General features: G+C 40.8%; 190 protein-coding genes and 5 tRNA genes. 104 read left to right on the top strand and 91 right to left on the bottom strand.

The features are described from left to right. The 4 genes from rpsI to HY063_07395 form a co-directional block, all read right to left on the bottom strand. Positions 1-393, bottom strand: a complete 393-nt coding sequence (rpsI, locus tag HY063_07410; protein MBI3501605.1) for a 30S ribosomal protein S9 — start codon at positions 391-393, stop codon at positions 1-3. A gap of 40 nt (positions 394-433) precedes the next feature. Continuing rightward, positions 434-898, bottom strand: coding sequence for a 50S ribosomal protein L13 (gene rplM, locus HY063_07405; GenBank protein ID MBI3501604.1), 465 nt, complete (start codon positions 896-898; stop codon positions 434-436). A gap of 221 nt (positions 899-1119) precedes the next feature. Further along, positions 1120-3291 (bottom strand): ribonuclease R, encoded by a 2172-nt coding sequence (gene rnr / locus HY063_07400; GenBank protein MBI3501603.1) that lies wholly within the window; start codon positions 3289-3291, stop codon positions 1120-1122. An 84-nt stretch (positions 3292-3375) separates the two neighbouring features. After that, on the bottom strand, positions 3376-4308 hold the full coding sequence (locus HY063_07395; protein ID MBI3501602.1) for a hypothetical protein: 933 nt from the start codon (positions 4306-4308) through the stop codon (positions 3376-3378). Between the two features lie 109 nt (positions 4309-4417). Here HY063_07395 and HY063_07390 point away from each other — a divergent pair, with 109 nt between their 5' ends. The 3 genes from HY063_07390 to HY063_07380 are packed head-to-tail and all read left to right on the top strand — an operon-like array spanning position 4418 to position 6314. After that, the gene (locus tag HY063_07390) at positions 4418-4918 is read left to right on the top strand and encodes a ferritin (GenBank protein ID MBI3501601.1); all 501 of its coding nucleotides are present in this window, start codon (positions 4418-4420) and stop codon (positions 4916-4918) included. A gap of 7 nt (positions 4919-4925) precedes the next feature. Then, positions 4926-5486, top strand: coding sequence for a LemA family protein (locus HY063_07385; GenBank protein ID MBI3501600.1), 561 nt, complete (start codon positions 4926-4928; stop codon positions 5484-5486). A 51-nt stretch (positions 5487-5537) separates the two neighbouring features. After that, positions 5538-6314, top strand: a complete 777-nt coding sequence (locus tag HY063_07380; protein MBI3501599.1) for a T9SS type A sorting domain-containing protein — start codon at positions 5538-5540, stop codon at positions 6312-6314. Here HY063_07380 and HY063_07375 read toward each other — a convergent pair. From HY063_07375 to HY063_07350, 6 genes are all read right to left on the bottom strand, one after another. Continuing rightward, entirely contained in the window at positions 6304-7656 is a 1353-nt protein-coding gene (locus tag HY063_07375) for a T9SS type A sorting domain-containing protein (GenBank protein ID MBI3501598.1), read from the bottom strand. The two genes, HY063_07380 and HY063_07375, sit on opposite strands and share 11 nt — an antisense overlap. Positions 7657-7668: 12 nt before the next feature. Beyond that, a complete protein-coding gene (locus HY063_07370) occupies positions 7669-8574 on the bottom strand; it encodes a T9SS type A sorting domain-containing protein (GenBank protein ID MBI3501597.1) in 906 nt (301 codons plus the stop codon). Position 8575: 1 nt separating this feature from the next. Continuing rightward, positions 8576-9388 carry a T9SS type A sorting domain-containing protein gene (locus HY063_07365; protein ID MBI3501596.1) on the bottom strand — a complete coding sequence of 271 codons (813 nt, stop codon included), beginning with the start codon at positions 9386-9388 and terminating at the stop codon, positions 8576-8578. A gap of 67 nt (positions 9389-9455) precedes the next feature. Beyond that, entirely contained in the window at positions 9456-10808 is a 1353-nt protein-coding gene (locus HY063_07360; protein MBI3501595.1) for an amidohydrolase family protein, read from the bottom strand. 3 nt (positions 10809-10811) lie between these two features. Next, positions 10812-11756: a PorP/SprF family type IX secretion system membrane protein gene (locus tag HY063_07355; protein MBI3501594.1), complete on the bottom strand. Its 945-nt coding sequence runs from the start codon at positions 11754-11756 to the stop codon at positions 10812-10814. Between the two features lie 12 nt (positions 11757-11768). Then, the gene (locus tag HY063_07350) at positions 11769-13301 is read right to left on the bottom strand and encodes a gliding motility-associated C-terminal domain-containing protein (protein MBI3501593.1); all 1533 of its coding nucleotides are present in this window, start codon (positions 13299-13301) and stop codon (positions 11769-11771) included. Positions 13302-13403: 102 nt separating this feature from the next. Between HY063_07350 and HY063_07345 the strand changes: the two genes are divergently transcribed. From HY063_07345 to HY063_07320, 6 genes are all read left to right on the top strand, one after another. Further along, the gene (locus HY063_07345; GenBank protein ID MBI3501592.1) at positions 13404-15932 is read left to right on the top strand and encodes a caspase family protein; all 2529 of its coding nucleotides are present in this window, start codon (positions 13404-13406) and stop codon (positions 15930-15932) included. 50 nt (positions 15933-15982) lie between these two features. Then, positions 15983-17128, top strand: a complete 1146-nt coding sequence (gene hppD / locus HY063_07340; protein ID MBI3501591.1) for a 4-hydroxyphenylpyruvate dioxygenase — start codon at positions 15983-15985, stop codon at positions 17126-17128. A gap of 94 nt (positions 17129-17222) precedes the next feature. After that, positions 17223-17729, top strand: a complete 507-nt coding sequence (locus HY063_07335; GenBank protein ID MBI3501590.1) for an OadG family protein — start codon at positions 17223-17225, stop codon at positions 17727-17729. A 79-nt stretch (positions 17730-17808) separates the two neighbouring features. Next, positions 17809-20742 carry a histidine kinase gene (locus HY063_07330; GenBank protein ID MBI3501589.1) on the top strand — a complete coding sequence of 978 codons (2934 nt, stop codon included), beginning with the start codon at positions 17809-17811 and terminating at the stop codon, positions 20740-20742. 26 nt (positions 20743-20768) lie between these two features. Next, complete coding sequence (locus HY063_07325) at positions 20769-21512, top strand: response regulator transcription factor (GenBank protein MBI3501588.1); 744 nt, start codon at positions 20769-20771, stop codon at positions 21510-21512. Between the two features lie 325 nt (positions 21513-21837). Then, positions 21838-25551, top strand: coding sequence for a carboxypeptidase regulatory-like domain-containing protein (locus HY063_07320; GenBank protein ID MBI3501587.1), 3714 nt, complete (start codon positions 21838-21840; stop codon positions 25549-25551). Between the two features lie 5 nt (positions 25552-25556). On the opposite strand, the gene HY063_07315 is transcribed toward HY063_07320, so the two are convergent. Beyond that, positions 25557-25808: a hypothetical protein gene (locus HY063_07315; GenBank protein MBI3501586.1), complete on the bottom strand. Its 252-nt coding sequence runs from the start codon at positions 25806-25808 to the stop codon at positions 25557-25559. Positions 25809-26000: 192 nt separating this feature from the next. Here HY063_07315 and HY063_07310 point away from each other — a divergent pair, with 192 nt between their 5' ends. The 5 genes from HY063_07310 (at position 26001) to HY063_07290 (ending at position 34580) form a co-directional block, all read left to right on the top strand. Next, positions 26001-30899, top strand: coding sequence for a hypothetical protein (locus HY063_07310; GenBank protein ID MBI3501585.1), 4899 nt, complete (start codon positions 26001-26003; stop codon positions 30897-30899). A gap of 40 nt (positions 30900-30939) precedes the next feature. Beyond that, positions 30940-32502 (top strand): T9SS type A sorting domain-containing protein, encoded by a 1563-nt coding sequence (locus HY063_07305; protein MBI3501584.1) that lies wholly within the window; start codon positions 30940-30942, stop codon positions 32500-32502. 27 nt (positions 32503-32529) lie between these two features. Beyond that, positions 32530-33621 (top strand): PorV/PorQ family protein, encoded by a 1092-nt coding sequence (locus tag HY063_07300; GenBank protein ID MBI3501583.1) that lies wholly within the window; start codon positions 32530-32532, stop codon positions 33619-33621. Between the two features lie 92 nt (positions 33622-33713). After that, positions 33714-34181 (top strand): transcription elongation factor GreA, encoded by a 468-nt coding sequence (gene greA, locus HY063_07295; protein MBI3501582.1) that lies wholly within the window; start codon positions 33714-33716, stop codon positions 34179-34181. Positions 34182-34184: 3 nt separating this feature from the next. Further along, entirely contained in the window at positions 34185-34580 is a 396-nt protein-coding gene (locus HY063_07290; protein MBI3501581.1) for an HIT family protein, read from the top strand. Here HY063_07290 and ruvC read toward each other — a convergent pair. Then, positions 34572-35165: a crossover junction endodeoxyribonuclease RuvC gene (gene ruvC, locus HY063_07285; GenBank protein ID MBI3501580.1), complete on the bottom strand. Its 594-nt coding sequence runs from the start codon at positions 35163-35165 to the stop codon at positions 34572-34574. The two genes, HY063_07290 and ruvC, sit on opposite strands and share 9 nt — an antisense overlap. A gap of 146 nt (positions 35166-35311) precedes the next feature. Between ruvC and HY063_07280 the strand changes: the two genes are divergently transcribed. Both HY063_07280 and HY063_07275 read left to right on the top strand, forming a co-directional pair. After that, the gene (locus tag HY063_07280) at positions 35312-36451 is read left to right on the top strand and encodes a glycosyltransferase (protein ID MBI3501579.1); all 1140 of its coding nucleotides are present in this window, start codon (positions 35312-35314) and stop codon (positions 36449-36451) included. A 49-nt stretch (positions 36452-36500) separates the two neighbouring features. Next, on the top strand, positions 36501-37706 hold the full coding sequence (locus HY063_07275) for an ABC transporter permease subunit (protein ID MBI3501578.1): 1206 nt from the start codon (positions 36501-36503) through the stop codon (positions 37704-37706). 244 nt (positions 37707-37950) lie between these two features. Here the strand turns inward: HY063_07275 and HY063_07270 are convergent, their stop codons facing one another. Beyond that, the gene (locus HY063_07270) at positions 37951-38325 is read right to left on the bottom strand and encodes a hypothetical protein (GenBank protein ID MBI3501577.1); all 375 of its coding nucleotides are present in this window, start codon (positions 38323-38325) and stop codon (positions 37951-37953) included. 83 nt (positions 38326-38408) lie between these two features. On the opposite strand from HY063_07270, the gene HY063_07265 reads away from it, so the two are divergent. The 4 genes from HY063_07265 to HY063_07250 all read left to right on the top strand — a co-directional run bounded on the left by HY063_07265 (position 38409) and on the right by HY063_07250 (position 40724). After that, positions 38409-39272, top strand: a complete 864-nt coding sequence (locus tag HY063_07265; protein MBI3501576.1) for a flavin reductase family protein — start codon at positions 38409-38411, stop codon at positions 39270-39272. Positions 39273-39347: 75 nt separating this feature from the next. Next, entirely contained in the window at positions 39348-39713 is a 366-nt protein-coding gene (locus HY063_07260) for a DUF3127 domain-containing protein (protein ID MBI3501575.1), read from the top strand. Between the two features lie 2 nt (positions 39714-39715). Next, positions 39716-40339, top strand: a complete 624-nt coding sequence (locus HY063_07255; protein MBI3501574.1) for a tetratricopeptide repeat protein — start codon at positions 39716-39718, stop codon at positions 40337-40339. Positions 40340-40349: 10 nt separating this feature from the next. Beyond that, positions 40350-40724, top strand: coding sequence for a DUF1987 domain-containing protein (locus tag HY063_07250; GenBank protein MBI3501573.1), 375 nt, complete (start codon positions 40350-40352; stop codon positions 40722-40724). Here the strand turns inward: HY063_07250 and HY063_07245 are convergent, their stop codons facing one another. Genes HY063_07245 through HY063_07235 form a run of 3 tightly spaced genes read right to left on the bottom strand, consistent with a single transcriptional unit; the run spans position 40725 to position 45892 of the window. Further along, positions 40725-42938: a tetratricopeptide repeat protein gene (locus HY063_07245; GenBank protein ID MBI3501572.1), complete on the bottom strand. Its 2214-nt coding sequence runs from the start codon at positions 42936-42938 to the stop codon at positions 40725-40727. Then, positions 42935-44701, bottom strand: a complete 1767-nt coding sequence (locus tag HY063_07240) for a tetratricopeptide repeat protein (protein MBI3501571.1) — start codon at positions 44699-44701, stop codon at positions 42935-42937. The genes HY063_07245 and HY063_07240 overlap by 4 nt, the downstream gene beginning before the upstream one ends. A 9-nt stretch (positions 44702-44710) precedes the next feature. Beyond that, positions 44711-45892: an acyl-CoA dehydrogenase family protein gene (locus HY063_07235; GenBank protein MBI3501570.1), complete on the bottom strand. Its 1182-nt coding sequence runs from the start codon at positions 45890-45892 to the stop codon at positions 44711-44713. Positions 45893-45993: 101 nt separating this feature from the next. On the opposite strand from HY063_07235, the gene HY063_07230 reads away from it, so the two are divergent. From HY063_07230 to HY063_07220, 3 genes are read left to right on the top strand one after another with little or no spacing between them, the layout of a single operon-like run. Further along, positions 45994-46377 (top strand): hypothetical protein, encoded by a 384-nt coding sequence (locus tag HY063_07230; protein ID MBI3501569.1) that lies wholly within the window; start codon positions 45994-45996, stop codon positions 46375-46377. A gap of 14 nt (positions 46378-46391) precedes the next feature. After that, positions 46392-46946 carry a YceI family protein gene (locus HY063_07225; protein ID MBI3501568.1) on the top strand — a complete coding sequence of 185 codons (555 nt, stop codon included), beginning with the start codon at positions 46392-46394 and terminating at the stop codon, positions 46944-46946. A gap of 6 nt (positions 46947-46952) precedes the next feature. Next, positions 46953-47927, top strand: coding sequence for a hypothetical protein (locus HY063_07220; protein MBI3501567.1), 975 nt, complete (start codon positions 46953-46955; stop codon positions 47925-47927). Between the two features lie 3 nt (positions 47928-47930). On the opposite strand, the gene HY063_07215 is transcribed toward HY063_07220, so the two are convergent. Then, positions 47931-48003 (bottom strand) — tRNA-Arg (locus HY063_07215). Positions 48004-48111: 108 nt separating this feature from the next. Between HY063_07215 and HY063_07210 the strand changes: the two genes are divergently transcribed. The 3 genes from HY063_07210 to HY063_07200 all read left to right on the top strand — a co-directional run bounded on the left by HY063_07210 (position 48112) and on the right by HY063_07200 (position 53607). Then, complete coding sequence (locus HY063_07210; GenBank protein MBI3501566.1) at positions 48112-50511, top strand: hypothetical protein; 2400 nt, start codon at positions 48112-48114, stop codon at positions 50509-50511. Positions 50512-50570: 59 nt separating this feature from the next. Continuing rightward, complete coding sequence (locus tag HY063_07205) at positions 50571-53183, top strand: hypothetical protein (GenBank protein ID MBI3501565.1); 2613 nt, start codon at positions 50571-50573, stop codon at positions 53181-53183. A gap of 100 nt (positions 53184-53283) precedes the next feature. Next, a complete protein-coding gene (locus HY063_07200) occupies positions 53284-53607 on the top strand; it encodes a hypothetical protein (protein ID MBI3501564.1) in 324 nt (107 codons plus the stop codon). Here the strand turns inward: HY063_07200 and HY063_07195 are convergent. Then, on the bottom strand, positions 53604-54674 hold the full coding sequence (locus tag HY063_07195; GenBank protein MBI3501563.1) for an anhydro-N-acetylmuramic acid kinase: 1071 nt from the start codon (positions 54672-54674) through the stop codon (positions 53604-53606). The two genes, HY063_07200 and HY063_07195, sit on opposite strands and share 4 nt — an antisense overlap. Positions 54675-54734: 60 nt before the next feature. Here HY063_07195 and HY063_07190 point away from each other — a divergent pair, with 60 nt between their 5' ends. Further along, the gene (locus HY063_07190; GenBank protein ID MBI3501562.1) at positions 54735-55874 is read left to right on the top strand and encodes an acyl-CoA dehydrogenase; all 1140 of its coding nucleotides are present in this window, start codon (positions 54735-54737) and stop codon (positions 55872-55874) included. On the opposite strand, the gene HY063_07185 is transcribed toward HY063_07190, so the two are convergent. The 3 genes from HY063_07185 to HY063_07175 form a co-directional block, all read right to left on the bottom strand. Further along, complete coding sequence (locus tag HY063_07185) at positions 55871-57178, bottom strand: UDP-N-acetylmuramoyl-tripeptide--D-alanyl-D-alanine ligase (GenBank protein MBI3501561.1); 1308 nt, start codon at positions 57176-57178, stop codon at positions 55871-55873. The two genes, HY063_07190 and HY063_07185, sit on opposite strands and share 4 nt — an antisense overlap. Before the next feature lie 76 nt (positions 57179-57254). Next, positions 57255-58835: a gliding motility lipoprotein GldJ gene (gene gldJ / locus HY063_07180; GenBank protein MBI3501560.1), complete on the bottom strand. Its 1581-nt coding sequence runs from the start codon at positions 58833-58835 to the stop codon at positions 57255-57257. A gap of 66 nt (positions 58836-58901) precedes the next feature. Then, complete coding sequence (locus HY063_07175) at positions 58902-59861, bottom strand: type IX secretion system membrane protein PorP/SprF (GenBank protein MBI3501559.1); 960 nt, start codon at positions 59859-59861, stop codon at positions 58902-58904. Between the two features lie 237 nt (positions 59862-60098). Between HY063_07175 and porU the strand changes: the two genes are divergently transcribed. The 5 genes from porU to rsmA all read left to right on the top strand — a co-directional run bounded on the left by porU (position 60099) and on the right by rsmA (position 66937). Then, a complete protein-coding gene (porU, locus tag HY063_07170; protein ID MBI3501558.1) occupies positions 60099-64010 on the top strand; it encodes a type IX secretion system sortase PorU in 3912 nt (1303 codons plus the stop codon). Between the two features lie 42 nt (positions 64011-64052). Beyond that, on the top strand, positions 64053-65261 hold the full coding sequence (gene porV, locus HY063_07165) for a type IX secretion system outer membrane channel protein PorV (GenBank protein ID MBI3501557.1): 1209 nt from the start codon (positions 64053-64055) through the stop codon (positions 65259-65261). Positions 65262-65264: 3 nt separating this feature from the next. After that, a complete protein-coding gene (locus HY063_07160) occupies positions 65265-65744 on the top strand; it encodes a 2-C-methyl-D-erythritol 2,4-cyclodiphosphate synthase (protein ID MBI3501556.1) in 480 nt (159 codons plus the stop codon). 63 nt (positions 65745-65807) lie between these two features. Further along, positions 65808-66107 (top strand): DUF4286 family protein, encoded by a 300-nt coding sequence (locus tag HY063_07155; protein MBI3501555.1) that lies wholly within the window; start codon positions 65808-65810, stop codon positions 66105-66107. Further along, complete coding sequence (gene rsmA, locus HY063_07150; protein MBI3501554.1) at positions 66104-66937, top strand: 16S rRNA (adenine(1518)-N(6)/adenine(1519)-N(6))-dimethyltransferase RsmA; 834 nt, start codon at positions 66104-66106, stop codon at positions 66935-66937. The genes HY063_07155 and rsmA overlap by 4 nt, the downstream gene beginning before the upstream one ends. On the opposite strand, the gene HY063_07145 is transcribed toward rsmA, so the two are convergent. The 10 genes from HY063_07145 to HY063_07100 all read right to left on the bottom strand — a co-directional run bounded on the left by HY063_07145 (position 66904) and on the right by HY063_07100 (position 72793). Beyond that, on the bottom strand, positions 66904-67374 hold the full coding sequence (locus HY063_07145) for a DUF4907 domain-containing protein (protein ID MBI3501553.1): 471 nt from the start codon (positions 67372-67374) through the stop codon (positions 66904-66906). The genes rsmA and HY063_07145 overlap by 34 nt on opposite strands. A gap of 19 nt (positions 67375-67393) precedes the next feature. Beyond that, positions 67394-67804, bottom strand: a complete 411-nt coding sequence (locus HY063_07140) for an SRPBCC domain-containing protein (protein MBI3501552.1) — start codon at positions 67802-67804, stop codon at positions 67394-67396. A gap of 49 nt (positions 67805-67853) precedes the next feature. Beyond that, on the bottom strand, positions 67854-68624 hold the full coding sequence (locus HY063_07135) for a TPM domain-containing protein (protein ID MBI3501551.1): 771 nt from the start codon (positions 68622-68624) through the stop codon (positions 67854-67856). Beyond that, positions 68621-69064, bottom strand: coding sequence for a TPM domain-containing protein (locus HY063_07130; protein ID MBI3501550.1), 444 nt, complete (start codon positions 69062-69064; stop codon positions 68621-68623). Before HY063_07130 ends, HY063_07135 begins: the two co-directional genes overlap by 4 nt. A 1-nt stretch (position 69065) precedes the next feature. Then, positions 69066-69665, bottom strand: a complete 600-nt coding sequence (locus HY063_07125; GenBank protein MBI3501549.1) for a LemA family protein — start codon at positions 69663-69665, stop codon at positions 69066-69068. An 82-nt stretch (positions 69666-69747) separates the two neighbouring features. Next, on the bottom strand, positions 69748-69978 hold the full coding sequence (locus HY063_07120) for a NifU family protein (protein MBI3501548.1): 231 nt from the start codon (positions 69976-69978) through the stop codon (positions 69748-69750). A 55-nt stretch (positions 69979-70033) separates the two neighbouring features. Then, positions 70034-71125, bottom strand: coding sequence for an Mrp/NBP35 family ATP-binding protein (locus tag HY063_07115; protein MBI3501547.1), 1092 nt, complete (start codon positions 71123-71125; stop codon positions 70034-70036). A 19-nt stretch (positions 71126-71144) separates the two neighbouring features. Beyond that, complete coding sequence (locus HY063_07110; GenBank protein MBI3501546.1) at positions 71145-71699, bottom strand: DNA-3-methyladenine glycosylase I; 555 nt, start codon at positions 71697-71699, stop codon at positions 71145-71147. Between the two features lie 3 nt (positions 71700-71702). Further along, positions 71703-72638, bottom strand: a complete 936-nt coding sequence (locus HY063_07105) for a hypothetical protein (GenBank protein ID MBI3501545.1) — start codon at positions 72636-72638, stop codon at positions 71703-71705. After that, complete coding sequence (locus HY063_07100; protein MBI3501544.1) at positions 72635-72793, bottom strand: hypothetical protein; 159 nt, start codon at positions 72791-72793, stop codon at positions 72635-72637. The genes HY063_07105 and HY063_07100 overlap by 4 nt, the downstream gene beginning before the upstream one ends. On the opposite strand from HY063_07100, the gene HY063_07095 reads away from it, so the two are divergent. Genes HY063_07095 through HY063_07080 form a run of 4 tightly spaced genes read left to right on the top strand, consistent with a single transcriptional unit; the run spans position 72792 to position 75630 of the window. Then, on the top strand, positions 72792-73415 hold the full coding sequence (locus HY063_07095) for a hypothetical protein (GenBank protein MBI3501543.1): 624 nt from the start codon (positions 72792-72794) through the stop codon (positions 73413-73415). The genes HY063_07100 and HY063_07095 overlap by 2 nt on opposite strands. Next, positions 73396-73848 carry a membrane protein insertion efficiency factor YidD gene (locus tag HY063_07090; protein ID MBI3501542.1) on the top strand — a complete coding sequence of 151 codons (453 nt, stop codon included), beginning with the start codon at positions 73396-73398 and terminating at the stop codon, positions 73846-73848. The genes HY063_07095 and HY063_07090 overlap by 20 nt, the downstream gene beginning before the upstream one ends. Continuing rightward, positions 73845-74726 (top strand): hypothetical protein, encoded by an 882-nt coding sequence (locus HY063_07085; protein MBI3501541.1) that lies wholly within the window; start codon positions 73845-73847, stop codon positions 74724-74726. Before HY063_07090 ends, HY063_07085 begins: the two co-directional genes overlap by 4 nt. A gap of 34 nt (positions 74727-74760) precedes the next feature. Next, positions 74761-75630, top strand: a complete 870-nt coding sequence (locus tag HY063_07080; protein ID MBI3501540.1) for a hypothetical protein — start codon at positions 74761-74763, stop codon at positions 75628-75630. On the opposite strand, the gene HY063_07075 is transcribed toward HY063_07080, so the two are convergent. The 4 genes from HY063_07075 to HY063_07060 all read right to left on the bottom strand — a co-directional run bounded on the left by HY063_07075 (position 75631) and on the right by HY063_07060 (position 79624). After that, positions 75631-76782 carry a hypothetical protein gene (locus tag HY063_07075; protein MBI3501539.1) on the bottom strand — a complete coding sequence of 384 codons (1152 nt, stop codon included), beginning with the start codon at positions 76780-76782 and terminating at the stop codon, positions 75631-75633. It abuts the gene before it with no gap. A 76-nt stretch (positions 76783-76858) separates the two neighbouring features. Beyond that, entirely contained in the window at positions 76859-77275 is a 417-nt protein-coding gene (locus tag HY063_07070; protein ID MBI3501538.1) for a hypothetical protein, read from the bottom strand. 80 nt (positions 77276-77355) lie between these two features. Then, positions 77356-79272, bottom strand: coding sequence for a 1-deoxy-D-xylulose-5-phosphate synthase (locus HY063_07065; protein MBI3501537.1), 1917 nt, complete (start codon positions 79270-79272; stop codon positions 77356-77358). A 1-nt stretch (position 79273) separates the two neighbouring features. After that, positions 79274-79624, bottom strand: a complete 351-nt coding sequence (locus HY063_07060) for a hypothetical protein (protein ID MBI3501536.1) — start codon at positions 79622-79624, stop codon at positions 79274-79276. A 103-nt stretch (positions 79625-79727) separates the two neighbouring features. Between HY063_07060 and HY063_07055 the strand changes: the two genes are divergently transcribed. The 5 genes from HY063_07055 to HY063_07035 all read left to right on the top strand — a co-directional run bounded on the left by HY063_07055 (position 79728) and on the right by HY063_07035 (position 85040). Further along, positions 79728-80132 (top strand): cupin domain-containing protein, encoded by a 405-nt coding sequence (locus HY063_07055; protein ID MBI3501535.1) that lies wholly within the window; start codon positions 79728-79730, stop codon positions 80130-80132. A gap of 133 nt (positions 80133-80265) precedes the next feature. Beyond that, entirely contained in the window at positions 80266-81333 is a 1068-nt protein-coding gene (locus HY063_07050) for a branched-chain amino acid aminotransferase (protein ID MBI3501534.1), read from the top strand. A gap of 127 nt (positions 81334-81460) precedes the next feature. Further along, positions 81461-82927 (top strand): IMP dehydrogenase, encoded by a 1467-nt coding sequence (guaB, locus tag HY063_07045; GenBank protein MBI3501533.1) that lies wholly within the window; start codon positions 81461-81463, stop codon positions 82925-82927. A gap of 59 nt (positions 82928-82986) precedes the next feature. Further along, positions 82987-84276 carry a fumarylacetoacetase gene (fahA, locus tag HY063_07040; GenBank protein ID MBI3501532.1) on the top strand — a complete coding sequence of 430 codons (1290 nt, stop codon included), beginning with the start codon at positions 82987-82989 and terminating at the stop codon, positions 84274-84276. Next, positions 84273-85040 carry an MBL fold metallo-hydrolase gene (locus tag HY063_07035; GenBank protein MBI3501531.1) on the top strand — a complete coding sequence of 256 codons (768 nt, stop codon included), beginning with the start codon at positions 84273-84275 and terminating at the stop codon, positions 85038-85040. The genes fahA and HY063_07035 overlap by 4 nt, the downstream gene beginning before the upstream one ends. A 51-nt stretch (positions 85041-85091) precedes the next feature. On the opposite strand, the gene HY063_07030 is transcribed toward HY063_07035, so the two are convergent. The 10 genes from HY063_07030 to HY063_06985 all read right to left on the bottom strand — a co-directional run bounded on the left by HY063_07030 (position 85092) and on the right by HY063_06985 (position 98110). Continuing rightward, positions 85092-86270, bottom strand: coding sequence for an ABC transporter permease (locus HY063_07030; protein MBI3501530.1), 1179 nt, complete (start codon positions 86268-86270; stop codon positions 85092-85094). A 158-nt stretch (positions 86271-86428) separates the two neighbouring features. After that, positions 86429-87892 carry an oligosaccharide flippase family protein gene (locus tag HY063_07025; GenBank protein MBI3501529.1) on the bottom strand — a complete coding sequence of 488 codons (1464 nt, stop codon included), beginning with the start codon at positions 87890-87892 and terminating at the stop codon, positions 86429-86431. Between the two features lie 37 nt (positions 87893-87929). Further along, on the bottom strand, positions 87930-90482 hold the full coding sequence (locus HY063_07020; protein ID MBI3501528.1) for an OmpA family protein: 2553 nt from the start codon (positions 90480-90482) through the stop codon (positions 87930-87932). Positions 90483-90512: 30 nt separating this feature from the next. Further along, entirely contained in the window at positions 90513-91187 is a 675-nt protein-coding gene (locus HY063_07015; GenBank protein MBI3501527.1) for a ribonuclease HII, read from the bottom strand. Between the two features lie 10 nt (positions 91188-91197). Continuing rightward, positions 91198-92319 (bottom strand): glycosyltransferase family 4 protein, encoded by a 1122-nt coding sequence (locus HY063_07010; protein ID MBI3501526.1) that lies wholly within the window; start codon positions 92317-92319, stop codon positions 91198-91200. A 99-nt stretch (positions 92320-92418) separates the two neighbouring features. Then, positions 92419-93387, bottom strand: coding sequence for a porphobilinogen synthase (gene hemB, locus HY063_07005; GenBank protein ID MBI3501525.1), 969 nt, complete (start codon positions 93385-93387; stop codon positions 92419-92421). Between the two features lie 9 nt (positions 93388-93396). Beyond that, positions 93397-94971: a hydroxymethylbilane synthase gene (gene hemC, locus HY063_07000; protein MBI3501524.1), complete on the bottom strand. Its 1575-nt coding sequence runs from the start codon at positions 94969-94971 to the stop codon at positions 93397-93399. Between the two features lie 34 nt (positions 94972-95005). Beyond that, positions 95006-96241, bottom strand: a complete 1236-nt coding sequence (hemA, locus tag HY063_06995) for a glutamyl-tRNA reductase (protein ID MBI3501523.1) — start codon at positions 96239-96241, stop codon at positions 95006-95008. Positions 96242-96313: 72 nt separating this feature from the next. Continuing rightward, on the bottom strand, positions 96314-97069 hold the full coding sequence (hisF, locus tag HY063_06990) for an imidazole glycerol phosphate synthase subunit HisF (protein MBI3501522.1): 756 nt from the start codon (positions 97067-97069) through the stop codon (positions 96314-96316). Positions 97070-97072: 3 nt separating this feature from the next. Continuing rightward, complete coding sequence (locus tag HY063_06985; GenBank protein MBI3501521.1) at positions 97073-98110, bottom strand: rhodanese-related sulfurtransferase; 1038 nt, start codon at positions 98108-98110, stop codon at positions 97073-97075. Positions 98111-98180: 70 nt separating this feature from the next. Between HY063_06985 and HY063_06980 the strand changes: the two genes are divergently transcribed. The 4 genes from HY063_06980 to HY063_06965 all read left to right on the top strand — a co-directional run bounded on the left by HY063_06980 (position 98181) and on the right by HY063_06965 (position 102730). Further along, positions 98181-99134, top strand: a complete 954-nt coding sequence (locus tag HY063_06980) for an NAD-dependent epimerase/dehydratase family protein (GenBank protein MBI3501520.1) — start codon at positions 98181-98183, stop codon at positions 99132-99134. A gap of 123 nt (positions 99135-99257) precedes the next feature. After that, entirely contained in the window at positions 99258-100139 is an 882-nt protein-coding gene (locus HY063_06975; GenBank protein MBI3501519.1) for a toxin-antitoxin system YwqK family antitoxin, read from the top strand. Positions 100140-100236: 97 nt separating this feature from the next. Continuing rightward, a complete protein-coding gene (locus tag HY063_06970; protein ID MBI3501518.1) occupies positions 100237-101724 on the top strand; it encodes a cysteine--tRNA ligase in 1488 nt (495 codons plus the stop codon). A gap of 4 nt (positions 101725-101728) precedes the next feature. Further along, entirely contained in the window at positions 101729-102730 is a 1002-nt protein-coding gene (locus tag HY063_06965; protein ID MBI3501517.1) for a M28 family peptidase, read from the top strand. 1 nt (position 102731) lies between these two features. Here HY063_06965 and HY063_06960 read toward each other — a convergent pair whose 3' ends face one another. Both HY063_06960 and HY063_06955 read right to left on the bottom strand, forming a co-directional pair. After that, the gene (locus tag HY063_06960) at positions 102732-104312 is read right to left on the bottom strand and encodes a tetratricopeptide repeat protein (GenBank protein ID MBI3501516.1); all 1581 of its coding nucleotides are present in this window, start codon (positions 104310-104312) and stop codon (positions 102732-102734) included. An 8-nt stretch (positions 104313-104320) separates the two neighbouring features. Beyond that, positions 104321-104959: a sigma-70 family RNA polymerase sigma factor gene (locus HY063_06955; GenBank protein MBI3501515.1), complete on the bottom strand. Its 639-nt coding sequence runs from the start codon at positions 104957-104959 to the stop codon at positions 104321-104323. A 112-nt stretch (positions 104960-105071) separates the two neighbouring features. Between HY063_06955 and HY063_06950 the strand changes: the two genes are divergently transcribed. The 8 genes from HY063_06950 (at position 105072) to HY063_06915 (ending at position 123559) form a co-directional block, all read left to right on the top strand. After that, positions 105072-109508: a carboxypeptidase regulatory-like domain-containing protein gene (locus HY063_06950; GenBank protein ID MBI3501514.1), complete on the top strand. Its 4437-nt coding sequence runs from the start codon at positions 105072-105074 to the stop codon at positions 109506-109508. A 59-nt stretch (positions 109509-109567) separates the two neighbouring features. Continuing rightward, complete coding sequence (locus tag HY063_06945) at positions 109568-110026, top strand: hypothetical protein (protein ID MBI3501513.1); 459 nt, start codon at positions 109568-109570, stop codon at positions 110024-110026. A 205-nt stretch (positions 110027-110231) separates the two neighbouring features. Then, positions 110232-111713: a LysM peptidoglycan-binding domain-containing protein gene (locus HY063_06940; GenBank protein MBI3501512.1), complete on the top strand. Its 1482-nt coding sequence runs from the start codon at positions 110232-110234 to the stop codon at positions 111711-111713. A 175-nt stretch (positions 111714-111888) separates the two neighbouring features. Then, on the top strand, positions 111889-112914 hold the full coding sequence (locus HY063_06935) for a deoxyhypusine synthase family protein (protein ID MBI3501511.1): 1026 nt from the start codon (positions 111889-111891) through the stop codon (positions 112912-112914). 118 nt (positions 112915-113032) lie between these two features. Further along, on the top strand, positions 113033-113374 hold the full coding sequence (locus HY063_06930) for a hypothetical protein (protein ID MBI3501510.1): 342 nt from the start codon (positions 113033-113035) through the stop codon (positions 113372-113374). Positions 113375-113508: 134 nt separating this feature from the next. Next, complete coding sequence (locus tag HY063_06925; protein ID MBI3501509.1) at positions 113509-120822, top strand: gliding motility-associated C-terminal domain-containing protein; 7314 nt, start codon at positions 113509-113511, stop codon at positions 120820-120822. Positions 120823-120907: 85 nt separating this feature from the next. Then, positions 120908-121804 (top strand): type IX secretion system membrane protein PorP/SprF, encoded by an 897-nt coding sequence (locus HY063_06920; protein MBI3501508.1) that lies wholly within the window; start codon positions 120908-120910, stop codon positions 121802-121804. 63 nt (positions 121805-121867) lie between these two features. Beyond that, positions 121868-123559, top strand: a complete 1692-nt coding sequence (locus tag HY063_06915; GenBank protein ID MBI3501507.1) for a potassium channel family protein — start codon at positions 121868-121870, stop codon at positions 123557-123559. A 3-nt stretch (positions 123560-123562) separates the two neighbouring features. Here HY063_06915 and HY063_06910 read toward each other — a convergent pair whose 3' ends face one another. From HY063_06910 to kynU, 3 genes are all read right to left on the bottom strand, one after another. Next, positions 123563-125569 (bottom strand): dehydrogenase E1 component subunit alpha/beta, encoded by a 2007-nt coding sequence (locus tag HY063_06910; protein ID MBI3501506.1) that lies wholly within the window; start codon positions 125567-125569, stop codon positions 123563-123565. A 182-nt stretch (positions 125570-125751) separates the two neighbouring features. Then, positions 125752-126282 carry a hypothetical protein gene (locus tag HY063_06905; protein ID MBI3501505.1) on the bottom strand — a complete coding sequence of 177 codons (531 nt, stop codon included), beginning with the start codon at positions 126280-126282 and terminating at the stop codon, positions 125752-125754. Next, complete coding sequence (gene kynU / locus HY063_06900; protein ID MBI3501504.1) at positions 126279-127541, bottom strand: kynureninase; 1263 nt, start codon at positions 127539-127541, stop codon at positions 126279-126281. The genes HY063_06905 and kynU overlap by 4 nt, the downstream gene beginning before the upstream one ends. A gap of 94 nt (positions 127542-127635) precedes the next feature. Between kynU and hemL the strand changes: the two genes are divergently transcribed. Then, entirely contained in the window at positions 127636-128943 is a 1308-nt protein-coding gene (gene hemL, locus HY063_06895; GenBank protein MBI3501503.1) for a glutamate-1-semialdehyde 2,1-aminomutase, read from the top strand. On the opposite strand, the gene HY063_06890 is transcribed toward hemL, so the two are convergent. Next, positions 128938-129780, bottom strand: coding sequence for a UbiA family prenyltransferase (locus HY063_06890; protein MBI3501502.1), 843 nt, complete (start codon positions 129778-129780; stop codon positions 128938-128940). The genes hemL and HY063_06890 overlap by 6 nt on opposite strands. Beyond that, on the bottom strand, positions 129770-130606 hold the full coding sequence (locus HY063_06885; protein MBI3501501.1) for a hypothetical protein: 837 nt from the start codon (positions 130604-130606) through the stop codon (positions 129770-129772). The genes HY063_06890 and HY063_06885 overlap by 11 nt, the downstream gene beginning before the upstream one ends. A gap of 152 nt (positions 130607-130758) precedes the next feature. Between HY063_06885 and nusA the strand changes: the two genes are divergently transcribed. The 3 genes from nusA to HY063_06870 all read left to right on the top strand — a co-directional run bounded on the left by nusA (position 130759) and on the right by HY063_06870 (position 135251). Beyond that, complete coding sequence (gene nusA, locus HY063_06880; protein ID MBI3501500.1) at positions 130759-132033, top strand: transcription termination/antitermination protein NusA; 1275 nt, start codon at positions 130759-130761, stop codon at positions 132031-132033. Positions 132034-132114: 81 nt separating this feature from the next. Continuing rightward, a complete protein-coding gene (gene infB / locus HY063_06875) occupies positions 132115-134739 on the top strand; it encodes a translation initiation factor IF-2 (protein ID MBI3501499.1) in 2625 nt (874 codons plus the stop codon). Next, positions 134736-135251: a hypothetical protein gene (locus HY063_06870; protein ID MBI3501498.1), complete on the top strand. Its 516-nt coding sequence runs from the start codon at positions 134736-134738 to the stop codon at positions 135249-135251. Before infB ends, HY063_06870 begins: the two co-directional genes overlap by 4 nt. A gap of 22 nt (positions 135252-135273) precedes the next feature. On the opposite strand, the gene HY063_06865 is transcribed toward HY063_06870, so the two are convergent. After that, positions 135274-136014 carry a hypothetical protein gene (locus tag HY063_06865; GenBank protein MBI3501497.1) on the bottom strand — a complete coding sequence of 247 codons (741 nt, stop codon included), beginning with the start codon at positions 136012-136014 and terminating at the stop codon, positions 135274-135276. Between the two features lie 100 nt (positions 136015-136114). On the opposite strand from HY063_06865, the gene HY063_06860 reads away from it, so the two are divergent. Together HY063_06860 and HY063_06855 are read left to right on the top strand one after the other, a co-directional pair. Beyond that, a complete protein-coding gene (locus HY063_06860) occupies positions 136115-136519 on the top strand; it encodes a TM2 domain-containing protein (protein MBI3501496.1) in 405 nt (134 codons plus the stop codon). A gap of 59 nt (positions 136520-136578) precedes the next feature. Beyond that, positions 136579-137826 (top strand): hypothetical protein, encoded by a 1248-nt coding sequence (locus HY063_06855; protein ID MBI3501495.1) that lies wholly within the window; start codon positions 136579-136581, stop codon positions 137824-137826. Here the strand turns inward: HY063_06855 and HY063_06850 are convergent. The 5 genes from HY063_06850 to HY063_06830 all read right to left on the bottom strand — a co-directional run bounded on the left by HY063_06850 (position 137823) and on the right by HY063_06830 (position 142464). Continuing rightward, positions 137823-138266, bottom strand: coding sequence for a hypothetical protein (locus HY063_06850; protein ID MBI3501494.1), 444 nt, complete (start codon positions 138264-138266; stop codon positions 137823-137825). The genes HY063_06855 and HY063_06850 overlap by 4 nt on opposite strands. A 45-nt stretch (positions 138267-138311) precedes the next feature. Continuing rightward, entirely contained in the window at positions 138312-139109 is a 798-nt protein-coding gene (locus HY063_06845; GenBank protein ID MBI3501493.1) for an alpha/beta hydrolase, read from the bottom strand. A gap of 109 nt (positions 139110-139218) precedes the next feature. After that, a complete protein-coding gene (locus HY063_06840) occupies positions 139219-140508 on the bottom strand; it encodes an aminopeptidase P family protein (GenBank protein MBI3501492.1) in 1290 nt (429 codons plus the stop codon). Then, a complete protein-coding gene (locus HY063_06835; GenBank protein MBI3501491.1) occupies positions 140505-140774 on the bottom strand; it encodes a DUF167 domain-containing protein in 270 nt (89 codons plus the stop codon). Before HY063_06835 ends, HY063_06840 begins: the two co-directional genes overlap by 4 nt. A 10-nt stretch (positions 140775-140784) precedes the next feature. Further along, positions 140785-142464 (bottom strand): ABC transporter substrate-binding protein, encoded by a 1680-nt coding sequence (locus HY063_06830; GenBank protein MBI3501490.1) that lies wholly within the window; start codon positions 142462-142464, stop codon positions 140785-140787. A gap of 129 nt (positions 142465-142593) precedes the next feature. Between HY063_06830 and HY063_06825 the strand changes: the two genes are divergently transcribed. Then, complete coding sequence (locus HY063_06825; protein ID MBI3501489.1) at positions 142594-143385, top strand: hypothetical protein; 792 nt, start codon at positions 142594-142596, stop codon at positions 143383-143385. A 59-nt stretch (positions 143386-143444) separates the two neighbouring features. Further along, the gene (gene mce, locus HY063_06820; protein ID MBI3501488.1) at positions 143445-143846 is read left to right on the top strand and encodes a methylmalonyl-CoA epimerase; all 402 of its coding nucleotides are present in this window, start codon (positions 143445-143447) and stop codon (positions 143844-143846) included. Here the strand turns inward: mce and HY063_06815 are convergent. Continuing rightward, the gene (locus HY063_06815) at positions 143839-144456 is read right to left on the bottom strand and encodes an HAD family phosphatase (protein ID MBI3501487.1); all 618 of its coding nucleotides are present in this window, start codon (positions 144454-144456) and stop codon (positions 143839-143841) included. The two genes, mce and HY063_06815, sit on opposite strands and share 8 nt — an antisense overlap. A 41-nt stretch (positions 144457-144497) precedes the next feature. Between HY063_06815 and HY063_06810 the strand changes: the two genes are divergently transcribed. Beyond that, positions 144498-144571, top strand: a tRNA-Ile gene (locus HY063_06810). Between the two features lie 19 nt (positions 144572-144590). Here HY063_06810 and argH read toward each other — a convergent pair. The 12 genes from argH to asnS form a co-directional block, all read right to left on the bottom strand. Then, on the bottom strand, positions 144591-145931 hold the full coding sequence (argH, locus tag HY063_06805; protein MBI3501486.1) for an argininosuccinate lyase: 1341 nt from the start codon (positions 145929-145931) through the stop codon (positions 144591-144593). Between the two features lie 39 nt (positions 145932-145970). Continuing rightward, entirely contained in the window at positions 145971-147035 is a 1065-nt protein-coding gene (locus HY063_06800) for a M20 family metallo-hydrolase (protein ID MBI3501485.1), read from the bottom strand. After that, on the bottom strand, positions 147032-147814 hold the full coding sequence (gene argB / locus HY063_06795; GenBank protein ID MBI3501484.1) for an acetylglutamate kinase: 783 nt from the start codon (positions 147812-147814) through the stop codon (positions 147032-147034). The genes HY063_06800 and argB overlap by 4 nt, the downstream gene beginning before the upstream one ends. Continuing rightward, positions 147811-148770 carry an N-acetylornithine carbamoyltransferase gene (locus HY063_06790; protein MBI3501483.1) on the bottom strand — a complete coding sequence of 320 codons (960 nt, stop codon included), beginning with the start codon at positions 148768-148770 and terminating at the stop codon, positions 147811-147813. The genes argB and HY063_06790 overlap by 4 nt, the downstream gene beginning before the upstream one ends. 1 nt (position 148771) lies before the next feature. Then, positions 148772-149911, bottom strand: a complete 1140-nt coding sequence (locus HY063_06785; protein MBI3501482.1) for an aminotransferase class III-fold pyridoxal phosphate-dependent enzyme — start codon at positions 149909-149911, stop codon at positions 148772-148774. Beyond that, positions 149911-150885 (bottom strand): N-acetyl-gamma-glutamyl-phosphate reductase, encoded by a 975-nt coding sequence (locus HY063_06780; protein MBI3501481.1) that lies wholly within the window; start codon positions 150883-150885, stop codon positions 149911-149913. Before HY063_06780 ends, HY063_06785 begins: the two co-directional genes overlap by 1 nt. After that, positions 150872-152077: an argininosuccinate synthase gene (locus tag HY063_06775; protein ID MBI3501480.1), complete on the bottom strand. Its 1206-nt coding sequence runs from the start codon at positions 152075-152077 to the stop codon at positions 150872-150874. The genes HY063_06780 and HY063_06775 overlap by 14 nt, the downstream gene beginning before the upstream one ends. A 90-nt stretch (positions 152078-152167) precedes the next feature. After that, positions 152168-152851: a GNAT family N-acetyltransferase gene (locus HY063_06770; protein MBI3501479.1), complete on the bottom strand. Its 684-nt coding sequence runs from the start codon at positions 152849-152851 to the stop codon at positions 152168-152170. Positions 152852-152931: 80 nt separating this feature from the next. Continuing rightward, a complete protein-coding gene (locus HY063_06765; protein MBI3501478.1) occupies positions 152932-153468 on the bottom strand; it encodes a hypothetical protein in 537 nt (178 codons plus the stop codon). A 78-nt stretch (positions 153469-153546) separates the two neighbouring features. Further along, the gene (locus HY063_06760; protein ID MBI3501477.1) at positions 153547-154005 is read right to left on the bottom strand and encodes a hypothetical protein; all 459 of its coding nucleotides are present in this window, start codon (positions 154003-154005) and stop codon (positions 153547-153549) included. Between the two features lie 72 nt (positions 154006-154077). Continuing rightward, complete coding sequence (gene rpoN, locus HY063_06755) at positions 154078-155568, bottom strand: RNA polymerase factor sigma-54 (protein MBI3501476.1); 1491 nt, start codon at positions 155566-155568, stop codon at positions 154078-154080. Between the two features lie 34 nt (positions 155569-155602). Then, positions 155603-156973, bottom strand: a complete 1371-nt coding sequence (gene asnS / locus HY063_06750; GenBank protein ID MBI3501475.1) for an asparagine--tRNA ligase — start codon at positions 156971-156973, stop codon at positions 155603-155605. A 181-nt stretch (positions 156974-157154) separates the two neighbouring features. Between asnS and HY063_06745 the strand changes: the two genes are divergently transcribed. The 9 genes from HY063_06745 to HY063_06705 all read left to right on the top strand — a co-directional run bounded on the left by HY063_06745 (position 157155) and on the right by HY063_06705 (position 169220). After that, positions 157155-157769: a TetR/AcrR family transcriptional regulator gene (locus HY063_06745; GenBank protein ID MBI3501474.1), complete on the top strand. Its 615-nt coding sequence runs from the start codon at positions 157155-157157 to the stop codon at positions 157767-157769. Between the two features lie 2 nt (positions 157770-157771). Continuing rightward, positions 157772-159160, top strand: coding sequence for a TolC family protein (locus HY063_06740; GenBank protein ID MBI3501473.1), 1389 nt, complete (start codon positions 157772-157774; stop codon positions 159158-159160). A gap of 17 nt (positions 159161-159177) precedes the next feature. Continuing rightward, complete coding sequence (locus HY063_06735) at positions 159178-160296, top strand: efflux RND transporter periplasmic adaptor subunit (protein MBI3501472.1); 1119 nt, start codon at positions 159178-159180, stop codon at positions 160294-160296. Between the two features lies 1 nt (position 160297). Further along, positions 160298-161539 carry an MFS transporter gene (locus HY063_06730; GenBank protein MBI3501471.1) on the top strand — a complete coding sequence of 414 codons (1242 nt, stop codon included), beginning with the start codon at positions 160298-160300 and terminating at the stop codon, positions 161537-161539. 9 nt (positions 161540-161548) lie between these two features. Further along, positions 161549-164920 carry an efflux RND transporter permease subunit gene (locus HY063_06725; GenBank protein MBI3501470.1) on the top strand — a complete coding sequence of 1124 codons (3372 nt, stop codon included), beginning with the start codon at positions 161549-161551 and terminating at the stop codon, positions 164918-164920. A 15-nt stretch (positions 164921-164935) separates the two neighbouring features. After that, the gene (locus HY063_06720) at positions 164936-165796 is read left to right on the top strand and encodes an ABC transporter ATP-binding protein (GenBank protein MBI3501469.1); all 861 of its coding nucleotides are present in this window, start codon (positions 164936-164938) and stop codon (positions 165794-165796) included. Continuing rightward, positions 165797-166537 (top strand): ABC transporter permease, encoded by a 741-nt coding sequence (locus HY063_06715; protein ID MBI3501468.1) that lies wholly within the window; start codon positions 165797-165799, stop codon positions 166535-166537. 77 nt (positions 166538-166614) lie between these two features. Further along, a complete protein-coding gene (locus HY063_06710) occupies positions 166615-168693 on the top strand; it encodes a TonB-dependent receptor plug domain-containing protein (protein MBI3501467.1) in 2079 nt (692 codons plus the stop codon). Then, positions 168690-169220, top strand: a complete 531-nt coding sequence (locus HY063_06705; protein ID MBI3501466.1) for a YfiR family protein — start codon at positions 168690-168692, stop codon at positions 169218-169220. The genes HY063_06710 and HY063_06705 overlap by 4 nt, the downstream gene beginning before the upstream one ends. Before the next feature lie 4 nt (positions 169221-169224). Here HY063_06705 and HY063_06700 read toward each other — a convergent pair whose 3' ends face one another. Both HY063_06700 and HY063_06695 read right to left on the bottom strand, forming a co-directional pair. Continuing rightward, complete coding sequence (locus HY063_06700; GenBank protein MBI3501465.1) at positions 169225-171030, bottom strand: sensor histidine kinase; 1806 nt, start codon at positions 171028-171030, stop codon at positions 169225-169227. A gap of 183 nt (positions 171031-171213) precedes the next feature. Continuing rightward, positions 171214-177501, bottom strand: coding sequence for a hypothetical protein (locus tag HY063_06695; protein ID MBI3501464.1), 6288 nt, complete (start codon positions 177499-177501; stop codon positions 171214-171216). Between the two features lie 167 nt (positions 177502-177668). Between HY063_06695 and HY063_06690 the strand changes: the two genes are divergently transcribed. From HY063_06690 to HY063_06645, 10 genes are all read left to right on the top strand, one after another. Continuing rightward, complete coding sequence (locus tag HY063_06690) at positions 177669-178220, top strand: YceI family protein (protein MBI3501463.1); 552 nt, start codon at positions 177669-177671, stop codon at positions 178218-178220. A gap of 22 nt (positions 178221-178242) precedes the next feature. Further along, positions 178243-181425: a SpoIIE family protein phosphatase gene (locus tag HY063_06685; protein MBI3501462.1), complete on the top strand. Its 3183-nt coding sequence runs from the start codon at positions 178243-178245 to the stop codon at positions 181423-181425. Between the two features lies 1 nt (position 181426). Continuing rightward, positions 181427-181843, top strand: a complete 417-nt coding sequence (locus tag HY063_06680; protein MBI3501461.1) for an ATP-dependent zinc protease — start codon at positions 181427-181429, stop codon at positions 181841-181843. A gap of 115 nt (positions 181844-181958) precedes the next feature. Then, positions 181959-183296 carry an acetyl-CoA carboxylase biotin carboxylase subunit gene (accC, locus tag HY063_06675; GenBank protein ID MBI3501460.1) on the top strand — a complete coding sequence of 446 codons (1338 nt, stop codon included), beginning with the start codon at positions 181959-181961 and terminating at the stop codon, positions 183294-183296. A 10-nt stretch (positions 183297-183306) separates the two neighbouring features. Beyond that, on the top strand, positions 183307-183717 hold the full coding sequence (gene ybeY / locus HY063_06670) for an rRNA maturation RNase YbeY (protein MBI3501459.1): 411 nt from the start codon (positions 183307-183309) through the stop codon (positions 183715-183717). Positions 183718-183748: 31 nt separating this feature from the next. Further along, positions 183749-183832 (top strand) — tRNA-Leu (locus HY063_06665). A 31-nt stretch (positions 183833-183863) separates the two neighbouring features. After that, positions 183864-183935, top strand: a tRNA-Arg gene (locus tag HY063_06660). A gap of 609 nt (positions 183936-184544) precedes the next feature. Continuing rightward, the gene (locus HY063_06655) at positions 184545-185240 is read left to right on the top strand and encodes a response regulator transcription factor (GenBank protein ID MBI3501458.1); all 696 of its coding nucleotides are present in this window, start codon (positions 184545-184547) and stop codon (positions 185238-185240) included. A 98-nt stretch (positions 185241-185338) separates the two neighbouring features. Then, entirely contained in the window at positions 185339-185605 is a 267-nt protein-coding gene (locus HY063_06650) for a hypothetical protein (GenBank protein MBI3501457.1), read from the top strand. A 56-nt stretch (positions 185606-185661) separates the two neighbouring features. Beyond that, positions 185662-185743, top strand: a tRNA-Leu gene (locus HY063_06645). 21 nt (positions 185744-185764) lie between these two features. Here HY063_06645 and cysD read toward each other — a convergent pair. The 5 genes from cysD to HY063_06620 all read right to left on the bottom strand — a co-directional run bounded on the left by cysD (position 185765) and on the right by HY063_06620 (position 191974). After that, on the bottom strand, positions 185765-186670 hold the full coding sequence (cysD, locus tag HY063_06640) for a sulfate adenylyltransferase subunit CysD (protein ID MBI3501456.1): 906 nt from the start codon (positions 186668-186670) through the stop codon (positions 185765-185767). Between the two features lie 3 nt (positions 186671-186673). Continuing rightward, positions 186674-187363: a phosphoadenylyl-sulfate reductase gene (locus HY063_06635; GenBank protein ID MBI3501455.1), complete on the bottom strand. Its 690-nt coding sequence runs from the start codon at positions 187361-187363 to the stop codon at positions 186674-186676. Positions 187364-187377: 14 nt separating this feature from the next. Further along, on the bottom strand, positions 187378-188928 hold the full coding sequence (locus HY063_06630) for a TSUP family transporter (GenBank protein ID MBI3501454.1): 1551 nt from the start codon (positions 188926-188928) through the stop codon (positions 187378-187380). 22 nt (positions 188929-188950) lie between these two features. Next, positions 188951-189724 carry a uroporphyrinogen-III C-methyltransferase gene (cobA, locus tag HY063_06625; protein ID MBI3501453.1) on the bottom strand — a complete coding sequence of 258 codons (774 nt, stop codon included), beginning with the start codon at positions 189722-189724 and terminating at the stop codon, positions 188951-188953. A gap of 129 nt (positions 189725-189853) precedes the next feature. After that, a complete protein-coding gene (locus HY063_06620) occupies positions 189854-191974 on the bottom strand; it encodes a HEPN domain-containing protein (GenBank protein MBI3501452.1) in 2121 nt (706 codons plus the stop codon). A 344-nt stretch (positions 191975-192318) separates the two neighbouring features. Here HY063_06620 and HY063_06615 point away from each other — a divergent pair, with 344 nt between their 5' ends. The 5 genes from HY063_06615 (at position 192319) to HY063_06595 (ending at position 197502) form a co-directional block, all read left to right on the top strand. Then, positions 192319-193191 (top strand): M23 family metallopeptidase, encoded by an 873-nt coding sequence (locus HY063_06615; GenBank protein ID MBI3501451.1) that lies wholly within the window; start codon positions 192319-192321, stop codon positions 193189-193191. A gap of 32 nt (positions 193192-193223) precedes the next feature. Next, the gene (locus HY063_06610; GenBank protein ID MBI3501450.1) at positions 193224-194396 is read left to right on the top strand and encodes a 1-deoxy-D-xylulose-5-phosphate reductoisomerase; all 1173 of its coding nucleotides are present in this window, start codon (positions 193224-193226) and stop codon (positions 194394-194396) included. An 8-nt stretch (positions 194397-194404) separates the two neighbouring features. Continuing rightward, positions 194405-195742: an RIP metalloprotease RseP gene (rseP, locus tag HY063_06605; protein ID MBI3501449.1), complete on the top strand. Its 1338-nt coding sequence runs from the start codon at positions 194405-194407 to the stop codon at positions 195740-195742. 30 nt (positions 195743-195772) lie between these two features. Continuing rightward, positions 195773-197083: a TlpA family protein disulfide reductase gene (locus tag HY063_06600; protein ID MBI3501448.1), complete on the top strand. Its 1311-nt coding sequence runs from the start codon at positions 195773-195775 to the stop codon at positions 197081-197083. Between the two features lie 212 nt (positions 197084-197295). Beyond that, the gene (locus tag HY063_06595; protein ID MBI3501447.1) at positions 197296-197502 is read left to right on the top strand and encodes a hypothetical protein; all 207 of its coding nucleotides are present in this window, start codon (positions 197296-197298) and stop codon (positions 197500-197502) included. Positions 197503-197531: 29 nt separating this feature from the next. Here the strand turns inward: HY063_06595 and HY063_06590 are convergent, their stop codons facing one another. Both HY063_06590 and HY063_06585 read right to left on the bottom strand, forming a co-directional pair. Then, positions 197532-198239, bottom strand: coding sequence for a fibronectin type III domain-containing protein (locus HY063_06590; GenBank protein MBI3501446.1), 708 nt, complete (start codon positions 198237-198239; stop codon positions 197532-197534). A 165-nt stretch (positions 198240-198404) separates the two neighbouring features. Continuing rightward, positions 198405-198650 carry a hypothetical protein gene (locus tag HY063_06585; protein MBI3501445.1) on the bottom strand — a complete coding sequence of 82 codons (246 nt, stop codon included), beginning with the start codon at positions 198648-198650 and terminating at the stop codon, positions 198405-198407. Between the two features lie 210 nt (positions 198651-198860). Here HY063_06585 and HY063_06580 point away from each other — a divergent pair, with 210 nt between their 5' ends. The 6 genes from HY063_06580 (at position 198861) to HY063_06555 (ending at position 202680) form a co-directional block, all read left to right on the top strand. Continuing rightward, on the top strand, positions 198861-199034 hold the full coding sequence (locus tag HY063_06580; GenBank protein ID MBI3501444.1) for a hypothetical protein: 174 nt from the start codon (positions 198861-198863) through the stop codon (positions 199032-199034). Positions 199035-199041: 7 nt separating this feature from the next. After that, on the top strand, positions 199042-199488 hold the full coding sequence (locus HY063_06575; protein MBI3501443.1) for a hypothetical protein: 447 nt from the start codon (positions 199042-199044) through the stop codon (positions 199486-199488). Between the two features lie 296 nt (positions 199489-199784). Then, positions 199785-200126, top strand: a complete 342-nt coding sequence (locus HY063_06570; GenBank protein MBI3501442.1) for a hypothetical protein — start codon at positions 199785-199787, stop codon at positions 200124-200126. Between the two features lie 12 nt (positions 200127-200138). Beyond that, on the top strand, positions 200139-201128 hold the full coding sequence (locus HY063_06565; protein ID MBI3501441.1) for a T9SS type A sorting domain-containing protein: 990 nt from the start codon (positions 200139-200141) through the stop codon (positions 201126-201128). A gap of 3 nt (positions 201129-201131) precedes the next feature. Beyond that, positions 201132-201833 (top strand): hypothetical protein, encoded by a 702-nt coding sequence (locus HY063_06560; protein MBI3501440.1) that lies wholly within the window; start codon positions 201132-201134, stop codon positions 201831-201833. Between the two features lie 142 nt (positions 201834-201975). Then, positions 201976-202680, top strand: a complete 705-nt coding sequence (locus tag HY063_06555; protein MBI3501439.1) for a T9SS type A sorting domain-containing protein — start codon at positions 201976-201978, stop codon at positions 202678-202680. Here the strand turns inward: HY063_06555 and rfaD are convergent. Both rfaD and HY063_06545 read right to left on the bottom strand, forming a co-directional pair. Next, complete coding sequence (rfaD, locus tag HY063_06550) at positions 202677-203642, bottom strand: ADP-glyceromanno-heptose 6-epimerase (protein MBI3501438.1); 966 nt, start codon at positions 203640-203642, stop codon at positions 202677-202679. The two genes, HY063_06555 and rfaD, sit on opposite strands and share 4 nt — an antisense overlap. A 3-nt stretch (positions 203643-203645) precedes the next feature. Then, a complete protein-coding gene (locus tag HY063_06545) occupies positions 203646-204071 on the bottom strand; it encodes a hypothetical protein (GenBank protein ID MBI3501437.1) in 426 nt (141 codons plus the stop codon). A gap of 59 nt (positions 204072-204130) precedes the next feature. Between HY063_06545 and HY063_06540 the strand changes: the two genes are divergently transcribed. Next, positions 204131-204466, top strand: a complete 336-nt coding sequence (locus HY063_06540) for a hypothetical protein (protein ID MBI3501436.1) — start codon at positions 204131-204133, stop codon at positions 204464-204466. A gap of 9 nt (positions 204467-204475) precedes the next feature. Here the strand turns inward: HY063_06540 and HY063_06535 are convergent, their stop codons facing one another. Together HY063_06535 and gatB are read right to left on the bottom strand one after the other, a co-directional pair. Next, positions 204476-205654, bottom strand: a complete 1179-nt coding sequence (locus HY063_06535; GenBank protein ID MBI3501435.1) for an AhpC/TSA family protein — start codon at positions 205652-205654, stop codon at positions 204476-204478. 9 nt (positions 205655-205663) lie between these two features. Further along, positions 205664-207127: an Asp-tRNA(Asn)/Glu-tRNA(Gln) amidotransferase subunit GatB gene (gene gatB, locus HY063_06530; protein MBI3501434.1), complete on the bottom strand. Its 1464-nt coding sequence runs from the start codon at positions 207125-207127 to the stop codon at positions 205664-205666. 91 nt (positions 207128-207218) lie between these two features. Between gatB and HY063_06525 the strand changes: the two genes are divergently transcribed. From HY063_06525 to HY063_06515, 3 genes are read left to right on the top strand one after another with little or no spacing between them, the layout of a single operon-like run. Then, a complete protein-coding gene (locus tag HY063_06525; GenBank protein ID MBI3501433.1) occupies positions 207219-210254 on the top strand; it encodes a M1 family metallopeptidase in 3036 nt (1011 codons plus the stop codon). Positions 210255-210314: 60 nt separating this feature from the next. Continuing rightward, a complete protein-coding gene (locus HY063_06520; GenBank protein ID MBI3501432.1) occupies positions 210315-211043 on the top strand; it encodes a UDP-2,3-diacylglucosamine diphosphatase in 729 nt (242 codons plus the stop codon). Continuing rightward, positions 211036-212955, top strand: a complete 1920-nt coding sequence (locus HY063_06515; protein ID MBI3501431.1) for a tetratricopeptide repeat protein — start codon at positions 211036-211038, stop codon at positions 212953-212955. Before HY063_06520 ends, HY063_06515 begins: the two co-directional genes overlap by 8 nt. On the opposite strand, the gene gap is transcribed toward HY063_06515, so the two are convergent. The 4 genes from gap to HY063_06495 all read right to left on the bottom strand — a co-directional run bounded on the left by gap (position 212952) and on the right by HY063_06495 (position 217144). Then, positions 212952-213953: a type I glyceraldehyde-3-phosphate dehydrogenase gene (gene gap / locus HY063_06510; protein ID MBI3501430.1), complete on the bottom strand. Its 1002-nt coding sequence runs from the start codon at positions 213951-213953 to the stop codon at positions 212952-212954. The two genes, HY063_06515 and gap, sit on opposite strands and share 4 nt — an antisense overlap. 99 nt (positions 213954-214052) lie before the next feature. After that, a complete protein-coding gene (locus tag HY063_06505; GenBank protein MBI3501429.1) occupies positions 214053-215159 on the bottom strand; it encodes a hypothetical protein in 1107 nt (368 codons plus the stop codon). Between the two features lie 11 nt (positions 215160-215170). After that, entirely contained in the window at positions 215171-215611 is a 441-nt protein-coding gene (locus HY063_06500) for a hypothetical protein (GenBank protein ID MBI3501428.1), read from the bottom strand. A gap of 105 nt (positions 215612-215716) precedes the next feature. After that, a complete protein-coding gene (locus HY063_06495; protein ID MBI3501427.1) occupies positions 215717-217144 on the bottom strand; it encodes a CotH kinase family protein in 1428 nt (475 codons plus the stop codon). 19 nt (positions 217145-217163) lie between these two features. Between HY063_06495 and HY063_06490 the strand changes: the two genes are divergently transcribed. From HY063_06490 to HY063_06455, 8 genes are all read left to right on the top strand, one after another. Next, on the top strand, positions 217164-217784 hold the full coding sequence (locus HY063_06490) for a cytidine deaminase (protein ID MBI3501426.1): 621 nt from the start codon (positions 217164-217166) through the stop codon (positions 217782-217784). A 133-nt stretch (positions 217785-217917) separates the two neighbouring features. Beyond that, positions 217918-218937 carry a pyruvate dehydrogenase (acetyl-transferring) E1 component subunit alpha gene (gene pdhA / locus HY063_06485; protein MBI3501425.1) on the top strand — a complete coding sequence of 340 codons (1020 nt, stop codon included), beginning with the start codon at positions 217918-217920 and terminating at the stop codon, positions 218935-218937. Between the two features lie 137 nt (positions 218938-219074). Further along, positions 219075-220361 (top strand): pyruvate dehydrogenase complex dihydrolipoamide acetyltransferase, encoded by a 1287-nt coding sequence (locus tag HY063_06480; GenBank protein MBI3501424.1) that lies wholly within the window; start codon positions 219075-219077, stop codon positions 220359-220361. A gap of 39 nt (positions 220362-220400) precedes the next feature. Continuing rightward, positions 220401-220625, top strand: coding sequence for an addiction module protein (locus HY063_06475; GenBank protein MBI3501423.1), 225 nt, complete (start codon positions 220401-220403; stop codon positions 220623-220625). Next, on the top strand, positions 220622-220918 hold the full coding sequence (locus HY063_06470) for a type II toxin-antitoxin system RelE/ParE family toxin (protein ID MBI3501422.1): 297 nt from the start codon (positions 220622-220624) through the stop codon (positions 220916-220918). The genes HY063_06475 and HY063_06470 overlap by 4 nt, the downstream gene beginning before the upstream one ends. 25 nt (positions 220919-220943) lie before the next feature. After that, positions 220944-221441, top strand: coding sequence for an asparaginase (locus HY063_06465; GenBank protein MBI3501421.1), 498 nt, complete (start codon positions 220944-220946; stop codon positions 221439-221441). Positions 221442-221508: 67 nt separating this feature from the next. Then, positions 221509-221739, top strand: coding sequence for a hypothetical protein (locus HY063_06460; protein ID MBI3501420.1), 231 nt, complete (start codon positions 221509-221511; stop codon positions 221737-221739). Further along, positions 221736-221993 carry a Txe/YoeB family addiction module toxin gene (locus tag HY063_06455; protein ID MBI3501419.1) on the top strand — a complete coding sequence of 86 codons (258 nt, stop codon included), beginning with the start codon at positions 221736-221738 and terminating at the stop codon, positions 221991-221993. The genes HY063_06460 and HY063_06455 overlap by 4 nt, the downstream gene beginning before the upstream one ends. Before the next feature lie 47 nt (positions 221994-222040). Here HY063_06455 and HY063_06450 read toward each other — a convergent pair whose 3' ends face one another. The 3 genes from HY063_06450 to HY063_06440 form a co-directional block, all read right to left on the bottom strand. Then, positions 222041-222379, bottom strand: a complete 339-nt coding sequence (locus HY063_06450) for a MerR family transcriptional regulator (GenBank protein MBI3501418.1) — start codon at positions 222377-222379, stop codon at positions 222041-222043. Positions 222380-222516: 137 nt separating this feature from the next. After that, entirely contained in the window at positions 222517-224619 is a 2103-nt protein-coding gene (locus HY063_06445; protein ID MBI3501417.1) for a tetratricopeptide repeat protein, read from the bottom strand. A gap of 84 nt (positions 224620-224703) precedes the next feature. Continuing rightward, positions 224704-225318 (bottom strand): hypothetical protein (locus tag HY063_06440; protein ID MBI3501416.1); only part of this gene is annotated, 615 nt, incomplete at its 5' end.

Here is a 225318-nt window from a genome sequence, read left to right as displayed (position 1 = left end):
TTAACGTTTAGTGAACTGGAATCGTTTGCGTGCTTTTTTCTGTCCGGGTTTTTTGCGTTCCACTTTGCGCATATCGCGGGTCATCATTCCATCTGCACGAAGTAATTTTTTTGTTTCAGGGCTGGCATCAATTTTCACCATGGCTCTCGCAATCGCCAGGCGGATGGCTTCTGATTGCCCGGTGGTTCCTCCTCCATTCACAGTAATGTCAATGTCATATTTGTTCAGCGAATCGAGTTTCACCAGCGGCTGGGTTACCTTTGAATGCAAAACCATCGAAGGAAAATACAGCTTCGATTCTTTTTTGTTGATGGTGATTTTTCCGCTGCCTTTTGTAACGAGTGCGCGGGCTACGGAGCGTTTGCGCCTTCCTACTGTTTGAATTAATTCCATTCTTAAAAGTTAATGAGTGGTTGAATGATTGGGTTAATAGTTATTTGTTTTTCTCTAAAAGTTTTTTCAGATCAATTACTTTGGGCTGCTGTGCGTCATGCGTATGCTGAGCATCGGCAAACACGTGAAGATTTCTAAAAATATCTTCTCCCAGTTTGGTTTGAGGAAGCATTTTTTTCACTGCGCGTTCAATCACGTATTCAGGTTTATCCTGAAGCAACGTTCTTGGCGTTGCGTAACGCTGCCCGCCCGGATAACCGGTGTGACGCACATAAACTTTATCGGTAAATTTTTTTCCGGTGAAGCGAACTTTGCGTGCGTTGATAACGATTACATTATCTCCCGTGTTCAAATGAGGAGTAAAATCGGATTTGTGCTTTCCTCTTAAAAGATAAGCCACTTTTGAAGCAAGTCGCCCGAGGGTTTGATTCTCTGCGTCAATCAAAAGCCACGATTTTTTTTCGGTGTCAATGTTGACATTTGTTCTGTAACTGCGTGTTTCCATTATACGTTCGTTATTTTATTGTTCATTCTCCATTGTTATCTACTAATCTACGAATCGGTACTAATTTACTAATCGGAGTTTGGTTTTCCTTTTCGTATTGTTCGTACCGTTTTCGCTTTTCGCAGATTTTACAAAAGGGTTGCGAATATAATAAGTATTTTGGATTTATAAGCAGAAAAAATCTTTAGAAACACTCTGATTTTCGCAATGATAATGAAGGATCATCCGAGTAAAATAAAATCTAACTGCTTCTTAATCATGTCTGCTTTCTTGACTTCTATTCTCACTTTATCGCCAAGCGTAAGTTTTTGTTTTGTCTTTCGGTTAATAAGGCAATAATTCCGTTCGTCTAAAAAATATTGCTGGGGCAAATCTTTCATTCGTACAAGTCCTTCGCAACGGTTTTCTGTCAGCTCAACAAAAATTCCCCATTCGGTTACACCTGAAATCATTCCTTCAAACTCTTCGCCCACCCTGTTTTTCAAATACTGAACTTGCTTGTAACGAATAGAAGCGCGCTCGGCTTCAGAAGCAAGTTTTTCCCTGTTTGAAGAATGTTTGCACTGGTCTTCCAACAATTTCGGATTTCGGATTTCGGATTTCTGATTTGACAGCCGTTGCGCAAGCAGGCGATGCACCATCACATCGGGATACCTTCTGATGGGAGAGGTAAAATGCGTGTAGTGTTTAAAGCCGAGCCCGTAATGCCCGATATTATCCGTTGTATAAATTGCTTTTGCCATCGTGCGGATGGCGAGCATCTCAATCATGTTGGCTTCGGGTTTGCCGGAAACTTCTTTCAGCGTTTTGTTCATGGTTTCGGCAATGGTAATTTCATTCTTCAGATTTATTTTATATCCGAAGCGCGAAGCAATTTCTGCAAACGCTTTTAGTTTTTCCGAATCGGGTTTGTCGTGAACTCTGTAAACGAATGGTGCAGGAAGTGAAGATTGTTTCTGGTGAGAATTGGGCGAACAAAATTCCGCGACCGATTTATTCGCCAGCAGCATAAAATCTTCTATGAGAAGATTGGCGGCTTTCATTTGTTTGAAAAAAACTCCGGTGGGATTTCCTGCTTCGTCCAGGTGGAATTTCATTTCAAGTTTATCAAAAGCAATGCTTCCTTTTTTGAATCTTTCTGCGCGAAGTTTTTTCGCAAGGCGGTCGAGCAAAAGAATTTCATTGGAAAAATCTCCCTTTCCGGTTTCTATTACTTGCTGCGCTTCTTCATAGGTAAATCTGCGGTTGGAATCAATCACCGTTCTGCCGAACCAGCGGTTATGTACGTGTGCGTTATCATCCATTTCAAACACGGCAGAGAAACAAAGTTTTTCTTCACGCGGTCGAAGCGAGCATAAAACATTCGAAAGATTTTCGGGAAGCATGGGAACAACACGGTCAACTAAATAGACAGAAGTTCCGCGCAGATATGCTTCTTTATCGAGAACAGTTCCTTCCTTTAAATAATGAGCAACATCCGCAATGTGAACGCCAATTTCCCAGAAACCGTTTTCGAGTTTGCGTACTGAAATGGCATCATCAAAATCTTTTGCGTCAAACGGGTCAATGGTGAACGTGGTAACATTTCTGAAATCTTTCCTGCGGGAAATTTCTTCGCGTGTAATTTCTTCAGGAATTCTTTCTGCAAACTTTATTACTTCCTTCGGAAAAGTATACGGCAAACCAAATTCTTCGAGGATGGCGTGAATCTCCGTATCGTTTCTTCCTGCATCACCGAGCACGCGGAGAATTTCTCCCTGCGGATTTTTTCTGCCTTGTTCCCAGCAGATGATTTTTCCAACCGCTTTCTGTCCGTCCTTCGCGTCTTTGAGCAAATCCAGTGGAATGTGAATGTCGAAGGGAATTTTCGAATTATCGGGAACCAAAAAAGCAAACTCGCGCGAGAGTTGTACCGTTCCCACAAATTCTGATTTCGCACGCTCGATAACTTCTTCAATAATACCTTCGGGTTTTTTATTTCTTCCCTGAATCAAACGCACCTTTACTTTATCTCCGTCAATCGCAGTTTGTGTATTTCTTGGGGCAACATAAATGTCTTGTTTTTTTCCTTCTACTATTATATACGCAGCGCCTGAAGAAGTCATATCCACTATTCCAATTTCATGATGAGAAGATTTTTTTAATCGTTCTTCGTTTTTGGATGTTTGCTGTTCAGATAAAAGATATTTGCCGTGCCCGATTTCACGCACAGATTTTTTCTTTGTTAAATCACGGAGAATAAAACTCACCAGCATTTTCTGCCGCTGGTCTTCAATTTGGAGGCGGGAAGAAATTTGTTTATAGTTAAGCGGCTTGCCTGCGCTGTGCAGGGTTTTCAGAATATCTTCGAATAATAAATTCTTTTTTTCTTTTTTCTTTTTTGAGCGGGACATTTGCTATGAAAAACTTTTAAGGGATGGACGAAATAAGTGTGCCAAATATTTTTGGTCGGGCGTGAAGGTAATCAAATGAGCAAATCAGCGTTCAATATTGTAAACTCTTCCCACCACAAATAAATCTCCCGCATAAGTTTTGCTCCACATTTTTCCGCGCGAATCAACTCCGTAAGTCAAACTCTGCACGGAAAAAATCCAGTCAAAACTTAAGTCATGCGATTTTACTTTATAGCCCACAATATACGGCTCGCCTGAATTATCAATGGAGAGCACCTGGTTTTTTTCATCCACAAAATAATAATTCTTGTCTCCGTAAATCACACATTTGTATACATAGGGTTTTTTCTTTTTCATCTTTATTGAATCGGAAGAAAGCGAAGCGATAAGATTTGTAATCGAAGTGTCGGCAGAATATCTTTCTTCCAGTTTGTTCGCGTCCAGCCAGCCGAGCGTAATGGCAATGAGGCGTTCGGTTTTCGGAGGATGCGTTTCGGGATTGCTGTTCAGCTCCACTGTGTTGAGCGCAAGTTTTGCTTCTTCGAGCGTGGCGCCCATTTTATACAGGATGAACCCTGAAAATCTATCGGCATCCAATTCCTCTTTTAAATTTTCTTCGCGCTTGTTTACTTTTCGTTTTGCCAGTGTATGTCCCGAAAGATGGTGGCCGATTTCGTGCGCCAGCACGCTGATGGAACCCCAATCGGATTTCGTTCGGTCTTTCACACGAAGCATGAACTTTGGATTGTATTCAATGTAGCGCTGCTTCTTTTTTATATAAGCGCGCGCGGTGGGAATGCCGGCACTTTCAATTATCTGAAAGTTTTGCGCAAGCCCGGTATAACTTACAATTTTTATTACTTCGTCTTCCGCTTCCTTTTTTGAATCAATCGTGTAAACTTTTTTGATTAAGCTGTCGCCATGCTCTTTGGTATATTCTTTTGGCTGCCCTTTGACAATGTTCAGGAGGGCAAAAGAAAAAATAAAAAACAACATTATTTTTTTCTTCGAAAACATTAAAGCAAATGTAAGATTATTTATTGTGAAAGAGAATTCAAAAACAGCATTTCGAAAATCAGAATTATAGAAAAAAAATTACCTTTGCTTCAAACAAAAACACATCATCATGCTTTCAAAAAAAATTGAAGACGCGCTCAACCGTCAGATAGAATCGGAAGCCATGTCATCGCAATTATATCTGGCAATGGCTTCGTGGGCGGAAGTAAAAGGATACAGCGGCTCGGCAAAATTTCTTTACGCGCATTCCGGTGAAGAGCGCCAGCACATGCTGAAACTTTTTCAATATATTAATGAACGAAGCGGACATGCAGTAGTTCCTGCACTCAAGCAGCCGCCAAAAAATTTCACTTCGCTTTCAGATATATTTCATCAGATTTTTAAACACGAAGTAGCAGTTTCTTCCGAAATAAATAAACTCGTGGATATTTCTCTTTCGGAAAAGGATTACACCACAAATAATTTTTTGCAGTGGTATGTTTCCGAGCAGGTGGAAGAAGAGCGCCTTGCGAAACAAATTGTGGACAGATTGAATCTGGTGGGAGAAGATAAAGGCGGAATGTTTCTTTTCGATAAAGAACTGGAAGGGCTTTCAACTGCGGTAAAATAATTTAAGAATGATTTTTCTTCTTGTCATAGTTGGAATTAGCGCGCTCGTTTTTGCACTCACGTATAATTCTCTCATTGCGAAAAAAAATGCGGTGGAAAATTCTTTTGGCACGATGGATGCATTGCTGAAGAAACGATACGATTTAATTCCGAACATTGTTGCCACCGCTCAGCAATACATGAATTATGAAAAAGACACGCTCACAAAAATTACGGAACTCCGGGCGAAAGCAGTTTCAGGAAATATTTCCACCGATGAAAAAACAGTTTTGTCAAATCAGGTTGCTCCTCTTCTAAGAAATATTTTAGTGTCGGCAGAAAACTATCCTGAACTCAAAGCGAATTCTAACTTCACCGAATTGCAACATACACTCAGAGATTTGGAAGAACAGATTTCTTCTTCGCGAACCGGTTACAATACTATTGTTACTGAATTCAACAACGCCATTGAAATGTTCCCGAGCAATTTTGTGGCAGGATTAATGGGCTTGCAGCGAAAACCGGTTTTTGAAATCCCGGCAGAGGAAAGAAAAAATGTAAATGTGAGAGAACTTTTCAATCAGAAATAATATTTGGACTTCTTCCTGCTTTTTCGTACCTATGCAAAGTATTTCTTTTAAATGAAAAAACTTTTTACTCTTCTTTTTTCTCTTGCAGGCGTTGGAATATCCATAGGACAAACTACTGCAATGGATTTCACAAAGAATGATTGTGCAACAGGGCAATCACACCATCTTTTCGCGGAACTTGATTCCGGAAAGGCGGTCATCATGGAATTTTTTATGAATAATTGTCCCGCCTGCATTGACGGTGGAAATGCGCTTGAGCCGCTGTATCAAAAGTTGAAACAAAAGGGATGCAAAGTTTTGTTCTATCAAACTTCTTTCAACAATACGTATAAGTGCAGCACCATCACTTTATGGCAGAGCACGAATGGATTTTCGGGCGTGCCGTTCGATTCGGGCGCTGCGCAAATAACTTATTACGGAGGATTCGGAATGCCCACCGTGGTGGTTGCGGCAGGAAGTTCGCACCAGATTTTATATCTTACCAATGCTGGGTTTCCTGCAGGCGACACCGCGAAAATAGATTCTGCCATCAGCGCTTTTTGCGCAACTGCTGCAACTAATTTTTTGAATGAGAAATTTTTCTTCAGCGTTTTTCCAAAACCCGCTTTGGAAAATTTTACGCTCTCTTGTAAGATTCCTGAGCCGGGGAATCTGAAAATTGAAATGGAAACTATTTTGGGCGAGAAAGTAAAAATGTTTGTCGAAGAAAAAATTCAATCAGGCGAATGGGAAAGAAATTTTTCTGCGGTTGGATTTGCCAAAGGAATTTATTTTCTGCGAATTTATTTTAATGACAAGTCATTCGCTGAAAAAATAATTATTGAATAATTATTTTCCTGACGGCAACATTTTCTTCCGAATATATTTTAAGAAAATAAATTCCCGGAAGAATATTTTTTCCCAACTGAATTTTTTCTGAAACTCTTTCCGAAGGAATATTTTTCCGCAAACAATGCCGAATCAACCTTCCATCAGGAAAAAATAAATCGGCAGAAATTTTTTCCGGCAGGGCAAAATTCATTTCAAGTTGAAAAAAGCAATCTGTTTCGCAGGAGTTCATTTGGACCGGATTCGGATAAATAGTTATTTCTTCTTTTACATTTTTATTTTCTTCAGTGTCTGTAAGCAAATCTCTTCTTGAAATGTAATTAGCCGGATTCCCGTCTGCCTGCGTGAATTCTCCTGCGGCATATAATTGCGTTTTGTAGGCAGCGAGCGCGCGAACGGGCGCATTCATTCCGTTTCCGAGCGCTGACCAGTTACTTCCATCCCACTGTGCACTATAATTTGCATTGTTGCCTCCGGCAATAGTGAATCCACCGCCAGCATATAAATTTCCTGCAGCGGATAAAAGCGCATTCACCGCTCCGTTCATTCCGCTTCCGACAGGCGACCAATTATTTCCATCCCATGCGGCAATATAATTTGCAGGATTGCTGCCCGCAATTGTAAATGTTCCGCCTGCATATAATTTTCCATTGTGCGCTTCAAGTGTGTAAACCGCATTATTTGTTCCAGTTCCAACTGCTGACCAGTTAGCGCCATTCCATTTCGCAATATGAGCCGCAGGAATTCCGCTCACGCTGTCAAATATTCCGCCTACATACAGTTCGTTGTTGTAAACTGCCATTGCATATACGCGCTGGTTTGTTCCGCTTTGCAGCGAATCCCATTGTGTTCCGTTAAACTGCGCAATATTATTTACAGTGATTCCTCCAGCCGATAAAAATCCTCCACCGACATAGAGCGCTCCGCCATACACTTCAAATTTTTCTACAAAACAATTTCCGGTTGTGAAAGTGAGCGAATCCCAATCCGTGCCGTTCCACCGCGTAAAAAATTTTCTGCTTTTGTTTCCTGCATTTGTGAAAGAGCCGCCCGCATACAACTGACTGTTGTAAACTGCAAGCGCATTTACATAGCCGTTTGACAAGCCAGTGCCGATAGTATCCCAGTTTATTCCGTTCCATTGTGAAATGCGCGAACAAACATTTCCATCGGCAGTGTCAAATTCTCCGCCCGCAATTAAATTTCCGCTAATGGTATCGCTGAGCAGAACGGTAGCGTAATAATTAAATCCGCTTCCGCAATTTTGCCACGACTGCGCATGGGAATAGCAGAAGAAAAATAAAAAAGAAAAAGAAAAAGAAAAAAATATTTTTTTACTCAAGCGTAACTGATTTTAAAGCAGAATTATTTTTTTCGATGTAGTTTTTTCAGCAGAAGAAATTTTGAGCCAGTAAATTCCCCGTGTAAATTTATTCACATCAAAACTTTTTTTCACTTCTCCTGCAGAATTTTTGCCGGAATAAAGAATAGAAGTTTGTTTTCCAGCCATGTCGAGCAATTCTATTTTTATTTCCCCGCCCGAAGAATAAAAACTCAGATTAATAATTTCTGAAGAGGGATTAGGATAAATAGTTATTGAAGAAGAAAAATCAGATTGCTCATGTATGCCCGTTCCGCTTGGAGTGAGCGTAAGTGTTGTGTAATAACATTCATCTCCCGAATCATTCGTATTGTTATTGTTTGCAGCAAGAAAGCAGGCATACAAGCGAATGTTTCCCACATTGGAAGAAGGCGCAGTCCAGAGAAAATTCCACGAGCCGGTGGTGTTTGAAAAATAAGTGCCGGCTTTTTTATGCAAAGCAAACTCGCAGGTCTGGCAATTTCCGTAGCCGGGAAACTGGCTCCATGTGTCGGTTGTATCGGTGATTGTAATGGCTCCTGCATTGGAATTATTGCTCAGCACCCTTGCTGTAAATTGAAATCCAAAACGAGTTCTTGTTTGATGTGTAATGGTTGGCGTAATGGTATATGTTTGTCCGGGAACATACAAGGTTCCTCCGCTGGAAATAATGGAACAAGTTGCAGGACCCGTGTTATCAGGAGTTCCTCCGCTATGGCAGGAGTTTGTACCTTCCGTTCCGCTGCAGGTTTTTTCAGTGGGCGCATTGGTGTTATAGGGCGGGCCTCCAGCGCTTTTCTGATTCGGTTCGTGTACGTTTTCATTTTCCATAGCAGAAAATGAAATTAATCCTACTGCCGACAGCAAAAAAATATTTATAAGGAGTGATTTCTTTTTCATTTCAACGGGCGATTAAAATTTTTTGAACTTCTGTTTTCCCATCATGGGAAACAGAAACAAAATAAATTCCGCTTTGAGAAAGTTCAAGGTTCAGCGTTCCGGGTTCGATGTTTGTTTTTTCATAAACTATTTCTCCGGAAGAAGTATAAATTTTTAAAAGGTCAATTACTAACTCTGAACTTTGAACATTGAACTGTGAACTGCTTACAGTCGGAAAAATTTTCCAGAAAGTTTCGGGAGCGGCAATGGAAATTTTTCTTGTATAGGCGTAATCGCCATCATCAGTTCCATCGTTGTTTGCTTCAATAACTGCTGCATAAAATGAAACATCACCCTCGTTTGTTTCAGGTGCTGTCCATTCAAAATCCCATTTGCCGAGGCCGGTTGCTGTGGCATTTGTTCCTTCATAAGTATACGTAATATATTTCCGTTCGGAAAAATTTCCGAAACCCGCCTGAAGTTGCGTTCGTTTTGTATCCGTAAGCGAAATTGTTCCGGCAGGAGTGTTGTCAGAATTTTTGAGCACGGTTAACTGAAAACCAAAACGCATTTTTCCCGCACTGGAAATAGAAACAGAAACCGGATATTTTTTCCCGGGTTCATAATGAGTAGTGCCGCTTCCTATATATATAGAAACATTTGCGTTTCCGCTGTTGATGGGAAATGTTGCGTGGCATCCGCTGGTGGCGCAATGCCGTTCACCGGGCGCAGCGGTGCTGCTTTCGGGTGCGCCATTGCTCATCGGCTCCGGCAAATTTTTATAGCCGACAAACAAAAAAGTTGCGCAAATAACAGGCAGAGTAATTTTTTTCATGAAATAAAATTAAAAATGAACAGGCAAAGTAAGAATAAAAAAAGAAAATATCCAAATGGAAAATTTTTTACTTAATTACGTATTTCATTTTATATTTTTCGTACAGCGCGTTCTGCTCGTTGGAGAGGTTAAGTTTTTTTCCGCGTATGAAAGCCAATTCCACGTTGTTTGATTTCATATCGAGCGCATCACCGGTGGAAATAAAAAGCGTGGCGTCTTTTCCTTCTTCGAGCGAGCCGACTTTAGAATCTATTCCCAGAATTTTTGCTGTGTTCAATGTGACGGAAGCAAGCGCTTCTTCTTTTGTCAATCCATAAGCCGCAGCAGTTCCTGCAAGAAAAGGAATGTTGCGCGTTTGAATTTGTTCCATGTCACCTGCGTTTTGCAAACAGAAAAGTACTCCGGCTTTTTGCAGAAGAGATGGGGTTTTATAGGGCAAATCAATATCGTCATCGGTTCTGTTCGGCAAATCGTGAACGCGGTTGAGCATTACCGCCACATTATTTTCTTTCAGCAAATCGGTGACGAGCCAGGAATCTTCTCCGCCAACAATCACCATTTTCTTCACTCCGTTTTCTTTGGCGAAATGAACTGCATCCTCGATTTCTTTTACGTAACTAACGTGAATGAAAAGAGTTTTTGCTTCGGAGAAAACTCCCTTCATGGCTTCAAGCCGCAGATTTTTTTCTGAAGGAATAATTTCGCTGTATGCTTTCGCATCAGTGAAGAATTTTTTCATTTCATTTTTCTGCTTGTCATAGTCATCGCTTTTTTTCAGCGGGGCAATTTCATTTGCATCTTCGCTTTTTTCCCAGTCGCGCTTGAACATTTTGGGCCAGTTGAGGTGAATGCCATCATCAGTTTTCATCGCCATATCTTCCCAGTTCCACCCATCGAGTTCGAGAATGGAAGAAGTTCCTGAAACAACTCCTCCGCGCGGAGTAATTTGCGCTATGAGGATTCCGTTTGGGCGTGCAGTTGGAGGAATTTTTGAATCGCTGTTGTAAGAAGTCACGCTTCGAACATGCGGATTATAATTTCCGGTTTCGGAATAATCGAGCGTGGCGCGCACGGCTCCGATTTCTGCTAAGCCAAGCGTGGAGTTTGCTGCAATGATTCCGGGATAAACATGTTTGCCTTGAATATTAATTGTCGTATCGTATGCGCCCGATTGAAGACGAATGGTTGTCGCGTCAGCAATCAAAATTATTTTTCCATCCTTAAAACCAATAGCAGAGTTCTCAATCACTTTTCCGTTTCCGATGTGCGCAATGCCATTCATCAGCAAAATACTTTTTGTTTGCGCAGGAGCGGGGATAGGATTTTGTGAGAATCCCGAATTAAAAATTAAAAATGAAAAAGTAAAAAGTAAAACTGCATGAAAGAATTTGCAACCTGTAACCTGCAACTTGTAATTCATAATCTATTTCAGAATCCAGTCGAAGTAAGGTTTCTTTTTATCGGGCGCGGGCACTTCCGATTTTTTCTTCGCATGCATTCTCCACCCGATGGTGATTTCATGCGTGCCGCCCGATTGACCCATAATTCCGCTGGAAGAAAATTCATAAGAGTACTGAGCAATAAAATTATCGTAGGGCTTTCCGCCAAGGCCAAATGCCATGGAAGTTTTTTTATAGATGGGCGCAACCCAAATCGTATTTTTATAGATAACCGGAATGGCAACTTCATAAAATGCAGGAACATTTTTCACCATCGAAACTTTTACAAGCGGGTCAATCACCCAATCTTTGTTGATGGAATATTTATATCCGATGTTGAACTGCTGCTGCGCGGCAAGTGTATAAACAGCTGTGCCTTCCGAATTTTTTATTTTACTGCTAAGCATTCTCGGAAGAGAAATTCCTGCGTGCAAATTTTTGAAGCGGTATAAAATTCCAAAGCCGGTATCGAACACCATTGAATTTACATTCGCATTGTTCAGCACCACCGGGTCGTCCATTTGTCCGGCTGCTCCGGCAAGATTAATGTGACTTTCCAATAAACCCAGCGAAAGTCCAAAACTTAAAATATGTTCTCCCGAAAGTTTTGCGTGATACGCATAACTTGCCGATGCGGAAAGATTTTCGAAGATGCCTGCTTTCTGGCTGGCAATCATTCCGCCAAAGCCCATGTTTTTGCAGCACATTCCGTTTGCAGAAATCACTTTGTATTCCGGAGCCGCTGCTACGTTTGCCCAGTCCTTCCGGTAGGTTCCGAAAATTTCAAACGCATCTCCGGTTCCCGCATAGGCAGGTGAGAGCGCAAATTTGTTGACGGTATATTGATTGCTCAGCGGAAGTTGCTGCGCGAAACCGCCAGAAGCCAGAAGCCAGAAGCCGGAAGCGAAAAGTAAAATTCTGTGTATCATCGTAAATATTTTTTATCTGAGAATATTAATATTTCCTTTCACCGTGGGTTTGTCATCGCATTGAATAATGTAATAATAAGCGCCAGCCGGCAGCGGTGCTCCGCTTGCGTTTGTTCCTTTCCATACCACATCTTTGTTATTGTAGCCGGTTATGTTGAACACCTGCGCATTCCACGAGTTAAAAATTTTCACATCGCAGTTTTGATATTCAGAAACATTATCTATCCACAGGAAGTCATTTTTACCATCGTCATTCGGAGTGATGATGAATCCGGAAACTGTGACCACGTCCGGATTTTCAGGATAAATGGTAATACTGTCGGTTGCCGAACAGCCATTAAGGTCAGTTCCTTTTACATAATAGGTTCCGCTTGCATACACAACCAAATCATTGGTGTTGTTGTTGAACATGGAATCTTTTGTCCACCACGAATAAGAAGTTCCGCCATTGGCAATCAGTTCAACGCTCTTTCCTTCGCGGATGGTATCTTTTCCGGAAATGGAAATCATTGGCAGGGGATTCGGTGTAATCATTGCAGAAGTTGATGCCGAACATCCGTTTCCATCTGTAGCGGTAACCGAATAAGAAGAACTTGCAGTGGGAGTAACAGAAATGGAAGCAGTGCTTGCGCCTGTGCTCCACGCATAACTTGTTCCACCGGAAGCGGTGAGAATGTCAGCATCACCCATGCAAAGATTTACGTTTCCGGAAATGGAAACAGAAGGAAGAGGATTGATTATTATTGCGCCAGAAGTTGTATCCCTGCACCCCTGCAGAGTAACTGCAATTAAATCTACCGTATAAGTTCCGGCAGTTGTGTAAGTATGAGTGGCGTTTCCCTGAGTGGAATTACTGTTCCCGTCACCGAAATTCCATTTATAAAAATCCAAATTGGTCGCAGTGCTGGTGTTTGTGAAAGTTGCATTTGCATTCATGCAGGCATTTGCGCTGGTGAAAGAAGCAACCGGATTTGGATTCACTGTAGTTGTTTTCTGATTATATGAGGTGCATCCCTTGTCAGACACACAAATAAGTTTTGCAATATATGTTTGCGCGGGACCGCAAACGTAAGTAGCAGGATTTCCAGTAAAATCTATCGTGTTATTGTTGTCAAAGTCCCATTGATACTGGGTGATGCTTCCAGTTGAAATGGTGGAAGTGCTTGTAAAAGTTGCTTGCTGCCCTTCACAGAGAATGCTCGTAAAAAAGTTTACATTCGGAAGCGGGTTCAGCACAATAAATTTTACTGCGGTGTCCATCGCGCCCGATTTTGTTACAACCGCAAGCCCGACATTCACAGAATCGGGAGCAGAGAAGAGATAAGAAATTATTTTTCCGTTGGCATCGCCAAATATTCCGTCATTGTTCAAATCCCAGCTCCACGAAGTAACCGAATCGCCCTGCGCCATGGAAGAAGCCACCAGCGTGGTCATTTGCCCTGCACATGCTTTAGGCGTGTCGGTGAAATTAAGGGCTTGGGAAAAACAAACGGCACCTTGCAGCAAGCAAAGAACCGCAGAAAGACAAATTATCTTTTGTTTCATTTTTATTTTAAAAAAGTATTGACAAAAATAAGAGCATTAAGAGAGGACGAATGTAGTAATATTTTTTATTAACTTCACAGTTCAAAAATCAAATTTAGCAAGATGAAAAACAATCCATTCGTATTTACATTTTTAATTTTTAATTTTTCCTTTTTAATTAGCACTTCTGCGCAGGATTTGTGGAAAGATAAAGACGGAGCGCACAGCGCAGAAATTCTTTCTACTGCCATCAGCAGTGACGGTGCATGGATGCTTACCGGAGGAGCTGATAAACGTGTTTGCCTGAGAGATGCCAAGACCGGTGATCCGACAAAAATATTTGCCTTATCCGGACCAGTAACGGCTGTTGCTTTCAATGCAGGCGCAAAAATTTTTGCTGCGGGAACTTCAGACGCCAAGGTCACAATTTTTGATGTGAAGGAAATGAAATACAAAAAGGCATTGACGAAAGAACACACGCTCGATATAACTGCGATTTCATTCAACCCCATCAGCGATTATATCGTAACTTCTTCAAAGGATGGTTCTGCAAAAATTTGGGATGCGAACGGAAGCGGTTCGCTTTTCACACTGAAGCATGCTAAAGCTGTGAATGGCGCTGTGTTCAGTCCCGATGGAAAATCTATTGCCACTGCTTCTTCAGATAACACAGTAAAAATCTGGGAAGCAGGCACAGGCGAAATGAAAAAAAGTTTTGATGCCGATTCAAAAGAAGCAACTGCTGTTGCATGGAGTGCCGATGGAAAATATATTGCTTCGGGCGGTTCGAATGGGAAAGTAATTATATGGGAAGCGGCTTCGGGAAATAAATTTGCCGAAACAAATTTTAAATCGCAGGTGAATTCAGTTTCTTTTTCTCCCGATGTGCAATACATTGCGGCTGCGGGTGCTGATAAAAAAATCATTGTCTGGAATATTGAAACAAAAGCATTAACGAAAGAATTTGCAGCGCACGATGGAGATGTAACGGGAATTGCTTTTGCCGATAACGGAAAATATTTTATTTCCGTGAGTAAGGATATGAGCTTAAAGATCTGGGATGTTTCCGCTCTGAAAATTGGAAAGAAAAAATTTATGAAAGATGCTGGCGACCCGAAACTTTCTGTGATAAACACAGTTTTGATTGAGGATAATCACAACGGCATGATTGAAAATCCTGAGAACCCGAAAATAAATTTCACTTTGAAAAATTCCGGCAAAGGGCAGGCGTATAATCTTGTAGCAAAAGTTTCCATTGACCAAACTATTGTTGGTTTGACTTTCGATAAGGAAGTGAACATCGGAAATTTGGATGCGGAAAAATTCACCGGTGTTTCGCTTCCCATTCACACCGATTCCACGCTTGAAACAATGGCGGGAAATTTCATAGTTGATATTTCTGATGCGAATGGATATACTGTTCCGCAGTTTAAAATTCCTTTTCAAACGCGCGGAGGAGTGAGCTATAGTTTTGTGAGCGTAACTTCTCACGCCTATAGTTCGGCAACCGGAAAAGCAGAGCAGGGTGCGCCAATTACTTTGAAACTGAAATTGAAAAACACTTCAAGCGGTGCCGCGAAAAATGTGAAGGTGAGTTATATTTTTCCTCCGAACGTGATGGCGGTGAACAAACTTTCTGAAATGGTTCCTTCGATTTCTTCGGGAGAAGAAAAAGAAATCTCCGTAGAGTTTTATGCCAACAAAGATTTCAATAAACAAAAAATAAATATCGGTTTGAATTTAGAAGGAGCATACTCGAACGCAAATGATTTGGTGCTCGAAGTGAAAATGAACGAGCCGCTTCCCACAACGGATATTGCCATTGCGCAAAACACCGCGCCTGCCGAACTTCCCGAGAAACCTTTATATAGAGGAAGCGGAGACCCGCTGAAGGGATTGAATGTTTCCAAATCAAAAGACATGGTGATTGGAAAATATTACGCGCTCATTATTGGCGTGAATAAATATTCCGGTACCTGGCCTCCATTGCAAAATGCAGTTGCCGATGCAAAAGCAATCGAGGCAATGCTGAAATCAAAATACAAGTTTGATGATTTCAAAACGATGTACGATGACCAGGCAACGCGCGTGAATATTATTGACGCGTTTGATTTACTGGCAAAGAATGCGAAGCCCGAAGACAACGTGTTCATTTATTATTCCGGGCACGGAGAATACAAGCAGGAGCTGAACAAAGGTTTCTGGGTTCCGGTGGATGCGAAAACAAATTCGGTTGCCAACTATATTTCGAATGCCGATTTGCAGGCGTATCTCGGTGGAATAAAATCCAAACACACTTTGCTCGTTGCCGATGCCTGCTTCAGCGGAGATATTTTCCGCGGAAACACCGTAACTGTTCCCTTTGAAGAATCAGAAAAATATTACAAAGAAGTTCACGGACTTGCATCAAGACAAGCAATGACTTCCGGAGGAATTGAACCCGTGATGGACGGTGGAAAAGACGGTCATTCCGTTTTCGCCTACTATTTTTTGAAAACACTTGGAGAGAATGACAATAAATTTTTAGATGCCGGACAGGTATACAACAAAATAAAAATTCCTGTCATCAATAATTCTGAGCAAAGTCCAAAGCTCGCTCCTGTGAAAAACACGGGCGATGAAGGCGGGCAGTTTATTTTTATTAAGAAATAAATCAACGGCTGTAAAAAATGTTTCAAGTAACCAGCACATAAATTTTTTCAATGGCTACCAAAACAGAACCAATAAATAAACTTCAGGAGCTTCATAAAAATGGCAGCCCTGATTTTCTTCCGCTCAACGGAACCGATTATGTAGAATTTTATGTTGGTAACGCGAAACAATCTGCTTACTATTATCAATCTGCCTGGGGCTATGAACTTGTGGCGTATGCAGGATTGGAAACAGGAATGAAAGACCGAGCATCGTATGTGCTTCAGCAGGGAAAAATCCGTTTGGTGCTCACTACTTCGCTTGACCCGAACAGCGAAATCACAAAGCACGTTGCAAAGCATGGCGATGGTGTGAAAGTGCTTGCACTGTGGGTGGATGATGCGGAAAAATCTTTCAACGAAACGGTGAAGCGCGGAGCAAAACCATTTTCTCCTCCGCAAACTTTCAAAGATGAATTTGGAGAAGTAAAAGTTTCTTCCATTCACACATACGGTGAAACCATTCACACATTTGTGGAAAGAAAAAATTACAAAGGAGTTTTTCTTCCCGGATACAAACCTGCAAAATCATTAATCAAAACCTCTTCTGTCGGATTGAAAGTGGTTGACCATTGCGTAGGAAATGTGGATCTCGGGCAAATGAATCAGTGGGTGAAATTTTATGAAGATGTAATGGGATTTAAATTGCTAATCACTTTTGATGACAAAGATATTTCCACTGAATATACCGCGCTGATGAGCAAAGTGGTTTCTAACGGAAACGGCTATGTGAAATTTCCTATTAACGAACCGGCAAAAGGAAAAAAGAAATCTCAGATTGACGAGTACCTTGAATTTTATAAAAGCGGAGGAGTGCAGCACATTGCGCTGTTGACAGAAGATATTATTTTTACAGTGACGGAGCTTCGCAAACGCGGAGTAGATTTTCTTTACGTGCCCGAAACTTATTATGATGATTTGTTTGCACGAGTGGGGAAAATTGATGAAGACATTGAGCAAATAAAAAAATTAAATATTCTTGTTGACCGGGATGAAGAAGGATATTTGCTGCAACTTTTTACAAAACCTGTAGAAGACCGCCCGACCGTGTTTTTTGAAATCATCCAGCGCAAAGGCGCGAAAAGTTTCGGCAAAGGAAATTTCAAAGCGTTGTTTGAAGCAATTGAACGCGAGCAGGAGCAGCGCGGAACACTCTAAAATATTTCGGATTGCGAATTGACAAAATTGCGGATTGAATTGCCTTTTGTATTTTTAATCCGAAATCTAAAATTCGTAATCCGCAATCCTACTAATGCACGCAGCCACAAATTACATATACATTGTCTTTGCAATACTATACATTATATATAGTATCATCAAGGCGGCTAAAAAAGCAACTCAGCAAAAACCTGCGGAGAAAAAACCCGAACCGTCTTCCACAGTTAAGCCGCCAACTTCTTCACCGCTTCCTCAGCCCGGAGATGATTTTAAAAAAATGCTCGAAGAAGTTTTAGGAAAAGTTCCTGAGCCAAAAATTCCCGAGAGGCATCCCGATAGCTATCGGGATCTAAAACCTGAGCCAATCAAAATAAAACCGCAGCCGGCAAAAATTGTTACGCACGCAAAAAAAGTTAAAGCAACTCCATCACATCCTCCTTCCAAAATAAAAGAAATGCCAAAACCTTTTTTAGCAAGCGAAAAGGAAATTTCTAAAAAACCTTTTACTGAAGAATCCGTTCCAACAGAAGAACAGGAATCAGATTTTGATATTCGCAAAGCAATAATTTATTCCGAAATTCTGAAACGCCCTCAATATTAAAAGGCGGAGAATCTTTCTAACTTCGCTTATGTTTTTTAAGAAAAAGTTTTTGTTTTCTTTTTTCATTGTACAATGTACAATGTACAATGTACATTGTTTTTCCCAATCCTACAACTTCAAAAATTATTCTGCCGAGCAAGGGTTGCCTTATGTGCAGGTGTATTGCATTTTTCAGGACAGCAAAGGAAATTTATGGACGGGTGGCTACGGAGGACTCAGCAAGTTCGATGGAAAAAATTTCACCAACTATTCTCCGAAAAACGGTTTGGCGAATCACTTGGTGACGAGCATTGCGGAAGATTCGCAGGGAAATATCTGGATTGGAACTATCAGCGGGCTAAGTAAGTTTGACGGGAAGAATTTTTCAACCTTCACTTCGAAAAACGGATTGTCCGGAGATTATATTAACTCGCTCACCTCAGATAAAAACGGAAATCTCTGGATTGCCACAACCAATGGAATCACTATATATAATGGTAGAAATTTTTCTTCGCTCACAATAAAAAATGGTTTGAGTTCGAATAATATTTCGTTAATCTATGCGGATAAGAATGGAAATCTCTGGTTGAATTCCGATAGCGGTGTGAGCAAAATTGTTTTCACCAATAAAAACCCGCAGGATAAATCGTTCGACAATTATTCCATCATCAACAGCGTTTATGATTCAACCGTTACCTCCATCACCGAAGATGAAAATGGAAATATGTGGTTCGGAACAAATGCTGGCGTTGTAAAATACGATGGAATAAAGTTCAAAACATTCACTGCGAAAGATGGTTTGTTGGATAAAGCAATTCAGGCGGTAAGGAAAGATGAACATTCAAATAATATTTGGGTGGGAACTTTGAAAGGGCTGAATAAAATTTCTGAAGATGGAAAAGTGCAGTCGTTTCATGTGAGCGATGTGCAGAATGGAAATAAAGTGAGCAAACTTTTTGTGGATGATGAGGGAAATCTCTGGCTCGGAACTTCCAATGGCTTGTATCGTTTCCGCGATCCGGCATTCTCCACTTTTTCCGACAAGCACGGTTTGAAAAATCCGTTCATCTTTCCGATTTTCCGCGACCGTAAAAAAAATCTCTGGGTGGGAACCTACGAAGAAGGATTTTACCGCTACGATGGAAAAGAGTTCAAAAATTTTTCAGAGAAAGACGGGCTCATCGGAACTTTCATGTGCGCGGGCATGGAAGACAAGAATGGAAATATCTGGATGGGAACGAACAAAGGAGTTTCTATTTACAATGGAAGTGCTTTCAAAAACATTCGCGGAAAATTGGAGGGATTGAAAGGCGATTCGGTTACTTCTTTGCTTCAGGATTCGAAGGGAAATAGTTGGCTGGGCGGAAATCGCGGAGGCGCAATCTGGGACGGGAGAAATTTTAAAAAGTTTGATTTGAAAACTTCGGACGGACAAAATTTTAATGTGTGGTTTGAATTTGAAGACAGCAAAAAAAATATCTGGTTCGGAACTTACCTCGGTGGATTGTTCCGCTACAATGGGAAAGATTTTGAAAATATTTCTGAGAAATTAAACCTGAAAAGCAAAACCTATCTCGCCATTGAAGAAGACAGGGATGGAAATATTTTTCTCGGAAGTTTCGATGGAATTTATATTTATAATTCTTCTTCAGAAAAAATTTCTCAGGTCAGCGAGAAAGATGGTTTGAGTTCCGATTTGATTTACGTGATGAAGTTTGATTCCTCCTATGAAAATCTTTACATCGGAACAAACCAGGGCGTAAATAAATTAAATGTGAAAGAATGGAAACGCACCGGAAAAATTTTGCTCGAGCAGTTCGGGCAGGAAGAAGGCGTGAGCAGTTTGGAAACAAACTCAAACGGAATCTGGCGCGATGAAGACGGCACGCTTTGGTTCGGCACGGTGAACGGGCTCATTCATTTTAATCCCTACGCGCTTCATCGCAATCACATCGAATCGCAGACGAGCATAAAAAACATCCGCATCTTTTATAACGATACGCTGCTCGCAAACAATTCCAAACTTCCGTATTATCTCAACAATATTTCTTTTGAGTATGTCGGAATTTGTTTGACCAATCCGGAAAAAGTCCGCTATAAATACATGCTCAATGGCTATGATAAAACATGGTCGCCCGAAACAAAAGAAACTTTCGCGCGCTATGCAAATCTTTCTCCGGGAAAATATTCGTTCAAAGTTATTTCATGCAACAATGAAAATTTATGGAATAAAAATCCAGCAACATTTTCTTTTGTAATTCTTCCACCCATCTGGAAAAGGTGGTGGTTTGTCGCAAGCTCAACCGTGGCAGGAATTATTTTGCTTCTGATTTTATTCCGCCTTCGAGCCGATGCAATCAGAAGAAAAGAAACCGAAAAACTTTCGCGCGAAATTCAACTGGCAACCAATGAACTCAAAGCATTGCGCGCGCAGATGGACCCGCATTTTATTTTTAATTCGCTGAGTTCGATTCAAAGTTTTATTATGACAAAGGATGAGGATTCCGCGCTGAAATATTTGAACAAGTTTGCCAAACTCATGCGCATGATTCTTTCCAACAGCGAAAAATCTTCCGTCACGCTTCGCGAAGAAATTGATTCGCTGAAATTATATCTGGAACTGGAATCATTGCGTTGGGGAAATAAATTTGATTACGAAATAAAAATTAATTCGGCAGTTGAAATGGATTTTCATAAAATTCCATCTATGCTCATTCAACCCTACGTGGAGAACGCAATCATTCATGGAGTTGTTCCAAAGGAAAATGGCAATGGAAAAATTGAAATCAGCATTTCGCAAAACGATACCTATATTATATGTATGATTACTGACAACGGAATCGGAAGGAAGAAGTCGGAAGAAATAAAATCCAAATCCAGCCCGCTGCACGAATCCATGGGAATGAAAATTACAAACGAACGGCTGGAAGTGCTGAACCGCATTCATCACTCGAATCTCAGCGTAAATATTTTTGATTTGCAGGAAAACGGAAATGCGCTCGGAACAAAAGTGGAAATATATATTCCGGTGTAAACCCAATTTGTATTTTCGTAATAATAATGATTAATGCAATCATAATCGAAGACGAGAAAAAAAGTGCAAGCGCACTTGAAGAATTATTGAAAAGAAATTGTCCGGAAGTTTCTCTTCTCGGCAAAGCCGGAAGCGTGAAAGAAGGATATGATCTTTTCTACAAAACAAAACCCGATTTAATTTTTCTCGATGTAATGCTGGGCGATGGAAGCGGATTTGATGTTTTGGAAAAACTTTCCGATTTAAAGTTCGAAGTCATTTTCACAACGGCTCATGAAAAATTTGCCATCAAGGCAATCAAATACAGCGCGCTTGATTATTTGCTGAAGCCGATTGATGCGGAAGAATTAAAAATTGCGGTGGGAAAAATAGCTGGACGAAATCAAAAATTTTCTAACGAAGAAAATCTCCGTTCGCTTCTTGAAAATGTAAAACAAAAAGAAGACCAGTTCAGTAAAATCACATTTCCCAGCGGACATGCGTATGAAATTGTATCCATAAAAGATATTATCCGTTGCGAAGCGAATGATAACTATACGAATGTATTTCTTTCCAACGGGAAAAAACTGCTCGTATCCGGAACGTTGAAACAGTATGAAGACCTTTTGCCGGAAAAAGATTTTGTGCGCGTGCATCATTCCAATCTTATTAATATGGCTCACATGGTTCGTTTTATGAAAGAAGATGGCGGCTATGCCGAAATGAGCGATGGAAGCAAAGTAGAAGTTTCACGCAGGAAAAGAGATGATTTGCTCCAGCGGCTGAAATAAAACTTACCAGTTACTAAATTTTTCCTACCACTTACTAATTTGCCGCAACAAACATCAGGTTGATGCCGTACATTTGTCCTGTAAGAAAAAATTTGCTCTCTTGTTCTGAAAAACACAACGAAAAAAAATTTGGTGATGACATTTATATTTTTATACATTTGCCCGCTCTTTAAAAATATTCTTTCTCAATCCCGATTTCCCGGAGAAAGAAAAAATGATTTTAGAATTGACTGCGAATCGCTTTACATACAGCATTCATTTGCAAAAAGAAAAATTGCGTTCGCGCAAATTTATTTTCCGACATTAAAAATTAAATATTCAGAATATGATTAAAAAAATCTACGCTGTCTTCTTACTTACAGCACTCACCGCAGGAACAGCCGCCTTCGCGCAAACCGGAGCCCTGAAAGGAAAAGTGATTGACGAAACAAACGGAGAAGGAATTTCTTTCGCCAATGTGCAGTTGGAGCAAGCCGGAAACGCAGTGGCAAAAACCGTTGCCGACATTGACGGCAACTTCACCATCAAACCAATTCCTCCGGGGAAATATAATCTGAAAGCGGTAGCCGTTGGCTATGCTCCTTTACAAATTTCCGGTGTTATTGTCGGTGCCGACAAAACCACTTACCAGGATTTGAAAGTGAAAACCACCATGCAGGAAATAAAAACTTTTGAAGTGGTGGAATATACCGTTCCTCTTATTGACCCCGACACAAAGCAAGGCGGCACGGTAACGCGCGAGCAGTTTGAAGCCATGCCTACGCACAATGTGAATTCAGTTGCATCCACCACCGCAGGAGTATTTCAGTCAGATGAAGGCGCTGCGCTTTCTCTCAGGGGAAGCAGGCAGGATGATGGCGGCAAACCCAATAATATAAATCCTGATGGAGGGGCAACACGTTATTATATTGACGGAGTTCCCGCGCGCGGAACCGCAGGGCTTCCCGAATCAGACATTGAACAGATTTCCGTAATCACGGGTGGAATTCCCGCGCAATACGGAGATGCAACAGGAGGCATTATCAACATTACCACCCGCGGTGGAATCCGCCCTGAATATTATGGCGGTGTGGAAATGAAAACTTCCCAACTCACCGATAAGTTCGGAGAAAACTATGTCAACTTTGATGTGGGCGGTCCCATCGGAGCAAAGAAAGACAGCACCGGGCAGGTTCACCCGAAACTCGGATTCTTTTTCTCGGGCGAAGTAAATTCTGAAAAAGACCCCAGCCCTACTGCTGCCGGAGTATATAAAGTGAAAGATGATAAACTCAAGCAACTCGAAGAGCATCCGTTAATAACAAATCCGGATGCGACCGGTGCCATTCTCGCAGCCGATTATCTGACCAGCGATGACCTTGAGCACATCAAGGCGAGGCAGAATGTAAAAAGCAACTCGGTGCGACTGGGCGGAAAAATTGATTACAAGCCGATGGATAACCTTACCGTAACATTGGGCGGCTCTTTCGACCATGGCAATTACCATGATTTTGTTTATGAATATTCTCTTCTGAATCCTTCTCATAATCCGCAGGTGATTTACAATAACATGAGGATGTATGCAAAAATTACTCACCGCCTCGGAAAACAGCATTCCAAAGACGATAAAACAACCGCACTCTTTCAGAATGCCTACTATACGCTGCAGGTGGGTTACAGCAAATACAATGAGACAGAACAAAGCGATGCGCATAAAAATAATTATTTCAATTACGGATATGTGGGAAAATTTGAAACCGACAGAAAACCGGTTTACACTGCGGTAAAGGACTCGGCAGGAAATGTTAAATATTATTCTCAAAATACCTGGGCGGATACGGCTGTGAAATTTACAGCAGGCGATTTGAATCCGCTCGCTGCCAATTACACCACCGATTATTATTCTCTCATGCCTGCTCCGAAAACAATTGATGATTTATATCCCATCGGTATGCGCAATGGTGACCGTCCGCAAAGCCCGTATTCGCTCTGGCACAACACCGGCCGGCAGTATAACGGCTATCATAACCTTCAGCGCAATCAACTTCGCATTACCGGAACTTTTTCCACCGATATAAAAAACCACGCTATACAGGCGGGATTTGATTACGAAAAAAGAGTAGACCGCGCATGGTACGTTAACCCTACCGGATTGTGGACGCTGGGCCGCCAGTTAATGAACAAGCATCTTACCCAGTTAGACACCTTTGTCAAAACATTGAATCATGTAGATGCAAACGGCATTCCTTATTATGACCATCCGTATGTAAACAATTCTTCTGCTGAAAGCACTTTTGGAAAAAATGTAAGGCAGAGTTTGGGAAAACAGGATAACGAATGGGTGGATATTGATATGCTCGACCCAACCCAGTTAAACATCAGCATGTTCTCTCCCGATGAATTGCTGAACAACGGAAATTCATACATCAGTTATTACGGATATTCTTACGACAATAAAAAATTATCCAACAAGCAATTCAACTTAGATGCATTAAAGTCCTTTTATAAGGATACCACTTCCGATGGAAACCATATCCGTACCATTCCCGCTTTTCAGCCCGTCTATGTATCGGGATATATCCAGGATAAATTTGATATCAAGGATATGAAATTCAATATCGGCTTGCGTATGGATGCATTCAATGCCAACCAGCCGATGCTGCAGGATAAATATCTCCTGTACGAAGCATACACGGTAAGCGAGGACAGCAAATTCAAGCATCCTTCCAACATGGGTTCCGATTACGTGGTGTATGTAGATGATGTGAAGAACCCCAGCAAAGTAGTGGGCTACCGCAATGGCGATACCTGGTACGATGCCAATGGCGTGCTGGTAACCGACCCTACTTTGATTGCGCATCAAACCACCAGCGGCTCCATTCAGCCCTACCTGAAATATCCGGGCGAGAAATTTTTAGATTCTTCGTCAACAGATAAAGTATTCAAGATGTATAAAACGCAGGTTAACCTTATGCCCCGCATTGCGTTTGCATTTCCTATTTCAGACCGCGCCCAGTTTTTTGCGCATTATGATATGCTGACACAGCGCCCGCCTGCCAACGGACAATTTTCTCCCACTGACTATTTGTTTATTCAAAGCGGCTACTTCAGCACCATTGGAAATCCTGCGCTGAAGCCGGAGAAGACCATTGATTATGAATTAGGATTTACGCAAACATTAAGCGAGCGGAAAAATTCAGCCCTTACCCTTTCCGCCTATTACCGCCAGATGAAAAACATGCTTCAGCAGAGGAACGTGCTGGATGCTTATCCCGTAAGTTATATTACTTACGATAATATTGATTTTGGAAACGTAAAAGGATTCACCGTGAAATATGATTTGCGCAGGACTGCGAGTTCGCAGTTAACCGCAAGTTATACGCTGCAGTTTGCCGAAGCCACCGGCTCTGCCGCTTCTTCTGCTTCCGGTGTAATTGCGGCAGGTCAGCCCAACCTTCGCTCCGTTTATCCTGCCGATTTCGACCAGCGCCATGCCATCGTGTTAAATTATGATTACCGTTTTGGCGGAGGAAAGGATTACCGCGGACCTCAGGCAGCATGGGCAAAAGCCGTATTTGAAAACTTTGGCGGTAATCTTATTTTCCGCATGGGAAGCGGGCTGCCATACAGCCGCCTCTCAAATGTAGTGAGCGGAAACGGCAACAATGGAACACAGGTTCTTTTAGGGCTTAACCAGCCGAGCAACCTTGGAGGAGATATCAATGGTTCCAACATGCCCTGGCAATACAGGGTGGACCTTCGCCTTGATAAAAATATTGCCCTTAAAACAAAAAGTTCCGAAGATAAAGCAAGCCGCTATAGTTTGACCGCGTATGTGCAAATCTTAAACCTGTTCAACACTAAAAATATCCTGAACGTGTATCGCCATACTGGCGACCCTGCGGATGACGGCTATCTTTCTTATCCCGGCAATCAGGGGGTGATTCAGGGATATGCCAGCCCGACCTCCTTTGTTGATTTATACCGCGCCAAATTGCCGAATCCTTCCAATTACAGCATACCGCGAAGAATCAGGATAGGCGTAGTGTTTAATTTTTAATGAATTTAATGGACATGAACATTATCAGTACTCATAGAAGAAGAAACCAAACCGATAGAAACTATAACTGCGAAACCAGCAATGCAAACAATGAAAGCAGCATATAAAATGGTAACCGGCATTAACAACGCTTGCCGCGCATGCTGTTCCACTCCACCGGTGGAATACTCTGCTGCTCCGGTGGAATACTCTGCTGCTCCGGTGGAATACTCTGCTGCTCCGGTGGAACACTCCACCCGTCCGGTGGAATACTCCACCCGTGCGGTAGAACACTCTACCCGTGCGGTAGAACACTCTACGCATGCGGTAGAACACTCTACGCGTGCGGTAGAACACTCTACGCGTGCGGTGGAACTTGTAAAGTATTCTAAAATTCACAATAATTCAACAGTATAAAATAAATCTAATAGAAAACGCATAAAGCAATTAATATACTAATACAAGGTACTATGAAAAAAGCCAAACACAACGTTGGAAACAAATCATCCCTTCTTGCAGCGTGCATGCTTGCCTGCTGCCTGTTTTCAGTTCCCAGCAGTTTTGCTCTCAAATCAGTTAACTCCGGTTCGCAGGGTGGAGGCAAGCCGAATGCCGCTCCTCCCACTGTTCTCAGCGGATGTACGCCCGGAGCGGCACAAGCCGATTTGGACATTAATAATGTGCGCGCGCATTATCTTACGGGCGGTGACATGTGGTGGGATTATTCACAGCAAACGCACGGAATTTATGAAGTGCCGAAGGGCTCGGGCATTATGCCGATTTACGCGGGCGCTTTATGGATTGGCGGGTATGATAATGGAAACAACCTTCACCTTGCCGGACAAGAATACCGCGATGCCGGAAACGACTGGTGGCCCGGGCCGCTAACAACCGATGGCTCCGCTCTTATTTCAGCAGACCAATGCAATGCATGGGACCATCATTATAAAATTACACAGGCGGAAGTTACCGCCTTTATCGGAGGAGGAGCCGCTACCACCGCCATACAAAACTGGCCCGGCAACGGCAATGCTGCCTTGGGTCAGGCGCCAACCATAGCGCCCTTTGTAGATAAAAACGGAGATGGAAAATATAATTCTGCCGATGGCGACTATCCTGATTTTGGCGATGGAACCTGCAGCGAAGTCAACTGCGTGCCAAAAGACCATATCAGTGGCGATGAATGTTTGTTCTGGGTAATAAATGATAAAGGAAATATTCACAGCGAAACCAAAGGACTGCCCATGGGGCTGGAAGTTCATTGCCAGGCATTCGCTTTTTCCACCGATGATGAAATTAACAACATGACCTTTCTGAGTTACCGCATTTACAACCGCTCCAGTTTAACATTAGACAGCACGTTCATTGCAATATGGTGCGACCCCGACCTTGGATGCGCCACCGATGACTGGGTGGGCTGCGATGTTGAAAGAGGACTTGGCTATGTATATAATGGAACAAACAACGATGTTGCCTGCTCCGGTGAATTGGGTTATGGAATTGCGCCTCCTGCCCTCGGAATAGATTTCTTCCGGGGACCTATTGCTACTCCCGGTGACGGAAAAGACAACAACCACAACTGCGTGGTGGATGAAATATGCGAACAGGCAATCATGGCGCACTTTGTACATTTTACAAACGGAGCCGGCTATCCGCAGAGAGACCCTTCAGGCGCAAAGGAATATTATAATTACATGAGCGGTTCCTGGCAGGATGGAACTCCTTTTACCTATGGAGGACAAGGATACTTAAGCGGAGGACCACTATGCGCATACTCATTTCCCGGTGACCCTTGTACACAAAAGACCAGTGACACCCATGACTGGGGAACCGGAGGTAATTGTTCTACAAGCCAAACGCTCCCTTACTGGAGCGAAGCATCTGTTAACAATACTCCGGGCGACCGCAGGTTGCTCGAATCTGCCGGTCCCTTCAAATTGCAGCCGGGCGCTGTGAATGTGGTAACAGCCGGTGTAGTATGGGCGCGGGGCTCTGACAATATCAATTCGGTATGCCTCATGAAAGCCGCAGACGACAAAGCGCAAAAACTTTTTGACAATTGTTTCCAGGTGCTCAATGGTCCCGATGCTCCCGATATTACCATTCAGGAGTTGGATAAAAAATTAATTCTTTACCTGACCAATAAGCCCACCTCCAACAACTACAATGAAAATTATTCCGAGTACGATGCTACCATTGCGCTGCTCGATGCAAGCGGCAAACCGCTTCATTGCATAGACACCACGTATGATTTTGAAGGATATAAGATTTTCCAGTTGAAAGACAATACTGTTTCTGCCAGCGATTTGGATAATCCCGACAAGGCGCGCATGCTTGCGCAGTGCGATGTTAAAAACGGAGTGTCCACTATTACCAATTATGTTTTCAATGCCCAACTGAATGCAATTGTTCCTTCCGTGCAGGTAACGGGAGATGATAAAGGCGTATTTCATTCCTTGGTGGTTACCAAAGATTTGTTCGCGCTCGGTGACCCAACAATCGTGAATCATCATACCTATTATTACATGGCGGTGGCATATGGCTATAACCAGTTTAAACCCTATAAGCAGGATGCGACTCCGGATTTAAGTCAAAACAAATGCAGTAATTTTACCAATGGCGTTGCAAATTCAACCATCACCGCCACATTTGACGGACAGAAAAAACCTTATAAGCAAGGGCGCAGAAACCTGCACTCCTATTCAGGCATTCCTCATAATCCGGCTCCTTATTCAGGAGGAACTTCCATGAGTGCAGCATACGGTTCGCAGCCGGGTATTACGCGCGTGGAAGGAAACGGAAACGGAGGCCAATATCTTGAACTGACATCTGCTACCACCAGTTCCATTCTCAGCGCATCCGATAACCGCGCAAAATCACTTGAGTACGTTGCAGGATATGGTCCCATCAATGTAAAAGTGGTTGACCCGCTCAATGTGCCCGATGCCACTAATTTCACGCTTAAGTTTGATTCCACGGCAAGGATTGACTACCAGATGCTCGGAGGAACATTCAAGGTGGGAGAAAAGATAAAAGGAAGAACCTCGGGCGCTACCGGCACCATTGCGTTTGCCAATTCATCGCGCCTGCGCGTGACTGCCGTGAGCGGTTCGTTCAGGTTGGGAGAAGTGATTTACGGACCGGGACCTTTCCCGAACCCCACCCCCACCGACAGCGCAAAGATTCAGAATTATCTTTCCGCTCCTGCCGGAGGCAGCATCGGCAAGTCAAACTGGATTTTGATTAACAACACTACGGGCGATACTGTTTGGTCTGACCAGACCGTTGAGCGCGTATATGAAAATATTGTTCCGCAATACGGAATCTCTGTTGCTGTTTTGCAGGCAGGCGAGCCCGGCTCGGCAGCTTCTGTAAACAATGGCTACCTGAGTTCTTCCATGACTTTTGCCGATGAAACTAAAAACTGGCTGACAGGTGTTGCTGATATTAATGCGTTATCATACGCAAACTGGATTAGGTCAGGAACACATATTACAAACCCTTCAAAAGTGGATCCGTGGCAGGACGATTATGTTGGCTTAGATGATAATGAAATATATGCGGGAGTTGTGGATGGAACATGGGCGCCTTACAGGTTAACTGCCCGCACGGATAATGCCGCTATACCGGCAACTCCAAGCGATCATTTTGATTGGTCTTCTTATTATGGAGGCACTATGTTTTCTCCCAAAATAAACTATATGGGTACGGTCAAACTAAGCGACCTATCAAGTGTGGATGTTGTATTGACAAGCGATAAGAGCAAATGGTCGCGCTGCGTTGTGCTTGAAATGTGCGAAGACAGCAATTATTCTGTAAGCACCGCTCCGACTGAAAAATACCGCGCCAGGAAATTAGATTACCGCAAGGCGTTTTCGGTAGATAAAAACGGAAACACCGATACAAGTTACGATTTTCCAACCGGCATGGGATGGTTTCCCGGCTATGCCATCAATGTGGAAACAGGCGAGCGCCTTAACATTGCTTTCGGGGAAAACTCCGCGCTTTCAAAAGTATCAAGCCGGAAAGTGCTCACCTATAATTTAAGAGGAACTATTACTTATGCTGGGTTGAAAGGAACATTTATGAACTCTGAATCTATAACTGCATATACCAATGGCGGCACTGCGAGGGTGGTGAATGCCGGAGCAACCTTGACTATTGATTCTATCAGTGGAATTATTTCTGCCGGAGATGTAATTGTAGGGGCAAAATCAGGCGCCAAAGCAACAGTTACTTCTTTTACAGCGCCCACATTCCAGGATGCAAAGGATGCGCCTATGCTTTTAAACGGGGAAACTGTTACCGGGGCAACTTCGTTAGCAAAAGGAGACATTCTTATTCAGAATAATTCCGACAACACGGCATCCATTGCCATTCTTACCAATGTAACGGGAACATTTTCTAATGGGGAAGTTATAACCGGTGGCACAAGCGGTGCGGTTGCCAGTGTTATCTCATTCTCTGCGTATGACTTTAACCAGAACGGAGCCGACATGACTTGGAATCCCACTTCAACCAAATATGGTTCTGCTCCCTGGGCAATGGGAAAACAAGCATCCGGAACAGACCCGGCTTTGTTTGGAGGATACCATTACATATATATTTTCGGACATAACAGAGATGTTTCATCTGTTCAAACCATTACTGTTCCCCGGTACGATGGGTGTAAACAAATAAGAACTACTATGGGATTGAATAATGGGCAACCTGCTAATCCGCAGTTGAAGGATATTTACCGCGATGCCATGTGGGTGAATATTCCACTGCTGAATTCCGGGCATAGTTTGCTTGAATCGGATGTTACCGTGCGGCTGAGAGTGGCTAAATCATATAAAATCGGCTACTCGCCCGCCCTTACAGTCGTAGGCACTAAAAATATAATTGCCGATACGGCATCCACCGCCTTTGGGCAGAACAGGAATTTGCCCATGTACACATTCAGCACCGATGGCATTGCCACGCATACCAACCTGAACGATTCGGCTGTGAGCGCGCTTGATTTAATCAACGTGGTTCCCAATCCGTATTATGCCTATTCCGGCTATGAAACAAAAGGAGTGGAAACAAAAATTCTTATAACGAATCTTCCCGAGCAATGCACCATTTCCATTTATAATCTTGGCGGAACGCTGATACGGAGAATCAAAAAAGGAGAAGCGTATGATCCGCATCCGGCATTTGATTCGGAAGTAAAAAGCAATGCGCTCTCTACGTGGGACGGCTCGCGATACTGGGATTTGAAAAACAATGCAGGCACACCTATCTCGAGCGGGGTTTACATTATTCATATTGAAGTGCCGGGCGTGGGAGAAAAAATACTGAAATGGTTTGGTATCATGAGACCCTTAGACGTTGGTTCATTCTAATATAAAAATGACAGCAGCAATAAAAAAATAATTTTATACTATGAAAAAAGTTTTAACAATCCTGTCGCTCATCACCGCGTTTTCTTTGTCTTTCTCTTTGCGCGCCCATGCAACTGCCGATACAGTTTGGGTGAAGGACAATCTGTTTATGCCAAACTCATTGAGTTTATGTTTGGGCGATACCATTCGTTTTGTTTATGACGCTGGTGCGGCAAACACGCACAACGTGCATATTACATATCCTGTTAATGTTGTTTCACCTGATATGACTACTCCCGGAGATAAATTTGAATTTATTCCTGCATCGGTTGATACGTTTACCTATCAATGCGATTATCATGTGGGAATGGGAATGACGGGAATTTTCTATGTGAATGCGCCACCGATGGTGAGCATAGGAGATGTTGTTCAATGCGGAGGAAGCGTTACGCTCGATGCAGGCAATATGGGCGCTACCTATGTTTGGTCCACAGGCGCAACCACGCAGACACTTGTTGTAAATGCTTCCGGAAGTTTTTGGGTAGTTGCCTATAACTCCTGCGGAAACAGTACGGCAAGTGTTACTGTTACCATTAATCCCAATCCTCCTGTTGTTAATCTCGGACCCGATGTTACAACCTGCGGAGCAGTTACGCTTGATGCAGGCGGTGCAGGCAAAGGATATAAATATGCATGGTCAACTACAGAAGTTACCCAGAAGATTACAGTGTTATCTTCCGGAATGTATTCAGTAAAAGTTACCGATACGATGAGTTGTGTGACTTTCGATACCATAAACGTTACCATCAACGGGCTGAATCCGCTGATGGAAGGATTTAACGACCCGGCAAATTTTCCTTTTGGCTGGAACACCAGCAACCCTGACAATGATATATCATGGGCTATTACTAATACTATTAAAAATCCTCATCTCGGTGCAGGTGCCATTTACATGAATAATTTTTCCGACACTACCATCGGCTCAAAAGATTATCTCATCACACCCATGCTGTGCAATGCTCCCATGCTGACATTCTGGAGAGCATATCAACTTTATACCGACCCCAGCAGTCCCAATGCCAAATCAGATACGCTGGTGATTGAATGGTCTGCCGATACAGGCGCAACATGGACGCAGGTTTATAAAAAGTACGGAGCATCCGGTTCAAATAAACTGGTTACTGCCGCTAAAGCATTCAGCACGGTTCCGTTTGAGCCATTTGGAAATGAATGGATGGAGGACACGGTTATGCTGCCAACCAATAAACCGCAGTTAATGGTGAGGTTTGTAAACATCAGTAATTATGAGAACAATCTCTACATTGATGATGTGGATATTGCGGGCGGAACAGGAGTAGAAGAAATTATTCAGGAAGACATGGTTTCCGTTTATCCGAATCCGACCACCGACAATATTTTCGTTCACATTAATGCGTATGACTTAGGCAACGTAACCCTGAAACTTTACAATATCATGGGCGAAACAATTTCCCAGACAAAAGAAACTGTTTCGGTTCCTGCAAAATTCACTTTCAATCTCAGCAATTATCCCGCAGGAATTTATTTGCTCGAAGTAAGGTCGGAAAACAACAAGAGCGTAAAGAAAATTATTCTTAACAAATAAAAAAGAATCGTAATAAAGAAAATAAATATGAAGCACACTACAAAACTTCTGACAGCAATTTTTGCCGGAGTATTTTTCAGCGGATACAGTTTCGCAGGAAACCCCGACAGAGCCGGACAGGCAGGCGCCTCCGAATTGCTCATCAATCCATGGGCAAGAAATTCGGGATGGGCAGATGCCAACATGGCGGGCGCACACGGACTGGAAGCGCAATTCCTGAATGTTGCGGGAACCGCTTTCACCAAAAAAACCGAATTGCTTTTCGCGCACACCAATTATTTATCCGGAAGCGGAATCGGTTTAAATGCCTTCGGGTTTTCACAGCACGTGGGCACTTCGGGTGTGCTGGGAGTGGGCATCATGTCCATGAATTTCGGTGACATTCCCGTTACCACCTATGACCTTCCCGAAGGAGGATTGGGTAATTTTAAAATCTCTATCATCAACATTAATACATCTTACGCAAGAGCATTTACCGACCATATTTTTGGCGGAATGAATTTAAAAGTATTGCAGGAAGCCATTCCCAACGCCAAAGCCGCAGGCGCAGCGCTCGATGCCGGCATTCAGTATGTGACCGGAAAAATGAACAGCACCAAGTTTGGAATATCGCTGAAGAATGTGGGCTCCAAAATGCGATTCTCCGGTGACGGGCTTTCTTTCCGCGAAACTTCTGTGAACGGAACTGTAAGCGGGCTCGACCATGTGGTTTCAAGCCGTTCCGATGCGTATGAAATGCCTTCGCAGTTAAACATGGGAGGCGCGCATGATTTTTATCTGGGAGGCGACAGCGCCAGCAAAATGCACCGCATCACATTGGCGGCAACCTTCACTTCAAACTCCTTTGGAAAAGACCAGGAGAAAGTTGGCGTGGAGTATGGTTTTAAATCTTTCCTGATGCTTCGCGCGGGCTACCTTATTGAGAAAGGAATCAGGAATAAAGATAATACAGCAGATCCGCCTATTCGCACCACTGCCTTCACCGGCTTCAGTGCGGGATTCACGGTGGAACTTCCCATTAATAAAGAAAAGGGCTCCACCTTCGGATTGGATTACGGATACCGCGCCACCAATCCGTTTAACGGTACGCATACCATTGGACTGCGCATGAGTTTATAACCTAAAAATATTTTCTTACCTTTGTTCATCCCCTCGATGCAGAAAAGTATCGGGGGGTTTTTTACTCAATAACCTTTGTAAATTTTTCTCCCATGTCTCAAAGTTATATTACAAAAGAAGGGCTTAAGAAATTGGAGCAAGAACTCCACCAGATGAAAACGAAAGAACGCCCTGCCATTTCAAAACAAATTGCCGAAGCGCGCGACAAAGGCGATTTATCCGAAAATGCCGAATACGATGCTGCAAAAGATGCGCAGGGTCTTTTGGAAATGAAAATTTCAAAACTCGAAGAAATCATCCGCAATGCAAAAGTGGTGGATGCATCCAAACTCGACAATTCAAAAGTTTCCATTCTTTCGAAAGTGAAAATTAAAAATGGCTTAGGGAAAATTCTGACCTACTGGATTGTTCCCGAAACAGAAGCCAACTTGAAGGAAGGAAAAATTTCTGTGGACTCTCCCATTGCGAAAGGGCTGCTCGGAAAGAAAGTGAAAGACAAAGCCGATGTAATTGTTCCTGCCGGAAAAATGACTTTTGAAATTCTTGAAATCAGCCGATAGCAAATGGCTTCCATTTTTTCAAAGATTGTTAAAGGGGAAATTCCCTGCTATAAAATTGCAGAGTCGGAAAACTATCTTGCTTTTCTCGATGTGTTTCCGCTCGCAAAAGGGCATACGCTGGTGATTCCGAAAAAGGAAACCGATTATATTTTCGACATTGAAGACGAAGAGTTCGCGGGCTTGCAGTTGTTTTCAAAAAAAGTTGCGAGAGCGATTGAAAAAGCAATTCCCTGTAAACGAATAGGAGTGGCGGTGCTTGGATTGGAAGTTCCGCATGCGCATATTCATCTTATTCCTATTAATAACGTAAGCGACATAAATTTTTCGCGCCCCAAATTAAATTTGCCCAAGGAAGAAATGGAAGAGATTGCAAAAAAAATTCGCGGGCAGTTAAAGTGATTGTCTTTTCGCGCTGATGTTTCTCCCGGGGTTTTCCGCCAGAAAACTTTTCCATCCTGAAAATTTCTTTTTTCCATTCACAGAATTATTTTGCATCGCTTGCGTGCTGGATTGAAAGTAATGGCACACCGCAGCGCCCAATGCATCGGTGGCATCTAAATAATGCGGAAGATTTTTTATCAGCAGAAGTTTTTGAAGCATGGCAGCCACTTGTTCCTTTGATGCATTTCCGTTTCCGGTGATGGAGTGTTTTATTTTTTTGGGCGAGTATTCGAAAACCGGAATGCCGCGCACAATCGCTGCTGCCATGGCAATGCCCTGCGCTCTTCCGAGTTTGAGCATGGATTGAACATTTTTTCCGAAGAAGGGCGCTTCAATGGCAAGTTCATCGGGCTTGTGCATTTCAATCAGTTCAATGGTGCCTTCGAAAATCCGTTTCAGTTTGAGCGGGTGGTCTTTTATTTTCTGCAGCGAAATAATTCCTGCTCCGAGCAATTTCATTTCTTTTCCCAGCAGGTGAATGGTTCCGTGCCCCATGATGTTTGTTCCGGGGTCAATGCCGAGTATGATTTTGTCCTGCTTCATTAAATTAAATGGAAGATTGGAAGAATGGAATATTGGAAGGGTGGCTTTTCATTCTTCCAATATTCCATCATTCCATTCTTCCTGCTATCCATTCTTGTAGTATAAATACATTTGTAAAGATATAATTGGCTTAACGAAGAACATTCATGAGTATTTTTTATTTACTAACATTTGCTGTTTGCGGAGCGTATGTTTTGCTGCTGATTTTTTATTTAATTGGTTGGAAAAAAACTCAGAGTTTATTGTTGAAACCATCAACCCTCAACCATCTCCCGATGATCGGGACATCAACCATCGTCAGCATCATCGTTCCCGTGCGCAATGAAGAACAAAACATTCTGAAACTTCTTTCTTGTCTTGTAAAACAAACCTATCCATCTTCTCATTTTGAAATCATTATTGTGAACGACCATTCCACCGACCGAACGGCAGAATTTATTTCCGCGCAAAAAGTTTCCAATATTAAATTCACAGAACTCCCTGCCGGGAAGGAAGGAAAAAAATCTGCCATTGCGGAAGGAATCAAACACGCAGCCGGACAATTCATCATCACCACCGATGCCGATTGCGAAATGGGCGAGAGATGGCTCGAATCCATAGCGGCATTTTACGAAAAAGAAAAACCAAAAATGATTGTCGCACCTGTTTTACTTAAAGAAGAAAAAAACTTTTTTGAAAAACTTCAATCACAGGAAATGCTTGCGCTTGCGGCAAGCGCGTGCGGTTCGCTTTATTATCATCTTCCCGTTCTTTGCAGCGGAGCGAATCTCGCCTATGAAAAAAACGCCTTTGATGCAGTGAATGGTTTTGAAGGAATGGAAAAAACGTTAACGGGCGATGACATGTTTCTCCTGCTGAAGTTTCACAAATTTTTTTCCGGAGAAATAAAATATCTGAAATCAAACGAAGCAGTGGTGATTACTCTTGCAGAGAAAAATTTTTCCGGTGCGCTTCGCCAGCGGAAACGGTGGGCATCAAAAACTTTTTTATATGGTTTCAGCCATATCACGCTGACTGCCATTCTTGTTTTTGGAGCAAACTTTTTCATTTTTCTTTCAGCAATGCTTTTCATCATAAATGTTAAATTTGCTTTCGCCCTGATTGCAACGCTTTTCATAAAGTGCGCGATTGATTATATGATGTATCATTCCGCTTCTTCTTTCTTCGGTAAAAAGGTCTACCCGCTTTTATTTATTGCGGCATCGCTCTTGTATCCCGTGTATGTTTCCGCGCTCGGATTAATTTCTCCATTCACCAATTATTCCTGGAAGGAAAGAAAATCCTGATATGGCTTTCATCAACCGCAAGCGCTCTTCGTATTCTTTTTCTGCCATGATGTGGCATCGGCTGAAGAGGAATAATTCTGCCATGCTCGGTCTGGCGGTGATTGGAATTTCGGTGGTGATTGCGCTGCTCGGTTATCTCATTACGCCCGATTCCACTCCCAACGGCAATCTGCAATTCCCCGAACTGAACATCAAGAAGCCCGGCTTTGAAATGAAATTTCTGAAAGTGCGGAAGAACGAGCAGGGCAGCGATGCCGGATTTTTTACCCGCATGCAGGAAGGCGAACCGAACAATTACCGCCTCATTCCCATGTACGATTATTTTTTTGAAGAAAACGATATTGTGGTGGAACAATACACCGGCTCCGACCCGAACAACGGCCCGCAAATCCGTTTCAATCTTGCCGATGTAATTTATCCCATTGATTACAACCGCCCCTTCACCAGTTATTCCAGCCGCGGGCTGCTTGAATTTTACCAGGTGGGAGATTCTTCCATTATCAGCCGCCCCATTGAAGAACTTCGCGTGCAGTTGGAAAAAGAAAATATTGTTTCAAGAAAATACTGGCTCGGCACCGACCGGCTGGGAAGAGATTTGCTGAGCCGCCTGCTGCTCGGCACGCGGGTTTCGCTTACGGTGGGATTGATTTCGGTTTTAATTTCTCTGGTGATTGGAGTTGTCATAGGCGCCACCGGTGGTTTTTTCCGCGGGTGGATTGATGATGTAATCATGTGGGTTGTCAACGTGGTGTGGTCTATTCCCACGCTGCTGCTGGTGATCGCCATTACGCTGGTGCTCGGAAAAGGTTTGGTGCAGGTGTTCATTGCGGTGGGATTAACCATGTGGGTGGATGTGGCGCGCGTGGTGCGCGGGCAAACCCTTGCGCTGCGCGAACAGGAATTCATTGAAGCGGGCAGGGCGCTGGGCTTTACCAATGCCCGTTTGATTTTCCGCCACGTGCTTCCCAATATTTTAGGACCCATGGCGGTGATTTGTGCCGATAATTTTGCCAACGCCATTCTGATTGAAGCGGGCTTGAGTTTTCTCGGATTGGGCGCGCAGCCGCCAACGCCTTCGTGGGGAGCCATGATCAGCGAGCACCGACCTTACATTACCACCGATGCCGCTTATCTTGCCATCATTCCCGGGCTTGCCATCATGCTCATGGTGCTGGCGTTTGTCATGCTGGGCAACGGCTTGCGCGATGCCGTGGATGTGAAAGCCCAGAAAGGAGACCAGGTGCTGGGATATTAAATTGTTTGTTTTTGATAAAAAATTGCGGTTTTTCGTATTTATAGTAAACTATATACTCGCTATAGTTTACTATAAATTCGCTATAGTTTACTATAAACTCGCTATAGTTTACTATAAATTCGCTATAGTTTACTATAAATTCGCCATAGTTTACTATAAATTCGCTATAGTTTACTATAAATTCGCTATAGTTTACTATAAATTCGCTATAGCGTACTATGGAAAAGCCGTTTTATGTTCCCTTTCAAAACTTATACGAAAAACCCACTGCCAGAATTTCTTTAAACTGCGTTCGGGGTCCCGTGCCGGTTTGAGTTCTTATTCCCCCCGCATCGCTGAACAGCGCAACCGGAATATCGTTATCGTAAAGAAGAGAAGCGCTGATGCTTGCCGCCACGTAGTTGTTCACTTTCATACTCAGTAAAAAATCCCAGTTCACCACAATGTTCTGCGGGTTTTTCAAATAGTTGCTGAAGAAATCGGCTTTGGTGGCAAGCATAATGTTTTTTGCAATTTCTTTTTTGAACTTCAGCGATGTGAGAAGAAAGAAAGCAAAATGAAAACCCCGAAACAGTAAATTTTTTTCATACGGAAGAATACGAAAAAACTGTTCCAGCATTTTCAGCGGATTAGAAAACTGTCGGGCAATAAAACCATTTCCTATTTTCGTAAATTCGCATTCATTCGCTTTTCGAAGATTTCATGCTCACGCTCAACCCCAACCAACTTTCTGTTGCCGCCTTGCAGGGCTATTTGGTTCACGCCATTGCTCCGCGCCCGGTGGCGTTTGTCAGCACCATAGATAAAAACGGAAATGTAAATCTCAGCCCGTTCAGTTTTTTCAATGCTTTCAGTTCCAATCCGCCCATTTTGGTTTTTTCTCCTGCGCGCAGCGGAAGAACCAACGTAACGAAGCACACGCACGACAATGTGCTCGAAGTTCCCGAAGCGGTGGTGAATGTGGTAACGTATGACATGGTGCATCAGGCATCTCTTTCCAGCACGGAATATCCCAAAGGCGTGAATGAATTTGTAAAATCAGGATTTACCATGCTGCCTTCGGAAAAAGTGAAACCGCCCCGCGTGAAAGAATCGCCCGTGCAAATGGAGTGCACCGTGAAAGAAGTGATTGAACTGGGAAAAAATCCGGGAGCGGGAAATTTAGTGGTATGCGAAATTGTTCTCCTGCACGTGAGCGAAACAATTCTGAATGAAAAAAATTTCATTGACCAGCATAAAATTGATTTGGTGGGAAGAGCGGGCGGCAACTGGTATGTGCGCGCAGCGCATGCCTTGTTTGAAGTGACAAAGCCATCTGTTCAGCATGGAATAGGAGTGGATTCGATACCTGAAAAAATCCGCAACAGCACCGTGCTTACAGGAAATAATCTCGGGCAGTTGGGAAATGCAGATAAACTTCCTGCGAAAGAAGAAGTGCTTGCGTATAAAAAGGAACATCTTCAACATATTTCTTCCGAAAAAGAAATTCATTCGCTTGCCAAAAAATTACTTGACGAAGGAAAGGTGGAAGAAGCATGGAAGGTTCTCTTGTCGGATGAGCCGTAGGATAAATTTATTTGCAGGAGAGATACACATTTGTATATTTGAGTTCTCAAACAGCAACACTCAAATTTTCAAGATATGCTTACCTACACCGGATTTATCAAAGTAAAAGGAAACGAACAAAAAGTTTCAGACCGTTTCCGAAAAAGAGAATTCGTGCTTACAGATAATTCTCCTTCCTATCCTCAAACTATTTTATTTCAACTTACGCAGGACAGATGTTCGCTCATCGAAAACTCAAACGTGGGCGATGAAATCACCGTGCACTTTCAATTGAAGGGAAGAGAGTGGAGAAATCCGCAGGGAGAAATAAAATTTTTTAATTCGCTCGATGTATTCAAAATTGAAAAAGCCGCAAGCGCTCCTTCTGCCGGAAATATTTCTGAACCGAACTTTACTAACGAAACACTTGTGCCTACTCCCGATGATGATTTGCCTTTTTAAAGATGAAAAAAACAACTACAGCGATTGCATTAATTGTACAATGTACGTTGTGTGCGGTGCATTCTTCTGCGCAGGCAGTTGATTCAGCCGGTTCGCTCAAGAGCGGCATTGCGCAGTTCAACCTCGGAAATTATGAAGGCGCAGAAGTGGAACTGAACAAGGCGGTGGAACTCAATCCAAAAAATCCGGAAGCGTTTTTTTATCTTGCCGAAGTTTCTTCAATTATGAATGAAACTAAAAAAGCCATGCTCAATTACAACAAGGCAATTGAGTTGAACGACAAGCAAGCAAAAGAATACAAGGGCAGGGGAAAAGTAAAAGCAAAATTAGAGGATTACTATGGCTCTATAGAAGATTTTTCAAAAGCGATTGAACTGGACAATAATTTTTCCGATGCTTATTTTAACCGCGGGCTTTCGTATATGAACCTGAAGGATTATAAAAATTCCATCAACGATTTTTCAAAAGTGATTTCATTTAATTCCAAAGATTACCAGGCATTCGCGCAGCGGGGAACTGCCAAGTTTCTGTCGGGCGATAAAAAAGGCGCGTGTTCCGACTGGAGCAAAGCAGGCGAGTTGGGTTATTTTAAAATTTACGACAGCATTAAAAAAAATTGCAAGTAAAACAATCATCATGATACCCATTCAGATTCTTCCTCAGGAAAATGTTACGCCCGGAGTTATGCTCGACAGCAACAGGGGAATTTTTGAAATCTCCGGATGGTCGCATCCCGAAGATGCAATTGCTTTTTATGCGCCTGTGCTCGAATGGCTGAATAAATACGCGGCTGCGCCAAACACAGGAACAAATTTTCATTTCAAGTTTCAGTATTACAACACGGCTTCTGCAAAACAAATTTTCAGAATCATTTCAATGCTGGAAGAAGTGGCAAATAAATCAAAAGTGAAAATTTACTGGCACCACGATGCGGATGATACGGATATGCTTTCTTCGGGCGAACGGTTTTCAAAAATGACTACCGTGCCGGTTGAATTTGTTTCGGAATAATCAGATTTTTATTCCCGCCACCAGCACATCGTCTAACTGTGCACGGCTTCCTTTCCATTCTTCAAATGCGCTTTTGATTTTTTCCTCCTGCTCTTTTATTTCCAGCGGTGAAATGCGCACCAACAGTTCCTGCATTTGCTTTACAAGAAATTTTTTCCCATGCACTCCTCCTACCTGGTCAGAAAATCCATCGGTGGAAAAATACAAGGTTGTATTTTCAGGAACCGGCATTTCTTTCTGCGTGAAAGAAAAATCTTTTTTGCTGAAAGCGCTTCCGATGGAATAAATATCTCCTTTAATTTCCTGCAGCAGATTAGTATGTGCAAAATACATGGAATGATTGGCTCCTGCGAAAGTGATTTTATTTTTTTCTTTATCAAAGAGGCAAACAGAAATATCCATCCCGTCATCCTGTGAGCGGGATTCCTGGTGAAGCGCGTGAATAATTCCTTCGTTTAGATGATTTAAAATTTCAGCCGGTTGAAAAATATTTTTTTCATTCACAATTTCGTTCAACAGGGTGTTTCCTATCATGCTCATAAATGCTCCCGGAACTCCATGCCCCGTGCAGTCGGCAATGGCGAGAATTGTTTTTTCATTTTGTGATGAAAGCCAGTAAAAATCTCCGCTTACAATTTCTCGCGGTCGAAAAAAAATAAAATAATCGGAAAAATGTTTTTCAAATTCTGTTTTTGAAGGAAGAATGGAATCCTGAATTCGTTTTGCATAGTTAATGCTGTCGGTGATGTGTTTGTTTTTCTGGTCAACAATTTTTTTCTGCTGTTCGATGATTTGTTTCTGCCTGTGAGTAATTCGCAAACGGTTGGAAATAAAAATTGCAAATGCGGCAACGAGCACTAACCCTACTGCAATAGACCAGGAAATTATTTTTTGTCGCTTTTTTTCTTCTTCCGCTATTGCCTGTTCTTTTTGATGTTCTGCATCTTTTAATGCCTGCTGCTTTTCGTATTCATATTTTGCTTGTTGCTTGAAAGTGGATTTTTGTGTTTCCCGGTTAAAAATACTATCGCGCATTTGTATGTTTAACTCGTGCATCTTCAGCGCCTCGCTCCATTTATTTTCTTTTCGATAAATCAGATACAGCAGCCGGGCAGCATTGGCGATGGCTTCCGTATAGCCAACTTGCTGCGCCTCTTTCAATGAACGCATGCCGGCTTCTTCCGCGCGGGAAAGATTATTTTGTGCGAAATAACAATTACCCATGTTTGCAAGAACCGTGGCAAGCCCTTGCTTGAACTTGCAGATTTCATAAAGTTCCAAAGCATTTTGAAAATAGTTCATTGCCACTGGATACAATGAATCCGCAGCCGCCAAGCCCGAATCGTGTTTATTATTTGCGAGTAATAAATACAAAGCCCCAAGATTTTGATACGAATAACCTATGCCTTGTCTTTCTCCCAACTCTTTCCAGATGCTTAAACCTTTCATAAAACATTTCAAGGCAGTATCAATTTTTTCCTGCCTGCGGAATAAGCCCGCTAAGTTTTCAAGCGTAATGGCGTATCCTCTTTTGTCTTTTGTTTCCGCGCGGCAGTTCAAACTTTTTTGCATGTACTCCATGGCTTTGGAAGTATCACCCTGCGCAAGGTAAGAGGTGGCGATGTTGTTCAGGGCATATCCCATTCCGTTTTTATCATGAACTTCTTCCTGCAGTTTTAATGACTTGAAAAAATATTCCAGCGAACGAACGATGTCACCGGATTCATAGTAAGTAAGTCCGATATTCCCAAGCGTTGTGGCTGCGCCTGTTTTATCGTCCGCCTGAAGTTGCAGCGCCAATGCTTTTTCAGAATACTCCTTTCCTTTTTTTATGTCGCCATTCAGAAAATCCGCTTCGTATCCGAAATTCTGAAATGCTTGCCCCAGGAATTTTTTATATGTCTTTATTTCTTTTTCGCTGAGCGAGGCGGTGTCTTCCAGATGTTTTTTTGACATGCTGAAAAGAAGACGGTTGTATTTTGGCCAAACGGTTTCATCGTTGGTAAGTTCGGGAATTGCTGCTAAAATTTTTAAGCGCGCTGTATCGTGCGTTGCCTTATGATAAATCGGAAGAAGCGAATCAAGAGCGTGCTTATCAGCAGAAGAGAGCGAACTGTAATTAATGGAATCAATCAATAAATATTCTTTGCCTTTTTGCGAAAAAGAAATAAGGCAGAAAAACAAAAACACAACTATGGAAAAAACTTTTTTCATACGCGGTCAATAAAATACATTTCAATTTCTCCTTTGTTCTTAGCAGGGATTTTTCCGCGGTGGGCGAATACTAATCCTTCAAGGTTTTCAAAACCTTGAAGGATTTGGTACGTTGCACCCGAAATATTTATTTTACCCGCCTCGCCCGATGATTCCATGCGCGATGCTGTATTCACTGTATCTCCCCAAATATCGTAAGCAAATTTTTTATCTCCAACTACTCCTGCGGTTACTGCTCCTGAATGGATTCCTATTCGCAAACTCCATTTTCCATTTTGTCCAATCATCCAATTTTGAATTTCTAATCCTGCTTTTACAATTTCTCCTGCATGATTTGAATTTGGAGTTGGCAATCCGCTGACGCACATGTAAGAATCTCCGATTGTTTTTATTTTTTCAATGTTATATTTAGAAATTATTTCATCAAACTTCTTGAAAAGGAAATCTAATTCCGAAACTAATTCTTCCGCAGAAAGTTTTTCGGCAATGGTGGTGAATCCCTTGAAATCAGTGAACATGACAGTAACATTTTCATAATAACGTGGAGATGCTTTGCCTTTTGCTTTTAATTCTCTCGCGGTTTCAAAGGGAAGAATATTCAACAAAAGTTTTTCTGATTTTTTCCTCTCGCGGAAAATGAAAACGGAAAGCACCAACACAATTAAAAATCCTCCGGCAACTGTCCATATAATTATTTTCTGACGATTAAGTTGTGCGTCCTGAAGTTCTTTGTCTTTGTTCAATAAATTTATCTGCTGTTCTTTTTTTTCGGTTTCGTATTTGGTTTGCATTTCGGCAATTTGCTTGGAAGATTCAGCATTGAGAATGGTATCTTTTAAGTCAGAATATTTTTTATGATATTCATACGCATCTTTATAATTATTCAGCCCGGCATTTGTTTTTGAAAGACCATCGTAACTCACAAGCAAAACTTCATTGGCGGTGCCTTTTATTTTTTCAATTGCCTGCGTGAAATATTGTTCCGCCTCTGTAAAATTATTTTGCGCAAGGCACACCTTTCCGATATTGTTATAAGCGCTTGAAACCCGCTGGCTCATTCCCATTTGCTCGAATAAAGACAGCGCTTTCTTATAATATTCAATTGCAGTGCCGAAACTTTTGCGCTCAAAATACACATCGCCTGTGTTGCTGTATGCATCGCCTGTTGCATAGGGACCATCCTCCAGTTTAATAACTTTCAAAAAATAGTTCACCGCTTCGTTATAATTTTTTTTAGAGAAGTAAGCGAGCCCGAGGTTATTGTAAAATGAAGAATGGTTTCTGATATACTTAGATCCCATTGAATCAAGAACGACAATTCCTTCTCTGTAATATTCAATTGCCTTGTCATAATTCTGCATGGCGGAATAGACATTTCCCAATCCATTGTAAACAGAAGTTAATCTTCGCTTATCGCCCGGCTCAATCAGTTTTTCTTCTTTCAGATAATATTCGAGCGACTTTGCGTAATTGCCCATGTTATAAAAAACATTTCCGATAATATGTGTAAAGCGGATAGAAAATTTTTTGTGATGAAGTTTTTGAGATAACGCAAGTCCGTTGTTTGCATGTTGCATAGCCGCTTCATTGGATGGGCAGTTATCCGTGATTCTTGCGAGCATCTCCAATTTTACTGTATCGTCTTCCAAATGATTATTAATAATTCGAAGCAAAGAATCGTAGCCGCGGTATTGCGAATGAGAAAAAGAAAATGAAAACAAAACAAGAAGAAAGCAGGAATTTTTTTTCTTTACATACTCCATGAAAATTTTTTATTCAAACGCGCTGATGCCTGTTATGTCGTAGCCGGTAATGAGCAAATGAATATCGTGCGTGCCTTCGTAAGTTATAACCGATTCTAAATTCATCATGTGCCGCATGATGGGATATTCTCCGGTGATTCCCATCGCTCCGTGAATCTGCCGTGCTTCTCTTGCAATCTGCAAAGCCATGTTCACATTATTTCTTTTCGCCATGGAAATTTGCTGAGGCGTTGCGCGGTTTTCATTTTTCAAAGTTCCCAATCGCCAGCAGAGTAATTGTGCTTTGGTGATTTCGGTAATCATTTCAGCTAATTTTTTCTGCGTGAGTTGAAACGATGCAATCGGTTTTCCGAACTGGATTCTTTCTTTGGAATATCGCAAAGCTGAATCGTAGCAATCCAGCGCAGCGCCAATCGCTCCCCATGAAATTCCGTAGCGCGCGGAGTTTAAACATCCGAGCGGACCTTTCAATCCTTTCACTTTCGGAAAAATATTTTCTTTCGGAACTTTTACATTATCGAAAACTAATTCACCTGTTGCGCTCGCGCGAAGTGACCATTTGCCGTGTGTTTCAGGAGTGGTGAATCCTTTCATTCCGCGTTCAACAACCAATCCGCAAATTTCTCCTGCTTCATTCTTTGCCCATACCACTGCAATATCAGCAAACGGAGAATTTGAAATCCACATCTTGGCTCCGTTCAGAATCACATGGTCGCCTTTGTCCTTAAAGTTTGTAATCATTCCATTCGGATTCGAGCCGTGGTCGGGTTCGGTCAAACCGAAACATCCCATCATTTCTCCTGAAGCAAGTTTGGGTAAATATTTTTTTTTCTGCTCTTCGCTTCCATAAGAAAAAATCGGGTACATCACAAGCGAACTCTGAACCGAAGCGGTTGAACGCAAACCGGAATCTCCGCGCTCGAGTTCCATCATGATGAGCCCGTAAGAAATCTGGTCGAGACCAGCGCCTCCGTATTCGTGCGGAATGTACGGACCGAACGCTCCGATTTCTGCCAACCCTTTTATCCATTGCTTCGGGAACTGCGCTTTCTGGCAGGCATCTTCCACTATAGGCGAAACTTCTTTTTTCACCCATGCGCGCGCGGTTTCGCGAACGAGTTTTTGTTCATCGGTCAATAATTCATCAACCAAATAGTAATCGTGATACTGGAAATTATCGGCTTTTGGCATAGGAAGCAAAATTAGACAAAATGCGTTTCGGAATGGAATGAATTATGTTTAATAAAAATTCTTTGAGGTAAATTTTTATATTTGTACTCCATTATTTATCTATGAAGAAAATACTTTTCGCATTGTTCGTTATCCTTTTCTTCGTTTTGCAGAATTCATGTGTGAAGGATGTCGGTCCTCTTCCGAGAATTCAAAATGTAACACCTCCGGGCTTTTGCGATACGATTACTTGGACGAAAAGCATACAGCCAATTATTCAAACGAGTTGTATAAATCCGGGCTGCCACAATCCGTCAGCCGGGAATTATTCCGGATATGACCTTACCACCTACGCGCTTGTTAAAGCCAAAGCGGATGCTGGAAGAATACAAGCGCGGGTGATTGACGGCAATGTTAATGGATGGATGCCGCAAGCAGGGCCGCTTCCGCAAACACAAAGGGATAAAATAAGTTGCTGGCTGCAAGCAGGTGCTCCTAATAATTAAAACAAATTAATTCTATGAAAATAAAATTATTTTTTCTTGCCGCAACTTTGTTTTTTTCTTTTTTCTGCCGGGCGCAAATCTATACAGGAAAAAGTTATGAGATAAGTTTTTTTTCTCACGGGCCCATTGAAGACATTGCTGCCACCAGTAAATCAGCACAGGTGATGCTGAACACCGCCAAGAATGAAATTGCCGTGAAAGTTACCATCAAAGGTTTTGAGTTTGAAAAAAAATTAATGCAGGAACATTTCAACGAAAAATACATGGAGAGTGATAAATTTCCGTATGCAACCTTCTCCGGAAAAATTAAAGATACCATTGATTATAAAAAAGACGGAGTGTATAAAGTAAGCGTAACGGGTAAATTAAATATTCACGGAGTGGAAAAAGAACGCACCATTCCGGGAACAATTACTGTGAAAGGCGGAGAAATTACCATTGACAGTAAATTTCCGGTTGCGCTCAAAGACCATAACATTGAAATTCCTTCGCTGGTAACTCAGAACATTGCCGAAATAGTTGAAACGAAAATTAATTCCACCTTAACGGAATTCAATCCTAAAAAATAATTTTCTATGAAAATATTTTTCCTCTTTATATTTTGTTTTTTGTTTTTTATTCCTTTGTTTTCCCAAGATGATTTGCTGAAAATGCTTGACAGCACCAGCACGCCAGATAAGTCTGTAAACAAAGTAACCGCCACTTTCAAAACGCTTAAAGTAATCAGCATGCAAACACCGCAAACGGTTGGAGCAGGCGAACTGGATTTCCGGATTACTCACCGGTTCGGAAATATTGGTTCGGCAAGCGGAGGAGGAGTTCACACGCTTTACGGATGGGATGCAATTTCGGATGTGCGCATTTCTTTTGATTACGGCATTACAAATCATTTGCAAGTTGGAGTAGGGCGGAGCAAGCGAGATGAAAATATTGACGCCTCCATTAAATACAGATTCCTGGAACAAACTACCGACAACAAAATTCCTCTTTCCATTTCTGCTTACAGTATTGCTTCGCTCACTCCTCAAAGCGAATCGCAATTATATTCCGGTGCCGATTCTTTGTGGGTGAATGACAATAAAAAGTTCGCGCATAGAATGGTGTACACCACGCAGATTATTCTGGCGCGCAAGTTTGCGCCTTGGTTTTCGCTGGCAATTACTCCTTCCTATACGCACCGCAATTATGTTCTTGCAAATGTAAATCCCGACAACAGCGCGGTGGATGAAAATGATTTGCTGGCAGTGGGAGCAGGAATCCGTTTGAAACTCAGCCGGAGTTTTTCCCTGCTTGCAGATTATTTTTATGTGAGTTCTTCCTATCGGAAAAATAATTCTGCCAATCCTTATTATAATCCGCTGGCTGTGGGCATTGAAATTGAAACGGGCGGGCATGTGTTCCATCTCAACTTCACCAATGCGGCAGGCATTACGGAAAATTATTTTATTCCAAAGTCACCCGATTCCTGGAAAAATGGTGGTTATAAATTCGGATTTAATATTTCGCGGGTGTTCCAAATTGCTTCTAAGGGAAAGAAGGAGAAAAAATAAAAGTGCGCCCGGAGAGATTCGAACTCCCAACCCTTTGGTCCGAAGCCAAATATTCTATCCGTTGAACTACGGGCGCAGATTTTTCATAAAGCAAAAATAAAATTAAATCTCGAAAAAATTTTAGTCATACACAATATCGCAATAAAATTTTCGTTCCAGTTTCTTTGCTACTTTTAACCCAAGCATGAAGCCCTTGAAAAAAACCTGCACATTTTTGCTTTTGCTGTTATTTTTTCTGATGGAAGGCGATGGAATCTGCCAACTCGCCATCGGGCAATGGCGAAATCATCTTTCCTACAAGGCAGGAATTTCCATTACACAAAGCAATGATTTGATTTATTGCGCCAGCGAAAGCGGGGTGTTTCAACTGGAAAAAAACCGGTATGAACTTAATACGCTTTCAAAAGTTTCCGGATTATCCGATGTGGATGTGAGTGCGCTGCGATATAATTTCTTTGATAATACCTTGCTTATTGCCTATAAAAATGCAAACATTGATTTGGTGCAGGGAAAAAATATTTACAACATTTCTGATATAAAGCGCAAATTAATTACCGCCAAAAAAATCATTAACAATATTTACTTTATAAATGGGCTGGCTTACCTCGCCTGCGGTTTTGGAATTGTGGTGGTTGATCTGGATAAAAAAGAAATCGGGGATTCCTATTACATAGGGCAAAACAGCGGCTACATTAATGTGCACGATATTACTTCCGATGCAAATTACATTTATGCCGCCACTGATTCGGGTGTTTACCGCGCATCGTGGAATTCTTCCAACCTTGCCGACTATAATTCCTGGCAAAAATTTTCTTTATTGCCGAAGGGAATGTATAATACCATTGTTTCTTTTGCCGGAAAAATTATTGCGAACAATCATCCTTACAGTTGTAATATTTATGGATGCGATACACTCTATGTTTATGACGGCACCCAATGGACTCATTTTCTGAAGCTCGACACTTCATTTTTTCCTGTAAGAAAATTAGAAACTGGCGCCAATAAATTATTGATTCCTTATCCGGGCGCCACCGATATTTTTGACTTGAACTTCAATTGGCTTGGACGCATTAACAGTTATACAACCGGATTAAATCTTGACCCTTTTCAGGCAATAATAGATAATAATGTTTCCGATGTAACATGGATTGCCGACCATAATTACGGTATTGTAAAAAATTATCAAATCTGGAGCGGAACAAATTATTTTTTCCCCAACGGGCCAAACAAATCACAAGTATATGCCATGCAAATCTCAAATGGCGATTTGTGGACCGCTCCCGGCAGCCGAAATGATTTATGGGTAGGCAGTTCTCATTTTGCAGAAGCATATAAATTCAGCAGCGAAAACTGGTCAAGCACAACAGGAACTTCCGGAATTGGAACAACGGTTATTGCTGCGCTTGACACCATGCGCGATATTGTATCGGTTGCCATTGACCCGGTTGATAAAGAACATGTTTATCTTGGAACGCTCGGGCAGGGAATCGTGGAAATTAAAAACGGAGCGCTGGTTAATTTATGGAATGAATCAAACACCGGAGCCAGCGGTTTGCAATCGAGAGGCGATGCAACTTTTCACTGGGTTGGTATTTTCGGAATGACCTTCGACCAAAATAATAATTTATGGATTACAAATTGTTATGCCACCAACCCGTTGGTAGTTCGCAAAGCAACCGATGGAACCTGGCAGAACTTTAATTTTTCTCCTTCAGCAACTACTCCTACCATAGGTCAAATTATTGTGACAAAAAATAATCAGAAGTGGATGGTGCTTCCGCGCAGCGGAGGAATGCTTGTGTTTAATGACAACGGAACATGGGGAACAGGCGATGATAATAAAATTCATCTTTCTTTTCCTTCGTGCGTAAATAATATTTCCGGAAACAACAGCGATATTCCCACCGATGCATTGTGTCTCGCGGAAGACAATGACGGAGAAATTTGGGTGGGAACCGATAAAGGAATAATGGTTTTCTATTGTGCCGACCAGATCTTTTCTTCTACCGGATGCAAGGCGCAGCAAATTTTTATTCAACAGGACACGCACACGCAACTGCTTCTCGAAACAGAAGAAGTAACCGCCATTGCGGTGGATGGTGCCAACCGGAAATGGATTGGAACACAAAACTCCGGAGTATATCTTATGTCGGCAGACGGCACGCAGCAAATCAATCATTTCACTGCCGATAACAGCCCGCTTCTTTCCAATGAAATCACTTCCATTGTAATTCATCCTAAAACAGGAGAAGTTTTTTTCGGAACTTCCGAAGGAATTATTTCTTACCGCAGCGATGCCACACAAGGACTCGAAGATTTTACCGATGTATATGTTTTTCCAAATCCCGTTCGCCCCGATTATGAAGGACCCATTGCCATCACGGGTCTGATTGAAAATGCGGTGGTGAAAATTACCGATATCACCGGAATGCTTGTTTACCAAACCAAAGCGCTGGGCGGGCAAGCAATCTGGTACGGAAAAAATTTTAAAGGAGAAAATGCACGCTCAGGCGTTTATATGGTTTTTTGTTCAAATGATGATGGAAGCAAAACCTATGTAGCAAAAATTCTCAAGGTCAATTGATATTTCTCGCCTAATTATTTCTCCACTCCAAACTTTTCTTACATATTTGCACTCCATTTATGAACCTGAAAAAAGCAGTAATTTATTTTTTTCTTTTGGGATTTATTTCCTGTACTACTTCCAGAAAATCGCATGAAGTTGCGCAGCAATATTATCAGAAATATTCTGACACGCTCGACAAAGCCGAAACGATTCCGTTCCACCCTTCTTCCGCCCGAGCCATTGACATTCTTCACACAAAACTGGAAGTAAGTTTCAACTGGGAAAAACAATATCTGAACGGAAAAGCAACTATCACTTTCAAACCGTATTTCTATCCCGCGAAAGAAATTATTCTTGATGCAAAAGGTTTTGATGTGAAGGAAGTTTCTCTCCTGAAAAATCCAACGCAGCCGCTGAAATTTGACTATGATAAAAATCAAATTAAAATTTCTCTCGACAAAGAATACACAAAAAACGATACGCTGAAGCTTTTTATTGATTACGTAGCAAAGCCAAACGAGCGCGAAACTCATACAGGCAATGCAATTTCTTCTGACAAAGGTTTGTATTTCATCAATCCCTTAGGAAAAGAAAAAAACAAACCCACCGAACTCTGGACGCAGGGCGAACCCGAATCAAACTCCTGCTGGCTTCCAACCATTGACAAGCCGAACGAAAGAATGACTCAGGAAATTTTTATCACTATTGATTCGGCTCATAAAAATTTTGCAACGCTTTCAAACGGGCTTTTGATTTCTTCCAAAAAAAATTCCGATGGCTCGCGCACCGATTACTGGAAACAATCTCTTCCCTCTGCGCCCTATCTTACCATGATGGCGATTGGAGATTATCAGATTGTAAAAGATAAATGGAAAAATATGGATGTGAATTATTATGTGGAGAAAGAATATGAGCCATACACAAAATTAATTTTCGGAAACACGCCTGAGATGATTGAGTTTTTCTCCAGCAAACTCGGCACGCCATATCCCTGGGAAAAATATTCGCAGGTGGTTGTGCGCGATTATGTTTCAGGCGCAATGGAAAATACTTCCGCCACGCTGCACGGAGAATTTCTGAATCAGACGGATCGTGAGCATCTGGACAGAGATTATGAAGATGTGATTTCGCACGAACTCTTTCATCATTGGTTTGGTGATTATGTAACTTGCGAGCAGTGGTCGAACATTACGCTCAACGAAGGTTTTGCTACGTATGGAGAATATTTATGGGAAGAATATAAATATGGAAGAAACGCTGCCGACCAGCACGGCTATGAATCCATGCGCGGGTATCTTTCATCTGCAGTGAAAAATCCAAAGCATCTTATCCGCTACAATTACAACGAGCCGGATGATGTGTTCGATTCTCATTCTTATAATAAAGGTGGTGCGGTGATTCACATGCTGAGAAAATATGTGGGCGATGATGCATTCTTTGCATCGCTCAAACTTTATCTCGAGAAAAATAAATTCACTTCGGTGGAAGCGGATAATTTACGTTTGGCATTTGAACAAGTTACCGGAGAAGATTTACATTGGTTCTTCAATGAATGGTATTATGGAATCGGCCATCCGAAAATTTTGATTCAGCATGCGTACAATGACACTGCGAAAAAATATTTGGTGCGCATTCAGCAGTTGCAGGATTTGGAAAAATTCGGAACGTTCAGAATTCCGCTCGACATAGATTTTTATGCCGATGGGAAAAAAGAACGCAAGCGCGTGTGGGTTGAAAATGCTATGGAAGATTTTTCTTTTCCGCTTGCGCATAAACCCGATTTTGTAAATGTAGACGCTGAAAAATCTTTACTCTGTAATAAGGAAGAAAAACTTTCGGTTCAGGAGCGCGCGTTCGAGTATAAAAACTGCCCGCTCTATGCTGACCGGCTGGAAGCGCTGAAAGAATGTGCAAACTTCGCGAGTATTCCCGAAGCCGCGGAGGTAATTGTGATGGCGCTCAACGATAAAAATTTTGATTTGCGCGACCGTGCAATTGACCTGACCGAAAAACTTCCTGCAGAGTATAAATCAAAAGTTAAAGAAAAATTTGTTGAACTGGCAAAGAACGATGTTAAGTCATCCGTGAGGGCGCATGCAATTGAACAACTAGCGAATAATTATACAGACGATGACCTGACTCCGCTCTATCGCCAATCAGTAAATGACAAATCCTATTCCGTTGCTGGATCTTCTCTTGGCGCGCTTGCAAAGAAAGATGAAAAAGAAGCAATGAAAATTGCCAAACAATTTGAAACGGAAAAAAGCATGGACATGCTGCTGGGCGTTGCGCAGATTTATTCTTCGCACGGCAGCGATGCAAACAATCCTTTCTTCGTAAAACTTTCGGAGAAGATGAGCGGATGGGAAAATGTTTCGTTTGCGAATACGTATACCGAGTTTCTGAAAAAATGTTCTGATGACACGATTAATGCCGGAATAAAAATTCTGGAGCACATTGCCCGCACCGAAGACAATAAATGGATTCGTTATTTCGGGCAGAAAGGAATTAAAGATTTGGCGCAGATGTATGCCGAGCGCGAACAAAAAATTACCGGGCAGATTTCAACGCTGAAGGCAAAGCAGGGTAGTTCGACCGAAATCAAGCAACTTGAACAGCAGTTGGCGCATGCGCAAAGCCAAAAGCAGAAACTTGAATCTTTATATAATTCGGTTGTTGTGCCAAATTAACTCTCAAAAAAAAGTAATCTCCTATTCTTTTTATATCAAAAGTTTTTACTTTTGTAATGTGCTTGGAAATCAAGTGCGATATTTTTGAAAAACTTCTTTTATGAAGAAAGCAAAATCAAAAAAGAAAAAAGCAAAGAAGGCAAAGCCAGCGCCAAAAGCAAAAAAGCAAAAAGCGGCTAAGAAAAAAACTCCATCGCAAAAAATAAAAGCGATGAAAGCGTCTTCCAAAAAAGCAAAAGCAAAATCGGAAGAGTGGGATAACGCAGCAGCGGAAGAAACCACAGAAACCGAAGGCGCAGAAGGGGAAGGAGAATTCTTCAATGAGGGCGAACCGAAATTGGAAAACCTCGAGGATTCAATTTTGAGCGGAGGAGACGCAGATGATGAAGACGAAGAAGAGTTTTTCGATGAAGAACAACTCTAAGTTGGAAAAAAAATTCTTCCTCCCGAACTGTCGCGCTTTGCTCCGGTAACGCTTTTCAGAATATTTATTTCATTGCGCATTCTTAACACGCCAAGAAAAGCAAAAGCCATTGCTTCCTTGAATTGAATGGTTTTGTCATCGGGCAAAATTATTTTGCAGTTTGTATGCGCGGAAATTTTTTCGATGAGAAATTTATTGTAAGCGCCACCGCCAGTAATTAAAAGTTGGCAGTTAGCAGTTGGCAGTTGGCAATTGACAGCCAAAGCAATTGGCATTGATATGTGTTCAACAACTGTTCGGAGTTTGTCCTGAATTGAAATGCTATATGAATTTAGGATAGGGAAAAAATATTTCTCAATCCATTCTCTTCCCAAAGATTTTGGAGAATTTGTTTTATAAAATTCTAAAGCATTTAATTTATTCAGCAATTCGGTATTAATTTTTCCTTTGGAAGAAATTTTTCCATCCTTGTCAAATTCTTTTCCGAGTTTGTTTGCTAAATCATTCAGCACAATGTTTGCGGGACAAATGTCAAAGGCAATTCTTTTTCTTTTTGAATCGTCATAGGAAATATTTGCGATTCCTCCGAGGTTTAAACAGAAATCATAATCCGAAAAAAGAAGTTTATCGGCTATTGGAACAAGCGGAGCACCTTGTCCGCCAAGCGCAACATCTTCTGAACGGAAATCACAAATAACCGGCAATTTGCAAACCGAAGAAATTGTTTTTCCATTTCCGATCTGAAGTGTGATTTTTTTTTCGGGCTGATGAAAAACCGTGTGCCCGTGCGAAGAAATAAAATCGGGTTTGATTTTATTTTTCTTTATGAATGAATTTACTTTTTCTCCTATGAATTTTCCGTATTCAATATCCAGTTTTGAAATTTCTTTTTTTGATTTTGCAAATGCAGATGAAAATTTTTTCTTCCATTCTTTATTATAGTTAATTGTTTCGGCTTTTATAATTTCGTATTTCCAGTTTTCGTTTTTTTTATATTCACAATACGCAATATCCAATCCATCTAAGGAAGTTCCGGACATTAATCCAATGACTTTGTATTTCTCCATATCGCTAAATTACTAATAAGTGATATTCGTATATTCGTAAGAAATTCGATATTCGCACCTATGAAGTTTGAATTATCAGAAGAACATCTTTCCGTGCAAAAAGCCGCGCATGATTTCGCTCAGGAAGTTTTAAAGCCGGGTGTAATCGAGCGCGATGACAAACAAAAATTTCCCACGGAAGAAATTAAACAACTTGGGCAACTTGGTTTTCTCGGAATGATGGTTGACCCGAAATACGGAGGCGGGGGAATGGATACAATTTCATACGTGCTGGCGATGGAGGAAATTTCTAAAGTGGATGCTTCTGCTTCGGTGGTGATGAGCGTGAACAATTCGCTGGTGTGCTGGGGACTTGAAGCCTTTGGAACGGAAGAACAGAAACAAAAATATTTGGTTCCGCTTGCGAAAGGAGGAATCATTGGCGCATTTTGTCTGAGCGAACCGGAAGCGGGTAGCGATGCCACTTCGCAAAAAACCACTGCGGAAGATAAAGGCGATTATTATTTGCTGAACGGAATTAAAAACTGGATCACGAACGGAGGAACAGCTTCCGTTTATCTTGTGATGGCGCAAACACATCCTGAAAAAGGACATAAAGGAATTAATTGTTTGATTGTGGAAAAAGGAATGCAAGGTTTTCAAGTAGGAAAGAAAGAAGATAAACTTGGAATTCGCGGAAGCGATACGCACTCGCTGATGTTCACGAATGTAAAAGTTCCCAAAGCAAATCGCATTGGCGAAGATGGTTTCGGATTCAAGTTCGCTATGAAAACTTTAGCGGGTGGAAGAATCGGAATTGCCGCGCAGGCCCTCGGAATTGCTTCGGGCGCCTATGAACTTGCTCTCGCTTACTCCAAAGAAAGAAAAGCATTCGGAAAAACAATTTCAAATCACCAGGCGATACAATTTAAGCTTGCCGATATGGCGACAGAAATTGAAGCGGCACGATTGCTTTGCCTGAAAGCAGCGTGGCTCAAAGACCGCCACGAAGATTACGGAACAGCGAGCGCGATGGCAAAAGTTTATGCATCAAGAGTAGCTATGGAAACTACTGTGGAAGCTGTGCAGGTTCACGGTGGGTATGGTTTTGTAAAAGAATATCACGTGGAGCGTTTGATGCGCGATGCAAAGATTACGCAGATATACGAAGGCACAACTGAAGTACAGAAGATTGTGATTTCGCGCTCGGTGCTTGCTTAAAGAAATTCCACCACTTTTTCTAGTTTCATTCCGCGGGAACCTTTAATTAAAATAAGGGAAGAATTTTTTATTGGAGAATCGGATTTTAATTTTTCAGAAAGTTCATCCGAAGTTTTAAAAAGAAAAAGATTCGGGAAAGAAATTTTTAATTCTGAAACTGCTTTTGAAAATCTTTCTCCTACTAAAATAACATTCTGAAATTTTTTCTCTGCAATTTGTTTCAGAATAGTTGCGTGTTCTTCGGTTTCATATTTGCCAAGTTCCAGCATATCTCCCAGTATGAGCCACTTGTTTTCTCCTTCCATATCATAAAAATTTCCTAAAGCTGCCTGCATACTGGAGGGGTTTGCATTATAGGCATCAAGAATCAGGGAATTATTTTTTGTCTGAACCGCTTGAGAGCGGTTGTTAGACGGAACATATTCTTCAATCGCCTCTTTTATTTTTTTATCGTCAATGCCAAAATATTTTCCTATACAAATTGCTGCAGAAATATTTTCAAAATTGTATTTGCCGATAAGATTGGAAGAAATAATTTCATTTTCATATTTCACTTTCAAATTCGGATTGGCTTCAATAAATTCACATTGAGAAAAATTGTTTTCAGAATTCCCATAAGAAATCTTTTCTATTCCTTCGGCATTTTTCATCAGCAAATCATTTTCAGTATTGATAAAAACTTTTCCGTTTTTCTTTCGGATGAAATCATATAGTTCAGATTTTGCTTTCACAATGTTTCCAAAACTTCCGAATTCGCCTATGTGAGCTTTGCCAATATTGGTGATGAGCCCATAATCAGGATTTGCAATTTCACACAACATCGCAATTTCTCCTGTATGATTTGCGCCCATTTCAATGATGACTATTTCAATCTCAGATGTTATAGAAAGAATTGTAAGAGGAACTCCAATATGATTATTCAGGTTTCCTTCTGTCGCGAGTGTTTTAAATTTTTTTGACAGAACAGATTTTATTAATTCTTTCGTGGTTGTTTTGCCGTTGCTGCCGGTAATTGCGATGAACGGAATTTTTAATTTCCCCCTATGAAACTTTGCCAGCTCCTGCAAAGTTTTCAGAGAATCATTCACAAGAATATATCGTTCGCCTTTATAAAATTTTTCTTCGTCAATTACTGCATAGGCACAACCCTGGTTCAAAGCAATTTCTGCAAACTGGTTACCGTTAAAATTTTCTCCTTTCAATGCAAAGAAAATAGAATTGGAAGTTGCCTTTCGGCTATCAGTAACTACCTGCGGAAAATCCCGGAAGAGAGAGTAAAGTTTAGATATTTCTGGAAACTTCATAAGAATACAAAGGTAGACAAACAAAAAATCCCGCTACAAATTTGTAACGGGATTTATTTATTATTCTGTTTGCCAATTATTTTTTCTTGGTCCCCATTCCCTGCGGGCTTCCCACGCGCGCCATTGCACAACGGAATCCAATGCAATCTTTTGCCTGGCGCTGGTCAAGAAATCTTCGTGTTGCAGGAACCATCCAATATGCCCTGTCTCTCCATGAACCCCCTTTATATACGTGGGCTTTATTGTTAACGAGAGACATTTGATATGCTTCTTTCGGATTAACATCCGGATATTCTCCTTTGCGAACCGGGTATTGGTACATTTCAAAATTTGCTTCTCTGTCAGAAGTAGGGGCATCTTCATTATATTTAATGCTCGATGGATGGTCTCCATCGTGATAGTTGATATTATCCGCATACTTATAATTTCTGCGCTCGTCAAGATGGTCTTCTTTGTATTTAGTATCCACATCGCGCATCTTAACCATTCCCGGGCGGCTGATAAGATTGCTGTCGGCATCGTAAAGCAATGAGTCGCCTTGGTCAACCATAATTCCATCTTCATCTTTCATAGCAGTTTTAAAAACATTTCCGCGGAAAGGGCGGAAGTCATCCATGTCCATATAAGAAAGCGGGCGATATACGTCCATTACCCATTCGCTTACGTTGCCGGCCATGTTATATAATCCGTAATCATTGGGCCAGTAGGAATAAACAGGAGCGGTAATATCTGCAGCATCATTCAAGCGGCCTGCAATCCCCATGTAATCACCTCCTGTAATTACAAAGTTCCCCATAAAATCTCCTATGAATTTATCATTCGGATTACGAACTGCGTGACCGTTCCATGGATAAAGGCGTCTTTTCAAAATACGTCCTTCCACTGTGTTTCCAATTAATCCATAAGATGCAAATTCCCACTCGGCTTCGGTAGGAAGGCGATACTTTGGCAAAAGAATCCCATCCTCCATGCGAACTTTTCTTTCTGTTCCATCCGGGCGGGGAATTAATTGCTTAACTACGCCTTCGTATTTTCCGGAAAGGTAAGCATCGGTATTAAAATTATTCGCCAAACTTTGTCCCAAATCCCAATCGAGAATTCCTTCGCGGATGAGAATGTATTCATTCACGCGGTCGGTTCGCCAAACACAAAAATCACTTGCCTGCAACCAATTTATTCCCACTACCGGATAATCGCGATAAGAAGGATGGCGCAAATAATATTCAACATAGGGCTCGTTGTATGCAAGGCGCGACCTCCATACCAATGTATCGGGAAGCGCTCTTTTATAAATTTCGTAAAAGGTTTCATCAGATGCATAAATCCTGTTGAGCCAGTGCAGGTATTCAAGGTAATCAAGGTTTCTGATTTCGGTTTCATCCATGTAAAAAGACGAAACGGTTACCCTGCGGGGAATGGTGTTCCAGTCGTAATTTACATCCTGCTCCACGCGCCCCATTGTAAATGTTCCGCCTTCAATAAGGACAAGCCCGGGACCTGTTTCCTGTTCGGCATAAGGAAGAACTTCAAATCCTCCGTTGGCGGCATCGTTGTAATTCCATCCTGTAATAGGAGAAGTTTCCTTTCCGCACGATGAAACAAAAACAATTCCTCCGGCAAGGAGAATAACCTGTGTGATTTTTGTGAGTGTTTTCATATTTTGATTTTTATGCTTCTTAAATAAATCGCTAACGAAACTATTGTTAAAATATTTTATGATGAATCAGAAAGAAGGACAACTTACAGTTCTGAACTTTTTATGGCGCGGCCTGCATTTAAAAAGAAGTTGGAACGAAATTTCGTGTGAGCCCGCAGTTACTATTCCTAATTTTGAAACAGTAATGTCATAACTATATCCCATTTTCACGGGGTCTTGCTGAAAACCAATTAAAGCAACCACTGCATCCTGATTTCTATACCACAGTCCGCCCACCATCGGTCCTTTCGAAATATAAAGCCCGAGATTCAGTTCGCGAAAATCTTGTTGCTGCTGATAAATAATATTCGGAGAAATGTTGGAGTTGCCATATCTGCCGTCAAGAGGAATTACTGCGCCAACGTGTCCTGTATATTTCATGGGAAGAGGGCTGTTTGTGTATATGAATGCTTCGTCAGGTTGAGTAAGATGAAACACGGCAAAGCCGGCATAAAACCGTTTGCTGAATCCAAGCACACCTGCAGAAAAATCGGGATAAGAAACCACTTGCTGATTTTTTGTTTCAAGCGTTTGATAAATGAATCCGTATTTGGGGTCAATCTGATCGCCAAAAGTAAGTTTTGACCAATCGAGTTTTTTCTGTCCGTAGGTTGCTTCAAGCCCGAATGCCATAGAGAATTCGCGGGTAATTGCCAGTTGGTAAGCATACATGGCGCTGAAACGGGTAATGCTCATGGTGCCTTGTCCTGCGCGGTCATTCAGAAAATGAATTCCCAATCCTCCGGATAATGCCTCAACGCGCATATCATACGAAAAACTTGTTGTAATAAATGTTCCTGAAATATTAGGCCACTGATTGCGGTAATTAAAAATAATCCGGGGGCAGCGGTGGCTTCCGGCAAATGCAGGATTCAGATAAATGGGGTTTGCATAAAACTGGGTAAAGTGCGGGTCTTGCGCATTGACTCTATTATCAAAAGAAAAATAAGAAACAATTACAGCAAGAGCGAGTAAAAACTTATTCATACTTCCGTTTATTTTTTTTTCAATATACGCGTTAAGAGCAAAAAAATTTTAATGGCATAAAATATTATTCTCCAACTTTCGTTGGGGCGATGTTCACAATATTCCAAATTCAAAAACTTGTCGAACTACAAAGGTATTAATAATATTTAAAAAGGCAAATTAAGGTTTTTTAATTACTCTTAAATCTTTCAAAATCGTGAAAAAAATAAACTACATTTGAAATTTTTAGCAGAAACAATGAAAAATCCGTTTTTTATTTTTTTTCTTGTCTTGTTTCAAATTTCTTTTTCTCAAAACAGAAATTCTTCTTTATATGAAAGCGAGGGGCAGAAAAATATTTTATGGCAAAAAATTTCTGTTGAAGAATTTCCCGGTAAAGAAAAACATTCGTTATTAAATTTCTTTGGCGCGCAGCGCGATTTCAGCAACCATCTTTTTCCTGTTTATGTGGAAAGATATTCCCTTCCGCTAAATTCTTTTTCAGCCGATGTGAAAATTTTCAATGCTCAGTTTCAGCTGTTGAATGAAGAAGAAAAAAAGGCGGTGGAAAGATACAATGCTTCCATAAAAAATATTATTTCAGATGAAATTGTTCCCGCGGCAACTTTTTCTATGATTAAAAAGAAGCCGTATGCGTATGTGCAGTTCATTCCCATTAGAAAAAATAAAACAACCGGCAATTATGAAAAGTTAATTTCTTTTTCGCTGCAGGTTATTCCGAAAGAAACCCCCAACAAGATAAATCCTGCTCCCAAAACGTATGCTGCAAATTCTGTTCTTGCAAACGGCAAATGGTATAAAATTGCCGTGATGGCGGATGGAATTTATAAAATGGATGTTGCATTCCTTAAAAACTTAGGAGTGGAAATGGATTCACTTTCCACTTCTGCCATTCGCCTTTATGGAAATGGCGGAGGACAGCTGTCCTTTGCAAACAACAAATTCCGTTATGATGATTTGCAGGAAAACGCCATTGATATTTTCGACCAGAACAATAACGGAAAATTTGATTCGGCAGATTACATTTTATTTTACGGGCAATCGCAGCACCGATGGGCTTACTCCGCGCTGGACAAATGGTTTCATCATAACCTGAATATTTATTCCGATACAACTTATTATTTTATTGCAGCCGATTTGCCCGGAAGCGGAAAAAGAATTTCCCTGCAGAATTCTTCAGCGCTTTCTCATACCAACACCATCATCTCTTTTGACGATTACCAGTTTCACCACCTCGAACTCAACAATCCGATTAAGTCGGGAAGAAAATGGCTCGGAGAAATTTTTGACATCACCACTTCTTATACGTTCAATTTTAATTTCCCTAATATTGTAACTACCGCGTGTCCTTATGTAAAAGTGGAAACATCGGCACGAAGAGATTCACAGGCGGGCAATACCGATTTCTCCTGGAGTGCCGGTGGCGCTTCTTCCTCTTTCAGCATTGCGGGTGTGAACACGGGAAATATTTATGGTACTTATTATAATTATACATCCGACACACTGAGTTGTTTTTCTTCTTCTTCCACTATTCCCGTCACGATTACAAAAGTTACTCCTTCGCCTGCCATCGGCTGGCTGGATTATATTGAAGTAAACGCAAGAAGAAATCTTTCTTTGAACGGAAGCGAGATGATTTTCCGCGATGCAGGTTCGGTGAAAGCAGGAAATGTTTCAAAGTTTATTTTATCGAATGCTACGTCTTCAGTAAAAGTTTGGGATGTAACCCACCCGTTCGATGTAAAACTTCAGGATATAAATTTTTCAGGCGGCTCGGTTGATTTTACGCTGCCCACCGATTCGCTGCGGGAGTTCATTGCGTTCAGCGGGCAAACTTTTCTTGTTCCGAAAACAGAAGGCAAAATTCCCAATCAGGATTTGCACGGCATGACACAGAGCGATTTGATTGTGGTTGCGCATCCGCTTTTTCTTTCGCAGGCAAATGCCATTGCCGATTTACACCGCAAGCAGGATGGTTTGTCGGTTTCGGTTGCCACCACACAAGAAATCTACAATGAGTTTTCTTCCGGTGCGCAGGATGTTTCTTCCATCCGCGATTTTGTAAGAATGTTTTACGAGCGCGCTGCCGATTCCACTCAACTTCCAAAATATCTTTTGATTGTCGGCAGGGGTTCTTACAATCAAAAGGGAACTTCCAACAATACCAATTATGTTCCCGCTTATGAATCGGGAAATTCATGGGACGTTACAAAATCCTATCCTTCGGATGATTTTTACGGGCAACTCGACAGCAATGAAGGCAATTGGGATGTTACGCCCGATGTGCTTGACATTGGCGTGGGGCGCATTCCTGTAAAATCGAACAGCGAAGCCGATATTGCCGTAACAAAAATTACAAAGTATACCAGTATTCCGGGCGTTATTATTCCTGAAAACTCCTGCTCGAACGATGTATGCTCCGGCTTTGGCGATTGGATAAACACCATTTGCCTTGTTGCCGATGACGGTGACAATACCTTTGAAATAAATTCTGAAGCGCTTGCAACGCAGGTTGCCGGCAGTTATAAAAATTATAACTTCGATAAAATTTACAGCGATGCTTACCAGGAAGTGATTACTCCTGGCGGAGGAAGATATCCCGATGTGAACAATGCCATCAATCACCGCATAGACCGCGGAGGTTTAATCATGAATTATGTGGGGCATGGAGGAACATTGGGCTGGTCGAACAAGCGCATTCTTGAACTTCACGATATTGAATCATGGACAAACAAGTGCAAACTCCCGTTTTTCTTTACTGCCACCTGCGACTTCAGCGTTTGGGATGATCCTTCAAAAACTTCGGCAGGAGAATTAACTTTTTTAAATCCCATTGGCGGTTCTATCGGGCTAATGACAACCACGCGCGTTTCTTATGCCAATGGAAACCAGGCATTGAATACCGCTTTTTTCAATCATGCTTTTGCTCCCATGCCCAACGGACAAATGCCCCGCCTTGGCGATATATTCATGCTCACAAAAAAAGATATGAATGCTTCAGATGTAAATCAACGCAACTTTTCGTTGCTCTCTGACCCAGCGCTTTCATTAAACTATCCTCAATATACGGTTGCCACCACCACTATTAACGGAGCGGCTGTAAATGTTACGCAGCCCGACACTGCGCGCGCACTCAGCAAACTTACCATTCAGGGAGAGGTGCGCGATAAAAACGGAAATCTTCTTTCGGGGTTCAGCGGAATTATTTTTCCAACCGTGTATGACAAGGCGGCAAAAATCACCACGCTTGCAAATGATTATCCTGCCGACACGCAGTTTCCTTTTTTACTTCAGAAAAATGTTCTCTTCAAAGGAAAAGCAAGCGTTACCAACGGAAAGTTTTCTTTTTCATTTATTGTTCCCAAAGACATTGCGTATAATTTTGACAAAGGAAGAATCAGTTACTTCACGCATAACGGCTATCAGGACGGAAGCGGCTATTTTACCGACTTTGTGATTGGCGGAACCGATACCACTGCCGCGCAGGATAAAATAGGTCCTGAAATAAAACTTTATTTGAATAATGAAAAATTTGTTTCGGGAGGAATCACCAACACCGACCCGAAAATTTATGTGGTGGTGAGCGATTCAAGCGGAATCAACACTGCCGGCACAGGCATAGGGCATGACCTCACGGCAGTGCTCGATGCAGACAATGCGCATCCCATTGTGCTGAATGATTATTATGAATCAGACATGAACAGTTATAAAAAAGGAACCATCCGCTATCCGCTTTCGCAACTTTCGGAAGGGCACCACACGCTGGGCGTAAAAGTTTGGGATGTGTATAATAATTCTTCCACCGCTTCCACCGATTTTGTGGTGGCAACTTCCGCCCAACTTGCGCTCAAGCATGTGCTGAATTATCCCAACCCCTTCACCACAAAGACCTCTTTTTATTTTGAACATAATATTTGCTGCGTGAACATGGATGTGCAGATTCAGATTTTTACCATTTCGGGAAAAGTGGTGAAAAACATTCATGAGATTGTGAACATGGAGGGCTTCCGCTCCGACCCTGTTGACTGGGACGGCACCGATGATTACGGAGACAGAATTGGGCGCGGAGTTTATATTTACCGCATACGCGTGCGCGCTGCCACAGGCGAATCGGCTGAGCAGTTTGAAAAATTAGTGATACTAAAATAAATTAATACTTTTGCCGTTCTTTTTTCGGCAATAAAAATAAGGATGACAGAAAAAAATATTTTTTCCTGCAATATAATCCTGATTTTATCAGGGTTATTTTTTCAAACTTTTTGCGTTGCCCAAAGCAATCAAAAAGTAAATATTGCCGGGCAGGATGTCAGTAAAACCCTGAACACCATCACCACCGCAGTTCCCTTTCTTTTAATTACTCCCGATTCACGCGCTGGTGCCATGGGCGATGCCGGAGTTGCCACTGCGCCCGATGCAAACTCCATGCATTGGAATCCATCCAAGTATGCCTTTGTGAAAAAGCAAACAGGCATTTCCATTTCATACACGCCCTGGCTGCGCGCGCTGGTTCCCGATATTTCTCTTGCTTATCTTGCCGGATATTACAAGTTAAAGAAGAACGGAGTCATTGCATCCTCGCTTCGTTATTTTTCACTCGGAGATATAACTTTCACCGATATAAACGCCCAGGTTATCGGCCAGTTTCGCCCCAATGAATTTGCCTACGATGTGGGCTATGCAACCAAGTTGGGCGAACATTTTTCTGGCGGAGGCGCCATTCGCTACATTCATTCCAACCTCACCAGCAACATTATTGTGCAGGGTTCGCAAACACACGCGGGCAATTCAGTGGCGGCAGATATTTCAGGATATTACCAGGGAAGTGAAAAAGATGTGAACGGAAAAAAAACCAACTGGCGGTTTGGCGCTAACATTTCAAACATTGGCGCAAAAATTTCTTACAGCGACCGCGGAGAAAAAGATTTTATTCCCATCAACATGCGCATTGGCTCCTGCTACCATGTTCAGTTGGACGATTACAATGAAATTTCCCTCGCTGCCGACTTCAATAAACTTCTTGTTCCCACTCCCAATCCTCAGGATTCAAACGGTTCATGGAAAACCAAATCGGTGGTGAGCGGAATGGTCGGTTCTTTTTCCGATGCGCCCGGAGGATTTAACGAAGAACTCCGCGAAATAAATATTGGCGGTGGATTTGAATATTGGTACGCCAAGCAATTTGCCCTGCGTGCCGGCTATTTTAACGAGCCCGCCACAAAAGGCGGAAGAAAATTTATCAACTTTGGAATTGGCGTTAAGTATTCCGTGTTCAGTTTAGATTTTGCCTATCTTGTTCCCACCTTGCAGCGCCATCCGCTTCAAAACACGTTGCGCTTTTCACTGCTGTTCGACTTTGATGCGTTCAAAGAAAAAGAGCCCGCACCCGAAGGAAAAAATTAATATATGAAAATACGGGTTGGGCTTGGCTATGATGTACATCCGCTGGAGGAAGGAAAAGATTTTTTTCTGGGAGGAATAAAAATTCCGCATACCAAAGGAGCAGTCGGCCATTCAGATGCAGACACATTGATTCATGCCATTTGTGATGCGTTGCTGGGCGCAGCCAACCTGGGCGATATCGGCAATCATTTTCCCGACACCTCTGAAGAATTAAAAGGCGCTGACAGTAAAAATTTTTTGAAGCAGGTTTACAGCATGCTGAAAAAAAATGGCTATGAAATCGGAAATGTGGATTGCACCGTTGCACTCCAGCAACCAAAAATTTCTCCCTTCATTCCTGAAATGAAAAAAATAATTGCCGAAATTTTAAAAATGCCTCTCAAAAATATTTCCATCAAAGCCACCACCACCGAGCATCTTGGTTTTGTGGGAAGAGAAGAAGGCGTGGAAGCGCATGCGGTTTGTTTGCTGATGGGCTATTGAAAATTTTATTTCTCCATCTTTTCTTTTTCGTATTTTTCGTACAGTTTCGTTTTTCGAAGATTTATGTTTATCTATAATGTAACTGTAACCATTGAAAAAGAAATCCACGAAGATTGGCTCCGCTGGATGAAAGAAGTTCATATTCCAGATGTGATGAATACAAAATGTTTTGTTGAGAATAAAATTTGCAAATTGCTTGCCGATGAAAATGAAATTACTTATGCCATTCAATATACATTCCGGAAAATGGAGGATATAAATAAATATCAGAAAGAGTTCGCGATAAAACTTCAGAAAGAACATTCGGAAAAATTCAAAGATAAATTTGTAGCATTTCGAACTATTCTTGAAATTATTGAATGAGTTCTTTTGTCTCCCCCAAAAAACATCTCGGGCAGCATTTTCTGCGCGATGAAAATATTGCCAGGAAAATAGTTTCATCCCTTTCGAAAAAAAATTACAAAACAATTGTAGAGGTTGGCGCTGGAACAGGTGTACTGACAAAGTATCTTTTGCAGGAAAAAGATTTGGAACTTTTCGTAGTTGAAATTGATAAAGAATCAATTTCTTTTCTCAAAAAAAATCATCCCATACTAAAAGACAGAATGATTGAAAAAGATTTTCTTGAATTTTCTTCTGAATGGTTGCCATCTGCCATCAACCATCAACCATTTTCCATCATAGGAAATTTCCCTTACAATATTTCTTCGCAAATTCTTTTCAAAGTTCTCGAATGCAGAAATCAAATTCCCGAAGTGGTAGGAATGTTTCAGAAAGAAGTTGCCCAGCGCATTGCGTCTCCTCCCGGAAATAAAACATATGGCATTCTCAGCGTGCTCATGCAGGCGTTTTATAAGATTGAATATTTATTTACAGTAAATGAAAATGTTTTCATTCCACCGCCAAAAGTTAAATCGGCAGTGATTTGTTTGACGAGAAATGAAACTGAAAAATTAAACTGCGATGAAAAATTATTTTTTGAAGTGGTGAAAACCGCTTTCAACCAGCGTAGAAAAACTTTGAGGAATGCACTTTCGAAATTCGAAATTAAAAATTCAAAATCCGAAATTCTCAACAAACGAGCGGAACAATTATCCGTAAATGATTTTGTAGAACTGACAAAAGAAATTTCTTCTTTCTCCCTTTATGGCCGGGCAAACTATTTCAAAACTCCCAAACTATCTAATTCCTGAATAGTAACGCTGGGCGGCATAATATTATTTTTTATTTTGTATGCGACTAGTTCGCCTGCGTTCTTCGCCTGCTCTTTAGTTTTGAATCCGCGGTTGCCATTGATTGCCGGAACATTTGGTTGATGTACATACAGCGCGTCAAAAATATAAATGTCATAGCCAAATCCACTCACTTTCACGTCATCGGCATTTTTTGATTTTGTGTTGTCTATGATTTTCACTTCAATCTTTGCATTCTTATAAGGATTTTCCTGCGGCTGTTTTTTTTGTTTCTCCGCCATCTCTTTCATCTCCTGCATTTCTTTTTCCTGCGGGGTCATTGCCTGTTCCGGTTTTTTTACGGAAGAAGAATCAGCAGTTTCTTTTTTATTCTTGACGCTGCCGCTGCTGCAAGCGAAGAAAAAAATAATTACGGGAAGGATAAAAAACTTTTTCATAAGAAATTTTTTTGCGAATTTATGATTTCTGTTTTTGTAAAGCGAAATATTTTTTCATCGGCTTCCAGTAATATTCTTTCCAGCCGTTGTTAATGGCTTTATAATCGTAATCCGGAATGCCTGCATGAACAAGTGAAAGTTGCGTTCCTGTTTTAGTTTTCTTCAAACTAAAAGTTGCTTTCCCAAAATGTCCTTTCGGCCAGTTGCTCGCGTGCCACGACTGCACAATTTTTTTTCCGGGAATTAATTCAAGATTCACTCCGCCATGATAACCATCATACGCAGAATATTTTCCTCCCGCTTTTTTGCTGATGGTTGCCTTTGCTCCTGTGAATGCGCTGTGCTTTTTTGAATCCATAAATGCATGGTACACTTCTTCGGGAAAAATATTTTCAAAAGTTACTTTTTGTTCTACTGTTTTCGTCTTCATAGTTTTGTATTTACTTTTGAATTTTATCTTTTGACTTTTGAATTATTTTTCACCACTTGCCTCCTGCTCCACCGCCACCAAATCCTCCTCCGCCAAATCCTCCGAAACCTCCGCTTCCACCTCCACCGCCAAATCCTCCGCCACCCCAGCTGCTCCAGCCGCCACCGTAATAAGTTCTTCCACCGCTGGAAGTCATCGTGTAGCCGCGCGAGTTGCGGAATACAAAATAAAAAAGCAGAATGAAAAATAAAATGCCAAATAAAAACGGAAACCAGTTTTCTTTTTTCCCTCCGTAATCTTTGTAACTATATTCTTTTTTCGCGAGCGAAATCAAAACATCTGTTGCCGAATTTAATCCGTCATAAAAATTTCCGCTCTTGAACTCCGGAAGGATTTCATTATCTACAATTTGTTTTGAAGTGATATCAGGAATTGCGCCTTCCAATCCATAGCCGACAGCAATGTATGCATCGCGCTGTCCTGCACCGCCTGTAGGTTTTATCATCACCACAACTCCGTTATCAAATTTTCCCTGCCCAACCGCCCACTTATGCCCGAGTTGCGTGGAAAAAGAATTTGCATCTGTTCCGCACAAGTCATCCACAATCACAATCACAATCTGGTTGGAAGTTTCTTTGCTGAACTGTTCGAGTTTTTGTTCGAGTTCTTCTTCTTCCCATTCGGAAAGAAAATCGGGGAACTGTTTTGAAAAATTATTTACAAGGCGCGGAGGAGAAGGTTTGTCGGGAATGCAATCGCTGGAAGCAAAGGCAAAAGTAAAAAGTAAAAAGGCAAAAGTGAAAAACAAAACTCTTTTCATTTTCTTCCAAAAATTATTTCATCTGAAAGTTCATTCTTGTCAGAAGAAGAATGCGGAAAATATTTTTTCAGTTCTCTTCCCGTCATGGCAATTCCTTCGCAGAGCCCTTCGGTGAATTTTTCTACTTTGAATTTTTCCAAAACTTTATCGCGCACCGTGTGCCAGAAATTTTCCGGAACATTTTTGTGAATTCCTCCATCACCTATCACGGCAAATTTTCTGTCCCTCACCGCTAGGTAAAATAAAATTCCGTTCCGCAGCAAAGTTTTATGCATATTATTTTTATGAAAAATGATTTTTGCGCAATGCAGTTCTTCTCCCCTGCATTTATTTTCTATATGAACGCGAATTTCCCCCGAAGTATTTTTCTCCGCTTCGTGAATGGCAGATTCAATTTGCTTTACCTGCTCGGCAGAGAAAAATTTTTTAGCAGAAGGCATTTTATTTCTTAAATAGAGAATTTACATCTGGAGGAACATCTGCTCCTTCTTTCATTTGGAATGTTGCATGTTCTTTAAAACCAAATGTGCCAGACCAAAGTTTATCAGGGAAAGAAGAGATTTCTGTATTATATTCTTGAACAGCATCAATAAAATATTTTCTTGCAGTAGTTATTCTGTTTTCTGTTCCTTCCAATTGAGTTTGTAAGTCCATATAATTTTGATTGGCCTTTAAATCAGGATATTGTTCTGCAACTACTAATAGTCTCCCCAATGCAGTGCTTACCTGCCCCTGTGCTTGCTGAAATTTTTGAAGTGACTCCGCATCAAGCTTAGTTGGGTCAAGTGTGATTTTTGTTGCGTTTGCGCGAGCATTTATAACTGCTTCGAGAGTTGATTTTTCGAAATCCGCATAATTCTTAACAACAGCAACAAGATTTGGTATTAAGTCATTTCTACGTTGATAGGCATTTTCAACTTCCGCCCATTTTGCAGTAACATTTTTTTCTTTACTATTCATACTGTTGTAAGAATTACAACCAGAAAAGAGAATCATAAGAAGGAGAAAAAAGAAAATTCCCCAGACGAGAAACTTGCGCATTTGTGGTGTCATGAAAAAAATTTTTGAGTTAGTGAGTTGTTGAATTGGAAAGCGAAGGTAAATAAAAATAGAAATGAAAAAATCAAACCGCTTCCACCATACGGATTTCAGGAACGGCATTCCTTATGGCTTCTTCAATTCCCGCTTTCATGGTAATGTTGCTGATGGAACATCCTTTGCAGGCACCAAGCAATTTCACCCTGACAATATTATCATCGGTAACTTCCACCAGTGAAATATCTCCGCCATCCGCTTTCAGAAACGGGCGAACTTGCTCAAGCGCATTTTCTATTTTGGAAATTTTTTCTTTCATTGTCTGGTAACGAAGTAACGAATCTTGTTACGAATTTTACGAATCATTTTAATTTTTATACAACAGTTTCCACTTTCGCTTTTCTTTCTTCATTTGCAATGGCAATTTGCTGCGCGGCTTTTTGAACCATTTCCATCAGCGCAATGGATTGCGGAGTATTTTCCTGGAGAATCGCAGGACGACCAACATCTCCTGATTCGCGAATGCTTTGCACGAGCGGAATTTGTCCGAGCAAGGGAATATTTAATTCTTCCGCCAGATTTTTTGCTCCGTCTTTCCCGAAGATGTAATATTTATTCTGCGGAAGTTCAGCCGGAGTGAAGTAAGACATATTTTCTATCAATCCAATCACAGGAACATTTATTCCGCTCATGCGGAACATGGCAACGCCTTTGCGCGCATCGGCAAGCGCAACGGGCTGCGGAGTACTCACGATAATCGCTCCGGTAATCGGAAAATTCTGCACGAGCGAAAGATGAATGTCTCCTGTTCCCGGAGGCAAATCCACAATCATATAATCCAGTTCTCCCCAATTTGCATCGGTAAAAAGTTGCTGTAGCGCTTTGGATGCCATCGGTCCGCGCCACGCAACCGCCTGATTCGCCTGCGCAAAAAATCCTATTGATAAAAGTCTTACTCCATAACTTTCCACCGGGAGCATTTTATTTTTTCCATCCACTTGCGTCATCATTGGTTTTTCATTCACAACATCAAACATCAGTGTTTGCGAAGGACCGTGAATATCTGCATCCACCAATCCGACTTTTGCTCCGAGTTTTACCAAGCCCACTGCGAGATTTGCAGCGATGGTGGATTTTCCCACTCCTCCTTTTCCGGAAGCAACGGCAATAATATTTTTTACGTTGGGAAGAATTTCATTCTTGTCTTTTCGTTGCGAAGTAACATCCGCATCCATTTTTACTTTCACATTCGCTTCCTTATCCACAAAATGAATAATCGCATTCACGCAAGCGCGCTGAATCATATCTTTCATCGGGCAGGCGGGAGTTGTGAGAACAACACGGAACGAAACATTTTTTTCGTCAATCGCAATGTCACGAACCATACCGAGAGTGACAATGTCCTTTTTCAAATCCGGGTCGTCAACATTACGGAGCGCTTCTAAAACTTTTTCTTGTGTAATCATGATTATTAAAGATACAAATTTATTTCCTCTTGCAATCACATCCAACCAAATGGTCATCCACCATTCCCACCGCCTGCATGAACGCATAACAAATGGTTGAACCGCGGAATTTAAAACAGCGCTTGCGCATGTCTTCGCTCATTTTGTCGCTGATGGAAGTTTTTGCAGGAAGATGTTTTAACGATTGCGGTTTATTGATAATAGATGTATGATTTACAAATCCCCAGACATATTTGTCAAAAGAACCAAACTCTTTCTGAATAGATAAAAAACATTTTGCGTTATTGATTGCTGCCTCTATTTTTAATCTGTTGCGAATGATTCCTGCATCCTGCATCAGAGAATTAAATTTCTTTTTGTCGAACTTAGAAACTTTCTTTGCATCGAATTTGGCAAATGCCTTGCGGAAATTCTCGCGCTTATGCAAAACCGTTCTCCAGCTTAATCCCGCCTGGAAAGATTCTAAAATTAAAAACTCAAAAAGTTTATTGTCATCGTGCAAAGGTTTCCCCCATTCTTCATCATGGTATTTAATCATGAGTGCATCATTCGATGGCCAAGGGCAGCGATTCATAATTTAATTTTCAGATTTTTCTATTGGATGTTTCTTGTAATATTCCTGCATGTCTTTTCCTGCCATGTCTGTAAAATATTTTCGCTGCGCATCAGTTAAGCCGGAAACATTTTTGCTTTTTTGGAAAAGTAAAATTAAATTTTTCATAGCCGATTCAAGATTTCCTGAAAATAATTTTACTTTAAACAAGTAATATTGGTATAAAAGATTGTCAGAATATTTTTGTAAAAGTTTGTCGGCATAGAAAGCGGAAAGATTGTAATCCACTTCCTGCTCTCCATAAAGAATCATCAGAAAATAATTTGCTTCGGTTTGCAGCAAAATATCGGAAGAAGCGCTGCATTTTGCAAGTTGCTTTAAACCCTTTTCCTTATCGCAAGCCGGAGCAAAAAGAAAATACGGAGCAGCCAGCGGATGATTTTCTTTTGCAATTGCCATGAAGCAATTGTATAAACCCGAAGTGAGATTGAACGGCTCATATGAATTTTCAAAATCGGAAGACAGAATAATGTAAGAATTGCATTTTGCCGTGTAAGTCAGCGCACGGATATAATGATTGTCAAAAATTTCTATGCGCGCACGATAAGAATATAAATTGATGTAATGAAAAATATCGGGCTGAGAAAGTTTTTTTTCCCGCTTTTTTTTATCCAATAATTTTTCCAGATTGCCGAGGCATTCCAAATATTTTTTCCGGTTCGCTGAATTATCTTCGCCCGAACGTATTTTCCACCAGAAAAAATTGGCCCCGAGAATTTGCGTTTGCGGTTCGGAAAAATAATTTGCATTCAATACTGATAAAACCGAATCTGCTTTTTCGAAATTAAAATTGTAAATGCTTTTAAACCCTTTATTAAAAAGAGTAGTAAATTCTTCATCGGCAGAAAATAAATTCAAAATAAAAAAAGAAAACAAAATTGAAAACCACACTCTTTTCATGCAGACAAAAATAATCTTTTATGGCGGATGATTTTAGCCGGCATATAGATGAAAAAACTATTTTTGCCTATGCTTAAAAGAATAGTGTTTCTTTTTCTTTTTCCTGCAATATTTTTTTCATTCACATCTTTTTCCCCAGTGCAAATGCTGAGCATGAACCTTGTTTCAAAATCGTTGCAAGGAGGAAACTCCATCACCACAAAAGCGGAAGTGTATTACAAAGTTTCCGGCAGTGTGCTCGTAACGCATATTTTTTCTCCTGTGGAAATGCTTGTGATTACAAATGACAAAGGCGAATTTAAAATGTATAATGTAAAAGAAAATACTATTTCGCAGGCGCAAGCAGCCGATTTCAGCAGCGAGAACAGCTTCATTCACGATTTTCTGAACGATAATACAAACGACATGGGTTTGCGGAAAATGGGATTTCAACTGCAGAATACAAAAGTGGAAGACAATATGGTGATTACTTCGTGGCTTCCTCCGCTCGATGTGTCAACTAAAATGACGCGCGCAGAATTGGTGCACGAAAATTATTTGCCTATTTACATGGCGTTCTATGGAAAAAAAGAAAAACTTCTTTCTAAAATTTTTTATTACAATTATCAGAAAACCGGAGAGCTGAATATTCCGCAAACCATTACAGAGTTTCAATATTTGCCGAACGGAGATTCTACTATTACAAAAAGAAATTATTCCGATATAAAAATAAACGAACAGGTGGATATGAAATGGCTCAACTATAAAATTCCGGACAATGCGAAGACAATTAAATAAAAAATTCCTGGTTTCTATTTTTCTTCTTCTGATTTGTTCTATTTCCATAGCGCAGAAAAAAAATGACAAAGAACTTTTGTTGAAGCAGAATTTTTCTCAATCACAGTTTGAATCAAAAAGAAAAGTAACTTTTCTTCTGTCACGGAAAAAAAATCCGGGTATCCGCTACAATCCTGTTTCGCTTGCATTCGGAAGTTTGCTTTTTGTTTACCAGAAATTTTTATCTCCGCAGATTTCCACCAACTGCCCGTATAATCCGAGTTGCTCTTCGTTCAGCAAAAATGCTCTTCTCCGCTATGGATTAATCAAAGGTATTGCGCTTTCTTCCGACCGGCTCATGCGCTGCAATAATTTAGCCGCACACGATATAACTTTTCTCGATTTCAAGGATGGAAAAATTGATGACGCTCCTGAGAAATACAGATTGAAATGAAATTAGTTATATTCTTTTTTTATTTTTTATTTTTTATTTTTAATTGTTCGTCTCAATATTCCATTTCTGAAGAATTAAAATTCACACAATATCTTATTGATAATAATCAATACCGCGATGCAATTTTCATTCTGAAAAAACAAAATACCTCAGAACAAAAAACAGAAGTTGCCGACAGCATCAATTATTATCTCGGCTGGTGCTATTACAATTTTAAAATTCTTGACTCATCCGAAATTTATTTTTCCAAGGTAAAAACAGAACCGTTTTATAAAAAATCTGCTTTCTATACTATGTTCAACCAGGCATATCAGAAAAAATCCGTTGAAGCAAAAACGTCTCTTCAGAATATTTCAACGGGAACAGATTCTTCTCTTGCTAAACTGAAAAATTTAGAGTTTGCCGGAATTTCTTTGCTGGAAAAAGATTATCAGAGTTATGAAGCGCGCGCAAAAAACTTTTCCGGAAATTATTTTCCCATTTCACAGGAAGAAAAAAATTTTTCCGCCTACTATTCACAATTGAAGAAAATGAAAAAGAAATCTCCAGCGCTTGCGGGAATGATGTCGGCAATAATTCCGGGAAGCGGAAAATTTTATGCGGGCTATAAAGGGCAAGCACTTGCTTCGCTGATGATGGTTGGCATTCTCGGCATTTCCACTGCTGAAAGTTATTATCGCCCGTTTGAGCGCTCAGAAAAAAAAGGATATAAGAATGCGGAGTTTATTACGCTTGGAAGTTTGTTTACCATTTTTTATATAGGAAATATTTGGGGAAGCACGCTGAGTGTAAAACTGGCAAGAGAACATGCCGTTCGTGAAATCAATGACCAGATTTTATTTGACATGCACATTCCGATACGGAGAATTTTTAATTAATCATCGAAAAACAAAAGCATACGAAAAATACGAAATGAAAGAATTATTTTATAAAACCTTTTTGTCATATTACTTTTTGATTTTTTCACACTCCCTCTCCTTTGGAGAGGGTTGTGGTGAGGCTGACAGTTTATTTCTTTCCGGAAAGTATTATCCCGCAGCAGTGGAATATGAACGAACTGCCTTTTTATCTGTGAATAATTCCGGGCGAACGATTGCACTGCTGAAAAAAGCGGAATGTTACAAGCAGATGGAAAATTTTTCGGAAGCGGAAAAATCCACCGAGCGGATTATTTATACCAACCTCAGCGACACATTGCTTGCGGAAGCGCGTGAGCAAAGTGCGCTTTGCGCTTATCTTGCCGGAGATTTCAGCAATGCAGAAAATCATCTTGTGCAGATGCATGCTTTTGTAAAAGACAGTTCGCTTATAAAAAATACTCTTCCGCTTTATGCGCTTGTGCTGAATGAACTTCAGCGATGGAACGAAGCAAAAGAAAAAATTTTCCGGGCGGTTGAATTATCGGAACTGAGCCAACAGGAAAAAGACGCGCTGAAAAAATCATTGGAGCAGCTATATGCTCCGCAAAATTATCCGCACCTGAAAAAATTGTTGAAGGCGCAGAAGATGTCTGCATTTCTTCCCGGGCTTGGTCAGTTGTATGCAGGTTATTTTTGGGAAGGCGCTGCAAGCGCTTTTCTGAATGTTGCCTCGCTTGGTTTAACCGGGTATTTTATTTATGCAAAACTTTATTTTACTGCGGCAACTCTTGGCACGGGTATGTTTTCAAAATTTTATCTTGGAGGTTCGCGCAGGTTAGAATATTTAGTGGCGAAAAAAAACTATAAATTATTAAGGGGATATAATGATGAAATGAAAAAATTTATTTTGTCGCTGAAATGATTATCTAAAATTAGCAGCATAGCTTATAATTGGAAATGCTAACCAGTTATTATTACGACTAAAGTTTGAATTAACAATCCAAAACATGCCAATATTCAAAACGCTGTTTGAAGAACCAAATAAACCACCTGATAACAAAATTTTTACTCCTGCAGCTCCCATATTTATATAGTAATATGAATAAGTAACGGTGTATGGGTAATAACCATACACTCTTGTCTGCTGAGGATACGGCATAAAAAAATCTTCTGCCATTAAGGATATTCTTTTATCAATACGTTTTATTCCTGCGGCTGAAAATCCAAACTCATCGGCAAATCCATTGCCCTCAACAAAAAAACTTGTTTTGCCATAGTAAGGATAATAAGCGCCTACTGAAAAATTACTTTCTGCGTTCCCTAATGCAATCTGTGCATAAGGACCGCCCGAAACTGGCGAAGAATTATTTGTACTGAATATTGGCCATCCGTATCCGGCTAGTCCTAAAGAAAAGTGGACGTTATTCATTACTTCGGTGGCATATTTGAGATTAAGGTATGGAACCCAAAAATAAAATCCTCCAGCTGAAATTGTAAAATTTTTAAACAGTCCATAACTCAATCCGTTTCCAAGTATTTCAGTATTTTGAAAAATACATTTATTTTTTTTCAAGGCAAATGGAGCAGTGCCCAAAAAATATCTTCCCGGATCAATATTAGTTAGCTCTCCAGATTCTTCTTCTCCTTCTGTGGCAGAACCCAAATTATCTTTCACTTTAGATTCTCCTTTTACCTGAAAAAAATCTTTTACTTCTGTAGATTTAATTTCCACAATTCCTAAGGATTTTGAATTTACTCTCCACCGATTTTTATCAATGCTCACAATTTTGCCTGTTACTCTGTTATTATTTCCATATTCAATTTCATAAATTGAGTTTGGTTCCATTTTTTCAAAGTAATCTACATTTTTTTTCTGAAGCGTAACTTCTCCAAGCACCACATCAATTATGATTATTTGTTCGGTATTCTCATAGGCGAGTTTGCCTCTCAGCTGGGTTCCTTCACGCGTTTTTGCAATGCACATGGTGACAGAATCACCGCTGACAGAAAAAGCCTGACAAAACATTACTCCTGAAAAAAGAATTAAAACTGTGAAGAGAACCATTTTTTTCATCAGATAACTTTTATAAATAAAAACCCTCTACAAATTTAATCGCAGAGGGTTTTTCATGGCTGGCATGAAATTTAATTTACGCCCACACAAACCATTTGTTGTTGCCTTTGTACTTGCTCAATGCTTTGCTGCCAGAGAAAAGTACCCAGCAGAAATCACCAAGATTTGCAACACCACCGGCAACAGGAATGCAGAAGTATTTCCACCAGAGTTGACTGATGTCGCTTCCCATATATTTGCGATGAAGCGCAATGAAACCGCAGAAGAAACTTCTGAGAAGAAATCCTCCTACTGTTTGTCCGCCTGCTGCAACCTGTGTATTGGGCTGGTTCAGGTTTACAAGCATCATTTCTCCGGCTACAGCAGAAGAAATATCCTGCGACTGAGCAAAGAGTTGGTCAACCGCTGCATCGTTCACTTTATACTTTTGAGTATTCCCAAAAGCAAAAGAACTCATAGCGAAAAAACCAAGAATGAATAAAAGTTTTTTCATAATGTGTTTTGATTTAAATAAATTTGTTTTGAATTACTTAGAACAAAAGTATAAAATTATTAATACATAAAATATATTTTTTATCCAACCATCTCTTTTTTCACCCCAACTAATTCAACAGCAGTTTTAATAATCGCATTGGCATCGTATCCACACTCAGCATACAATTCTTTTTGCTCACCGTGCTCAATCACTTTATCAGGAATGCCGAGCCGTTTTACCTGCGCGTGATAATTATTTTCCGCCATGAATTCTAAAATAGCGCTTCCCATTCCGCCAACAATGCAGCCGTCTTCCACCGTAATTATTTTTTCGTACTTTGAAAAAACTTCATGAAGCAAATTTTCATCGAGCGGTTTTACAAAACGCAAATCATAATGCGCACAATCAATTCCCTGATTCTGTAATTCGAAGCAAGCATTCACCGCAAAATTTCCGGGATGGCCAATAGTGAGAATTGCAATGTCATCTCCGTCTTTTATTTTTCTTCCTTTTCCGATTTCAATTTTTGAAAATGGTTTTTTCCAATCCGCCATTACACCGTTTCCTCTGGGATAGCGGATAGAAAAAGGAAGTTTTACTTCATCGAGTTGAGCGGTGTACATTAAGTTTCTCAATTCTTCTTCATTCATCGGTGCACTTACAATCATATTCGGAATACAGCGGAAATAAGCAAAGTCATATGCTCCGTGATGTGTAGGACCGTCAGCTCCAGCAACTCCACCTCTATCCAAACAAAAAATAACTTTCAGTTTTTGAATTGCGACATCGTGAATCACCTGGTCGTAGGCGCGCTGCATGAACGAAGAATAAATATTGCAGAACGGAATCAATCCCTGCGTGGCAAGTCCCGCAGAAAAAGTTACTGCATGCTGCTCGGCAATTCCAACATCAAATGCTCGGTTGGGCATTGCCTTCATCATAATATTTAAAGAAGAACCCGAAGGCATTGCCGGAGTGATTCCAACAATCTTCGGATTTTTTTCCGCGAGTTCAACCATTGTGTGGCCGAACACATCCTGGTATTTTGGCGGCTGAGGAGACGTTGATTTTGATTTTACAATCTCTCCTGTTTCCTTATTAAATAATCCGGGTGCGTGCCAAACGGTAGGGTCGCCATCTTCAGAAAATTTATATCCTTTTCCTTTCACAGTAAGTGCATGAAGAATTTTTGGTCCCGGAATATCTTTTAAGTCGCGGAGAATTTTTACGAGGCGAAGCACATCATGCCCGTCTATCGGGCCGAAGTAGCGGAACTTGAGCGCCTCGAATAAATTACTTTGCTTGAGAAAAAATGCTTTAGTAGAATTTTCAATCTTAGAAGCAATCTCCTGAGCGCTTTTTCCAAAGTTGCTCAGCAGGTTCCAGATTTCATCCTTGAATTTATTGTAAGTATGCGAAGTGGTGATGTCGGTCAAATATTCTTTCATCGCGCCCACATTCGGGTCAATGCTCATGCAGTTATCGTTGAGAATGACGAGCAGGTCAGCATTTTCTGTTCCGGCATTGTTCAGTCCTTCAAACGCAAGACCGGCAGTGATCGCTCCATCGCCAATCACTGCAATAACTTTTTTATTTTCTTTTTTGTGGCGATTCGCAACCGCCATTCCCAATCCTGCCGAAACAGAAGTAGAAGAATGCCCAACGCCAAACGTATCGTATTCGCTTTCGCTTCGCTTCGGAAATCCGCTGATGCCTTTGTAAATTCGATTCGTGTGAAATTTTTTTCTTCTGCCGGTAAGAATTTTATGTCCGTACGCCTGGTGACCGACATCCCACACAAGCAAATCATCGGGAGTATTGAAAACATAATGCACCGCCACCGTAAGTTCCACCACTCCGAGCGATGCGCCAAAGTGCCCGCCTTTTTCTGAAACAACATCAATGATAAACTGACGCAGTTCATTGCAAAGCTGAGGCAATTCTTCTTCTTTCAGCTTGCGTAAGTCCGAAGGATAATTTATTTTTTCTAAAAGTGGTCCGGCTTGGTAGGGCATTTTATTTTTTATTCAGCGCTTCGAGTTCTTTTTTATATTGAATGTACTTTTCATTATTTCCTACAGCAGAAGCCGTACCCATTAATGCTTTAAGAGTTGTTTCATCCTTCGGATTTAGCAGGCGAGCTTTTTCTAAATAAGGAAATGCTTTTTTGAATTGGCTCATTGCCTGTTCCGGCATTTTGGAACATTGCGGGAACTGTGATCCGGGAACATACTTTTTAATGCTATCTACTCCGTTGTTATAATATTTCATTCCTTTCTTGTAATTATAGTCAAATGTATTTGTGCTGTCCTGCGAAAATACAGCCACTGATGCAAGAAAAAAAATTAAAACAAATATTCTTTTCATCTGTTTAATTTAACCGACAAATTTAACTATAATTCTTGATTAAAAACTTTTATGCAACGAAAGTAAAATGGAAATATTTTTACCTTAGCCAAAATTAATTTCCATGAAAAAACTTTTCTCACTCTTTTTTCTGCTCTCATCTCTCTACTGCACTTCTCAAAACAATCAATCGCTCGATACAGTAAAAGCTTATGGCGATTATGAAAACATTTACCTGCGCAAGCTTTATTCCGATTCGCTGGTGAGCAGTTTTGTGATTTTCATCAAGCAGGAAGTGAAAGCGCACAAGCACGTTTCGCACAGCGAACATGTATATATTTTAGACGGAGAAGGCGAAATGATGGTTGGTGAAAAAAAAATTACAGTAAAAAAAGGCGATATAGTTTTTATTCCGAAGGGAACCGTACATTCTTTAAAAGTAACATCGAAAATTCCCGTGAAAGTTCTGTCCGTGCAAGCGCCAATCTTTGACGGAAAGGACAGGGTTGTGGTGGAAGAAAAGAAATAAAAACGCTATTCTCATAGGAGAAAACTCTAATTTACTTTCTTTTTATAAATGGCTGAAAAATATTTTCCGCTAAAACTTTGATTTATTCAAGAATAATTTCACCTTTGTATTGCTCTTAAAAACCAATTTTATGATTGCAACCGATACTATGCAAGTGGACGTAAAAAAAATCAAGCGCTCGCGCTTGCAGGAAATTGACTGGAAAAATCTCGGCTTCGGAAAATATTTTTCCGACCATATGTTTGTTTCCGATTTTGACGGCAAGGAATGGAAACATCCGCGCATTATTCCCTATGGAAATTTTGAAGTGAGCCCCGCCCTTTCTGCGCTGCATTACGGTCAGAGTATTTTCGAAGGAATGAAAGCATACCGTTTCGACAGCGGAGAAATTTATATGTTTCGCCCGCTCGATAATTTCAAGCGCTTCAATGTTTCCGCGGAAAGAATGGCGATGGCAACTTTGCCTGAAGAACTTTTCATGGAAGCGCTGCTTCAACTCGTCCGCCTCGATTCAAAATGGGTTCCGAAAGAGGAAGGATGTTCGCTTTACATTCGCCCGCTTCTCTTCGCAACCGAAGAACACATCGGTGTAAAAATTTCCGATACGTATACTTTTATTGTGATGACTTCACCGGTGGGCGCATATTATTCTCAGCCGTTAAAAGTTTTAGTGGAAACAAAATTCACGCGCGCGGTTCCGGGCGGAGTTGGCTTTGCAAAAACTGCCGGCAACTACGGGCGTTCGCATTATCCTACAAAACTTGCCAAGGAAAAGGGATACGACCAGGTAATCTGGACAGACGGCTACGAGCATAAATACCTGGAAGAATCCGGAACAATGAATGTGATGTGTGTGATCAACGATACGCTTGTTACTCCCGGACTTCACGATACAATTTTAAAAGGCATTACTCGTGACAGCGTGCTCACCATTGCCCGCGATTTAAAAATAAAAGTAGAAGAAAGAAAAATTTCTGTGGATGAATTAGTGGATGCGCACAAGAAAAAAACGCTGCAGGAAATTTTTGGCGTGGGAACTGCGGCTACCATCGCGCCTATCAGTTTATTTGGATATAATGGAAAAGATTTTGAACTTCCGCCTGTGAATGGAAAAACTTTCGGAAGCAAAATCAAAAAAGAACTGGAAAACATCCGCAGAGGAAAAGCTCCCGACAAGCACGGATGGATGTATAAAGTTTAAAAGTAAAAAGTAATAAGGCAAAGGGCAGATGGTAAATTCCAGATACCCTTTTTTTATTTTCCCATCTGCCATCTTACATCATACATCTTACATCTTTTACTATCTTTGCGCGCATATATTTTGATATATGCAGGAAGAGCAAAATAGATTTTCAAAAGAAGGTTTAACCTACGATGATGTTCTTCTTGTGCCTGCCTACTCCGAAGTCCTTCCGAAAGATACCGACACTTCTTCCTACTTCACCAGAGAAATAAAATTGAAAGTTCCTGTCGTGTCCGCAGCGATGGATACAGTTACGGAATCGCAACTTGCAATTACAATTGCACAGGAAGGAGGCATCGGAGTCATTCATAAAAATATGACCATTGCCGAGCAGGCGGAGCAAGTTCGCAAAGTGAAACGCTCCGAAAGCGGAATGATTATAGACCCGCTCACGCTGAAAGAAAGCGCCACCGTTCAGGATGCTCTCAATCTTATGAAGGAAAATAAAATTGGCGGCATTCCCATAGTGAAAAAAAATAAAGAGCTCGCAGGGATTGTTACCAACCGTGATTTGTCTTTCGAAAAAAAAATGGACCGCCCGCTTGCGGAAATAATGACGAAAGAAAATTTAATCACCGCGAAGCACGGAACAACTTTGAAGCAGGCGGAAACAATTCTCCGCGAAAACAAAATTGAAAAACTTCCCATCATAGATTCTCATCACAAACTTGTCGGGCTGATTACGTTCAAGGATATTATGAAAGTGAAATCTCGCCCGAACTCCACGAAGGACGCTTTCGGAAGATTGCGCGTTGCCGCTGCGGTGGGAGCAAATGCCGAAGCGCTCGAAAGAGTTGAAGCACTCGCGAAAGCCGGAGTGGATGCAGTTGTCGTTGATACAGCACACGGACATTCGAAAGGCGTGATTGACACAGTGAAAAAAATAAAATCAATGTTTCCGGAATTACAAGTGGTCGCAGGAAATATTGCAACTGCCGATGCCGCCATCGCGTTGATGAAAGCCGGAGTTGACGCAGTGAAAGTTGGAATTGGTCCCGGTGCAATTTGCACCACGCGCGTGATTGCTGGCGTTGGCGTTCCCCAACTCACCGCGGTGAACGATGTGGCAAACGCAGTGAAAGGAAAAATTGCGGTGATTGCCGATGGAGGAATAAAATATTCAGGAGACATTGTGAAAGCGCTTGCTGCCGGGGCAACCTGCGTGATGACCGGCTCGCTTTTCGCAGGCGTGGAAGAATCTCCGGGTGAAACAATTATTTACGAAGGAAGAAAATTTAAAACCTACCGCGGCATGGGCTCCCTCGAAGCAATGCAGAAAGGAAGCAAGGACAGATATTTTCAGGATGGAGTGGACGCGGTGGAAAAATTAGTTCCCGAAGGAATTTCCGGGCGCGTTCCTTATAAAGGCACGCTTGCCGAAGTGATGTACCAGATCACAGGCGGGCTCAAAGCGGGAATGGGTTATTGCGGTGCAAAAACAATTTCTGATTTGCAGAAAGCGAAATTCGTCCGCATCACTTCTTCCGGCATCCGCGAAAATCATCCGCACGATATTATGATTACCAGCGAAGCACCGAATTATTCGAGATAGTTTTCATCGCTGTTATGCTGAACTTGTTTCAGCATCTATTTTGTATTTTCGTAAATCTTATGACTAAAGAAAATTTAAAATCTTGGATTCCTGTTGACAAGAACAGCGATTTCCCTATACAAAATCTTCCCTTTGGAATTTTCATTCCTCCGAAAGAAGTAATTTCTACAAAAGACAAAGCAAAAGATATTTTACCGCGTGTGGGAGTTGCTATCGGAGATTACGTTCTTGATTTACTTGAACTGAAGAAAACAGGCGTGTTCAACTCACTGAAGTTTGATACAAATGTTTTTGCAAAATCTTCTCTGAACGATTTTATTTCTCTCGGAAAGAAAACTACCTCCGCAGTTCGCGTACGGATTTCAAAACTTCTGGAAGAAAGAAATCCTGAGTTGCGCGATGATGAAAAAACAAAAAAGAAAGTACTGTATAAAATGAAAGATGTGCAAATGCTTTTGGCGGTTGAGATTGGCGACTACACCGATTTTTATTCCAGCGAGCAGCACGCGTTCAATGTCGGCTCCATGTTCCGCGATCCTACGAATGCTTTGCTTCCGAACTGGAAGCATATTCCGGTGGGTTATCACGGAAGAGCATCTTCAATAGTTGTGAGCGGAACAAATTTTCACCGCCCGAAAGGACAAATGAAAGCCACAGATGAAATTGTATTCGGTCCGACAAAACAATTAGACTTTGAATTGGAAATGGGTTTCATCATCGGGAAAGAAACAAAACTCGGAGAAAGTATAACTACAAAAAATGCAGAAGATTATATTTTCGGAATGGTGTTGTTCAACGACTGGAGCGCACGCGACATCCAGGCATGGGAATATGTTCCGCTCGGACCATTCCTTGGAAAAAATTTCTCCTCGTCTGTTTCTCCATGGGTGGTAACAATGGAAGCGCTTGAACCGTTTCGAATTCCCGGACCGAAACAAGAACCGAAAGTTCTTCCTTATTTAGAATGCGAGGGAAACAAACATTTTGATATCAATCTTGAAGTTCTTCTCCAAACTCCAAACTCCGAACCCCAAACTATTTCCAAATCCAATTTCAAATATCTCTACTGGAACATGGCGCAGCAACTCGCGCATCACACAGTGAACGGCTGCAATATAAAAATCGGAGACCTCATGGCAAGCGGAACTATCAGCGGAACTATTCCCCATTCTTTTGGAAGCATGCTTGAACTTGCGTGGAAAGGAACGAAGCCGATAAAAATGAAAGATGGCTCAGAAAGAAAATTCATAAACGATAACGACACGGTTACGATGCACGGTTATTGCGAGAAAGAAAACTTACGAATTGGTTTTGGAGAAGTGAAAGGAAAAGTTTTGCCATCGAAATGAAAATTATTTTTTTAGGAACAGGCACTTCGCAAGGCGTTCCCATTATCGGGTGCAAATGCAAGGTGTGTGAGTCGGTAAACCCAAAAGACCATCGCCTTCGTACTTCGGTGATGATTGAAGTGAACAAGAAAAGATTTATCATCGATACCGGTCCGGATTTTCGCCAGCAGATGTTGAGGGAAAGAATTGATAGTATCACCGCAGTAATTTACACGCACGAGCACCGCGATCACGTGGCGGGAATGGATGACATACGCGCGTTCAATTACATTCAGAAAAAGAAAATTGATTTGTACGCCACCGAACATGTTCAGCAGGCGATCAAAGAACAATTCGGTTATGTGTTCAAAGAAAAAAAATATCCCGGAATTCCTGAAGTGAATCTACGCACGATAGAAAATAAACCTTTCGAGATAGAAGGCGTGAAGTTCATTCCCATTCTTGTGAAGCACATGCATCTTCCTGTTTTAGGATTTCGTGTTGGAAATTTTTCTTACATCACGGATGCGAATTTCATTCCTGAAGAGGAAAAGAAAAAAATTACCGGCTCAGAAGTTTTAGTGCTGAACGCATTGAGAAAAGAAGCGCACCCTTCTCATTTCACAATTGATGAAGCAATAAAACTCGCTCAGGAATTAAAATGCAAAAAAACATTTTTCGTTCACATGAGCCATCAAGTCGGTCTACACGAAGAAGTGGAAGACGAACTGCCGGAAAATATTCATCTGGCGTTTGACAGAATGCATATACAAGTGAATAAGTGAGGAGGGAAATAAGTTAATAAGACTTACTCACTTATTCTCTTACTCACCCAATCACTTTTTTTGCTTTGGATCCAGCGCATCTGTGAGCGCTTCACCGATCAAATTAAAAATTGTTACCGTAATAAAAATTGCTGAGCCGGGGAGAATCGCGAGCCACCATGCGGACGGAGATTGCCGTGCCTGAGCAAGAAGAGAACCCCACGTAACTGTTTCGGCAGAAACTCCCACGCCAAGAAAAGAAAGAGTTGACTCAATTAAAATTGCAGCGGCAATTCCGAAAGCAATGGTGATGAGCACGGGAGAAAGCGCGTTCGGAATTGCATGGCGGAAAATCACGCGCCACTCCGAGTAACCGAGCGCGTGCGCGGCTTCAATGTATTCGAGTGAACGGATGCGCAGCATTTCCGCGCGGATGAAACGCGCAATGCCTGTCCACGAAGTGAGCCCGATAATCGTCATCACAATATAAATGGAAGGATGCGTGATGACTGCTGAAATGGAAATAATTAAAAACAAAGTCGGAATGGAAACCATAATTTCTATGAAGCGGGAAAAAAGAATATCCACCGGCACAGAAATTTTTTTTCCGAGGAAGGGAATGAACTTAAACGGAATCGCAAAAATATTTCCGATGAGCAAAACAAAAATCATAATGAGAAGAGAAAATAAAACCTGCAGGAAAAATTTTCCAAATGAAACCGCAAGTGCATCTGAAAGTTCATAGGAGCGGGCAATGAATCCGAAAAAGAAAGCGAGAATGAAAAATAAAATATTCATCAGCGCGGTGGCGCGGGAAATTTTTAAACGTTCGTCACCGAAATATCCGGCAAGTGAGCCGATTAAAATTCCGAACAGCGCTGCAATTCCCATCGAGACAAGTCCAACAGTCAAAGCGACTCTTGTTCCGTGAATCATTCCCGATAAAATATCTCTGCCGAGTTCATCTGTTCCAAGCCAGTGACGAAAACGCATTGAAAAAATATTCTGTTCGCCAAACGGAGAAACAGAATGTACATTGTTGCCATCCATATTTCCGGGAGAGTAGGGAATGAGAGGAAAAATTTTCCAATCATAGTCGAGATTTTTCCAATCGGCATTGAGCAAATTTTTTTGCCACTGAGAAATTCTCATATCCACAAAATAAGAATGGAAGACAGGAAAATAAATTTCTCCTTTGTATTTGCAGGCAAGCGGTTTTTCATTTGCCAGAAAATCGGCAAAGAGCGCCATGAAAATTAAAACATAAAGAAAGCGAAGCGAATAAATTCCCAAACGGTTATGAGCAAATTGTTTTTTAAGATTCTTCCAGAAAAAATTCTCATTGCCGGGCTCATTCAAAACTTTTTCTGAACGATAGAGGGGATTAAATATGAAGCGAAGAATTTTCATCATCCATACTTAACAATTCTCATCATGGATTTTATACTCAGCAAGCGGATGGCAAATGCCCAGATTACGCAGGCAATTACCATGAAGGCGAAATTCACCATCCAGCGGTTTTTTTCGGAGAGAATGTTGTGATGAATGTTCTTGGAAAAATAATTTATGAGAATGACTCCGGCAAAAAAAGTTATCAGTGTGAGAAGAAGGCGGTAATTAATTCTGAACTTAAAAACATTTTGTGCTATGAGAACCTGTATGAGCGCGGTGAGGAGCTGCGTTGTTAAACTGGAAACAGCCGAGCCTACCGCCTGGAATTTTGGAATCAAAAATAAATTCATCGTTACGTTTATCAATATTCCGCTCGATGCCATTAAATTCAATTCGCGGAGATTTCCGTTTGCGGTGAGAAGCGTTCCAAAAATATACGTGGTGGAAATTGCAACAAAGCATGACATGAGAATGGGAAATATTTCGGCTGCCTGTTCCACGTGTTCTCTGTAAAGCATCCGCATTAATTCGTCTGCGTAAAACCAGCAGCCCACCGCCACCACAATTCCCGGAACAATGAGAAGGATGAATGCAGTTTTCACCAGCGCTTCCACCGATTCGTGAAACTTCAGCATGCGGGAAAAAATCGGAAGCAAAAGCCCTGCGAAAAGAAATGCAATCATGTTTGCCGCATCGAGCAGGCGGTAGCCCTGCGCATAAATTCCTGATTGCTCGGCTCCGTCCGGCAGCATTCGTTCAATCATTACTGTATCCAACCGATTGTAGCAAGCCATGAGCATGGCAAGCACCGCGAACGGAAAACTTTTTTTCAGAATCATCATGGCGAAGGCGCGTGAGATTTTAAATTTTGTACTGTGCGTTTTATTCAGCACAATAAAAAAAGCAACAATGACAGTTGCACCATAAGAAATAGTTTGCGCATATACGTAATCCATAATGTCAAGGTCTCTTCCCAAAACATTTCCGAAAAGTAAAAAACAACTGAGCGTAATAAGAATCGCGCGGTCGAGAACAGAAACAATGCTGTCCACCCAGAAAAGATGAAGCCCAGCAATGTTCGAACGCAAATAAGCAATGAAAGAAATTAAAAATTGGTTGAAGCCGAGCAGGAGCATAAGTTTCATCAGGCGGAAATCGTATTTGATAATTAATCCGATGATGAATGCGATGAGAATGTAAATAAGCGCGAGTAAAAGTTTCAGAATTATAAGCGAAGAAAAATGTTTTGTGAGAAGATGGCTGTTCTGCGCAATATTTTTATTATTGAAATTGGTAATGCCGAAATCAAGAATGATATTCAGCACGAAAGAAAAATTAAACAGCGCAAAATATAATCCGAAATTTTCTGCATGAACGGTATTCTGCCAGTTCACATCAATAAAAAGTACGTGCACCGGCTTGATAAGCAGATTCAGGAAAAGAAGAAAAGCAAGATTAAAAACAAACTTTCGCTGCTGCATGGTTGGCAAATGTAGAAGAAATGCCCGTAATTTTTTCTTACTTGATAATCAGAAATTCCACCCTGCGGTTTTTCTGTTTGCCTTCTTCGGTATCGTTTGGCGCAATGGGTTTTGTGGGTCCATACCATTTTAAAACAATTCTACCGGATGGAATTCCTTTTTTCTTTGTCAAATAGTTTCTAATGGACTCCACGCGCTTCTGAGAAAGTTTCATGTTATACTGCATGGAAGAAACATTATCGGTGTGGCCGGAAAGTTTCAATCGCCACGCAGGATTTTGCTGCAGCAACTCGGCTACCAAATCCAATCCGTCAAGGGAGGACTCGCGTATTTTTTCCGAACCGAAATCAAACTCCAGCGTTTCCATTGCTTTCTTAACTTTTTCCGCTTCTTCTTTCTTGAGTTGAATCTGCGTATCGGGAATATCCATCTTTCCAAGTTTGTTTTCATCGGTCTCCAGTTTTTCGAAATGGAAATATCCATCGGCTCCTCTGCGCGCCACGCGAACAATTTTTCCGGTAGCCACCGAAACTTCATTCACAATTAATACATCGTACGATTCAAGTTGCAGCAGCGAGTTTTCATCCGAAGGAAGTTCCGTGAAGTGGAATTTTCCATCCTTGTCAATGGTAGCCGATGCAATAATATTTCCATTCTTATCGAGCAAATGAAGTTTTGCCAGCGGGCATCCGTCATTTTCTTTCGGACCGGGTTTGTCGGGGCAGCGGTCTTCTTTGTCAATCACTCCGTCTCCATCGCGGTCGGGGCAGCCGAATGTCTCAACGCTTCCCGAATCATCGGGGCATAAATCATATTTGTCTATCACCCTATCGTGGTCGCGGTCGGGACAGCCATGAAATTCCGCAAGTCCTGCTTCATCGGGACAAGAATCTTTTTTGTCGATGATGCCATCTTTATCGCGGTCGGGACAGCCGTGCAGTTCGGCAACGCCCGGTTCATCGGGACAAGAATCAAGTTTGTCAATAATTCCATCTCCATCTCTATCGGGGCATCCGTTGAATTTCGGCAAGCCGGGAACATCAGGACAATCATCGAGATTATCGGGAATGTGGTCGCCATCGCGGTCGGGGCAACCGGAAAATTCCCACGTACCGGGAACATCGGGGCATTTATCTTTTTTATTCGATATGTGGTCGCCATCTCTATCTTTCGGCTGATGAAACCGCCAGAAGAAAAGTTTCAGAATAAAATGAACTTCGGCACCATAAATATTCTGATTACCTATAAGCGGAGCAAGATTATGCGTTCCAATGATGAGCGGACCGAGCCGCAAATCCAATCCAAGATTCAGATTCCTGTAGGTGTTGTAAGAAACCGGAATAAAAACTCCAAACCATTTCCAATCCCAGCGCGGTGTAATGCTGAAGGTGGTGAGTTCATGAACTTTGTTTTTATTCTTTGTAAACTGAAACGCATAATAAGCCGTGAAGTTTGCATAGTAATTTTTCCAGATGTTGTAATCCACCTGTGTGCTGATGGCAGTGGGAAGGTTCATTTTGAAAGTTCCGAGCCCTTCCGTCTGCTGAAATTTTGATTTGATGATGCTGTCTACATTTGCCATCGGGCCTTTCGAAGTATCCATTTTCAAATGATTAATCTGCCAGTCATTTATATCGGCATAAAAATCTCCCAGTGTGGCTTTTTCAAAACGAATGTTTCCAATGTCAAGAACAGAAAGTCCTGCGCGGAGTTTATATTTATTTGCATAGCGCGCATCTAAATGCGTTTCCCCGTCCATGTCATAAAAATATTTTTCACGGTCGGGTCTCCATTCATACACCGCGCCCAAATCAAAACCAAATGACGGTTTGGAAGCAAACTGGTACTTGAGCATATTTTTTTCAAGCGAAAAAGAATTGGAATGTCCATAATTTACACTTGTGTTGTAAACAGAAAGCGTGGAATCACTTCCAAAGTTATAATCAAAATTATTTATGAAAACATAGGAAGCCCAAAATCCCTGTAGAAATTTTATTCGCACTCCGGCTTTCAAAAATTTATTTCCTTCATCGCGCAGCACGCGCGCATACGTGGCTCCGTATTCCAGCCACGTCATCGCCTGAATGCTCACTTGCTTGTTGGTAAGATGGTGTTGCCAGAGAGAACTGTCTTCGAGCGAATGATATAACTGGCTGGCAAGTTCGGGTTCAAAACCATCAATGTTAACATACGTGCGCTCACGAATGCTCACACCAATGGCATGCTTGGGAGAAAGCGTGAGCATGAACGAGGGAAGAATAAGTTGCTGGTGGATGAAAGCCGACTTGCGGTCGGAATTTATTCTTTCCACCAAATAATCTTTTTGAAAGTTTGGGTCATTGAATGCAGTTGATTTATTTTTTATGGCTTCTTTTCTCAAGCCGATATAATTATTTGAAACATTAAAACTAAATCCGGCCAGCGCCATATCAAATTTATAGCGGCTGTCGGCAATGGAAGCAGGATTTAAATCAATTCCGGAAACTCCCGCATAATTGCTGTTGGAGTAGCCGATAAAATCTTGTGAATGAGAAATAAAATTTGAAAAGTGAAAAATGGAAAATAAAAACAGCAGGCGAATATTTTTCACGGGAGAAAAGAGTTTGACAAATATAAAAACTTATTCGCTTTCTTTCCCTTCGGCAAATTCCAATTCAAGTTGTGAAGGGAAAAGCGTGAAACTCTTGCGATGATGTTCGCAGATTCCGCTTTGCTCAATTACATAGCGGTGCCCGCGCGTAGCGTATCCTTTATTCTGTTCCCATCCGTAATGCGGAAATTTTTCGTGGAGCCCTTTCATATAATCATCGCGATACGTTTTGGCGAGAATGGAAGCGCAGGCGATGGAAAGATATTTTCCGTCACCTTCAATGATACACTGATGCGCAATTTTTTTTCCCGAGGCAGAATTATATTTGTTGAAACGGTTTCCATCAATTAAAAGAAGTTCCGGTTCTATATTTAATTTTTCAACTGCCTTGTGCATGGCTTTGAAAGAAGCATTCAGAATATTTATCTCGTCAATTTCTTCCACCGAACAAACTCCGACAGCGAATGCAATTGCAGTTTGCTCTATAAGCGGACGAAGTTCCATTCTTATTTCATGCGTGAGTTGTTTTGAGTCATTTACTTTCCGCAATGCCTTCAAATGTTTTTTCAATTCTTTGTCGGAAGAAAATCCGGAAGCACGCGGAAGAATTACTGCAGAGGCAAACACCGGTCCGGCAAGGCAACCTCTGCCTGCTTCATCGCAACCGGCTTCCAGTAAAGTTTTATCGAAGTATGGTTTTAGCAGAAAAGTTATTTCAAAAAGTTTTTTCTATGCATTTCCAAAGTTTATCAGCCGTTTTATCCCATGAAAAATTTTCTCTTTGTCTTTTTCCGTTTTCAATTAATTTATTTCTCAAAGTTTCATCTTTATAAATTTTCAACATCCCTTCTTTTATTGAATCAACCGAAAAGGGGTCAACAAGTAAACCTGCATTACCTGCGACTTCCGGCATGGATGTGACGTTTGAAGTAATCACCGGCACAGCGCAATACATTGCTTCCACAATCGGAATTCCAAAACCTTCAAAGTACGGAACGAAAACCAGTGCAAACGCAGATGCCATTACATCTTTCAAATCGTTTGCTCCTAATCTGCCTGCGAAAATAACATCCTCGCGAAATTTCATAGAGGAAAATGCAGTTTCGATATCACCAGTTTTCCACATCTTTTCACCGGCAATTAACAATTTTGTTTTTGACGGAAAACTTTTTTTGAATTCATCAAAAGCTAAAAGCAGTCTTGCAACATTTTTTCTTGGATGAAGCGCGCCAATGAAAAGAAAATAATCGGAACCGTTTGCGTATTTCCATTTTACTTTTTTCTTTTCTTCTTCAGAGATTGGCTTGAATGCTTCATTCGCCCCGTCATACACCACATCAATTTTTTCAGGAGAGATTTTATAAAGTTTGGAGATATCCTGTTTGGAATATTCGGAAACAGTAGCAATGCGTGTTGCCTTCTTCGCAAACTGAGGAAAATATTTTTTATAATATTTTCTTGCAATGAATGGAATATCCTCAGGATAATATTCAAAATTCAAATCGTGAATCACCGGAATTTGTTTCACAGATGAACACAAAGAAAGAAATCCATCGGGCGAAAGAAACAAATCCGGTTCGTGCTTGTGAAAAATTTTCGGCAGCGATTGCTCAAACCACCACCACCATAAAAACGGATGTCGTGCTTGCGGTGCTACTACAAGAGGAGAAACATTATCTGAAAAAATAAATTCTTCGGAGAACGGGCGGTCAAAGAGAAATAAAAATTTATGTTCGGGATGATTTTTTGTAATCCGCTTCAGCGATTCATAGGTAAACCAGCCGATGCCTTCGAGTTTGTCTTTTAAAAGGAGTCGTGTATTTACGGCTATCAACATTGAATCTTCGAAAAACGAATTGGTACGAAAAATACGAAAGTAGGAAAATAAATTCCGTAATTAATTTCGTATTTTTCGTAAAGTTTCGCTTTTCGCTGATTACAGCCAGTTTTTCTTCAGCATTTCCCTCGTGTGGTAAGAAATAATTATGTCTGCTCCTGCGCGGGCGAGCGAGTGAAAATTTTCCATCACGATTTTTTGTTCGTCAATCCAATTTTTTTGCGCTGCGGCTTTCACCATTGAATATTCTCCTGAAACATTGTAGCACGCAACAGGAAGCAACGTATTTGCGCGGAGATTTGAAATCACATCCATATACGCCAGCGCGGGCTTCACCATTAAAATATCTGCGCCTTCCTGTTCATCGAGCAATGCTTCTTTAATTGCTTCACGACCATTTCTAAAATCCATCTGGTAAGATTTTCTGTCGCCTTTTTGCGGAGCAGAATCAGCTGCTTCACGAAAGGGTCCGTAATAAGAGGAAGAAAATTTTATTGCGTACGACATAATCGCGGTGTTCTCAAAATTATTTTCATCCAAAAGATTTCTTATTGCGCCAACTCTTCCGTCCATCATATCCGAAGGCGCAACCATATCCGCGCCTGCCTGTGCGTGAGCGAGTGCCATTTTCGCCAGCACTTCCACCGAAGAATCATTGTGTACATAATTATCGTGCAGAATTCCGCAGTGCCCGTGCGTGGTGTAAGCGCACACGCAAACGTCAGTAATAACATAAATATCTTCTCCGAATTTTTTCTTCAACTCTTTCACTGCCTTCACCACAATTGAATTATTGCTGAACGATGAACTCGCATCTTTTGTTTTTTCTTCTCCAACCCCGAACAATAAAATTTTATTCACTCCAAGTTTCAATCCTTTCTCCACATCCTTTACTAATTCATCTATGGAAAAATGATTTATTCCGGGCATCGCATCAATTTTATGAATGACTTTTTTTCCCGGAACAATAAAATACGGATAGATGAACATATCTCTTGAAAGACGTGTTTCCGCTATGAGTTCGCGGATGATTGAATTTTTTCTGAGCCGTCTCGGTCGTTGTATCACAGTATAATTTTATAAAGACATTACTGCCTGCACCAATCCTAAATCATCGAATGATGCGGGCTTTGCATTTACTTTCACTTTATATTTCTGCAGAGCGTTTGCCGTTGCGTCTCCCATTGCAATTACTTTTTGTTGAGCACTGATTTTATTTTTTTCTAAGAAAGCTTCAACATTTGAAGGACTTGTAAAAATAAAAAGTTGGCAGTCGGCAGTTGGCAGTTGGCACTCATCTATCTTTATAGTTTCATAGACAGCCACATCAATCACCTGTTCTTTCTTCAATTGTTGCTGAATAGTTTTCATACTTCCTTTCGCCTGGGGAAATAAAACTTTTTTGTTTCCGATTAACGAAGAGAATTTTTTTCCTGTGAGTTTTGTATTGTCTGCGCTTCCGATAAACTCTGCGCGCTTTCCATATCTGCGGATTTCTTCTGCGGTAGATTTGCTTACCGCTCCAAACTTTGCTCCGTTCATAGTTGGATTTTGCTTGAAGAAATATTTCACTGCATTTTTGCTGGAGAAAAAAATCCAATCAGTTTTGGGAAATTTTTTCAGAGGAATTTGTTTTATTTCAATCAATGATTGACAAAAAACTTTGTAGCCATTGGCTTCCAAACATCGCTTAAAGAAATCATTCTTCTTTTCATCTCTTGAAATAAAAACAGAAGAAGGTTTTACTGATTTTATTTTCTCAACATTTTTTTTAGCAAATCCTTCTGCCATCTTCGATTCAAAATAAAAATATTTTGGAAAAGAATTCCACTTGTCTGCTTTGGCAATTCTTACCTTATATATAGCATTTCCGTTTTCAGTTTCATCTTTCTCACAATAAACTCCAAGCGGCAACTGACAACCACCCTGAAATAAATTCATCACTTTACGTTCAACAGAAATTATTTCCTGAATTTCTTTGGAATTTATTTTCTGAAGTTTTTGAAAAAGTTCTTTGTCGCTTTCGCGAATCTGCAAAGCAAGAACTCCCTGTGCTGGCGCGGGAATAAATTCTTTCGGGTCTAATTTTTCAGAATGGAATTCGCTTAAATCAACTTCTAATCTTGAAACTCCAGCATTGGCAATTAATATTGCATCGTATTTTTTGTCGCGAAGTTTTTGAATTCGTGTGGGAACATTTCCGCGTAAATCTTCCAACTGCAAATCATTTCTCCAGGCGAGCATCTGCGATTTTCTTCTGGCGGATGAAGTTCCGACTATTGCATTTTGTTTGAGAAAAAAAATTTCTTTCTCATCAACCGCATTTTTATTTATTAGCAAAAGTTCGCTCGGGTCTTCGCGTTCTGAAACAGCAGCAATGATTAATCCTTTCGCTTCTTCTGTAGGCAAATCTTTATGTGAGTGTACAGCTAAATCAATTTCCTTATTCAGCAGAGCATCTTCGATTTCTTTGGTGAAAAAACCTTTGCCTTCCATTTTATCCCAGGAAAGATTTTGAACAATGTCTCCCTGCGTTTTAATAATTTTTATTTCAACGTCAAATTTTATTTTTTTCAGTTCACGCAAAATAAAATTGGCTTGCCACAATGCAAGGTCGCTTCCACGGCTTCCTATGATAATTTTACTTTTCATTTTGGAGATTCTTCGCTTCGCTCAGAATGACAAATCACTTTGTGGAAGCTTCATCGATGAGAATTTCCTTTGCCATTTTCATTGGCACGCTGATATATTTTTTCTCGAGGTAAGAAATTATTTTGTCGAGCGTTTCTTTCGACTGCTCATCCAGCTTCTCAATGTCTTTTGCGAAAACTTCGTTCACTGCCGTTTCACGAATCTCTTTTACTTTTTTCGGAACATCGCTCATCGCGAGTTCTACTTTTCTTTCTTTGAACAGTTGATTAAATTCTGCTATATGATGAGAAATAATTTTTTTGCAAGCGTCCATTTCTTTTTCGCGTTCGCGGAGATTTTGTTCAGCGATAATTTTAAGATTCTCAATCGAAATGAGATTTACATCGAAATGTTTGTGCACTTCTGAATCCAAATCGCCCGGCACAGCAAGATCAATAATTATTTTTCTGTTCTTATCATTTCCAAGTAAAGAGGAATAAATTTCTTTTGTGATAATTGGCTGCGAAGAACCGGTGCAGGAAACAATTACATCAAAACCGTTTTTATAATTTTTCAATTCACCGAGTGAAAATGCTTCCCCTCCGAGTTCATTTGCCAATTTTTCCCCGTTGGAAAGTGTTCGGTTGAACACAACAAAATTTGTCAGCCCGTGCTTCTTCAAATATTTTCCCATCGTGGAATTTGTAACTCCAGCGCCAATAATGAGAAAACGCGCATCAGGTTTTACGTGAAGTTCTTTTAATTTTCTATAGGCAAGGGAAACAATTGAAACAGGTTTGTTGGCAATATTTGTTTTAGTATAAACTTCTTTTGCGCACTCAATTGTTTTTTGAATTACAAGGCGGAGCAAATCTCCGGTCAAATCAAGTTTGTGGCAAAGTTCATAGGCATTTCGAACTTGCGTTATGATTTCTCTTTCGCCCACAACAAGCGAATCGAGTGAAGAAGCCACATTGAAAAGATGTTCGAGCGCTTCGGAGTTTTCGAAAACCAAAGCGGAAGAAATTGTTTTTTCCAGATCTTCTTTTCGGATTTCGGGATAGACCGCAAGAATAAATTTCTCTATGAAATCTTTATTAATGTTTTGAGAAGTGTTCAGCAAAAATTCCACACGGTTGCAGGTGGAAAGAAACATAAGCTCGTTAATTCCCATTTTTGTTTTTAAATCGGAAAGGCGAGCGCTCCATTCCTTTTCATCAATATGGAATTTTCCGATATCTGAAATGTCGAAATTCTTGTGTGTGACAGCTATGATTTTAAAGCGATTCATAAAGCTGTACAAATCTCGAAAAAGAAGAATGTTAAACTGTCATAGAATTGTCAAAACGAAAACTGATATAAATCAGTTTCTGACAGGAATATTTTTTTCTTTCAGAAATTTTTTAAGAGAAGAAATTGCAATTTCCTTAAAATGAAAAATGCTGGCAGCAAGCGCGGCATCGGCTTTTCCTTTTTCAAATACTTCGGCAAAATGTTCCATCGTTCCCGCTCCGCCCGAAGCAATGACAGGAATATTCACCGACTCAGAAATTTTTTTTGTCAGTTCAATTGCAAAACCGTTTTTGGTTCCATCGTGATTCATGGAAGTGAGAAGAATTTCTCCGGCTCCTTTTTGCTCGGCTTCTTTCGCCCATTGTAATGCGTTTATTTCTGTAGGAACTTTACCTCCATTCAAAAAAACGTCCCATTCTCCATTTGTTTCTTTTGCGTCAATGGCAACAACCACACATTGGCTTCCGAATCTTTTTGCTAAATCAGAAATAAGGTTTGGGTTTTTCACTGCGGAAGTGTTGATGGAAATTTTATCCGCGCCTGAATGCAAAAGAATGGAAACATCTTCCACAGAAGAAATTCCTCCTCCCACCGTGAAAGGAATGTTTACGTGAAGCGCAATTTTTTTTACAAGTTCGGAAAGTGTTTTTCTTTTTTCGTTTGTTGCGGTGATGTCGAGAAAAACTAATTCATCGGCTCCGTTCTTTGCATAGAGTTCTCCGAGTTCGACTGCATCGCCAGCATCGCGGAGGTTTTCAAAGTTCACGCCTTTTACAGTGCGACCGTCTTTGATGTCGAGGCAGGGAATAATTCTTTTGGCAAGCACAACTTAAGGTTGAGATGAAATTTTTTTTGCACGCTTCCGGCTGGAAAAAACTGCTGCCGGAACATTGCGCGCAGTTTCGCGCTGGATTTTTTTCTGCTCTTCAGCGGGAAGATGAATTATTTTCCGGCATTCTTCCGAGCAGCACGCTTCGTATTTTTCTCTGCAGGATTCACATTGAATAAAAAGCAAATGGCAACCGTCATTCGCGCAGTTGTAATGCGTGTCGCAAAGATTTCCGCATTGATAGCATCGGCTAATAATTTCATCGGTTATTCTTTCTCCCATCCGTTCGTCAAAAACAAAATTCTTTCCATTGAATTTTGATTCGAGATTTTTTGCTTTCACTTCGCGCGCATATTCAATGATTCCTCCGTAAAGTTGGTTCACATTGTTGAAGCCGTGATGTTTCAGATAAGCGCTCGCTTTTTCACAGCGGATTCCTCCTGTGCAGTAGAGAAGAATTTTTTTCTCTTCTTTTCCTTTCAGCAAATCTTTCGCAATAGGAAGCGCCTGGCGAAAACTATGCGCATCGGGACAAATTGCGTTTTCAAATTTTCCAACTTCGCTTTCGTAAAAGTTGCGCATATCAACCACAACAGTTTCCTTTTTCTTCATTGCTTCGTTCCATTCTTCAGCGGCTAAATGCTTGCCTACGTTGGTTACATCAAATGAATCATCGCTCAAGCCATCTGCCACAATTTTTTTTCTGACTTTGACAGTGAGTTTGTAAAAAGATTTTCCGTTGTCTTCCACAGCAATTTTGAACGGAACATTTTTAAATCGTTTATCCGAATATAATTCCTTCCTGAATTTTTCAAAGTTGGATTCGGGAATGCTCATCTGCGCGTTAATGCCTTCGTGCGCCAGATAAATTCTTCCGAAAATATTTAACCCTCTCCATTTTTTTAAAAGTTCATCGCGCAAATTTTCGGGTTCGTCAATAATTACATAGCGGTAAAACGAAAACGTGACTCTTTTGAAAGTTTCTTCGTGCAAACGTTTCAATAATTCTTTTCTGGAAGGAAATTTTTGTTCTTTCACTCGTAACTTTTAAAAATATTTGTTCCTCACCAAAGTTAAGATTTTTATACTTTAGCAACGCTTAATCGCTATGGGCACAGAGAAAATACTTGTAATCGGTTCATCGGGACAAATTGGAACTGAACTCACCGAAAAACTCCAGGAAATTTACGGAACTGCAAATATAATTGCTTCCGACATTAAAAAACAGTTCAATCACAAAGGAATTTTTGAAGAGTTGGATATTTTGGATAATGAAAGATTGAACGAAGTTATTTCCGACCATTCCATTACGCAAGTGTATCTTCTTGCCGCGCTTCTTTCCGCCACCGCTGAAAAAAATCCGCAGTTCGCCTGGAAATTAAATATGAATAGTTTGCTAAGTGTTCTTGAATTGGGAAAAGAAAAAAAAATTAAAAAAATATTTTGGCCAAGTTCAATTGCGGTTTTTGGTCCGACTACGCCAAAAGAAAATGTTCCTCAGGTTACCGTTACAGAACCAACAACCGTTTACGGAATCAGCAAACTTGCCGGTGAGCGCTGGTGCGAATATTATTTTATGAAATACGGAGTGGATGTGAGAAGTGTTCGTTATCCCGGCCTTATCAGTTATAAATCTCCTCCGGGCGGAGGAACCACTGATTATGCTGTAGATATTTTTTACCAGGCAACACTCAAGGGCAGGTATGAATGTTTTCTTTCAGAGAATACTTATTTGCCGATGATGTATATGCCCGATGCCATTCGCGCCACAATTGAATTAATGGAAACAGATTCACAAAATGTGAAAGTTCGTTCTTCGTATAATGTAAGTGCGATGAGTTTTTCTCCAAAGGAAATTGCGGAAGAGATAAAGAAAAATATTTCCTCGTTTCAAATTTCTTTTAAACCCGATTTCCGCCAGGAGATTGCTGATTCCTGGCCTAAAAGCATTGATGATTCTCAGGCGAAAAAAGAGTGGCGGTGGAAGCATAAATTTTCATTGCCCGAAACAACTATTGACATGTTGAAAAATATTCCCTTTAAAAATGAAAATTCACCCTAAACTAAGCGATAAAAATAACCATTACATCGTAGAAAAAGCCCTGTTCGTCTAAAATCGAATGCCGAGCCATTGCATTATGCCAAAAACAAACTATTTTTACTCATGAAAGTTAATCCAAGATTTATGAAACAGTTTCTACTTTTAATTTTCTTTTGCAAAATAGCATACGCCCAATCCACCAACAGCGATACACTCAACCAAACAGACGCTGCCACCGGATTGAAACAAGGTTATTGGATTGTTTATAACAGCATCAAAAAACTTCCTGCGTATCCGGCAGAAGCAAAAGTGGAAGAAGGACGATTTGCCGACAGCAAAAAAATCGGCATCTGGAAAATGTATTATCCAAGCGGAATTCTTAAAAGTGAAATTACTTATACTGATAACCGCCCGAAAGGATATGCCAAAATGTATTACGAAAACGGAAAACTTCAGGAAGAAGGCCAGTGGGAAAATAACAGATGGGTAGGCGATTATAAATCTTATCATGATAACGGGCAGGTTTTCTTTGACTTTAAATATAATAACAGCGGAAAGCGTGAAGGCGAGCAACAATATTTTTATGACAACGGTCAGATTATGATGAAGGGAGAAATGCACGATGGAAAAGAAGCAGGAGTTTGGGAAGAGCGCTATGAAAACGGAGATATCCGTGCTAAGAAAGCATTTAATAACGGAAATTTGGATCCTGAAAATACCGAAGTATATGCACCCAAAGCGCCATTGCCTCCCAAAAAAGAAGAGCCAACTTCCAAAGAAACATCTAAGGTGGTTGATACCAAAGTTGAGCAAACCAATGCCGCTCAAAAACCTTTCGATGGAAACGGATATGCAAAACTTTTCTTACCAGGCGCAAGAATTTCCAAAGATGGAGAATTCAAAAACTACCGTCTCATGAGCGGGAAAGATTATATTTATAATACGGACGGCATCCTCGAAAGAATTGCTGTATATAAAGATGGAAAATATGTCGGTGAGGCCCCGATAGAAGATAAGGATAAATAAAATTAGACCTAAATTAACCTTTCGTCTCAGATTAGTCCCGATAAGAAATTATCGGGACTAATTTTTTTATATACTTTCGTCAAACATTTTTGGAAGAATGAATCAGGAAATTCAGATCTATAATTCCCTTACACGGAAGAAAGAAATTTTCAAGCCACTGAATCCACCCTTTGTTGGAATTTATGTTTGCGGTCCTACAGTTTATGGCCACACTCACCTTGGCCATGCGCGGCCGTATATCACATTTGATGTTGTAACACGTTATCTGCGCTTTCTTGGATACAAGGTTCGCTACGTAAAAAATATCACGGATGTCGGGCATTTGTTGGATGAAGTTGAAGGAACTGGTGAAGACCGCATTCTGAAAAAAGCCCGCTTGGAAAAATTGGAACCGATGGAAGTGGCTCAACAATATACAGAGGAATATCACGATAAATTGCATCAATTGAATATTCTTCCACCCAGCATTGAACCCCGTGCTTCCGGACATATTCCCGAACAAATTGAAATGATTCAGAAAATTATTGATAACGGTTTTGCTTATGTGAGCAATGGCTCAGTTTATTTTGATGTGGTGAAATACAACCAAACAAATAATTATGGAAAACTTTCCGGAAGAGTGCTTGAAGAATTAGTTGCAGGTGCAGGAGAAGAAAGGCGCACGCTCGAAGGGCAAGAAGAAAAACACAATCGCGCAGATTTTGCTCTATGGAAAAAAGCCCAGCCCGAACATATCATGCGCTGGAAAAGTCCGTGGGGCGAAGGATTTCCCGGGTGGCATATTGAATGCTCCGCGATGAGTTCAAAATATTTAGGAGAAACTTTTGACATTCACGGTGGCGGAATGGATTTGCTTTTCCCGCACCACGAATGTGAAATCGCACAAAGCAACGGAGCAAATAAAAAAGATCCGGTTCGCTACTGGATGCACAACAACCTGATTACGATTAACGGGCAAAAGATGGGCAGAAGCTTAAACAACTTCATCAACCTTGAAGAATTTTTCAGCGGGAATCATCCTCTGCTCACGCGCGCTTATTCTGCTATGACGATTCGTTTTTTTATGTTGCAGGCACATTATCGCGGAACGCTTGATTTTTCCAACGAAGCATTGCAGGCATCAGAAAAAGCTTTCGAACGGTTGATGAATGCGCTTCATACGATTGAAAAAATTTCTCCTTCAGATAAATCTTCGGTTGATATAAAATCATTGAGGCAAAAATGTTTTGATGCAATGAATGATGATTTCAATACTCCAATTGTAATTGCAAATCTGTTCGAAGGTGTTCGGATAATTAATTCTGCAAAAGATGGGAAAGAAACTCTGACAAAATCCGATTTGGAACTTTTGAAAAAAACTTTCCGTGAATTTATTTTTGATGTGTTGGGATTAAAAGAAGAAAAATCTTCTTCAGATAATAATGAAGTTGTAAATAATCTTATGAATCTTATTCTTGAAATCCGAAAAGAAGCCAAGACGAAAAAAGATTTTCAGACATCAGATAAAATAAGAGAACAACTTTCTTCAGCCCATATATCTGTTAAAGACACCAAGGAAGGTGCAAACTGGGAAATCGAAAAATAATTCTGTGAAAAAAATCATCTGCTTTACTTATTACTTTTTGCTTCTTGTTTCTTTCTTTTTTTCTTCTTGTACAAATAATACCGACCATCAACCATCAACCATTACCCATCAACCATCAACTGCTCTTCCTCCTGCTCCGAAATTCAATGAGGACTCTGCTTACTCATTTGTAAAAGCACAAGTTGATTTCGGTCCGAGAATTCCCGGAACAAATTCGCATGTGAAATGCGCGGAATATCTTTCTTCCAAATTAAAATCTTTTGGCTGGGAAGTTCAGATTCAGAATGGAAACGTTTCAACATACGATAAGAAAAAATTCAATCTGAAAAATATTATCGCATCCTACAAACCTGAAATTCAAAACCGGATTCTGCTGATGTCTCACTGGGACACACGCCCGTTTGCAGATTCCGATACAATTAATCCCGATAAACCTTTCGATAGCGCAGACGATGGTCCGAGCGGTGTGGCAGTGATTTTGGAAATCGCGCGCCAACTTTCGATTGCAAAACCCGAAATCGGAATTGATATTTTATTTGATGACATAGAGGACTATGGAAAAAATTTTGACGAAGGAGAAAACACCTGGTGCCTCGGCACGCAATACTGGACAAAAAATCCGCACAAGCCTGGTTACGTTGCGCAGTATGGAATTTTGCTCGACATGGTTGGCGCAAAGAATGCAACTTTTCCGCGCGAGGGAGTTTCGCGCGAGTATGCTTCGTATGTGGTAAAAAAAATATGGAACAAAGCCGCGCATCTCGGCTACTCAAATTATTTTGTCTTTGAAGATGCAAAATCAATTACCGATGACCATTATTATGTTATTATAAATGCAAATATTCCCTGCGTTGATATTATTAATATGAATTCCCGCACCGGAGAATTTGGCGCGCATCATCATGCTCACAGCGATAATATGAATGTAATTGACAAAAATACTTTGAAGACGGTAGGGCAAACTGTTCTCGAAGTTGTGTGGGAAGAACAAAAACCACAACCCTGATTTACTTTTTCATTTCCTTTAAAGTTTCATCCGCTTGCTTCTGGTATTTGCTTTTGGAATTATTCTGAAGCGGTATCAAGTTCATGCGGGCATTTTTCATATCGTTATTTTTTATGTAAGCGAGCGATAAATACCACTGCGCATCATCGTAGTATTTTGAATTTTTATTTTGCACAATTTTATTCAGGTTTGTAATTGCTTTGTCGGCTTGCCCTAAACTCAAATACGAAACCGCAGAATAGTAAAGCGCCTTTTCATCATTCGGATTTTGTTTCAATGCGCTTTCAAAATCTGTAACTGCTCCTGAATAATTCTGTTTATCGTATTTAACCATTGCGCTGTCTGTCGAAGAAATATTATTTGTTGCAACAGTTGAAACATCCATAACAGAAACCGAATCCATTTTGACATTTGCTTCCGTCTGCACAGTTTGAGTTTTTGTTTGGGATTGCGTAACAGGAGCAGGAGCAGATACAGTTTGAGTTTCGTAATATCCGCCTGAAACTTTTTGAGGCGCTGCTTCTTTTTCTTTTTTCAATTTTTTCCCTTCGGATTTTTTCTCGCTCTTTTTTCCTGCGCCATAAGCAAGCACATCGCCTTCACCGCTTTGTTCCCGCTTAACTTTGTTTTCATCTGCACGATTTCTGTCATCGGAAGATTTTTTATTGTCCTGCGCAAGTGTACCCGATTTATCTGAAGCCGGCAGATTATTTCCAGTCGCGCTTGCTCCTGCTGCCGAAGTCATCGAAGGAACAGCATCCGGTTTTTTAGTTTCATCAGCTTTTTGTTTTTCTTTTTGTAATTCATTTTGATTTTTTGAAACTTCTTTTGTCACGGCAATTTCCTGCATTGCGTCTTCATCACGGACAGTAACTTCCGATTTTGCAGAAACATCAGAAACATTTCCTTTCGGTGTCTCAGCATTTTTAGAGCGATAATTTTTTTCTTTTTCCTCAGCAGGAATATCGGCCTGGGTAAATTTTTGTGCCGGAACTTTTTCTGCCAAGCCAAAATGTTTTTCTTCTGCCGCATCCTTTCCGGATTTTGCTCCTTGCGCTGATGAAAATGCAGGCGATTCAACTTTCTTTTCTTCCAATGTAATTTTTGCGGGTGCTTGTTCTTCTGCTGCAGTCACCGGATTGTTCTCATCGGGTTTTTCTTTTCCATCCTTATCTTTTTCTGCAGGAGGTGGTTCAAATTTTTCCGCGAACATTTTCTCTGCTGAAGTTGAATCCAGTTCCTTCATAGACATATTCACTTTGAAGAACCAAACAATTCCAATGATGAGAATAATCGAGGCCGCAACTGCGAGTTGCGTGCGGTATTGTCGGAGGAAAATTATTTTGACTTCTTTTTTCTTTTCAACTCTCTGTTGGATTTTGTGATTGAGTTCAGAAGTAATTCCCGAAATATTTTTGACATTACTCAACCCTTCCACCGCATCCGAACACATTTCGCAATCAATCAAATGTTTTTCCACTTCATGCTTTTCAGCAGGAGAAAGTTTACCGGAAATATACTTCGTCAGCATATCTTCCGATACGCAATCTGTATTAGCAAATATGTCTTTATACTTCTTCATTCTGAATTCTAACTTCTGACTTCTGGTCGTTTAGTTGTCATTATAATTTTCAAATTCCGTTTTCCATTCTGAATATAACTCTTCACTTCTTTCATAGTGTATCCGGTCATCTTCGCAACCTCTTCGTATGATTTCTCCTGCAAATAAAAGAGTTCTATGCATATCTTTTGTCCTTCTTTTAATTCTTTAATTGCTTCTTCCATCAAAGTCAATTGTTTTTCTTTGTCTTCTCCATTAAGATGCAAATTCGATACCAATTCCACAGGCATGCCGTCATGTTCTGGTTGAAATGTGTTTTCATCCGAATGATTATCATCGCCAAAATCTCCTGTCAAATGGCGCGGTAATTCAACATGAATTTTTTTACTGCGGAAATACATGAGGCAATGATTCTTCGCCACCATGTAAAGCCAGCCCTTGAAATTATCTACGTTATGTCTGTGCAAATCCGTCAGAATCTTTTCAAAGATTTGCATCACGCCATCCTTCGCTTCATCTTCATCTTTTAAATATTTCATGCACACGCCAAAAACCAAATGCGTGTAGCGCTGAAACAATTCGCCAATAATTTCATTGTTCGAAGTTTTCTTGAACTTTTGAATTAGTTCGCTGTCAGAACAGTCCTTTATATTATATGTAGAACTCAAGTCGTGTGATTCTTCTGTAAATATCCAAAAAATTTCTCTCTTGTTTATGGAATGTTATTCCAGCCCGCATCTTCCTAACAAACATTAAACCGAAACAATTAAATTCTTAACAATGAAAAACAAAAACACTTCCGCAAAAATCTTTACTGCTATCGGAATTTCATCGCTGATGATTTCGCTGATGGCGTGGATGGCACCGACATCTTATCTTCCAACGGTGGAAAATGATTTCATTCGCTTTATGAAAAAAAGAACCAGCGAGGCAAACGCAACTCATCCCGAAGAACGCGTGTACCTGCAGTTCGACAAACCGTTTTATAATCCGGGAGAAACGATTTGGTTCTCGGCATATTTAAGGAACGGACAAAATCTTAAGCCGAGTTCTCAGAGCGACATATTAAATGTAGAGTTCATTAATCCGAAAGGAAGCGTAGAAAAAACCATCCGCCTGATTGCTAAAAACGGAAAAGCGAGCGGGGATTTTATGCTCGATGAAGAATGTGCAGGTGGTTTATATAAAGTAAAGGCATACACGAATTGGATGAAGAATGATTCATCATCTTTTGAAAAAGAGTTGACTGTCCAGGATGTGGTTCTTCCTGCCCTGAAAATGAAACTGGATTTCGACCGCAAAGCATTTGGCGCTGGCGATGAAGTATCGGCAAAAATTAAAATTGAAACAAACGAGAACAAACCGCTCTCGTCTTATAAAATAAAATATGTGGCACAGATTGGCGGTGAAAAAATTGTGGAAGAAGCCACCATTACTGATTACATAGGGGAAAAGCATGTGAAGTTCACGCTTCCTGCAAAATTAAAAACCAACGATGGCTTGCTGAATATCATGATTGACTATCAAGGTCAGACCGAATCCATTTCACGTTCCATTCCTATTGTGCTTGGCAAAATAGATTTCTCGCTCTTCCCCGAAGGTGGGGATTTAGTCCGCGGGATCGAAAGCAAGGTCGCGTTCCGCGCCTTGAACGAATTCGGGAAACCAGCGGATGTGGAAGGAATCGTGGTGAATAGCAAAGGAAAAAAAGTGGCGGACTTCTCCAGTTTTCATAACGGAATGGGTGCGTTTGAAATTACTCCCGCACTCGGAGAAAAATATGTTGCGAAGATTACAAGTCCAGTTGGAATTACAGAACAATATGAATTACCCGAACCATTGAGCAGAGGTTATGTGCTTGGCGTTGAAAGCGCAAACGCAAATGAAATGCTCTTGAACATCAGCACCACCGAAACAGAAGAACTTTCTCTCGTGGGACAGGTTCGCGGAAAAATTTGCTACGCGACCGCCATTAACGCAAAAGCAGGACAAAATGAAATTTTAATTCCAGCCAGCGTTTTCCCTATGGGAGTTGCGCAGTTCACGCTGTTTGATTCAAAAGGAATTGAGCGCGCTGAACGTTTGGCGTTCGTCAATAAAAATAATCAGATGAGTGTTTCTATTACGACTGATAAAGAAAAATATCTTCCAAGAGAAAAAGTGAATATGACCATCATGGTGAAAGACGAACGGGGAATGCCTATGCCTGCGAATCTATCTCTCAGTGTGGCGAATGACCAGTTGCTTTCTTTCGCGGACGATAAAGCAGGAAATATTCTTTCAAAAATGTTATTGGAGTACGACATAAAAGATAAAATTGAAGAGCCTAATTTTTATTTTGATACGAAAGAACCCAAGTCAGACAAAGCGCTTGACTATGTGATGATGACCAGCGGTTGGAGAAGATTTACCTGGGAAAAAATTATGGCGGATGAATTGCCCGCAGTCACTTACGCAGGAGAAAAAGCAATTCTCTCAGGAACTGTTATTGATGCTTACACAGGAAAACCCATCGCAAATGCAAAATTGAAAGTAGTAACGACAGACGCTGCGTCACAACAAAACATTGAAACGGATGAGAACGGAAAATTTTCTCTCAGCAAAATTGATTTGAGCGCTGCGACAAGTTTGCTGATGAGCGCGGGAAATTACAACCAGCAAAATTCTCCCGTGTATGATTACCGACAGAACCTGACTTACTTTCTCTATCCGCAGTACAATAATTATTATAACTATCCCATGTCAACCACGAAAAGCGGTGGTTGGCGCGGTGGCGCTCCGAAAACTGCTGGCGCAGGCGGATGGGGAAAAGTTGCCGAAGTTCCGATGGAAGATGTTCCCGCAAATGAAATGGCGATGGATAAAGTTGAATTTGAAAAAGCCCCAATGGGGAAAGCAGAATTCAAAAAAGAGAATTCAAAAAAAGTTGACGACAATTCAAAGCCGAAGGATGAAGAAGGTAAAAAGCAAAATGCAGAAGGAGAGAAGCACGGAAAATTTTCTATGGATGATGCGCGCGACAGAAAATTCCGCGCGGGAAATTTAGAGGAGAACCAAAAAAATATTCAGCAGAATGTCGCAGTGTATTATCGCGCTAAACAATTCGCTGCGCCCATTTACAAGCAGGGAGAATTTCCTGAGCAGAGAACCGATTTCCGTTCTACGATTTACTGGAACCCCGAAGTGAAAGTGGACAATTCAGGAAAAGCGGAAGTATCGTTCTACAATTCAGATGACATCACTTCTTTCAAAGCAACGGCTGAAGGAATCGGAAATGACGGAAGCATCGGAAGAGTGGAAAAAACTTTCTTCACACAAATGCCTTTTTCTCTCACTACAAAAATTCCTGCAGAAGTTGTTACTCAGGATATAGTTTCAATTCCTCTCACGCTGAAAAATAACACTTCTGCTTCTGTGAGCGGGCTGCTTGACATCAAAGCTCCAAACGGATTGGAAGCTATCGGAACAATTCCGGCATTGCAAACGCTTGCAGCCGGAAAAGCAAAAACAATTTATCTCGAATACAGAGTGAAAGAAGAAATCTCCGAGGGAAATTTTGAAATCGCTTTCAAAGCCTGCGGAATGAAAGACGCGTTCGCGCAAAACCTGAAAGTGGTTCCCAAAGGATTTCCAATCACCGCTTCTTTCTCCGGAGACAAAGGCGAATCAGAATATGAAGTGGATTTGAAAAATGTGGTGAAAGGTTCCGTCAAAGTAAAACTGACCGCGTTCCCCTCTGTGGTGAGCGATTTGCTCACAGGCGTGGATGGAATTCTTCGCGAGCCGGGAGGATGTTTCGAACAAACTTCTATGAGCAGTTATCCGAATGCGATGGTGATGGATTATTTGAAAACATCTGACACAAAAGATGAAAAACTTCTTGCGTATGCCGGAGGAATGTTGGACAGAGGTTACAAACGCCTCCTCACCTTTGAAACTTCACAAAAAGGTTACGAGTGGTTTGGTCAGGCGCCAGGACACCAGGGATTAACTGCGTATGGTCTGATGCAGTTCAACGATTTGAAAAAAGTTTATGATGGCGTTGACCAGAAAATGATTGACCGCACTGCTGAATGGATTCTCTCGCAGAAAGACGGCAAAGGCGGATTCAAACGCAACACGTATGCGCTTCACAACTTCGGGCAAATTTCTGAAGATGTAATGAACGGATACATTGTGTACGCACTTGCAGAGGCAGGATACGGAGACAAATTAAAATTGGAAGCGCAATCTTCCTATGAAACTTCTATGAAAAATAAAGACCCGTATCAATTAGCGATGAGTGCGAACGCTCTTTACAAATTGAACGACAAAAATTCTGAGAAAGTGATGAGTGAACTTTTATTAAAACAAAATAAAGACGGAAGTTTTGACGGCACAACTCATTCAATTACTTTTTCCACCGGACAATCTTTGAAAATCGAAACCACTTCGCTGGCAATTCTTGCGATGCTGAAAAATAAAAATGCGTATCACTCAGAAATAAATAAAGCAGTTGAATATCTCGTGAAGAATCGTAATGGTTACGGTTCATTCGGAAATACACAGGGAACCGTTCTCGCGCTGAAAGCATTAACTGAATTCGCGAAAGCAAATAAATCCACTCCTGAAGATGGCACTGTTGAATTTTTTGTCGATGGAAAACAAGTCGCAGAGAAAAATTACAAAGCAGGCGAGAAAGATGCAATCGTGATTGATGGTCTGGAGCAGTATATAAAGGAAGGAAAGCACACTTTGAAAGTGAAATATGCGAACGCAAAAAATCCATTGCCACATTCTGTTGCTGTAAGCTGGAGCACCTCGCTTCCGAACAGTGATGAAGAATGCAAAGTGGATCTGCAAACTAAATTGGCAAGCAAATCAGCAAACCAGGGGGAAACAATTCGTCTCACGGCAACAATTAAAAATAAAACTGAGGATGGATTGCCCAGCCCGATTGCAATCATTGGAATTCCTGCCGGACTTTCTTTGCAACCATGGCAATTAAAAGAAATGCAGGAGAAAAAAGTTTTCGATTACTATGAAATAATTGGAAGCAACCTTGTTCTCTACTACCGCGGAATGGGCCCGAAAGAAGAAAAGGTGATCAACCTTGATTTGAAAGCAGATATTCCCGGTGAATACGAAGCGCCCGCGTCATCGGCATACTTATATTATACCAATGAATACAAAACATGGGATGCCGGTGGCAAGGTAGTTGTTAAAAAGCAAGCATAAAAAACTTTAAGACCTGCAAGGTTTTGAAAAACCTTGCAGGTCTTTATAAAAAAAATAAAATGAAAAATCTTTTCCTCATTTCAATACTCGTTCTTCCGATTGGAATTTTTGCGCAAAGTAATGGAAACGGAAATCAGCAGATTCAAATGCAAAATGTAAATTACTATGACCAGATAGACATAAATAATAATGATGCGATTCAAACAAATCTTGGAAACTTTTCTCAACAAGCAAATCCTCCCGCGCAAGTGCAGCAGCAAAAATCTTCAGGAAGCATTTTTGGCTCGGAGGAAAATAATGAAACCCCAAAATCATACTGCAAGGATTGCGATGCGGTTCACAAAGCGCTTGCAGCAGCGCATGCTTCATCAGCATCGGGAACTCATCACAGAAAAACTTCCGGATTCAAAAAATGGTGTGAGAAATTTTCATACAATACCAGTTTGAAGATGAAAAAGATGTTTGCCCGCAAATACAGAGCGAAAACTTCCTATGAAATTTGCTTCAACTGGAAGTAAATTTTTTGTATCTTTCCTATAGAAAATTAGTTTATCAGTTTTTCTTTTTTCACATTGCTGCGTTAATAAGACACTATGAATTTAGACGAATTGCAAATTTTTTTCGCCTAACATTGCGGAAGTTGTAAAATAGATAAAACATTTTCATATAATCATCGTTCAACTATTTATGAAATTTACTCTCAAATTTTTTTTACCTCTTGTCATGTTGAACTCGTTTCAGCATCTGGCGTTTTCACAAACTGAACTGAAAGATTCTTCCGGAATTATTTTTTCTGACGACCCTATTGCTTCCATGCTCGATAGTTTATCTCATCTGAAAATTTTTGAGAAGACCGCTTTACAAATTCATCCGAATAAATATCATTTCCCGCTCGATTCCGTTCCCAATTATTCTGATTCCGTTTATGCAATGCGCCTCGCAAAATTAGATGCTGAATCTCCGTTCTATTTAATTTACAACAACGCGGTGCGCAGTTACATTGAATTGTACGCAGTGCGAAAGCGCGGTTTGGTGGAACGCGTGCTCGGAATGTCGCAACTTTATTTTCCGATGATAGAAGAAATTCTCGACAAACATAAAATGCCGCTCGAGTTAAAATATCTTGCCATTGTGGAATCTGCTTTGAATCCTTCCGCACGTTCGCGCTGCGGAGCCATGGGGCTCTGGCAATTTATGTACGGCACCGGAAAAATTCAGGGATTAAAAATTTCTTCCTATATGGATGAACGATGCGACCCGTATAAATCTACCGAAGCCGCCTGCGAGTACTTGCAATTTTTATACGATATGTTTGGCGACTGGCAAATGGTTTTGGCTGCCTACAACAGCGGTCCGGGAAATGTGAGCAAAGCCATCAGGCGCTCGGGAGGAAAAACAACTTACTGGGAAATCCGCCCGTATCTTCCGCGCGAAACACAGGGATATGTTCCCGCTTTCATCGCGGTTAATTATGTGATGACGCATGCAGAAGAACATAATTTATATCCGGCAATGCCGCGCCTCACCGCTGCAGATGTTGACACATTAAATATTAAACAAGAACTTTCCTTCCAGCAGATTTCAAGAATCCTTGACATTCCTGTGGAAGATATTCAGTACCTGAATCCGTGCTACAAACGCTGCACGGTTCCTTCTTCCGAGGGAGAATGTTATTCACTTTGTTTGCCGATTACAAAAATCGGAATGTTCATAGCGAACGAAGATAAAATTTATGAATACGCAAAAAAAGATTCGCTCATGCAAACGCTCGCCATTCAGCAAATCGTAAAAACCTATGTGGTGAGAAAAGGAGAAACCATGAGCCGAGTGGCGAGAAAATTCGGATGCACGCCCGAAGATATTCAGGCGTGGAATCATTTGCGTTATCCGAAACTTCACAGCGGGCAAGCGCTGACGATTTATATTCCCGTGAAAGGAAATTCATCGGTTGCATCTGTGAAAACAACTTCTGCGGAAAATTCTTCCGCTGCAAAAAAAGTTGAAACAAAAACTTCTGCCGATACAACTTCTGTTGCTGCTTCCGCAAATCAAAAATTCAGAATCGTGACTGTGCGCAAAGGAGATTCGCTCTGGAACATTGCGCAGGAAAACGGAGTAACACTGGAACAACTCAAGCAGTGGAACAATATTCCCGAAGGGAAAATTATTCCCGGGCAGAAATTAAAAATTCTTTCCTCACAATAATTTTTTTCTTGTCAGTTCGAGCGAAGTCGAGAACTCACAAAAAAAAATCCTCAGCAAATTTTTTTTCTGTTGATTATGTCTTGAAAAGATTTCAAAAACTTTTTTCAATTTTTTTGTTTGTGTATCAAAGAATAAATATTTTTGTACACAATTTTTTTCATCAAACCATTTGACTATGCGCACAACTACAAATTCTTCTCTTGAAACGCTGCTTGCAAAACCAAGCAAGACAAAAAATTCTATTTCCATTTTCATTGAAAAGCATTACAGGCACTTCAATGCGGCAACTGTGGTGGATGCTTCCAAAGCATACAAAGAGCATATTGAAGGCGGAGGAAAAATGATGATTACGCTGGCGGGCGCTATGAGCACTGCCGAGCTTGGAGTTTCGCTTGCTGAAATGATTCGCAACGGAAAAGTTCAGATTATTTCCTGCACTGGCGCAAACCTGGAAGAAGATGTTTTTAATCTGGTGGCGCACGACCATTATAAAAGAATTCCCGGCTACCGTGATTTATCTCCGAAAGACGAATGGAAACTTTTTGAAAATGGTTTCAACCGCGTAACAGACACTTGTATTCCCGAAGAAGAAGCCATGCGCAGAATTGAACGCCATATCATCAAACTCTGGAAAGACGCTGACAAAAGCGGAGAAAGATATTTGCCGCACGAATTTTTTTACAAACTTTTACTCAGCGGAGAACTCGAACAATATTATCAGATTGACGCGAAAGATTCGTGGCTGCTTGCCGCTGCGGAAAAAAATCTTCCGATTATTTGTCCCGGCTGGGAAGATTCCACGCTTGGAAATGTTTTTGCTTCTTATTGTTTGAACGGAGAACTAAAACCAACCACTATTCGCTCTGGAATTGAATACATGATGATGCTCGCGAAATGGTATCAGAAAAATTGCAAGGGCAGGGGAGTGGGCTTTTACCAGATTGGCGGAGGAATTGCAGGCGATTTTCCAATTTGCGTTGTGCCTATGCTAATCCAGGATATGAAATTAAAGGATACTCCGTTCTGGTCTTACTTCTGCCAGATTTCGGATTCCACTACAAGTTACGGCTCTTACTCAGGCGCTGTGCCGAATGAAAAAATTACCTGGGGAAAACTCCACACCGATACTCCGCGCTTCGTGATTGAATCGGATGCAAGCATTGTGGCTCCGCTGATGTTCGCTTACATTCTTGGCTGGTAAATCTGGTAACGAAGGAATTTTACGAATCAATACGAAAAATATAATTCGTAATATTCGTTATAAAAATTCGTTACTTCGTTATCCAAAATATTCAAGCATCTTTTTCGTTTACTGTTTTATGAGTTCAACGGCAAAATATTTTTTTCTGCTTGTTTTGCTTTTTGTTTTTTCATCCTGCTTTCTGAAAAGAAAAAAGAGTGAATATGCGCAGGAAAATTTTTACAAGGATGATGTGAACCAGCATCAATCGCCAACCGCCATTGCCAAAGATTATGCTTCGCTCGGGAAAAAACAAAAGAAAGCATATAAGAAGCAGTTGCGGAGAACAGACAGGGAAATCAAAAAAAGAAACAAAAAGAAATTGAAAAATCTTATTCTGAAAACAAAAACAAAAAAAGTTCGTGAGAAAAAACCCAAAGATGACAAGAAGAGCGCTCCCAAAGAAATAGAGATAAAATAAAGATTTATTTTTTGCTTATTGATTTCCAACAATAAATAGTTTAAAAAATCTCATTTAGGAAAACTCTTTCTGTTAATTTTGTAACATATTTGTTTTATTATCGTAATAGTCATATTTACAAAACCTATATTAGTTTGAGAATATTTTTTTACATCCTTTTTTCCTGCATTGTTTCTGTTAGTTCCGCCAGTAATTTTCATTGGCCGTCCGCAGCAGCGAGCGATACGGCAAAACATTTTGCTTCTCTTCCTACTATCTCAAGCGTATCTTGTCCACCCACTGCAACTCCCGATACACTTATCTGCACCATTGGCGTTAATACTTTAACGCTTATTATCACAGGAACTAATCTAAAATGCAATGGCGATTGCAGCGGAACGGCAACTGTTTCTGTAAGCGGAGGTGTTCTTCCTTATACATATCAGTGGACACCTTCTAATCAAACCACTCCCACTGCAACAGGATTTTGTGCTGGAACCAAAAGTGTGGAAGTTTGGGACAACACCGGAATAAGTTCCTGCATCATCTCTATTGACCTTTGTGAACCGCAGGCATTATTTGTTAGCATAAATCCTCCTGCACAAAATCCTTCCTGCTTTAGTTTCTGTGATGGTTCTGCTACAGCAAGCCCTACTGGAGGAACTCCGCCTTATACCTATTTATGGAGTGACCCTTTTGCCCAGACAACTGCCCAAGCAACAGGATTATGCAACGGAACTTATTCGGTAACAGTAACGGATGCAAACCTATGCACAAAAGTGAAAACAGTTACGCTAACGCAACCTTTTCCTTTGAATCCGAATGGCTCTTCCACTCCTATTACTTGTTTTGGTCAATGCAACGGCACCGCTTCTGTGAATCCTTCCGGAGGAACTTCGCCTTATACTTATTCATGGATGCCGGGCGGCTCAACTACTTCTGCCATTTCTAATCTTTGTGCGGGAAATTATACCTGCACCATTACCGACAGCCATACGTGTGTTACCTCTTATGTTGCTGCCATCACTCAACCGCCTGCACTTACCATAACAGTAAGCGGAACAAATCTTTTGTGCAACGCAGTATGCACGGGTTCTGTAACGGCAACTGTATCAGGAGGAGTGCCTCCCTACACGTATTCCTGGTCGCCCGGAGGATGCACTACTTCTGCCTGCACCGGGTTATGCGCCAATAATTATACGTTAACGTTAACCGATGCAAACGGCTGTACAAAAACTGCAACCGTAGCGATTACTCAACCAACGGCACTTTCTGTTTCACCAACCGGAACAAATGTTAACTGCTTTGGGTTATGCACCGGAACAGCGAATGCAAATGCTTCGGGTGGAATAGCGCCTTATACTTATTCATGGACGAGCGGATGCACAGCATCTTCCTGCACCGGGCTTTGCGCGGGAAGTTACACCGTAACAGTTACGGATAACAACGGCTGCACAAAAACAGGAACGATTACCATTACACAACCCACACAACTCACAGTTACTCCCACTGAAACTGATGTAACGTGCAATGGTCTCTGCAATGGAAGCGTTACGGCTACTGCATCGGGTGGAACTCCTGCCTATACATATTCATGGTCGAACGGATGCACTGCTTCAACTTGTACGGGATTATGTGCCGGAACGTATTCGATAACGGTTACTGATTCGAAAGGATGCACTGCCGCTTCTTCCATAACGGTTAATTCTCCTGCTGCACTTGTACCGAATCTTTCGAGCACGGGCGTTTTATGTTTTGGTCAATGCAATGGAAGTGTTTCTTCTTCTCCAACGGGAGGAACATCTCCTTATACATATTCATGGATGCCGGGCGGATGCACTTCTTCTTCCTGCTCGGGCTTATGCGCAGGGACTTATACGCTCACACTAACCGATGCAAACGGATGCCCTGCATCTGCAACTATTGCCGTTACTCAACCCAGCGCATTTACTGCTTCCATTTCTTCCGCTACGCCTAATCCGTTAAACTGCAATGGCGATTGCAACGGAACCGCAGTGTCATCTGTAAGCGGAGGAACTGCGCCCTATACTTATTTATGGTCAACAACTGCAACCACTCCATCCATCACCGGGCTGTGTGCCGGGGTGTATACATTGCAGGTCACAGACGCAAACGGATGTATGGCTTCCGCTTCGGTTACATTTCTGCAGCCAACTACCCTGACAGTTACCATTACTTCTTCTAATCCTAAATGCAACGGTGATTGCAGTGGCTCCATTTCAGCAGTGGTGGGCGGAGGCACTCCCGCATATACTTTTAATTGGAATCCGGGCGGGCAAACTACTTCCAGCATTGCCGGTCAATGCGCGGGAACTTATACGTTGATTGTTACAGATAGTAAGGGCTGCACTAACACACAAACTATAACACTTACCGACCCTCCGGCTCTTGCGGCAAATGCTTCGGTGGTAAATAATGTTCTTTGTTCGGGGCAGTGCAACGGTTCAGCCACTTCAAGCCCGACAGGCGGAACCGCTCCGTATACTTATTTATGGACGGGCGGACAAACCACCAGCACCGCCACCGGTTTATGTGCCGGAACTTTTAGCGTTACGGTTACAGATTCGAAAGGATGTTCCGATATTGGAATCATTACCATTACTCAGCCGCTTATTCTTTCTTCTTCCATTTCTTCCACCACATCCAGTTGTACTTTATGCAACGGAACTGCGACTGTTTCTACATCGGGCGGAACGATGCCTTATACATTTTTATGGTGCAACGGACAAACCACTTCCACCGCAGTTGGATTATGCCCCGGAACCTGTACGGTGACTGTGACGGATGCCAATGGTTGTAAGAATACACTTCCTGCTATAATAAAACCTGTTGTCACGCTTTCGGTTACTGTTTCAGGAAACAGCGTGAGTTGCTTTGGCGCCTGCGATGGAATTGCAACCGCAACTCCGTTTGGCGGAGGTTCGCCTTACACGTATGCATGGTCTCCAACAATTCCGGTTCAAACTACACAATCAGCCACCGGGCTTTGCGCAGGAAATTATACTGTGAATGTTTCTGATTCGAATGGCTGCATTGCAACCAACACAGTAACTTTTACAAATCCTCCTGCACTTACTATTACAATGAGCAGCACCACTGCATCGTGCGGAATCTGTAATGGAACCGCTACTGCTTCTCCTTCAGGCGGAACAGGCGGTTATACTTATACATGGTCTCCGGGATTTCCGGCTCAAACAACTGCAACTGCCACCGGATTATGCGCGGGAAATTATACGGTAACTGTTGCCGATACCAACAACTGCACACTCACGAACACAGTTTCCATTGGAAACATTCCCAACATCAGCGATAATCCTTCTGTCACACTTGCAACTTGCGGAGCGAGCGATGGAGCAATATGTATTTCTCCTTCCGGAGGAACTCCTGCGTATACGTATGTTTGGTCTCCCGGAGGAGCCACCACTGCCTGCATTACCGGATTGGCTGCGGGAATTGATACGGTAATGATTTCAGATGCGGCTGGATGTAAAGATACTTTCGCCATTGCCGTTGGAAACATAAGCGGACCAACAGTTACAGTAACTTCTTCCGTTGACCCAACCTGCAACGGCAGTTGTGATGGAAGTGCTTCCGTGAGTGTTGCCGGTACCAATCCTCCGTTCACCTACTCGTGGGCTCCGAGCGGCTGCACTGCTTCTGCGTGCTCGGGATTATGCGCGGGAAATTACATTGTAACAGTTACTGATAATATTTCCTGCGTTTCATTTGCGTATGATACATTGAATAATCCTCCGGCATTGGCTGCGAATCCTACCATCACGAATGTTTCGTGCAACGGAGGAAATAACGGAAACATTTGCCTTTCTCCTTCGGGCGGAACTGCACCGTATACTTATATCTGGCTGCCGATTGGTTCCACTACTTCGTGCGTTTCGGGATTGACAGCAGGAATCGACACCGTTGTGCTTGCCGATTCGAAAGGTTGCAGCGATTCTACTTTCATTCCTGTTACTGAACCATCTGTTTTGACTGTAACTATTTCTTCTACGAATGTTACTTGTAATGGAAACTGTGATGGAACTGCAACCGCAAGCGCAAGCGGAGGAACTCCGTTATATAGTTATTTATGGAGCACGGGCGCTCCTATTGCTCCGATAGTGGGTTTATGTCCGGGAGTTTATACAGTTACTGTAACAGATGGGAATGGCTGCACCGCCACCGCAACGGTATCTATCACTGAACCCGCGGTTCTCACCACCACTATTTCTTCCACGAATGTTTCCTGCAATGGAAATTGTGATGGAACTGCTACCATAAATGCTTCCGGAGGAACAACTCCTTATACATATAGTTGGAACAGCGGCTGCAGTACTTCTGCCTGCACTGGCTTATGCCCTGGAAATTATGTGGTAACTGTTACCGATGCAGATGGCTGTGCTTCTTCTCAAAGCGTGGCAATAACAGAGCCCGCTCTTTTATCGGCAACGGTTACATTCACCAATGCAAGTTGCTCCGCAGGATGTGACGGTACTGCTTCGGCAACTGTGAGCGGAGGAACGGCTCCCTATACCTATCTCTGGAATCCCACCGCATTAACTACTTCTTCTGTGACAGGATTATGTGTAGGTTCCTATACGCTTAACATTAGTGATGCCAACGGATGCAGCATTGACAGTTTTCTTACTATTTCATCTCCCGCTCTTCTTCAGCCGAATATTACAACAACTGCTCCTTTGTGTTCGGGTTCGTGTGACGGAACCGCGACTTCAACTCCCATAGGAGGAATATCGCCCTATACTTTCTTATGGTCGAATGCGCAAACAACTTCCACCGCCACCGGATTATGCGCAGGAACTTATTCGCTCACTTTATCGGATGCCAACGGATGTTCCATTACGCAGGCGGTAGGCGTTACCGCTCCCCCTATTCTCACGCAGTCAAACGGAGTGGCTCCCGCAACGTGTAATGTTTGCAACGGAAGCATTTCTGTGATTGCATCGGGAGGAACACCTCCTTATTCATTTTTCTGGAGCACTGGCGCAACCACTGCAACCATTACCGGGCTTTGCGCAGGAGTTTATATTGACACGGTAATGGATGCCAACGGATGCATCAGCATTGACACCATTCCTCTGAACAACACATCAGGGCCCACCATTTGTGTTACAGGAACAAATATTTCGTGCAATGGCGCCTGCGATGGAACGGTTATAGTTTCGTGCGCAACCGGTGATGGACCTCCGTGGGGTTATTCCTGGTTCCCCGGTGGATGCACTACACAAACCTGCACGGGGCTTTGCCCGAATCAATATTTTGCTACCGTAACCGATACGAACGGATGCCAGACAATTTCTTCTGTTAATATTACTGAACCTGCACCGCTTGCTTCCAATTCTTCCATTACAAGTGCCACTTGCTTTGGAGTGTGCAACGGAAGCATTACATTGAATCCTTCAGGAGGAACTCCTCCTTATACTTATTCATGGAGTAACTCCGCAACTACCTCTTCCATTACCGCGCTTTGTGCAGGAAATTATACTGACACGCTTCGGGATGCGAACAACTGCACGCTGATTGAAACATTTACCGTAGGACAAAATGCAGTTTTGACTTCTTCGGTAACATCCACCAATGATTCGTGCAATGCATCGTGCAACGGAACCGCTATGGTAACTATCAGCGGTGGAACTTCGCCTTATACATATCTTTGGTGCAATGCGCAAACCACCAGTGCAGTAACCGGATTATGTGCCGGAATCTGCACGGTAACAGTAACCGATGCGCTGGGATGTTTTAAAAATGATTCAGCAATTATTACGCAACCCGCACCGCTCGCTGCTAACGTAACAGGAACAAATCCTCTTTGCAACGGCTCGTGCAATGGAACTATTTCTTCTTCTCCTACCGGAGGAACTCCGCCTTATACTTATGTATGGTCAACCGGCTGCACTGTCTCTGCCTGCACCGGCTTATGCGCGGGAACTTATACGCTCACGCTTACCGATACGAATTTATGTTCTTCAACTTCTACAGTAACTCTCACCGACCCTCCTGTTTTGGCTTCAACGCATACAGTCACCAACGCCAGTTGCCCGAACACCTGCGATGGAATCATTACTATTACTCCTGCCGGAGGGACTCCGCCCTATACATATCAATGGTTCCCTGCGGGATGCACTTCCGCTTCGTGCACGGGGCTTTGTGCAGGATTGGATTCTGTAATTATTACCGATGCCAACAACTGCTCTATCACCGATACGATGAACATTGGAGTTACAACAACAGTAACTGCTGCCGCAGGAATTGATGTAACAATATGCGAAGGCGATTCCATTTCTCTTTGTAGCGGAAGCGTGAATGCAACAAGTCAAGCATGGTATCAACTTCCTGCATGGACTTTAGTAGGAACTACCAACTGCGTGAACGTTTCTCCTCCTGCCAGTGTAAATAATTTTGCGCTCATTGCCATGAACGGGATTTGTGCCGATACGGATACAGTAAATGTAACCGTGATTCCTGTTCCGCTTCTTCTTTCAACGAATGACACCACTATTTGCCAGGGCGATTCGGTTTCTCTCTGCGCATCGGGGGCAACAACTTATCAATGGTTCACGCTTCCCGCATGGACTCCTGTTTCCACAGGAATCTGCTATACTGTTTCTCCTTCCACCGGAACAACCTGCTATGGAATCATCGGCACGAACGGAGGAATGTGTGTTGATTCCGACACTGTTTGCGTAACTGTTCTTGCCATGCCGGTTGCACTTGCCGGAAATGATACTGCGTTCTGCTTTGGCGGAAATGCCATGCTTTGCAGCAGCAGTTTGAACACTGCTAATTATTCATGGTATCAACTTCCTGCATGGACAATTATTAAAAGCGATACCTGCATTGCGGTTTCTCCTCCGGTGGGAATAAATGATTTCGGGCTTATTGCTTCCAACGGAATTTGCAGTGATACCGATACGGTGAGCGTTACCGTATTCGCTCTGCCGGTGATTGATGCGGGAACCGATGTTACCATCCTCACTTCGCAAAGCGCTGTACTGAACGGAACCGGAACCGGAACTTATTCATGGTCTCCTTCTTCCGGATTGAGTTGCACCACGTGCATTAATCCCACCGCAAATCCAACAACCAGCACAACCTACACGCTGACGGTTACGGATGCGAACGGCTGCACTTCTACTGATACGGTAAGAGTGAATGTTGTATTAAGCGTTGTGCCGAATGATGGTTTGTCTCCGAACGGTGATGGAATAAATGATGTGTGGATAATTCCCGGCATTGAGCAATTCCCCGAAGCGGTGGTGGAAGTTTATAACCGCTGGGGAGAATTGCTGTTCAGTTCCGTGGGATATAAAATTCCGTGGGATGCAAAATACAATGGTAAAGATTTGCCTGTGGGAACGTATTATTATGTGATTAATCTGAACAGCGATTTATATCCTGACCCTGTAACCGGACCGATAACAATACTCAGATAAAATGAAAATTCACAATTCACAATTCACAATTCAAAAGGTAGCACCCTTTGCCGGTATTTTACTTTTGACTTTTACCTTTTTCCTTTTGCCTTGTTCTGCCCAGCAGTTGCCTCTTTTTACTCAATACATGTTCAATGATTATTTTGAAAACCCTGCCATAGCAGGAAGCCGCCCGTACTTTGATGTGGTGTCGGCAAACCGTTTGCAATGGCTGGGAATCACCGATGCCCCGCGCACGTATGCACTGAGCGCGAACGGTCCCATCAAAGCAAAAAACATGGGTGTGGGCGGTTACCTGTTTACCGATATTGCAGGTCCCACCCGAAGAATCGGAGCAAGCGGCTCGTATTCTTATCACATTAAACTTACCGAGAAAATAAAAATTTCTCTTTCTCTTTCTGCAGGAGTGCTTCAGTGGGCAACCGATGCAACCAAACTTACGCTCGATAATCCGAATGATTATGTATTTGCAAACGGATATTTATCCAAAGTGGTTCCCGATTTGGGCGCATCATTTTATTTATACGGTTTGCCGAAAGATAACGGCACCGGCAACTGGTGGCTGGGCGGTTATGTGCCGCAACTCTTCCAGGCGAAACTCAAATTATTTGAAACGCCAACTCCCACCGGAACGCTGGCTACGCATTTTTATATCATGGGCGGCTATAAATTATTTCTCACCGATGAATTTTCTGCCGAGCCATCTTTCCTTGTAAAGTTTGTAAGCCCCGCTCCCGTGCAAATTGATTTGGGCGCGCGCTTCTTTTATAAAAATAAAATCTGGGTAGGTGGCACCTACCGCACAAAAGATGCCATGAGCATGATGGTGGGTTATATGTATAAAGAAAATCTTTCTTTCGGCTATTCGTATGACATTACCACTACTGCTCTGAAAAAATACAGCAACGGCACGCACGAGTTGATGATTGGTTTGCGTTTCAAATCCACTCCTCCGCCCACCGCTCCGAAAACAGGGCAGTAATATTTTTTCTTTGCAAATTTTATCTTGCATTTTAATTAATTTCGCTCTGATTATTTTCCCCTCATGGAAATCCTTCTCCACAAGCCCGAGCCGGAACTGAATGATTTCAAGGTAACACTTCTTGAAAAAAAATTTATTTCTTCAAGCGGAACAGAATTTTCCAAAACCGCGCAGATAGATTTTTTTGATGCCAAAGGAAGAAAAAAAGAAACAAAAGAATTCGGCTTTGTTTCTGCCGGAGAGTTGTATGAAAAAATGGAGAACGGACAGCCGGTTAATCTGAACGAATGTTATGTGCAGAATTTTTCCCTGGGAGAATTCCGCAAACAGCGGGCGCTTTCCGAAATGCATCCTGTGCACCTGAAAATTTTTTCTGCAAAAAATTCTTTCTTCGACTGCGATGTGGAAGTGGATTTCTCGCACGCTGTTTTTGAAAACTCAAAAATATTTTTCGAAGAATCTGTTTTCGGAAACGGTACTATTAATTTCAGCCATGCGAAACTCGGAGAAGGCGCGGTGAGTTTCAGGCGCTCGCGCTTCGGAGAAGGAACAGTGGATTTTCGTTTCGCGGAGTTTGGAGCGGGCAATTCCGGGTTTCGCTTCACACATTTTGGCGCGGGCGATGTGCTTTTTGTAAACACAAAATTCGGGGGCGATGCCGATTTTCAATCCGTCACATGGGGCGAAGGTGTTTCCGATTTCCGCTATGCGAAATTTTCCGGCAATGTATCCTTCGAGAAATCTGTTTTCGGTGCGGGCAAAATTGATTTCAAAGCGGTGGAATTCCTGGGTGACCGCGTGGATTTCAAGCGCGTGCAGTGGGGCGATGGCGATGTTTCATTTGAAGGAGCGGAGTTCAATAATTCCAAAACAAGTTTTCGTTCATCTGTTTTTGGAAAAGGCGACATCAGTTTTGAGGAAGCCGATTTCGGTTCGAATGAAATCTCCTTTGAGAACTGTGATTTTTATGCCGACAAAGTAAATTTTTACAGAGCCAAATCGGCTGGCATAAATCTTCAGTCCTGCCGGATGAATTCGCATTTCGATTTTCGGTTTAACCAATGTGCTTCGCTTAACCTTCACGATTCTGTTTTGCGCGACATCGTTGATTTAATTCCAGGGGATGATTCCACTCCCATTCAGCAGTTTAATTTTTCAGGAATAAAAAATCTCGGACGAATTAATATTGACTGGAAAAAAAATCATGTAAAGCGCACCATTTATAATCAAACCGACACTTCCCTTCTGCAGAAAGGGGAACAGTTCCGTATTCTGAAAGAAGAATTTCATGCGGTGGGGCAATACCTCGATGAAGATAAATCGTACGTGGAATACATGCGCTGCGAACAAAAATCGCTGCTGCAGGCGGAAGTGAAAAAAAATAAAATGAACGCTGCATGGGCATACCCGATTTATTTTTTCAAATGGCTTGTGTTCGATAAAATGGGGCGCTACGCAACCGACCCTGTGCGCGTTCTCGTAAGTATGATTTTCGTTTATGTTGGCTTCAGCACATTGTATTGCGTTCTTCCGCAAATTATGTATGCGGGGATTTCCTGCAGCGGAGCCGATAACGCATCGCTCTCTTATTTTCTCCAATCATTTTATTACAGCGCCATTACTTTTCTTACCATTGGCTATGGAGATTGCCTTCCGGTTGGCGTTATTCACTGGCTGGCTCCCATAGAAGGTTGGATGGGTGTAGTGATGATGTCGTATTTCACAGTTGCTTTCGTACGGAAAATTCTGAGATAAGAATTAATACTGCAGCAACTCCAAAATTTTTTTTTCAAACCTTTCTTTCGGCAAAAAGTTTTTCTCCAACGTCTCTGTAAAAGGAACAGGCGTATCCAGCGAACCGCAGCGCATAACAGGCGCGTCCAAATATTCAAAACAGTTTTCGGTGATAAGTGCAGAAATTTCTCCACCAATTCCTCCGGTGAGCGTGTCTTCGTGAAGAATGATTGCTCTTCCGGTTTTTTTTACGCTTGTAAAAATAGTTTCTGTATCCAACGGTGCGAGTGAGCGCAGGTCAATGAGTTCAACATCCTGTAAATTATTTTTTTCGATAATTTCCAAAGCCCAATGAACTCCCATTCCGTAGGTGATAATTGTTGCCGCACTTCCCTCTTTCAGGATTTTTGCTTTGCCGATTGGAATTGTATAATAATCTTCCGGAACATTTCCGGTAATGCTTCTATACAGGGCTTTGTGTTCGAAAAACATTACCGGATTTGCATCTTCAAATGCAGAAAGCAAAAGCCCTTTCGCGTCAGCGGGAAAAGCGGGATAAACTATTTTCAATCCGGGAATATGAAAGAACCACGCTTCGTTCGATTGAGAATGAAATGGACCTGCAGCAACACCGGCTCCAGTTGGCATTCTTACAACAACATCCGCCCTTTGTCCCCATCGCCAATGTGCTTTCGCGAGGTTGTTACAGATTTGTGTCATTCCTTCCGAAACAAAATCTGCAAATTGCATTTCCACCATTGCTTTCATTCCGTTGATGGAAAGTCCGAGCGCAGCACCGAGAATCGCGCTTTCGCATAGCGGAGTGTTGCGCACTCTTTCTTTCCCGAATTCTTTTACAAAGCCATCCGTGATTTTGAAAACTCCTCCATATTCTGCAATGTCTTGTCCCATCAAAACAAGATTGGAATGTTTTCTCATAGCTAAACGAAGTCCATCGGAGATGGCATCTATCAAACGTTTTTCTGATTTCGGTTCCGAGTTTTCATTCGCTGATATTTCTTGAACAGGAGAAACAGCAAACAAATCTCTTACTTCTTCTTCCGTATCAGGTTCAATATTTTTTTCTCCGAATGCAATTTCAATTCCTTCTTCAATTTCTTTTTTGATTTCTTTTTTGTATTCAGAAATTTTTTCTTCATCCAGGATTTTTTCTTCGAGCAAATAATTTTCATAATTCGAAATTGGATCTTTTCTTCCCCACTCTTCAAAAAGTTTCGGGTCAATATATTTTGTGCCGGATGCTTCTTCGTGGCCGCGCATTCTAAACGTAATGCACTCCAGCAAAATTGGTCGTGGATTTTTTCGGATGGATTCAGAAATATTTTTTACCGTATCATAAACTTCCATAATATTATTTCCATCCACCTGCACCGCTTCGATTCCGTAGCCAATGGCTTTATCAATAAATTGTTTGCACTTGAATTGTTCTGACGAAGGAGTTGAAAGTCCATAGCCGTTATTTTCTATAGCGAAAATCACCGGCAAGTCCCAAACAGCGGCAACATTAATGCTCTCGTGAAAATCTCCTTCGGAAGTTCCGCCATCGCCTGTGTAAACGAGCGTAACTTTTTTCTCCTTCTTCAGTAAATGTCCGAGCGCAATTCCATCGGCAACTCCCATCTGCGGGCCGAGATGAGAAATCATTCCCACGATTTTATATTCCTGTGTGCCGAAATGAAAACTTCTATCGCGCCCTTTCGTGAATCCTGATTTTTTTCCCTGGAACTGAGCGAATAATTTTTCGAATGGAATTCCTCTCACGGTAAATGTTCCAAGATTGCGGTGCATCGGTAAAATATATTCATCGCGCGCAAGCGCCATCGCAGCGCCCACCGAACTTGCCTCCTGTCCTATTCCGGAAAACCATTTTGTAATTTTTCCCTGCCGCAGAAGCACTAGCATTTTTTCTTCAATCATTCTCGGCTTGAGTAATTCCCTATAGAGCGAAAGAAGAATTTCATCTGAATAATTTTTTCTGTCAAATTTTATGGGAGTTTCAACAGTAATCATCGCAAATACCTAATAAAGGGTAGAAATTATTTCGCGTAAAGTTAGTAGATTTGAAATATGCAACAGGCAATCGTATATCTCATCCTTGCATCTGCGATCTTCTATCTCGGATACCGCGCTTATCTTACTTTCTTCCGAAAAAAATCTTCGGGTTGTGCAAATTGTCCTGCGAACGAGAAAATTTAATTTTCTTTTTCGATTACTTCCTTCAGTTTGTTATACATTTCCTGATCTTGTTTTCTAAGAAGAGATTGAGCACAAACGAAAGCAGATTTCCAGAAAATATTTTTTCCGCTGAGATGAGAGGTCGCAACAATGTCGGTAGAAGTTCCATTCGGAATAAATTTTACTTCCACATCATCGGTAAATAATTCGTTGTCGGCATTCGTCACAAACAATTCGTTCTTCTTAAATTCTTTCAGTGTTTGCGTGAGTTTATAATCCGAGCCGTGCTGTGTGACAATAAAAATCCATTTGCTGCCGATTTCATTCTGCCCACCGCTAATCCATCCGATTCCTTTCAAGCCAATCACCCAGTCGGAAAGTTTCATTGCATTTGTAAAAACTCCGAAAGAAGTTTCAACGGGTTTGTTTACGTTGACTTTACTTTCATAGGTGATAGTTGAAAAAATAATTCCGAGCGAGAAAAAAATTACAGCCAAAAGAAGAATTGTAATGAAAAAATATTTCAAGAACTTTTTTAATTTTTTCACAGCGACTTTTTTAATATTTCTCCAAACCTGAAAACATCTTCAAACGAATTATACAACGGAACAGGTGCAATACGAATAACATTCGGTTCGCGCCAGTCTGAAATGACACCGGCATTCATCAACTTGTTGTGTAATTCTTTCCCTCTTCCATGCGCGATGATAGATAATTGACATCCTCTTTCTTCGGGAGTAATTATTTCCAAAGCAGAATGCTGTGGAATGTTTTCATTAACTGCATGGATAATAAATGCTAAATATTCCGTCAGCTTTTCACTTTTCGAAATTAATTTTTCCATTCCCGCTTCTGAAAAAATATCGAGCGATGCTTTGTGCGCAGCCATAGACAAAATGGGCGCGTTGCTCACCTGCCATGCTTCGGCTGTGGGAATCGGCACAAAAGTTTTTTCCATTTTGAATCGTCTTTCTTTATTATATCCCCACCAGCCCGAGAACATCGGTAAATTTTTATCGTGGTGTTTTTCGTGAATGAAAACCCCGCCAACACTTCCTGCAAATGAGTTCAGATATTTATAGGAACACCAGCAAGCGAAATCAATTTTCCAATCGTGAAGATTTAATTTAATATTTCCTGCAGCGTGTGCCAGATCAAAACCAACCATTACACCTGCATTGTGCCCGGCATCCGTAATTGATTTCATACCGAACACTTGTCCCGAATAATAATTCACTCCTCCTATGAAAACAAGAGCGAGTTCATTTTTATTTTTTTCAATAGCGGATAAAATATCTTCGTGGCGGATGCAATGCTCGCCTGCTCTTGGGGAAACTTCGATGATTGCATTTTCAGGATTATATCCGTGAAACTTCACTTGTGATTCGAGCGCATACTGGTCGGATGGAAATGCTTTTGCTTCGCATATAATTTTATAACGCTCTTTTGTCGGACGATAAAATGAAACAAACAAAAAATGAATATTGCTTGTGAGTTGATTCATCGCAACAACTTCGCTTGGTTTTGTGCCAACGATTTTCGAAAGCGGTTCTGCTAATATTTCATGATAAGAAAACCAGGGGTTCTTCGCCTTGAAATGTCCCTCTACGCCAAACTTCTGCCAGTCGTTTAATTCCTGCTGAATATATTTCGAAGTTGTCTTTGGCTGAAGTCCGAGAGAATTGCCTGTGAAATAAATTACCTCTTTCCCCTTGTGTTTCGGAAATAAAAACTTCATCCGGAATTTTTTCAGCGGGTCTTTTTTATCCAGCACTTTGGCAAACCGGAGTGTGTTTTCGTATTTCATATTTTGCCCCGTCATTGCGACAACGAGCATAGCGAAGTTGGAAGCAATCTCATAGAAATCTCTGGGAGATTGCTTCGGTCGTTCCTCCCTCGCAATGACGACCAAAGATATATCTTTGCACTCACCTATGAAGAAAAAGAAATCCGAAAAACTTTTTGAGAAAGCGAAAACTTTTTTTCCGGGAGGAGTCAACTCTCCCGTACGCGCATTCCGCTCGGTGGGAGGAACTCCATTATTTATCGAGCGCGGAAAAGGCGCATACGTCTGGGATGCGGACGGAAATAAATACATTGACTTCTGCTGTTCGTGGGGACCGCTGATTCTTGGACACGCAAATCCCAAAGTGGTGAAAGCAATTATTGAAACTACAAAGAAAGGAAGTTCATTCGGTGCGCCAACGGAACTGGAAAATAAATTGGCGGAACTTATTCTGAAAAATATTCCGTTTATAGAGAAAATTCGGTTCGTAAGTTCAGGAACAGAAGCGGTGATGAGCGCGATACGTTTGGCGAGAGGATTTACAACGAGAAATAAAATTCTGAAGTTCGAAGGATGTTATCACGGACATGCGGATTCATTGCTGGTGAAAGCAGGTTCAGGTCTCGTGACTTTCGGAAATACTTCCTCAGATGGAGTTCCTGAAGCATTTGTGAATGAAACCATCGTCTGTCCGCTGAATAATAAAAAAGCGGTGAAGGAAGCATTCATAAAATTTAAAAACGAAATTGCCTGCATTATCATTGAACCGATTCCGGCAAACAATGGTTTGCTCCTGCAGGATAAATCTTATTTGCAATTCCTCAGAGATATCTGCACAGAAAATAAATCGCTTTTAATTTTTGACGAAGTGATTTCTGGATTCAGAATCGGATTTACTGGTGCTGCAGGATATTACAATATTAAACCCGATATCATCACTTATGGAAAAATTATCGGTGGCGGCTTACCAGTGGGCGCATATGGTGCGAGCACGGAAATCATGAGCAAGATTTCTCCTGATGGAGATGTGTATCAGGCAGGAACACTTAGCGGAAATCCTGTTGCGATGGCAGCAGGAATTGCGCAGTTGAAAGAGTGTTTGAAAAAAGATTTTTACGAAAGATTGGAAAAGAAAACAAAACAATTTATTTCCAACATCCAACCTCTAACATCTAACGTCAAACTTTTTTCTATCGGTTCAATATTCTGGTTTGCCTTTACCGATAAACAAAAAATTCAAAACGCAGAAGAAATTGACGCTAACTCCATGCAACATTTCAGAAAACTTTACCACGAACTTTTAGAACGAGGAATTTATCTTGGGCCTTCAGGATATGAAGTTGGTTTTGTAAGCGAGGCGCATAGCGAAAATGATTTGAGGAGAGTAGGGAAAATAATTTCGGAAGAGTTAAATAAACTATAATCTCACCGCTACCTCCACTAACCCCGCCTGCAACAAAATCATTCCGTCAATCCAAAGAGAATAAAAATATTCCGAGCTGGATTTAGAAGTTCGTAAAATAAAAATTGCAGCAACAATTGCGGAAATAATCAAAGCGATTTCAATTTTCCCAAAAAGGAAACGAAGAAATGCAGTAAATAAAAAAAGTGAAACCAGGCAAATAATTTTTGTTGCTTTTATTCCGTAAGCCAGCGGAAGCGTACGAACACCAGCGGTTTTATCCGCCTCCATATCGCGCACATTAAAGATGATGCAAAGCGGCAGGATGAAAAAAAACCGCTGCGCCATCAGCAAGCCGTGATAGCCGTAAAATAAAATATCCAAATCGTGGCGCGGCAAAGCGTGAAGCAACAGAGGATAAATGCAAGTAACCGCAGTCCATACAAAAGCAATCACTCCCGCTTTCAATCCGGCAATACTGCGCAAATGAGTTTGGGGAAAAAAATAAGCGAAGGCAACTGTTGCCGTTGGAATAAAACTCAATATAAATTTAAAAGGAAAAAAGAAAATAGTTGAAGCAACTCCAATCAGCCCGAGCGCTAAAAAAATTCCAAGAACTTTTTTATTTTCATTGATCCAGCTGTGCCGCTCCGATTCTTCCGATGAAAATGCTTCCTTCGCAAAAAACAAACTAGGAAAATCATAAAACACGAGCGTGGAAAAAAAAGTAAACGAAACATACATCCAATTTATTTCAGAATAAATCAGCAAATAAGTTTCTATAGTTATCGCAGCAGCGCAGAGCGAAATAAATAAATTGGAATAAAGAAAAAAATCGATCCATGTTCTAATTTTCACTTTTCAATTTTTTAGTTCGATGTTTGTAATGCAATGTGCTAATCCCAATTGAACATCCGACTTCTCCCAGCCAAATTCCATAAATGAAATTTTTCTTAGCAAAAGTTTTTAACTTATCTCCCAGCGGAGACGTTTTAGGAAGAGAAGGAATATTTGTTTCAATGCCTAATGAATTCCAAGTTTCGTCAGATACAGCCCATGTGCCAAAACCTATTGCAAGCCCAATGCCCGCTCCCAAAACAGAATTCATAAAATTTCTCTTCCGTGCTACTTTTTCATAACCCATAAGGTAAGTATCGTACTGCAGGTAATTTTTATTCTCAATTTTATCTGTATTTATTTTTATCGTGGGAAGTTTTGTATGCAAGGGCGTTACTGCAGGCAAAATGGGTGAAAGAGCAACAGCATTGGGAATTGAAATAGGAGACACTGCGCCCATGGCAAACCCAATCACGAACGGCCATTTATTCCGGTAATGCACATCTGCTTCGCGTTCTCCAAGCATGAACATTTTCGCTTCAAGAACGGAAAATACATTTCCAATTGCCGAATCATGAAAATACATAATGCGTTCCGCTCCATCAGAAAACTTCAGGGAAAAAACCCGATCTTTTTCCACGTCCATCACGTGAGGTTTCTTTCTTCTTTTTTCAGGAAGAAATCTAATCAGGTGATAAACGGTATCCACCACCTTAACCGCCTTCACTTCACCGTTCAAAAAGAAAATAGTATCCATTTTTGAAGTATCGGAAGTGGTTTGAATTTGCGAATAACACTTTGCGGAAAATAGTAGTATAATAAGGAAGGAAATTTTCCGAAAAATCATGCGTAAAAATAACAAAAGCCATATCTTCCCTATGAATTTTTTTTTTTGCGTATTGAATTTATATTTATATTTGCGTCAGATATGAATTTGAAAAGGGGGATTGACAAAGTCCCCCTTTTCTTTTCTAATCGCACAACTTAAATACACAAACAATGGCTACTAAAACAGCAGAAAAAAAAGCAGACATCGCAAACCTGATAGAGTCGTTTTCGGATTTCAAGGAAGTAAAAAACATTGACCGCGTAACGCTCATCAGCATTCTCGAAGATGTGTTCAGAGGAATCATCAAAAAGAAATACGGCTCTGACGAAAACTTTGACGTGATTGTGAACGACAAGGGCAAGCCCGAAATCTGGCATAACCGGAAAATTGTGGACGATGAATTTGCCGAAGACAGTTTCGATTATGACCCGAACAAACATATTTCACTCACTGACGCGCGCAAGATTGACAAAGATTTTAATCTAGATGAAGACGTTGCGCAGGAAGTAAAACTTGATGACTTTGGTCGCAGAGCGATTCTCACCATTCGCCAGAATTTAATTGGAAGAGTTTTGGATTTGGAAAAAGACGCAGTATATAATAAGTACAAAGACAGAATCGGGGAAATCATTACGGGTGAAGTTTATCAAATCTGGAAACGCGAAATGCTCGTGCTCGATGACGAAGGAAACGAACTCATCATGCCGAAGATGGAACAAATCCCCAGCGACTTTTTCAAAAAAGGCGATACCATCCGCGCTGTGATTGCACGCGTGGAAATGAAAAACAACAGCCCGCTCATCGTCCTTTCAAGAACTTCTCCGTCTTTCCTGGAAAGATTATTTGAACTCGAAGTGCCGGAAATTTTTGACGGACTCATTACAATCAAAAGAATTGTCCGCGAGCCGGGCGAGCGCGCAAAAGTTGCCGTTGAAAGTTACGATGACCGCATTGACCCCGTTGGCGCCTGCGTGGGAATGAAAGGTTCGCGCATTCACGGAATTGTCCGCGAACTGAAAAATGAAAACATTGACGTTATTAATTACACAACCAACTCGCAACTTTTCATTCAGCGTGCGCTGAGCCCTGCGAAAATCACATCTGTAAAATTAGACGATGAAAAGAAACGCGCGGAAGTTTATCTCAAGCCCGACCAGATTTCTCTCGCCATCGGAAAAGGCGGACACAACATTCGCCTTGCGGGAAAACTTACCGGTTATGAAATTGATGTTTACCGCGATGTGGAAGAAGAAATTGAAGATGTGGAACTCGATGAATTCGCAGAGGACATTGAAGAATGGATTATTGACGAGTTGAAAAAAATCGGATGCGATACTGCGAAATCAGTTCTCGAACTTAGCAATGAGGATTTGGTTAAGCGCACCGAACTCGAAGAAGAAACCGTAAATGAAGTGAAGAAAATTTTAAGAGCAGAATTTGAATAAATACAAGGAAGAATGGAATGATGGAAGATTGGATGGCTGTTAAATCCATCCTTCCAACATTCCGACCTTCCAATCAAAAACATGTCAGACGCAGTAGTACATAGATTAAGCAAAGTTGCGAAGGAACTCAACGTGAGCGTTGCCACCATTGCCGATTATTTGAAAAGCAAAGGGCAGGCAATCGAAGTGAATCCGAACGCAAAACTTTCTGCCGAGTTGTACGAACTCGTGCTGGAAGGTTTTGTTTCCGATAAAAAAGATAAAGAAGAATCCAAACGCATTCACGAGGAAAAAGAAAAAAGAAAAACGCTGACGGTGGAAGATACTTCTTCCATTTCCGAGCGTACCATGCGCAAGCGCGAAGAAGATGAACTCGTCATCCGCAACGCAAGTGAAGATGTGATTCGTGCGCCCAAACCGCAGGAGTTCCAGATTAAAGAAGTCGGGAAAATTGATTTGGATTCTTTTTCGAAAAAGAAAAAAGAAGACGCGCAAAAAGAAAAATCTTCAGAGCGGAAAGAAGAAAAACATATTCCCGTTCCCGAACCGGAGATGTATAAAACTACTTTCTCGAAACTTGAGGGCCCGACTGTAATCGGGAAAATTGATTTGCCGGTAGAAAAAGAAGTTGAACAGGATGGTGCTGATAAGAAAAAGAAAAAGAAAAGAATCAAGAAGCAAAAAGTTCAGCAAGGCGAATATGCACGTTTCGCAAGTGATGCAGGAAAAAAAGCAGACGAGTCAAAGCCCCTGCACTTCCAGCGGAAAAAAGATAAACGCAGACGTGAAATCCGCCCGGAAGTTTCTTCGCAGGAAGTAGATTCACAAATTAAGGCAACTCTTTCCCGCCTCAGCGGAACGGCAGGAAAATCGCGCGCTGCCAAATACAGAAAATTAAAACGCGAAGCGCTCGGAGAAAAATTAGAACAGGAAGCACAGCAGGCAGAAGCAGAATCACAAATTCTGAAAGTGACGGAATTTATTTCAGTGAGCCAGCTGGCAACGATGATGGATTTGCAGCCAACCGATATTATTTCCTTCTGCATGAGCTTGGGAATTTTTGTTTCCATTAATCAGCGATTGGATGCAGAAACTATTAAACTCATTGCGGAAGAATTCGGCTATCAGGTTCAGTTCATCAGTGCCGAAGCGCTTGAAGATATTACGGAAGAAACCGACACGCCCGAAGATCTACTGCCGCGCCCGCCAATTGTAACGGTGATGGGACACGTTGACCACGGAAAAACTTCTTTGCTTGATTACGTGCGCAAAGCAAACGTGATTGCAGGCGAAGCAGGCGGAATCACGCAGCACATTGGCGCTTACGGAGTGGTTCTCGAAAACGGAAAAAAGATTACGTTCCTCGATACGCCCGGCCACGAAGCGTTCACCGCCATGCGTGCGCGCGGTGCGCAGGTAACAGACGTTGCCATCATTGTAATTGCTGCAGATGACGGAGTGAAACCGCAAACGGTGGAGGCGATTAATCACGCGCAGGCCGCTGGCGTTCCTCTTGTGTTCGCGATTACAAAAATTGATAAGCCCGCAGCGAATCCTGAAAAAGTGAAAGAGCAATTATCTCAGATGAATTTATTAGTGGAAGATTGGGGAGGAAAATATCAGTGCCAGGGAATTTCAGCAAAAGCAGGAACGAATGTGGAACTTCTTTTGGAAAAAGTTTTGCTCGAAGCGGAAGTAAAAGAATTAAAAGCGAATCCTAACAAGCACGCGATTGGAACCATTGTGGAATCTTCACTCGACAAAGGAAGAGGATATGTGGCAACCCTTCTGGTGAAAGCAGGAACGCTTCGCGTGGGCGATGTGATTGTAGCAGGACCTTTCAGCGGAAAAATAAAAGCATTGTTCAACGAGCGTGGAACTGCAATGGAAGAAGCCGGTCCTTCTATGCCCGCGCAAATTCTTGGATTGGATGGCGCACCGCAGGCGGGAGATAAATTCAACGCGCTGGATGACGAAAGGCAGGCAAAAGAAATTGCAACGAAGCGAATGCAGTTGCAGCGCGAACAATCTTTGCGCACGAAGAAACATATTACGCTCGATGAAATCGGAAGGCGTATTGCCATAGGAGATTTCCAGGAATTAAATATTATTGTGAAAGGAGATGTGGACGGCTCGGTGGAAGCGCTTTCAGATTCGCTGCTGAAACTTTCCACTCCTAAAATTCACGTCAACATTATTCACAAAGGCATCGGGCAGATTTCCGATTCGGATGTGCTGCTCGCTTCCGCTTCCAACGCGATTATTGTCTGCTTCAATGTTCGTCCTTCTGCTTCCGCGAAAAAATTAGCAGAGCAGGAGCAGATTGACATTCGCTTCTACTCGATTATTTACAACGCCATCAACGAAGTGAAAGACGCGATGGAAGGAATGCTTGCGCCTGAGTTTGAAGAAAAAATTATGTGCAACATTGAAGTGAAAGAAGTTTTTCATATTACAAAAGTGGGCGCGGTGGCAGGTTGCAGAATGCTCGATGGAAAAATAAACCGCAGCACAAAAATTCGCGTTATCCGAAACGGTGTGGTGATTCACACGGGCGCTCTCTCTTCGCTCAAACGTTTCAAGGACGATGTGAAAGAAGTTTTAGCAGGGCAGGAATGCGGGCTGAGCGTGGAGGGCTACGATGACATACAGGTGGGCGATATCATTGAGGGCTACGAGCAGGTGGAAGTGAAAGCCAAGCTTTGAAAAAATATTTTCCATACTTTTTAATTTTTATTTTCATTTCGGTTTTACTTCTTGTATTTTTTTCGCAATCGGAGCCGCAGAAATTTACTACCACAATCGTTCCGGATAAATTCAGCATTTCCATTCCCGATTATCTTTCCAAAACAGATAATATTGATTCTTCTGCTTTGCTTCAGTATAAAAATGAGAAAGAACAATTGTTTCTTCTGGTGTATGAAAAGCACGATTCATCTTCACTTGAAAACTTCTTCAAGAAATTTTCGGAAGGTTTCGCTTCCAAACTTGAGCATGGAGTTCTCATTAATTATTATCCTGAAAAAATAAACGGAGCCGATGCCTTGCTCGGAAACATTCGCGGAAGCGTGGGCGAAACAGGAGTGTTTTACAAAGTGGCAGCCATCAGGGCAAAGAATTCTTTTTACAAAATCATCATTGGGGTTTCAGAGAATATGAAGTCAACCTATGAGGAGGATATGGATGAAATAATAAGAGGATTTAAGAACCTGCCTTAAATCCTCCTGGCAGAAATTTTTTTCAGAGTTTGACCGCAACACCGAATTGAATGACGGCTTTTGCCCAACCTATTTCGGAATATAAACCAATATTATCTGTAAAATAATAGCGCAGCCCGAAGGTGGTTTCAAAGCCGAAAGGTTGATAGGAGGGATATGCCCTAGTTGTTCCGCCTTGGCAAGTAGAAGATTGACTCCAACTTCCACTTCTGTATCCGGCTCCAATTCCCCAATAAGGGTCTAATTTTTCAGTAGTGGCAAAATGAACATTAAATCGTGCGAGAATACTTAAGGAAGAAAAATCCCACTCATTCGTGCAGGGATACGTGTCATAGTTACCCGTTGTTGAATTATACACGTCATAGGTATCATTCCATTTTGCTTTTGCTCCTATATAATTCATGCTGAGTCCCACTCCGATGTTATCTGACAAACCATATTCAAATTTGCCGTGTATTGGGCCGATGCTGCTGTAAGAGTATCCGCCAAAAGAGTTCGCGAAACTAAAAAGTGCCTGCGTAAAGTTTCCAAAACCATAGCCGGCAGAAATAACAATTGTTCCTTCTCCAAAAGCATTTTTTGCTTGCCCGCCATGCTTTTTGGCAAAAAGATTTTGTTCGGGTAGATTCAGTGATAAAGAATACGGATGCAAATTATTTTTTGCAACTAATTCTCCGTTTGGAATACCGGGTATTGTTGAACCTGCAAAAAGAAAACCTGCAAAAGAAAAGAGAGCGATTGTGAAAGTAAAAAGTTTTTTCATTTTAATAATAAATTGGTTAATGTTGTTTGAGCGGCAACAAAGGTATGTTTTTTTTTACAATCAATTAATAGAGTTGCCTTATACTTCCGATATTTGCTTTATGAAAAAATACTTTTTGCTTTTTTTTCTTCTTCCTAGTATTCTTTTAAAAGCAAAAGAAAGCGATTCTACTATGATAATAGTATTGAATGCTAATCCTTCTGTTAATAATGAATTTCCCCGGCAAGAATTTTTTTCCTCCGATACTCTTTCTTTGCATTCTTCTCCCGCAAAAAAACACCGGCTCATTGCGTCCATATTATCTTTTCCTTTTCCCTTCGGAATCTTAGGACTGCACCGGATTTATCTCGGCACAAAACCTTACATGCCTTTTGTATACGTGGGCACACTTGGCGGCTGCGCTGGAATTCTTCCGCTGATTGATTTCATTGCAATCATTTCTTCGAGCAAAGAAAAGTTCAGAATGCTTGAAAACAATCCTAAAGTTTTTATGTGGCTGAAGTGAAGAAATCCCTTTGAGGCAACAGTGGAAACAGGAGAAATAGAATTATCTTTACTCCATAGATGAAGTTTTTTTACTCTTCCGCCATCTTTTTAATTCTTCTGAGCGCATGCAAAACAGCAAGCAACATGCCTTCCAAAGATTCAGGAGAAAAGCAGAAAACATTTCCCGAGCGGCATTTCTTCGGCAAGCGCGATAAAAAACAAAAAACAAAAGAGCCGAAAGAATCTTTTCTCTCGAAAAAATCAAAAGCCAAATCTCCGAAACAAAATGACAGTTTCAAATCATCGCGCAGAAAATCAAAAAATAAAACCGGAGATGGTTTCACTGCAAGCAAGCAAACTAAAAACTATGGCGAAAAAGCAAATGGAAAGAGAATAAAAATTTTCAGAAGAGATAAAGCAAAAGGAACTTCGGTTGGTGATGCATTCGCCACCAACAAATCTTCAAAGGACTATGGAGAAAAATCTTCCGGTAAGCGAGTTCGCTTCAAAAGAAAATCTGAAAAGGGAAGTTCACTCGGTGATGCGTTCGCCACCAACAAATCTTCAAAGGATTACGGAGAAAAATCTTCCGGCAAACGAGTTCGCTTCAAACGTAAATCAGAAAAAGGAAGTGCGCTTGGTGACGCGTTCGCCACCAACAAATCTTCAAAGGATTATGGAGAAAAATCTTCCGGCAAACGAGTTCGCTTCAAACGTAAATCTGAAAAAGGAAGTGCGCTTGGTGACGCGTTTGCCACCAACAAATCTTCAAAGGATTACGGAAAAAAATCTTCCGGCAAACGAGTTCGCTTTAAACGTAAATCTGAAAAAGAAAGTTCATTGGGTGATGCATTCGCCACAAATAAATCTTCAAAGGACTACGGAGAGAAATCTTCAGGCAAAAGAGTGAAGTTCAGAAGAAATAAAATCAAAGGAGGCGATGTGAGCGCAGGAAATTTTACTGCGAACAATAATCATTCAATGGATTACGGGGAAAAAGCCAGCGGAAGAAAAATTAAATTCAGAAAAAGAAAACTGGAGGACAATACTAAAGGAACAGACGCATTCGCTTCGAAAACTGAATTAAATAAAAATTCTCCTTCCAATTTGCGGAAAGGAAAGAATAAAAATAAAAATGTGGGAACCGGCAAAAAGAAAAAAATATTTCATCTCTTCCGTTTCCATTTCAAATCAAGAGAAGAGCGGCAAATGGAAAAGCAAAGTGTGAAAGAAAGTGCAAGTTTCAGCACAACACGCGAAATGAAAAGAGAAATGAAAAAACAAAAAAAGAAAAAAGAATTGGGATTGGGAATTCCACAGCATTAATTAAATTGATGAGAAAAATTAAATCCGACTAAAAGTGATCCGTTATTCATTGGCATAATATTAAAATTAAATGCTGTTTTAGAATCTTTTTCAAAATCATACATCCTTAAAACACTTGTTAGAATAAGACATGACCCTGAAACATAATTTATAGTTCTCACAGTAGAATTGGATGAGAATTGTGCGGTTGCATATATCTGAAAAGCACCAAGAATAATTCCAAAAGGGGCATTATCACTTGCGGGTTTGCGATGGTATATATTTATACCATTTATAACACTAATTGTAGTACTGGGGACAGAGAACATTGTTGCTTCTAAAATATTATCTGCTTTTGTTGATACTGAAAATAAAGGCAGTATTCCTCCCCCCATTAGTTGTGAATAACAGAAATTAAATGTTTGAAGAAAAAAAATAACGGATAACATAAATGTTTTCATTTATTCTGCTTTAATACGATTCTTTTTCAAAATTAATATAGTAGTTTATCTGAAACACATTGCAGAAAACTTTCTCAATGCTTTAAAAGTTTCTTCTGGCGCTTCGTAAAAACCCATGTGTCCTGTATGTTCGAGCACTAACTGGAAACTTTTTCTAGGCAAGCCGGCAAGCAGCAAAAGATTTTCCCAGGCGAGAATCACATCCTGTTTCCCTATGATAAACAGAACCGGAAACTTTGCATTCTTCAAAACCATTTCGCGTGACGGGCGCTCTTTCATTCCTTTCAGCGCGGCAACTATTCCTTCTTTGGGAGTTTGCAACGCAATTTGTTTTGCTTTGGTAACTTCATCTTGGAGTATAGAAATATTTTCTTTCGCAAAAAGTTTCGGAATTAAATCGGAAACAAATTGCGTGTGGTCTTTCATAACAATCTCTGCAACACGGTCACGGTCTTTTTTCTTTTCATCCGAATCAGGCATGGCGGAGGAATGAAAAAGGCAGAGCCCTGAAACATTTTGTGGAAACATTTCCGCAAACGCAAGCGCAACATATCCACCCATTGAATGTCCAACCACTACATATTTTCTGATTCCCAAAGAATCCAAAACCGATTTTGCGCATTCAGCCATGAGTTCCATCGAATGTACGTAGCCGATTGCAGGAGTTTCTCCATGTCCGGGCAAATCAATTGCAATGACACGAAAACTTTTTGAAAGTTTGGTGGAGAGTTCATCGAAGATTTCCTGCGATTCTAAAAATCCGTGAAGCAAAACAATTACTCTTCCTTTTCCTTTGTCGGAATAGCGGACTTTTATTTTTCGGAAATCTGTGTATTTAATCATTCTTCAATTTCTGGTAACGAAGTAACTAATTAAGTTACGAATACAACGAATCATTCGTAAAATTCGTTATAGGATTCGCTACTTCGTTACCAGTAAAATTAAAAGTTGCTTAAGAATTCATTAGTGATTCAATCTCTTCCGCTTCAATAGGAATGTTTTTCATCAAATCCACATTTCCGTTTTTCGTAATGAGAATATCATTTTCCAAACGAATGCCCAGGTTTTCTTCGCGGATATAAATTCCCGGCTCGCAGGTGAAAACCATTCCCGCTTCAAATTTTCTGTACTTGTCACCGTAATCGTGCACATCTAATCCGAGATAATGCGAAGTGCCGTGCATGAAATATTTTTTGTAGAGAGGATTTTTCGGGTCTTGTTTTTTCACAGCCGATTCCCGAAGAAGGCGAAGTTTAATTAATTCTTCTTCCATCATTTTTCCAACGGCTTCGTGATAATCTAAAATATTATTTCCGGCTTTCAGCATGTCAATTGCACCGCGTATCACGCGAAGCACCGCGTTGTAAACATTTTTCTGGCGCTTGGAAAATTTTCCGGAAACCGGAATGCAGCGTGTTAAGTCAGAAGCATAATTCGCATACTCAGCCGCCACATCGAGCAGAATCACATCACCCGTTTTGCACTGCTTGTTGGTATCTATATAATGAAGCACGCACGCATTGAAACCCGAAGCAATAATGGGAGTGTAAGCAAATCCGCGCGAGCGATTGCGAATGAACTCATGCGAAAGTTCCGCTTCAATTTCATACTCCCAAACATTCGGCTTGATGAACGGAAGAATTCTGCGCAAACCTTTTTCGGTAATGTTGCATGCGGTTTGAATCAAATCAATTTCTTCTTTTGATTTTATGGCGCGGAGAGAATGCATGATGGGCTGCACACGAATATAATTGTGAAGCGGATATTGTTCCTTGCACCATTTTACAAAACGGGCATCGCGTGTTTCAACTTCCACTGCCGCTCGTAAATGTTCATTCGTATTTAAATATACATGCCGGCACTCGCACATGAGTTGGTGAAAAATTGTTTTGAACTGCGAAAGCCAATACACCGTTTGTATTCCCGAAACTTCAGCAGTTTTTTTCTTCGTGAGTTTTTCTCCTTCCCAGATTGCAATCTGCTCGCTGGTTTCTTTCACGAATAAAATTTCTTTATGCTCGGGAAGTTTTGAATCGGGAAAAACCAGTAAGATGCTTTCTTCCTGGTCAACTCCGCTGAGCCAGAAAATATCCGTGCTCTGAATGAAAGGCATGGAACCGTCCGCATTCGTGGGCATAATATCGTTGCTGTTGAACAAAGCAAGCGAACCCGGTTTCAGTTCTTTTACAACACGCTTTCGGTTGTTGATGAAAAGTGAATTGGGAATGGGAGAGTATTTCATTTTGATTTTTTTAGATTGGAAATTATTTTTTGAATGTCTGAATCTTCGGCTGCAATGTTAATTCTTTTATGCGAGTTTGTGAGGCCGGAAACGATTTGAATGTTTTTCTTCGGCAAATTAAAAATTTCTGAAAGAAATTCTATTAAGTATTCATTCGCTTTTCCGTTAACCGGTGGCGCTTTTATTTTTATGCGAAGCGAGTTATCGGGATTTACCGTGACTGAATCAATTTTGCTTTGCGGTTTTACGATGCAGTGAATCTGCATGGGAAATCAGTCAGGGTTTTTCAGCGGGAGAATTTTTCTGAATATATGTTTCCGAAAAATCTTTGTAGTTCATCGGGTTGAAATAAAAATTTTTCACGAAGGAATGAATCACTTTCATGTTTTCGCCATACCAGAGAATCATAATGGGCGCATCGTTCATCAGAATTTGTTCGGCATTTTTGTAATAGCTAAAACCGTCCTCAGGATTTTTTGCTTCAAAACCTTTTTCCACCAAACTATCGTAGGCAATATTTTTATAGCGCACGGTGTTCGGATACGAGGGCTTGCTCAAACTATCCGGAACATATCCTCCGTAAAATGTGCGGAGAAAATTTTCAGGATTGGGATAATCGGCAACCCACGCGGAACGGAAAATTTCTGCCTTGCTGAATTTCATATCCTCAATTTTCCGGGCGAAGGGAACTACGATATAGTCCACTTCTACATTCAATACCTCTTTCAGCTGCTTTTTTATTTCTTCCACTACTTCCACATTTTTTCCTCCTCCGCTGTTAAGTTCAATGGTGATGCGCGGAAATTTTTTTCCATCGGAATAGCCGGCTTCTGCAAAAAGTTTTTTTGCTTTTTCAGGATTGAAATTATAGCCGTGAATATCGGTGATGTCATAATCGGGAATTCCTGGCGGAGTGATTCCGCAAATGCCCGGGCCAAACGCTTCGGTGTTCAGCGCATCGGAAATAATTTTATCGCGGTTCATGGCATACGAAAACGCCTGGCGCACTTTGAGATTATTAAAAGGCGGTTTCGAAATATTAAATTCGTAATACTCGGAAGTCATTTCCGGATTCCGCACCAGAAGATATTTTGGATTTTTGCTCCTGAAATCTTCCAAACTCTGCTCCACCATTTCGCTCACCGCAGAGGAAGGCAATCCGAAAATAATATGCGTTTCTTCTTTTTTGAACGCTTCCATTTCCCGTGCTTTGTCAGAAATGAAATTTACCTGAATGGTATCGAGAAAAGGAAGTTGATTGCCGAGCGAATCGGTGCGGAAATAATTTGGGTTGCGGACGAGAAATAATTTTTCATCGTCTTTATTTTTCAGAATGAACGGTCCGGTTCCAACCGCAGATTCATCTCCGTATTTTTCCACCGCTTCCTTCGGAAAAACAAATCCCTGCGAACCGGCAAGCAAATACAAAAAAACTCCGGTGGGAGAAGCGAGCGTAATCTGAAGCGTGTAATCATCGGGCGCCTTCACGCCCTCTTTTCCGCCTTTGATTCGCTGCTTGAACGTGGAAGCAAAACTTGTTTTCTCGCCTTCGTCAAAAAGCAAATCAAACACATATTTGAAATCCGATGCTTTCACTTCGCGCCCTTTTCCATCCTTGAAACAAGCATCATCGTGAAACTTCACGCCCTTCTTTAACTTGAAAGTATAAACCGTTCCCGATTCATCCATCGTCCAGCTTTCTGCAATGTCGGGTAATATTTTGGCAATGTTTTTTGCATCAATGCGAACCAACCCGTCATACATCTGGCTGGCAATATCGAGAGAAATTACATCGGTAATCAGATGCGGATACAGAGAAACATACTTGTCATTTTCATTCACTTTCAATGTGCCGCCATATATGCGCCCGCCCGCGGCTTCGGGATGAGATATTCCATTCGGATTGCCGCATGCTGCCAATACTATAATTCCGACTATATAATAAATTTTTTTCATTTACACACTTTGCGCCCGCGCAAAAGTAAAAATTATTAGCACCGAGAGCCCCCTTAAAATGTTCAAAAAAAAGTTGTCATTTCAATAAAGTATTATATTTGCCAAGCAAAAAACTGACCTCTTAAGCGGATGAAAAAAGCAATCTTTCTGATTCAGGCATTTCTTAGTGTTGCATTTATTTCTTCAGCGGGCAACATTATTCTCGAAGGAAATTACCAGGGGAAAAATTTATACGTGCAAAATCCTTTTGCCGGAAGCGGTGTGGGTTTTTGCGTTCAGAAAGTGGAAGTGAACGGGCAGGTTACCACCGATGAGGTGAACTCCAGCGCGTTTGAAATTGATTTCAATAATTACCAGTTTAAGATTGGAGATAAAATTTCTGTGAAGATTACTCACAAGGACGATTGCAAACCCAAAGTTCTGAATCCGGAAGTTCTCAAACCAAAAAGCACTTATGAAGTTACCGCCATGAAATTAGATGCGGACGGAACGCTGAAGTGGACAACTAAAAATGAAACCGGAAAACTTCCGTTTGTGATTGAGCAATACCGCTGGAACAAATGGGTGAAAGTGGGCGAAACCGAAGGAAAAGGAATTGGTGACAACAACGATTATGTTTTCAAAGTTACCACGCTTCACTCCGGTGAAAATCAAATCCGCCTCAAGCAAGTGGATTATACCAGCCAACCCCGCTATTCCAAGCCCGTAAAATATGTTTCAACTATTGCCGAAGTCACTTACGCTCCCGTAAAAGTTTCAAAAGACATTACATTTTCTGCCGAAACGCTCTATGAAATTTACGACCAGTATGGAAACGTGGTGAAGAAAGGATTCGGCAAAGAAGTGGATTGCGCAAACTTAGCCAAAGGAGTTTATTATCTGAACTACGATAATAAAACAGCTGAGTTCATTAAGAAGTAGCCCTTGAAAAACCCCCGATATTATTTTCCCCTCTGCCCTTTGGAGAGGGGTTTTTTATTGTGAAAAAAGTTGAACATATAGGAATTGCTGTAAAGAATTTAAAAGAAGCAAATAAACTTTTTTCAAAACTCTTTGGGAAAAATTTATATAAGGAAGAAAAAGTAGAACACGAAGGAGTAACCACTTCTTTTTTTCAGATAGGTGAAACAAAAATTGAATTGCTCGAAGCTTCAAATCCTGAAAGTGCTGTTGCAAAATTCATAGAGAAAAGAGGCGAAGGTATTCATCACATCGCTTACGAAGTGGAAGATATAAAAGCAGAAATGAAACGGCTGAAAGAAGCTGGATTTATTTTCACACGCGATGAACCTTTTCACGGAGCGGATAATAAAATGGTTTGCTTTCTTCATCCCAAAAGCACGAATGGGGTGCTGGTGGAATTATGTCAAGAAATCAGGTAAATAAATCCAAAATAGTTTTTCCTTTCTCCAGGAATAAAGTTTTAATTCCGATTTGCTTCGCACTTTCAATATGCTGTATGGAATCATCAATAAAAAGTGTTTCATCTTTTTTCAGCTTATTTTCTTTCAAAACTAACTCAAAGATTTCAGCATTGGGCTTTCTCATTCCCATCTCATAGGAGAAATATACTTTTTCAAAAAGAGAATTAAAAATTTTAAATCCAAAAGTCCGAAAGAGATGGTCTGAAACCCATTTAATATGGATTTCATTTGTATTGCTGAGAAGAAAAGTTCTATATTGTTTTTTTAACTTCTGCAATAATTCAACTCTCTCTTTCGGCAAATCAAGAAGCATGGCATCCCATGCCTCATCAAATTGTTCATCCGAAACTTTCTGAGGAATTAATTTCTTAAGCCGTGTTCTGAATTCACCGGCAGAAATTTTTCCTGTTTCAAAATCATCAAACAAATCCAACTGGCCTTTTTGCGAATAAATATTTTTAAAATCATGCACTCCAAATTTTGTAAACGCTTTTTCGCAGAGTGAATAATCAATATTGAGAATCACTCCACCCAAATCAAAAATGATATTCTTAATCGAACTGTTTATTTGCACAGGAAAGTTAAATTTGCATTCCAAAAATAAGAATTGGGCCCTTAGCTCAGCTGGTTAGAGCATCAGACTCATAATCTGAGGGTCGCTGGATCGTTCCCAGCAGGGCCCACAAAATTTTAATGAATAATTTATTTCTTCTGAAGGTTGTTTAGTATCCTTTTCACTCTTGCAGATTCTCTTCTGAAATTTTTTCTCACCGCATTCATCTCCCGAACAATCACTTCATTCTTCAGATTGCCAATGCTTCCTTCATGCGTGTAAGAAACTTTTTTCGGACGGAAGAATTTTCCTGAAGCAATTTCCTCTCCGACTTTTTTATATGCTTCGCGAAATGGCATTCCTTTTTTCACCAGTTCATTTACAGCATCCACGCTGAAAAGGTATTTGTATTTTTCATCTGAAAGAATATTGTCTTTCACTTTTATTTTTTCAAGCATAAAAGTTGTCATTGTCAGGCAATCATTCAACTCAGCAAAAGCAGGAAAATAAATTTCTTTCAGAATTTGAAAATCCCTGTGATAGCCGGATGGAAGATTTTTTGTCACTGCAGAAATCTGTTCCGGAAGAATTTGCATCCGGTTGCACTTTCCGCGAATCAATTCAAACACATCAGGATTTTTTTTATGAGGCATAATGCTGGAGCCGGTGGTTAATTCTTCCGGAAAAGAAATGAAATCAAAATTCTGGTTCATAAAGAGGCAAACATCCATTGCAAGTTTTGAAAGTGTCGAAGCAATATTTGCCAGCGCATAGCTCACCAGCTTTTTCGTTTTCCCTCTTGTCATTTGCGCATAAACGGAATTATGATTCAGTCCGTCAAAACCTAAAAGTTTTGTTGTGAGATTTCTGTTTATCGGAAGTGAACCACCATATCCCGCTCCTGAACCCAGCGGATTTTTGTTTATGATTTTGTAAACTGAAAACAAAAATTCTAAATCATCTTTTAAACTTTCGGCATACGCGCCAAACCAAAGCCCGAAGGAAGAAGGCATCGCAATCTGTAAATGTGTATAGCCGGGAAGAAGTTTGTTCTTGTTCTTGTTACTGAGAGAAATAAAAAGATTGAAAAGCGCTGAAACATTTTCTGCCACTTTGAAAATTTCCATTCTTGAAAAAAGTTTTATGTCAAGCAGAACCTGGTCGTTGCGCGAGCGGGCAGAATGAATTTTTTTCCCAATCTCTCCCAACTTTTTAGTCAAAAGAAATTCAATTTGCGAATGCACATCCTCCACACCATTTTCAATTACAAATTTTCCAAATTGAATTTTTTGTAAAATATTTTTTAGTTCCGAATGAAGTTTTCTCTGATCATTTTTTTTCAGCAAGCCAACGTGCGCGAGCATTTTCGCGTGCGCCATCGAGCCAAGCACATCGTGTTCGGCTAATAGCAAATCCAATTCACGGTCTTTTCCGATGGTGAATTTTTCAACTTGCTTGTTCACGGATATTTTTTTCTGCCACAACTTCATAGGGTACGGATAACGAATCGCTACGAATATACGAATGAACTATAAAACAATTTCTTCCAAGAGTTTAATATAGATTTTGATTCCTTCTTCAATTTCTTTTAAGTAAATAAATTCATCCGCAGTATGCGAACGCTCAGATTTTCCGGGACCCATTTTCACTGCGGGAACTTTCCACAACGCCATATCCGAAGTTGTTGCCGAACCAAAAATTTCTATTCTAAGTTTCTTTGCCGTCTTAACAAGCAACTGATTTTTATCTATGCCGGATGGCTGCAATCTCGTGGAGCGCGGAGTTACTTTGCTTTTCACATTCGCACGGATAGTTTCTAAAACCACTTCATTCAAATGAACTTCTGTTGTGCGCACATCAACGGTGAACTTGCAGATATCAGGAATTACATTATGCTGGCTTCCGGAATTTATAATTGTACAAGTCATTTTAATTGGTCCAAGCGTTTCAGAAACTTTATCGAACTGGTAAGAATGAAACCATTCAATATCTTTTATCGCACTCACAATTGCATTTTCTCCTATGTCGCGCGCAGCGTGTCCCGCTTTTCCTTTTGCAATGCAATCCAGCACCATCAATCCTTTTTCAGCAACTGCCATTTTCATTTCAGTGGGCTCACCCACAATAGCAAAATCTATTTTACCTATTTCATCGCGCATTAATTCCACTCCGCCTTTTCCGGAATTTTCTTCTTCCGCAGTTCCTGCTATAATAAAATTATATTTCAGATTTTTATTTTCATTGAAGTAAAGAAAAGTTGCGATGATAGAAACTAACGCACCACCCGCATCATTGCTTCCTAAACCAAAAAGTTTTTCATCTTTCACTATTGATTGAAATGGATTCAGTGTCCAGCTCGCGTTTGGTTTTACTGTATCGTGATGGGAGTTGAGAAGAATCGTTGGTTTTGTAGAATCAAAATATTTGTTCTTAGCCCACACGTTATTTCCTTTCCGGAAAGTTTTGACTCCGTGTCTTTCAAAAAAATTCTGAAGTGCATCGGCAGTTTTATTTTCCTGCGTGCTGAATGATTCAATTGAAATTAATTCTTTGAGAAGTCCGGTTGCTTCGTTAATGAGATTTTCTATAGTCATTTCTCAAGACGTGTTCCAACCTTTTTGTTTGAAGCAACTTTTGACAAGTCTTTTGAGTGACAAATTACAACTGATTTTACTTTTTTCTTAATCGCGTCAAAGGCATTATCCAGTTTGGGAATCATTCCTTTAGAAATTATTCCTTCTGCTTTGTGTTTTTTGTAATCTGTTGAATTCATTCTCTTAATCACAGAATTTTCATCTTCCACATTTCTCAGCACACCTGATTTTTCAAAGCAGTAAATTAAAGTGACATTGTATTTGCCTGCTACTGCCGCTGCCACTGCCGCTGCTATTGTGTCAGCATTTGTATTCAGAATTTGTCCTTTACCATTGTGTGTGAGCGGAGCAATGACAGGAACCAATCCGGAATTCAGAATTGAAAATATTTTTTCTGCATTGACTTTTTTCACATCGCCCACAAAACCATAATCAATTTCTGATTTTCTTTTTTTTGCCAGAATAATATTTCCATCTGCTCCGGTTAATCCAATCGCATTGCATTTTCTCCCTTGAAGTTTTGCAACAATATTTTTATTAATCAATCCGCCATAAACCATCTGAACAACTTTCAAGGTTTCTGAATCTGTAATTCTTCTGCCGTCTATCATTTTTGATTCTATGCCGAGTTGTTTGGAAAGTTCTGTTGCAATTTTTCCTCCACCGTGAATAAGAATTTTCATCTCTTTTATTTTAGAAAAATCATCCAGGAAAGATGAAAGTTGCGTTTCATCATCTATCACGTTGCCGCCAATCTTTATGACAAATATTTTTTTCACAAACTCTGAAGGATTTTTTTCAGCACAACTTGTGCCGACCAGATTCTGTTTCCTGCCTGCTGAATCACTACCGAATTTTTCCCGTCCAGCACTTCATCAGATACAATCACGTTTCTTCGCACGGGAAGGCAATGCATAAATTTTCCGTTATTCGTAAGCGACATTTTTTTATTTGTGATTGTCCATTCTTTATCCTGCGATAAAATTTTTCCATATTCTCTATAGGAAGACCAGTTCTTCGCGTAAATAAAATCTGCTCCCTTAAATGCTTCATCCTGATTGTAAATAATTTTTGCGCCTTTTGTAAATTCATCTGCGAGTTCATAGCCGCGCGGATTCGTGATGACAAAATCAAAATCGGTTTTCAACATCCATTGAGCAAAGGAGTTTGGAACCGCCTGAGGAAGAATTTTTGGATGAGGCGCCCAGGATAAAACAACTTTTGGTTTTTTATTTTCCACTTTCTGTTTCCAAACTTCATTAATCGTAATTAAATCCGCCAGCGACTGAAACGGATGAAGCGTTGCAGATTCCAAACTGATTACCGGAACTCCGGAATGCTGAAGAAATTTTTTTAATGTCTCTTCACTGTAATCTTCCTCTCTGCTATGAAATTTTGGAAACGAACGCACACCAATGACATCGCAATACTGACCGATGACGGCAGCCGCTTCCTTTATATGCTCTGCCGCAGAGCCGTCCATCACAACGCCATCTTTCGTTTCAATATTCCATCCTTCTTTGTCAAGGTTAATCACGATGACATCCATCCCAAGATTTTGCGCGGCACGCTGTGTGCTGAGCCGCGTACGCAAACTCGGGTTCAGAAAAATTAACCCGAGAGTTTTGTTTTTTCCAAATTCTTTATTTGCAAAAGGAAATTTTTTTTCAACCAGCGCTTCAAGTACAAGCTGATTAATATTCAGCACGTCATCAACAGAAGTGAATTTCTTCATTCTATTTGACAAGAGATTTTTTCATCACTGCAGCAAATGCGTGAAGGAAAATTTCCGCTTCCTCTTTTGAAAGTGAAAGCGGAGGAAGAATGCGGATGGTATTTTTATTGGAAGAAGAGCCGGTAAAAATTTTATGTGTGAAGATTAGTTCATTCCTGATTTGTTCGCAGGGAAATTCCAGTTCAATGCCAATCATCAAACCTCTTCCGCGAACTTCTTTCACTCCGTTAATTTTTTTCAGACAAGAAATTAAATAATCTCCAATCGCTTTTGCATTCATCATCAGCTTTTCGTTTTTGATAACATCGAGCACAGCAATCGCGGCAGCGCAAGCAAGATGATTACCTCCGAAAGTTGTTCCGAGTTGGTGATGCTTCGCCTGGAATTTCGGACTGATGAGAATTCCTCCTATGGGAAAACCATTGCCCATTCCTTTTGCCGTGGTGATAATATCCGGTTTGATTCCTGAATACTGGTGCGCGAAAAATTTTCCGCTTCTGCCGTAACCGCTCTGCACTTCATCCAGAATCAAAACCGAATTATATTTTTCGCAGAGTGATTTTGCTTTCTGTAAAAAAGAATCCGTTGGAACATTCACGCCTCCCACTCCCTGCATTCCTTCAATAATCACAGCGCAAACGGAATCGTTCATTGAATTTTCAAAAGCGGTTGCGTCATTGAAAGGAAGAAATAAAATATTTTCGATTTCATTCACAGGCGCGATAATGGATTTGTTATCCGTTGAAGCAACCGCAAGCGAAGTTCTGCCGTGAAATGATTTGCTGAACGCAATAATTTTTTTTCTTCCGTTGTAGAATGAAGCAAGTTTAAACGCATTCTCATTCGCTTCCGCACCGCTGTTGCAGAGAAATAAATTATAATCCGCATAGCTGGAAAGTTCTCCAAGTTTTTGTGCGAGTTCATCTTGAATCGGAATGCGAATTGAGTTAGAATAAAAACCAATCTTCTCTAACTGCTCTTCAATTTTCCTTACATAATAAGGATGGGAATGCCCGATAGAAATTACCGCGTGTCCGCCATATAAATCCAAATATTTATTTCCGCTTTTATCCCAGAGCCAGCAACCGAGCGCCTTTACCGGCTCAACATCGAGAAGCGGATATACGTCAAATGTTTTCATCAGAATGCTGACGGTTTTAATTTTAATCCAGTAGTTTCATCCAATCCAAAAATCAAATTCATATTCTGAACTGCTTGCCCGGAAGCACCTTTCGTTAAATTATCAATCACGCTTTGAATAAATAATTTGTCTCCGTATTTTTCAAGATAGAGAATGCATTTATTAGTATTCACCACTTGCTTCACATCAGGATTTTTTTCTGAAATAAAAACGAACGGATGTGCCTTATAGAAATCCTTGTAAAGCTTTTTTGCTTCATAAATAGATAATTTCGAGTTGACATATACAGAAGCCAGAATTCCTCTGGCAAAATTTCCTCTGTAAGGAATGAAATTAATGTCAGATGAAAAAATCTTTTGCAATTGCTTTATGCTGTGAGTAATTTCTCCCAGATGCTGATGCGTGAATGCTTTGTAAATAGAAATATTATTATTTCTCCAAGTAAAATGATTAGTAGCGGAAAGCGATTGCCCTGCGCCTGTTGAGCCCGTAACTGCGCTTACGTGCACTTCATCATTCAAAAGTTTTTTATCAGCAAGCGGAAGCAGCGCAAGTTGAATTGCAGTGGCGAAGCAACCAGGGTTTGCAATGTTGTTTGCGGTTTTTATTTTTTCTCTCTGCAATTCCGGCAAACCATAAACAAAATCTTTTGAGTTCAGGCGAAAATCCTGACTCAAATCAATAACCTTAATCTTGTCACTAATTTTATTTGCTGAAAGAAATTTTACTGACTCTCCGTGTCCAAGGCATAAAAATAAAACATCAATATCTTTTGAAAGCGATGAAGAAAATTTCATTTCAGTTTCTCCGAGCAGATCTGTGTGCGCATCGCTTAAAAGATTTCCTGCATTGCTTTTGCTGTGAACGAAAATAATTTCTGCTTTCGGATGATTTAACAAAATCCGAATCAGTTCTCCGCCTGTATAACCCGCTCCACCCGCAATTCCAACTTTTATAGAACTATTCTTTTTCATTTACCCTATGATAAATCATCGTCTGGTTAGAAATAATTTTTGAAAATCCTTTCACATCTTCCCCGCTCCACGCATTATTCATCTCTCCGTATTTTCCAAACTTCGAAGACATCAAATCATATTTTGAATTTATTCCGATAATGCTGAAGCGGTAAGGCGCAAGCAAAACTTTCACAGTGCCCGTTACATTTTTCTGCGTGCCTTCCATAAAAGTTTCTACGTTGCGCATAACAGGTTCGAGAAATTGTCCTTCGTGCAGCATCATTCCGTACCAATTTCCCATTTGCTCTTTCCAGTGCGATTGCCATTTTGTGAGCGTATGTTTTTCCAAAGTTGCGTGCGCCTTGATAATAATGAGCGGAGCTGCCGCTTCAAAACCTACTCTTCCTTTTATTCCTATAATCGTATCGCCAATGTGAATGTCGCGCCCGATCGCGAATGCAGAAGCGATTTCAGAAATTTTTTGTATAGCAGAAACCGAATCGGAATATTTTTTTCCATTCACGCTTTTAACTTCTCCTTTTGCAAAACCTATTTCCAGTTCCTCTTCTTTTGTTTTTGAAAGCTGCGTTGGGAATGCTTCTTCGGGAAGAGATTTATCAGAAGTGAGTGTTTCTTTTCCACCCACACTTGTTCCCCACAAACCTTTGTTGATCGAGTAAAGCGCTTTCTCAAAATTCATTTTAACTCCGTTCTCCTTCAGGAAATTTATTTCTTCCTCGCGCGAAAGTTTTAATTCACGGATAGGAGTAAGAATTTTTATTTCCGGAATGAGAATATTGAAGATGACATCAAACCTCACCTGGTCATTGCCTGCGCCAGTGCTTCCGTGCGCAATAAAATCAGCTTTTATTTTTTTCGCCTGCAATGCAATTGCCTTTGACTGAAAAACTCTTTCAGCAGAAACAGAAAGCGGATAAACTCCCCCGCGCAGAACATTCCCATAAATTAAAAAGCGAATGCATTCATTATAATAAGAAGAAGTTTCATCCAGCGTGTAATGTTTTTTTATTCCGAGCGAATATGCGTGCTTCTCAATTTTTTTTAATTCGTCTGAAGAAAATCCGCCCGTGTTCACAATGGCAGTATGAACTTCAAGATTTTTTTCCTGCGCTAAATAAATTGCGCAATAGGTTGTATCCAGCCCTCCGCTGAATGCAAGCAGAACAGTTTTTTTAGGATTTGTTTTCATAGTTGTAAGGAAGGATGGAAGAGTGGATGATTGGAAGAATGTTTAACAGCCAAAAATCATCCAACCATCCGGTCATCCAATCTTCCATGCTTATTGGGAATTGCTTCCGTTTTCTGAATTATCACTTCGAAATTTTTTCAGCAGTATGTATTGTTTCATTCTCAGCCAACGTTCAAACTTTGCAAGTTGTTTTCTGATTTCGAATTTTTTCCCTTCATTCTGCGCGGGGTCATACAACATTCCCGTGCACAAACACATCTTGCGGCTGTTGCGCGTGAGAATATCAAAGTTCGGACAGCTCTGACAGCCCTTCCAGAATTCATCATCTTGAGTTAGTTCAGAAAAAACTACGGGACGATATCCCAAATCAGAATTCATTTTCAGGACAGCCATACTGGTGGTGATTCCAAAAATTTTTGCGCGCGGATATTTTTTCTTCGAGAGTTCAAAAATTGCTTTCTTGATTTGAGAGCCAAGCCCGTGCATTCGGAAAGCAGGATTTACAATCAGTCCCGAGTTCGCCACATAATTTCCGTGCGACCATGTTTCAATATAACTGAAGCCCGCAAATCTTCTGTCACGGTGAATCGCGATGATTGCTTTGCCCTCGCGCATTTTTTCTGTCACGTATTCCGGTGTGCGCTTGGCAATTCCGGTTCCGCGCTGCTTGGCGCTTTCTTCGTAGTGGGTGCAGATTTCTTCCGCATAATGAAAATGCGATGAATCTGCCGGCTGAATAATAAATTCAGACGTTGCGGTTTTCGTAGTTGCCATAGCGAACATTGTTCTAAAAATTCAGAAGGCGAATATCAGAAGAAAAATAATTGAAGGAAACTTTTTTTGTAACTTTTCTTTCACAAAAAAAGAATTAACTGCACCCCAATGCCCAAAAGAAAACCAATATACACTTCGGCAGGATTGTGCGCTGAAAGTTTCAGCCGTGAAAAACCTACTAATCCTGCTATGAGAAAAAGAGAAATTGAAATTAAGTGTAAGCTTATTTGCAAGCGATACGAAATGGCAATGAGCATTCCGATTAATCCTCCTATGCCAACCATGTGCGCGGAAATTTTCCAGAAGAGATTTATGAATAAAACGGATGCAACAAGAAGCGTTGCGCCAAACATCAGCGCTTTAATGAGAATGGGTGCATCTGTTTTCAGAAGAAAATAAGATTCTGCAAAATAAAAAACAGCGGCAACGAGATAAGGAATTTTTCTTTCCTGCCGGGTTTTCATTTCAAGTGAAGAAATAATTTTCAACTGAAGAAGAAGAAATGCACTAAGTAAAGGAAGAAGAAATGTAGCAGTAAAAGTAACTGCATATAAAAATAATTTCAGCTCATCCGAAATCCAAAGCGATGCATCATTGATGTTAAAAATAAAAAACAAACCAATTACTGGCAGTAATAAGGGATGAAAACAATAGGAAATAACTTTTGCAAATAAAAAATCTCCTTTCAACCTTAGTTACAATTTGGTTGAACTCGAAGTGCAACTGGTGGTATTTCCGGAACTATCTTTTACAGTAAAACTAAAACTAAGTGCGTTAAGAGAACTTCCGCTGATTGATCCAGAGCCACTTACTGTATAAGGATATCCGCAAATGCTTTGCGAAGAACTATTAAAAGTTTGAGAAGGAATAGTAAAATTATTTCCTGATGCAGTTGCGCTCACAGAAAGAAAACAGCCATGAAAAAGACCTTTTAATGTTAAAGAAGAACCGGAAGCAGTAATCGTTAAAGTATAGGTGGAAGAAGTAGGACATTGGTCTGTTGTTTTCCACGAACCCGCCCAATTGCTGCTCGAAGCAGTGGGAGTAGTGGTTGTAGTGTTTTGCGTATCGTCAGTTTTCTTTTTGCAACTGAAAATAATTGTAATGCTTGCGGTGGCGATGAGGGCGATGAGGGCGAGTAATTTTACTTTCATGGGGAAAAAGTTTAGTTAATTATTGAGGATATTAAAGGTATAAATATAAATAAACTGTGCAAGAAAAAAATTTCACAACTTTTTTCGCATCCTTGCCACAGGAATATCGAGCATTTCGCGATACTTTGCTACTGTTCTTCTCGCTATGACAAAACTTTGTTTTTTCAGAATCTGCATAAGGGCTTCATCGGTGAGCGGTTTGTGTTTGTCTTCGGCTTCAATGGCGTCAGAAATTATTTTTTTTACTCTCTTGGAAGAAATGTCTTCGCCTTCTTCGGTAGAAATGGCTTCGTTGAAAAGAGATTTCAAAAGAATGGTTCCGAAATTTGTCTGCACATATTTTGTACTCGTCACACGTGAAATGGTTGATATATCGAGTTTCACTCTGTCGGCAATATCTTTTAATATCATCGGCTTGAGCAAAAGTTCATCGCCTGTGAGAAAATAATCTTTCTGGTATTCGAGAATTGCATTCATAATGCTGGCAAGAGTATTTTGCCTTTCTTTCAAATTATTTATGAATTGTTTTGCGCCTTCAATTTTTTGTTTCACAAACTGCGCGGCTTCTGTTCCCGTTTTATCTGTGCGCTGCCCATATTCATTCAGCATTTGCTGATATACATTGCTGATGCGCAAATCGGGCGCATTGCGGCTATTCAATGAAAGCTCGAGCGTTCCATTATTATTATAAAGAAGAAAGTCGGGAATAATTTCAAGCATCGTTCGACCGGATTCTTTAGCCGAACCGCCCGGACGCGGATTGAGTTTTAAAATTTCATCGAGTGCTTCTTTAAGTTTTGCATCGTCTTCTTTCAGTTGAAAATAGTCCGCAATTTTTTTGTAATGCTTTTTTGAAAACTCATCTATCTGCTCTTCGATGATTCGCAAGGCAAACGCGCGCGTTTCATTCCATTTCTTTCTTTCAATCTGAAGTTTCAAACATTCCTGCAAATTTCTTCCGCCAATTCCTGCCGGTTCAAATTCATCCTGAATCATTTTCAAAACCGATTGGAGTTCTTCTGCTGAAGTTGTAATGTTTTGCGAAAATGCCATGTCGTCCACAATTGAAGAAATATCTCTGCGCAAATATCCATCCTCATCAATGCAGCCAAGAAGATATTCGGCAATCATTCGCTCGCGCTCATTCATCTCCAGATTTTCCAACTGACTGAAAAGCGTTTCCTGAAAACTCACCGATGAAGCCATCGGCATGCTTTTATCTTCATCGTCTTTTCCTTTATTGTTAACCTGAAGTTTATAGTAGGAAATCTCGTCATCATCGTCTAAATAATCTTCCGGAGAAAAATCTTCCTGTGCATTTCGTTCTTCATCTTCCTTTTCTTTTTCTTCTTTCTCTTCGCGTTCCTCATCACTCAACTCTTCTTCCTCTTTTTCTTCTTTAATTTCTTCCACAGAAGAATCTTCCAGCGCAGGGTTGATTTCCATTTCGTCTTTAATGCGCTGCTCGAGCGAAGTAATAGGAAGTTGCAGCAGTTTCATCAACTGAATTTGCGCAGGTGAAAGTTTCAGAAGAAGTTTTTGTTGTAAGGTCTGCTTAAGCATGGTACGGATAACGAATCATTACGAATTTACGAAATTAGAACTCTGCATTCTTAGGCGTGCGCGGAAATGGAATTACATCGCGCACATTTTGCATTCCGGTTACAAACAAAACCAATCGCTCTAATCCCAAACCAAATCCCGCGTGCGGGCAGGTTCCGAATTTTCTGAGTTCGAGATACCACCACAATGTTTCTTCTTTTATTCCGAGTTCTTTTATTCTCGAATAAAGTTTGTCATAATTTTCTTCGCGCTGCGAGCCGCCAATTATTTCTCCTACATACGGAAATAAAACATCCATCGCGCGAACTGTTTTTCCATCTTCATTCTGCTTCATGTAAAATGCTTTGATTTCCTTTGGATATCCGGTAACGATGACGGGCGTTTTAAAATATTCCACCAGAAAACTTTCGTGCTCGCGCTGCAGATCAATTCCCCATTTCACAGGGAATTCAAATTTCTGTTTTGACTTTTCAAGAATTTCAATTCCTTCCGTGTAAGTAATTCTTTTAAAGGTTGAATTCGCCACCGAGTGCAGGCGATTCAAAAGTTCTTTATCGTACATGTTGTTCAGGAAAGTCAAATCATCCATGCAATGTTCAAGCGCGTACTTCACCAAATATTTTAACATCTCTTCCGCGAGATCCATGTTGTCGTGAATATCATAGAACGCCATTTCAGGTTCTATCATCCAGAATTCTGCGAGATGGCGAGGCGTGTTTGAATTTTCCGCTCGGAAAGTGGGACCGAAAGTATATATCAAACCAATTCCTGTTGCGGCACATTCTCCTTCCAATTGTCCTGATACGGTTAAGTTAGTTTCCTTTCCAAAAAAATCTTCTTCAAAATTTATTTTGCCATCCTTCTTCGGAAGATTTTCCAGATTCAAATTTGTTACGTGAAACATTTCTCCTGCGCCTTCCGCATCGCTTCCCGTAATGATTGGGGAGTTCAAATAAAAAAATCCCTTGTCGTTAAAAAATTTATGAATGCCGTAAGCAAGCGCGTGGCGAACACGAAGCACCGCGCCAAACGTATTTGTGCGTGGACGTAAATGTGCAATCTCTCTAAGAAATTCCAGCGTGTGTCCTTTTTTCTGAAGCGGAAAACTTTCATCGGCTGTTCCAAACACTTCAATTTTTTTTGCTTGTATTTCGGAGGTTTGTCCTTTGCCTTGTGATTGAACTAAAGTTCCGGTAATTGAAACGCACGCTCCGGTAGAAATTAATTTCAGCGATTCATTATTTATATCTACTACTGCCTGGATATTATGAATGGTAGAGCCATCGTTCACTGCAACAAATGCAATACTCTTGCTTTCACGCTTGGTGCGCACCCAGCCCATTACAGTAACTTCTTTTCCGAAGTCGGTGCTGTTAAGCAACTCTGCAACTTTTGTTCTCTTCATATAATATATAAGGTAACGAGCAGGCAAAAATAAACTTTTGGGAGATTCGCAACCGTATGTGCGTAATTTCTGTTATGTGGAGTTTTTGCCACAAATTTTTAATTTAAATCTCATTATTCAAAAAATATTTTCAGGAAACTTAGGAAATGTTAAAAGTTTCTTTAGTTTTGTCGCTCTTTTTATGAACGCAAAAGAAAGAATATTGCAGGCAGCGCAGGAACTTTTTTTCCGCTACGGAATCCGGAGTGTATCCATGGATGATATTGCGAAGCATCTTTCCATTTCCAAAAAAACAATTTACCGGTTTTATAAGGACAAAGATGCAGTAGTGCGCGCTCTGATGCAAATGAAAATGAAAATGGATCAAAAAAATTTCAGGCGCATCACATCTGAATCTGAAAATGTAATAGAAGAAATGTTTAACATAATGCAGCACCTGGGAAAAGTTATAAGCCAGATGAATCCGAATTTAATTTACGATTTGCAAAAATATCATTCGCCATCCTGGAAATTATTTAAGGAATTCCGAGAAAATAATATTTTAACAATGGTGGAAGATATGCTCGTGCGCGGAATGAAACAAGGATATATCCGGCAGGAGATTAGTACAAAAATTCTTGCCCGGCTTCGCGTGGAGCAAATTGAAATGGGTTTCAATCCGAATGTTTTTCCGCCCGATAAATTTAAAATTCTGGAAGTGCAGCTTGCCATGCTCGAACATTTTCTTTATGGTATCTGCACGCTCAAAGGACATAAACTCGTCAACAAACACAAACAAATTATAGAAGAAGAATAGTTATGAAATTACAAATTACAATCCCGATAGCTATCGGGAACAAATTACAAATTGTAACAGCAGTTTTCTTTTCCTCTCTTTGCAATTTTTCTTTCTCACAAAATCAAAGAGACACCAAAAAATATTCTTTCTCGCTTCAGCAGGCAATTGATTTCGCTATGAAAAATCAAACGCAGGTGCAGAATGCTGCCTACGATGAACAAAGCGCAAAAATGAAAGTAAGAGAAACAAGAGGCATCGGTTTGCCGCAGGTAAATGGAAGTGTAACGGCAAATGATTTTCTGGAAATTCCCACAACGGTGATTCCCGCAAAAGCATTTAATCCTTTTGCGCCTTCTGATGCATACATGGCGGTGAAATTCGGATTGCCGTATTCTTCTTCTGCAGGAATTGATGCAACTCAACTTGTTTTCAACAGCGATTATTTAGTCGGCTTGCAAGCAGCAAAAACTTACCTGGAACTTTCGCGCAAAGCAACACAGCGAACCAAGATTGATGTTTCGGTTTCTGTAACGAAAGCATATTACTCCGTGCTTGTGAATGATGAGCGGACAAAACTCGTTGACGCAAACATTGCGCGTATAAAAACCCTGATGGAAACTACAAAAGCGCTGAATGAAAACGGAGTTGCGGAAAAAATTGATTTGGACAGAATCACGGTTACCTATAATAACCTTTTAGTGGAGAAAGAAAAAATACAGCGCCTTCAGCAGTTGGGAATTGCCTTGCTGAAATTTCAGATTGGAATGGATCAAATGGCAGCTCTTTCGCTTAGCGACAAACTTTCAGATATAAAATTTGCTCCTGAAATTTCTTCCGATAAATGTGATTACGGAAAAAGAATTGAATACTCTCTTCTGCAAACTCAGAAAAACGTTTCACAATTAAATCTGAAAAGAAACAGGATGCGCTATTTGCCCAGTGCAGCTCTTTTCGGAAGTGCAAGCGCAAATGCTTACCGCACCAAGTTTGATTTTTTTGATACGAAAAAAGGATGGTACCCAACCATAATTGTCGGAGCGCGAATCAACGTTGGGATTTTTGACGGCTTCCAGAATCATTACCGAATTCAGCAATCAAAAATAGATTTACTGAAAGCAGAAAATAATCTGAAGATGATTCAGCAGGGAATTGATCTGGAAATTTCATCGGCAAAAATTAACCTGCAGAATGCTGCCGCTTCGCTTGAAACTCAGAAAAAAAATATCGAGCTCGCTGAATCGGTTTACAAAACAACCAAAATAAAATACGAACAGGGCGTTGGCTCAAACCTCGAAGTGATGACTGCGCAAACATCGCTCACCGAAGCGCAAACAAATTACTATAACGCTTTGTATGATGCCTTGATTTCAAAAGTAGATTACGATAAAGCAACAGGAACAATAAAATAAAAGAAGAAATTTTTTTTATGAAAAAAATCTCAATCAAAATTCTTATCGGAACAATTTTATTTTTTTCTGCTTGCGGAGGAAATAAAAATGAATCCAAAGACACAAAAACTCATAAGCTGGATAGTTTAAAAAAAGTAATGGCTTCCGTTCAGGGAGAAATCTCCAAACTGGAAATAGAAATTGCAAAGAATGACACTTCGAAAAATGAAAAATCGAAAACTGTTGAGTTGACTGCACTTGTTCCGCGCACATTCAATAATTATATTGATGTGCAGGGAAAAGTAGATGCGGATGAAAATGTTTCCGTGAACGCAGAGATGGGAGGAACTGTTTCAAAAATAAATGTGAAAGCGGGTGACGAAGTTCACAGCGGGCAAGTGATGGCAGAACTGGATTCAAAAGCAATGCAGCAAGGTCTTGCAGAATTGCAAAGCGGGCTCGAACTTGCAAACACAATGTATGAAAAGCAAAAAAATCTTTGGGAACAAAAAATCGGAACCGAGTTACAATACTTGCAGGCAAAAAATCAAAAAGAAAGTTTGGAAAAAAAATTGGCGAGTTTGCAACAGCAAATTGAAATGACAAAAATAAAATCTCCGATTGACGGAACCGTGGATGCAGTAGATATTAAACTCGGGCAAGCAACCATGCCCGGGCTTCCCGCCATTCGCGTGGTGAACATGAATAGTTTGAAAGTGAAAGCAGAGGTGGCGGAATCTTATGCGGCAAAAATTAAAAACGGAAACGATGTGGAAATAATTTTTCCTGACATGAATGACACGGTAAAAACAAAAATTTCTTACGCAGCAAAAGTTATTTCTCCATTGAACAGAACTTTCACGGTGAATATTAATCTCGACAATAAAAAAGATTATCACCCGAACATGGTGGCGGTTGTAAAAATTATTGACTACTCAAATCCAAAAGCGTTCATCGCTCCCGTAAGTGTTGTGCAGCATGCGGAAGAAGGAGATTTTGTTTTTGTTGCAGATGCAAACAAAGCAAAAAAAGTTCGGGTGAAGGTTGGAAAAACATACAATGGAAATTCTGAAATCGTTGAAGGATTAAAAGAAGGAGATAAATTAATCACGAAAGGATTCCAGGAATTAAACGAAGGAGAAGAAATAAAGTTCTAAAATGGAAACACGCAGCTTAAAAAAATTTACAAAGTACCAGGCATTCGTCATTGCGATACTTACGCTCGGACAATTCACCGTAATTTTAGATTTTATGGTGATGGCTCCGCTCAGCGCAATTCTCCTGCCCATTCTGCACATCACTACAACTCAATTTGGTTTTGCAGTTTCTGCTTACGCTTTCAGCGCGGGAATTTCAGGATTGCTCACTGCAGGTTTTGCGGATAAATTCGACCGGAAAAAACTTTTGGTGTTTTTCTACAGCGGATTTCTCATTGGAACTTTTCTCTGCGGAATCGCTCCCAATTATTCTTTTCTTCTAGGCGCGAGAATCATCACCGGAATGTTTGGCGGAGTTATTGGTTCAATCGGTGCAGCTATCATCACCGATTTATTTGAATTAGAAAAACGCGGGCGTGTGATGGGTTTTGTACAAATGGGATTTTCCGCAAGCCAAGTGCTCGGACTTCCTATCGGATTATTTCTCGCGAATCATTTCGGATGGCATTCACCGTTCATTATGATTGTAGGTTTAGGAATTATTATTGGAATCATAATTCTTTTTTATCTGCAACCAATTGATGAGCATTTAAAAAAGAAACTTGACCGGAATGCTTTTGTGCATTTGTACAAAACAATTTTGCGAACAGATTATCTCCGCGCGTTTGCCGCAACCGTTCTTCTCGCCACAGGAGGATTTATGATGATGCCTTTCGGCAGCGCATTCTCGGTGAACAATCTCGGAATCACTCTTGACCAGCTTCCTTTATTATATATGATCACCGGAATTTTTTCAATTGGAGCTGGCCCGCTCGCAGGAAGATTGAGCGACAAAATCGGAAAGTTCAATGTGTTTATAGCGGGAACGCTTCTTACAATGATTATAGTCGCCATTTATTGCAACCTCGGCATCACCCCGCTTTGGATTGTTGTCGTCCTAAGTGTTTTGCTTTTCGTTGGAGTTTTGTCCCGCATCATTCCTGCTTCTGCGCTGATGACTGCAATTCCCGATGCGCAAGACAGAGGAGCATTTATGAGCGTCAACGCTTCCATTCAGCAAATCTCCGGAGGAATTGCTTCGGCTGTTGCAGGATTAATTGTAGTGCAAATGCCGAATGGAAAAATTTTGCATTACGACACGCTTGGCTACGTAGTGATTGGCGCTATGATAATTACCGTAATGATGATGTATATGATAAATCAATTTGTTACTAAAAAAGTTCACGCAATAAAACCTGTGTAAGAAAATTTTATGGAAGACCTCAATAAAGAATTTAAACCAAGCACATGGGCGATAAATAACCGCACGACTGTTTTTGTGCTCACGGTAATTATTACGTTGGCAGGAATTTTCGCTTACAATAATATTCCGAAGGAAAGTTTTCCGGAAATTGTTCTGCCGAAAATTTATGTGAGCACCGTTTATCCCGGCACTTCACCTGCTAATATGGAAAACCTGGTGACTAAACCAATTGAAAAGCAAATGAAATCTATTTCTGGTGTGAAAAAAATCACCAGCAATTCTTTCCAGGATTATTCAAATGTGATTGTAGAGTTCAGCACAGATGTAAATATTGCCATAGCGAAACAAAAAGTGAAAGACGGAGTGGACAAAGCAAAATCTGATTTACCGAATGATTTGCCGCACGAACCTAACGTAATTGATATTAATTTTTCCGAACTCCCGATTATGTTCGTGAATCTTTCCGGAGATTTTGATTTGAACAAACTGAAAAAATACGCAGACAAACTCAAAGATAAAATTGAGGAGATGAAAGAAATCACGCGAGTGGATTTGATTGGCGCACTCAACAGAGAAATTCAAATTAATGTTAACATGTACAAAACTCAGGCAGCGCAGATTTCTCTCGGAGATATTGAACGCGCGGTCGGTTCTGAAAACCTGAATATGTCCGGAGGAACAGTGAAAATGGAAGGCATGCAACGCACACTCAATGTGAAAAAAGAATTCAAGACCATTGATGAATTAAAGAATCTTATTATAAAATCTCCTACAGGCGCTGCGATTTATCTGAAAGACATTGCTGAAGTGAAAGACACTTTTCACGAGCAGGAAAGTTTTGCGCGGCTCGGTGGAAAAAATGTAATAACGCTCAGCGTGGTGAAACGCGCAGGATTTAATCTGATTGAAGCGAGCGACAAAATCCGAAACATCGTAGATGAGATGAAAGAAAAAGATTTTCCGAAAGATTTAAATATTGTTCTCACAGGCGACCAATCTGACAGAACGCGTATTACACTTCATGATTTGATAAATACAATTGTCATAGGATTTATTCTCGTAACAATCATCCTCATGTTTTTTATGGGCGCGACCAACGCAATTTTCGTAGCGATGTCCGTTCCGCTTTCCATGTTCATCGCGTTCCTGATTATGCCGAGCATTGGTTTCACAATGAATATGATTGTGCTCTTTGCGTTTTTGCTTGCTCTGGGAATTGTGGTGGATGACGCAATTGTGGTCATTGAAAATACTCACCGCATTTTCAGAAACGGAAAAAGAAATATCAAAGAAGCTGCTAAGATGGCAGCCGGAGAAGTTTTTCTTCCCGTACTTTCAGGAACTCTGACTACGCTCGCGCCATTTATTCCGCTCGCATTCTGGAAAGGTGTTATCGGAAAATTTATGTTTTTCCTTCCTATCACGCTCATCATAACATTAATGGCTTCGCTTCTCGTTGCGTATATTATTAATCCTGTTTTCGCTGTGAGATTTATGAAACCGCACGATGAAAACGAACACAATAAATCGAAATGGACACGCGGAGCGAAAATCACTTCGATAATTTTTATCGTTCTGGCGTTATTATTTTATCTCGGAAGAAATATCGGAATGGGAAACTTTCTCATTCTCATGCTCGCTCTGAATTTACTTTATAGATTTTTTATAGAGAACTGGGTGAAAAAATTCCAGGAAAAAGTCTGGCCTGCAGCTACCGAGCGATATAAACGTTTTCTTTCACGCGCGTTGAACAATCCATGGAAAACAATGTTCGCAACCGTTGGAATTTTTATTTTCTCCATTGTACTTATGATGGTTCGTTCTCCAAAAGTTGTTTTCTTTCCGAAAGGGCAGCCGAATTTTGTTTTCGTATATGTTTCTCTTCCCATCGGCACAGATCCTGCCTACACGAACGAAGTGATGAAAGATGTGGAGAAGCGCGTGAACAATGTTGTTTATCCCGGTGGAAAACAAAATCCAATCGTGCAATCTATTATCACAAACGTGACTATCAGCGTTACCGATCCGCAGGATGAAGATCAAAGTCCATATCCTAATAAAGGAAAACTGCAAATCGCTTTTGTTCCTTATGCGGAAAGAAACGGAGAATCTACTTCTGCTTATCTTGATAAAGTTCGCGCGGCTGTGCGGGGAATTGCCGGAGCAGAAATTACAGTTGACCAGGAACGCGCGGGACCTCCGACATCCAAACCGATTTCAATTGAAATCACCGGAGATGATTTGAAAGATTTAATGAAGTCGTCAAAAAAATTAAAACATTATCTCGATTCAATTCATATTGATGGCGTGGAAGAATTAAAATCTGATTTCCAGGATAACAAACCGGAAATTGTTTTTGACATCAACCGCGAGCGTGCCAACCGCGAAGGAATTTCTGTAGGACAAATTGCTTCTGAAATCAGAAAGGCCGTTTTTGGTTTGGACAGAACATCCAAGTTCCGAGATTTGGAAGATGAATACCCGATTCAGGTTCGTTATCTTTCCGAGCAAAGAAATAATATTGACGCGCTTAAAAATCTCACCATCGTTTACCGCGACATGGCAATGAACGGAATGATTCGCCAGGTTCCGCTTTCCGCTTTTGCAGATATCCGCTATGAAAATACTTTTTCGGGAATAAAAAGAAAAAATCAGAAACGCATTATCACCCTTGGCTCGAATGTTCTTAGCAATTTTAATCCGAACGAAGTGGTAGCGAAAATGCAAAAGGAAGTAAACAAATTCAAAGCGCCCGATGGAGTTTCCATTATAATGGCAGGGGAACAGGAAGAACAAAAGGAAACTGCTTCGTTCCTCGGTGGCGCGCTTCTCACTTCCATAGGACTTATTATTTTAATTCTTGTCCTGCAATTTAATTCTGTCAGCAAACCCTTTATCATTCTCACAGAAATTTTCTTCAGTGTAATCGGGGTTTTGCTGGGGGTTTCAATATTCAAAATGGATATGTCTATCGTGATGACAGGAATCGGAATTGTTGCGCTCGCAGGAATCGTAGTGCGGAACGGAATTCTTCTCGTAGAATTTACAGACCTGATGATAGAACAGGGAATGCCTGTGCGCGAGGCAATCATCGAAGCGGGAAGAACGAGAATGACTCCGGTAATTCTCACTGCGTCTGCAACTATTCTCGGATTGATTCCGTTAGCTGTGGGACTGAACATTGATTTCGTAACTCTCTTTACAAAATTAAATCCGCATTTATTTTTTGGCGGAGACAGCGTTGCATTCTGGGGACCTCTTTCGTGGACAATGATTTTTGGTTTAGGGTTTGCTACATTTTTGACATTGATTCTTGTTCCCGTAATGTACCTGATTGCTTCTAATTGGAAAACCGGATTGAAAAAATTAGTCGGCAAATAATTTTATTTTTACAACGTGAACGCAGTCGAGATAAAAAGCCTTTCAAAATCCTACGGAAAACTCCGCGCGCTTAATAATGTCAACCTCGATGTTCCCGAAGGAACTATTTATGGATTGGTTGGACCGAATGGCGCAGGAAAAACTACGCTGATAAAAGCGCTGGTTGGTTCGCTTCGACCAACTGATGGCTCCTCAAAAGTTTTAGGGCTTGACCCGCTCAAAGACAAATGGAAACTCCGAAAGCAAATCGGCTATATGCCGCAAAGTCCTGCACTGTACGATGACCTTTCCGCAAAAAATAATATTTTATTTTTCGGCAAAGCGCAGAATGTTTCGGATTTAAAAAAGAAAACAGATGAAATTATTTCTTTCGCTGAACTGACTTCTCGGGCAAATGATAAAGTCGGAACTTTTTCTGGCGGAATGAAAAAAAGAGTTTCGCTCTGCTGTGCGCTGGTGCATGACCCGAAAATTCTTTTCCTGGACGAGCCGACTGCCGCAGTTGACCCTCACCTGAAAATGCAATCCTGGATTTTATTCCGCAAACTTGCCGACAAAGGAGTTACGCTTTTTATCAGCACACATTTGATGGATGAAGCAATGCTCTGCGACAAAGTCACCATTCTGCGCAACGGGGAAATTCTTGCAGTGGACACTCCGCAGAAAATATTAGAGCGGGGAAAAACAAAAATGAAAATCCATTCGGGAAATGAAACAAAAGAATCAATTATTGAATCTACTCCGGAAAGTTTGGCAAATGAATTGAAAAAGTTCGGATTAGAGAAAAATATTTCATCCATTGAACTCCATTCAGATAATATTGAAGATATTATTCTTGCGATTGTAAGAGAAAAAGAAGAAAGCGAAAAAAAATAAATGAACACATTTATCATAGCGGGACGAGTACTCAGCCAATTGAAAGGCGACAAAAGATTTTTAGCCCTCTCCATCATTGCCCCGCTCATCATTATTTACTTGCTTAAACTTTTATTCGACACATTTCCTGCCAACCCTTTTATTTCTTATACCAGCTTTACAATTCCCATGAGCGCGTTCATAGTGCATTTCCTAAGTTTTATTCTCTGCGCTATTCTTTTGGTACAGGAAAGAACACGCGGAACGCTTGAACGAATGATGATTGGGGGATTTTCAAAAATGTCCATCATTGGAGGATACACGCTTGGCTATTTCGGGCTGGCAACTTTGCAGGCAACGGCAGTTCTTTTCGAAACCATCTGGCTGTTTGAATTAGATTACGAAACGAAAACAGTCGTTATGCTTTTCATTGTCATCTGGCTGCTGGCAATTGTTTCTGTCATGTTAGGAATTTTTGTTTCCACGTTTGCAAAACATGAAGGACATGTGTTCCCATTCATTCCTCTGATTGTTCTTCCTTCCGTATTTCTCACAGGATTAATTGTTGACCCGAGCGGACTTCCAAAATGGGCAGAAATTGTTGGAGATTGTCTTCCGCTCCACTACGCAGTAAATATCATTCACGAAATCATCAAACCGGATTACGATTTAAGTTCAACTTATGCGGACTTTGCTATACTTGGCGGTTACATTTTCATTCTCTGGATTCTCGCTTCGCTCACGCTGAAAGAAACAGAATAATTTCATTTTACGATTGTTGATTTCATTTTTCGTGCCAGTTAAACATTTTGCGTTTTAATTTCTATTTTTGATTCCCCATGAAACTATTTTTTTCTTTTTTATTTTCTCTTTCATTTGTTATCCTGAGCGAAGTCGAAGGATTCTCACAGCAAAATTTTCAGCCGACTGTTCTTCCAAAAGACACGTTCGATTATTTTGAAATGTCGCTGGAGCAATTGCTCACGCTGAAAGCTCACGGTGTTCCTTCCGAACTGGAAGAACTCATCAATCAGCTCATTCTTGCTGCATCAAAAAAACCACTCACCGCGCGCGAGTCACCCGGAATTGTTACCCTTATTACTGATGAGGAAATTCGTAACTCAGGCGCGCGAGATTTAATTGACGTGTTGCGTTTGGTTCCCGGAATTGATTTCGGTGTGGATGTGGAAGGCGTGGTGGGACTTGGCACGCGCGGATTGTGGGCGCACGAAGGAAAAATGCTCGTACTGCTCGATGGGCAGGAAATGAATGAACTTCTTTTCGCCACCAATCAATTCGGAAATCATTTTCCGGTTGACCAGATAAAAAAAATTGAAGTGATGCGCGGTCCGGGCTCTGCCATCTATGGTGGCTTCGCGGAATACGGAGTGATTAACATCATTACTAAAAGCGCAGTTGATTTGCCGGGCATTTCACTAACGGGAACTTACGGGCAGATGGAAAGCGCAACGGGCAGAAGAAATTTTAATCTCTCTGCCGGAAAAATAAAAAAAGATTTTGAGTTTACTATTGGCGCTTTTGTCGGGAGCGCGAACCGGAGTGATCAAAATTATTCTGACCTGTATGGAAACAGTTACAACATGACGGGGAATTCCCAACTAAATCCCACACACATCAATGCCGGAATGGCGTATAAGGGATTCAGCGCGCGGTGGATTTTGGATTTGTATCAAACCACTACGCGCGATTCGTATGATTCCATAAAAACTTTTGCTTATCCGCTGGATTTTAAATCACATTTTTTTGAATTGAAATATGCTGCAGTTGCCGGAAAGAAAAAAAAATTAACCATCACGCCAAAGTTGAATATAAAAAGTCAAACTCCCTGGCAAACTATTACCAACATTGATACGCTTGCAGAAAATTACAACAAGGCAGCACAGCGTTTCACCGGAAATATTACTGCCTCCTATAATCTCACCCGTAAAATAAATTTCATTGCAGGAGTTGAAGCATATTCCGAAAAAGCAGTTGACCAAAGCGACAGCGGAAAATTTTACAACGGAAAAAAAACAGTCAGTTATTTTAATCAGGCATACTTTCTTCAATGCCTGGCAAAAACCCGGTTTGTAAATTTTATTCTGGGAGCGCGCTACGATATTCATAGCGATTATGGTTCTGCTTTTGCCCCGCGAATCGGCCTTACAAAAAAAATAAACCGGTTTCATTTTAAATTGCTTTACAGCAATTCATTCAGGGCTCCATCTATTGAAAATATAAATCTCGGGCATGATTCAATCAAACCGGAATACACTTCGGTAAAAGAATTTGAAATTGGCTACCAACTCACGCGCAAATCACTTTTCACAGCAAATGTTTTTGACATCACCACAAAAAATCCCATCGTATATTATTTCAATGATTCCCTCTACACCGACAACTATAAAAATTACGGAGAAGCCGGAAGCACAGGCATGGAACTTGAATACCGGGTGCGGGATAAATGGGGATATCTGATTGCCAATTATTCCTTTTATACCGTTTCACAAAAAAAGAAAATTGCCGACTATTCTGTGCCCGGGCATTTTGATATGCTGCTTTCTTTTCCCTCGCATAAAGCAAATGTAAGCGCGTGGTTCAAGGCGGGAAAACATTTTGGAATTTCTACCACTCTTTCTTACATAGGAGCGCGTTACGGTTATTCTACTATTGACAGCGCAGAAAATTCTGTTCTCGAAAAATTTCCATCAATTCTTCTTGCAAATTTTTTTATCAATGTCGGAAATTTTGGCGTGAAGGGATTAACAGTTGGCGCAGGATGTTACGATATTCTTGATTCGAAATATAAATTCATTCAGCCCTACAACGGCTATCATGCCCCGCTGCCTGGACCATCGAGAGAAATTCTGGTGAAAATAATTTACGAAGTAAAATCGGAAAAAAAGCAGAGAAGATGAAACAAGCGGTGAATTATATTTTTGCAATTGGATTTTTTGTTTTCATCGGAGGAAAAAGTGAAAAAGTTTTTTCTCAGGATAAAGATTATAAAGCGTACACATTGTTTCTGTACAACTTTATTAAATATGTCGAATGGCCGCCCGATGAAAAAAATGAATTTATAATCGGAGTGGCGGGCGATTCCCCTATACAAAAAGAATTGCAGGTGCTGTCTGAAAATAAAAAAGCAAAAGGGAAAAAAATTATTGTGAAAATTATTTCATCGGCAGAAGAAGCTGCTTCCTGCAACCTGATTTATATTCCTTCTCAAAAAAGTTCCATGTTGAAACTTATTGCCGAAAAAACAAAAGGCAAACCGGTGTTGATTGTAGCCGAGCGCGAGGGCTTGGCAAAAAAAGGCGCTGCCATAAGTTTTGTGGTGGAAGAAGACGATGCATTGAAATTCGACATTAACAAATCCGCACTTGATTCCCAAAGTTTGAAAGTTGCCAACGTGCTGATGCAATTAGGAAGCGTGGTAGGATGAAGCATTAAAGCGGAATTAAAAAACTAAATTCGCTTTTCCCTTTTTGAGAATGATAATGATATTCTGCATCCAGTTGCTCGGAAAGAATTTTTACCAGATGCAATCCCAGTGATGAAGAAGAAAGATTATTGAAATCGGGAGAAAAGCCGGGACCATTATCATAAACAAAAAGATGCAGGAATTTATTTTCCATTCTTCCGGTAATCCCCATTTTTCCGCCATGAGAATTTTTAAATGCATGCTTAAGCGAATTGGATAAAAGTTCATTCATGATGAGCGCAAGCGGCACGGCTTTATTGATATTAACCGCAATGTTTTGAAAATCTATTGTGCATTCAATTTTTTCTTTTTGCTTTTTGTAAGCGCTGATTAAGGAAGAAGAAAGTTCCTGAAGATATTTTTCAAAATTAATTTTTTCAGAATCATTGATGCTGTACAATCCCTGGTGAATAATGGCAATGGTGCGGATTCGGTTCTGCGTGTCCTGAAGAATTTCGCTTGCGGCTGCGTCCTTCACGGATTCCTTTTGAAGATTGATGAGCCCGGAAAGAATTGCCAGATTATTTTTTACGCGGTGGTGAAGTTCGGCAAGAAGAATATTTTTCTGGTTCAGTTCCGATTTCAATTGCTTGTTGATAGATTCAATTTTCCTGTTTCCTTCTCCGAGCAAAATATTTTTCTTTTGCAGCGATAATGTTAAATAGGCAATTACCACAAAGAGTAGGATAAGAATAAAAAGCAGCAGCAGAATAAAATTCCGCTGGCTCGCTGTTTTTTCCGCTTCCATTTTTGCCAGTGAAGTTTCGCGCTCTTGCTTCCGGAGCATTTCTTCTTTTTGCTGAGTGGCATATTTTATGACAATGTCTTCAAATCCTTTGCTTCTGATTTTTTCCTGCGTGGAAGCAAAATAGTCGTTGTGTTTTTTATAATAGTATAAAGCGCTGTCGGTCTTTTTCTGTGATTCAAAATTTGCCGCTAACTGTTGAGAAACATCCGAAGAAACTTCATCCCAATGATTTTCTTCAGAAATAGAAAGCGTTTTTTTCAGCAGGCGCGTGGATTCTTCATAGCGGTGGTTGCTCCAAAGTTCGCGCGCAATGTTTCTCCAAACCCATGTATAATATCTTTTGAAGTTTAATTTTCCCCAAATACTTTCCGCTTTGTAATAATATTGCAAGGGCTTTTCATATTGTACAACATCTTGTGGACGATGGTTTCCATAGTAAAATCCCAGTTCATTATAAGAAGTAGCCTGCTGATGAAGGTTGCCGAGCGCTTCGGAAATTTTTAAACTCTTCAGCGAATATGCTTCGGCATTTTCCGCATTGCCGAACTCATGTTCAATGGCGGCTTTGCGATGATAAAGTTCGGCAAGGTCATCATCTTTCAGCGGATTAATATTATCAAGATTAAATGCGCGGTCAATAAACACCAGCGCATTTGCTTTGTTGCCGATGGCGCGCGCATGTTCTGCCAAATAAATATTGAGCATTGTCTGCCAGCGCAGGGAATTAACCGACTGTGCAATATTCAGCGCTTTCATCAGGCAATCATACGATTTGTCATATTGTGAATTAACCTTCAGCGCATTTCCGGTTTCAGCACATACTTCCATCAGGCGCAGAGAATCTTTTGTTCGGATGAAAAATTTTTCTGCAGCATTGTAATATGAAATGCTGCTGTCAATATGCCCTTGCCAGAAAATACATTGTCCGAATAAAAATTTTCCATAGTAAAAATCGGAAGAATCTTTTGCTTCTTTCATTGCCTTCCCGGAAAAATAAAAGGCAGAATCAGATTTGCGGAACATAAACCACTTTGCTTTTTCGCTGCTCTGATTTTGAGAAAAGCAAAATAACTCAGAGAGAAAATAAAACAGAAATAAGTAAATCCTTGGCATAATGAATTTGCGCAGACAATAGTAGGAAAAAGATAGATGTTGGGAAAATTTCCTGTAAACTATTTTTTGGCGCGAAAAAATGAAATCACTTTTTTACTTCCCCACTTTCACTCGTATTCCTTCACTGTGGCTGGTAAATTCCGGAGCATACATGCACTGTATGGTTGTAATGCCGTTTGAAAAATCACCGCTGTGAGAAACCACTAAAGGATATTCAAACACATAAGTTCCTTTGTTCAGGTGCGAGAAGAAAAAATTTGTGGATGCATCGCGCGTGCTTTCGTAATAACCAAGCCCATCCTGATATTTATACTGCGAAAAAACATTTGTCGGTTCGAATCCCGAAGCGCGCATATCTTTCATGTGAACATATTGCATGTCTCGGTCAACACGCAATTCAATTCTCACTTTTAATTTATCTCCGGGTTTAAGTTTTGTGTTTTCAGTTACAGGCTCAATCACGGGACCTGACGCAGTATTTTTTTCTATGAAAAGTTTTTTCACGAGTTGAAGCGGAGTTTTATGCGGAGTGATTTTATCCAGTTGTTCAAAATATTGCCAGTACACTGCGCCCCAGGAAACGCCTTCGTCTTTTTTACTCACAGTTATATTTCCCATCTGCGGTTTTATGTCGCTTCCGCTCCACGATGTTTTGAAATAGCCGGTGCCTGCTTCTACTTTTACGTCTGGCATATTTTTAGGATCGATCTTCATATCACCGAGGGAAATTTCCACATTGGATTCTGTAGCGAGCCAGTCGGTTCCTCTCAACAACAAAGCGTAAACTGCTTCCGTAGTTGCTTTCGTGGATTCCCAGTTCTGCGTTTGCTTTGATTTCAACAGCCAAACTTTTAAATCATCCACTGCTTTTTTATCTCCCGCCACTTCATCAAATGCTTCTATCAATAACGCTTGTGATTCAATAGGCGCTTCGTACCAGTAAAATCCTTCGTAGTTTTCTTTCCAGTACATTCCCATTTCTTCGCTGCTGAGAGAATTTTCTTTCAGCGATTTCATAATATCCGCAGGATTTTTTTTATCTCCATAGCGGAAAAGCCCGAGTGCGATCATTCCGTTCATGTATCTTCCTTTGCCGAGCCAATATTTTTGCGCTTGTCCTTTATAATAATCAAATGCTTTCTGATTATGATTCGCGATAGAAATATCTTTGAAATAACTTCTCGCATATAAATATTGAATCTGCTCGTAACTCAAATGGTCTTTGTCAATATTTTCTTTATCGTGTTTCAAAATCCATTCGTAATCCTCGCGGATTCTGTCATCCAGATATCTCACCGCATTCTTCACCATATTCCACGATTTAGAATCTTCGCGAATATTTTTTACTCCGAGGTGATCGAGATGTCCCATTCCAGTTACGATATGCTGCGTGATGTAACGGTCATCGGGCATTCCTTCGAACCATGGCCAGCCGCCATTGCTCGCCTGCATCTTCTGCAATTTGTTCAGCGCAGATTCAAGTTCGTTCGACATTTTATTTAAATCGAAAAGCAATCCGACTCTTTTCTTCCTTTCGCTTTCATCTTTCGCATCGAGCACCCACGGAGTTTCTTCGAGCATCAAAGATTTTAACTCCTGATTTTTTTGCAAGTTGGATAAGAATGCATCGGGCGAAGAAGATTTCCAACTATCAAACACAGATTTTATTTTCGGGGAAGAGTTGGCAATGTGCGAAGCAATCGAGTTTGCATAGAATCTTGAAAAAGTTTGCTCCGCGCATTCATACGGATACTCCATTATATAAGGAAGCGACTGCATCGCGTACCATGCAGGATTTGCGGAAAATTCCAAAGTGAGTTTATGATTTCGCAACGTGCTTGAACCATTGTTCTGGGAAATAAATTTTTCGAACTTAAAAGTTTTTGTTTGCTTGCTTCTAATCGGGAGCGGAAGAGATTCTGTTACCAGCATCCTGTTTGTCAAAACAGGAACTGCATTCTCTTCTCCATCGGTAAAGTTTCCTGCTTTCGCAACCACTTTATAAGTGATTGCGCCAACGCCTTCAGGAATTGAAAGATTCCATTCAAGCGGAGCGCTTTGTCCTTTCTTCGCAGTGAAGGAAGTAACAGAAGTCGCTTCTCCTTTCACATTATCAGTTGCTGAGACAACAAAAATATTCAGCGGCTTCATCGTGATTGCATCGTACAAAAAAAGTTGCGCGGTTCCGTTCATATCGGCAGAAGAAAGATTATCCACTTTCGCGGTAAAAGTTATTTTATCATTCTCGCGGAAGAAACGCGGAGCGTGCGGAGTCACCATCAGTTCTTTTTGCGTCACCACTTCTTTTTCAATCTGCCCGTATTTTAAATCTTTTGTGTGCGCGAGCCCCATCACTTTCCATTTCGTGAGCGCTTCGGGAACGGTGAACTTGATAATTACGTTTCCGTTCTCATCCGTCATCAGCGTTGGGAAGAAGAATGCAGTCTCCGCCAGATTTTTTCTTGCTGAAATATTTGCGAGTGATTCGTGAGATTTTCCTGATTGTTCTCTTGTAACGGTTCCGCCCGTGTTTGCATCGGCATCAATAAGAGGAACTGAATAATCAACTTCTTCACCGGCTTTATCTTTATTTTTAGATGCTTCCTTTTTTACTCCGCCAAGAAATCCATAGGCATTTACAGTTGTCTCAGTTTGTGAATCTGCTTTTGCAGCGGGCATTTTTTCTGCCGCACCGGCCACACCTTCATCCATTTCATAATCTCCATCATAATCTTTTCTACCTCCTCCTTTATAATAATACCTGTAGTTTCCGTAACCATAATTGTAATAGCCAAACCAATTCAGCCGGTCGTAATATTTATAGAGAAGCGCAGGATAAATATTCCAGTCCTTGGAAAAAATTTGCGAAGTATTATTTTTTGCGACTGGATAAATTTCCCAGCTGCGCTGCGCGTAATAGGTATTGTAAATGTTGAACGCCCAGCTGTTCGCGCGGAAAGCATCGAGCGAAGCATCGTACATTGCCATGAGAAGTTCGGAAGCAATCTTATCGCCTTTCTTGCTTTTGATTTTTAATTTCCATTCTTCTTTTTGTCCGGGAATTAATTTATCGCGGAAAGTTTCGTACTGCAAATCCAGTTCTTTATTTGTATATGGAACAGTGATGGTTTGGTCATGCGAATATGCGCGACCATTCTTCACAAAAATTAAATGACATGCAAAATTCCCTCTATGTTTTTCCTCTATGGGAATTTCAATTTTCTTTTGCTCATTGTTCAATGTAAGCCATTCTTTTTTCACAATTTCATTCTTGTGTTCTATCTCGAATAAAACTTTTGTGTCGGAAGATTTTGTCCCGATAAGGAAAGTTGCTTTGGTGCCGGGCTCTCCGTCTGATTTCAACGCGGAGTACCAGTCATAATCATTTACAGGAACTATATTTCCGTTTGAAGAATACACTGTAAAGTATTTCACATCCTTCACTTCTTCTCCGAATTTATCTTTTGTGGTGGCTTCCATTACATAAGAACCCGCTTGCCAGTTTGCAATCGTGCTGAGTGAAAGTTCATCCTTGTCTTTTATGGTTTCGATTTCAGAAGAGAAAACCTGCGCGCCTTTTTCCCATTTGTAAGAATTGCTTTCGTCAGCATATTCATCATTCGGGAAATTCGCATAGTATTCGTCTTTAGTCATCAGGTGTTTGTCGGCTTGTTCCCATAATCTTTTTCTGAACAGGCGATTCGGTTCAACCTGTTTCCATATCTGCACTTTTACTTTTGCTTGCTCATATTCTCCATTAAGATTTGTTGTATTGATATTGAACTTCGGCACAGAGTCTTTTGAAACATTTCCGCCAATGTTCACATCCATCTTCATCGCGTTGTATCCAACCGAAACAGAATTTACATTACTGTGTGTTTCTCCGGTGATGTCAGTGACATCGGAATAAATTGTGTACGTATATAGCGGAGAATAATTTTTCGAAATACTCAAATCAGGAATTGCTTTGAAGTTGATGACAAATCCTCCCGTATCATTCGTTGTGGTGATTCCATTTGTGATTTCCATTTGCGGAGACGAAGGATAATATCCTCTCCACCAGTACCAGTAATAAGGAAACGTTGCATTGCGGACAACACGGTATTTCACTTCTGCTCCTGAAATATTTGCACCTGCATACGATTCTGCTTTGCCTTTCACTTCCACATTTCCGTTCAGTTTGTAAACTCCTTTTATCGGAGGCGCGGTCACTTCAAACTTGGGGCGCTTGTAATCTTCCACGGAAACATACGCGTAGCCGTACGCATTTCCCAGATGCATTTGTCCATTGAGTAAATTTTGCGGAAGCACAAATGTTCCGTTGAAACTTCCGTATTCATTTGTCGTGAGTAAAACTTTTGCTACTTCTTGGTAGTTCACATCGTAAAGAATTACATTTTCCGTTCTGTTCGCAAGGATGCGATTGGTTTCTCCATCGCTCTCAATCATGATTCCCTTGAAATAAATTGTTTGTCCCGGACGATAAATCGCTCGGTCCGTGAACATATAGGTATGAGGATAAAATTTTTTCTCCTGCGGATAATAGCGGTAGAGATAAATTCCGTTATCGGAATACAATTTATCGTTTCCATTAGTGAACTCCACAAAATCATTTTCATACGAATCATTCTTTGAAGCAGGAATATGAAAGAACCCATTTTCATCCGTTAAATAAGAATCTCCTTTGCGGTATTCATACCTGCGAAGCGTGTAATTATATTTGTTGTACCAGAGCTGCGCGTTCACTCCTTTCAGCGGATTTCCGTTTTCCCTATGAAAAACCGTGAAGTCATAACCGCCATTTTCTGTTCTGCGCTGAACATAACTGAGATTTGTAACGAAAAGATTTCCATACGCAATTCCGTTTTTGTTGTAAGTAAAACTTTTATCAGAGCCGATGAGCAATACATAATGCCCCAGCGGAAGCGAATCAATTTTTATTTCCGAGGAATGAGATTGATAGTCGCCATCAGAAAGCAAATCCAAACTCCATTCTTTCACCGTTTCTTGTTTTAAAAATTTGTCTATGAGTTTTTCGCCATAAAGATTTTCTACATCTTTAGAAAATCTGTCTGCGCTTTCTTTTATGACTCGCAAATAAATTTTGCTTAGATTATTATACTGAACTCTTGCGCGGAACGGTTTGCCGGGAAGATTTCCTTCTTCCACATTAAACGTAACAGATTTTGTTTTGATGAGCGACTCTAAATATTTGCAGTTGTTTGCTCCGAATGATTCCGGAAATCTTTTTATCGCGTCTTCGCAAATCTGCAAAGCGATTTTCTTTTCCCACTTGTTATCATCACCTATGAGCGGATTATATTTTGCTCCGCGATTGTTATGCTCCTGCGCAATTTCATAGGAGATTTCTGTTGAAGATTGATTCGATAAAAATTTCTTTTCAAGATTTTCCAACGCCTGCAAATACAAACTGTCTTTTATCTCGATGATGGACTTGCTTCTGACAAACTTCAATCTCTTTAAGTCAACATCAATCAGCGCTTCGGGATTCGCATCATTACTGTGAAACGCAATTAAGTCCTGCAATAATTTTATTCCATAAAATTTCAGCGAGAGAGAATCTTTGTTCTCGATTTTCAGTTTTGCAAAATCATTGTAACTCCAGAAATAACTTTCGCTATTAAGTTCAAACTTGAAAGCGGGCTTGATAATATCCGGTTCTTCATTTATATAGAAATCAACTGCGCGGTGCGCGAGAAAATCAAAAAGTGATGGGCGAAGTTTTCTTGTCGTAGCGGGCTTATCCGTATTTTTCACTTCATCATTGATAATTACATCGTCATAAATATTCAAAGGCGTGCGCTTGAGCGAGTCAACATCTTTGAGCGATGATTGATAATGTTTCATAGTCTGATCAACAATGGTTTTCAAATCCCAGGTATTGATGTCGTCCATTTTAAAATTCACTGTCTGCGTTCTGTTCTGAAATTTCCAGCGGTTCTGCTGGTAATAATGCCAGTACATTTCCGCCAGCACGGAATGCAAAACAGGCGTGAGCGGATATTTGGAATCTTTTATTTCTTCATTCAGCTTGTTAATCGATTTCTGCACAGAATATTCTTCCATATAAGATTCTAATTTTATGCGGTGAATGATTGCCTTCACAATCTGCGGAGCGTTGTTGTCGGTTTTTGCTTTTGCATAAATTCCTTCCACTACATCCAGCGCGGATTTTGTCAGCCCTTTATTTGTGAGTGAATCCACTTTCTTCCATTCCTTTTCATAGGTGCTTCCTTTGGGAAAAATTAAAAGTGAAACCCCTTTTGGTTTTGGAAAAGGAGATGCAGGATTAAAATAAAATCCAAGAGCAGTTACAATAAGGGAAGAAAATAAAACCGCGATGAGAAAAATTTTTTTCATTTTTTTGTTTTTATTAAGCATTGGACAATAAACATTGAACAAAGAACAATGAATGGATGCAAGGTAAATCAAAATTCCATAAACCCTATTATAAGAAATGAATTTGGCTATATTCTTATCAGTATTTTTTTTACTTTAGCCAACCGATTTCATAGCGGGAATTTCTAATGAAAAAAGTTTTCTTACCCATATTTATTGCCCTTGCCTGCACTTCCTTCTGCCCGCATAGTTCGGATGAGCTCGCCATTCAAACTGCGAACGTTTCGTTTGTTTCTTCTGCAAATTTTGAAACTATCAAAGGCGCTTCTACTGATGTGAAAGGAACTGTGGACGTGAGCAAGCGCACTTTTTCTTTTTCGATTCCGCTTTCTTCTTTCCAGGGATTTATAAATGCCCAGCAGAAAAAACATTTCAACGAAAAATTTGTAGAGTCGCCCAAATATCCCGAAACCTCTTTCAAAGGAAAAATAATTGAAGATGTGAACCTCGCAGTTCCCGGAACTTATACCGTTCGCGGAAAAGGAATGCTGCTGCTTCACGGAGTTGAAAAAGAAAGAATCATTGATGCAAAAATTACGGTGAAGGAAGGACAGATTTCCGTTGATTCCGGTTTTTCCATTCCACTTGAAGACCATGGAATAAAAGTTTCAAAAATGAATTCGCTCGCAATAGCCAAAGTGGTAAATGTTACTGTGAAAATTGCTCTCAAGTCAACCTGATTTTTTATTTTATATTTTCTAAATGAGGTGCATAAACAGAACTCTCCGTTTCGCAGCGTTCATTTTTTTTCTTTCAGGCCTGCTGAACTTGTTTCAGCATCTCTCCGCCCAGCAATCCATCCGCATTCATCAACTTATTTCCGGAAAAAAAGAAATTAAAATCCAGGCAATCGCGCAAGACCATAGCGGAAATTTATGGGTTGGAACCGAACTCGGATTGATTCGCTACAACGGAATTTCCTATAAGCTTTTTCAGAGGAAGGACGGGCTTTCATCCAATTCAGTAACTGCACTTCTCGAAAATTCAGACAGCATACTTTGGATTGGTTATGCCGATGGAAAAATTTCTCTCCTCCGGAATGAAAAGTTTTCTTCTTTCACACAGAAAGATTCTGCCGATAAAGAAAAAATTTCCTGCATTGTTGCCGACAGCAAAAAAAATGTCTGGATTGGAACATATGGTTCGGGCACATATCTTTTCGATGGGAAAAATATTTCTCATTATAATTCTAAAAACGGATTGAGCGATGATTTTGTGTATTCCATCTGCGAAGCAAAAGAAGGAAGCATCTGGCTCGGCACTGATGGGGGAATTACTATTCTGGAAGGCGGCAAAAAAAATTATCTCACCACAAAAAGCGGGCTTCCCGATAATATTGTTCCGATAATTTTAAAAGACCGGAAGGGAAAAATCTGGATTGCCATGCGCGATTCGGGTTTCTGCAATTATGATTTGGCAGAGAAAAAAATTATTCGTCCCGGAATAAAAGGCGGGTGGAAATTCGGCCCCATTTATTCCATGCTCGTAGATTATTCAGGCGCGGTGTGGATTGGTGCGGAAGCCGAAGGCGGTTTGATTGCATTCACCGTTCGTGACAACTACTATTTCCGATTTCCTGTTTCAGGGCACAATGCGCATTCCAATCAGAAAGTTCAAGTGCTTTTTGAAGACACAGAAAAAAATATCTGGATTGGAACCGAAAAAGGTTTGACGCAATATTGCCGCAGCCGCTTCGAAGTTTTTACTATGAAAGATGGGCTGCCTTCCGATTCCATTCGCGCGCTGATGAACGATTCAAAAGGAAATTACTGGATAAGCACGCCAAAAGGGTTGTTCACTTTTCATTTTGATGAATCGGGAATTCCCAAGAGCAAATTATTTTTCAGCGATAAAAAATCTGACTTCAGAATCGTTTCTCTCTTCGAAGGGAAAAACGGAAACGTGTGGGTTGGAACTTACGGGCATGGCGCTTATCTTCTGAACCCTGAAACAGGCAGCACAACAATTTTTTCAGAAGCGCAAGGGCTGGCGAGCAACAACATCATGTCCATCTGCGATGATAAAGACGGAAACATCTGGCTTGCGACTTTAGGCGGAGGCGTTTCAAAAATTTCTTTCACGGAAGAAAATTACAGGGGAAAATCCGCTGTCAAAAATTTTTCGGAGGAAGACGGCATCGGAAGTATTTATGCGTATTACGCTTTCCGCGACAGCAGAAATATTTTATGGTTTGGCACCGATGGCGGAGGCATTACGCGCTACGATGGGAAATTTTTTTCTTCCTTCAACACAAAAGCAGGAGGATTAAAAAGCGATATTGTTTATTCCATCATCGAAGACGAAAGCGGGCTTATTTGGTTTGCCACGCAGGAAGGAGGAATTTATTCTTACAACGGGAGAACATTCACGAACTACGGAACTGAAAATGGAATCCGCGATTTGTCGCCCGATATTCTTTCCCTCGGGGCGGGAAACGATGTGGTGATTGCGCACGACAACGGCATAGATGTGCTTGACGGAAAAAATCCAAAGCAAGCACGCCAATATAATTTCAGCGAAGCGGGAAATGATTTTTCTCCCAATCAAAATGTTTTCTTCCGCGATAAAAACGGAATTGTGTGGATGGGAACCGACAACGGAATTATAAGGTTTCGTTCTTCCTTCGACTCACTCGATTATCTCGCGCCAAAAACTCAACTCACGGGATTGCAGGTGATGCTTCAACTTTACCCGATGAATGCTTCTCCGGAATTCAGTTACAAGCAAAACCAGTTTGTGTTTGAATTCATGGGAACTTTTTTGCGCGCGCCCGAAAAAGTGCGCTACCGCTATAAACTCGATGGGCACAATAAAGAGTGGTCGCTTCCCACTGAAAACAGAATGGCTTCGTATCCGAATCTGCCGAACGGAGAATATACTTTCCAAGTTTCTGCTTCCAACGCGGAAGGAATGTGGAGCGAACCGGTTTCGTATCACTTCGTCATTAAGCCGCCCTTCTGGAAAACAGTGTGGTTTTATCTGCTTTGCGCAATTTTTCTTGCAGCATTTTTTTATGTTTCGATGAAACTCCGCGTGAAAGCGCTGCAGCGGCAAAATAAAATTCTTGAAGAAAAAGTGGAACAGCGCACACACGAAGTGGTGGAGCAGAAAAAAATCATTGAAGAAAAAAATAAAGACATTACCAGCAGCATCCGTTATGCAAAACGGATTCAGGATGCGCTGCTTCCTGCAAAAAAATATATGGACGAGCACATGGAAGATTATTTTGTTCTCTTCAAGCAGAAAGATATTGTGAGCGGAGATTTTTACTGGGCAAATAAAAAAGAAAGTAAATTGTTTTTTGCCGCCATTGATTGCACCGGGCACGGAGTTCCCGGAGCATTTGTAAGTTTGGTGGCGCATGGAAATATTCAGCGCGCAATAATAATGTTTCAACTGCGTACTCCTTCAGAAATTCTCGACAAGTTAAATGAGGGCGTAACTGATGTGTTGAGCCGCGGAGGAGAAACGCAGGATATAAAAGACGGAATGGATATTTCTCTCTGCGGTCTTGACCGGAAAAATATGAAACTGGAATTCAGCGGGGCAAATCATCCGATGCTTTTGATTCGGAATGGCGAGTTGAAAGAAATCCGCGGAGACAAGCAGCCCATCGGGCAATTCATCTCGAGAAAAAATTTCACCAACCACGAACTGGAAATTCAGAAAGGTGATACGATTTATCTTTATTCGGACGGCTATGGCGACCAGTTTGGAGGAAAGCAAGGAAAAAAATTCAAACGCAGCCGGTTGAAAGAATTAATTCTTTCTATCCACCATAAACCGATGGAGCAACAAAAAATAATTCTGGATGAAACCATTGAAGAATGGAAAGGAAACCTGGAGCAGATTGATGATATACTCGTGATGGGCGTAAAAGTTTAGCATGCAAAAAAAAATAAAACCCAAACAAATCATCGGCAGAAGGGAAATGGTGGATTTTCCGGAGCTCGGTGTTACCGGAATTTTTGCCAAGATAGATACAGGCGCCTACTCAAACACCTTGCATTGCCATGCCATCCGCGTGAAAGAAAAAAAATTATGTTTCAAGGTGCTCGACCCCACGCATCCTGTCTTCAATGAAAAAGAACATTGCTTCGAAAATTTCTCGCAGAAAAAAATAAAAAATTCCTTCGGGGAAGCGGAAAAAAGATTTGTAATCAAAACAAAAATTCGCATTGCGGGCAGAACAATAAAATCAATAATTTCGCTCACCGACCGGGGGGCTATGCGCTACCCCGTTTTAATCGGAAGAAGATTGCTCAAGAATAAATTTGTAGTGGACGTTTCTATTAAAAACTGATTTTAGTTCTTTGTTTCTTAGTTATTGATTTTGGTTTTTAGTTGCCGGTTCTGGTTAACAAAAACTAAAAACCAATCAACTAAAACTAATAAACCAATAACCTTAAACCAAATTTGTGTTTAAAAAAATACTTATAGCCAATCGCGGGGAAATTGCCCTGCGAATCATTCGTTCCTGCAAGGAAATGGGAATAAAAACGGTTGCCGTTTATTCCACTGCCGATAAAGATTCTTTACACGTTCGTTTTGCCGATGAAGCGGTTTGCATAGGTCCGCCAGCAAGCAAAGATTCTTATCTGAACATTCCAAATATTATTGCTGCAGCTGAAATCACCAATGCAGATGCCATTCATCCCGGCTATGGATTTTTATCTGAGCGTTCCAAGTTCGCCCAGATTTGTGCCGAGCACGAAATAAAATTCATCGGTCCCACACCGGAAATGATTGATGCAATGGGCGACAAAGCATCGGCAAAAGCCACTGCGAAAAAAGCCGGAGTTCCCTGCGTTCCCGGCTCGGATGGTTTGCTCGAAAGTTTGGAAGATGCAAAAGCCACTGCAAAAAAAATCGGCTATCCCGTTTTGATGAAAGCAACTGCGGGTGGCGGAGGAAAAGGAATGCGCATTGTTCACGAAGAAAAAGAAATCGAGCACGCCTGGGAATCTGCGCGCAAAGAAGCGCTCGCCTCTTTTGGAAATGACGGCATGTACATGGAAAAATTTATTGAGGAGCCGCGCCATATAGAAATTCAGATTGCGGGCGACCAATATGGAAAAGCATGTCATCTTTCCGAACGGGATTGCTCGATTCAAAGACGGCATCAGAAACTTGCTGAAGAAACACCTTCCCCGTTTATGACTCCGGAACTGCGCAACGCTATGGGCGAAGCCGCTGTGAAACTTGCCAACGCAATTAAATACGAAGGTGTGGGCACAATAGAATTTCTGGTTGACAAGCACCGCAATTTTTATTTCATGGAGATGAACACACGGATTCAAGTCGAGCATCCGATCACGGAAGAAGTGATTGACTACGATTTAATCCGCGAGCAAATTCAGATTGCAGCCGGAGTTCCTATTTCAGGGAAAAATTATTTTCCGCAACTGCATTCCATCGAGTGCCGCATTAATGCCGAAGATCCGCAAAATGATTTCCGTCCTTCACCGGGAAAAATCACCACGCTGCATGTACCGGGCGGGCATGGCATTCGCGTGGACACTCACATTTATGCCGGCTACGTGATTCCGCCTTATTACGATTCAATGGTTGCAAAACTGATTACCGTTGCGCAAACACGCGAAGAAGCCATTTCAAAAATGCACCGCGCGCTCGGAGAATTTGTAATTGAAGGCGTGAAAACTACAATTGCTTTTCACATCAAACTAATGGAGAACGAGGATTTCCGAAAAGGAAATTACACAACAAAGTTTTTAGAAACTCACAAACTCTTCTAAGAACTGCTGAATGGCTGTTCATTTTTTTTCACAGAATATTTCTTTTTCATTGAAGAAAGAAAATGCTGTGAAAAAATTTCTTATCTCTGTTATTGGTAAAGAAAAAAGAAAAGCCGGAGAAATTAATTTTATTTTCTGCGATGATAAATTTCTTCTTTCGCTGAATAAAAAATTTCTTAAGCATAATACGCTTACGGATATTATCACTTTTCAATATCCATCCCCAAAATTAACGGCAGAAATTTTCATCAGCATTCCGCGCGTGCAAGAAAATGCAAAAAAGTTTGGCGCATCATTTCAGAACGAATTAAATCGCGTAATGATTCACGGAATTCTACACCTCTGCGGCTACAAAGACAAAAAGGCAAAAGAGAAAAAAGAAATGCGCACGCAGGAAAATTTTTATCTGAAACGGATTTAGATTTGACAATCAATTTTACATTTGCATCCCTGCCCGGATGGCGGAACTGGTAGACGCGTTGGTCTCAAACACCAATGGTAGCAATACCGTGAAGGTTCGATTCCTTTTCCGGGCACATTTTCTTCGCTTTTGTAATTCTATTTTTTGGTCTTATAGTATAATGGATAGTACATGGGTCTCCGGAGCTCAAAATCCCGGTTCGAATCCGGGTGAGACCACAAAAATAAACCGCAGAATCTTTTTCATTCGCAAGTACAGGAATCAAAATTTTTTTTTCTAAAAATATTTTCCTACCCGTTTTGCAGTTCTGCGGCTTATAATTTACATCACGCAAGCATTCTGAGAGGAAGTAGCAAAATGCCGATAAATCGGTAAATTGCTCTCGTCCTCTCTGCCTGCGTTTTTTCTCATCCAACCTCTTATCTGACTTCAACTTTGTCTCGAAACGATGATATCATCATCCGTTGATGCAGGATGAGAAAATAGTTTCTATCATATTTAATGAGTCCGAGCGCTTTCGCAGAGTAGATTTTTTTACTGCAATGCCTTTTCCGTCAGGAAAAAATTCTGCGAAAGCCGCCCTTTCTCATTATCGGCTCAAGAAAAATAATTCTCATACTAACTTCTTCAGCCATTGTATATATATCGCCGGAGAAAAACTCAAAAACCTAAGTTGGATTACTGTTTTAGCGGTAGAACAACCTTTTGTTTTTTTCCTTTTTCTGCCGGCTACTATACTTCAAAGAACATTCTATTCAAAGATAGAACGGAAAATAATTTTTTAATTTTCTTTCGATAGTTGGCATACATTTTTCGATTCCTCCTATATGAACTGCATAATTGTAGACGATGATGCTACTGCCCGGCTCGATTTGGAAAATAAAATTGCGCAAGTTTCTTTTTTGAATCTGGCCCAGTCCTGTTCTTCTCCTGCAGAAGCAATTACTGCATTAATGGGCGAACAAGTGGATTTAATGATTCTCGATGTGATGATGCCCGAAACAAACGGACTGGAACTGATGAACGCGTTGAAAGAAGAGCGCCCACAGGTGATTTTAATTTCCTCGAATAAAGATTTTGCAGTGGACGCATTTGATTTTGAAGTAACCGATTTTATAGTGAAACCAATTTCGAACGAACGTTTTTTCCGCTCCATTACAAAAGCCAAACGAATGCACGAAATGCAGACAGGAATTTCTTCGCACGATGAGGAACATTTATTTATTAAGGTGAATTCCCGCCTTGTGAAAATTGATACGCGTGATATTTTGTTTGTGGAAGCGCTGGCAGATTATGTAACCATTCACAGATCAGTCAATAAATACACCATCCATTCCACTATGAAGGGAATGGAAAAAGCCCTCTCTGAAAAAAAATTTTTCCGCGCACATAATTCTTACATCATCCGGCTTGATAAAATTTCGGAGATAGAAGATAATTGCTTGGTGCTTGGTCCGAAACTTATTCCTGTGAGCCGTTCAAAATTAAAAGGGCTGATGCAGCGCCTGAAATTTCTTGCATAATTCTTATGATGGAAACAGCGCATGAGTAATTATTTGCAAGGCATCGAATTTAATTTTTAGTAATTGCTTCGCTTCCGTACCTTAAACGAAAAATCAATATGGAAACTAAAGTTAACATAGAGCGAATTGCGATGGGTGCTGGAATTTTAATCGCGCTCGGATTAATTACTCGCTGGGCAATTGTTTTTCAGATTCCCATTCTGATTGGCGCGGTAATTCTCAACGGGAAAGAAAGCGGAATGTTTGATTTTTATTCACAGTTCTGGTTTTCTATTCTTGTTGTGGCACTGCTGCTTGTTTTTCTCGTGTACGGCTCCGGACCATTTTCTGCCGATGAACATTTGAGAAAACATCCGGGCGGATGAAGTTTCCCATGCCGAATGATTTATATTATTTTTGCCAAAACATTTTGCAGTAACGCGGGCGAGTGGCGGAACTGGCAGACGTGCTGGTCTTAGAAACCAGTGGGGAAACCCGTGGAGGTTCAAATCCTCTCTCGCCTACAAATTTTTTATAATGTTTTCTTAGAAATAACCACCCTTTTTCCTGTCTTCCATCGAAGCATCGGAAGTTTGGTCATCCAAACGCGTTGCACCGCGTTCGGAGATTTTTGTTTCTTCTATTTCACGGATGATATCATCCAGTGAATTTGCTTCTGATTCTACCGCAGCGGTACATGTTGCATCACCAACAGTACGGAAGCGAACTTTTCTTTCTTCAATTCTATCGTCCGCATCGGTGTAAACAAAATCAGTCAGTGCCAGCAAGCCACCGGGGCGAACAATGCATTTTCTTTTGTGAGAAAAATAAATGGAAGGCAAATCAATTTTCTCACGCTTGATGTAATTCCAAACGTCCAGTTCTGTCCAGTTGGAAATCGGAAACACGCGCACATTTTCTCCCTGACGGATTCTTCCGTTGTAAATGCTCCACAACTCCGGTCTTTGTTTTTTCGGATCCCACTGCCCGAATTCATCACGCACAGAAAAAACTCTTTCTTTCGCTCGCGCTTTTTCTTCATCTCTGCGTGCTCCACCAATACAAGCATCAAAACGGAATTCTTCAATCGTGTCAAGCAACGTATAGGTTTGCAAAGCGTTTCGGCTGTAGAATCTTCCTCTTTGTTCAACCAATCCTTTTTGTTTAATCGTATCTCCAACACTTCGCACAATTAATTTCTCTCCTATTTTTTTTACCAACTCGTCTCTGAACTGAATTGCTTCCGGAAAATTATGTTCGGTATCAATGTGAACTAAAGGAAAGGGAAATTTTCCCGGACGGAATGCTTTCAGTGCAAGATGAACTAATGTGATGGAATCTTTTCCTCCGGAAAATAAAAGCGCAGGGCGTTCAAATTGCCCCACCACTTCACGAAAAATGTGAATAGATTCGGATTCGAGTTGGTCAAGATAATCTAAATGATATTTCATAATTCAATGTGTATGTAATCCGCATTCTTTTTTAGTTGTGTCTTCCCACCACCATCTTCCCGCTCGGGCATCTTCTCCGTTTTTTACTGCTCGCGTGCAGGGCTGACATCCGATACTGGGAAATCCTTTGTCGTGCAAAGAATTATAGGGAATATTATTTTTCTTTATAAAACTTTTTACTTCATCAAAACTCCAGTCAAACAAAGGATGAAACTTTACAATATTGTTTTTCTCATCCCATTCCACCGAAGAAAGAATATTTCTGTGCTGCGATTGTTTTTTTCGGATTCCCGTAATCCAGATTTCATTTCCCATCAACGCGCGCTGCAGCGGTTCTACTTTGCGTATGAAACAACATTCTAATCTGTTTTCAACTGATTCATAAAAACTGTTCGGGCCTTTTTCTGAAACTAATTTCTGCACTGCGGTTTCATTCGGAGAAAAAGATTCTATGTTCTTCCCATATTTTTTTCTGGTGTTGTTCCAAACAGAATATGTTTCGGGAAACAATCTTCCTGTTTCAAGAGTGAAAACTTTTATCGGAACATTTTGTGAAAAAATAATATGCGTGATTGCCTGGTCTTCCAAACCAAAACTGGTGGAGAAAATTATTGTCCCGGAAAATTCTTTTGAAAGCAAAGCAAGAGATTCTTCCGGAGATTTTCCAGAAACAAGTTTTTCAATTCTATTTATTTTTTCAGCGCTCACTAAAAGAATGTTTTAAAAAGAATCCTCAAACTTACAACAATCACCACAACTCCTACTGTAATTAATCCTGCGCGAACCGGAATTTTTGAAGTGAGATAAGCGGCAAAAGGCGCGGCAATCATTCCGCCAATGATTAAACCGATAATTACATACCAGTGATGAATTCCTATTACGGTGAAAAATGTAATCGAACTTGCAAGTGTTACAAAAAATTCTGCAAGGTTTACCGAACCGATGGTGTAGCGCCAGCTTCTTCCGCGCGCAATAAGTGTGGAAGAAACAATCGGTCCCCATCCGCCACCGCCAATGGAATCGAGAAATGCTCCGATGAAAGCAAGGCGTCCGACTCGTTTTATTTTTTTCTTCGTCTGGATTTTCCGAATCGCTTTTCGGATAATCACCACTCCGAGAATCAATGTATAAACTGAAACGAAAGGTTTGATATACACCGCATAATTTTCCAGAGAAGATAAAATGTATGCTCCGAGAATTGCTCCGAGAATTCCCGGGATTAAAAGATTGCGAAACAATTTTGTGTTCACATTTTTAAAACGCAGATGAGAAATTCCGGAAGCACCGGTCGTAAAAATTTCCGAAGCGTGCACGCTTGCACTCGCAGCAGCCGGAGAAATTCCGAATGATAAAAGAAAAGTTGTTGCCGTAACTCCGTACGCCATTCCAAGCGCGCCATCTACCATTTGCGCCAAAAATCCTCCGACAACAAAAATTAAAAGTGTGCTGTCAATTTTACCGGCAACTTCACCTATATAACCTCCGATTGCATTCAGCGGCAAATACGAAAATAAAAGATGCCCGACAATCATCAATGCAATTGCGGAGAAGGAATAAATAACCCAATATTTCGCCTGCTTGTATTTTGGTTTTTCTTCCTCTTCAACCAGCAAGTGTGGCTGAAGTGAATGAATATTATTTTCCACTGCTAATACCGAAGTAATTTCATTTAACTTTTTTACTTTCTCTGAAAAATTTCCGTTCAACTTTTTTCTAATCACTTCGAGATTGTCCAAAACATTTTGTGTTTCATTCGGAATAGCATCATTCAAAACTTCCTTGACGCGCTTGGCAAGCGTGGGAGATTTTCCATTTGTAGAAACGGCAATTTTCAAATCGCCTTTGTTCACAATGCTTCCAAGATAAAAGTCGCAAAGCTCCGGAGTATCGGCAACGTTCACAAGCATTTCGCGCTTCTTCGCTTCGTCCTTTATGATTTTGTTCGTGTCGTGGTCGCCAGTGGCGGCAATCACAATATCTGCATTGAACAAATCACCGGGAAAAAACACGCGCTGTTTTATTTTCACATTCTCATTTTCATAGGAGATTTTGAAAATCTCATTTATGATTTCGGGCGCAACAATAGTTATATTCGTTTCGGGACTGTTTGCAAGAACTGCATTCAGTTTTTCCAGCGCAACATTTCCTCCGCCTACAATGAGAACTTTCAGTTTCTCCAGCTTTAAAAAAATAGGAAACAATTTATTGATGTTGGTTTCCTGTTTTTCAATTGTAATTTTTTCTTCTATGGTTTCCATTTTTGTTTTTGCTTTACGAAAATTAATTTAACAGATATTTTTCCAAAACTTCTTCCGCTACAAATTCAGGATGAAGTTTCACAACTTCTCCGGCAACAATCACTGCAGGCGAACCGATTTGTTTTTCTTTCACGATTTTCTCTATGGTAGAAATTGTTCCCACTGCAATTTTTTCTTCGGGCAAAGTTCCGTTCTGAATCAGCGCTATCGGAAGATTTTCTTTTCCGGATGATTTATAAACTTCCACAATCTCGTGAAGTTTATGAACGCCCATCAGGATGACAACTGTTGCTGTGCTCTGTGAAGCGAGCGCAATATCTTTTGAAAGTTCTCCTGTGCGCGTAGTTCCGGTAATCACCCAGAAACTTTCGCTGGCTCCACGGTGCGTGACAGGAATTCCAGCGCGTGCAGGAACGCCTACTGAAGAAGAAATTCCGGGAATCACTTCTGTTTCTATGTTGAATGATTCTGCATATTCAATTTCTTCGTAGCCGCGCCCGAAAACAAATGGGTCGCCTCCTTTTAAACGAACAATGTGTCCGTAAGTAAATGCTAAATCCACTATGAGATTATTGATTTGCTCCTGCTTGAGTGAATGCTGCCCGTTTCTTTTTCCTACGAAAATCTTTTTCACATTCGGTGAAGCATATTTAAGAAGAACGGGATTTACAAGCGCATCGTACAAAACAATGTCGGCTTTTCCGAGTGCGTTGATTGCTTTCGCAGTGATTAAATCCGGATCTCCGGGACCTGCGCCTGCGAGAGTTAGTTTGGGTTGTATTTTTTTGTTTGACATAATTTTTAGTTTATAGTTATTAGTTTTTAGTTTCAGGTGTTTTGTTTCCGGTTTTAGTTACTTCACATTCGACACATTCGACAGCAACAACAGTATTCGTACTTATATTTTATCAGAAACTTTTTCATTCTATGCTGTGATTAAACTTTCCTTTTTAATTTGTTCTTCGCGGTATTCTTTCACCCATTTCAAAAATGATTTTGCCTGCGTGAAATAAAACTCAGCGAATTCTTTTTCAGGTTCTGTCTGGTTAATTTGGAGAACTAAAGTTTTGAATCCATTCTGAAATTTATCTTCTCCTGTCTGTATAAAATGTTTTTCAAACTCATTCAGCACACTGTACTGAGAATTGGTTTGAATTTGTTTTGTGAGCAATATTGCTTTTGCAGAATGAATAAATGTGCTGTATGAATGATAAATTGAATCGGCAAAAAGTTTTTCAGCGAAAGAAGTGAATGCAGAATCCAGTTTTTCTTCTGCTTCAAAAAATAATGTTGCCACCAAATCAATCTGCACTCCAGCGCATTCTCCAACTCCGATTGCAGGTTTGAACGCTTCATCATATCCCCAATCTTTATATTCATCATTGGTGAGCGCAGATAAATCCGTAAACTCTTTCAAAAGATTTTCAAAATATTCTCTTCCCTGCGCGTCAAAATATTCGTTGAAGGTTTCTTCCTGCAAAGAATTTTTTTCATAATCACGAAGAATCGCTCTCAGAACAGCGGGACCGCGCTTGGAAGGAATTTTTACAATCTTATCTGAGATTCTTCCTTCGCCATTTCCTGTTGCACCGCCACCGAGAAGCAATTGCAACGCGGGAACAACGTGCGCGCCTGCCTTGAAAGTGCTTCCGTGAAAACCGATGTGCGCGAGCGAATGCTGTCCGCAGGAATTCATGCACCCGCTGATTTTTATTTTAATATTCTTTTCGTAAACTAATTCCGAAAATTCATTGCGGATAACTTTTTCAAGTTCGAGCGCAATGCCTGTGGAATTTGAAATTCCCAAATTGCAGGTATCTGTTCCCGGGCAAGCCGTTATATCGGCAATGCTTCCAAAGCCGGGCAAAGTCAAACCGATTGCGTCAAGTTCTTTATACAATGCGGGAAGTGCCTGTTTCGGAACAAAGCGCAACAAAAAGTTTTGCGAGATAGTAATACGAATGTCATCCGCAGAATATTTTTTTACAATCTCTGCGAACTTCCTAACGTTATTCGTTTTTATATTTCCCAACGGAACATTTATTCCTACCGCAAAATATCCCTGCTGTTTTTGTTCAAATGTGTTTGTGTCTAACCATTCCTGATATTTTCTGTCGTCAGAAATTTTTAAAGTTGTAAATGTATTTTGCAGATGAGATAAATCCGGAATCTCAGATTCAAATTTAACTTCTGACGAAACAGATTTCAAAGAGAGCGTTTCTTCTTCCACCAATCTCAAAAATTCTCCCAGCCCTATTTTCGCTATGAGATATTTCAAACGCGCTTTGTGGCGGTTGGTTCTTTCTCCATAGCGGTCAAACACGCGGACTGCTGCTTCCGCGAATGGAATAATTTTTTCTTCCGGCAGGAATTCATAAGCCGTGTGTGCGAGGAATGGTTGAGCACCAAGTCCTCCTCCAATCACCACTTTGAAACCGCGAACAATTTTTCCATTTTCAATTTTCACCTTAGGAATAAATCCTAAATCGTGAATGAAAGTATAAGCGGTGTCGTCATCGCTCGAAGAAAAAGCAATCTTGAATTTTCTTCCGAGAGATTCCTGAATAGGATTTCTCAAAAAGAATTTGAAGAGTGCGTTCGCGTAAGGCGTAACATCAAAAGGTTCTTTCGGGTCAATGCCCGCGATGTCAGACGCGGTGATGTTGCGTACTGTGTTTCCGCACGCTTCGCGGAGCGTGATGTCGCTCGCCTCGAGTTTTGCCCAGAGTTCAGGAGTTTTGTCGAGCGACACATAATGTATCTGCACATCCTGACGCGTGGTGAGGTGAAGATTGCCTGTTGAATATTCATCCGAAATATCCGCGATGGCGAGCAATTGATTTACCGAAAGTTTTCCAAACGGAATTTTTATCCTAATCATCTGCACTCCCTGCTGGCGCTGCCCGTAAACTCCGCGCGCAAGGCGAAGCGAACGGAATTTTTCGGAATCAATTTTCCCTTCGCGGAAAAGAGAAATCTTTTTTTCCAAATCGAGAATGTCTTTTTCTACGATTGGATTTTCTAACTCTGTTCTGAAACTTTGCATATTTTATTTTTTCTTTTTTATGATTCTTGTTCGGATTCCGGGCAACAAAAAAGCCCTTCGCGGTTTTATTCGGAAGGGCTTTTGCCTGTTACGTTTTATTTTTTTATCGCTTAAAAACAAAACCCTTCCTCGTCCGCATATAGCAGCAGCAACACATTGTCATAATTGTCTGGAAAGTAATTTTTGTCTTCATTTGAAACTCGACCAATTTAGTAGGCAAATGTACAAACCTTTTTGAAACCACCAAATTTATTTTTTGGAACTTACCCCTTCCCCTCTCTTTCGCAAAGAGAGGGGTGTCCGGAAGGACGGGGTGAGTTTTTCTATCTTTGCTACCTTATTATATGGAAGAAAAGAAAAAACAGGGTTTCTGGGCGAAAATCCGCAATCGCTACCGGCTGGTGGTGATGAACGATGATTCTTTCGAGGAGCAATTTTCTCTCAAGCTTACCCCATTAAATATTTTTGTGCTTGTGGGATTGATTTCGATTGTGATGATAACGCTCACCGTAAGTTTAGTTGCATTCACTCCGCTGCGCGAATACATTCCCGGCTACGGCTTGGAAGTGAATACGAGGCAGGAACTCATCAATCTTTCGCTGAAACTTGATTCGCTGCAATATGAATTGAACCTGCGCACGCAGGCAATGGACAACCTGAAAAATATTCTGAACGGAAATGTTTCAGGAGACACAGCGGTTCAAAAAAATAAAACAGAAAAAAATCCTGTTCCGAAAAATGCAGACATCAAACCCACCAAAGAAGAAGTCGCATTCCGTTCGGAAGTGGAATCGCAGGATAAATATTCGCTGGCGTTTTCAGAAAATAAAAACGGAAAAGGAATCAGCAGCTTTTTCTTTTTCACTCCTGTGAAAGGAATGGTAACCGCTTCGTTCAACTCTGCGGAAGAACATTACGGAGTGGATATTGCCGCGAAAGAAAATGAACCCATCAAAGCCGCGCTTGACGGAACAGTTTTATTTTCGGGATGGACTTCTGAAACGGGTTATACCATTCAGATACAACATTCAAATAATCTGGTGTCGGCATACAAGCATTGCTCGGTGCTGATGAAAAAAGCGGGGCAGTTTGTGAAAGCAGGCGAAGCCATTGCGGTGATTGGAAACTCTGGCGAGCAAACCAGCGGACCGCATTTGCATTTTGAACTCTGGTATAACGGCACTCCGATTGACCCGCAGGAGTATATGGTTTTTTAATCTACGAAAAACGAATCTATACGAATCTACGAATGAAGCAAAAGAAAAAACACATAGCCATCCTCGGCAGCACAGGTTCAATAGGAACTCAGGCGCTGGAAGTGATAAAATCACATCCCGAAAGTTTTGTGGTGGAAGTTCTCACGGCAAACGGCAATGCTGATCTGTTAATTCAGCAGGCAATAGAGTTCAAACCCAACTGCGTGGTGATAGCTGATGAAAGCAAATATGAAAAAATAAAATCTGCTCTTGCATCTCATCAGATAAAAGTTTACGCAGGAAATAAATCCATTGAGCAAGTGGTGCAAATGGATTCGATAGATGTTGTGCTTGCAGGAATTGTCGGCTATGCGGGACTTGCTTCTGTTATTTCCGCCATCAAAGCGAAAAAAAATATTGCGCTGGCAAATAAAGAAACGCTGGTTGTCGCGGGAGAGTTGGTCACCGCGCTCGCAAAAGAAAACGGAGTAAATATTTATCCTGTGGATTCGGAGCACTCTGCAATTTTTCAGTGCATGGCGGGAGAATGGGAAAACAAAATTGAAAAAATTTATCTCACTGCTTCTGGCGGTCCGTTCCGAGGAAAAGATGCTGCGTTTCTTTCTTCGGTTACAAAAGCGCAGGCACTCAAACATCCCAACTGGGAAATGGGTGCGAAGATCACGATTGATTCCGCCACGCTGATGAACAAAGGACTCGAAGTGATTGAAGCGAAATGGTTGTTTCATCTCAAGCCCGAACAAATTGAAGTCATCATTCATCCGCAAAGTATTATTCATTCCATAGTGCAATTTGAAGACGGCTCAATGAAAGCCCAAATGGGTTTGCCGGATATGAAATTGCCGATTCAATACGCGCTGAGTTATCCGAATCGTTTGCCTTCAACATTCGAGCGTTTTAATTTTATTGATTATCCAAATTTATCTTTCGAAAAACCCGATACAAAAACTTTTCGCTGTCTTCCACTTGCATTCGAAGCAATGAAGAAAGGTGGCAACGCTCCGTGCATTCTGAACGCAGCAAATGAAGTTGCAGTTAAATTATTTCTCGAAGAAAAAATTGCCTTTACAAAAATCCCCGAAGTGATTGAAAAAACAATTTCAAAGGTTCCGTTTATTGCCAAGCCTTCATACAGTGATTTTGTTAATTCAGATTCGGAAGCAAGGAAAACCGCTATGGAATTTTATCCTACTTTTGCCCTCTAAATTTTCATATGGAAATTCTAATTAAAGCCTCGCAACTTATTCTTTCACTTTCAATTTTAGTCGTGCTGCACGAACTCGGGCATTTTATTCCTTCCAAACTTTTCAAAATGCGCGTGGAAAAATTTTATCTCTTCTTCGACCCCTGGTTCTCTCTCTTCAAAATAAAAAAAGGCGATACGGAATACGGCATCGGATGGATTCCGCTCGGAGGTTATGTGAAAATCTCCGGAATGATTGATGAGAGCATGGACAAAGAGCAGATGAAAAAACCTGCCGAGCCATGGGAATTCCGCAGCAAGCCCGCATGGCAAAGATTGATTGTGATGGTTGGAGGTGTGACGATGAATTTAATTCTCGCTATGGGAATTTATGCCATGCTGCTTTTTACGTTCGGAGAAAAATATTTGCCCACCGCAAATTTGAAAGACGGAATATGGTGCATTGATTCGCTGGCGGAAGATGTGGGTTTCAGAAACGGAGATAAAATTATTTCTGTGGATGGAAAAAACGTGGAAAACTTTCAGAACGTGATTCACGAAATGCTCTATGGAAAAAACGTTCAGATAAACAGAAACGGGAAAGACACCACGCTCGTCATTCCAAAAGATTTCATAGAGAAATTAGTGGACAAACGCGCGCCATTTCTTTTTCCACGCATTCCGTTTTACATAGGAGGATTTTCGGAAAACTCCAACGCGGAAAAAGCCGGAATAAAAAAGAAAGACCATATTCTTGCGCTTAATGACAGCACAATAAATTATTACGATGAATTCAGGACGCGGATGGCAGGTAAAAAAAATTCGCAGGTCAAATTAACTGTAAAGCGCGGAGAAGAAACGCTGGTAATTTCTGTTATGGCAGACAGTACCGGAAAAATCGGAGTGGCGCCAGCGTTTATTGACTTTAAAGAATTGCGCAAAGAAAAAATTTACGACTTCAATGTTACGCAATATGGATTTTTTCAGTCCTTCCCTGCGGGAATTCACAAAGCAATTGAAAAACTTACGGACTACATCCGCCAGTTCAAACTTATTTTCAATTTCAAAACGGGCGCGTACAAAGGCGTGGGAAGTTTTATTTCCATCGGAGATTTATTTCCACCGCAATGGGAATGGGAGCCGTTCTGGGAACTCACCGCAGTTCTTTCCATCGTGCTTGCGTTCATGAACATTCTCCCGATTCCCGCGCTCGATGGCGGGCACGTTTTATTTTTATTGTACGAAGTTATCACCCGCAGAAAACCCAGCGATAAGTTTCTGGAATATGCGCAGTATGTCGGAATGTTTTTATTAATCTCTCTGATGGTTTACGCGCTGGGCAACGATATTTTCAGAATCTTCAAATGAGTTGCAGATAAACTAATGCGAACTATGCGAATGTATTCGAACACTGCGAACAAAACACAAAATAATTCGCGGTGTTCGCATGTGTTCGCGGATTTGCATTGCATTTTACTTATTTCCTGTATTGCTTTTATATCTATTCTATTCTCCTGCGGAAATGCAAAAAAAATTTCTTTACTCAAAGAAGGAAAATGGAGAGGCATTTTAACTCTGGTTGATTCCACCGGCTTGATTCTTCCTTTCAATTTTGATTTAACGTTTCAAAACGATTCAACCAAAATTACTATTCACAATGCAGAAGAAAAAATCATTGTAAATGAAATTTCTTTCAGCAACGATTCCGTTTTTATCCGCATGCCCGTGTTTGATTCGGAGTTCCGATGCAAAATTTCAGGCGACACACTGCTGGAAGGAAACTGGTACAATCATTCGCGGAAAGATAAAAATGTAATTCCCTTCAAAGCCGTTTACGGAGAAACCAACCGCTTCGATTGCCCGGAGTATGACAAAAACTTTTTGTTCGAAGGAAAATGGAAATGCCTGTTCAGCCCCAATCAGCCCGATAGTTCTTACGCCATTGGAGTGTTCAGGCAAACTGCGCATGGCGCCACCGGAACTTTTCTGACCGAAACGGGCGACTACCGCTATCTCGAAGGATGCGTGTTTGGAAATTACATGCTGCTTTCCTGCTTTGATGGCTCGCATGCGTTTGTGTTTCACGCGCAGATTCTGGAAGACAGCACCATTTGGGGAGAATTTTATTCCGGCATTCACCACCAGGAAACATGGCTGGCAAATAAAGATTCCACTTTCAGATTGAGAAATGCCGACTCGCTCACGTTCCTGAAGAAAAGTTTTCCAAAAGTAGATTTCACTTTTCCGAATCCGGAGAACAAAAAAGTTTCGCTCTCGGATGAAAAATATAAAAACAAAGTAGTGATTCTTCAAATCATGGGCTCGTGGTGCCCCAATTGCATGGACGAAACCATTTTTCTTTCCGAACTTTACAATAAATATAAATCGCAAGGGGTTGAAATAATTGGATTGTGTTTCGAGAAAGCGGATGCATTTGAGAAAGCAAAAGAAAATGTTTTGCGCCTTCAACATAAATTCAATGCCGGTTATGATTTTCTGATTACGGGATTTAATCCGAAAGATGCCGACAAAGCATTGCCCATGCTCAATCATGTTATGTCATTTCCCACCACAATTATTATTGACAGAAAAGGAAACGTGCGGAAAATTCACACGGGCTATTCGGGTCCCGCCACCGGCAGCGAGCATGAAAAAGAAAAAGCGGAAATGATTTCTTTCATTGAATCGCTGCTGAAGGAAAAAGGTTGAAACTGATTTTTCTATTTACATCGCAGCATCTTTTTCAGAGAAAAGTAAAATTCTGTTCCCTACATCTATCGGAATTTTGCAGAATACAAAGTAATATGCAGAATCAATCGGAAAATGATGATAGGTAAGCGACTTATCGATGGAGGTAAGCGAGTGATGTATATCGGTAAGCCATCGAAGTATGACGATAAGCCCCTGAAGTATGACGGTAAATGGGTGAAGTATGGAGGTACATCGATAAGCGGCTGAAGTATGGAGGTAAGCGGCTGAAATATGGAGATAAGCCCCTGATGTATGACGATAAGCCGGTGAAGTACATCGGTAAGCCGGTGAAGTATATCGGTAACTCGGTGAACGATGACGGTAACTCCGCGAACGGTTACGAAAAAGCCCTGCCCGCCATCGGTTTTTTTGTTTAGTGATGACAGGCAGGGCTGCTCCATGACGGTTAAACGGCAGGCGGCAGCGGATTCGGATTGGGCGATGGCGATGGAGGGTTTACTCCCGTTCTTGAAATGAAAGAAACGACCGTACTCCAGTTGCTCTGCCCGCGGGCGTTCATTACCGAAATACGAATGAACACTTCCTGCCCGCGAACGAGGTTGGGCACAATCAGTTTTTTTGAATTATGCGTGAGCAAAACTGTTTTGAAACTGCTTTCATCAGAAACGGTGGTGGTCATTTCTATTATGAAAGTTAATTTCTGTTTTTTGGTCAGGAGCGGGCTGGTGGTTTTCGCCAGAAAAATTTTTGCAGTGCCCGGTGAATCGCCATCGTCAATTTTTTTAATTACAGGAGCATCGGGAACTTCAGCGGGTTCCGGCTCTTCGCTTGCATCAAAACCCGAAAGAAGAATGGTGTCCTTGTCGTTCTTTGCAACCTTGTTCACATAGGTAAGTTCCTCTTTGAGCAAGCCGTGAACTTTCAGCGCTTCCTTGTTGCGGGCTTCGGTGGCTTCGCTGCCTCCTTTTTTTGCATCGGCAATGGCTTTTTCAAAAGGCACCACCTCGTTTTGCAGAACACCCAGCGAAGGGTCGGGATTGCCGTAGATGTTGGAATTAGCAGTGAGTTTGCCAATCACTTTGTTGAGCAATTGAAATAATTTTCCGAATTGCTTGGGCGTGCAGTGCATGACTGCGAAAAAAATACGTTTCATTTTATTTTTGTTTTAACAGTTATCACAAACTTTATTGTTCGTGATTCGGTTTGAATTTTAGTTCGCGCCTGAGTAAAGTTGCTTCATCTTTTTGCGGTTGATTTTATTTCTTATGCTATAACGCGGGGGCGTTGTAACATGTTTGCCCAACCTGTTACAAAATTTTCAGGGGGGTGGTTTGCGGTTGAATTTTTTTCTAAGACGGTAAACAAACATTCGTGATTTGTGAAACTGGCGGGCAATGAGTTGCACCGGCTTGCTCGAAGTGATGGCAGGAAGCAGTTTTTTTAACTCGATATATTTATGAATGGCGGAAAAAGAAAACCTGCGGCTGCGAAAATATTTATAAAATTCTTCGGCTTGTTCTTCTCCTATCCTGGAGAGGACGTATTCTATTTCTTTTATGCTCACGGTGCATAAGCGTTAGCGTAATTTTTTTTGCATGCGGTTGTTTTTATAAATGTTCTAACGGCAGCAGGAGGAAGTTTATTTGAAGAAGGATGTTAAAAATTGTTAACAGCACGGAGAGGGAGCGGTTGATTTTTTTCTCTCCTTTTCTGAAACCTTTCGCAAACATTTCCGTAAAATTATCCCAGCGAAAAAGAAATCCTATCAAATGGTATGAGCATAAATGATATGCTCTACCTGCACCAGCAATCCATAGAAGAATTATTTATATACATGGTGGAAAAAGATAAAGAGAATAAGGAGTTGAAAAACAAATTGGAGAAGCAGGATAAAATGATTGAACTATTATCGGATAAAATTGAAAAGTTGGAAAATAAAATCAAGTAGTAAGAATATGAAATATAAAAAACACATATTGTTTTTCCTACTCATTACGTTTTGCATCACCGATTGCAAAAAATATCCTGAGGGACCGTGTATTAGTTTGAGAGGTGCAACGCGTAGAATAAGGGGAGATTGGAATGTGGAAACCGTTCTTATTGATAATGCAGACTCAACGGGAATTGGACATAATCGTGGAGGATATACAATTGGATATAAAGGAGAAGATTATTCTAAAATTGGTCGCAATGGGAGGGATGGGAGGTTAAGTTTCGATGGTCGAACACATATAATTGTTACGCGTGTATATGGTTATCCTCCTCTTTTTTTATATCCAGATGATACCGAATGGGCAATACAACGTTTAACAAATAAAGAATTTTGGTTAAAAACTACTTATAATAATAAAGAATATTACTTAAAATTAAAAAAAACAACAGACTATTGTGGATTTTTATGAATAGAATAATAATAATTTTATTTTTTATCTTTTGTCATTTAGAGGTTTTCTCTCAAAGCCCAGTGGAGAACCATGGAAAGTATTGGTATTATAGATACCGGCTTAATAATAATTTCGTGAAAATAGGTGATTGCGATGGTTGCAGTTTGCCTGCAGAATCAAGAAGATTAGATGGTACATTGAACTGGGGTGACGGGCAGGATTGGGGCTGGTATATAGGAATACTTTAGTTTTTCTGTAACCTTTTACTACCTTTATACGTCTAAGGACAAATCCATCCTTAACAATCTTTCAACATGAAAAAACTTCTTCTTTTTATTGGTTTTATTGCCATCGTTTTCTCTTCCTGCCTGAAGCCAGGTGCGTCCAAAACGAATGATGAGATTCAATTCACCAATCTTTCTGCCGATACGTATACGCTTTCCAAATCGGCATCCACCAAAATAACCGCCACCGTGCAGAATGCCTGCCCCGAAATAACCTACCATTGGTCTGTAAATTCAGGAAGCATCAGCGGCAGCAGCGCTCAGGTGGTGTATAATGCTCCGGCAGGTGCTTCGCAAATAACGGTATCGTGCACGGTGAACCACCCGGGCAAGCAATCCAAAACAAAAAGCGTTTCAATTAACATCAACTAATAAATTTTACAGATGAAAAAACTTTTTACCCTCACCTCCGCCATTCTTTTTTCCATTGCTTTGTTTTCCCAGGCCACGCTGGCTCCAACCATCGGGGTTTCCGTTCTTCCGCCCGATAATAGCAGCGTTTGCACGCCTGCCTGTTCGGGAAGTTACAACTTTGATACCGATGGTTACCTCGTGGGCACGCTCATTCCCGATTTTACGCTTTATACTATTTCAGGAACTCCTTACAATGCGCAAACGTTAATTAACACCGGCAAGCCGCTTTGCATTGTGGCGGGAAGTTATACCTGCCCCGTTTGGCGCGGCAAAACGGATAGTTTAAATATGCTTTTTAGCAAATACGGAAGCAAGGTAAATTTCCTGGTAGTGTATGTTTGCGAAGCGCATCCCAAATCTCCGGATGTAAGCCCTTATAGTTGCAATGTATGGGACCCGAATCCGAACACAATCAAATATCTTCAGGAAACCACTTATGGTCAGCGAAAAGCAACTGCCACCGATATGGTGAACAATACCTGCGCCTGTTATACACCGGCAAATCCAAGTATTCCTATGGTAATTGATGGTCCGTGCAACGAGTTCTGGACGCACTTTGGTCCTGCACCCAACAATGCGTACCTCATTAACCCCGCTGATGGAAAAGTTTACTGCAAGCACGGCTGGTTTGACAAAGCGCCCAACGAAATGGCTCCCTGCATTGACCAGTTGCTTGCTGTGCTCACTTCCGTAAACGAGCCGAATGTTTCATCAACTATTTCTGTTTATCCCAATCCATCGGCTGACGGCAGATTTACAGTTTCCGGTTTACGGTCTGCTGTTTCCGGTTTAGAAATATACAATGTGTTTGGAGAAAAAGTTTTTGCATCAACCATCCAGCCATCCAACAATTCAACCATTCAGGTCTCTCTCCCTTCAGGGACGGGGCATGGAATTTATTTTTACAAACTCAGCGATGAAAACGGAACTGTTTCTTCCGGGAAAATTATAATTGAATAAAGGATGAGAAAAATTTTTTTTCTTTCCGTTTGTTTATTGCTTACTGTTTTTACTTCTAAAAGTTTTGCGCAGAGTGTTATTTTCTTGGGAACCGATACCGTAGAATATGCAAATCCGGGCGATGCGTTTTATTGCGAAGATAGTTTGAAGAATACTTCCAATAAAGGATTGTGGGTGGACGCCATTCGCGTCCTGAACGATACCGCTCCCGGCTGGGGAACTTCTCTCTGCCTTGATGTTTGCTATCCTCAATGGGTGGACAGCGCCAATGAATATTTTTACGCACAGTCGGCAGGCGTGTTTCGCATGCACTTTTATTCCGACTCTGTTGCCGATACTTCCACGGTGATTGTAAGATTCAGAAATGAATCTGATTCAACCAATGTTTTTTACAAAAAGTTTGTTGGAATCACTGTAAAGGGATTACACGCAAATGAAATTGCAGAGGATGTAAGCGTTCAGCTTTTTCCTTCGCCAGTAATTGCGGGAAGCACATTCTGCTTCCGTATTTCTGACAGGCGGCATATAGAAGGCAACTATTCTCTTATTGTTTATGATGTGTGCGGGAACCGCGCTTCTCACATTGACGGGCTGGTAAGCGGAGATAATTATTTTTCCATGAATCTTCCGCAGGGAATTTATATTTACAATTTAATTAACCGGAATTCTCTTTTGAAGACAGGAAAAATTGCCGTTACAAAATAAGGTATCAAAATTAATTTTGCCAGCGCCATTTTGTTGCATAGCAGTTAATTAATTCTAATTTTGTTCTGTAGAATATTAAAAAACCGAGTACATTTAGTTTCAGGAATAAACACCGGATGAATTACTTTGTAAAAAATTTAGTATGAAAAAATTATTACTCTTGATAGTTGTCATCCTGAGCAGCCTCTTAGGCGTAGTAGAAGGATTTTCGCAGGCACTCACCATTGCCATGCCCGATACATCCAGATGCGATACTGCCGGCAAGGATATTGAATGTTATTTGGGCGACACCATTTATAATAGCACTCCCAATACGCTCGATATAGATGTGGTGCGCGTGCAGAATGTGGCGGCTTCCGGCTGGACAACTGCATTTTGCCTCAATGTATGCTATCTTCCCACAAAAGACAGCGTGCGTTTTTCTCTTGCGTCTAATGCGCATCAAAAATTTATTCTGCATTTTTATACTACCACTGTTGACAGCGGCACCTGCTATTTCAAATTTAAAAATGTAAGCACTCCTTCCAATACTTTGTATCAGCGCTATTATTGTTCTACCTTATGCGTGGCTGGCGTGAATGAACATTCCACAGGAAAAGCGAATGTGAAAATTTATCCGTCACCCGTAATGGCAGGAGAAAATTTCAGCATAGCAATTTCATCTGAGAAAAACACAGGCAGCATGACGCTTGTGTTCTACAATATTTACGGAAGCGCAGTAAGCACGAACAGGGTAGGGCAGGGGATTAATGTTATGAATCTTGATTTGCCTGCCGGAGTTTACTCCTACGATTTGATTTCCGGGAATGAAAACATTTCTTCGGGGAAAATGTGCGTGAGCCGCTAATAATATTTTTTTTCTTCAAGATAATTTACCGCGTAATCATTAATTCCTTCTTCCAGCGAAGTGAATTTAATTTCGCATCCTGCATTTTTTAATTTTTCCATTTTTGCTTCGGTGAAGTATTGGTATTTATCGCGAATATCAGCAGGCGTATCTATAAATTCAACGGTTGGTTTTTTCCCGAGCGATAAAAAAACAGTATTTGCCAAATCTAAAAATGTTCTTGCCGTGCCCGAACCCAAATTGTAAATGCCGGAATTTTTCCGTGTGCGCAAAAACCATAAGCAGACATCGGTTACATCTTTTACGTATACAAAATCCCGCAACTGTTCTCCGTTTTTATATTTCGGATTATGCGAGCGGAATAATTTTACTTTACCGGTTTCCTGAATTTGATTGAACGCATGAAAAATCACCGATGCCATTCTTCCTTTATGATATTCATTCGGACCGTATACATTGAAAAATTTCAGTCCGCACCAGAAGTAAGGTTTGCGCTCCTGCTTCAAAGCCCATTTATCAAATTCATTTTTTGATTCTCCGTAAGGATTCAGCGGTTTTAATTTTTCAACGAGAGCGTGATTGTCATCGTAGCCAAATTCCCCTGCTCCATACGTAGCCGCAGAAGAAGCATACACGAGCGGAAGACCAAACTCCACGCAAATGCTCCATATTTTTTTTGAATAGTTGAGATTGAGTTTGTCGAAAATCGTTTTATCAAATTCGGCAGTGTCTGTTCTTGCGCCAATATGAAAAACAAACTGCACCATGCGGTGATTTTCCTTCAGCCAGGCCGAAAAATCATCGCGGTGAATATTTTTTGAAACTATTTTTCCGGAAAGATTTTTATTTTTCTCTTCACGTGAAAAGTCATCTACCACCACAATATCTTTAAATCCTTCCTGATTCAGTTTCGAAACCAAACAACTTCCGATAAATCCTGCAGCTCCTGTGACTACAATCATACTTTAATTGAAGATATGTAAAACGCTTCCGTCAAAAGTGGTTTGATAGCGTTTGAGAGGAACAGAAGCAGGGCCTGCATTTACAGAGCCATCGGTGAGTAAAAATTTTGAACCGCACACTCCGTCAACGGCAATTAAGCCGCTGGCATCAACGCTCGCGGCATTTCCATCTGAAACCTGGTAAGTGCAGTGCCGGTCGTATGCCATAATTTCATTTTGCGATTTTCGGAAAGCAATAATTCCCTTTGAGCCGCCACTAAAATATTGATAGCCGTTCACCGCATTCAGAGGTGAAAAATTGGGGTCGGTTGCATACACATAAATATCAACATACACATTCGGAACACGATCGTTATCTTTTTTCTTGCATCCGCAAAAAGAAACAAGCGCCATAAAAACTATGGAATAATATTTGACAACTTTGTTCATTTCTCTGTTGAAGGTGAAACAAAGTTACATTATTTTTATCTAAACTTGTATTCTGAAAAATGAAATTCACGCTCAAAATAGTTCTTGTCTTTTTTCTTTTTATTTCATTTCCTGTTTTTTCACAGGACAATAAAGAAACTCCGACTGAAAAAAAGAACGATGTGGAAACAAGGCGTATGAAACGCAAAAAAGCCAAAGCGGAATGGAAAGCAAAACGAAACGAAGAACGGGCAGACAAAAAAGCAGTGCGGGCGCATGAAAAATCGCTTCAGACAAAAGCCACGCGCAAACGTATGCACCGCGACCAGCGCAGGGCAAACCGAATCAACCAGAATAAAAAAGAATTTTTTCTTATCCGTATGTTCAAGCCGAAACCGAGAGGAGGAAAGCGATAAGCAAACAATTTACATCTTACAATTCAGCAGTTCCTTAATTTTTTCTTCGAGTTCCGGTCCTTCCAGATTTTTTCCGGCAACATTTCCGTTTTTATCGAGAAGAACTGTAAAAGGAATTCCCTGGAAACCATATTCTGCAACCACAGGCGATTGCCATTGCTTCAAATCCGTAACATGATTTTTCCAGGAGAGTTTATCGTGCGCAATGGCTTTCAGCCAGGCATCTTTATTAAAATCGAGTGACACGCTGAAAATATCCAGCCCTTTATCTTTGTATTTAGTATAGAGCGAAACCACAAATGGATTTTCCGCCCTGCATGGCTTGCACCACGATGCCCAGAAATCAACGAGCACAATTTTTCCTTTCAGCGAAGAAAGCGAAAGCGGTTTTCCGTCTTTATCGTTCATTGTAATTTCAGGCGCTGCCATGCCGGTGGAAAGTTTTTTCTTGCCGTTAACAAATTCCTTGAACCCTTGCAGGTTTTTTATTGCGGGATATTTTGCGGTGAGCGAATCGGCCACTTTTATAAAATAAGAAATGTCTTTATCGGGATTCAGCATCTGCACTGCCGCAAGCGAAGCGAAGGAAGATGGATTTTTATCTATGAATTTTTTGATGTACAAATTGGTTTCATCTGCCGTTTTCTTATACTCGTCAGAAAATTTATTGAAAACGGGCTCCAGCATTTTCGAAAGTGAATCGAGAAATAATTTATCGGGCGTGGTGTTCAGGTATGCTTCGTAAACTCTGCGGATGGAATCCTGCTGCATGCGAAGCGCTTCCATTTTTTTGAAATTTGTTTTTGTAGATTCATTAAACCGAAGAAACATTTCTGAATCTTTCGAACCGCTCACCTTTGGTTTCTCCGCCAGGTTTTTTGCATCGCCTTCAAAAATTATTTTCTCTGAACTGTCGGCAATGATGGTTACATTATTTGTTCCCGAAACCTGAATGCTGTAAAATCCTTTTTCGGGAACTTTTTTGGTAAAATAAAATTCTCCCTTCTCATTCACAATGGCAGAATCAATTACTTTCATCTGCGAGGAGTTTACATCCACCAGCCGAATGGTATCTTTCTTGCTGTTTGATAATTTTCCCTCGACCTGATAATCTGAAATTTCTTTATTGCCTCCGCAGGAAACCAGAAACAAAAAACCGAAAAGTAAAAACCAAAAATATTTTTTCATACTGCAAAGTTAACTTTTATCCAACATTTCTTTTACTAATTTATTTGCCACCTTCGGGTCGGCTTTGCCTTTGGAAAGTTTCATTACTTCTCCCATGAAAAGTCCTATCAAACCAACTTTTCCGTTTTTATATTCGGAAACTTTTTCCGGATATTTTAAAATGGCTTGCTTTGCCAATTCTCTTAATGAATCAGAATCACTTTCCTGAAGTAAGTTCATCTCTTCGGCAATTTTCATAGGGGATTTTGACGGAGAAGAAATCATGGTGGGAAAAATTTTTTGCGATGCGATGGAATGACTCACCTTTCCTTCTTCCACCAATCTGATTAATTCTGATAATCGCTCTGGGCTAATAATATTTTTAAATTCCTCGATTGAAATTGCCTTTTCATTTAAGTAAGATTTAACGGAACCCATTAGCCAATTAGCGGCCGCTTTATAATTATTGTTTGTAAAAAAAACAAGGTCATTATAGTAAAGTGCACTGGCGAGAGTATCTGAAATCACTTTTGAATCATATTCTGAAAGACCAAACTCTTCCGTATATTTTTTTAATAGTTCGTTCGGAAGCGGAGGAAGATTTTTTTTTACTTCTGAAATATATTCCTGCTCCACTGTTACCGGCTGCAAATCGGGTTCGGGAAAATAGCGATAGTCGTGTGCAAATTCTTTTGAACGCAGGGAAAAGGTTGTTCCGCTCACCGCATCAAAACTTCTTGTTTCCTGCTCAAATGTTTTTTCTTCTTCGAGCAAATCAATTTGCCGTTTTATTTCGTAGTCAATCGCTTTTTGCACGTTGCGGATTGAATTCATATTTTTCACTTCTGTTCTTTTACCGAATTCTTTCGCATCTTTAATGCGCACCGAAATATTTGCATCGCAGCGCAAACTTCCTTCTTCCATGTTTCCATCGCAAATATCCAGATAGCGCACAAGTTTTCTTACTTCGGTTAAATAGTTATATGCTTCTTCTCCGCTGCGGATTTCCGGTTCGCTTACCATTTCGAGAAGCGGAACGCCTGCGCGGTTTAAATCAATGAGCGAATCAAACGGGTCCTGGTCGTGCAAACTTTTTCCCGCGTCTTCTTCCCAATGAATTCTCGTCAGATAAATTTTCTTTTCACTGCCGTCAGAATTTTTTATAGTGATGAATCCGCCCGTACAAATTGGAGTTTTATCCTGCGTGATTTGATAGCCCTTCGGTAAATCGGGATAGAAATAATTTTTCCGCGCATACTGATTTTCTTTTGTGATGTTGCAGTTGCAGGCAATTCCCAGGCGCACGGCAAACTCAATCACTTTTTTATTTGCTTTTGGCAAAGTTCCGGGATGACCGAGCGTAATCACGCTCACCTGCGTGTTTGGCTCCGCGCCAAATTCTGTCGAGTCGGAAGAAAATGCTTTACTCTTTGTGAGAAGTTGAATGTGCACTTCCAGCCCAATTACCGGTTCGTATTTTTCGTAAACACTCATTATTTAAGGGAGCGAATATATGTATATTCATTAATACTTTTTAACGCTCATTGCTTCACTTCAGAAATTTAAGGTTTATATTTGCCTTCCTATGAAAAAAGTTTTATTCTTTTCTTTTTCACTCTTTTTATTTCTTTTTTCTTCTGCGCAGGAGAAAAATTATTTTCAGCAGGAAGTGCATTATAAAATAAATGTTTCGCTCGATGACAAGAAGAATGATTTGAATGCAGATGAATCGCTCGAATACATCAACAATTCCCCCGATGAATTAACTTTCATTTGGTTTCATATCTGGCCGAACGGCTATAAAAATAATAACACACCGCTGGCGAAACAGTTAATTGAAGAGGGGAACACGAAATTTTATTTTGCAACAAAAGAAGAGCGCGGATGGATTGACGGATTGGATTTCAAAGTGAACGGACAACCGGTGAAAACAGAAACCGGTCAGAGCATTGACATTGTCAAAATTATTCTGAACGAACCGCTGAAGTCCGGAGGAAAAATTTTCATCACTACTCCGTTTCATGTGCATATTCCGCTCGGAGTTTTTTCCCGGCTCGGTCATATTGGCCAGCAATATCAAATCACGCAATGGTATCCGAAGCCGTCTGTCTATGATAAATACGGCTGGCATCCGATTCCGTATCTGAACCAGGGAGAATTTTATTCTGAGTTCGGAAGTTTTGATGTGAGCATCACCCTTCCGAAAAATTACGTGGTGGGTGCAACGGGAACGTTGGTGAACGGAGAAGAAGAAACGGCATGGCTCATGGCAAAAGCCGAAGAGACAAAAGCAATTCTTTCTTACAATCCGCACGATACTTCTTTTCCTGTTTCATCTTCCGAAACAAAAACACTTCGCTACACAGCTTCAACTGTTCACGACTTTGGATGGTTTGCCGATAAACGTTATCACGTTTTGCATGATGAAGTAACGCTTCCGCATTCGCAAAAAAAAGTTGACACGTGGGTGATGTTTACAAACCTCTATGGAAAATACTGGGAGAAAGCCGCGAAATATGTGAGCGATGCCGTGTATTATTATTCGCTGTGGAACGGAGATTATCCGTATCCGCACGCCACTGCGGTGGATGGCGCGCTGAGCGCTGGCGGTGGAATGGAATATCCGATGATAACGGTGATTGGCGCTGCAAACGATGATGCAACGCTTGACCGCGTGATTGCGCACGAAGTAGGGCATAATTGGTTTTACGGAATTCTCGGCTCGAACGAGCGCGACCATGCGTGGATGGACGAAGGAATAAATTCTTTCAACGAGAACCGCTACATGCAGACAAAATATCCGAAGGACTCGGTGAAGATGAGTATGCAGACAAAAGTGCGCGGAAAAAATGTTGACATAGGAAAACTTCTTGGCTTGGCTGACCTGGATGAAAGCGCGCTGTTTGATTTGGCATACCGCTTCAACGCAGTTCAGAAAAAAGACCAGCCCGTTGATTTAACTTCTGCAGAATACACCACGGTGAATTACGGAACGGTTGTCTATGGAAAAACGGCTGTCATCCTTGCCTACTTGCAGGCATATCTCGGAACGGAAATGTATGATAAATGCGCGCAGGCATATTTTGAGAAATGGAAATTCCATCATCCGTATCCGCCCGACATAAAAAAAGCGTATGAAGAAGTTTCGGGAAAAGATTTGAATTGGTTCTTCGATGAAATAATTCCTACAACGAAGCAGATTGATTATAAAATTTCTTCTGCAAGAAAAACAGATGACAAAAATTTAGAAATAAAAGTAAAGAACAAAGGGAAAATAAATTCTCCGCTTAGCATTTCTGAAATTAAAAATGGAAAAATTATTTTCACGCAGTGGCACGAGGGTTTTGCCGGGAAGAAAATAATTTCTTTCACTCCGCCTTCCGGGGAAATGAAGGAGGCTTTGAAAATTGATGCAGAGAATAAAATTCCGGACATCAACCGTCAGAACAATACATACAAGATGCACGGGCTTTGCAAAAAAACAGAACCGCTCCAACTGAAGATGCTCGGCTTTGTGCACAATACCGACAAGACGCAACTTTTCTGGGCACCGGTTGCGGGATGGAATAATTACAACAAGTTTATGGCGGGCGCGCTTATCTACAATAATTTTATTCCAGAAAAAAAATTTGAATGGCAACTTATGCCCATGTATGGTTTCGGAAATAAGGATTTAGCCGGAGGCGCAAGCGTGCATTACAATATGCACTTCAATAAAATTTTTCAGACGGTTCGCATTGGCGGGAAGGGCGAACAATATTGTTATTTAAATGATGCTGACCCTTATTCAAATTTGAAGTTCAGAAAAATTGCTCCTGAAATTTCTTTTGAGATTAAGAAAAAACATCTGCGAAACACGCTGAAGCAAACAATAAATTTCAGCCAGGTAAATATTTTCAGAGATGAAGTGTATTCCGATAACACAGTTCATTCTTTGTGGTATCAGTTTCACGACATAACTTATTTAATTGATAATAGCCGGAAGATGAATCCTTACAACATTGCGTTCAATTACCTGCAGGGAGAACGCATTGCTAAAACTTCTGTTACTGCAAACTATAAAATGAATTTCAAAAAGAAAGGAAAAGGTTTGGATGTTCGTTTTTTTGCAGGAGATTTTTTGTATGACAGAAATCCCATAAATGGAAATTATTTTTTCTACGCAAGCGGTGCAACTGGCGCACATGATTATTTATACGATTATGTTTTTCTCGGAAGAAGTGAAACCGATGGGCTTCTATCACACCAGTTTGCCGAAACCGAAGGCGCTATGAAAGTGTATACTCCGCTGGGAAGGTCGAAGACCTGGCTTGCTTCTTTAAATTTAAAATGCTCGCTCCCTGGAAAACTCCCCCTGAAATTATTTTCCGACTTCACCATGCTTCCGCCCGATGCCGCGCTTAACCAAACTATGCTTTTCGATGCGGGAATTTATCTTCCGTTAATGAAAGGCATTGTAGAAATTTATCTTCCATTGCTCGTATCGAAAGATATTAAAGATGTTTTCGAATTAAACAATCCCGATGTAAAAGGATTCAACGAAAACTTACACATGATTCGTTTCACATTCAATATTCAAAAGATGAATCCGTTTGAACTTGTCAGGAATATTGATTTGTAAAAATTATTTCGGCTGTTATTTTGTATTTTCGTATAGTTTCGCTTTTCGAAGATTCACACAATGATATATTTTCTTTCTGATTTTCATCTGGGTGCGCCTGATTACGAAAATAGTTTAGAGCGCGAAAAAAAAATTGTCCGCTTTCTCGATTCAATAAAAAAAGATGCAAAAGAAATTTATCTGCTTGGAGATGTTTTTGATTTTTGGTTTGAATATGGAAAAGCAGTTCCGAAAGGGTATGTTCGCCTGCTTGGAAAACTTGCGGAACTCAGTGATATGGGAATAAAACTTCATTACTTCACCGGCAATCACGACATGTGGGTGTTCGGCTATCTGGAAAAAGAAATCGGAGTAACAATTTATCGCGAGCCGGTCACAAGAGAAATAGGCGGGAAGAAATTTTTTCTTGGTCATGGTGATGGATTGGGTCCTGCCGATGCAGGATATAAATTCATCAAAAAAGTTTTTGCAAGCAAAGTTTGCCAATGGCTGTTTGCGCGCATTCATCCTAATCTTGGAATCCGCATAGCAGAATATTGGTCAGGTAAAAGCCGCATTGCAACGGAAGATTTGCATTTTCACGGAGAAGAAGAGTGGCTGGTGATTTACGCAAAAAAAATTCTGAAGAAAGAACATTTCGATTATTTTATTTTCGGGCACAGGCATATCCCGATTGATTTCAAACTTTCGGAAAAATCACAATACATAAATTTAGGCGAGTGGATTATGCATTTTTCTTACGCGGTGTTTGACGGAAAAAATTTAGAGTTAAAGTATTATCGTGACTAAAAAAAAGTCATCAGTCATCAGTCGTCAGCCATCAGTTATAAATCAAAACTGGTTCTTCACTCATCCTTTCAAAATTATTTTTCTCACCTGCATTTTGCTCTATGCGCAGATTCTTACTTTCGGTTTAGTTTATTTTGACGACCATGGTTTTGTTCTTCTCGCGAAGGATGCGCTGAAATTTTCAAACATTCCGGAATTTTTTAATCACTCAGTTTTCTGGGTGATGGGCGATACTTCGCAGCAGTACGATATTTTTTACCGCCCGCTGCAAAATGTTCTCTATGCAATCTGCAACACTATTGCAAGCGGGCAGCCGTGGATTTATCATTGCTTCGGATTATCATTTCACATTCTCGCATGCTTTGCTCTTTTTATTTTTCTGAAAGAATTAAAATTTCATTCTTCCGTTTCACTTGTGTTCACGATAATTTATTCCGTTCATCCTGTTTTAGTGCAAAGCGTTGCATGGATTGCCGGAATTGGCGACCAGATGGTAACAATATTTTCGCTCGTTTCAATAATCTGTTTTATAAAATTAATTTCCGAACCTAAATTCAACCCGAAATATTTTTTAATTCACTTCTTTGCTTTTTTATTTGCGCTTTTTTCAAAAGAAGTTTCCGTCATGCTCATTCTGATTTTTATTTTTTATCTTTTCTTTCTGAATAAAAATAAATCTAAACGATTATTGCTGCTTTCTTCTGCGGGTTGTTTTTTTGCGGCAACAATTTATTTTCTTTTTCGAAAACACGCACTTCCTCCTATGTACGGAAACATTTTTGATTCTCTCACCGGCTCAGTAAAGGCAAACGGGCTTTTGGTTTTTGAATATTTAGAAAAAATATTTTTACCTTATCGTTTAAGTCCGATTCCATCGCGGGAAGATGCCCAGATTATTTTAGGCGGAATAATTTTTATTGGATTAATTTTCTTTTTCGTTTTCAGAAAACGAATTACCGCTATGGCAATTTTCGGAGTGCTGTGGTTTAGCGTGTTTCTTTTTCCAACGCTCATTCAGCAAAATCCGCAGGCACATTTCTTCGCCTTTGAACACCGGCTTTATCTTCCGCTGATTGGAGTTTTAATCATGGTGATTGAACTTATAAATCTGAAAGAAATAAATCTGAACTTGCCATTTCAGAAATATAGTTTTGCTTTGCTTCTGATTTTATTTTTTGGAATAACTTTTTCTCATAGCCGGACTTTCAATAATCCCCACACATTTTACGACAAGGCATTGAGTTCTTCTCCTCAATCGGTGGTTGCTTATAACGGCTATGCTAAACTTTTGCTGAAGGATGAAAAATATGCAGAGGCGGTTGGTGCGTTGAAAAAAAGTTTTCAGTACGAGCCAAAAGATATTCAGACCACCGGAAAAATTGCAGAAATCTATCTGAAGAATTTAAATAATCCCGATGAAGCAATTATTTGGTTCAAGAAAACATTGGAGATTGATTCATCTTCCATTGAAGCAGCGGTGAGCATTGGCGATGCGTATTGGAATTTTCTGCACGATACATTGAATGCAATCATTTGGTATAACCATGCATTGAAAATAAATTCTGCAAATGAATTTGCACTTACAAACCTTGGAGTGATTTACACGGGCAAAGGAAAAAACGAAGAAGCAAAAAAATATTTATCGCAAGCGCTTCATTCAAATCCTAAAAGTGTTCTTGCGCTGAAGTGGATGGCGATTTCCTATTTTAATGAAGGAAAAATTTCAGAAGCTGTAAACTACCTGATGAAAGCATTTGAAACTAATCCCGATGATGGAGATGTTTTGCGTAACCTGATGATTTGTTATTACAAGCTGAACGATGCTGTGAACACAAAAAAGTTTGCCGAATTAGTTTTTAAAAATAAAAATCAGATTCCTGTTGAAATCGAAAAGTATATAAGAAAAAATTAAAGTGCGGCAGCTCTTTCCACCAGTTCGGCAAGGCGTGTAGAATAGCCAAACTCATTGTCATACCACCCAATTACTTTCACCATTCTTCCCACAACAGAAGTAAACTCCGCGTCAAACACGCACGAATAAGGATTTCCAACCACATCAATCGAAACAATCGGCTCTTCGGTATATTGCAGAATTCCTTTCAGAGATTCTTCCGATGCTTTTTTAAATGCCGCATTAATTTCTTTTGCAGTTGCATCTTTTTGAAGAATGCAGGAAATATCGGTGAGCGAACCGTCCGCAACAGGAACACGGATTCCGCAGCCGCCTGCTTTTCCTTCAAGGTGAGGAAAAATTTTTGTAATTGCTTTTGCCGCTCCGGTGGAAGTTGGAATAATGCTCATGGCTGCCGCGCGCGCCCTGCGCAAATCCTTATGAGGAGAATCCTGCAGGCGCTGGTCGCTGGTGTAAGAATGTACGGTGGAAATGTAAGCATCTTCCACTCCCCAGTTTTCATCGAGCACTTTTATCATAGGAGCCGCGCAATTAGTGGTGCACGATGCATTGGAAATTATTTTATCGTCATTCGAAAGCGTGTGGTCATTCACTCCGAGCACAATACTTTTTATGTCGCCTTTTTTCGGAGGAGCGGAGAGAATTACTTTTTTCGCGCCTGCCTGTAAATGTTTGCCCGCCTCTTCTGTAGTAAGAAATCTTCCTGTTGATTCAATCACCACATCAATATTCAAATATTCCCATGGAAGTTTTTCAGGTTCTTTCTCCGCGAGGATTTTTATTTTATTTCCGTTTATCGAAATAAAATTTTCTCCTGATTGAATTTCTCCCGGAAATCTTCCGTGAATGGAATCGTATTTTAAAAGATGCGCCAGCGTTTTGCTGTCGGTCAAATCATTGATGGCAATAATTTCAATATTCTTTTTCAATAGTGCAGTGCGGCAAAAAGTTCTGCCAATTCTGCCGAAACCGTTTATAGCAACTTTAATTTTTGACATTGTGAAAAAATTGAAAAGACAAATATAAACCAAACTATGCTTCCCTTGCGGAAAGCAAATTTGGTTTAATAGAGATTAAAGAAATATGCCAGAAGGGGTTCAGGCAGTTTCCCCTTCCGAAGATGGCTCGGATGATTCTTCTGCCTGTGTCTCAGTTTCCACCTGAGGTTCTGATTGCTGTTTGAATAAATCTGCGCGTTGTTTTTTCAGCGAAGCAAGTTCATCGGTTGATTTTTCAAGTTTGGTCTGGAGTTTTCCGTTATCGGTTTCAATTTTCTTTTTCTCTTTTTCAAGTTTCAGAATATTTTCTTTCGACTGTGAAAGTTCCGATTTGAATTTATCGGAAGCCATTTCGAGTTCGGCCACTTTTTTCGCGAGCGTGGAATTATCGGTGGTGAGTTTCTGAACGGTTTGCTCGCGCTTGTCCAGAATATCTTTCAGCACAGCAGATTCTTTCCGGATGGATTCTATTTCTGTTTTCAGCGAACTGAGTTCGTTCACTTTTTTCATCAGCGAAGAATTTTCGGAAGTAAGCTTGTTAATTGTTTTTTCCTGCGTTTTGCCAGCATCCTTCAGTTCGGCAAGTTGTTTTTGTTCCGAGTCGAGATTTATTTTCAGAGTTCCCTCGGAAGATTCAAGTTCGGAAATCTTTTTCACGAGCGAAATGTTTTCCGCAGTAATATCGTCAATGGATTTTTCTTTTTTGTCAATCACTTCCTTCAGCGATTCAATTTGCTTTTTGCCGAGTTCAATATCTGATTTCAAAGATGATTTTTCTTTCTCAAGCGAACTAATTTTTCCTTTGAGGGAATAAATTTCTTTGCTCTTGTTTTCCGCTTCGCGTTCAAGCCCGTCAATAGTTCCTTTCAGCGAAACAAGTTCCGATTTCTGAAATTCAATTTCGGAATTCAGTTCCGCGCGTTTTTCTTCGAGCGAAGAAATTTCTTCTTTATGCGCTGCAATTTCCGTATGGAACAGTTCAATGTTTTCTTTCTGCGAAGTGGTTTCTTTTCTCAGCGAAACCAATTCGTTCTGCAGCAAAATTGTTTTTTGCGCAATCACATCAAACGGATTTGTTTTATCCTGCGAAGACAAAACTTTTTTAACGCTTGCCTCTACCTTATTATAAGTAGAAATTGCATATTGCTTCACTGCTTTGCTTGCAGCAGCTGCATATTCGCGCGCGGTTTGGATGAATTTATCCATAGGAAATTTTTTTATTTGGATTTTTTATGATGCCTTCTTTTTTTCGCAACTTTTTTTGCTGCCATTTTTTTCACCGCGTTGGCAGGCGAATTTATTTTCGCTGCCAGCGAAGCATTCTCTGCTTTCAGCGCATCATTTTCCTTGCAGAGTTCATCCATCATGATTGAATCGCTCGGCTTCGGGCGAGTTTCTCCCAGCAGAGGAACATCCGGACAAACTTCTTCGACAACTGCCGGAGAAGTTTCGGAATTTCCTTTCGAGAAAATTCCGGACGATGCCCAGCCGATGGCAGTTACCGCGGCAAAAATTCCGAGCGCAGAAATTATTTTGCGCTGCGTTTGCCGCTGCTGGTTTGATTTGATGATGAGTTGGTAAATTTCAAGGTCGGACTGGCAGTGAGGACACATGCTTGCGTTTTCCTCAACGAGTGTTTTGCAAACTGGACAATTCATAGTTAGTTTGTTTGATTTGAAATACAAACGTAACTACAGCGCGCTTGTGATTCAAGGCAGCGAGGGCAGAGTTATTAACGGGCGAATGTTCGTAGCAAAGGGAAATTATTTCACAATAACAAGTTTCCTGTTAAATTTTTTGCAACTGTTCGCCACTTTCAGAATATAAATTCCTGCAGGAAGTTTTTCAATATTTACGTTATGCGAATTTTCTCCGCGCGGCAGAACAATTGTTTCGGATAAAACTTCTCTTCCTGCCATATCAACGATAGAGTAGTGCACAGGTGCATCGTCTTCCACCAAATCGAAATTCAGTGTTACACTTATATAGGAGGGATTCGGATAAATAGCAATCACACCTTCTTCGCTCAAAGAATTTGTGGCGCAACTCCAGCCCTTGTCGCAAAGTTGAACAATCACTTCCTGCCTGCGCTGCGTGATAAATGCTTTCAGCCCGGGAATATCTCCCCAGAAAAAACCTGTGCTCACTGTTCCATATCCAATATTATTTTCGAAATGTTCGTTTGAATACATCCGGTTAGAATCGGGCTCTGCATAAATTGCATCGCGGATTCGGTTTGAAATGCTGTCAATCTTCGGAAATAATTTTTGAGGTGTGAATTCATTATAGAGCAGGTTGCAGACAGCCGTTAAATATTCATAGCGGAAATCATCGTTGTTCAGTAAATTTTTGCTCAGCGGTTTTTTATCTTCGCTCTTCGGAATGTAAAGCAAATCAAGATTCTGAACTTTTTCTTCCGACCAAAGAGGAAAAACTCCGAACACGGTGCTTACATCCCAGGTGAGCCAGTCAAATTTTTTTGTAGAAGAATTATCGTAGAGATAATAGTTGTGTGCATTGTAAAAATAAGCATCAAGATTCACGAATAAATTATTTGCCGCCCACGATTTTATATAGGAAGAAACTTCAAAGAAATTTTTTATTTGCGAAGAAAAAGTTTGCTGGTCAGCGTTCACGAGTTGAATGAAGTTTACCAAATCGCTCCAATCATTTTTTGTGGTGTTGGTTTTCAGTTCGTAGTCATTGTAATAGGCATCTGCGGAAGATCCTTTTTGTTCGAGCGTTCCATTCGGGTCTCCTTTGAAAAGATTTCCATCCTTGTTTCCGAAATGAGTTTTCAAAAAAGTTTTGTCCACTTCTTCTATGATTTTATAAAGCCCGACATAATTTCCGTTGTAAGAAACTTTCGCATAGGTGCAGCGCGGAGCAGGCAATCCTTCGTTCTTCAGAATATCGAGAAAAAGTTTTTCGCGCATCATCGAAGGGTCAAGAAAACCATTGTTCAAATTTATTTTTGTGAGCGCGTCAATATTTTGATTTGCCCTGTATCTGTTGAAATCAATTTTGATGGGCTTCTTTGCGCCCGGATGACCGTAACTTGAATTTCCTTTTAGGCGAATTCCAACTGTATCAAGTTGAATACTGTCGAACGTAACGGAAGCGAGCATGAATTGTGTTGCGCCATTGCTGTAATAATAAGTAAGCGAATCCCACCAGTTTTTTTCGTTCATAACTATATTAATAGTGTGAATGGAAGAGGAGTTGAAAATATTATCTCCCGGATTCTGCGCATGGCAGAAAGTGAAATTCAAAAGTAAAAATTCAAAATTCAAAAGTAACAGCCGATTCATAGCATCAAAAATACTAAAACAAAACCAAGTTTTGTTCTTCGTATATTCGCAAAACCAAACAATGAAAAAAATAAATCTCCATAGCGAAATTCATGAATGTTCAGAAAAAGAACTTTCTTCTTCCGATAAAAAACTTTTATCTGAAGCAAAAAAATCTGCAGTGAATGCTTACGCACCTTATTCAAAATTCAAAGTCGGTTCAGCAGTTCTTCTCGAGAATGGGAAAATAATTTCCGGCAACAACCAGGAGAATGCGGCTTATCCATCGGGGCTTTGCGCGGAACGGGTGGCATTGTTTTTTTCTTCTTCCCAGTATCCGAATGAAAAAATAAAAGCAATTGCAATCACTCATGTTCCCTGCGGTGCGTGCAGGCAGGCGATTCTGGAATATGAAACGAAACAAAAATCTCCTGTGAGAATTATCATACAGAAAGAAAAAAATAAAATCCTGATTGCTCAAGAAATTTCTCACCTGCTTCCTCTTGCATTTGTTGCTTCTATTCTCAAAAGAAAAAGGTAATTATTCTGGTAACGAAGAAACGAATTCAGTAACGAATATTACAAATCAGAATAAAGGCAATTATTCGTAAAATTTGTAAAATGATTCGTTACCAGGAAACGAAATTCCTGATTTTTGTATATTCGTTTTTATTATGCCGACAGTAAAAGAAAAAAAATCCGTACAAATTAAATTTCCGAAGGAAACTTATTTCTGGTGGTATGAGCATATGCTTTTGATGCGCAGGTTTGAAGAGCGCGCGGGGCAATTGTACATTCAGCAAAAGATTCGCGGGTTTTGTCATTTATATATTGGACAGGAAGCGATTGCCGCAGGAAGTGAAACCGCGATTAAAAAAACCGATAGAATAATTTCCGCTTACCGCGACCACGCACATCCGATTGTGCGCGGAGTGCATCCAAAATTTGTGATGGCAGAACTTTTTGGAAAGACAACCGGAGTTTCAAAAGGCAAAGGCGGTTCGATGCACATGTTTTCCAAAGAGTATAATTTTTTTGGCGGGCATGGAATTGTGGGCGCGCAGATTCCGCTCGGTGCCGGAATTGCTTTCGCGGATAAATATAATGGTAACGATAGAATCACTTTGTGTTTGATGGGCGATGGTGCAGTTCGTCAAGGCGCGCTTCACGAAACATTCAACATGGCAATGACATGGAAACTTCCTGTGATTTTTATTATCGAAAATAATAATTATGCTATGGGAACTTCTGTTGAACGTACTTCCAACGTACATGATTTATATAAAATCGGTTCTTCCTATAATATGCCTTCTTTTCAGGCGGATGGAATGAAATGTGAAACGGTTCACGATGCAGTTTCTTCCGCTGTGGAAAATGCGCGCAAAGGAAATGGTCCCACGCTTCTTGAAATAAAAACCTATCGCTACCGCGGACATTCGATGAGTGACCCGGGAACTTACCGCACGAAAGAAGAAGTGGAAGAATATAAAAAGTCAGACCCGATTGAACAAGTACTTGCCACAATGAAAGAAAATAAATGGATAGATGACAAAGGAGTGGAAACGATGGAAGCAAAAATAAAATCGCTGGTGGATGAAAGCATTAAGTTTGCGGAAGAATCTCCGTTTCCCGACCCGAGTGAGATTTACAAAGATGTTTATGTACAAACTGATTACCCATATATTAAAGATTAGTTAACCGATGCCAATATACAAATGGATACTAATGAAACGAATATTACAAATGATACGAATTAGTATTGGCTGTTAAATTAGTATCATTCGCACGCATTAGTATATTAGCATCGCGATAAAAACATAAAAAAACTACCATGGCGGAAATTGTGAGGATGCCCAAACTCAGCGACACGATGACGGAAGGAACCGTTTCGAAATGGCTGAAGAAAGTCGGAGACAAAGTAAAGTCGGGGGAAATTCTTGCGGAGATAGATTCCGATAAAGCTACGATGGAGTTTGAAAGTTTTTATGACGGTACGTTGCTTTATATCGGAACGCCTGATAAAAAATCTGCGCCTGTAGATTCTATTCTAGCGATTATTGGAAAGGAAGGAGAAGATGTTTCTAAAATTATTGAAGAAGAAAAGAAAAAAGTTGGCAGTAAGCAGTCGGCAGCTGGCAAAGAAGAAAAAAAACCGGAAGTAAAAAAAGCAGAACCGAAGAAAGAAAGTCAGAAGTCAGAAGTCAGAAGTCAGAAGGAAATACAAAGAGAACCGGTTGAAAGACCTTCAACATATGTTTCCGAATCATCCATCAAAGCATCTCCGCTTGCAAAAAAACTCGCGCGTGAAAAAAATCTGAAACTTTCTCATATAGCAGGAAGCGGAGATGATGGCAGAGTTACCAAAAGAGATATAGAAGATTATTTGCATTTCGCTGCCGCGCCTTCCAACGGAAAAACGCAGAAGGAAAGTTATACCGAAGAAGAAGTTTCGCAGATGCGCAAAACCATTGCGAAGCGTTTGGCAGAAAGTAAATTCACTTCTCCGCATTTCTATCTCACGATGGAAATTAATTCCGAAGAGTTAATTAAAATCCGCGAGACAATCAATGCAGTTTCATCTGTAAAAATTTCCTACAATGATTTGGTGATTAAAGCAACTGCCGCTGCTTTGCGTGAACACCCGAAAGTAAATTCATCGTGGCTCGGAGAAAAAATCCGTTACAACAATCATATTCACATCGGAGTTGCGGTGGCGGTGGAAGAAGGATTGCTTGTTCCCGTTATCCGTTTTGCCGATACAAAAACACTTTCACAGATTGCCGGTGAAGTAAAAGACCTTGCAGGAAAAGCCAAAGAGAAAAAACTTCAGCCGAAGGATTGGGAAGGAAACACATTCACCATTTCCAATCTCGGAATGTTCGGCATAGAAGAATTTACTGCCATCATCAATCCGCCCGATGCCTGCATTCTCGCAGTTGGCGGAATCAAAGAAACGCCTGTGGTGAAAGATGGGAAAATTGTTGCTGGCGCGATGATGAAAGTAACTCTCTCCTGCGACCATCGTGTGGTGGACGGAGCAACGGGCGCTGACTTTCTTCAAACATTAAAAACACTTTTGGAAAATCCGATTGTCTTTCTTGGAGCAAGTTCCATTTAAGATAAGTATCTTTGTAGAATAAATCAAAACAAATTTCCAATGAAAATTACGCTTGAAGTAAACGATATAAACAAGGCAAGCACGCTGATAGAGTTTTTAAAAAGTTTGGCGTATGTGAATATCAAAGCGCCTAAAACAACACAAGCGCCAATTCCCGATTGGCATATTGCAGTACTCCAGCAACGTATGAATTCCTTTAAGGCAAATCCCAAAGAGGTGATTGACTTTGATAAAGCGATAGATGATATTGAAAAGGAACTATGAAATTTTCTGTTGTTATTTTACCTGAAGCAAAACAGGATTTGAAACTTGCCGCTTTATGGTATAATAAACAGAAGAAAGGATTAGGAAGCCAGTTTCTATTACGAGTCCGCGAATCAAAAAAAGTTCTTCAAAACAATCCGCATTTCTTCAAACGCTATAAAAATGTTCATACGCTTCCGCTGAGGCAGTTTCCTTTCATGATTCATTTTACAATTAACGATTCGCATAAAACAGTTGCAATTCTTGCTGTGCTTCACACATCACAGCATCCTGATAAATGGCCGAATCAATAAATCACTTCCGAAATAAATAAATTATATGTCCATTAAAATTTTCGTCACAGGCGGAACATTTGACAAAGAGTATAACGAAATTGACGGCACGCTTTCTTTCAAAAAAACCCACATGAAAGAAGTGCTTGCCCTCGGGCGTTCAAAAGTGGAAGTGGATATTACCACGCTCTTCATGAAAGATAGTTTGGAAATTACTTCCGAAGAAAGAGAAGTCATTGCAAAAAATTGTTTGGATACGCCTCACAATAAAATTCTCATCACGCACGGCACCGATACAATGACCGAAACCGCAAAAGTTCTTGCGCAAAAAGTAAATGGAAAAACAATCGTGCTCACAGGCGCCATGATTCCGTATGCCTTCGGAACATCAGACGGGCTTTTTAATTTGGGAAGCGCGCTCGCTTTTGTGCAAACGCTTCCCGCAGGTGTTTACATTGCCATGAATGGAAAATATTTTACATGGGATAACGTGCGTAAAAACCGAGAAGCGGGCGAGTTTCAGACTATTCATCCCATTGAATAAAATTCTGCGGGAGAATCCTGCAAAATAAGTTAAATCAATTATTCGTACCTTTGATAAAACAGAAATCATGTATACAGAAATTCACATAAAGGCAGATGAACTGGACGAAAGTTTTTTGAAAAGTATTCGCTCTATGTTTAAGAAGAAAAGAATTTCCATTATTGTGGAAGAAGAAATGGATGAAACCGAATATCTTTTACAGTGCGAAGCCAACCGCAAGATGCTGATGCATTCTATCAGCCAGGCAGAAAAAGGCGAACTCGTTTCTGTTAACATTGGGAAAGGAAAAAAGAAATGAGGGATGTAGAATTTACGACACTTGCCAATTCTCAACTTGAAGAATGGAAAAAACATGACAAGAAAATTTACACACGAATAGAGCAACTCATTGAGGACATCCAAAAAAATCCATATGCCGGAATAGGAAAACCTGAACCGCTAAAATATGAACTCGCTGGGCATTGGAGCAGAAGAATTACCAAAGAACACCGCCTTGTTTACAAAGTAACGAATGATGCAATTGTGGTGATTGCTTGCAAATATCATTATTAAGATTGCGTAAAAACAGAGAAGCGGGCGAGTTTGAAAAAATAAAATAATCAGAGCGACTCCTTCATCTCCACCAAAAACCCTTTGATCTTCTTCAGCGATTTTACAATCTCAATGGATTCTTCCACTTCTTTTTTATCGCGCTTGAGTTTTTGCTTGGCGCCTTCCAGTGTGAAGCCGCGCTCTTTCACCAGGTGGTAAATGGTGTGAAAATTATCTAGGTCTTCCTTTGTAAAGAGGCGGTTGCCTTTTTTATTCCGCTTGGGTTTGAGAACAGTAAATTGTGATTCCCAGAAACGAATGTGCGAAGGCGCCAGTTTGAACATGCGAGCCACCTCTCCGATGGAGTAAAACATTTTCTGCGGTTCTTTTTCTTTATAGGGAGGCATCTGCGAATACGAATTAATACGAAAGTACGAATGAAAGGCAAATGTAAAATAATTATTACCATTCAGGCGCGCACTCCTATCACCAACACATCATCCATCCCGATGGAAGCCGCATCGGGATTTCCTATAACTTATTACTAAACCCTAATACCTATTACTAAGACATCATCCACCTGTGAATAATTTCCCTTCCAGTCATTTATTGTTTTCAGAAGAACATCTTCCTGCTGAAGCATTTTTTTATCCTGAAGCGACACTAAAAGATTCTGCATTTGTTTGTACTTGAATTTTTTTCCCTTGGGTCCGCCAAACTGGTCGGCAAAACCATCGGTGAAAATATACACTGCATCGCCTTTGCTGAGTTGCACGCTGTGATTGGTGAAGGGCTTTGCTTCCGCTCCGTGAATGCCGATGGGTTGTTTGTCGCCCGGAAATTCCTCTGCTCCTCCGTTTCGGATGAGCCAGAGCGGATTGTTTGCGCCTGCAAATTCCACTTCTGAAAAATCAAAATTGAAAGAGCAGATGGCAATGTCCATTCCGTCTTTGCTGTCGCTTCCATCTTCAGATTGCTTAAGCGATTTGATGACCATGGCGCGGAGTTGATTCAGAATTTCTCCGGGCTGCGTGATTCCACGCTCATTCACAATCTCATTCAGAAAAGCGTTGCCTATCATACTCATGAATGCGCCCGGAACTCCGTGACCGGTGCAGTCAACGGCAGCAATGAGATTGCGCCCTTTTTTTTCAGCGAACCAGTAAAAATCACCGCTCACAATATCGCGGGGCTGAAAGAGTACGAATGCATCGGGAAAAATCCGGTATTTAATTTCCTTGGCAGGAAGAATGGCTTCCTGAATTCGCTTTGCGTAGTTGATGCTGTCGGTGATGTCTTTATTTTTTTCTTCCACTATTTTTTTCTGCTCTTCAATGAGGGTGTTTTTTTCTCCGAGCAAAACATTTGCTTTTTGTTTTTGCCGGTAACTGCGGAAAATAAAAACTGCCAACACCAACACTAAAAATAATCCGATGCTTACGGCAGTGGTAATTATTTTTTGTCGTTTGGTTTCCGCGTTGTGTTCCGCTTCGGCAATAGCTTGCTGTTTGTCATATTCTGATTTTGCTTCAAGGTGGCCAATCTCTTTGCTTTTATCCTGATTCAGCAAGGTGTCTTTTATATCGCTGTAGAGTTTATGATAATCAAAAGCAAGTTTATATTGCTTTGTGGTATCATACAATAATGAAAGTTTTTTGTAGGTCTCTTTTAAATTCTCTCTGTCGCCTGCTTCTTCGGAAAGCGTTTGAGATTTTTTCAGCGCCTCTTCTGCCTGCGCAAATTTTCCCTGCTCTTTATATAAATCAGAAATGCTCAGCAAGGTGGCGGCTGTAAAACTTTTGTTGCCCAATTCTTCAAAAAGTTTTAATCCGTTAATAAGATTTTCTTCCGCCAGCGGAAATTTTTTCTGTTCAAAATAAACAGTGCCTATATTGCTGTAATCGGTTGCGATGCCTGACGGATATGCCATTTCTTTGTTTATCGCCAGTGATTTGAAATAATAATCAAGTGTTTTATCGTACTCTTTTTTTGCATAATAAATGCTTCCGATGTTTCCGAGTAAGCCGGTTGTAATGTCATCTTTTCTATGCGTCTTTTCACACAATGCAATTCCCTTCAAATAGTATTCCAGCGCCTTGTCAAAACTTCCCTGGAAATAATATACATTTCCTATATTAAGATAACTGGATGTGATGTTGGCGGTGTCGCGAAGTTCTTCACGAATGGTTAATCCTTTGAAAGCGTATTCCAACGCCTTCGGGTAATTTCCCTTTGAAAAATAACTCACTCCTATATTTTCATATGCGGTATTCAATCCTTTTTTATTCGCGGTAGTTAGAAAAAAACTTTCCGCTTTCTTATAATATTCCAGCGCTTCATCGTATTTGCTTTGATCACTTTTTATCAGCCCAATTATATTATTTATATCCGCAACTATTTTTTCAGCGTTCGCTTTTTGCGCGAGTTCCAGCGCTTGCGAAGCGCAGATAAATGCAGAGTCGGGATTGCTTTTGCGCAATTCCGAAGCAAGCGTGTTCAGCGCTGTTGCTTTGACAGTATCTGATTTAGCAAGCGAAATAATTTTTTTCAGCGAATCAATTTCGTTGTTATGAGAAAAACCAATGTTGATTTCGTGCAGCAATACTACTGCGAGAAAAAAAATACGGATATAAAATCTGCAAGGCATTTTTGAAAGAAAGAGAAAGCAAAGAAACAAAAAACCCCGCACATACTATTATGCGCGGGGTTTAGGTTTTCAGAAAAGAGAAAATTATGGCTGACAGCCGTTGTTTTCGTATGCTACAGTATTGCTTCCCGGAGGGGAAGAGCAAGTGGTATTATGCTGAAGAATAAGATCCCCATTTATATTACAGTTAGTAACCGATACAGAAGCATTATTGGTTGCTACCAAACTATCATCAATTGTAACTCCGTTAATTGAAACGCTGCTGGTATTATTATTCGCAACAACTGTGCTGTTCATATTACCATTTAATGCGCTTAACGACTGGCTGTTATTTACTACTGCCGTTCCCTGTATTACCGAATTGTAGAAAACTATCTGAGCTCCGTTTTGCGCTTTCAGTCCTTTGCCCACAGTTGTCTTCATCCCATTATGCGATTTGATAATTATTTTTGCTGCATTTACCGTAATATTTCCGCTAACGTTGGTGCCGCTTAACGTAACTGTGCCTGATGTTACTTTAAGGTCTCCGGCAACAGGATGAGCCGCATCGTATACGGTTCCTTCATCATCCGGCTCAAGAGGGTCAGTGCTTCTTATGTCATCTATGTTGGCAAAATCGTATCCGCCCGAAGCGTCAACGGTCATGTTCACTTTATATCCCGCGGCTAGAGTAAGGCCTTTGGGATTTTTAAAATCAAT

The sequence above is a fragment of the Bacteroidota bacterium genome, assembly GCA_016195025.1.
In the GTDB taxonomy this organism is placed as follows: Bacteria; Bacteroidota; Bacteroidia; order Palsa-948; family Palsa-948; genus Palsa-948.
Note: the sequence above shows the minus strand (reverse complement) of the source record. Positions and strands in the feature narration are given on the sequence as shown.

What these genes read in the sequence shown, in the direction of transcription:
- HY063_06555 (MBI3501439.1), top strand. Translation starts at nt 201,976, where the DNA reads ATGAAAAAATTATTACTCTTGATAGTTGTCATCCTGAGCAGCCTCTTA.
- ruvC (MBI3501580.1), bottom strand. Translation starts at nt 35,165, where the DNA reads ATGAAGCAGGACAAAATCATACTCGGCATTGACCCCGGAACAAACATC.
- HY063_07265 (MBI3501576.1), top strand. Translation starts at nt 38,409, where the DNA reads ATGCTCACGCTCAACCCCAACCAACTTTCTGTTGCCGCCTTGCAGGGC.
- HY063_07100 (MBI3501544.1), bottom strand. Translation starts at nt 72,793, where the DNA reads ATGCTCAGCATTTGCACTGGGGAAAAAGATGTGAATGAAAAAAATATT.
- HY063_06840 (MBI3501492.1), bottom strand. Translation starts at nt 140,508, where the DNA reads ATGAAATACTCTCCCATTCCCAATTCACTTTTCATCAACAACCGAAAG.
- HY063_06600 (MBI3501448.1), top strand. Translation starts at nt 195,773, where the DNA reads ATGTATTCGAACACTGCGAACAAAACACAAAATAATTCGCGGTGTTCG.
- HY063_07055 (MBI3501535.1), top strand. Translation starts at nt 79,728, where the DNA reads ATGAAAAAACTTTTCTCACTCTTTTTTCTGCTCTCATCTCTCTACTGC.
- HY063_07365 (MBI3501596.1), bottom strand. Translation starts at nt 9,388, where the DNA reads ATGAAAAAAATTACTCTGCCTGTTATTTGCGCAACTTTTTTGTTTGTC.
- HY063_07105 (MBI3501545.1), bottom strand. Translation starts at nt 72,638, where the DNA reads ATGAAAAGAGTGTGGTTTTCAATTTTGTTTTCTTTTTTTATTTTGAAT.
- HY063_07390 (MBI3501601.1), top strand. Translation starts at nt 4,418, where the DNA reads ATGCTTTCAAAAAAAATTGAAGACGCGCTCAACCGTCAGATAGAATCG.
- HY063_07370 (MBI3501597.1), bottom strand. Translation starts at nt 8,574, where the DNA reads ATGAAAAAGAAATCACTCCTTATAAATATTTTTTTGCTGTCGGCAGTA.
- HY063_06500 (MBI3501428.1), bottom strand. Translation starts at nt 215,611, where the DNA reads ATGAATTGTCCAGTTTGCAAAACACTCGTTGAGGAAAACGCAAGCATG.
- HY063_06745 (MBI3501474.1), top strand. Translation starts at nt 157,155, where the DNA reads ATGAACGCAAAAGAAAGAATATTGCAGGCAGCGCAGGAACTTTTTTTC.
- HY063_06800 (MBI3501485.1), bottom strand. Translation starts at nt 147,035, where the DNA reads ATGACTATAGAAAATCTCATTAACGAAGCAACCGGACTTCTCAAAGAA.
- HY063_07035 (MBI3501531.1), top strand. Translation starts at nt 84,273, where the DNA reads ATGAAAATTATTTTTTTAGGAACAGGCACTTCGCAAGGCGTTCCCATT.
- hemA (MBI3501523.1), bottom strand. Translation starts at nt 96,241, where the DNA reads ATGAATCGCTTTAAAATCATAGCTGTCACACACAAGAATTTCGACATT.
- HY063_06650 (MBI3501457.1), top strand. Translation starts at nt 185,339, where the DNA reads ATGGAAACTAAAGTTAACATAGAGCGAATTGCGATGGGTGCTGGAATT.
- HY063_07260 (MBI3501575.1), top strand. Translation starts at nt 39,348, where the DNA reads ATGCTTACCTACACCGGATTTATCAAAGTAAAAGGAAACGAACAAAAA.
- HY063_07235 (MBI3501570.1), bottom strand. Translation starts at nt 45,892, where the DNA reads ATGCCAAAAGCCGATAATTTCCAGTATCACGATTACTATTTGGTTGAT.
- HY063_07275 (MBI3501578.1), top strand. Translation starts at nt 36,501, where the DNA reads ATGTGGCATCGGCTGAAGAGGAATAATTCTGCCATGCTCGGTCTGGCG.
- HY063_07330 (MBI3501589.1), top strand. Translation starts at nt 17,809, where the DNA reads ATGTACAATGTACATTGTTTTTCCCAATCCTACAACTTCAAAAATTAT.
- argH (MBI3501486.1), bottom strand. Translation starts at nt 145,931, where the DNA reads ATGAAGTTGTGGCAGAAAAAAATATCCGTGAACAAGCAAGTTGAAAAA.
- HY063_06560 (MBI3501440.1), top strand. Translation starts at nt 201,132, where the DNA reads ATGAGAAAAATTTTTTTTCTTTCCGTTTGTTTATTGCTTACTGTTTTT.
- HY063_06845 (MBI3501493.1), bottom strand. Translation starts at nt 139,109, where the DNA reads ATGATTAAATACACAGATTTCCGAAAAATAAAAGTCCGCTATTCCGAC.
- HY063_06610 (MBI3501450.1), top strand. Translation starts at nt 193,224, where the DNA reads ATGAAGCAAAAGAAAAAACACATAGCCATCCTCGGCAGCACAGGTTCA.
- HY063_07110 (MBI3501546.1), bottom strand. Translation starts at nt 71,699, where the DNA reads ATGAATCGCTGCCCTTGGCCATCGAATGATGCACTCATGATTAAATAC.
- HY063_06735 (MBI3501472.1), top strand. Translation starts at nt 159,178, where the DNA reads ATGAAAAAAATCTCAATCAAAATTCTTATCGGAACAATTTTATTTTTT.
- HY063_07325 (MBI3501588.1), top strand. Translation starts at nt 20,769, where the DNA reads ATGATTAATGCAATCATAATCGAAGACGAGAAAAAAAGTGCAAGCGCA.
- rfaD (MBI3501438.1), bottom strand. Translation starts at nt 203,642, where the DNA reads ATGATTGTAGTCACAGGAGCTGCAGGATTTATCGGAAGTTGTTTGGTT.
- HY063_06790 (MBI3501483.1), bottom strand. Translation starts at nt 148,770, where the DNA reads ATGAAGAAATTCACTTCTGTTGATGACGTGCTGAATATTAATCAGCTT.
- HY063_06690 (MBI3501463.1), top strand. Translation starts at nt 177,669, where the DNA reads ATGAAAAAAGTTTTCTTACCCATATTTATTGCCCTTGCCTGCACTTCC.
- rpoN (MBI3501476.1), bottom strand. Translation starts at nt 155,568, where the DNA reads ATGCTTAAGCAGACCTTACAACAAAAACTTCTTCTGAAACTTTCACCT.
- HY063_06480 (MBI3501424.1), top strand. Translation starts at nt 219,075, where the DNA reads ATGGCGGAAATTGTGAGGATGCCCAAACTCAGCGACACGATGACGGAA.
- HY063_07025 (MBI3501529.1), bottom strand. Translation starts at nt 87,892, where the DNA reads ATGCAGCAGCGAAAGTTTGTTTTTAATCTTGCTTTTCTTCTTTTCCTG.
- greA (MBI3501582.1), top strand. Translation starts at nt 33,714, where the DNA reads ATGTCTCAAAGTTATATTACAAAAGAAGGGCTTAAGAAATTGGAGCAA.
- HY063_06620 (MBI3501452.1), bottom strand. Translation starts at nt 191,974, where the DNA reads ATGCAAAGTTTCAGAACAGAGTTAGAAAATCCAATCGTAGAAAAAGAC.
- HY063_06760 (MBI3501477.1), bottom strand. Translation starts at nt 154,005, where the DNA reads ATGAAAGTAAAATTACTCGCCCTCATCGCCCTCATCGCCACCGCAAGC.
- rpsI (MBI3501605.1), bottom strand. Translation starts at nt 393, where the DNA reads ATGGAATTAATTCAAACAGTAGGAAGGCGCAAACGCTCCGTAGCCCGC.
- pdhA (MBI3501425.1), top strand. Translation starts at nt 217,918, where the DNA reads ATGCCGACAGTAAAAGAAAAAAAATCCGTACAAATTAAATTTCCGAAG.
- HY063_07190 (MBI3501562.1), top strand. Translation starts at nt 54,735, where the DNA reads ATGAAGTTTGAATTATCAGAAGAACATCTTTCCGTGCAAAAAGCCGCG.
- HY063_06855 (MBI3501495.1), top strand. Translation starts at nt 136,579, where the DNA reads ATGAAGTTTTTTTACTCTTCCGCCATCTTTTTAATTCTTCTGAGCGCA.
- HY063_07155 (MBI3501555.1), top strand. Translation starts at nt 65,808, where the DNA reads ATGTTTATCTATAATGTAACTGTAACCATTGAAAAAGAAATCCACGAA.
- HY063_06980 (MBI3501520.1), top strand. Translation starts at nt 98,181, where the DNA reads ATGGGCACAGAGAAAATACTTGTAATCGGTTCATCGGGACAAATTGGA.
- HY063_06935 (MBI3501511.1), top strand. Translation starts at nt 111,889, where the DNA reads ATGCGCACAACTACAAATTCTTCTCTTGAAACGCTGCTTGCAAAACCA.
- HY063_06580 (MBI3501444.1), top strand. Translation starts at nt 198,861, where the DNA reads ATGAGCATAAATGATATGCTCTACCTGCACCAGCAATCCATAGAAGAA.
- HY063_06595 (MBI3501447.1), top strand. Translation starts at nt 197,296, where the DNA reads ATGGGTGAAGTATGGAGGTACATCGATAAGCGGCTGAAGTATGGAGGT.
- gldJ (MBI3501560.1), bottom strand. Translation starts at nt 58,835, where the DNA reads ATGAAAACACTCACAAAAATCACACAGGTTATTCTCCTTGCCGGAGGA.
- HY063_06505 (MBI3501429.1), bottom strand. Translation starts at nt 215,159, where the DNA reads ATGGATAAATTCATCCAAACCGCGCGCGAATATGCAGCTGCTGCAAGC.
- HY063_06545 (MBI3501437.1), bottom strand. Translation starts at nt 204,071, where the DNA reads ATGAACAAAGTTGTCAAATATTATTCCATAGTTTTTATGGCGCTTGTT.
- HY063_07135 (MBI3501551.1), bottom strand. Translation starts at nt 68,624, where the DNA reads ATGAAAAGAGTTTTGTTTTTCACTTTTGCCTTTTTACTTTTTACTTTT.
- HY063_06680 (MBI3501461.1), top strand. Translation starts at nt 181,427, where the DNA reads ATGCAAAAAAAAATAAAACCCAAACAAATCATCGGCAGAAGGGAAATG.
- HY063_06460 (MBI3501420.1), top strand. Translation starts at nt 221,509, where the DNA reads ATGTATACAGAAATTCACATAAAGGCAGATGAACTGGACGAAAGTTTT.
- HY063_06710 (MBI3501467.1), top strand. Translation starts at nt 166,615, where the DNA reads ATGAAACTATTTTTTTCTTTTTTATTTTCTCTTTCATTTGTTATCCTG.
- HY063_07125 (MBI3501549.1), bottom strand. Translation starts at nt 69,665, where the DNA reads ATGCGCAAGTTTCTCGTCTGGGGAATTTTCTTTTTTCTCCTTCTTATG.
- cobA (MBI3501453.1), bottom strand. Translation starts at nt 189,724, where the DNA reads ATGTCAAACAAAAAAATACAACCCAAACTAACTCTCGCAGGCGCAGGT.
- HY063_07160 (MBI3501556.1), top strand. Translation starts at nt 65,265, where the DNA reads ATGAAAATACGGGTTGGGCTTGGCTATGATGTACATCCGCTGGAGGAA.
- HY063_07385 (MBI3501600.1), top strand. Translation starts at nt 4,926, where the DNA reads ATGATTTTTCTTCTTGTCATAGTTGGAATTAGCGCGCTCGTTTTTGCA.
- HY063_07240 (MBI3501571.1), bottom strand. Translation starts at nt 44,701, where the DNA reads ATGGAGTATGTAAAGAAAAAAAATTCCTGCTTTCTTCTTGTTTTGTTT.
- ybeY (MBI3501459.1), top strand. Translation starts at nt 183,307, where the DNA reads ATGGCTGTTCATTTTTTTTCACAGAATATTTCTTTTTCATTGAAGAAA.
- HY063_06885 (MBI3501501.1), bottom strand. Translation starts at nt 130,606, where the DNA reads ATGATTTTTCGGAAAATTTCCTTCCTTATTATACTACTATTTTCCGCA.
- HY063_06785 (MBI3501482.1), bottom strand. Translation starts at nt 149,911, where the DNA reads ATGAAAACATTTGACGTATATCCGCTTCTCGATGTTGAGCCGGTAAAG.
- HY063_06685 (MBI3501462.1), top strand. Translation starts at nt 178,243, where the DNA reads ATGAGGTGCATAAACAGAACTCTCCGTTTCGCAGCGTTCATTTTTTTT.
- cysD (MBI3501456.1), bottom strand. Translation starts at nt 186,670, where the DNA reads ATGAAATATCATTTAGATTATCTTGACCAACTCGAATCCGAATCTATT.
- HY063_06740 (MBI3501473.1), top strand. Translation starts at nt 157,772, where the DNA reads ATGAAATTACAAATTACAATCCCGATAGCTATCGGGAACAAATTACAA.
- HY063_07255 (MBI3501574.1), top strand. Translation starts at nt 39,716, where the DNA reads ATGAAAAAAACAACTACAGCGATTGCATTAATTGTACAATGTACGTTG.
- porV (MBI3501557.1), top strand. Translation starts at nt 64,053, where the DNA reads ATGACAGAAAAAAATATTTTTTCCTGCAATATAATCCTGATTTTATCA.
- HY063_06930 (MBI3501510.1), top strand. Translation starts at nt 113,033, where the DNA reads ATGAGTTCAACGGCAAAATATTTTTTTCTGCTTGTTTTGCTTTTTGTT.
- HY063_06865 (MBI3501497.1), bottom strand. Translation starts at nt 136,014, where the DNA reads ATGAAAAAACTTTTTACTTTCACAATCGCTCTCTTTTCTTTTGCAGGT.
- HY063_06455 (MBI3501419.1), top strand. Translation starts at nt 221,736, where the DNA reads ATGAGGGATGTAGAATTTACGACACTTGCCAATTCTCAACTTGAAGAA.
- HY063_07185 (MBI3501561.1), bottom strand. Translation starts at nt 57,178, where the DNA reads ATGAAGTTTCCAGAAATATCTAAACTTTACTCTCTCTTCCGGGATTTT.
- hemL (MBI3501503.1), top strand. Translation starts at nt 127,636, where the DNA reads ATGACGACCAAAGATATATCTTTGCACTCACCTATGAAGAAAAAGAAA.
- HY063_06655 (MBI3501458.1), top strand. Translation starts at nt 184,545, where the DNA reads ATGAACTGCATAATTGTAGACGATGATGCTACTGCCCGGCTCGATTTG.
- HY063_06830 (MBI3501490.1), bottom strand. Translation starts at nt 142,464, where the DNA reads ATGAAAAAAATTTATTATATAGTCGGAATTATAGTATTGGCAGCATGC.
- HY063_06960 (MBI3501516.1), bottom strand. Translation starts at nt 104,312, where the DNA reads ATGAAGAAGTATAAAGACATATTTGCTAATACAGATTGCGTATCGGAA.
- HY063_07010 (MBI3501526.1), bottom strand. Translation starts at nt 92,319, where the DNA reads ATGTTGATAGCCGTAAATACACGACTCCTTTTAAAAGACAAACTCGAA.
- HY063_07085 (MBI3501541.1), top strand. Translation starts at nt 73,845, where the DNA reads ATGAAATTAGTTATATTCTTTTTTTATTTTTTATTTTTTATTTTTAAT.
- gatB (MBI3501434.1), bottom strand. Translation starts at nt 207,127, where the DNA reads ATGAGTGTTTACGAAAAATACGAACCGGTAATTGGGCTGGAAGTGCAC.
- HY063_07210 (MBI3501566.1), top strand. Translation starts at nt 48,112, where the DNA reads ATGAAGCCCTTGAAAAAAACCTGCACATTTTTGCTTTTGCTGTTATTT.
- rsmA (MBI3501554.1), top strand. Translation starts at nt 66,104, where the DNA reads ATGAGTTCTTTTGTCTCCCCCAAAAAACATCTCGGGCAGCATTTTCTG.
- HY063_06495 (MBI3501427.1), bottom strand. Translation starts at nt 217,144, where the DNA reads ATGAACGAAAAAAACTGGTGGGATTCGCTTACTTATTATTACAGCAAT.
- HY063_06615 (MBI3501451.1), top strand. Translation starts at nt 192,319, where the DNA reads ATGGAAGAAAAGAAAAAACAGGGTTTCTGGGCGAAAATCCGCAATCGC.
- HY063_07320 (MBI3501587.1), top strand. Translation starts at nt 21,838, where the DNA reads ATGATTAAAAAAATCTACGCTGTCTTCTTACTTACAGCACTCACCGCA.
- hemC (MBI3501524.1), bottom strand. Translation starts at nt 94,971, where the DNA reads ATGAAAAGTAAAATTATCATAGGAAGCCGTGGAAGCGACCTTGCATTG.
- HY063_06540 (MBI3501436.1), top strand. Translation starts at nt 204,131, where the DNA reads ATGAAATTCACGCTCAAAATAGTTCTTGTCTTTTTTCTTTTTATTTCA.
- HY063_06475 (MBI3501423.1), top strand. Translation starts at nt 220,401, where the DNA reads ATGAAAATTACGCTTGAAGTAAACGATATAAACAAGGCAAGCACGCTG.
- HY063_06590 (MBI3501446.1), bottom strand. Translation starts at nt 198,239, where the DNA reads ATGAAACGTATTTTTTTCGCAGTCATGCACTGCACGCCCAAGCAATTC.
- HY063_07090 (MBI3501542.1), top strand. Translation starts at nt 73,396, where the DNA reads ATGCGAAGACAATTAAATAAAAAATTCCTGGTTTCTATTTTTCTTCTT.
- HY063_07060 (MBI3501536.1), bottom strand. Translation starts at nt 79,624, where the DNA reads ATGAAAAGAATATTTGTTTTAATTTTTTTTCTTGCATCAGTGGCTGTA.
- rseP (MBI3501449.1), top strand. Translation starts at nt 194,405, where the DNA reads ATGGAAATTCTAATTAAAGCCTCGCAACTTATTCTTTCACTTTCAATT.
- HY063_06970 (MBI3501518.1), top strand. Translation starts at nt 100,237, where the DNA reads ATGAATCAGGAAATTCAGATCTATAATTCCCTTACACGGAAGAAAGAA.
- rplM (MBI3501604.1), bottom strand. Translation starts at nt 898, where the DNA reads ATGGAAACACGCAGTTACAGAACAAATGTCAACATTGACACCGAAAAA.
- HY063_07380 (MBI3501599.1), top strand. Translation starts at nt 5,538, where the DNA reads ATGAAAAAACTTTTTACTCTTCTTTTTTCTCTTGCAGGCGTTGGAATA.
- HY063_07145 (MBI3501553.1), bottom strand. Translation starts at nt 67,374, where the DNA reads ATGAAAAAGTTTTTTATCCTTCCCGTAATTATTTTTTTCTTCGCTTGC.
- HY063_07115 (MBI3501547.1), bottom strand. Translation starts at nt 71,125, where the DNA reads ATGATTACACAAGAAAAAGTTTTAGAAGCGCTCCGTAATGTTGACGAC.
- HY063_07030 (MBI3501530.1), bottom strand. Translation starts at nt 86,270, where the DNA reads ATGGCGCTCTTTGCCGATTTTCTGGCAAATGAAAAACCGCTTGCCTGC.
- HY063_06715 (MBI3501468.1), top strand. Translation starts at nt 165,797, where the DNA reads ATGAACACATTTATCATAGCGGGACGAGTACTCAGCCAATTGAAAGGC.
- HY063_06445 (MBI3501417.1), bottom strand. Translation starts at nt 224,619, where the DNA reads ATGCCTTGCAGATTTTATATCCGTATTTTTTTTCTCGCAGTAGTATTG.
- HY063_07230 (MBI3501569.1), top strand. Translation starts at nt 45,994, where the DNA reads ATGAAGAAAATACTTTTCGCATTGTTCGTTATCCTTTTCTTCGTTTTG.
- HY063_06770 (MBI3501479.1), bottom strand. Translation starts at nt 152,851, where the DNA reads ATGGCAACTACGAAAACCGCAACGTCTGAATTTATTATTCAGCCGGCA.
- hppD (MBI3501591.1), top strand. Translation starts at nt 15,983, where the DNA reads ATGGCTACCAAAACAGAACCAATAAATAAACTTCAGGAGCTTCATAAA.
- HY063_07095 (MBI3501543.1), top strand. Translation starts at nt 72,792, where the DNA reads ATGAACCTTGTTTCAAAATCGTTGCAAGGAGGAAACTCCATCACCACA.
- HY063_07130 (MBI3501550.1), bottom strand. Translation starts at nt 69,064, where the DNA reads ATGCCTTCTGCTAAAAAATTTTTCTCTGCCGAGCAGGTAAAGCAAATT.
- HY063_07225 (MBI3501568.1), top strand. Translation starts at nt 46,392, where the DNA reads ATGAAAATAAAATTATTTTTTCTTGCCGCAACTTTGTTTTTTTCTTTT.
- HY063_06975 (MBI3501519.1), top strand. Translation starts at nt 99,258, where the DNA reads ATGAAACAGTTTCTACTTTTAATTTTCTTTTGCAAAATAGCATACGCC.
- kynU (MBI3501504.1), bottom strand. Translation starts at nt 127,541, where the DNA reads ATGAAATACGAAAACACACTCCGGTTTGCCAAAGTGCTGGATAAAAAA.
- HY063_06915 (MBI3501507.1), top strand. Translation starts at nt 121,868, where the DNA reads ATGGAAATCCTTCTCCACAAGCCCGAGCCGGAACTGAATGATTTCAAG.
- HY063_06520 (MBI3501432.1), top strand. Translation starts at nt 210,315, where the DNA reads ATGATATATTTTCTTTCTGATTTTCATCTGGGTGCGCCTGATTACGAA.
- HY063_06860 (MBI3501496.1), top strand. Translation starts at nt 136,115, where the DNA reads ATGAAAAAATACTTTTTGCTTTTTTTTCTTCTTCCTAGTATTCTTTTA.
- HY063_07270 (MBI3501577.1), bottom strand. Translation starts at nt 38,325, where the DNA reads ATGCTGGAACAGTTTTTTCGTATTCTTCCGTATGAAAAAAATTTACTG.
- HY063_07305 (MBI3501584.1), top strand. Translation starts at nt 30,940, where the DNA reads ATGAAAAAAGTTTTAACAATCCTGTCGCTCATCACCGCGTTTTCTTTG.
- HY063_06825 (MBI3501489.1), top strand. Translation starts at nt 142,594, where the DNA reads ATGAAAAAAGCAATCTTTCTGATTCAGGCATTTCTTAGTGTTGCATTT.
- HY063_07290 (MBI3501581.1), top strand. Translation starts at nt 34,185, where the DNA reads ATGGCTTCCATTTTTTCAAAGATTGTTAAAGGGGAAATTCCCTGCTAT.
- HY063_07300 (MBI3501583.1), top strand. Translation starts at nt 32,530, where the DNA reads ATGAAGCACACTACAAAACTTCTGACAGCAATTTTTGCCGGAGTATTT.
- HY063_06695 (MBI3501464.1), bottom strand. Translation starts at nt 177,501, where the DNA reads ATGAAAAAAATTTTTCTCATCGCGGTTTTATTTTCTTCCCTTATTGTA.
- HY063_06490 (MBI3501426.1), top strand. Translation starts at nt 217,164, where the DNA reads ATGGAAGAGGAGTTGAAAATATTATCTCCCGGATTCTGCGCATGGCAG.
- HY063_06570 (MBI3501442.1), top strand. Translation starts at nt 199,785, where the DNA reads ATGAAAAAACTTCTTCTTTTTATTGGTTTTATTGCCATCGTTTTCTCT.
- HY063_07360 (MBI3501595.1), bottom strand. Translation starts at nt 10,808, where the DNA reads ATGAATTACAAGTTGCAGGTTACAGGTTGCAAATTCTTTCATGCAGTT.
- guaB (MBI3501533.1), top strand. Translation starts at nt 81,461, where the DNA reads ATGCAGGAAGAGCAAAATAGATTTTCAAAAGAAGGTTTAACCTACGAT.
- HY063_06705 (MBI3501466.1), top strand. Translation starts at nt 168,690, where the DNA reads ATGAAACAAGCGGTGAATTATATTTTTGCAATTGGATTTTTTGTTTTC.
- HY063_07245 (MBI3501572.1), bottom strand. Translation starts at nt 42,938, where the DNA reads ATGAAAAAAGTTTTTTCCATAGTTGTGTTTTTGTTTTTCTGCCTTATT.
- HY063_06575 (MBI3501443.1), top strand. Translation starts at nt 199,042, where the DNA reads ATGAAATATAAAAAACACATATTGTTTTTCCTACTCATTACGTTTTGC.
- HY063_06835 (MBI3501491.1), bottom strand. Translation starts at nt 140,774, where the DNA reads ATGCAGATTCACTGCATCGTAAAACCGCAAAGCAAAATTGATTCAGTC.
- HY063_07070 (MBI3501538.1), bottom strand. Translation starts at nt 77,275, where the DNA reads ATGAAAAAACTTTTATTCATTCTTGGTTTTTTCGCTATGAGTTCTTTT.
- HY063_07140 (MBI3501552.1), bottom strand. Translation starts at nt 67,804, where the DNA reads ATGAAGACGAAAACAGTAGAACAAAAAGTAACTTTTGAAAATATTTTT.
- HY063_07175 (MBI3501559.1), bottom strand. Translation starts at nt 59,861, where the DNA reads ATGAATAAGTTTTTACTCGCTCTTGCTGTAATTGTTTCTTATTTTTCT.
- asnS (MBI3501475.1), bottom strand. Translation starts at nt 156,973, where the DNA reads ATGAAGAGAACAAAAGTTGCAGAGTTGCTTAACAGCACCGACTTCGGA.
- HY063_07355 (MBI3501594.1), bottom strand. Translation starts at nt 11,756, where the DNA reads ATGATACACAGAATTTTACTTTTCGCTTCCGGCTTCTGGCTTCTGGCT.
- HY063_06700 (MBI3501465.1), bottom strand. Translation starts at nt 171,030, where the DNA reads ATGTTCCGCAAATCTGATTCTGCCTTTTATTTTTCCGGGAAGGCAATG.
- HY063_06565 (MBI3501441.1), top strand. Translation starts at nt 200,139, where the DNA reads ATGAAAAAACTTTTTACCCTCACCTCCGCCATTCTTTTTTCCATTGCT.
- HY063_07310 (MBI3501585.1), top strand. Translation starts at nt 26,001, where the DNA reads ATGAAAAAAGCCAAACACAACGTTGGAAACAAATCATCCCTTCTTGCA.
- HY063_06950 (MBI3501514.1), top strand. Translation starts at nt 105,072, where the DNA reads ATGAAAAACAAAAACACTTCCGCAAAAATCTTTACTGCTATCGGAATT.
- HY063_06525 (MBI3501433.1), top strand. Translation starts at nt 207,219, where the DNA reads ATGAAAAAAGTTTTATTCTTTTCTTTTTCACTCTTTTTATTTCTTTTT.
- gap (MBI3501430.1), bottom strand. Translation starts at nt 213,953, where the DNA reads ATGTCAAAAATTAAAGTTGCTATAAACGGTTTCGGCAGAATTGGCAGA.
- HY063_06730 (MBI3501471.1), top strand. Translation starts at nt 160,298, where the DNA reads ATGGAAACACGCAGCTTAAAAAAATTTACAAAGTACCAGGCATTCGTC.
- HY063_06940 (MBI3501512.1), top strand. Translation starts at nt 110,232, where the DNA reads ATGTTGAACTCGTTTCAGCATCTGGCGTTTTCACAAACTGAACTGAAA.
- HY063_06780 (MBI3501481.1), bottom strand. Translation starts at nt 150,885, where the DNA reads ATGAAAAAGAATAGTTCTATAAAAGTTGGAATTGCGGGTGGAGCGGGT.
- HY063_07065 (MBI3501537.1), bottom strand. Translation starts at nt 79,272, where the DNA reads ATGCCCTACCAAGCCGGACCACTTTTAGAAAAAATAAATTATCCTTCG.
- HY063_07080 (MBI3501540.1), top strand. Translation starts at nt 74,761, where the DNA reads ATGAAAGAATTATTTTATAAAACCTTTTTGTCATATTACTTTTTGATT.
- HY063_07220 (MBI3501567.1), top strand. Translation starts at nt 46,953, where the DNA reads ATGAAAATATTTTTCCTCTTTATATTTTGTTTTTTGTTTTTTATTCCT.
- fahA (MBI3501532.1), top strand. Translation starts at nt 82,987, where the DNA reads ATGACTAAAGAAAATTTAAAATCTTGGATTCCTGTTGACAAGAACAGC.
- HY063_07395 (MBI3501602.1), bottom strand. Translation starts at nt 4,308, where the DNA reads ATGTTTTCGAAGAAAAAAATAATGTTGTTTTTTATTTTTTCTTTTGCC.
- HY063_06910 (MBI3501506.1), bottom strand. Translation starts at nt 125,569, where the DNA reads ATGATTACTGTTGAAACTCCCATAAAATTTGACAGAAAAAATTATTCA.
- HY063_06465 (MBI3501421.1), top strand. Translation starts at nt 220,944, where the DNA reads ATGTCCATTAAAATTTTCGTCACAGGCGGAACATTTGACAAAGAGTAT.
- HY063_06850 (MBI3501494.1), bottom strand. Translation starts at nt 138,266, where the DNA reads ATGAAAACATTTATGTTATCCGTTATTTTTTTTCTTCAAACATTTAAT.
- HY063_07350 (MBI3501593.1), bottom strand. Translation starts at nt 13,301, where the DNA reads ATGAAACAAAAGATAATTTGTCTTTCTGCGGTTCTTTGCTTGCTGCAA.
- HY063_07195 (MBI3501563.1), bottom strand. Translation starts at nt 54,674, where the DNA reads ATGGAGAAATACAAAGTCATTGGATTAATGTCCGGAACTTCCTTAGAT.
- HY063_07335 (MBI3501590.1), top strand. Translation starts at nt 17,223, where the DNA reads ATGCACGCAGCCACAAATTACATATACATTGTCTTTGCAATACTATAC.
- HY063_07250 (MBI3501573.1), top strand. Translation starts at nt 40,350, where the DNA reads ATGATACCCATTCAGATTCTTCCTCAGGAAAATGTTACGCCCGGAGTT.
- HY063_06945 (MBI3501513.1), top strand. Translation starts at nt 109,568, where the DNA reads ATGAAAAATCTTTTCCTCATTTCAATACTCGTTCTTCCGATTGGAATT.
- HY063_07120 (MBI3501548.1), bottom strand. Translation starts at nt 69,978, where the DNA reads ATGAAAGAAAAAATTTCCAAAATAGAAAATGCGCTTGAGCAAGTTCGC.
- HY063_06470 (MBI3501422.1), top strand. Translation starts at nt 220,622, where the DNA reads ATGAAATTTTCTGTTGTTATTTTACCTGAAGCAAAACAGGATTTGAAA.
- HY063_07280 (MBI3501579.1), top strand. Translation starts at nt 35,312, where the DNA reads ATGAGTATTTTTTATTTACTAACATTTGCTGTTTGCGGAGCGTATGTT.
- HY063_06450 (MBI3501418.1), bottom strand. Translation starts at nt 222,379, where the DNA reads ATGCCTCCCTATAAAGAAAAAGAACCGCAGAAAATGTTTTACTCCATC.
- HY063_07205 (MBI3501565.1), top strand. Translation starts at nt 50,571, where the DNA reads ATGAACCTGAAAAAAGCAGTAATTTATTTTTTTCTTTTGGGATTTATT.
- nusA (MBI3501500.1), top strand. Translation starts at nt 130,759, where the DNA reads ATGGCTACTAAAACAGCAGAAAAAAAAGCAGACATCGCAAACCTGATA.
- porU (MBI3501558.1), top strand. Translation starts at nt 60,099, where the DNA reads ATGAAAAATCCGTTTTTTATTTTTTTTCTTGTCTTGTTTCAAATTTCT.
- HY063_06725 (MBI3501470.1), top strand. Translation starts at nt 161,549, where the DNA reads ATGGAAGACCTCAATAAAGAATTTAAACCAAGCACATGGGCGATAAAT.
- HY063_06775 (MBI3501480.1), bottom strand. Translation starts at nt 152,077, where the DNA reads ATGAAAACAAATCCTAAAAAAACTGTTCTGCTTGCATTCAGCGGAGGG.
- HY063_07075 (MBI3501539.1), bottom strand. Translation starts at nt 76,782, where the DNA reads ATGAAAAAAATGGTTCTCTTCACAGTTTTAATTCTTTTTTCAGGAGTA.
- HY063_07345 (MBI3501592.1), top strand. Translation starts at nt 13,404, where the DNA reads ATGAAAAACAATCCATTCGTATTTACATTTTTAATTTTTAATTTTTCC.
- infB (MBI3501499.1), top strand. Translation starts at nt 132,115, where the DNA reads ATGTCAGACGCAGTAGTACATAGATTAAGCAAAGTTGCGAAGGAACTC.
- HY063_07200 (MBI3501564.1), top strand. Translation starts at nt 53,284, where the DNA reads ATGAAGAAAGCAAAATCAAAAAAGAAAAAAGCAAAGAAGGCAAAGCCA.
- rnr (MBI3501603.1), bottom strand. Translation starts at nt 3,291, where the DNA reads ATGTCCCGCTCAAAAAAGAAAAAAGAAAAAAAGAATTTATTATTCGAA.
- HY063_06535 (MBI3501435.1), bottom strand. Translation starts at nt 205,654, where the DNA reads ATGAAAAAATATTTTTGGTTTTTACTTTTCGGTTTTTTGTTTCTGGTT.
- HY063_06630 (MBI3501454.1), bottom strand. Translation starts at nt 188,928, where the DNA reads ATGGAAACCATAGAAGAAAAAATTACAATTGAAAAACAGGAAACCAAC.